The organism is Kribbella steppae, from assembly GCF_004342025.1.
Taxonomy (GTDB): domain Bacteria; phylum Actinomycetota; class Actinomycetes; order Propionibacteriales; family Kribbellaceae; genus Kribbella; species Kribbella steppae.
The window spans coordinates 229,095-390,731 of sequence record NZ_SLWN01000009.1; the positions used below are offsets into that span (position 1 = coordinate 229,095).

At 68.4% G+C, this 161,637-nt stretch carries 151 protein-coding genes and 1 riboswitch (1 of these 152 cut by a window edge); of the genes, 47 read left to right on the forward strand and 104 right to left on the reverse strand.

The genetic code is table 11. From position 1 onward, the window contains the following. From EV652_RS26720 to EV652_RS26730, 3 genes are all read right to left on the reverse strand, one after another. Positions 1-146, reverse strand: the 5' portion of a protein-coding gene (locus EV652_RS26720; RefSeq protein ID WP_132211978.1) for an HAD-IB family hydrolase. The gene continues 2,143 nt to the left of window position 1, outside the view; the window shows 146 of its 2,289 coding nt (coding positions 1-146); it begins with the start codon at positions 144-146; the stop codon falls past the left edge of the window. Further along, the gene (gene priA / locus EV652_RS26725; protein WP_132211979.1) at positions 143-880 is read right to left on the reverse strand and encodes a bifunctional 1-(5-phosphoribosyl)-5-((5-phosphoribosylamino)methylideneamino)imidazole-4-carboxamide isomerase/phosphoribosylanthranilate isomerase PriA; all 738 of its coding nucleotides are present in this window, start codon (positions 878-880) and stop codon (positions 143-145) included. Before priA ends, EV652_RS26720 begins: the two co-directional genes overlap by 4 nt. Positions 881-982: 102 nt before the next feature. Beyond that, positions 983-1,486, reverse strand: coding sequence for a hypothetical protein (locus EV652_RS26730; protein ID WP_132211980.1), 504 nt, complete (start codon positions 1,484-1,486; stop codon positions 983-985). 61 nt (positions 1,487-1,547) lie between these two features. On the opposite strand from EV652_RS26730, the gene EV652_RS26735 reads away from it, so the two are divergent. Next, complete coding sequence (locus EV652_RS26735; RefSeq protein WP_132211981.1) at positions 1,548-2,684, forward strand: cytochrome P450; 1,137 nt, start codon at positions 1,548-1,550, stop codon at positions 2,682-2,684. Here EV652_RS26735 and EV652_RS26740 read toward each other — a convergent pair. Beyond that, a complete protein-coding gene (locus EV652_RS26740; RefSeq protein ID WP_132211982.1) occupies positions 2,668-3,429 on the reverse strand; it encodes a class I SAM-dependent methyltransferase in 762 nt (253 codons plus the stop codon). The two genes, EV652_RS26735 and EV652_RS26740, sit on opposite strands and share 17 nt — an antisense overlap. Before the next feature lie 53 nt (positions 3,430-3,482). On the opposite strand from EV652_RS26740, the gene EV652_RS26745 reads away from it, so the two are divergent. Continuing rightward, positions 3,483-3,959, forward strand: coding sequence for a GAF domain-containing protein (locus EV652_RS26745; protein WP_132211983.1), 477 nt, complete (start codon positions 3,483-3,485; stop codon positions 3,957-3,959). Positions 3,960-3,966: 7 nt separating this feature from the next. Here EV652_RS26745 and EV652_RS26750 read toward each other — a convergent pair whose 3' ends face one another. Next, positions 3,967-4,743: a TSUP family transporter gene (locus tag EV652_RS26750; protein WP_132211984.1), complete on the reverse strand. Its 777-nt coding sequence runs from the start codon at positions 4,741-4,743 to the stop codon at positions 3,967-3,969. 118 nt (positions 4,744-4,861) lie between these two features. Here EV652_RS26750 and EV652_RS26755 point away from each other — a divergent pair, with 118 nt between their 5' ends. Beyond that, positions 4,862-5,665 carry a GNAT family N-acetyltransferase gene (locus tag EV652_RS26755; protein WP_132211985.1) on the forward strand — a complete coding sequence of 268 codons (804 nt, stop codon included), beginning with the start codon at positions 4,862-4,864 and terminating at the stop codon, positions 5,663-5,665. A 1-nt stretch (position 5,666) separates the two neighbouring features. Here EV652_RS26755 and EV652_RS26760 read toward each other — a convergent pair whose 3' ends face one another. The 9 genes from EV652_RS26760 to EV652_RS26800 all read right to left on the reverse strand — a co-directional run bounded on the left by EV652_RS26760 (position 5,667) and on the right by EV652_RS26800 (position 13,663). Then, a complete protein-coding gene (locus tag EV652_RS26760; protein WP_132211986.1) occupies positions 5,667-6,314 on the reverse strand; it encodes an Abi family protein in 648 nt (215 codons plus the stop codon). A gap of 238 nt (positions 6,315-6,552) precedes the next feature. Next, positions 6,553-8,316, reverse strand: a complete 1,764-nt coding sequence (locus EV652_RS26765; protein ID WP_132211987.1) for a proline--tRNA ligase — start codon at positions 8,314-8,316, stop codon at positions 6,553-6,555. 126 nt (positions 8,317-8,442) lie between these two features. Continuing rightward, positions 8,443-8,814 (reverse strand): DoxX family protein, encoded by a 372-nt coding sequence (locus EV652_RS26770; RefSeq protein ID WP_132211988.1) that lies wholly within the window; start codon positions 8,812-8,814, stop codon positions 8,443-8,445. Between the two features lie 22 nt (positions 8,815-8,836). Then, positions 8,837-10,153 (reverse strand): M14 family zinc carboxypeptidase, encoded by a 1,317-nt coding sequence (locus EV652_RS26775; protein WP_132211989.1) that lies wholly within the window; start codon positions 10,151-10,153, stop codon positions 8,837-8,839. Between the two features lie 90 nt (positions 10,154-10,243). After that, the gene (locus tag EV652_RS26780; protein WP_132211990.1) at positions 10,244-11,068 is read right to left on the reverse strand and encodes a GNAT family N-acetyltransferase; all 825 of its coding nucleotides are present in this window, start codon (positions 11,066-11,068) and stop codon (positions 10,244-10,246) included. A 27-nt stretch (positions 11,069-11,095) separates the two neighbouring features. Continuing rightward, positions 11,096-12,367 (reverse strand): MFS transporter, encoded by a 1,272-nt coding sequence (locus EV652_RS26785; protein WP_132211991.1) that lies wholly within the window; start codon positions 12,365-12,367, stop codon positions 11,096-11,098. A gap of 17 nt (positions 12,368-12,384) precedes the next feature. Next, complete coding sequence (locus EV652_RS26790; RefSeq protein ID WP_132211992.1) at positions 12,385-12,867, reverse strand: GNAT family N-acetyltransferase; 483 nt, start codon at positions 12,865-12,867, stop codon at positions 12,385-12,387. After that, on the reverse strand, positions 12,864-13,502 hold the full coding sequence (locus tag EV652_RS26795; protein ID WP_132211993.1) for a VOC family protein: 639 nt from the start codon (positions 13,500-13,502) through the stop codon (positions 12,864-12,866). The genes EV652_RS26790 and EV652_RS26795 overlap by 4 nt, the downstream gene beginning before the upstream one ends. Continuing rightward, complete coding sequence (locus tag EV652_RS26800) at positions 13,499-13,663, reverse strand: ribbon-helix-helix domain-containing protein (protein WP_132211994.1); 165 nt, start codon at positions 13,661-13,663, stop codon at positions 13,499-13,501. The genes EV652_RS26795 and EV652_RS26800 overlap by 4 nt, the downstream gene beginning before the upstream one ends. A 55-nt stretch (positions 13,664-13,718) precedes the next feature. Here EV652_RS26800 and EV652_RS26805 point away from each other — a divergent pair, with 55 nt between their 5' ends. Next, positions 13,719-14,087, forward strand: a complete 369-nt coding sequence (locus EV652_RS26805; RefSeq protein WP_132211995.1) for a VOC family protein — start codon at positions 13,719-13,721, stop codon at positions 14,085-14,087. Between the two features lie 66 nt (positions 14,088-14,153). On the opposite strand, the gene trxA is transcribed toward EV652_RS26805, so the two are convergent. Both trxA and EV652_RS26815 read right to left on the reverse strand, forming a co-directional pair. Continuing rightward, positions 14,154-14,486: a thioredoxin gene (gene trxA, locus EV652_RS26810; protein ID WP_132211996.1), complete on the reverse strand. Its 333-nt coding sequence runs from the start codon at positions 14,484-14,486 to the stop codon at positions 14,154-14,156. Beyond that, a complete protein-coding gene (locus EV652_RS26815; protein ID WP_132211997.1) occupies positions 14,483-14,851 on the reverse strand; it encodes a MerR family transcriptional regulator in 369 nt (122 codons plus the stop codon). Before EV652_RS26815 ends, trxA begins: the two co-directional genes overlap by 4 nt. A 65-nt stretch (positions 14,852-14,916) precedes the next feature. Here EV652_RS26815 and EV652_RS26820 point away from each other — a divergent pair, with 65 nt between their 5' ends. After that, entirely contained in the window at positions 14,917-15,423 is a 507-nt protein-coding gene (locus tag EV652_RS26820) for an NUDIX domain-containing protein (RefSeq protein ID WP_132211998.1), read from the forward strand. Here the strand turns inward: EV652_RS26820 and EV652_RS26825 are convergent. From EV652_RS26825 to EV652_RS26855, 7 genes are all read right to left on the reverse strand, one after another. Further along, on the reverse strand, positions 15,411-15,959 hold the full coding sequence (locus EV652_RS26825; protein ID WP_199238419.1) for a nucleosidase: 549 nt from the start codon (positions 15,957-15,959) through the stop codon (positions 15,411-15,413). The genes EV652_RS26820 and EV652_RS26825 overlap by 13 nt on opposite strands. Before the next feature lie 2 nt (positions 15,960-15,961). After that, positions 15,962-16,384: a PIN domain nuclease gene (locus tag EV652_RS26830; protein WP_132211999.1), complete on the reverse strand. Its 423-nt coding sequence runs from the start codon at positions 16,382-16,384 to the stop codon at positions 15,962-15,964. Next, a complete protein-coding gene (locus EV652_RS26835; RefSeq protein ID WP_132212000.1) occupies positions 16,381-16,635 on the reverse strand; it encodes a type II toxin-antitoxin system VapB family antitoxin in 255 nt (84 codons plus the stop codon). Before EV652_RS26835 ends, EV652_RS26830 begins: the two co-directional genes overlap by 4 nt. 143 nt (positions 16,636-16,778) lie before the next feature. Continuing rightward, positions 16,779-17,921: a flavodoxin-dependent (E)-4-hydroxy-3-methylbut-2-enyl-diphosphate synthase gene (gene ispG / locus EV652_RS26840; protein WP_132212001.1), complete on the reverse strand. Its 1,143-nt coding sequence runs from the start codon at positions 17,919-17,921 to the stop codon at positions 16,779-16,781. A 27-nt stretch (positions 17,922-17,948) separates the two neighbouring features. After that, positions 17,949-19,259 carry a M50 family metallopeptidase gene (locus EV652_RS26845; protein WP_132212002.1) on the reverse strand — a complete coding sequence of 437 codons (1,311 nt, stop codon included), beginning with the start codon at positions 19,257-19,259 and terminating at the stop codon, positions 17,949-17,951. Next, positions 19,256-20,482 (reverse strand): 1-deoxy-D-xylulose-5-phosphate reductoisomerase, encoded by a 1,227-nt coding sequence (gene dxr / locus EV652_RS26850; RefSeq protein WP_132212003.1) that lies wholly within the window; start codon positions 20,480-20,482, stop codon positions 19,256-19,258. Before dxr ends, EV652_RS26845 begins: the two co-directional genes overlap by 4 nt. A 47-nt stretch (positions 20,483-20,529) precedes the next feature. Beyond that, complete coding sequence (locus EV652_RS26855) at positions 20,530-20,949, reverse strand: FHA domain-containing protein (RefSeq protein WP_132212004.1); 420 nt, start codon at positions 20,947-20,949, stop codon at positions 20,530-20,532. Between the two features lie 93 nt (positions 20,950-21,042). Between EV652_RS26855 and EV652_RS26860 the strand changes: the two genes are divergently transcribed. The 5 genes from EV652_RS26860 to EV652_RS26880 all read left to right on the forward strand — a co-directional run bounded on the left by EV652_RS26860 (position 21,043) and on the right by EV652_RS26880 (position 24,915). Continuing rightward, positions 21,043-21,786 carry a type 1 glutamine amidotransferase gene (locus EV652_RS26860; RefSeq protein WP_132212005.1) on the forward strand — a complete coding sequence of 248 codons (744 nt, stop codon included), beginning with the start codon at positions 21,043-21,045 and terminating at the stop codon, positions 21,784-21,786. A gap of 18 nt (positions 21,787-21,804) precedes the next feature. Continuing rightward, positions 21,805-22,383, forward strand: coding sequence for a DUF1707 SHOCT-like domain-containing protein (locus EV652_RS26865; protein WP_132212006.1), 579 nt, complete (start codon positions 21,805-21,807; stop codon positions 22,381-22,383). Between the two features lie 46 nt (positions 22,384-22,429). Further along, positions 22,430-23,593, forward strand: a complete 1,164-nt coding sequence (locus tag EV652_RS26870; RefSeq protein ID WP_132212007.1) for an acyl-CoA dehydrogenase family protein — start codon at positions 22,430-22,432, stop codon at positions 23,591-23,593. Between the two features lie 3 nt (positions 23,594-23,596). Next, a complete protein-coding gene (locus EV652_RS26875) occupies positions 23,597-24,505 on the forward strand; it encodes a phosphotransferase (protein ID WP_132212008.1) in 909 nt (302 codons plus the stop codon). Positions 24,506-24,624: 119 nt separating this feature from the next. Further along, complete coding sequence (locus EV652_RS26880) at positions 24,625-24,915, forward strand: hypothetical protein (protein ID WP_199238421.1); 291 nt, start codon at positions 24,625-24,627, stop codon at positions 24,913-24,915. On the opposite strand, the gene EV652_RS26885 is transcribed toward EV652_RS26880, so the two are convergent. Beyond that, entirely contained in the window at positions 24,912-25,400 is a 489-nt protein-coding gene (locus EV652_RS26885) for a GNAT family N-acetyltransferase (protein ID WP_132212009.1), read from the reverse strand. The genes EV652_RS26880 and EV652_RS26885 overlap by 4 nt on opposite strands. Before the next feature lie 77 nt (positions 25,401-25,477). Between EV652_RS26885 and EV652_RS26890 the strand changes: the two genes are divergently transcribed. Next, positions 25,478-25,849: a nuclear transport factor 2 family protein gene (locus EV652_RS26890; protein ID WP_132212010.1), complete on the forward strand. Its 372-nt coding sequence runs from the start codon at positions 25,478-25,480 to the stop codon at positions 25,847-25,849. Here EV652_RS26890 and rny read toward each other — a convergent pair whose 3' ends face one another. The 3 genes from rny to EV652_RS26905 form a co-directional block, all read right to left on the reverse strand. After that, a complete protein-coding gene (gene rny, locus EV652_RS26895) occupies positions 25,850-27,514 on the reverse strand; it encodes a ribonuclease Y (protein WP_132212011.1) in 1,665 nt (554 codons plus the stop codon). 511 nt (positions 27,515-28,025) lie between these two features. Next, positions 28,026-28,655, reverse strand: coding sequence for an antitoxin (locus EV652_RS44720; protein ID WP_199238422.1), 630 nt, complete (start codon positions 28,653-28,655; stop codon positions 28,026-28,028). A gap of 234 nt (positions 28,656-28,889) precedes the next feature. Then, positions 28,890-31,157: an ATP-binding cassette domain-containing protein gene (locus tag EV652_RS26905; RefSeq protein ID WP_132212012.1), complete on the reverse strand. Its 2,268-nt coding sequence runs from the start codon at positions 31,155-31,157 to the stop codon at positions 28,890-28,892. Between the two features lie 63 nt (positions 31,158-31,220). Here EV652_RS26905 and EV652_RS26910 point away from each other — a divergent pair, with 63 nt between their 5' ends. Next, complete coding sequence (locus tag EV652_RS26910) at positions 31,221-32,237, forward strand: helix-turn-helix transcriptional regulator (RefSeq protein WP_132212013.1); 1,017 nt, start codon at positions 31,221-31,223, stop codon at positions 32,235-32,237. Between the two features lie 91 nt (positions 32,238-32,328). Here the strand turns inward: EV652_RS26910 and EV652_RS26915 are convergent, their stop codons facing one another. The 3 genes from EV652_RS26915 to recA all read right to left on the reverse strand — a co-directional run bounded on the left by EV652_RS26915 (position 32,329) and on the right by recA (position 35,393). After that, positions 32,329-32,721, reverse strand: coding sequence for an MmcQ/YjbR family DNA-binding protein (locus EV652_RS26915; RefSeq protein ID WP_132212014.1), 393 nt, complete (start codon positions 32,719-32,721; stop codon positions 32,329-32,331). An 88-nt stretch (positions 32,722-32,809) separates the two neighbouring features. Further along, positions 32,810-33,304: a regulatory protein RecX gene (locus EV652_RS44725; protein ID WP_242002031.1), complete on the reverse strand. Its 495-nt coding sequence runs from the start codon at positions 33,302-33,304 to the stop codon at positions 32,810-32,812. Between the two features lie 1,015 nt (positions 33,305-34,319). Then, positions 34,320-35,393, reverse strand: a complete 1,074-nt coding sequence (gene recA, locus EV652_RS26925; RefSeq protein WP_132212016.1) for a recombinase RecA — start codon at positions 35,391-35,393, stop codon at positions 34,320-34,322. A 246-nt stretch (positions 35,394-35,639) separates the two neighbouring features. Here recA and EV652_RS26930 point away from each other — a divergent pair, with 246 nt between their 5' ends. The 3 genes from EV652_RS26930 (at position 35,640) to EV652_RS26940 (ending at position 39,292) form a co-directional block, all read left to right on the forward strand. Next, positions 35,640-36,431, forward strand: a complete 792-nt coding sequence (locus EV652_RS26930) for a hypothetical protein (protein ID WP_132212017.1) — start codon at positions 35,640-35,642, stop codon at positions 36,429-36,431. Positions 36,432-36,470: 39 nt separating this feature from the next. Next, on the forward strand, positions 36,471-37,034 hold the full coding sequence (locus tag EV652_RS26935; protein WP_132212018.1) for a GrpB family protein: 564 nt from the start codon (positions 36,471-36,473) through the stop codon (positions 37,032-37,034). A 146-nt stretch (positions 37,035-37,180) separates the two neighbouring features. Then, on the forward strand, positions 37,181-39,292 hold the full coding sequence (locus tag EV652_RS26940) for an MMPL family transporter (protein WP_132212019.1): 2,112 nt from the start codon (positions 37,181-37,183) through the stop codon (positions 39,290-39,292). Positions 39,293-39,305: 13 nt separating this feature from the next. Here the strand turns inward: EV652_RS26940 and EV652_RS26945 are convergent, their stop codons facing one another. Together EV652_RS26945 and EV652_RS26950 are read right to left on the reverse strand one after the other, a co-directional pair. Further along, positions 39,306-39,500, reverse strand: coding sequence for a DUF3046 domain-containing protein (locus EV652_RS26945; protein ID WP_131351713.1), 195 nt, complete (start codon positions 39,498-39,500; stop codon positions 39,306-39,308). Beyond that, on the reverse strand, positions 39,497-40,738 hold the full coding sequence (locus EV652_RS26950) for an LppM family (lipo)protein (RefSeq protein WP_132212020.1): 1,242 nt from the start codon (positions 40,736-40,738) through the stop codon (positions 39,497-39,499). Before EV652_RS26950 ends, EV652_RS26945 begins: the two co-directional genes overlap by 4 nt. A 133-nt stretch (positions 40,739-40,871) precedes the next feature. Here EV652_RS26950 and EV652_RS26955 point away from each other — a divergent pair, with 133 nt between their 5' ends. From EV652_RS26955 to EV652_RS26965, 3 genes are all read left to right on the forward strand, one after another. Further along, the gene (locus tag EV652_RS26955; protein WP_132212140.1) at positions 40,872-45,548 is read left to right on the forward strand and encodes an ATP-dependent helicase; all 4,677 of its coding nucleotides are present in this window, start codon (positions 40,872-40,874) and stop codon (positions 45,546-45,548) included. 3 nt (positions 45,549-45,551) lie between these two features. Continuing rightward, positions 45,552-46,361: an Fpg/Nei family DNA glycosylase gene (locus EV652_RS26960; RefSeq protein ID WP_132212021.1), complete on the forward strand. Its 810-nt coding sequence runs from the start codon at positions 45,552-45,554 to the stop codon at positions 46,359-46,361. 119 nt (positions 46,362-46,480) lie between these two features. Next, positions 46,481-46,942, forward strand: coding sequence for a DUF4262 domain-containing protein (locus EV652_RS26965; protein ID WP_132212022.1), 462 nt, complete (start codon positions 46,481-46,483; stop codon positions 46,940-46,942). Between the two features lie 44 nt (positions 46,943-46,986). On the opposite strand, the gene EV652_RS26970 is transcribed toward EV652_RS26965, so the two are convergent. The 8 genes from EV652_RS26970 to EV652_RS27005 all read right to left on the reverse strand — a co-directional run bounded on the left by EV652_RS26970 (position 46,987) and on the right by EV652_RS27005 (position 55,626). Further along, positions 46,987-47,274 carry a helix-turn-helix domain-containing protein gene (locus tag EV652_RS26970; protein ID WP_132212023.1) on the reverse strand — a complete coding sequence of 96 codons (288 nt, stop codon included), beginning with the start codon at positions 47,272-47,274 and terminating at the stop codon, positions 46,987-46,989. A 163-nt stretch (positions 47,275-47,437) separates the two neighbouring features. After that, positions 47,438-47,908, reverse strand: a complete 471-nt coding sequence (locus EV652_RS26975; RefSeq protein ID WP_242002032.1) for a CinA family protein — start codon at positions 47,906-47,908, stop codon at positions 47,438-47,440. Between the two features lie 77 nt (positions 47,909-47,985). After that, a complete protein-coding gene (pgsA, locus tag EV652_RS26980; protein ID WP_132212025.1) occupies positions 47,986-48,609 on the reverse strand; it encodes a CDP-diacylglycerol--glycerol-3-phosphate 3-phosphatidyltransferase in 624 nt (207 codons plus the stop codon). Then, entirely contained in the window at positions 48,606-50,336 is a 1,731-nt protein-coding gene (locus EV652_RS26985; RefSeq protein WP_132212026.1) for a MiaB/RimO family radical SAM methylthiotransferase, read from the reverse strand. Before EV652_RS26985 ends, pgsA begins: the two co-directional genes overlap by 4 nt. Positions 50,337-50,644: 308 nt before the next feature. After that, entirely contained in the window at positions 50,645-51,400 is a 756-nt protein-coding gene (locus tag EV652_RS26990) for a helix-turn-helix domain-containing protein (protein ID WP_132212027.1), read from the reverse strand. A gap of 116 nt (positions 51,401-51,516) precedes the next feature. After that, complete coding sequence (locus tag EV652_RS26995) at positions 51,517-52,083, reverse strand: hypothetical protein (RefSeq protein ID WP_132212028.1); 567 nt, start codon at positions 52,081-52,083, stop codon at positions 51,517-51,519. A 150-nt stretch (positions 52,084-52,233) separates the two neighbouring features. Further along, entirely contained in the window at positions 52,234-54,870 is a 2,637-nt protein-coding gene (locus EV652_RS27000; protein ID WP_199238423.1) for an FtsK/SpoIIIE family DNA translocase, read from the reverse strand. 240 nt (positions 54,871-55,110) lie between these two features. Further along, on the reverse strand, positions 55,111-55,626 hold the full coding sequence (locus EV652_RS27005; RefSeq protein WP_132212029.1) for a DinB family protein: 516 nt from the start codon (positions 55,624-55,626) through the stop codon (positions 55,111-55,113). 93 nt (positions 55,627-55,719) lie between these two features. After that, a riboswitch (SAM riboswitch) is annotated at positions 55,720-55,833 on the forward strand. A 16-nt stretch (positions 55,834-55,849) separates the two neighbouring features. On the opposite strand from EV652_RS27005, the gene EV652_RS27010 reads away from it, so the two are divergent. Continuing rightward, positions 55,850-57,214: an aminotransferase class V-fold PLP-dependent enzyme gene (locus EV652_RS27010; protein ID WP_132212030.1), complete on the forward strand. Its 1,365-nt coding sequence runs from the start codon at positions 55,850-55,852 to the stop codon at positions 57,212-57,214. A 41-nt stretch (positions 57,215-57,255) separates the two neighbouring features. Here the strand turns inward: EV652_RS27010 and EV652_RS27015 are convergent, their stop codons facing one another. Together EV652_RS27015 and EV652_RS27020 are read right to left on the reverse strand one after the other, a co-directional pair. After that, entirely contained in the window at positions 57,256-59,325 is a 2,070-nt protein-coding gene (locus EV652_RS27015; RefSeq protein ID WP_132212031.1) for a prolyl oligopeptidase family serine peptidase, read from the reverse strand. A 10-nt stretch (positions 59,326-59,335) separates the two neighbouring features. Continuing rightward, a complete protein-coding gene (locus EV652_RS27020) occupies positions 59,336-59,881 on the reverse strand; it encodes a TetR/AcrR family transcriptional regulator (RefSeq protein WP_132212032.1) in 546 nt (181 codons plus the stop codon). 66 nt (positions 59,882-59,947) lie between these two features. Here EV652_RS27020 and EV652_RS27025 point away from each other — a divergent pair, with 66 nt between their 5' ends. After that, positions 59,948-60,802, forward strand: coding sequence for an alpha/beta fold hydrolase (locus tag EV652_RS27025; RefSeq protein WP_132212033.1), 855 nt, complete (start codon positions 59,948-59,950; stop codon positions 60,800-60,802). Positions 60,803-60,873: 71 nt separating this feature from the next. On the opposite strand, the gene EV652_RS27030 is transcribed toward EV652_RS27025, so the two are convergent. After that, a complete protein-coding gene (locus EV652_RS27030; RefSeq protein WP_132212034.1) occupies positions 60,874-62,400 on the reverse strand; it encodes an alkaline phosphatase D family protein in 1,527 nt (508 codons plus the stop codon). Between the two features lie 250 nt (positions 62,401-62,650). Between EV652_RS27030 and EV652_RS27035 the strand changes: the two genes are divergently transcribed. The 3 genes from EV652_RS27035 to EV652_RS27045 all read left to right on the forward strand — a co-directional run bounded on the left by EV652_RS27035 (position 62,651) and on the right by EV652_RS27045 (position 65,796). Then, complete coding sequence (locus EV652_RS27035; RefSeq protein ID WP_132212035.1) at positions 62,651-63,730, forward strand: fatty acid desaturase family protein; 1,080 nt, start codon at positions 62,651-62,653, stop codon at positions 63,728-63,730. A 152-nt stretch (positions 63,731-63,882) separates the two neighbouring features. After that, positions 63,883-64,593, forward strand: coding sequence for a GAF and ANTAR domain-containing protein (locus EV652_RS27040; RefSeq protein WP_132212036.1), 711 nt, complete (start codon positions 63,883-63,885; stop codon positions 64,591-64,593). A gap of 123 nt (positions 64,594-64,716) precedes the next feature. Continuing rightward, on the forward strand, positions 64,717-65,796 hold the full coding sequence (locus EV652_RS27045) for a fatty acid desaturase family protein (RefSeq protein WP_132212037.1): 1,080 nt from the start codon (positions 64,717-64,719) through the stop codon (positions 65,794-65,796). A 3-nt stretch (positions 65,797-65,799) separates the two neighbouring features. Here EV652_RS27045 and EV652_RS27050 read toward each other — a convergent pair whose 3' ends face one another. The 3 genes from EV652_RS27050 to dapA all read right to left on the reverse strand — a co-directional run bounded on the left by EV652_RS27050 (position 65,800) and on the right by dapA (position 69,629). Beyond that, positions 65,800-66,831 carry a LacI family DNA-binding transcriptional regulator gene (locus EV652_RS27050; RefSeq protein ID WP_132212038.1) on the reverse strand — a complete coding sequence of 344 codons (1,032 nt, stop codon included), beginning with the start codon at positions 66,829-66,831 and terminating at the stop codon, positions 65,800-65,802. A gap of 195 nt (positions 66,832-67,026) precedes the next feature. Further along, on the reverse strand, positions 67,027-68,721 hold the full coding sequence (locus tag EV652_RS27055) for a ribonuclease J (protein WP_132212039.1): 1,695 nt from the start codon (positions 68,719-68,721) through the stop codon (positions 67,027-67,029). Continuing rightward, entirely contained in the window at positions 68,718-69,629 is a 912-nt protein-coding gene (gene dapA, locus EV652_RS27060; protein ID WP_132212040.1) for a 4-hydroxy-tetrahydrodipicolinate synthase, read from the reverse strand. Before dapA ends, EV652_RS27055 begins: the two co-directional genes overlap by 4 nt. Positions 69,630-69,858: 229 nt before the next feature. On the opposite strand from dapA, the gene EV652_RS27065 reads away from it, so the two are divergent. Next, positions 69,859-70,356 (forward strand): hypothetical protein, encoded by a 498-nt coding sequence (locus tag EV652_RS27065; protein ID WP_132212041.1) that lies wholly within the window; start codon positions 69,859-69,861, stop codon positions 70,354-70,356. Here the strand turns inward: EV652_RS27065 and EV652_RS27070 are convergent. Continuing rightward, positions 70,350-71,144 carry a metal-dependent hydrolase gene (locus EV652_RS27070; protein ID WP_242002033.1) on the reverse strand — a complete coding sequence of 265 codons (795 nt, stop codon included), beginning with the start codon at positions 71,142-71,144 and terminating at the stop codon, positions 70,350-70,352. The genes EV652_RS27065 and EV652_RS27070 overlap by 7 nt on opposite strands. A gap of 151 nt (positions 71,145-71,295) precedes the next feature. Between EV652_RS27070 and argG the strand changes: the two genes are divergently transcribed. Further along, on the forward strand, positions 71,296-72,729 hold the full coding sequence (argG, locus tag EV652_RS27075) for an argininosuccinate synthase (protein WP_132212042.1): 1,434 nt from the start codon (positions 71,296-71,298) through the stop codon (positions 72,727-72,729). A 99-nt stretch (positions 72,730-72,828) separates the two neighbouring features. On the opposite strand, the gene paaE is transcribed toward argG, so the two are convergent. From paaE to paaA, 5 genes are read right to left on the reverse strand one after another with little or no spacing between them, the layout of a single operon-like run. Next, complete coding sequence (paaE, locus tag EV652_RS27080; protein ID WP_132212043.1) at positions 72,829-73,914, reverse strand: 1,2-phenylacetyl-CoA epoxidase subunit PaaE; 1,086 nt, start codon at positions 73,912-73,914, stop codon at positions 72,829-72,831. Then, entirely contained in the window at positions 73,914-74,390 is a 477-nt protein-coding gene (paaD, locus tag EV652_RS27085; RefSeq protein ID WP_132212044.1) for a 1,2-phenylacetyl-CoA epoxidase subunit PaaD, read from the reverse strand. Before paaD ends, paaE begins: the two co-directional genes overlap by 1 nt. Continuing rightward, a complete protein-coding gene (gene paaC / locus EV652_RS27090) occupies positions 74,384-75,124 on the reverse strand; it encodes a 1,2-phenylacetyl-CoA epoxidase subunit PaaC (protein ID WP_132212045.1) in 741 nt (246 codons plus the stop codon). Before paaC ends, paaD begins: the two co-directional genes overlap by 7 nt. Beyond that, positions 75,121-75,402, reverse strand: a complete 282-nt coding sequence (gene paaB, locus EV652_RS27095; protein WP_132212046.1) for a 1,2-phenylacetyl-CoA epoxidase subunit PaaB — start codon at positions 75,400-75,402, stop codon at positions 75,121-75,123. Before paaB ends, paaC begins: the two co-directional genes overlap by 4 nt. After that, positions 75,399-76,331 carry a 1,2-phenylacetyl-CoA epoxidase subunit PaaA gene (gene paaA, locus EV652_RS27100; protein WP_242002034.1) on the reverse strand — a complete coding sequence of 311 codons (933 nt, stop codon included), beginning with the start codon at positions 76,329-76,331 and terminating at the stop codon, positions 75,399-75,401. The genes paaB and paaA overlap by 4 nt, the downstream gene beginning before the upstream one ends. Before the next feature lie 177 nt (positions 76,332-76,508). Between paaA and EV652_RS27105 the strand changes: the two genes are divergently transcribed. Continuing rightward, a complete protein-coding gene (locus EV652_RS27105; protein ID WP_242002035.1) occupies positions 76,509-77,693 on the forward strand; it encodes a DUF418 domain-containing protein in 1,185 nt (394 codons plus the stop codon). Between the two features lie 57 nt (positions 77,694-77,750). Further along, on the forward strand, positions 77,751-78,374 hold the full coding sequence (locus tag EV652_RS27110; protein WP_132212144.1) for a GNAT family N-acetyltransferase: 624 nt from the start codon (positions 77,751-77,753) through the stop codon (positions 78,372-78,374). A 5-nt stretch (positions 78,375-78,379) separates the two neighbouring features. On the opposite strand, the gene EV652_RS27115 is transcribed toward EV652_RS27110, so the two are convergent. Then, positions 78,380-78,820 (reverse strand): VOC family protein, encoded by a 441-nt coding sequence (locus tag EV652_RS27115; protein WP_132212048.1) that lies wholly within the window; start codon positions 78,818-78,820, stop codon positions 78,380-78,382. Continuing rightward, positions 78,807-79,394, reverse strand: a complete 588-nt coding sequence (locus EV652_RS27120; protein WP_132212049.1) for a DinB family protein — start codon at positions 79,392-79,394, stop codon at positions 78,807-78,809. Before EV652_RS27120 ends, EV652_RS27115 begins: the two co-directional genes overlap by 14 nt. A gap of 170 nt (positions 79,395-79,564) precedes the next feature. On the opposite strand from EV652_RS27120, the gene EV652_RS27125 reads away from it, so the two are divergent. After that, positions 79,565-81,292 carry an alpha/beta hydrolase gene (locus EV652_RS27125; protein WP_132212050.1) on the forward strand — a complete coding sequence of 576 codons (1,728 nt, stop codon included), beginning with the start codon at positions 79,565-79,567 and terminating at the stop codon, positions 81,290-81,292. A gap of 514 nt (positions 81,293-81,806) precedes the next feature. Here EV652_RS27125 and EV652_RS27130 read toward each other — a convergent pair. The 16 genes from EV652_RS27130 to EV652_RS27205 all read right to left on the reverse strand — a co-directional run bounded on the left by EV652_RS27130 (position 81,807) and on the right by EV652_RS27205 (position 102,600). Next, on the reverse strand, positions 81,807-84,320 hold the full coding sequence (locus tag EV652_RS27130; protein ID WP_132212051.1) for an ATP-binding protein: 2,514 nt from the start codon (positions 84,318-84,320) through the stop codon (positions 81,807-81,809). Positions 84,321-84,450: 130 nt separating this feature from the next. Beyond that, positions 84,451-84,891 carry a hypothetical protein gene (locus EV652_RS27135; protein ID WP_132212052.1) on the reverse strand — a complete coding sequence of 147 codons (441 nt, stop codon included), beginning with the start codon at positions 84,889-84,891 and terminating at the stop codon, positions 84,451-84,453. Between the two features lie 123 nt (positions 84,892-85,014). Beyond that, positions 85,015-85,761 carry a 4-hydroxy-tetrahydrodipicolinate reductase gene (gene dapB, locus EV652_RS27140; RefSeq protein WP_132212053.1) on the reverse strand — a complete coding sequence of 249 codons (747 nt, stop codon included), beginning with the start codon at positions 85,759-85,761 and terminating at the stop codon, positions 85,015-85,017. A 62-nt stretch (positions 85,762-85,823) separates the two neighbouring features. Beyond that, entirely contained in the window at positions 85,824-87,659 is a 1,836-nt protein-coding gene (locus EV652_RS27145) for a hypothetical protein (RefSeq protein ID WP_132212054.1), read from the reverse strand. Between the two features lie 38 nt (positions 87,660-87,697). Next, the gene (locus EV652_RS27150) at positions 87,698-88,135 is read right to left on the reverse strand and encodes a GNAT family N-acetyltransferase (protein ID WP_132212055.1); all 438 of its coding nucleotides are present in this window, start codon (positions 88,133-88,135) and stop codon (positions 87,698-87,700) included. Further along, a complete protein-coding gene (locus tag EV652_RS27155) occupies positions 88,135-89,139 on the reverse strand; it encodes an ABC transporter ATP-binding protein (RefSeq protein ID WP_132212056.1) in 1,005 nt (334 codons plus the stop codon). Before EV652_RS27155 ends, EV652_RS27150 begins: the two co-directional genes overlap by 1 nt. Then, positions 89,139-90,140: an ABC transporter ATP-binding protein gene (locus tag EV652_RS27160; RefSeq protein ID WP_132212057.1), complete on the reverse strand. Its 1,002-nt coding sequence runs from the start codon at positions 90,138-90,140 to the stop codon at positions 89,139-89,141. Before EV652_RS27160 ends, EV652_RS27155 begins: the two co-directional genes overlap by 1 nt. 115 nt (positions 90,141-90,255) lie before the next feature. Then, positions 90,256-91,152 carry an ABC transporter permease gene (locus EV652_RS27165; RefSeq protein ID WP_132212058.1) on the reverse strand — a complete coding sequence of 299 codons (897 nt, stop codon included), beginning with the start codon at positions 91,150-91,152 and terminating at the stop codon, positions 90,256-90,258. Continuing rightward, a complete protein-coding gene (locus EV652_RS27170; RefSeq protein WP_132212059.1) occupies positions 91,145-92,071 on the reverse strand; it encodes an ABC transporter permease in 927 nt (308 codons plus the stop codon). Before EV652_RS27170 ends, EV652_RS27165 begins: the two co-directional genes overlap by 8 nt. Continuing rightward, positions 92,068-93,651, reverse strand: coding sequence for a peptide ABC transporter substrate-binding protein (locus EV652_RS27175; protein WP_242002036.1), 1,584 nt, complete (start codon positions 93,649-93,651; stop codon positions 92,068-92,070). Before EV652_RS27175 ends, EV652_RS27170 begins: the two co-directional genes overlap by 4 nt. Positions 93,652-94,038: 387 nt before the next feature. Then, entirely contained in the window at positions 94,039-95,769 is a 1,731-nt protein-coding gene (locus EV652_RS27180; protein WP_242002037.1) for an ATP-binding cassette domain-containing protein, read from the reverse strand. A 155-nt stretch (positions 95,770-95,924) separates the two neighbouring features. Further along, on the reverse strand, positions 95,925-97,307 hold the full coding sequence (locus EV652_RS27185; RefSeq protein WP_132212062.1) for an FAD-binding oxidoreductase: 1,383 nt from the start codon (positions 97,305-97,307) through the stop codon (positions 95,925-95,927). A 98-nt stretch (positions 97,308-97,405) separates the two neighbouring features. Beyond that, a complete protein-coding gene (locus EV652_RS27190) occupies positions 97,406-98,668 on the reverse strand; it encodes a M16 family metallopeptidase (protein ID WP_242002038.1) in 1,263 nt (420 codons plus the stop codon). A 47-nt stretch (positions 98,669-98,715) separates the two neighbouring features. Next, positions 98,716-100,926, reverse strand: coding sequence for a polyribonucleotide nucleotidyltransferase (locus EV652_RS27195; protein ID WP_132212145.1), 2,211 nt, complete (start codon positions 100,924-100,926; stop codon positions 98,716-98,718). A 307-nt stretch (positions 100,927-101,233) separates the two neighbouring features. Beyond that, complete coding sequence (gene rpsO / locus EV652_RS27200) at positions 101,234-101,506, reverse strand: 30S ribosomal protein S15 (RefSeq protein WP_131351575.1); 273 nt, start codon at positions 101,504-101,506, stop codon at positions 101,234-101,236. A gap of 116 nt (positions 101,507-101,622) precedes the next feature. After that, the gene (locus tag EV652_RS27205) at positions 101,623-102,600 is read right to left on the reverse strand and encodes a bifunctional riboflavin kinase/FAD synthetase (RefSeq protein WP_132212064.1); all 978 of its coding nucleotides are present in this window, start codon (positions 102,598-102,600) and stop codon (positions 101,623-101,625) included. 125 nt (positions 102,601-102,725) lie between these two features. Between EV652_RS27205 and EV652_RS27210 the strand changes: the two genes are divergently transcribed. Further along, positions 102,726-103,745, forward strand: a complete 1,020-nt coding sequence (locus tag EV652_RS27210; protein WP_132212065.1) for an SGNH/GDSL hydrolase family protein — start codon at positions 102,726-102,728, stop codon at positions 103,743-103,745. Positions 103,746-103,812: 67 nt separating this feature from the next. On the opposite strand, the gene EV652_RS27215 is transcribed toward EV652_RS27210, so the two are convergent. The 3 genes from EV652_RS27215 to EV652_RS27225 are packed head-to-tail and all read right to left on the reverse strand — an operon-like array spanning position 103,813 to position 105,754. Then, entirely contained in the window at positions 103,813-104,694 is an 882-nt protein-coding gene (locus EV652_RS27215) for an NAD-dependent protein deacetylase (protein ID WP_242002039.1), read from the reverse strand. Positions 104,695-104,711: 17 nt separating this feature from the next. Continuing rightward, positions 104,712-105,344 (reverse strand): transcriptional regulator, encoded by a 633-nt coding sequence (locus tag EV652_RS27220; protein ID WP_132212066.1) that lies wholly within the window; start codon positions 105,342-105,344, stop codon positions 104,712-104,714. Then, a complete protein-coding gene (locus tag EV652_RS27225) occupies positions 105,341-105,754 on the reverse strand; it encodes a hypothetical protein (RefSeq protein ID WP_132212067.1) in 414 nt (137 codons plus the stop codon). Before EV652_RS27225 ends, EV652_RS27220 begins: the two co-directional genes overlap by 4 nt. Positions 105,755-105,814: 60 nt before the next feature. Between EV652_RS27225 and EV652_RS27230 the strand changes: the two genes are divergently transcribed. Both EV652_RS27230 and EV652_RS27235 read left to right on the forward strand, forming a co-directional pair. After that, on the forward strand, positions 105,815-107,002 hold the full coding sequence (locus EV652_RS27230) for a PEP/pyruvate-binding domain-containing protein (RefSeq protein WP_132212068.1): 1,188 nt from the start codon (positions 105,815-105,817) through the stop codon (positions 107,000-107,002). A gap of 89 nt (positions 107,003-107,091) precedes the next feature. Further along, positions 107,092-107,571, forward strand: a complete 480-nt coding sequence (locus EV652_RS27235) for a DinB family protein (protein ID WP_158441252.1) — start codon at positions 107,092-107,094, stop codon at positions 107,569-107,571. A gap of 10 nt (positions 107,572-107,581) precedes the next feature. Here EV652_RS27235 and EV652_RS27240 read toward each other — a convergent pair whose 3' ends face one another. From EV652_RS27240 to rimP, 7 genes are all read right to left on the reverse strand, one after another. Then, the gene (locus tag EV652_RS27240; protein WP_132212070.1) at positions 107,582-108,445 is read right to left on the reverse strand and encodes an LLM class flavin-dependent oxidoreductase; all 864 of its coding nucleotides are present in this window, start codon (positions 108,443-108,445) and stop codon (positions 107,582-107,584) included. A 384-nt stretch (positions 108,446-108,829) separates the two neighbouring features. After that, positions 108,830-109,735 (reverse strand): tRNA pseudouridine(55) synthase TruB, encoded by a 906-nt coding sequence (gene truB / locus EV652_RS27245; protein ID WP_132212071.1) that lies wholly within the window; start codon positions 109,733-109,735, stop codon positions 108,830-108,832. Then, a complete protein-coding gene (rbfA, locus tag EV652_RS27250) occupies positions 109,716-110,153 on the reverse strand; it encodes a 30S ribosome-binding factor RbfA (protein ID WP_199238424.1) in 438 nt (145 codons plus the stop codon). The genes truB and rbfA overlap by 20 nt, the downstream gene beginning before the upstream one ends. Before the next feature lie 96 nt (positions 110,154-110,249). After that, positions 110,250-113,384, reverse strand: a complete 3,135-nt coding sequence (gene infB / locus EV652_RS27255; RefSeq protein ID WP_132212073.1) for a translation initiation factor IF-2 — start codon at positions 113,382-113,384, stop codon at positions 110,250-110,252. Between the two features lie 135 nt (positions 113,385-113,519). After that, positions 113,520-113,849 carry a YlxR family protein gene (locus EV652_RS27260; RefSeq protein ID WP_132212074.1) on the reverse strand — a complete coding sequence of 110 codons (330 nt, stop codon included), beginning with the start codon at positions 113,847-113,849 and terminating at the stop codon, positions 113,520-113,522. Positions 113,850-113,915: 66 nt separating this feature from the next. Next, positions 113,916-114,908 (reverse strand): transcription termination factor NusA, encoded by a 993-nt coding sequence (nusA, locus tag EV652_RS27265; protein ID WP_132212075.1) that lies wholly within the window; start codon positions 114,906-114,908, stop codon positions 113,916-113,918. Between the two features lies 1 nt (position 114,909). Then, positions 114,910-115,434 (reverse strand): ribosome maturation factor RimP, encoded by a 525-nt coding sequence (gene rimP / locus EV652_RS27270; RefSeq protein ID WP_132212076.1) that lies wholly within the window; start codon positions 115,432-115,434, stop codon positions 114,910-114,912. Between the two features lie 186 nt (positions 115,435-115,620). On the opposite strand from rimP, the gene EV652_RS27275 reads away from it, so the two are divergent. The 10 genes from EV652_RS27275 to EV652_RS27325 all read left to right on the forward strand — a co-directional run bounded on the left by EV652_RS27275 (position 115,621) and on the right by EV652_RS27325 (position 125,519). Beyond that, positions 115,621-116,175 carry a cell division protein FtsK gene (locus EV652_RS27275; RefSeq protein ID WP_132212077.1) on the forward strand — a complete coding sequence of 185 codons (555 nt, stop codon included), beginning with the start codon at positions 115,621-115,623 and terminating at the stop codon, positions 116,173-116,175. After that, on the forward strand, positions 116,172-116,582 hold the full coding sequence (locus EV652_RS27280; protein WP_132212078.1) for a ferritin-like domain-containing protein: 411 nt from the start codon (positions 116,172-116,174) through the stop codon (positions 116,580-116,582). The genes EV652_RS27275 and EV652_RS27280 overlap by 4 nt, the downstream gene beginning before the upstream one ends. 304 nt (positions 116,583-116,886) lie before the next feature. Then, a complete protein-coding gene (locus tag EV652_RS27285; RefSeq protein ID WP_132212079.1) occupies positions 116,887-117,240 on the forward strand; it encodes a cupin domain-containing protein in 354 nt (117 codons plus the stop codon). Then, on the forward strand, positions 117,233-118,582 hold the full coding sequence (locus EV652_RS27290) for a class I tRNA ligase family protein (protein ID WP_132212080.1): 1,350 nt from the start codon (positions 117,233-117,235) through the stop codon (positions 118,580-118,582). Before EV652_RS27285 ends, EV652_RS27290 begins: the two co-directional genes overlap by 8 nt. Positions 118,583-118,585: 3 nt before the next feature. Next, entirely contained in the window at positions 118,586-120,940 is a 2,355-nt protein-coding gene (locus EV652_RS44730; protein ID WP_199238425.1) for an FAD-dependent oxidoreductase, read from the forward strand. Further along, positions 120,937-121,311, forward strand: coding sequence for an avidin-fold protein (locus tag EV652_RS27305; protein WP_132212081.1), 375 nt, complete (start codon positions 120,937-120,939; stop codon positions 121,309-121,311). Before EV652_RS44730 ends, EV652_RS27305 begins: the two co-directional genes overlap by 4 nt. A gap of 1 nt (position 121,312) precedes the next feature. Further along, entirely contained in the window at positions 121,313-122,542 is a 1,230-nt protein-coding gene (locus EV652_RS27310) for an ATP-grasp domain-containing protein (protein WP_132212082.1), read from the forward strand. Further along, positions 122,539-123,798: an MFS transporter gene (locus EV652_RS27315; protein ID WP_132212083.1), complete on the forward strand. Its 1,260-nt coding sequence runs from the start codon at positions 122,539-122,541 to the stop codon at positions 123,796-123,798. Before EV652_RS27310 ends, EV652_RS27315 begins: the two co-directional genes overlap by 4 nt. Positions 123,799-123,810: 12 nt before the next feature. Then, positions 123,811-125,061 carry an ATP-grasp domain-containing protein gene (locus EV652_RS27320; RefSeq protein WP_242002041.1) on the forward strand — a complete coding sequence of 417 codons (1,251 nt, stop codon included), beginning with the start codon at positions 123,811-123,813 and terminating at the stop codon, positions 125,059-125,061. A gap of 74 nt (positions 125,062-125,135) precedes the next feature. Next, entirely contained in the window at positions 125,136-125,519 is a 384-nt protein-coding gene (locus EV652_RS27325; protein ID WP_132212084.1) for a YchJ family protein, read from the forward strand. A 10-nt stretch (positions 125,520-125,529) separates the two neighbouring features. On the opposite strand, the gene EV652_RS27330 is transcribed toward EV652_RS27325, so the two are convergent. The 3 genes from EV652_RS27330 to EV652_RS27340 form a co-directional block, all read right to left on the reverse strand. Then, a complete protein-coding gene (locus EV652_RS27330) occupies positions 125,530-126,933 on the reverse strand; it encodes an alkaline phosphatase PhoX (protein WP_242002042.1) in 1,404 nt (467 codons plus the stop codon). 188 nt (positions 126,934-127,121) lie between these two features. After that, the gene (locus EV652_RS27335; RefSeq protein WP_158441253.1) at positions 127,122-128,759 is read right to left on the reverse strand and encodes an alkaline phosphatase D family protein; all 1,638 of its coding nucleotides are present in this window, start codon (positions 128,757-128,759) and stop codon (positions 127,122-127,124) included. 216 nt (positions 128,760-128,975) lie between these two features. Further along, positions 128,976-129,872, reverse strand: a complete 897-nt coding sequence (locus EV652_RS27340; RefSeq protein ID WP_158441254.1) for a MurR/RpiR family transcriptional regulator — start codon at positions 129,870-129,872, stop codon at positions 128,976-128,978. A gap of 133 nt (positions 129,873-130,005) precedes the next feature. Here EV652_RS27340 and EV652_RS27345 point away from each other — a divergent pair, with 133 nt between their 5' ends. Both EV652_RS27345 and EV652_RS27350 read left to right on the forward strand, forming a co-directional pair. Further along, positions 130,006-130,671, forward strand: a complete 666-nt coding sequence (locus tag EV652_RS27345) for a histidine phosphatase family protein (RefSeq protein ID WP_132212088.1) — start codon at positions 130,006-130,008, stop codon at positions 130,669-130,671. A 17-nt stretch (positions 130,672-130,688) separates the two neighbouring features. Next, the gene (locus EV652_RS27350; RefSeq protein ID WP_158441255.1) at positions 130,689-131,363 is read left to right on the forward strand and encodes an endonuclease/exonuclease/phosphatase family protein; all 675 of its coding nucleotides are present in this window, start codon (positions 130,689-130,691) and stop codon (positions 131,361-131,363) included. Positions 131,364-131,588: 225 nt separating this feature from the next. Here EV652_RS27350 and EV652_RS27360 read toward each other — a convergent pair whose 3' ends face one another. From EV652_RS27360 to EV652_RS27385, 6 genes are all read right to left on the reverse strand, one after another. Then, positions 131,589-132,890 carry an ABC transporter substrate-binding protein gene (locus EV652_RS27360; protein WP_132212091.1) on the reverse strand — a complete coding sequence of 434 codons (1,302 nt, stop codon included), beginning with the start codon at positions 132,888-132,890 and terminating at the stop codon, positions 131,589-131,591. A 63-nt stretch (positions 132,891-132,953) separates the two neighbouring features. Next, a complete protein-coding gene (locus EV652_RS27365) occupies positions 132,954-134,057 on the reverse strand; it encodes a branched-chain amino acid ABC transporter permease (protein ID WP_132212092.1) in 1,104 nt (367 codons plus the stop codon). Further along, positions 134,054-134,941 (reverse strand): branched-chain amino acid ABC transporter permease, encoded by an 888-nt coding sequence (locus tag EV652_RS27370; protein ID WP_132212093.1) that lies wholly within the window; start codon positions 134,939-134,941, stop codon positions 134,054-134,056. The genes EV652_RS27365 and EV652_RS27370 overlap by 4 nt, the downstream gene beginning before the upstream one ends. Next, the gene (locus tag EV652_RS27375) at positions 134,938-136,770 is read right to left on the reverse strand and encodes an AMP-dependent synthetase/ligase (RefSeq protein WP_132212094.1); all 1,833 of its coding nucleotides are present in this window, start codon (positions 136,768-136,770) and stop codon (positions 134,938-134,940) included. Before EV652_RS27375 ends, EV652_RS27370 begins: the two co-directional genes overlap by 4 nt. Continuing rightward, complete coding sequence (locus EV652_RS27380) at positions 136,767-137,591, reverse strand: ABC transporter ATP-binding protein (protein WP_132212095.1); 825 nt, start codon at positions 137,589-137,591, stop codon at positions 136,767-136,769. The genes EV652_RS27375 and EV652_RS27380 overlap by 4 nt, the downstream gene beginning before the upstream one ends. Positions 137,592-137,751: 160 nt before the next feature. Next, entirely contained in the window at positions 137,752-138,540 is a 789-nt protein-coding gene (locus EV652_RS27385; protein ID WP_132212096.1) for an ABC transporter ATP-binding protein, read from the reverse strand. 240 nt (positions 138,541-138,780) lie between these two features. Here EV652_RS27385 and EV652_RS27390 point away from each other — a divergent pair, with 240 nt between their 5' ends. After that, a complete protein-coding gene (locus EV652_RS27390) occupies positions 138,781-139,974 on the forward strand; it encodes a cation:proton antiporter (RefSeq protein WP_132212097.1) in 1,194 nt (397 codons plus the stop codon). A 70-nt stretch (positions 139,975-140,044) separates the two neighbouring features. Here EV652_RS27390 and EV652_RS27395 read toward each other — a convergent pair whose 3' ends face one another. The 15 genes from EV652_RS27395 to hisD all read right to left on the reverse strand — a co-directional run bounded on the left by EV652_RS27395 (position 140,045) and on the right by hisD (position 160,115). After that, positions 140,045-141,256 carry an MFS transporter gene (locus tag EV652_RS27395; protein WP_158441256.1) on the reverse strand — a complete coding sequence of 404 codons (1,212 nt, stop codon included), beginning with the start codon at positions 141,254-141,256 and terminating at the stop codon, positions 140,045-140,047. A 74-nt stretch (positions 141,257-141,330) separates the two neighbouring features. Beyond that, positions 141,331-143,226: a glycoside hydrolase family 15 protein gene (locus tag EV652_RS27400; RefSeq protein WP_132212099.1), complete on the reverse strand. Its 1,896-nt coding sequence runs from the start codon at positions 143,224-143,226 to the stop codon at positions 141,331-141,333. Then, complete coding sequence (locus EV652_RS27405; RefSeq protein ID WP_132212100.1) at positions 143,190-144,587, reverse strand: NAD(P)/FAD-dependent oxidoreductase; 1,398 nt, start codon at positions 144,585-144,587, stop codon at positions 143,190-143,192. Before EV652_RS27405 ends, EV652_RS27400 begins: the two co-directional genes overlap by 37 nt. Before the next feature lie 16 nt (positions 144,588-144,603). Next, complete coding sequence (zwf, locus tag EV652_RS27410; RefSeq protein ID WP_132212101.1) at positions 144,604-145,980, reverse strand: glucose-6-phosphate dehydrogenase; 1,377 nt, start codon at positions 145,978-145,980, stop codon at positions 144,604-144,606. A gap of 34 nt (positions 145,981-146,014) precedes the next feature. Continuing rightward, positions 146,015-147,592, reverse strand: coding sequence for a GMC oxidoreductase (locus EV652_RS27415; RefSeq protein ID WP_132212102.1), 1,578 nt, complete (start codon positions 147,590-147,592; stop codon positions 146,015-146,017). Between the two features lie 56 nt (positions 147,593-147,648). Continuing rightward, entirely contained in the window at positions 147,649-148,632 is a 984-nt protein-coding gene (gene cydB, locus EV652_RS27420) for a cytochrome d ubiquinol oxidase subunit II (RefSeq protein ID WP_132212103.1), read from the reverse strand. Positions 148,633-148,653: 21 nt separating this feature from the next. Beyond that, positions 148,654-150,051 (reverse strand): cytochrome ubiquinol oxidase subunit I, encoded by a 1,398-nt coding sequence (locus EV652_RS27425; protein ID WP_132212104.1) that lies wholly within the window; start codon positions 150,049-150,051, stop codon positions 148,654-148,656. Between the two features lie 84 nt (positions 150,052-150,135). After that, entirely contained in the window at positions 150,136-151,848 is a 1,713-nt protein-coding gene (gene cydC / locus EV652_RS44735) for a thiol reductant ABC exporter subunit CydC (RefSeq protein WP_199238426.1), read from the reverse strand. Beyond that, positions 151,845-153,506, reverse strand: a complete 1,662-nt coding sequence (cydD, locus tag EV652_RS44740) for a thiol reductant ABC exporter subunit CydD (RefSeq protein WP_199238427.1) — start codon at positions 153,504-153,506, stop codon at positions 151,845-151,847. Before cydD ends, cydC begins: the two co-directional genes overlap by 4 nt. Further along, positions 153,493-154,806, reverse strand: coding sequence for a DUF2254 domain-containing protein (locus EV652_RS27435; protein WP_199238428.1), 1,314 nt, complete (start codon positions 154,804-154,806; stop codon positions 153,493-153,495). The genes cydD and EV652_RS27435 overlap by 14 nt, the downstream gene beginning before the upstream one ends. A gap of 5 nt (positions 154,807-154,811) precedes the next feature. Continuing rightward, positions 154,812-156,203 (reverse strand): glutamate decarboxylase, encoded by a 1,392-nt coding sequence (gene gad / locus EV652_RS27440; RefSeq protein ID WP_132212105.1) that lies wholly within the window; start codon positions 156,201-156,203, stop codon positions 154,812-154,814. Between the two features lie 121 nt (positions 156,204-156,324). Beyond that, positions 156,325-156,999, reverse strand: coding sequence for an imidazole glycerol phosphate synthase subunit HisH (hisH, locus tag EV652_RS27445; RefSeq protein WP_132212106.1), 675 nt, complete (start codon positions 156,997-156,999; stop codon positions 156,325-156,327). Continuing rightward, a complete protein-coding gene (hisB, locus tag EV652_RS27450) occupies positions 156,996-157,595 on the reverse strand; it encodes an imidazoleglycerol-phosphate dehydratase HisB (protein WP_132212107.1) in 600 nt (199 codons plus the stop codon). The genes hisH and hisB overlap by 4 nt, the downstream gene beginning before the upstream one ends. Before the next feature lie 76 nt (positions 157,596-157,671). Next, positions 157,672-158,790 carry a histidinol-phosphate transaminase gene (locus tag EV652_RS27455; protein ID WP_132212108.1) on the reverse strand — a complete coding sequence of 373 codons (1,119 nt, stop codon included), beginning with the start codon at positions 158,788-158,790 and terminating at the stop codon, positions 157,672-157,674. Next, positions 158,790-160,115: a histidinol dehydrogenase gene (gene hisD / locus EV652_RS27460; protein WP_132212109.1), complete on the reverse strand. Its 1,326-nt coding sequence runs from the start codon at positions 160,113-160,115 to the stop codon at positions 158,790-158,792. Before hisD ends, EV652_RS27455 begins: the two co-directional genes overlap by 1 nt. A gap of 101 nt (positions 160,116-160,216) precedes the next feature. Here hisD and EV652_RS27465 point away from each other — a divergent pair, with 101 nt between their 5' ends. The 3 genes from EV652_RS27465 to EV652_RS27475 all read left to right on the forward strand — a co-directional run bounded on the left by EV652_RS27465 (position 160,217) and on the right by EV652_RS27475 (position 161,509). Continuing rightward, positions 160,217-160,885 carry an LON peptidase substrate-binding domain-containing protein gene (locus tag EV652_RS27465; RefSeq protein ID WP_132212110.1) on the forward strand — a complete coding sequence of 223 codons (669 nt, stop codon included), beginning with the start codon at positions 160,217-160,219 and terminating at the stop codon, positions 160,883-160,885. A gap of 65 nt (positions 160,886-160,950) precedes the next feature. After that, positions 160,951-161,187 (forward strand): ribbon-helix-helix domain-containing protein, encoded by a 237-nt coding sequence (locus tag EV652_RS27470; RefSeq protein ID WP_132212111.1) that lies wholly within the window; start codon positions 160,951-160,953, stop codon positions 161,185-161,187. Positions 161,188-161,203: 16 nt separating this feature from the next. Further along, a complete protein-coding gene (locus tag EV652_RS27475) occupies positions 161,204-161,509 on the forward strand; it encodes a type II toxin-antitoxin system PemK/MazF family toxin (RefSeq protein ID WP_132212112.1) in 306 nt (101 codons plus the stop codon). Positions 161,510-161,637: the final 128 nt, after the last annotated feature.

A 161,637-nucleotide genomic window follows, 5' to 3' on the forward strand; every position in this document is an offset into this window, starting at 1 on the left:
GTCAGCGAGCCCTTCGGCCGGATGATCGCGACGACCGTCGTACCGGGGAGGTCCCCGATCATTCGATGCAGCAGAGCCTCACCGACGAATCCGGTGACGCCGGTGACCAGGACCTTCTTGTCCTTGAGCTTGTCGGCCAGACTCACTTGTCGCCTCCACGCGTGACTTCGAGTGCCTCGGTCAGGGTGAACGCACCGGCGTACAGAGCCTTACCCACGATGACGCCCTCGACGCCGTCCTTGACGAGCGTGCTGAGGGCTTTGAGGTCGTCCAGGCTGGAGACACCGCCGGAGGCGACGATCGGCTTGTCGGTGCGCGCGCACAGATCGCGGTACAGGTCCAGGTTGGGTCCCTGGAGCATGCCGTCCTTGGTCACGTCGGTGACGACGTACCGCTCGCAGCCGGCCGCTTCCAGCCGCTCGAGCACCTCGTAGAGGTCGCCGCCTTCCTTGGTCCAGCCGCGGGCCGCCAAGGTCCGGCCGCGGACGTCGAGCCCGATCGCGACCCGGTCGCCGTACTGCCGGATGATCCGGTCGCACCACTCCGGGTCCTCGAGCGCGGCGGTGCCGATGTTGACCCTGCGCGCGCCGGTCGCGAGGGCCGCCTCGAGCGAGTCGTCGTCGCGGATACCGCCGGACAGCTCGACCTGGACGTCCAGCTTGCCGGTCACGTCCGCGAGCAACTCACGGTTGCTGCCACGACCGAACGCGGCGTCCAGATCGACCAGATGAATCCACTCGGCGCCGGCGTCCTGCCAGGCCATCGCCGCGGCCAGCGGATCGCCGTACGACGTCTCGCTGCCGGCCTCCCCTTGCACCAGCCGGACCGCCTGACCGTCCGCCACATCGACGGCAGGCAGCAGCACCAGGTTCTCAGACATGGCCCACACCCTAGATGGCCTCAGTTCAGCTTTCGTAACCCGCTGCCCCGCTGAGTCGTTGCCTTCCAATCTGTCGCAGCAATACCAGTAGTCCTTCTGGTCCTATCCAGTCGGCCGGTCCTCCGCCGGCCGCGGGCGCCGCTTGAGCAGGCGCACGAGCCGTCTGGCCGAACGCCACCGGGGCGCCTTCATGTCACTCGTCATCGCGGACATCAGCTCCTCGATCTGCCGACGCATCGCCGACTCGGTGCCCAGCTGCTTCGTCCGCGGGAACTGCTCGCGATCGTCGCCCTTCACATACCAGGGCACACCAGTCTTCTTCATCATCGCGTAGATGCCCTTGATGCCCGCCAGCGCCTCGGGCGAGCACAGGATCTCCGCCCGCACGATCAACGGGCTCAGCTCACCCGCGACCTTGTTGGACGTCAGGGCCCGCTCCGATCCGAGCGCTCCCTGGGCGCGGCGGAGGATCGGGACGAGTTCCACGTACAGGTCGTAGAGCCGGTTCCGGCGCCACTCCTCGTAGTTTCCGAGCCGCTGGAGGTAGGCACCGACCCACACGCCGGCGAGTGCCAGGAGCGCAGTCAGCACGGTGGTCCAGTCCATGGCCTCAGTGTGCGATTCGGCGGCGCGCAGCACCACAGGTCCGCACCTAAGCTGGGCGGCGATGATTTCGCTCGAGGAGCTGACCGAAAACCCTCACCCGGCGTTGGCGCGGATCCGGCCGGTCGGGTGGGTGGACGCGCTGGGCGGCTGGGTGGTGGCGAGCCGGGAGCACGCGATGGCGGTGATGCGCGATCCGGTGACGTTCACGGTCGACGATCCGCGGTTCTCGACGGCGCAGGTGGTCGGGCCGTCGATGCTGTCGCTGGACGGCGCGGCGCACAAGGCACACCGGGATCCGTTCGAGTCCCCGTTCGGCCTCGCCGAGACCCGCCGCCGATTCACCCCCGTCGTACAACAGACCGTCGACGACCTGATCGCGGCGATCCAGCCCACGGACGGCGGGCCGCGGCCTGCCACCGTCGACCTGCGGCGGACGGTGGCCGGGCCGTTGTCCGTGGCCGTGGTGGCCTACTCGCTGGGACTCCCGCCTGCTTCGGCCTCGACGGTGCTGGACTGGTACACCGCGATCTCCGACTCTGTCACGGGCGTCTCGGCCGGACGGCAGGTGACGCCGGAGGGCGCCGAGGCGTTCGCCCAGCTGCACGCACACGTTGCCTTAGGCATCGATTCCGCCGACTCCCTGATCGCCGCCGCGGCCCGCGCCGGCCTCGGCGTCGACGACGTGGTCGCGAATGCCGCGGTCCTGATGTTCGGCGGGATCGAGACCACCGAGGGCATGATCACCAACGCTCTTTGGCATCTGCTCAACGCGCCGGACCAACTGGACCTCGTCCGTGCCGATCCCACGCTGCTGCCCAACGCCTTGGAGGAGTCGCTCCGCCTCGAGCCGGCCGCCGCCGTGGTCGATCGCTACGCGACCCGCGACGTCGAACTGGCGGGCGCTTCGATCCACCGTGGCGACCTGGTCACCGTCTCCCTGGCCGGCGCCGGCCGCGACCCGGCCGTCTTTCCGTCCCCCGACACGTTCGACGTCCGCCGTACCAACGCCCGCCGTCACCTGGCCTTCGCCAGCGGTCCGCATATCTGCCTGGGGATGCACCTGACCCGCTTGGAGACCCAGACCGCGGTCAGCGCCATCCTCGACCTGCCGGGACTCCGCCTCGATCCGGCCTCACCACCCCCTCACGGCCTCGTCTTCCGCAAACCGCCGGCACTCAATGTCAGTTGGGACGCCTGAGCACCAGAATCGCGGCCGGGTACACCGGCATGTCCTTGTCCGGCTCCTGATCGGCGTCGGCAGCCAGTTGGGTGAACCCACGCTCGATCTCTGCTTCGGGCAGGTGCTCGAACGTCGACAGCGCCCTGTGTTTGAGCCGGTCGTAGCTCTCGCGGAGCGTGCGCGGCGGCTCCGTACTCACCCAGACCGGGCCTTCACCCGGCCGCAGCCCGGCTGCCTCGGCGAGCGCCTTCGACTCGTCGAGCGTGCGGTACATGCCCGCGTCGACCTCTCGGGCGGACGGAAAGTAATCGTACCAGAACAGATCCGGCATCAGGTCGGCGAACTGGCTGCGCAGGAACGCCGCTCCCCCGGGTTTCAGCACCCTGTGGACCTCCTGCAGTGCCTTCAACTGGTCCCGGAAGTGGTGGAACGACAGGAACATCAGCACCCCGTCAACCGATGCCTCAGGCAACGGAATCTTCTCGGCGCTCCCTCGCAGGTAGGTCACGGCCTGGTGCGCCGCGCTGGTTTCGGCGATCTCCCGCATCCGGTCCGACGGCTCCACGCCGTACACCGGTCCGCCGAACTCCTCGGCCAGCCCTGGCGTGAGCCGGCCGGTCCCGCTGCCGAGGTCGAGGATCGTCAGCGGCCGCTCCTCCGGCAGGTACGCCTGGATGGCGGCGGTCCACCGCTGTACCTCGTCCACGGTCATCTCACGTCCCGCGGCGTACACGCTGCTTAACCGTCCGTTGTAGTCGACCATGATCCGGACCCTAGTACTGGCGCAGTTCGCTTGGCGCGCCGCACAATGACCGCATGACGAACCTGGCGGCCGCGCAAACCCTGGCCGAGGTCGGCGAGATCGTCCGGGTCGAGGCCCGGCGGCTCACCGGTGCGCAGGGAGCGACCTTCGTGCTCCGCGAGCAGGACCGCTGCTTCTACGCCGACGAGGACGCGATCGCGCCGCTGTGGAAGGGCCAGCGGTTCCCGATCACCTCCTGTATCAGCGGCTGGGCGATGCAGCATGACGAGACCGCCGTCGTCCCCAACATCGAGCTCGACAAGCGCATCCCGCTCGAGGCGTACATGCCCACCTTCGTCCGCAGCCTGCTGATGGTCCCGGTCGGCTCCCCGACCCCGACCGCCGCCATCGGCGCCTACTGGTCCCGTCACCACCACGCCACCAAGCGTCAGATCGACGACCTCCAACGCTTGGCGGGGCGCACCGCCGAAGCAATCCGCCGCATCGGCCTGGCCGATGCCCCATGGGCCCCGACCTTCAGCAACGGGTGAGCCGGCCTCAGCCCCAGAAGACGTCGTAGGCGAGGCGGAGGATGAGGGCGGAGACGACGACCAGGAAGATGACGCGGACGAAGCGGCTGCCGCGCGCCACCGCGGTGCGGGCGCCGAGCAGGCCGCCGAGCATGTTGGCGGCGCCCATGATCAGGCCGAGGATCCAGAGTGGGGCGCCGTTGAAGGCGAAGATGATGATGGCACCCAGGTTGGTGGCGACGTTGGCGATCTTCGCCTTCGCGCTGGCCTGCAGGAAGTTGTAACCGAGGAACCCGACCAGCGCGAAGATCAGGAACGATCCGGTGCCCGGCCCGACCGCACCGTCGTAGAAGCCGATCAGTACGCCGACCACACTCGCCGCGACGTAATGGTCCCGGCCGTCGAACCGCAACGCCGTGCGAGCACCGAGCGACGGCTTCATCGCGGTGTAGATCGCGACCCCGATCAGCAGCACCAGCACGATCGGCTTGAACCAGGACATCGGGATCTTCGTCGCCACCAGCGCCCCCGCGGCCGACCCGAGTCCGGCCAGGATCGCCAGCGGGACGACGGTCCGGCGATCGGGCCGGACCTTCACCCCGAACGTCACCGCGCTGGTCGTCGTACCGCACAAGGACGAGATCTTGTTCGTCGACAGGATCTGCGCCGGGGTCGCGCCCGGGAGCCCCAGCAGCATCGCCGGCAGCTGGATCAGCCCGCCACCCCCGACCACGGCGTCGATCCAGCCGGCCGAGAAGGCCGCGATCACCAGGAAGACCAGGGTCCACACAGAGACGTCAGGCACAGCGCCACCGCGGTCGAGAAGTTGTCACGAACCGATGATCAGGTAAGGGCATACTCTCGCTCAACCCTTACAGCGGGGAATGAGAGACAAACCACGGCGGCGGTGCGACAGTGGGCGGATGGCGTCCTCGATCCTGCCACCGGAAGGCGAATCGCTCGCCACCGGCTGGGAACCGGACCTCACCCCGACGGACTCGCTCGTCCGGCAGGCGGTCCTCGCGCACGCGTCCTGGGCGACCGACGCCGCCCGCCGGGCCGGCAAGCCTTGGTACGACGGTGACGCCTGGGCCGGCGGCTTCCTCGGCGACCGCGGACCGCTGACGAACTGGGTCGTGCAGAAACAACCGGTCGACCCGGCGGACGTGATCCTCGAAGTCGCGCGGCACCTGCCGAACAACGTGCCGTACCTGTACCTCATCCCGTGGCCGACCCGCGATCTCCGCGAACACGGCCTCGCCCTCGCCGGCCATCCCCCACTCATGCTGCGCTTTCCCGACGCCGCGACCACCCCGCCGGTCACCGACCTCGAGATCCGCGAGGTCACCGACGAAGCCGATCTCGCCGACGCCGAACGCGTCCTGATCGAGGGCTACCCGCTCCCCGAGCTCCAACCCTTCCAGCCTGCCGCCCTCTACAACGCGACCTTCTTCGGCGGCCCGTCCACCGTCTGGGTCGGGTACGACGGCGACGTACCGCTCGCCACCGCGACCGCCCACAACGCCGCCGGCATCACCGTCGTCGAGAACGTCGCCGTGATGCCCGCCGCCCGAGGCCGACGCGCCGGCGCAGCCCTCACCTGGACCGCCACCACCCACCACCCCACCCAGCCGGCAGCCCTCATAGCCTCCGACGCCGGCCAACCCGTCTACGAACGCCTCAACTACCACCGCCTAGAACGCTGGACCGTCTGGATCCGCCCGTAACCTACGGCCGCGCCAGCAAAAGTCCCGGTACGTCGGACGTCGCTGCCACATACGCCCCGAGCTCCGGATCAAGCAGACCAGCCAGCGCACTGACCTTCGCGGCTTCCCGCGGCAGGTTTTCGCCGATGAGCGGTTCGTGATGTGCCACCCGGTTGCGCAGCCTGTTGAGCGTCGCAACCCTGCTGTCGACATCACGCTTGCGATTGGTCCCGGGCGGATAGGCACGGTGCAGGAACGGCACCCAAACCGTCTTCTCGTGCGCAGACGAACTGAGGAAGCGCCAGAACCCGAAGGTCAGCTCGGCGATCACCTTCCCCGGCGGACCATCGGGCCCGACCCGCGCGCAGGCCTCCTCGAGCTGCGCCCGCTGCTGACGGTTGATATCCACCGGCTCGCCGTCGCGCATGCGGTACACCGGTCGAAACAGCGTCGCCGCGGAGCGCGTCCAGTGATCCGGCGTACCTGACCAGTAGTGCTCGATGACCTCGGCATAGGCGTTGCGCAGGCCGATCTCGACATGGCCGAGATCTCTCATCAACGCCGCGCTGATCTTGGCATTCCACTCGTAGAGCTGGAGCGCGCGCTGCAGATCGCAGTCGGTCGCGGTGCGGTACTTCGCTAGGCGTGCCGGACTCAGCCAGCGTTGCACCCATGGACCGGCCGGTGGCGGCAGCGGCGCGACGGGCTCCACGAGTGCCTCCTCGTCGGTGGTAAGCTTCCGATGGAAGCCCCGGTGGACCGCTGACTTAGGTCATGTCGCCGGGGCCACGACCTTTCTGGACCTGTTTCTGGGCATGCGCATCCGCGGCAGATCAGGCGAATACAGGCCCGGGCCCAACCAGGTGGATGAGCCGGCCCTCAGCTACTCGCTGAAGGCCGGCTCTCGCTCACGAGCGGACGACCGTGACCAGGTGGTCGGCTACGTCGGCTAGGGGGACGTCGGTGCGGGTGCCGGAGCGGCGGTCTTTGACCTCGATGGTGCCGTCGACGAGACCCTTGCCTACAACGGCGATGGTGGGGACGCCGATGAGTTCGGCGTCCTTGAACTTGACGCCTGGGGAGACCTTCTCGCGGTCGTCGTAGATGACACTCAGGCCGCGGGACTCCAGCTCGGCGGCCAGTTCGGCGGCCTTCTCGAACACCTCGGCGTCCTTGCCGGTGGCAACGAGGTGGACGTCGGCCGGCGCGATCTCGCGGGGCCAGACCAGGCCGAACTCGTCGTGGTTGCCTTCGGCGATGGCGGCCACCGCGCGGGTGACGCCGACACCATAGGAGCCCATGGTGACGGTGACGAGCTTGCCGTTCTGGTCCAGCACCTTCAGGTCCAGCGCGTCGGCGTACTTCCGGCCGAGCTGGAAGATGTGGCCCATCTCGATCCCGCGCGCCGACGCCAGCGGACCCGAACCGTCGGGCGCCTCGTCGCCGTCGCGCACCTCCGCGGCCTGGATCGTGCCGTCGGCGGTGAAGTCGCGACCGTACACCAGGTTCATCACGTGGAAGCCGGACTTGTCCGCACCCGTCACCCACGCCGACCCCTCGGCGATCCGGGGGTCGAGCAGGTAGCGGATCCCGGAGGTGTTCTCCGAGCCGAGCACGCCGGGACCGATGTAGCCCTTCGCCAGCGAGGGGAACTTCTCGAAGTCCGACTCCTCGAACGCGACCACCTCGGCGGGCTCCACCTGCGCACCCAGCCGCTTCTCGTCGATCGCCCGATCGCCGGAGACGCCGATCGCCAGCGGCTCGCGGGTGCCGTCGGGGTGCACCAGCATGACGAGCACGTTCTTCAGCGTGTCCGCCGCGATCCACTCGCGACCGTCGGTCCGGGCGTGCTTCGCGTTCATCGCGTCCACGAGCGTGTCGATCGTGGGCGTGTCCGGGGTGTCGACGACCTCGGCCGCGGGCACACCGGAAGCGTCCACGGGCTCCGACTGCGGAACCACGACCGCCTCGACGTTGGCGGCGTACCCACCGGGCGAACGGACGAAGGTGTCTTCACCGTTCTCCGCGATGGCCAGGAACTCCTCCGACCGCGAACCGCCCATCGCACCGGACATCGCCTTGACGATCACGTAGTCGAAGCCGAGCCGGTCGAAGATGTTGATGTACGCCTGCCGGTGCAGCTCGTACGACGCCGCCAGCCCGTCGTCGTCGATGTCGAACGAGTACGAGTCCTTCATCACGAACTCGCGCCCGCGCAGCACGCCGGCCCGCGGCCGCGCCTCGTCGCGGTACTTGTTCTGGATCTGGTAGATCGACAGCGGCAGGTCCTTGTACGACGAGTAGAGCTCCTTCACGACGAGCGTGAACATCTCCTCGTGCGTCGGCCCGAGCAGCATGTCGGCGCCCTTGCGATCCTTCAGCCGGAAGATGTTCGGCCCGTACTCGGTCCAGCGGCCGGTCGCCTCGTAGGGCTCCCGGGGCAACAGCGCGGGAAACACCAGCTCCTGCGCGCCGATCGCGTCCATCTCCTCGCGGACGATCCGCTCGACGTTGCGCAACACTCGCAGGCCCAGCGGCAGCCAGGTGTAGATACCGGGCGCGGTCCGCCGGATGTAGCCGGCGCGGACGAGCAGCTTGTGGCTCGGGACCTCCGCGTCCGCCGGATCCTCGCGAAGGGTGCGGAGGAACATCGACGACATACGCAGAATCACGGGAGTCTCCAAAAGCCTGAGAAAAGATGGCTGAAACAACGGACGTCACAGAGGATATCCGCCCCGCGGGCATGCTCTCACCACGTTATCCACAGGTCCGCAGCGAAAAAGCCCGCGCGACCAGGCTCAGCGACCCTCGCGCGACGCCCGCAGCGCGGCCCGGATCAGCGGGAGCTGCAGCGGCAACCGCGCGAACGCGATCGCCCGCGCGGTCGGCGATCCCTTCCGGTTGAGGTCCATCGCCATCTGCACATTGGCCGGGAAAATCGCCACCAGCAAGGCCGCACTGACCAATCCGGCCGCCCGCCGCGTCCGCGGATGCAGCAGTCCGGCCGCACACGCCAGCTCGGCCACGCCGGACGCGTAGACGAGTTCCTTCTTCCGCGGCAGCGCCCGCGGCACGATCTGCTCGAACGGCTCCGGTTTCACGAAATGCAGTGACCCCAGTACCCCGAACAGCACGGCCAGACCGGTGGTACTCCTGCTCCGCGACGTCATGCCACGGAGCATAGCGGAGTTGTTACCCAGAGGTAACAGGCAGCTTCCCGTACGGCGCCGCCGCAGCACGGGCCGCATAGACCAACGCCGGTTTCAGCGCGGGCCAGAACGTCGACGACACACACGAGTACGCCGGCAGGAAGCCCGCGCAGGCCCCGGACGGCGGCCCGATCTCAAACGTGTACGCCGGTACGCCGCGCGTCCCGTAGAGCCAGTCGTCCGTCGCACCCGGCGCGAAGTACCCGACCCCGCCGTCCCCGGTCGACACCGGATACCCGGCGAACTGGCCCATCTTCTTGCCCAGAGCAACCAGCTTCGCCTTGTCCGGCGCGTCCGTATTCGTGTAGCCGTACGGCGCCAGGATGTCGTTGCCGAAACTGTGCAGACTCAGCATCACCCCGGTGGTGTCCGCCGCGGCCGGCTCGCCCACATCCCCTTTGGTGTCAGGGAAGATCGCGTCGAGCAGCCCTTGGATCGCGACTGTCTCCGGCTCGGACACCGCCTTCGCACCCGGGTAGGTCTCGTCACACGGTCCGCCCTGTTGGACATCCCACTGGAACGACGAGTTCCGGTTCAGGTCGACGCCGGCATCGGCCGCCGGGCAGCCGCCCGCACTGTTGTCGAGGTTCTTGCGCTGCAGCACCGGCCGGCTCGGGTTCGACGCGACCACGTCCACACCGTCCGGGTTCGCGATCGGCACCACCCAGAGCTCCCGGGTGTCGAGCAACGCGGTGATCTCGGGATCCACGCCGTACGACGAAACCAGCAGGTCGACCCATCGGTACGCGATCTCACCGGTCGCGATCTCCCGCGCGTGGATCTGCGTGTGCAGCACGAACTTCGGCTTCTTTCCCGTGCTGGTCAACGCACAGTCGCCGGACGCCAGCTTGGTGATACACAGGGCCTGGATGTCGTGACCGCCCTGGCCTTTGACCTTCTTCCACGAGTCACCGACGTCGTACAGCTTCACCAGGTCCGGGTGCGCCGACGCGACCTCCGCGTTGTGCTGCTCATGTCCCGCGGTGGTGTGGTAGCCGCCGTAGTACGTCGAACCACCCGGCTCCGACCGTGGTACCGGCTGATAGACGTCGCCCGTCTTGCCCAGTACGACGCCACGCGCTCGCAACCGTCCGACCTCGGACGGAGTCGCGATCACGGTCGGCCGGGACCCGTGCCCGTGGCCGACGTCGTACCCGTCCCGGATGAGGTCCGCGACCGTCATTCCGGCCGGCAGCTTCATCGAGTAGTACGAGACATCGGGTGGCGCAGCTTCGGACAGACTCGTCAGAGAGACCAGGACGAGGGCAAAGCTGCACAAAGACACGACAAGTCTTCGCATCGGAGGAAGATCCTTCCACTGGGCGGGGCGGCGCAGACGAACAGCCAACCGCACCACCTGTCAACGCCGCATCACGGTGAGCGCCCAGTATCAGAACAGGATCGTCGCGAACGTCTCGATCGTCCGGAAGCCGACGCGCTCGTACGCCGCCCGGGCCGGCGTGTTGAAGGCGTTGACGTACAACGTCACCACCGGCGCGATCTGCTGGGCCAGCTCGACCACCGCCGCCATCCCCGGCGCGGCCAGCCCGCGGCCGCGGAACTCCGGATCCACCCAGACCCCCTGGATCTGGCAGACCCCGGTCCCGACCGACCCGACCTCGGCCTTGAACACCACCCGGCCGTCCTCGATCCGCGCGAACGCCCGCCCGGTCCGGATCAGCTCGGCCACCCGCGACCGGTAGAACGTCCCGTCCGGACCGGTCTGCGGCGGTACGCCGACCTCCTCGGTGTACATCGCCACACAGGCCGGGTAGAGGATCGACAACTCAACCGGCTCGACCGCCCGGACCAGCGGATCCGGTGCGATCGCCGGCCCGTTCTCGACCACCATGAACGGCTGGTCGTCGCGCACCTCGCGGGCCGGGCCCCAGTGCGGTTCGAGCGTGGTCCACAACAGTTCGACCGACCGGGCCGGACCGAGGATCTGGAAACAGTTCCGGCCGCGGCGCAGCGCGTACGCCGCGAACGCGCGCAGCGCCGCGTCGTCCGCCCCCACCGGCACCATGTTGCCACCGGCATGGCACAGCGCCTCGAGGACGCCCTTCTCGACGTACCCCCAGACCTCGGCACCCCGCCGTGGATCGAGTCCGGACGCCTGCACCAGGCTGTCGACGAACACGTTGATGACGGGATCGCGGGCGATCACCGCACGCGCCGCCGCGAGGTCACGAGGACCGAGAACCCGTACGCCCACGCGCAGAACCTAGCGGATGTTGGTCCCTCAGGCGTGCTCTGGGTCGTGCCCTGGGTTGTGGGCGGCCGCGATCCGGCGCAGCGGCGAGGTCCACGCGACCGCCACCGCGACGAATCCGAACGCACCCATGACGACCATCGCGGTCCGGATGCCGTACTGATTCCCGAGCAGCCCGCCGACGACCGAGCCGAGCGTCCAGCCCACTCCCCACGACAGCATCCGGCCGGCTGTGTTGACCCGGCCGAGCAACTGCTCGGGTGTCACCTGCTGCCGGTACGAGATCGAGTTGACGATCACCAGCACGTACGCCGAACCCCACACGAGCAACGCGAGTGCGGCCAGGCCCCAGCCCGGCACCAGCGCCGTGACGATCCCGAGCACCGCCGACATCGGCAGCGCGTAGAGCGTGATCGCGGCCGGCGGCATCCACTTCAGCAGCCGCGGCAGACCGACCGCGGCGATCAGGCCGCCGATCCCCCACGCACCCCACACGAGTCCGAACCGGACACCCGACGTACCGACGTGCAGGATCCGGTCGCACCACACCACCATCAGCGCGACGAACCCGCCGCCGGCGAACGACTGCAGACTGCCCACGATCGTCATTGTCCGCACCCCGGGATGCCGGACCAGGAACCGAACCCCTTCCGCGATGTCCGCGAAGAGCACCCGCGGCCGCAGCGGCAACTGCCCCTCGCGCCGCTCCGACATCGCCCGCACGATCCCCCGTACGGCGATCGCGGACGCGACGAAGCTCAACGCGTCCAGAGCGAGCAGACTGGCCGGATTCAGCACTGCCAGTGCCAAACCGGCGAGCGCCGGGACGAACAGCTCGATCAGGCTCGACGCCGTCCAGACCGCGGAGTTCGCCTGCGCGACGCGAGCCCGCCCGACCAGCACCGGCAGCGCACCGAAGTTCGCGCCGTCGAAGAACGTGTACACCGACTGCACCGCGAACCCGACCACGAGCACCTGCCCGACGGTCAGTACGCCGAGCAGGTGCGCGACCGGGATCGACCCGATCAGCACCGCGTTGACCAGGTCCGCCGACACCATCACGCGCCGGCGGTTCCACCGGTCCGAGAGGGCGCCGGCGAACAGCCCGGTCAGCAGGTACGGCGCTGCCTCGAGCGCTGTCGTCAGAGCCGTCAGGATGGTCGAGCCGCTCAGCCGGTAGACGAGCACCGGCAGCGCGACCGCGGTGACCATCGACCCGGTGATCGACAGCGCCCGCGCCAGCCAGTACCGCCGGAAGTCCGGATCGTCCCGCAGCCGCACCGGCATCGCCTCAGTCGTCATGCGGGGACTCTCCAACTTCAAGTCGTCTGGAGGTCAAGGCGCATCCACATCAGTTCGTCACCAAGATCGCGGTCGGGTGTGCTGACAGGATCGCCGAAGCCGTTGGCCCGGTAGAAGCCGATGGCCTTCTCGTTCGTGACCAGGACGTCGAGCAGGAGTTCCGTCGTACCCTCCGGAAGAGCCTTGACCGCCGCGTCGAGGAGGGCCTTGCCGACGCCCTTGCCCTGGTGATCGGGCAGCACGTACAGCTTCCACATCACCCAGAAGTCGCCCTCCCGGCCGAGCCCGACCATCCCGACCAGGTCCTTGCCCTCCGCCGCGACCAGGGTGATCCCGTTCCGGATGCCCCGCTCGACCGCCTCGGGCGACCACCACTGCGCCAGTCCGTCGACGACGAACTCCTCCGAGGCCAAACCGCCGTACGCCACCGGCCAGGTCCGCACCCCGATCTCCCGCACCGCCTCGACCTCGCCGAGCTCGGCCCTCCGAACCTCGATCACCCGTGCACCACCACGATCTGCCCATCCGGATCCACAATCTCGAGCCCTTCGGCCGTCCGGGTGGCTTGCTCACCAATCCGTCTCGCTACGTCATCCATGTCTTCGGTGGTGGACAGGTCCAGCCGCACGTCCAGCTCCACACCCGCTCCGAAGTAGACCGACTGCTCGATGCCGAGCACGTCGAAGAGCCGCTCCCACGCCGGTTGATCAGCCACTGTCAGGAACGGCGTGACCGACCACCGCTCATCAGGCTGCGAGTCCAGTTGCTTGTAGCCGTACAGATCCTTGCTGCGCTCGTCGATCCACAACTTCGTCGCGTCCGGCCCCGTGACCGAGAGGACGCGCCCGAACGCCTCGTCCCAGACGGTCGCGTCGTCGTACCCGGCACTCTCGAGCTTCTCCTTCAACGCGTCGATGTCCTCCGCCTCGAACGACAGCCGGGTCTGGCCGGCCTGACCGCCCGTAGCGCTGGTGGCCGCATCGTGCAGCGCGACCTGCCCGCGGCCGGCCACCAGGACAGCCCATCCACCACGCTCGGACTCGATCCGCGATCGGAGTCCGAGCGTCTCCAGGAACGCCTGCATCGCATCCACGTCCGCCGTGAACCGCAGCGGCCGGATCACCACGTCGTTCATCCTCGGGCCTCCCCATGCTTGTCCAGGTACTCCGTCAACGCCTGCTCCACCAGCGCGGACAGGCTGGCCGCCTCGTCGATCGCCTTGTGCTTCACCCGCCGAATCAGCTCCGGCGGCAGATACACGTTGAACTGCGCCTTCTTGCCACCCTCGTCACCCATGGCTATATTGCTAGCATCCTAGACAGCTACCAGTCAACCGAGAGGATGTCGACGAATGAACCTCCGCTTCGACCACCTGGGCCTGCTCTCCGACACGGGCGAGAAGAACCAGGAGATCGCCGAATTCTTCGCCGGTGTACTCGGCCTGGAGGTCTCCGGCAACGCCGCCGAGGGGTACGCCGAGGTGAAGGCCGGCGCAATGACGATCGCGCTGCACACGGGCGCGATGGTTGACGACTTCGGCGCGCATGGCGGGACCTTGTTGCAGTTCAGCAGTGACGACGTCCGGGCCGACATCGAGGAGATCCGGCGGCGCGGCGGGAAGGTCGTGCTCGAGCCGACCGAGACGGATTGGGGCACGACCTCGGCGTACGTCGCCGGGCCGCACGGGGTCCTGGTCGAGCTCTACAAGTTCATTTCCTAGTGGCGGGTGTTTCACCACAGAGCCCGCTGGCGGGTTGCCAGCGGGCTCCTGGTAATCGGTCCGAGATCAGACGGCGGCGAGTAGGGCGTCGTCGAGTTCCTTGACCAGCTTGTGCTTCGGCCGGGCGCCGACCACCGACCAGATCACCTCACCGCGGTGGAACAGCATCAGCGTCGGCAGCGCCATCACCCGGTAGCGGGCCGAGATCGATGGGTTCTCGTCGGAGTTCAGCTTCACCACCGTCAGGTCGTTGCGCTCGGCATCGATCTGCGCGAGCACCGGCACGATCTGGTGGCACGGCGGGCACCACTGCGCCCAGAAGTCCACCAGCACCGGCTGATCCGCGCGCAGCACCATCTCGTCGAACGTCGCTTCGTCGACCGTCTGCAAACCACTCATCGTTGTCTCGTCCTCCAGCTCTCGGCATCGGTCAGGAGGTCGGTCAGCCGGGCCCGCAGTTCGGTGAGTTCGGTGATCCGCCGGTCCACCTCGGCGATCCGGGTCCGGTACGCCGTCAGCGACGCCGGGCACACGTCGGCCCGCTCGTTGCCGGCCCGCAGGCACTCGATGAACGGGTACGTCTGCTCCGCGGTCAGCCCGAGGGACAGCAACGCCTTCACCTCACGGACGACGACCACGTCGTCGGCCTCGTACGCCCGGTACCCGTTGGACTCCCGACGGGGCTTCAGCAGCCCTTGCGCCTCGTAGTACCGGACCGCCTTGACCGTCACTCCGGCCTCGGCCGCCAGATCGCTGATCCGCATTCCGCCTCCTTCACCCCGACGCTAAACCTTGCCCCCAGGGTCAAGGTCAAGCCAGCATAGTCCGCATGCTCCTCGGCCGGTTCACCTCAGCGGATCTCGTCCCCGGCGGTCGCCTGATCGAGCGGACCGCCGTCCGCGGCGTGCTGTTCCGGGGCCGGGAGTTGCTGCTGCTCGCGTCCCGGCACGGCGACTACAAGTTCCCCGGCGGCGGCGTCGAGCCGGGTGAGTCGCATGCGGACGCGCTGCGCCGGGAGTTCCGCGAGGAGTGCGGGCTGGTCGACGTCACCGTCGGCCCGGGGGTCGGCTCGACAATCGAGGAGGTGCCGGCAGCTGAGTCGGCGTACGACGTCTTCCGGATGACCTCGCACTATTTCCAGTGCTCAGGCGGCGTGCAGGGCGGTTCGACTGAGCTGGAAGGGTACGAGGCTGAGTTGGAGTTGGAGCCGCGGTGGGTGACGGTCGCTGAGGCGCTCGCGGCGAATCATGCTGTGCGGGCCGGTGGTGTCGGCGTGATGCGGTGGCTGGTGCGAGAGACCGCCGTACTCGAATGGTTAGCGTCTCAAGACACGTAGGCGGTGACCCACTCCCCCAACACCTTCGCGCTGGCGTCGACCAGGGCCGGCCAGTCGAGGGCGCTTTCGTCGGCCGAGTCCGACACGTGCTTCACGACACGCACCGGTACGCCGTACTCCCGGCACGCGTAGACGACGCCGTACGCCTCCATGTCCACCAGGTGCGCCCGCTCCGCCAGTCGCGCCCGGACGACCGGATCGGTCACGAACACATCGCCCGAGGCCAGCACGGTCCCGTCCCCACCGTCGACCTGCAACGTCTCCTGCGGATCGATCCCCAACGCCCGCACCGCGTCCGCATTGATGTCGTGATTGATCACCTGCGACGGCAGGTACAACCCCGCCATCCCATCCCGCAGGGCCCCGGTCGTGCCCACATTCAGCACCACCAACTCGCTCGAATCCCGCTCCCCCAAAGCCCTCGCAGTAGCCACCGCCGCTGCAGTCTTCCCCACCCCGGTCACCACCACCGGAATCCCCGCCGGCACATACCGAGCCTCACCCGCTACCGCACTGACAACCAGGTACTCCGTCACGCTCAGAGCGATCCCTTCGGTGCAACCCACTCCACCGGCTGCCCGGTGATCTTGGCGATCCGGTCATAGTCTTCGTCGTAGTGCAGGAGTGTCAGCCCTGCCAGCTCCGCGGTCGCCGCGATGATCAGATCCGGCAGGCTGAAGTGCCGATGCTGACTCTTCTTCGCAAGCTCGCGATGCACCCCCAGCGCACGATCCATCGCCTCACTGGTCACATCCACCCACCGCTGACCGTGGAGCGCTCCCCACAATCTCTCGTACCACTGGGGGTCGGGAGCATTATTCAGGTACTCGAGTGCTGCCATCTGACAGGCAGCGAGCCTGCCTTCGACGAGCAGCGACTGGAATCGTCTGAAGACATCCTCAGACCGCGACTGGTAAACGTAGACGGAGGTGTCGGCCAAGTAGACGGTGCCGGCCATCATGCGCTGCGTTCCTCCCGGGCGCGTTCAGCCAGCCCTTCCAGATCGCGACCGCCGCCGTAACGCCAGGCCTCGGCCGAGCGGGAGAAGTCCATCGGTGCAGTCGCGAAGACTTCGGCGATCTCCCGCCCCTGCCGTCGCACGGCGAGCTCTCGGAGAGCCCCATTGATCGTCTCCACCTTGCTGTCAGTGCCCAGCTCGGCGCGAGCGGCGTCCAGCCACTCGTCGTTCACGTCCACTGAGATGCGCGTCATGACACCGATCATACACCAGATGTCAGCCATTCATGGCACCAAAATCTGAACCTAGGATGCACCAAGAACGCATCCGGGGATGACCCAATACTCAACGACAGAAGGTGCCGCATCCCACCGGATGCGGCACCTTCGTGCTCGTCTCAGCTGACGGTGACGGTGGGTTCGCCGGTTTCGCCCATTTCTTCGGCGATGCGGAGGGCCTCTTCGATCAGCGTCTCGACGATCTTGGACTCCGGGACGGTCTTGATGACCTCGCCCTTGACGAAGATCTGGCCCTTGCCATTGCCGGAGGCGACGCCGAGGTCGGCCTCGCGGGCCTCACCCGGACCGTTGACGACGCAGCCCATCACGGCGACGCGGAGCGGGACCTCCATCCCCTCCAGGCCGGCGGTGACCTGCTCGGCCAGGGTGTAGACGTCCACCTGGGCGCGACCGCAGGACGGGCAGGAGACGATCTCGAGCTTCCGCTCGCGCAGGTTCAGCGACTGCAGGATCTGCAGGCCGACCTTGACCTCCTCGACCGGCGGCGCCGACAGCGACACCCGGATCGTGTCACCGATGCCCTTGGACAGCAGCGCACCAAAGGCGACCGACGACTTGATCGTGCCCTGGAAGGCCGGGCCTGCCTCGGTCACGCCGAGGTGCAGCGGCCAGTCGCCGGCCTCGGACAGCAGTTCGTAGGCACGCACCATGACGACCGGGTCGTTGTGCTTGACCGAGATCTTGAAGTCGTGGAAGTCGTGCTCCTCGAACAGCGACGCCTCCCAGACGGCCGACTCGACCAGCGCCTCCGGCGTGGCCTTGCCGTACTTCTTCAGCAGTCGCGGATCCAGCGACCCCGCGTTCACGCCGATCCGGATCGACGTGCCGTGATCCTTCGCCGCGGCCGCGATCTCCTTCACCTGGTCGTCGAACTTGCGGATGTTGCCCGGGTTCACCCGGACCGCCGCACACCCTGCCTCGATCGCGGCGAACACGTACTTCGGCTGGAAGTGGATGTCGGCGATCACCGGGATCTGCGAGTGCTGGGCGATCTCCGGCAGTGCGTCCGCGTCGTCCTGGGACGGGCACGCGACCCGGACGATGTCACAGCCGGACGCGGTCAGTTCCGCGATCTGCTGCAGCGTCGTGTTGACGTCCGCGGTCAGTGTCGTCGTCATCGACTGCACGGACACCGGGGCGTCACCGCCGACCAGCACCTTGCCCACCTTGATCTGGCGGGTCTTACGGCGCGGAGCGAGGGTCGGCGGCGGCAGCGCGGGCATGCCCAGGTTGATGCTCATGGGTCCTTTATCTGTTGAGGTGATGCGTTATCCGTTGAAAAGTCTGATCGGGTTGACGATGTCGGCGATGACGAGCAGGACGCCCATCACCACGATGACACTGGCCGCGACGTACGCGATCGGGAGCAGCTTGGCCACGTCGACGTACCCGGGGTCGGGCCGGCCGAAGAGCTTGGCGAAGCCTTGCCGGATGCCTTCCCAGATCGCCCCGGCCATGTGCCCGCCGTCCAGCGGCAGCAGCGGGATGAAGTTGAACAGGGCAAGGAACAGGTTCAGCGAGGCGAGCAGCGAGATCAGGAAGGCGATCCGCTCGCCGCCGGTGAGCGACTGGTTCGAGGCGATCTCGCCGGCCACCCTGCTGGCGCCGACCACGCTCATCGGGCTGTCCTCGTCCCGGTCGCCGCCGACGATCGACTTGGCCACGCCGACCAGCTTCTCCGGGAAGTTGCCGATCGCCTTGACCGTGGCGACGGTCAGCTCGCCCATCTTGTTGACGACGAAGCCGAAGTCCTGCCGCTCGACCTTCATCTCCGGCGAGACGCCGAGGAACCCGACCGAGACGATCTTGTCCGACCCGGCCTCGTCCCGGACCTGGTTGATGATCGTGCTGGTGCGCAGGGTCTGCTGCTGGCCGTTGCGCTCGACAACGATCGTGGCGGCCTTGTCGGTGTTCGCCCGGATCAGCGGCGTGAGCTGGTCCCAGCTGGTGATCTGGGTGCCGTTGAAGGCGACGATCTTGTCGCCGACCTGGAAGTTGGCGGTCTTGGCCGGCGACGTCTGGTCACCCGGCTCGCACTTGCGGTCGGCGCTGGCCTGGGAGGCCGGGATGACGCAGTCGGTGACGGTGGCAACGGTCGTCTGGGCGACGTTGGCGCCGTACAGCATGAACAGACCGCCGAACAGGACGAACGCGATCACCACGTTGACCAGCGGCCCGGACGCCATCACGATCAGCTTCTTCCACCACACCTTCTGGTAGAAGAGCCGGCCGTTGTCGCTCGGGTCGATCGTCTCGTACTCCGCCGAGCGCGCGTTCTCCACCATCGACTGGATCGGGCCGGTGTTGGCCTTGCGGACCTTGCTCGGGTCCTCACCCTTGGCCGGCGGCATCATGCCGATGATCCGGACGAACCCACCGGCCGGGATCAGCTTGATCCCGTACTCGGTCTCACCGCGCTTGGAGGACCAGACGGTCCGGCCGAAGCCGACGAAGAACTGGGTCACCTTCATGCCGAACGCCTTCGCGGGCAGCATGTGACCCATCTCGTGCAGTCCGACCGAGATCAGGATGCCGGCCACGAACAGCAGGATGCCGATGAAAGTGAGAAGCGCGGTCATGCCTTCGTGTTCTCCTGGCGCTGGTCGGTTGAGGTGGCGGTCAGTTCACGGGCCCGGGCGCGCGCCCAGCTGTCCGCGGCGAGTACGTCGTCGATGGACAGTTCCTCATACGAGGGTACGTCGTGTTCGGTCACCACCCGGGCCACGGTGTCGACGATCGCCAGGAACGGCAAGCGCCCGTCCCGGAACGCCTGGACACAGACCTCGTTGGCGGCGTTGAACACGGCCGGCGCCGTCCCGCCGCGGGTCCCGGCCTCGCGGGCCAGCTGGACCGACGGGAAGGCGTCGTGGTCGAGCGGCAGGAACTGCCAGGTGCTCGCCTCTGCCCAGTTCCACGGTGGCGACGCGTCCGGTATCCGGTCGGGCCAGCCCAGGCCGAGCGCGATCGGCAGTGTCATCGTCGGCGGTGACACCTGCGCCATCGTGGACCCGTCGTAGAACTCGACCATCGAGTGGATCGCCTGCTGCGGATGGACGACGACATCCACCCGGTCCATCGGGATGCCGAACAGCAGGTGGGCCTCGATCAGCTCGAGCCCCTTGTTCACCAGGGTCGCGGAGTTGATGGTGACGACCGGGCCCATCGCGAAGTTCGGGTGGGCCAGGGCTTGCTCGACCGTGACGTTCGCGAGGTCGTGCCGCGGCCGGCCCAGGAACGGGCCACCGCTGGCGGTGAGCAGGAGTTTGCGGACCTCGTCGGCCGAGCCGCCGCGCAGGCACTGCGCGATCGCGCTGTGCTCGGAGTCGACCGGGACGATCTGACCGGGCTTCACCCGGCGGGTGACCAGCGGGCCGCCGATGACCAGCGACTCCTTGTTGGCCAGGGCAAGCGTGTTCCCGGCGTCGAGCGCGGCCAGCGTCGGCTGCAACCCGACCGAACCGTTGATGCCGTTGAGAACCACGTCACACGGCATCGCCGCGATCTCGCTGGACGCGTCCGGGCCGGTAATGATCTTGGGGATCCGGAACGCGCCCTGCGCGTAGCCCTGCCGCTTCGCCTCGACGTAGAACGCGAGCTGCAGGTCCTGGGCGACCGTGGCCTTCGCCACAGCGACCACCTCGACGCCGAACTCGAGCGCCTGCGCGGCGAGCAGGCCGACGTTGTCGCCGCCGGCCGAGATCGCGAGCACCCGGAACCGGTCGCGGTTCCGGCCGATCAGCTCCAGCGCCTGGGTGCCGACAGAGCCGGTCGAGCCGAGGATGACAACGGTTCGCGGATTCACGCCTGCCATTGTCCCAGGTCAGGACACCAGGAAGCGATTCGGTGTTGTCACTCCAGATAGAGGTTGAGGGGGAAGCTTCCGAGGCGGATCTCGTCGCCGTCGCCGACCAGCCGGCTGCCGACCCGTACACCGTTGACGAAGGTGCCGTTGGTCGAGTCGAGGTCCCGCAACTCGAAGCTGACTCCGTCGATCCGGAGCAGTTCGGCGTGATGGCGGCTGATGTCCGGGTGCTCCAGGATCAGGTCGCAGTCCGACGCCCGCCCGATCAGCACCAGGTCCAGGACCGGTACGACGTGACTGTCAGGGCTCATCAACACCGGCTGCGGCGCGGCCTCCGTGACCAAGGCCACGGCTCTGTAGCTCCGTGACTTACGCCGCGCCCCGAGGAACGCACTCACGACGCCCTTGCCGAAGTTGAAGGCCACATCCCCCACTGCGGCCGTCACGAACCCACTGATCGGATCCATCTGCACACACCCAGCTCTGCAGTTCGGTATCCCGGAGCCGGCACCGCGGTACGGCGGCTCGCGGTGTGCCGTGGTGGTCTACCGTTGGCGACTGTGTCTGCAACTGCCACCCGCCCGATGACGGTGTTGATCATCGAGAACGATCCCGGCAGCGGTCCGGGGAGACTGCTCGGCTGGATCGAGGAACGGGACTTCACTCCCGTCGTCGTCCGCGCCTGGGCCGGAGAGCCGATTCCTTCCGACGTCTACGGCCACTCTGCGCTCATACTGCTGGGCGGCGGGATGCTGCCGGACGCCGATGACAAGTCGCCGTGGCTGAAGGCGGAGCGGGAACTGCTGCGGGCAACGACGGAACAGGACCGCGTACCCGTGCTGGGAATCTGCCTCGGCGCGCAACTACTGGCGCACACGTTCGGCGGTGAGGTGCGCGGCAAGTACGGCCTGCCCGAGAAAGGCGTGACCGAGCTTCGCCTGCTGCCCGGCGCCGAGGACGACCCGCTGCTCGCCGGTCTGCCGACCACCGTGCGGGCGATCGAGAGCCATCAGGATCAGATCACCCGGCTGCCGGCCGGGGCGGTGCCGTTGATGTCGAGCGAGCGCTGTGCACATCAGATGCTGCGCATCGGCCGGAGCTGGGGCGTCCAGTTCCACCCTGAGGTCACTGTCGACCGGGTGCAGAGCTGGGATCCCGAGCGGCTTCGATCCTGGGGGTTCGATCCTGAGGCGGTGAACGCGGCGGCCGAGCGGTATCAGGCCGAGCTGGAGCAGACCTGGTCCGTGGTGCTCGGCAGGTTCCTGGACCTGGCCGGCCGGTCCGCTCGTACCCGGGACCGGTAGCGGCGCTACCTTTGGGGAATGAGTCTGGAGCAGCCGCCGCCCGGGCATCGGGCCTCTGACAACGACCGCGAGCGAGCCGCCGCCGTGGTCCAGGAAGCACACAGCGACGGACGGCTGGATTTCCAGGAGCTGGACGAGCGGCTCACCCAGATCTACTCGTCCAAGACCCAGCTCGAGCTGCGGACCGCGACGGCGGATCTGGTGCCGGTCGCGCACGGCAGCAACGCGGTCGAACTGGTCATCCGGGCCAAGCACAGCGCGCAGAAGCGCGAAGGTCCCTGGACCGTGCCGCAGCGGGTCGTCGCTGTGGCCGAGCACTCTTCGGTCCGGCTGGACTTCACCGACGCGGTGGTCCGGTGGCCCGAGATCCACGTCGACGCGCAGGCCAAGCACAGCTCGGTGGTGATGATCGTGCCGGAGGGCTGGAGCATCGATCTCGACGCCGTCGACATGGTCCATGGGACCGCCAAGAACAAGGCGACCACTCCTCGGTCCGGCGGTGTCCGCCTCCGAGTGACCGGCCAGGCCAAGCACGGCTCGATCGTCGTACGCCATCCGCGCAAGCGCCACTGGTGGTGGCCCTGGTACCGGAAGTGAGCTGCGCCGCTCCGGGATACCCGTCGTACCGGCTAGCGTGAGCCTCATGACGGCTTCGCTGGATCTTGTGGATGTGGACTCGCTGTTGACCGAGGAGGAGGTCGACGTCCGGGCCACCGCCCGGCGGTTCGCGGACGAGCGGCTGCGGCCGTCGCTGCCGGAGTGGTTCGAGTCCGCGAGCATTCCGGCGCGGGAGCTGGCGAAGGAGCTCGGTGCGCTCGGGTTCCTCGGGATGCACCTGACTGGGTACGGGTGTGCCGGCCTCGGTCCGGTTGCGTACGGGCTCGCCTGTCTGGAGATCGAGGCGGCCGACTCCGGGATGCGTTCGCTGGTGTCGGTGCAGGGGTCGCTGGCCATGTACTCGATCTGGAAGTACGGCAGCGAGGAGCAGAAGAACGAGTGGCTGCCGCGGATGTCCGCGGGCGAGGCGATCGGCTGCTTCGGCCTGACCGAACCGGACTTCGGCTCGAACCCGGCCGGTATGCGCACGAACGCCCGGCGCGACGGCGACGACTGGGTGCTGAACGGCTCGAAGATGTGGATCACCAATGGCTCGGTGGCCGAAGTCGCGGTGGTCTGGGCCCGGACCGACGACGGCGTCCGCGGCTTCGTCGTACCGACGTCGACCCCTGGTTTCTCGGCACCGGAGATCACCGGGAAGTTGTCGTTGCGCGCCTCGGTCACGTCCGAGTTGGTGCTGGACGACGTACGGCTGCCGGCGTCGGCCCTGTTGCCTGAGGCCCGTGGCCTGTCCGGTCCCCTCGGCTGCCTGAACGAGGCCCGGTTCGGCATCATCTTCGGCGCGATGGGTGCGGCCCGGGACTGCCTCGAGACGGCGCTGGCGTACGCCGGCGAGCGGATGGTCTTCGACAAGCCGCTGGCCGGATACCAACTGACCCAGGCCAAGTTCGCCGACATGGCGGTCGAGCTGAACAAGGGCATTCTGCTCGCTGTCCACCTCGGTCGGCTCAAGGAGAAGGGGACGCTGCGGCCCGAGCAGGTGAGCGTCGGCAAGCTCAACAACGTCCGCGAGGCGATCGCGATCGCGCGTGAGTGCCGCACGATCCTGGCCGCGAACGGGATCAGCGGTGAGTACCCGATCATGCGGCACGCCAACAACCTCGAGTCCGTCCTCACCTACGAGGGCACCTCCGAGGTCCACCAGCTCGTCATCGGCCAGGCCCTCACCGGCCAGGCGGCCTTCCGCTGACACATGCTGACTGAGCCGCGGCTGGATCGCGCGGCACTGGTGGACACGGTCAGGACGTCGTACGGGATCACTGTCGACGGCCTGCGGTTCGTACCGGTCGGCTGGGCGGCAGCCTGCTATGAGATCGACGAGCGGTACTTCCTCAAGCTCTGGCTCACGCCAGACGACGCAGCCCGTGCAGTCGCCCGGCTCCCGCTGGTGCAGCACATGCACGAGACCGGCTTCCGCGCCCGACTCCCCTACCCCATCGCCACTCATGACGGCCGCTTGTCCGTCCCAACCCCCGACGGTGTCGTGGCGTTGTTCCCCTTCCTACCTGGTACGACGCCAGCGGGGTGGCCAAGGTGGTCGGACGACGTACTGGACGAACTCGGTTGGGTGCTGACCGATCTGCACGCGGTGACACCGGCGGCGGATCTGCCACGTGAGGACTTCTCCATCGCCGGGCTGGTGCCGCACGACCGCCTCGCGCAGTTGCAGAGCGTCGTACGACGACTGCCGGAACGCTTCGTGGTGTGCCACACCGACCTGATCGGCGACAACCTGCTGGTCGGTGCGGACGGGCGGTTGAGCGCCCTCGACTGGGACACCGCGATCCTCGGTCCCCCGGAGCACGACCTGGCTCTGCTGATGCACGGTGAGCAACCCGTCGACGACAACGCCCTGCGCCGGGTGCTTGCGGTCTACCCTCGCGACGTACCGCTCGAGCTGGAGCTGTTCGCCTTCTTCCTGCTCCGGCGGAACGTCGCGGACTACTCGGCGCGGGTTCTGCGGCTGCAGCAGGGCGGGTTGTCGGCGGTCGAGGTCGCCGACGCTCGTGCAGGAATGGTCACCTGGGGGTCCGCGCAGTGGTCGCGGCTGGACCGGACGCTCGCGCTCGTCCGAGCCGCTCTCGCCGACCGCGGTGCATGACGATTCGCTGCCTGGGTACCGTGAGTGAGCGGGGACTACAGAATGTCATCCTGACACCCCGCTGTGTTGTTGCTGTGTCGTCTCCGCCCGCGGCGCTTGCACGCCAGGAAGGAGCAATCATGAGGATCGGTGCCGGCATCGGGCTGGTCGCCATCGGCGCCATCATCGCCTTCGCCGTCCGCGATACGTCCGGGTGGCTGAACCTGACCGCCCTGGGCATCATCATCATGCTCGCCGGCGTGGCCGGTATCTGGGTGTCCTACCGGCTCGCCAACCCGCGGAAGCGGGGCGAGTTCAACGTGATCGACCCGGAGGTCGAGAAGCAGTACACCACCGACCCGCCGGAGCAGGTGGCCGAGCGGCCGATCGACGTGACGCCGAGTCATCTGCGCGAGGAGCGCCGGGACTAGGTCAGCTTCTTCAGCAGATAGTCGCAGGGGTCCGCGTGCGAGCGGACGATGTTGCCCTCGGCATCCTGTTCGGTCCAGGTGTCGATCACCTGCGGGCCGTCCCACAGTTGGTAGCCGAGGCGCTCGTACAGCTTGCGGGCGCGCGGGTTGTCGGCACCGACAGCCATGCCGATCGCGGATCGGGACCAGTCCGCCGCGATCGCCTCGCTCGCGCGGATGATCGCCGTACCGATGCCTTGGCCCGGGACGTAGGCGTCCAGTGCGTTGATCTCGACGGGGTCGTGGGCCGCGCGGACTTCGGCGTACTTCGACTGGTTGAGCAGCATCGTGTGGCCGACGATCTCGCCGTCGCGGTGAGCGAGCAGGAACACGCCGTCACCTCGTTGCTGCGTTTCCCAGCGCTCGCGGAGGTGGTGCTGGGAGGCAGGTTCGGCCGGGGCGATCAGCTGGTCGACCTCCGCTTGCGTGGCAGGCCTGATGTCCATCGTCCGACCGTACGGCGAGTTGCCGTCGGACCGCACCCGCTTTAAGGCTGCCTGAAGAACCGCGGGGACAGTGGACCATGGACCGGAATCGTGAATTGCTGGAGCGCTTGTGGCCGACCTCCGATCAACTCGCCTTGTCGGCCGAGGCGGAACACGAGATGCGCACGGAGGACTACGTCCTCGAGATGCCACAGTCCGGTGAGCGGATCGTCGGGCGGGACCGGATGCGGGCGATGCAACAGGAGTACCCGAATCCGCCGTCGATCCAGCTCATCCGCATCACCGGTGCCGGCGACCACTTCGTCGTCCTCGGCCGCTCGGACTACAGCGGCGACATCTACTACGTCGCCAACGTCGTCGAGTTCCGCGACGGCCGGATCGCGCGCGAGACCCGAATCTACGGCGCACCCTTCGATCCGCCGCCGTGGCGGGCGAAGTACGCCGACTGACTACTTGGCGACCTCGGTGGCGCGGGACTCGCGGACGACGGTGACGCGGATCTGGCCGGGATAGGTCAGCTCCTCCTCGACCTGCTTGGCGATATCGCGTGCCATCACCTGCGCGCCGATGTCGTCGACCGCGTCCGGCAGCACCATCACCCGGATCTCCCGGCCGGCCTGCATCGCGAACACCTTCTCCACTCCGTCGTGGTGCATCGCGATCTCCTCCAGGCGCTCGAGCCGCTGCACGTAGGCCTCCAGCGACTCCCGCCGTGCCCCCGGCCGGCCGCCGCTCACCGCGTCCGCAGCCTGGGTCAGCACCGCCTCGACGGTCCGCACCTCGACCTCGTTGTGGTGCGCCTCGATGCAGTGCACGACGTCGTCGTTCTCGCCCCACTTCCGGGCCAGCTCCGCACCGACGATCGCGTGACTACCCTCGGACTCGTGCGTCAGGGCCTTGCCGATGTCGTGCAGGAACGCGCCGCGCTTGCACAGCTTCGGATCCAGCCCGAGCTCGGCCGCCATCATCCCGGCGATGTGCGCCGACTCGATCAGGTGCTTCAGCACGTTCTGCCCGTACGACGTCCGGTACCGCAGCAGCCCCATCGTCCGGGTCAGCTCCGGGTGCAGGTCGGTGATCCCGACCTCCGCCATCGCATCCTCGGCGGCGCGCTCACACAGCTCGGCCACCTCACCCTTGCTGCGTTCGTAGATCTCCTCGATCCGGCTCGGGTGGATCCGGCCGTCGAGGACGAGCGAATCCAGGGTCAGCCGTGCGGTTTCCCGCCGTACCGGATCGAAGCAGGACAGCAGCACCGCCTCGGGGGTGTCGTCGATGATCAGGTTGACCCCGGTGGTCTGCTCGAACGACCGGATGTTGCGGCCCTCGCGGCCGATGATCCGGCCCTTCATGTCGTCACTCGGCAGGTGCACCACCGACACGACCGACTCGCTGGTCTGCTCCGACGCCAGCCGCTGGACCGCACCGGTGATGATCTTGCGGGCCTTCGTCTCGCCCTCGTCCAGCGCCTGCCGCTCGATATCGCGGACGATCGCGTGCGCGTGCCGCTTCGCCTCCGCCTCGATCGCCGCGACCAGCTCGCTCTTCGCCTGCTCGGTGGTCAGGTTCGCGACACCCTCCAGGATCCGGCGACGCTCGTCCTCGAGGTCGCGGATCTCGGCCTTACGGCGATCCAGCTCGGCCAGTTGCGCGGTCAGCTCGGTCTGGCGTTGCTCGGTCGTGCGGTGCTGCTCGTCGAGTCGTTCCTCACGCTCGGTCAGCCGGTGCTCACGGCGTTCCATCTCCAGGCGCTGCTCGCGCAGGTCGTCCCGGATCGACTGTGCCTCGGACTCCGCTTCCCGCCGTACGTCGGACGCCCGCTGCTCGGCCTCCCGCCGTACCTCGGTCGCCCGGTCCTCCGCGGCGCGGCGGATCTCCTCGGCCCGCTGCTCGGCGGCCTCGGCCCGGACCCGCAGGACGGCGGCCTCCTCCTCGGCCTGGCGGCGGACCGACTCAGCCGCCGACTTCGCACCGGCGGTGATGGTGGCGGCCTGGAGCTCGGCGGCCGCCGTTCCCTCGGCGGCTTTTCGGCGGGAGAGGGTGAAACCGATCCAGGCCAGCAGCCCGGCGATCAGAAGTCCGATCAGAGACAGACCGACAGATGTGGCCGTCATCGGCGTCTCCCCTCTTTCGAGTCCCACCAGGCGGGACTTTGTGGTCGGTCGAAGGGATCCGCCACGGGAGCCGACTGACGGTACGGCTGACCGCACCACCGGCGTACGGCGGTGGGCTGTCCGTCCGTTACGGCGGTACCGCTCAGCGACCGGGCGGCCCCTGGGTGTGCGTCACCCAGGCACGTACTCATGGCCGCCACCGTCGAACCGCGGTGCCGTCTATCCGACGACGCTGCGAGTCGCCGTCGTCAGTCCTTCAGCTCGGTCGAGCGTAGTGTCGTGTCTTCTCCGGCCGGTCGGCCCGTGATCAACCGGCCTGCCGGTGCTATACCCGCCACCGTCAGGTGGAGTGATCCCTTATTGATTCCGAGGCTAGGCGTGCCCCACCACCCGGTCAAGACGGACACTCCCACCCCGGCCCACCATCACCGAAGGCACCGAAACCAACGTCCTCCGTTACCCTGCGACCCCGTCGCACAACAAAACCACCACCCGCACTGGTCCACTCCAGTTACCCGCGTGGGCCGGGGAGGCCTTCCTCGGACTCGGTGGTCTCGGACTCGGTGGTCTCGGACTCGGTGGTCTCGGTCTGGCCAGTGACGGTCCCGCCGGTCTGGGTGCCTTCGGGGCGTGATCCGGCCGAGCTGGCCGGCTCGGTCGACGGGTCAGGGGCGTCTCCGCCTACGACTCCGCCGTGAGCTTCAGGATCGCCCCCACCACCCGGCTCAGCCACACCGCCGCTGGCCTGTGCCTCAGGCCCCTCGTCGGCAGAGCCGGATTCAGCCTCCGCGCTCGCGCTTCCGGCCTCACCGGACGACTGCGGTTCCTCGGCCCTCGCCGACGCTTCCCCACCCTGCTGCTCCGCGGTCGACTCTCCCCCGGCGCTGGCCGACTGCTCGCCGGCGGACTCGGTGGTTGTCGAGTCGGCGGTAGGCGGCTGGGCTGGTGGGTTCTCGGAGTTGTGTGAATCGACGTAGCCGCCGACCTTCTGCTGTACAGCGTCGACCTTCTCCGCGTACTTGCCGCCTGTCTGCTTATCGACCAGGTCGCCGGCCTTCTCCACACCGGCCTTGATCTTGTCCGGGTTCTGCTTGACGACGTTCCGGAGCCAGTTCTTCGCCTGTTCCTGGAAATCGCTCATTGCACCCTCCGCGGTGTCAGGGGCGGATCGACCGAAAATCCCAGCCTACGGACCAGTCCAAACACCGGCCCTCTTCGGATGACACACCGTCAGCCCGCACCCGTCAACGCCCCTCGCCGCCCGCAGCCCCACAGATTCCCCCCATCGCGCTCAATCCGCACCCTCCGCCACCCGCTCCAGCTCACTCATCCCCCAACCACAACCCCGGCGCCGCAACGCCCGCCGCACACCCGCCTACTCCACGACACATCCACCACCCGCCTTGCGGGTGGATGTCAGAGCAGTACTGGTGGGGGTTGCCGGATGGGTGTAGTCGGCGGGTCGGCCTTCGTAGAGGATGGAGCCGCCGTGGCGGCCGGGGCCTGGGCCCAGGTCGATCAGCCAGTCGGCTTGGCGGATGACGTCGAGGTTGTGTTCGACCACGACGACGGTGTGGCCGTGTTCGACCAGGCTGTCGAGCACACGCAGCAGCATGTCGATGTCGCTCAGGTGGAGACCGGTCGTCGGTTCGTCCAGCAGGTACGTGGTCGGCTGGTCCGCCTGCCGAAGCTCCTTCGCGATCTTCACCCGCTGACACTCACCACCCGACAGCGTGTTCAACGACTGCCCCAACCGCAGATACCCCAAACCAACCGCCGCCAACTGATGCAGAGCCCGCGAAATACCCGCGTCGGGCAGTCTCGCAGTGGCCTCATCGATAGTGAGCTCGTCGACGTCGGCGATGGAGAGTCCGTCCACCGTGTGCGCGAGGACCTCCGGAGTGAAGCGGCGCCCGTGACACGTTTCGCACACAACCTCCTGCCCATCCATGAACGCGAGGTCGGTGTAGATGACCCCCAACCCTTTGCAGTCCGGGCAAGCTCCCGCCGAGTTGGCACTGAACAGAGCAGCGGGTACGTCGTTGTGCCGCGCAAACAACCTGCGAATCGCCGGAGCGATGCCGGTGTAGGTGATCGGCGTCGACCGACGGTTGGTGCTCACCGGCTTCTGATCGATCACCACCGCGGAGTACTGCTCCACCAACTCCGCCGCCAGGCTGGACTTCCCAGAACCAGCCACACCGGTCAGCACACTCATCACACCCGTGGGAAAGCTCACGGTCACGTCCTGTAGGTTGTTGCGACTGGCATCCACCACGGTCAGCTTCCCGATGCCGCGACGTGGCGCGACTTTGAGTGGTCGCTCTCGAGCCAGCGCGCGACCGGTGGAGGTGCCGGCATCGCGGAGGTCCGCGAACGTCCCTTGGAACACCAGCCGTCCACCGGCATTCCCCGCTTCGGGACCGACTTCGATGATCTGGTCCGCGTGGGCCATCACGGCGGGGTCATGCTCGACGACCAGCACGCTGTTGCCGCTGTCACGAAGCCGTTCCAGCAGGTCGATCATCGACTCCACATCGGTCGGATGCAGGCCGACGGTCGGCTCGTCCACGACGTACGTCATCTCGGTGAGACTGGACCCGAGATGCTTCACCGTCTTGATCCGTTGCGACTCACCACCGGACAAAGTGGTCGTTGCCCGAGACAACGTCAGGTACCCGAGCCCGATCGTGACCATCGCCTCCAGCCGCGCGGTCAACGCGGCCACCACCGGTACGACGCCCGCCTCGTCGATCCTGCGTACGACGTCGACGAGCTCGGTGATCTCGAGTCGCGACAACTCACCGATCGTGTAACCGAGTACTGTCACGGTCCGCGCCGCCTGATTGAGCCGGTCGCCGGCGCAATCCGGGCAGATCTCGGAGCGGGTGAACTTGCGAATGGCGTCCTGCTTCCGCTCGGACAGGTTGTCGGAGGTGTGCAGGTAGATCCGCTCGAACCGTTCGACGACTCCCTCGTACTCCTTCGGGAGCTTCTGACCCAGATCGGCTGCTGCTTGGCCGCCGTACAGCAACGCCTGGCGTTCCGACTCGGTCCAGTCCCGCAGCGGGGTGTCCACCTCGAAGGTGCCGATGTCGGCGTACTGGGCGTGCCAGTAGCCGCCGTTGCCGAATCCCGGGAGCATGATGGCGCCGTCGGCGAGTGACTTGTCCAGGTCCAGGAACTGTTCGACGTTGCTCACCACCACCTCCCCGAGCCCGGAGCAGGTCGGGCACATGCCGATGGGGTCGTTGAAGGAGAAGTGGTTCGACTCGCCGACGTACGGCTCGCTCAGGCGGGAGAAGAGCAGCCGCAAGTACGTCCAGGCGTCGGTGATCGTGCCGACGGTCGAGCGGGCGTTGCCGCCGATCCGCCGCTGGTCGATGACGATCACGGGCGTCAGGCCGCCGATGTGGTCGACCTGCGGTCGCGTCCACTTCGGCAGCCGGTTCCGGGCGAACGGCGGGAAGGTCTCGTTGAGTTGATAGCCCGCCTCCGCGGCGATCGTGTCGAACACCAGCGACGACTTGCCCGAACCGGATCTGCCGACGAACACCACCAACTGGTTCCGCGGGATGTCGAGGTCCAGGTCGGCCAGGTTGTTCGTCCGGGCTCGGCGAAGGGTGATGGCTCGCTGTGTCATGAGTACGACGCTACGAGCAGATGTGGCCGGATTCTGGCCGCATTAGCTGGGATGATCGGGGTCATGGCCGATGTCACCGCACGCATGCTGGCGCTGCTGTCGACCCTGCAGACAGGCCGGTCGTTCAGCGGCGACGAGTTGACCCGGCGGCTCAGCGTCAGCCCGCGGACTCTGCGCCGGGATGTCGACCGGCTGCGTGGGTACGGCTACCCGGTCGAGACTCAGCCCGGACCCGGCGGGTACTACCGGCTCGCCGCCGGACGCACCATGCCGCCGCTTGTCCTGGACGACGATGAGGCCGTCGCGACGCTGCTTGCCTTGGCGTCCCTCGCGGCGGTCGGACCTGCCGCCGTCGGATCTGCCGCCGTCGGACCGTCGAGCGACACCCGTGCAGAACGCGACCAGCAGGTCGAAGGCGGGATCGACGACGCCGCGACGCGTGCCTACGGCAAGGTGGATCAGTTTCTGCCGGCTCGGCTTCGGGGGCGGGCGGTGTCGGTTCGCTCAAGCTTGGAGACCAGCCCTCAACCGGCGCCGAGCGTGACCGCCGAGCAACTCGGTCTGGTCGCTGAGGCGATTGCTGACCAAGAGACGATCTCCTTCGGCTACCAGAACGCTCGTGGCGAACGAGCGCGTCGGCGGGTGGAGCCCTATCGGCAGGTCCACCACATGCTCCGGTGGTACGTGCTGGCTTGGGATCTCGAGCGCGAGGACTGGCGCGTGTTCCGACTGGATCGCATGTGCGATCTCCTTCGGACCGGCACTCGGTACGAACCACGGCCTCTCCCGGCCGAATCAGCCTCGGACTACCTGCGCCAAGGACTCAACCGGCACAAGCAAACGGTCAGCCTCGTGGTCGACGCACCCGCGGCGGCCGTCATGGATGCGTTGCGCTACCAGGACGCCGAGATCCAATCCGTCGACGACCACCGAACCAACGTCACCCTCGCCCTCGACTCCTGGCAGTGGCTGATCCTCAACCTCGCGTTCCTCGACGCTGACTTCCACATCACCGAAGGCGCCCCCTTCACCACCTCCTGCCAGACCTTCGCCCACCGCCTCCTCAACGCCACGACCTGACTTTGCCGAACCCGTCAGCTTGATCTTGTCCTGTTGATCCTGCCTCGACGCCAAGGTCTGCTCGAGCGATCAGCGCGGACGCCTGGGCCTACTACTCGCCGTCGAGGTGTGCCTTCGCCAACTGCGGCGGCGCAAAGACGAGCCAGCCGTCAACGAGCGCTTCCCTCAGGACAGGCTCCGAGACCTTGTCGAGCTCGATCAGGACGGCGGCGTAGTTGTCGAAGTGCGGGATCGTGAAGAACCCATCTGCCGCCCGGGCAGCAAGTACCGCTTCCTTCTCGGCGAGATCCTCCACCCGGATGGCCAGGATCGGACCGTCCGGCGGAGTCTCGTCGCCGAAGCGCCTCAGATCCGCCTTGCTGAACGGGCGTTCCCACGCGTACCCCTTGCCGGCGATCGCCCACGTCCGGTGGCCATGCCGCGTCGTCTCCTCAGTCTCCGTCAGCGCCGCAACCAGTCGCTCCACGTCTTCGAAGCTCGCCATGGCGGTCACGCTACTGCGCGCCCGTCGACCCAGTCGAGCAACACCACCACTTCGTCCGAAGGAACGAGCCGGACTCGCATCCGAGGGGTCAGTCGGGTTCGAGGCCGGACGCGTCCAGGAGCGGGAGTTCTTCGTGGCTGGCGGAGAGTTCTTCTTTGACGACGGTCATGGCGATGCCGCCGGGGTAACCCTTGCGGGCGAGCATGCCGAGAAGCCGGCGCATCGCTACCTCGCGATCCAGGTTGCGCATGGATCGAAGCTTGCGGCGAACCAGAGCGCGGGCCGTCTCCTCTTCCTGCCCCGGCTCCAGCTCGTCAAGCGCGTCGCGAGCCAACTGGTCGTCCACTCCCCGGCGACGGAGTTCTTGGGCCAGCGCTCGCTTGCCGAGACCACGCCCACGATGACGAGACTCGACCCACGCGGTGGCGAACGCGGCGTCATCGATCAACCCGACCTCGGAAAACCGATCGAGCACCTCGTCAGCGACCTCATCCGGAATCTCCCGCTCAGCCAGCAGACCAGCCAACTCAGCACGCGTCCGGGGCTGCCCCGTCAACTTGTCCAGCAGAATCGTCCGAGCCACTGAATGCGGATCCGCCATCCCGTCCAACGCAGGGTCCGCCTCCCCCTCCGGCCCGTCGCCCGCACGCTTCTTCCTCCGCCGAGATGTCCCACCCCCAAACTCCCGCCGGCGTACCACCGCACGCCGACTCCGACTCTCAACCCCACCAGGAGCCGGCGCTTCAGCCGCACCCCGAACCTCGGGCACCGCCTCAACCCCACTCGCAGCGGCAGGCCCAGCGGGCGGACGAGCTCGCTGGCTGGTCGTGTCCGCGCCACGGTTTCGGCCAGGTATCGCGGGAGCCTTTGACTGATGTTGTGAGCTGTCAGCCGGCACGCCGTCGAGCTCTGCCTGAGTGACGGGCTCGCTGAGCGACGGACGACCCAGGGTCGGGCCCGAGGTCGGCGACTCGTCGGCCGCGAAGGCTATCGCAGCGGCCCGGGAATCCTCGGACCCCGCAACAGGCCGACTTCCACCGGCACCGCGGCCAGACTCCGACGGCTCGTCGGGCTCAGCGATTTCGGTTTCTCCCCATGGATCCACGATCGCTGGCCTCCGCCTGCTTCCACCGGTACGGTGGCCCGCGCTGCCCGACTCCGGCGGGTCGACGGGAGCGACATCGTCAGCTTCTCCCCAGGGGTCCCTGGTCGCTGGCTTCTTCCGGCTTGCGCTAGGACGGCGGTGAGCCTGACCCGGCCCGGGTAGGTCGTCGGGCGCGGCGTCGTCTTCGGCCCAGGGATCTGTGGTCCCTGGGGTCTGTCGGATTCTCCCGACACGGAGGCTGGCCGGTCTCGACTCGGAGGGCTCATCGGGTACGGCCTCGCCTGCCTGTGGATCGGCGGCGGCGCGTGTCGGGCGGGCACTCGGTCGCCGACGCGGCTTCTCGACAGAGTCCGGAGTCCCGCCGACACCCCCGCCCTCGGCTAGGAGGGCTCGGGCCAGGGCCAGGCGGTCTGCGTGGGGTAGGGACAGTGCCTCGGGGGCAGCGTCCTCGACAGCTGTGGGCCGAGGAGCGCTGCCGTCCGCAGCGGATCGATCAGAAATCGACATCGACCTCGGCCGTGGCGGCCTCGTCGGCCGGCTGGTCCACCGCCGCCCCGATGCCCATCTTCTCCTTGATCTTCTTCTCCAGCTCGTTGGCCAGATCGGGGTTGTCGCGCAGGAAGTTCCGCGCGTTCTCCCGGCCCTGGCCGAGCTGGTCGCTCTCGTAGGTGAACCAGGCGCCGGCCTTGCGGACGAAGCCCTGCTCCACGCCGAGGTCCAGCAGGCTGCCCTCGCGGCTGATGCCCTGGCCGTAGATGATGTCGAACTCGGCCTGCTTGAACGGCGGGGCCACCTTGTTCTTCACGACCTTGACCCGGGTCCGGTTGCCGACGAAGTCGGTGCCGTCCTTGAGCGACTCGATCCGGCGCACGTCCAGCCGGACCGAGGCGTAGAACTTCAGCGCCCGGCCACCGGTCGTGGTCTCCGGCGAGCCGAACATGACGCCGATCTTCTCGCGCAGCTGGTTGATGAAGATCGCCGTCGTACCGGTGCCGTTGACCGCGCCGGTCATCTTCCGCAGCGCCTGGCTCATCAGCCGGGCCTGCAGACCGACGTGGCTGTCACCCATCTCGCCCTCGATCTCGGCCCGCGGCACCAGCGCGGCCACCGAGTCGATCACGACGATGTCGATCGCGCCGGAGCGGACCAGCATGTCGGCGATCTCCAGCGCCTGCTCACCGGAGTCGGGCTGCGAGACCAGCAGCGCGTCGGTGTCGACACCCAACTTCGCCGCGTAGTCCGGGTCGAGCGCGTGCTCGGCGTCGATGAAGGCGGCGATCCCGCCGGCCCGCTGGGCGTTCGCCACCGCGTGCAGGGCGACCGTCGTCTTACCCGAGGACTCCGGGCCGTAGATCTCCACCACCCGGCCACGCGGCAGACCGCCGATCCCGAGCGCGACGTCGAGCGCGATCGAGCCGGTCGGGATGACCTCGATCGGGGCCCTGCCCTGCTCGCCCAGTCGCATCACCGCACCCTTGCCACACTGCCGCTCGATCTGCGTCAGCGCGGTTGCCAGCGCTTTCTCCCGATCCGCTACCGCGCGTTCCGCACTCGCTGCACCAGCCATGTGACCGCCACCTGACCCATCTACGTATCGGGGCCGCTGTCCCAGCCGCCCGAAGGATTTCCTTGTCGCCAGAGAAGGTACGGGTTACGTCGGACAGTTTTCGTCGCCACCTGGAAACTGTGGACAACTCGGCCGCCCGGGTACCTTCAGGAGACCAAACTATCCCGAACACCTGTTCGAATCGCAACTGACACGCCGAAGTTCCTCAGCCGCCGTCCTGAACCGCCGACTCCCTACCCTGTCGGCGTGGCAGACCGTCAAGACATCCCCGATTCCGCCGTCATCCTCGCGCTCAGCCGGGTCGAGTTCGGGATCGATTCCGTGCTCGACGCGCTCCGTTCCCAGGACCCGTTCGGCATCCGCAGCATCCTCACCGAGTACTCCGCCCAGGAGCAACCGAACCTGGCCGAGAAGGGCCTGATCCTGGCGATCGACCGACTGCTGAAGATGAAGGTGCCGGGACACACCGAATGGCCGTCGCTGCCGCTGGCGAAGCGCTGCGACTGGTGGGTGGAGCGGCTTGGCGGCTTCGCGGCTGTCGTCGCGGGCCTCCCCCGCATCAGCGGTGCAGCCGCCGACTACCTGCCGCTCAAGGACACCCTCGGCGCGTCCGTCCAGGCCATGGTCATCGGCGCAGTCTGCCGCGAGTACGGCGTCGAAGCGCATGCCGACCGTACGGCGGTCATCGCACGCGTACTCACCGACCGGCCGATCACACCGGACGAGGTACTGAAGTACGACGACCCGACCGAGGCCGGCGAGGACGTCGCCAAGCAGTTGGGGCTCGGAGACGAGTCGGACCGGGCAGGACTGAGCCAGGGCATCCGGCTGGTCTGGCGGATCAGCAAGCTGTTCGGCGGGCTCGGCGAGGTGTTCGACGATCGCCCGCGCGGCAGCATCGGTGCCAGGTTCATCGGCCGGCTCCCCGCCATCGGCGTGGTCGGAGGCTTCTTCGACGAACGCAAGGGCATCCGCAAAGCGGCGTACGCGGCCGCGGACCTGCTCGCGAGCAGCGCCTTCCGGGTGAAGCCCATCTAGAGGCTGCGGGCCGGGGCCTGGTGCTGGGATGATCTCGGCATGACTGGGATCGTCATCGTGAGGGCGGACGAGAGTTGGCCGGCGCAGTTCGAGAAAATCGCGGGCGCGGTGAGCCACCTGCTCGGGGAGACTGCGCAGCGGATCGACCACATCGGGTCGACGTCCGTACCTGGGCTGGCGGCCAAGGACATCCTGGACATGCAGGTGACGGTCGGGACAGAGCCTGAACTGGACGACGTGGTGGAACGGATGGTCGCGGCGGATTGGGAAGTCCGGCCGCCCAGACGGGACCACCCGGTTCCCGGACTACCCGCCGACGACGTGCAATGGGTCAAGCGCCTGGTGGTCGAGCCGATGTACAGGCGGCGGGTGAACCTGCACGTCCGCGTCGCCGGACGGGCCAACCAGCGGTATGCCCTGCTGTTCCGGGATTACCTGCGCAGCCATCCGGAGACAGCCGCCGCGTACGGCGAGTTCAAGCGCCGAGCAGCCGCCCTGCCGATCGAGTCGGTCGGGGACTATGCCGACCTCAAGGACCCGGTCTGCGACCTCATCTACCTGCCCGCGGAAGAGTGGGCCGCTCGCACTGACTGGACTCCCTGACCGATCGGGCAAGGAGACGCAGGGTGAGTGCAGTACTACAGCGTGGTCGTTGACCCTGTCCGGGTTCAGCCCGCACGCTGGATCGGGGGTGCGTCGTGGGCAGTCCGACGTACGGGCGGGCGTCCCCTCAAGGGGGCGTGGTTCTGGTGGGTGGAGCAGGACGGCTGGCAGCGTTGCCATGCGGCAAGGTGTCCAAGTGGATCGTGCTGGCACTGTGGATCGTCGCGGTGGCGGCGTCCTTCGGACCGGCGAGCAAGCTGACCGGTGCTCAGGAGAACGATGCGGTGTCCTGGCTGCCTGCGAAGGCAGAGTCCACCGAGGTGCTGAAGGCGACGCAGCAGTTCTCGTCGCCGGACGAGATCCCGGCGGTGCTCGTCTACGAACGATCGGCCGGCATCACACCCGCTGACCAGCAAGCGGTTGCGCGGCACGTGACGCAGTTCGCGCAGTTGGAGGATGTCGACCGCGAAGTGATCGGGCCGATCCCGTCGGAGGACGGCAAGGCGCTGCAAGTGCTGGTCCCGATCAACGCCGGATCCGGCGGCTGGGAGACGATCGGCGCGCGAGCAGATGACATCAGGCAGGTGGCTGCCGACCGCCCCGACGGCATGTCGTTCCATGTGACCGGCCCCGGTGGCTTCGCAGCTGACTCGCAGGAGGCCTTTGCCGGCATCGACGGCAAGCTCTTGTACTCCGCTGCAGTCGTCGTGATCGTCATCCTCTTGCTGACCTACCGCAGCCCCGTGCTCTGGTTGCTGCCAGTGGTGTCAGCCGGAGTAGCTCTGTTCGCCGCGCAAGCGGTCATCTATTACCTGGCAACCGAGGCGGACCTGACCGTCAACGCCCAAAGCGCCGGCATCCTCACAGTCCTTGTGTTCGGCGCTGGGACGGACTATGCCCTGCTGCTGGTCGCCCGATATCGCGAAGAACTGAGGAGACACGAGGACCGGCACGAGGCGATGGCGTTCGCGCTACACCGGTCCGGCCCGGCAATCATCGCGTCTGGTTCCACTGTGGTGGCAGGCATGCTCTGCCTGCTGTTCGCCTCAATGAACTCGACCCGTGGCCTCGGACCAGTCGCAGCGGTCGGCGTAGTCATCGCACTGATCGCCATGCTGACCTTGCTGCCCGCTCTGCTGGTCATCTGCGGCCGCTGGGTGTTCTGGCCGCTACGGCCGACGTACGGCTCCGATGACCACACCGAGAACAGTGTGTGGGGTCGCATCGGGCGACGGATCGCAGTACGACCCCGTCTGACCTGGGTCACCACCACAGTGGTGCTGGCCATCGCCGCACTCGGCATTCTGCGGCTGGACCCGAACGGCCTCAGCAACGAAGAGTCCTTCATCGGTACGCCGGACTCTGTGGTCGGTGAGAAGGTCCTGGCCGCCCACTTCCCCGCCGGCGCGGGCAACCCGCTGGTCGTGGTGAGCAACGCGGACAAGGCAGCAGAGGTCCGTACGGCGATGGCCTCGACGCCAGGCATCGCCGCCGTGGCCGAACCGCGGGTGGCCGGAGGACTGGCCTACCTCGAGGGGACGATGACGGACGCGGCGGACACTCAGGCCGCGAAGGACACCGTGGATCGGGTCCGGACGGCAGTGCATGCGGTACCGGATGCCGACGCACTGGCCGGAGGCGGAGCCGCGATCCTGCTGGACACGCAGCGAGCGGCCGATCAGGACAACAAGGTGATCATCCCCGTCGTCCTGGCGGTGGTCCTGCTGATCCTCGCGTTGTTGCTGCGTGCGTTGCTCGCGCCGGTACTGCTGGTCGCGACGGTTGTCCTGTCGTTCGGCGCGGCGCTGGGCATCAGCGCGCTGCTGTTCGACCAGGTACTCGGTTTCGGCGGCGCGGATGTCTCGCTACCGCTGTTCGTCTTCGTCTTCTTGGTTGCCTTGGGCATCGACTACAACATCTTCCTGATGACCCGGGTGCACGAGGAATCGAAGACACACGGCACCCGGCGCGGCGCGCTGATCGGCGTCGCCGCGACCGGCGGCGTGATCACGTCGGCGGGGCTGGTGCTGGCCGGGACGTTCGCGGTGCTGGCGACGCTTCCGGTGGTGGCGTTCGCCGAGATCGGCATCGCGGTGGCACTCGGTGTCCTGCTGGACACCATCATCGTCCGTTCAGTGCTGGTGACGGCGCTGAACCTCGACATCGGCCGGCACCTGTGGTGGCCGAGCAAGCTGGCGAAGAAACGCGATCCGGAACCGGCAGACGAACTACCGGAGCCGGAGCTGACAACCACCTGAGCGGACGCTCCGGTCAGCGCTCGCTGGGTGGGAGTTGCAGGTGCGCCCAGACGGCGCGCCAGACAGTCTTGGCGTGCTCGCCGTCGGCCAGGGCCTCGACGACCGTGCGGCCGCCGAGGTCCCGGACGACCTGGGTCTCGGCCCAGGTACGTGCATAGGCGGGACCGAGGTGTTGATCCATCCGCGCCCAGAATTCCGTCAGTCTCATGCCTGCCCGTCGTCGTCCTTCGGTGGCTGTCCCCACCCGCCCTGTGAACCGTCCTGCCCGCCTGGCTGGCCCTGCTGGGGCGGTGCCGGCGGACGGCCTTCCTGCTGCGGACCCCGGCCACCCTGCTGCGGTTGCCCTGGTTGCCCGTAGCCCTGCTGCGGCTGGCCAGGCTGCTGTCCCCAGCCGCCCTGCCCCTGCCCCGGACCCGGCTGCCCCTGCTGTGGAGGCTGGCCCTGCGGACCCCACTGACCTGGCTGAGGCTGTCCAGGGTACTGCGGTTGGCCAGGCTGTCCCGGGTACGGCGCCTGCCCCGGCTGACCGCCCTGACCAGGCTGGCCCTGCCCCGGCTGACCGCCATACTGCCCGGGCTGGCCGCCGTACTGGCCGGGTTGTCCTGGCTGGCCACCGTACTGGCCGGGTTGTCCGGGCTGACCGCCGTACTGGCCAGGCTGTCCGCCGTACTGACCACCTGGACCGGACTGCGCGTACCCCGGCTGCCCGGGGTACTGACCCGGCTGGCCGCCGTACTGCGGGCCCCACTGGCCCTGTTGCGGCTGGCCCGGGTACTGACCGTATTGCCCGTAGCCCTGCTGGGCCTTGGCCTTGCGACGACTCCGCAGTACGAAGAAGACAACCGCACCGGCCGCCAGCAACAGCAGCACAACGATGAGGATGATCGCCCAGAGCGGGAAGCTGTTGCCGGCCTCAGAGGTCAGCGACACGTTGCCGAGCTTGTCGAGGCTGTCGTACGTCGCCGTCCGCCCGTCGACCTTGGCACCGCCGTCTTGCTCGATGATCTTGCCGGGCATGGTGATCTTGAAGTTCACCGTGGGCTGGCTGCCGGACGGCATGCTGCTGCCCAGGTCGTCCGCCTTCACCGTGACCTTGATCTTGTCGCCCTCTTTGCTGAAGCCGACGCCCTCGCCACTCGAGCTGCCCATCTTGTCGAACGGCACGCTCTCGAAGGTGCAGTTGGAACCGACGTACCGATCGTCCTCGAACGCCTTGCAGGTGACCCCGTCGGTGGTGGTCTCCTTGATCCCGTCCTCGATCCGCTCCCGGACCTTGTCGAGCGACTGGCCGCTGGACTCCAGCAGCTGCTTGTCGACCCCGATCTGCATGTTGCCCGAGACGGTCTCGTTGGAGCTGACCTTCAGGTCGGCGTCGAGTTTCACGCACCCGGTCAGCGCGACCAGGCACGCCCCGACGACGAGCGCTGCACGTACGCGGTTCATCATGCGGTCGATCATTCCAGAAGACGGGGACAACGCCGCCACCGGACGGAAACCGCCTGGTCAGACAGGGAAATCCGAAACTGGCTGACCGGGGCGGTCAGGCGGGGACGGAAAAGTGTCCGTGGGACCGGGCAAGATGGGCGACGTGAAGAAAACCAGCGCGTTGAGCCGGTTCTCGCCCGCGACCCGGGCGTGGTTCGGCGACGTCTTCGAGGCGGCCACCCCGGCCCAGCTCGAGGCGTGGGACGCCATCACCGCGGGCCGGGATGCGCTGGTGGTCGCCCCGACCGGTTCGGGCAAGACGCTGGCGGCCTTCCTCTGGGCACTCGACCGGCTGGCCACAGTGCCGCCGCAGGACGATCCGAAATTGCGCTGCCGGGTGCTGTACGTGTCACCGCTGAAGGCGCTCGCCGTCGACATCGAGCGCAACCTGCGTGCGCCGTTGATCGGGATCCGCGAGACCGCGCGACGGCTCGGCGAGGCGCCGGTCGATGTCGAGGTCGCAGTCAGGTCGGGCGATACGCCGGCCAGTGAGCGACGACGGTTCGCCACCCGGCCGTCCGACGTACTGATCACCACACCTGAGTCCTTGTTCCTGTTGCTGACCTCGCAGGGCCGTGAGTCGTTGCGGGGTGTCGAGACGGTCATCGTCGACGAGGTGCACGCCGTCGCGGGGACGAAGCGCGGTGCCCACCTGGCGCTCACGCTCGAGCGGCTGGACGATTTGTTGCCGAAGCCCGCGCAGCGGATCGGGCTGTCGGCGACGGTTCGGCCGGTCGAGGAGGTCGCGCGTTTCCTCGGTGGCGAGCGACCGGTGACGGTGGTGCAGCCGAAGTTCACCAAACAGTGGGATCTGAGCGTCGTCGTACCGGTCGAGGACATGGCCGAGCTGGCCAGCACCGAGGTGGAGACCTCCGGATCCGCCGCCGGTCCACCGCAGCACGCATCGATCTGGCCGCATGTCGAGGAGCACGTCTTCGACCTCATCGCGCAGCACAAGTCGACGATCGTCTTTTCCAACTCGCGGCGCCTGGCCGAGCGGCTGACTGCCCGACTGAACGAGATCGCGGCCGAGCGGGCCGAACTGGAGCTCGCCGAAGCGGGCTCACCCGCTCAGGTGATGGCTCAATCCGGCGCATCGCTTGCTGCACCACCGTTGATCGCGCGAGCGCATCACGGTTCGGTCAGCAAGGAGCAGCGGCTGCTGATCGAGGCGGATCTGAAGTCCGGGCGGCTGCCGTGCGTGGTGGCGACGAGCAGCCTCGAGCTCGGTATCGACATGGGCGCGGTCGACCTGGTGGTCCAGGTGGAGGCGCCGCCGTCGGTCGCGAGCGGTCTGCAACGGGTCGGCCGAGCCGGTCACCAGGTCGGCGCTGTGTCGCGGGGTGTGCTGTTTCCCAAGTTCCGCGGCGATCTGATCGACACAGCGGTCGTCGTACAGCGGATGCGCGACGGGCTGATCGAGAGCCTGCACATTCCGGCCAACCCACTCGACGTACTGGCCCAGCAGATCGTGTCGATCGTCGCCCTGGACACGGTCGACGTCGACGAGCTCTTCACTCTGGTACGACGCTGTGCCCCGTTCGCGACGTTGCCACGATCGGCGTACGACGGGGTGCTCGACATGCTGTCGGGTCGCTACCCGTCGGACGAGTTCGCCGAGCTGCGGCCGCGGATCGTTTTCGACCGGGTGAGCGGGGAGATCTCCGGCCGGCCCGGTGCGCAGCGGCTCGCGGTGACCAGCGGCGGCACGATCCCCGATCGCGGGTTGTTCGGAGTCTTCCTGGTCGGTGAGTCGACGAACCACCGGGTCGGTGAGCTGGACGAGGAGATGGTGTACGAGTCGCGGGTGGGCGACGTGTTCACCCTCGGCGCGTCGAGCTGGCGGATCGAGGACATCACCCACGACCGCGTGCTGGTCTCCCCCGCTCCCGGTCAACCAGGGCGGTTGCCGTTCTGGAAGGGCGATGCGGTGGGCCGACCGGCTGAGCTGGGTGCGGCGACCGGCGCGTTCGTGCGGAAGATGGCTTCGCTGCCGGCGAGCAAGGCGGTCGAGCGAGCGCGCGCCGCGGGGCTGGACGAGTACGCGGCGAACAACCTGGTCTCGTATCTGGCCGAGCAACGCGATGCGACCAGCCGGGTGCCGGATGACGTGACGATCTTGGTCGAGCGGTTCCGCGACGAGCTCGGTGACTGGCGCGTCTGCGTGCATTCGCCGTACGGCGGCCAGGTGCACGGACCGTGGGCGCTGGCGATCGCGGCGCGGCTGCGCGAGCGGTACGGGATGGATGCGCAGTCGGTCTCGGGTGACGACGGGATCGTGCTGCGGTTGCCGGAGACGGACGAGCCGCCACCGGGTGCCGATCTGGTGCTGTTCGATCCGGCCGAGATCGAGGACCTGATCACTACGGAGGTCGGTGGCTCGGCGCTGTTCGCCGCGCGCTTCCGTGAGTGCGCGGCGCGGGCGTTGCTGCTGCCGCGGCGGAATCCGGGTCGGCGGTCGCCGTTGTGGCAGCAGCGACAACGGTCGGCGCAGCTGCTCAGTGTGGCGAGCAAGTACGGCTCGTTCCCGATCGTGCTCGAGACCCTGCGTGAGGTGCTGCAGGACGTCTACGACCTGCCTGCACTGAAGGATCTGCTGACTGGGATCAGCGAGCGGCGGATCTCAGTGGTCGAGGTCGAGACATCGGAGGCTTCGCCGTTCGCGAAGTCGCTGCTGTTCGGCTACGTGGGCGCATTCATGTACGAGGGCGACACACCGCTCGCGGAGAAGCGTGCTGCTGCCCTCGCGCTGGATCAGAGCCTGCTCGCCGAGCTGCTCGGGCGGACGGAGTTGCGCGAGCTCCTCGACGCCGAGGTCGTACTGCGGACCGAGGCGGAGCTGCAACGGCTTGCCGAGGATCGCCGCGCTCGCAATGCCGAGGGGCTGTTCGACGTACTGCGGATGGTCGGACCGCTGTCCTTGTCCGAAGCGTCACAGCGCTGTGTGGACGATGCCGATGCCGAGTCCTGGTTGACCGAGCTGGCGGCAGCGCGCCGGGTCGTGCGCGTGCGGATCGCCGGCGAACACCGGTGGGCCGTGGTCGAGGACGTGGCTCGGCTTCGCGACGCACTCGGCGTACCGCTTCCACCGGGGATCGCGGAGGCGCACGCGGAGCCGGTCGCGGATCCCCTGGGGGACTTGGTGTCCCGCTACGCGCGGACACATGGGCCGTTCCGTGCGGTCGATCTCGCGACGAGTCTCGGCACCGGCGTGGCCGTGGTCACCGATGCGCTGCGGCGGTTGAGTGCGGCTGGGCGAATCGTCGAGGGCGAGTTCCTGCCCGGCGGGATTGCCATGGAGTGGTGCGACAGCGAGGTTCTCCGGCTGTTGCGGCGTAGGTCGCTGGCCGCTCTGCGCAAGGAGGTCGAGCCCGTCGATCCGTCTGCGCTCGCACGCTTCCTGCCAGCGTGGCAAGGCATCACGAGCAGCCGCGGGCGCGGGTACGACGTACTGCTCGGTGCAGTCGAGCAGTTGGCCGGATGCGCGGTGCCGGCGTCGGCGCTGGAGTCGATCGTGCTGCCCTCGCGGGTGCCTGGGTATCAACCGTCGATGCTGGATGAGCTGACCGCCACCGGTGAGGTCGTGTGGGCGGGTTCGGGCTCGTTGCCGGGGACGGACGGTTGGGTGTCGTTGCACCTTGCGGACAACTGCGATCTGACGTTGCCGGATCCGGACCCGGCGTTCGAGCTCGGTGACACGCATCAGGCGGTGCTCGACGCGCTGTCGGGTGGCGGTGCGTTCTTCTTCCGCCAACTGAGCGATGTCGTCGGGGCGGCCGCTGGTGTGGTGGACGACGAGACCCTTGTCACTGTGCTGTGGGATCTCGTCTGGGCAGGTCATCTGACGAACGACACACTCGCGCCAGTTCGGTCGCTCGTCGGCGGTGGCCGCGGCAGTCATCGGACCCGCCGTACGACGCCACGCGCACGACCGGGTCGTCCGATGCGTGCCGGGCGACCAGCGATGCCGACTCGGAGCGGACCGCCGACGGCCGGTGGGCGATGGTCGTTGCTTCCAGCCCGTAATCCGGACGCGACCCGTCGCGCGCATGCCGCGGCGGAGACGCTGCTCGATCGGTACGGGATCGTCACGCGGGGGTCGGTGATCACTGAGCGGACGCCGGGTGGGTTCGCGGCCGTGTACAAGGTGCTGAGCGCGTTCGAGGAGTCGGGACGGTGCCGGCGCGGGTACTTCGTGGCCGGGCTTGGGGCGGCGCAGTTCGCCTTGCCTGGCGCGGTCGATCGGTTGCGCGCGATGGCTGAGCTGCCCAGCTCGGTTGGTGGTTCCCCGACTGGTCCTGGACCTGGGCCAGGTGGATCTGGCTCAGGAGGCACTCGACCTGGCTCTGGGCCTGGCCGGGTTGGCGGTGCGGGGCGCGGTCGGCGTGATGAGGAGCCGGCGGCGCGGGCCGTTGTACTCGCGGCTTCTGATCCGGCGAATCCGTACGGCGCTGCGTTGCCGTGGCCTGAGCGCGAGAGTGCCAGCGGGCACCGGCCCGGGCGGAAGGCCGGGGCGCTGGTCATGCTGGTGGACGGACAGTTGATCGTGTACGTCGAGCGAGGCGGACGGACCGTACTCAGCTTCACCGAGGATCCCGACCTGCTGCAGCCAGCTGTCGATGCGCTCGCTCTGGCCATCAGGGACGGTCAGCTCGGCAAGCTCAGTGTCGAGACGGCCGATGGCGAACAGGTCCGGCACACGGCGTTCGGCGATGCGCTGGCGAAGGCGGGGTTCCACGCGACGCCGCGGGGATTGCGATTGCGGGCCTGAGTCATGCCAGAAGGCGACACCGTCTGGCGGGCGTGCAAGCGGCTTGATCAGGCCTTGGGCGGGCAGGAGCTGATCCGGACCGACTTTCGCGTGCCCGCGTTGGCAACGACGGACCTCGGCGGCCGGACGGTGCTGGAGGTCATTGCGCGCGGCAAGCATCTGCTGATGCGAGTGTCCGGCGGACTGACGGTGCACAGTCATCTCCGGATGGATGGCAGCTGGCATCTGTACCGGCCGGGCGAGCGATGGCGAGGTGGTCCAGACCACCAAGTCCGGGCGGTACTGGAGACCGCGTCCTGGATCGCCGTCGGCTACCGGCTGCCGGTGCTTGAGCTGGTCGCGACTGACGCCGAGGAGAGCGTCGTAGGGCATCTCGGGCCGGATCTGCTGTCGCCGTCGTTCGACCGCGCGCAGGCGATCGCCAACGTCGAGGCCGAGCCGGAGCGGACAATCAGCGAGGCGCTCCTCGACCAGCGGAACCTCGCCGGGATCGGCAACTTCTACCGCACCGAGGTCTGCTTCCTGCTCGGTCTCGATCCGTGGCGACCAGTCTCGTCGGTCGACGTGGCCGCGGCGGTCGATCTGAGCCGGCGGCTGATGAAAGCCAACGTACGCAACGGCACGCAGGTGAGCACCGGCGTCGACCGGCCCGGGCAGCGCTCGTGGGTGTTCGAACGGGCGGGCAAGGCGTGCTGGCGCTGCGGTACGACGATCCTGACCGCAACAATCGGCGAACCACCACGAGATCGCGTCACCTACTGGTGTCCAACCTGCCAACCCGAGACCGAGCAGCCTCAGACCCAACAGCCGTGAGCTGAGCAGTCAGGGATCGGGCCCGGGAACTGGCCTGTGGACAGCCGCAGCGACGGGGCGGAACGCGGATATCTTCTCCGGCATATCGAACACCTGTTCGAGCGAGAGAGGAGAGGGTCATGTGTGACCTGTGCGGCGGTCTGACTGACGAGCAGTACTCGGAGCGGCTGGAGCGGAACATCCAGACCTACGGCTGGACCATGCAGTTCATTGCGGGAGACGGCGTACGCAATCCAGCCTTCGGGTACACGCTGGGTCTCAGCCTGTACGGCCACCCGGAGATCATCGTCTTCGATCCCGACCCGGACTGGGTCTACCTCGGTGTCAAACCGTTGGCGTGGGCGGTGCAGAGGGGTGAGGTGTTCGACGAGGGCGACGACCTCACGGCGTACTTCCCACCGCCGGATCGGGCGGAGTTGCTCCGCTTCCCCGACTCGGCGACACACCTGTTCACGGCGAACACAATGTTCCGGCAGCCCGGCGAGGGTCCGATCCCGGCCTTGCAGCTGATCTGGCCGAGCCGGAATGGACTGTTCCAGGCGGCCGTAACAGCCACGACACGCGGAAAGGACGAGCGATGACACGCCCAACCGGCTCTCACGCGGCGGAGCGCCACGCGGCTCGGTCAGGCGGCGGAAGCGACCTCGGGCTCGATGGTCGGGTGCGTCAGGACCAGGGCCTCTTCACGGGCCAGGTCTTCGCTGACCTCGGCAAAGATCGTCGACAACGGAACTTCCAGCGCCATGCAGATCGCCGCGAGCAGCTCGCTCGAGGCTTCCTTCTGACCGCGCTCGACCTCGGACAGGTAGCCCAGACTCACTCGGGCATCGGCGGACACCTCGCGGAGGGTGCGCCCCTGGCGCAGCCGCTTACGCCGCAGGACGTCGCCCAGCAGGCCACGAACCAGCACCATGAGGTTTCTCCCTTCCGCCTGTCCGGTCGTCTCTACTCGCACGGTAGCTCGACCGTAGGAACCAACGGTACCCGTTGCTGGGTCACTACTCCTCGCAATGTCCACCTTCGGTGCGCCGTGCCAGTCTGCCCTACCTGTCCCCATGCTGGTCTCAACACTCCGGTCAGTCGAGTTCTTCCGCCACCAAAGCCGCAGCAAGTTCCAGAACGGCTTGCACACTCCCCCTGCGGATGGCTGTCCGATCCCCGCTTAGCTCTAGCTTGCGCACCTCGACGGCCTCTGGTCCAGCGGCTGCGACGTATACAGTGCCGGCCTCCACCCCTGCCTGCGGGTCCGGGCCGGCCACACCGGTCGTGGCGAGCCCGTAAGTGGCGTCCAGCCGCTCCCGTACGCCGGTGGCAAGTGCGGCAGCTGTGTCCGGGTGAACCGGCCCCACAGCGGCCAGGAGCTCGTCAGGCACGCCCGCAAGCTTGGCCTTCAGATCAGTGGCGTAGACGATCACACCGCCGCGGTACACAGCGGAGACCCCAGGTACGTCGGTCAGCGCCGCGCCGACCATCCCACCGGTGAGCGATTCCGCCGTAGCCAGCGTCTCCCCCCGACGCTTCAGCACCCCAACCAACCGATCCAGCACAACCTCAAGCTCCCGCTCCCCACCAACCAGCTCGCCACTCCCGCCCGATGGCTTGGGGGCACCCGTTGGGTCTGAGGTCATGGGAGGGGACGTTTGGCGGCGGCGCGGAGACGGAGGGCGCGGCCGACGTAGTCGAGGCCGGTGACGATGGTCACGATCACGGCGGCGCCCATGAATGCGACGGCGGTCCAGTGGATGATCGCCACCGACTGCCACGGAAGGAGGTAGAGGCCCAGCGCGATCGCCTGCAGGACGGTCTTCAGCTTGCCGCCTCGGCTGGCCGGCATCACGCCGTGCCGGATCACCCAGAACCGCAGCAGGGTCACGCCCCATTCGCGGACCAGCACCACCACGGTCACCCACCACGGCAGTTCGCCGAGGATGGACAACCCGATGAACGCGGCTCCGGTGAGCGCCTTGTCGGCGATCGGATCGGCGATCTTGCCGAAGTTCGTGACCATGTTCCAGCGGCGCGCGATGTCGCCGTCGAACCGGTCGGTGACGATCGCGACCACGAACGCGGCGGTGGCGAGCAGCCGGTTGCCGTCGTCGGTGCCGCCGTCACGCAGCAGCAGCCAGACGAACAGCGGTACCAGGACCAGCCGCAGGACCGTGAGCGCGTTGGCTACGTTCCACGCGCTCGGCGCGCTGAGCGCACCGGAGGCAGCGCGCGGCACCGGGTTCGTCGGCGGGTTGGTCACGCGGTCAGGTTAGCTGCCCGACGGCCGTCCTGGGTGCTCACGAGTGCCGCGAACTCGGCGATCAGGTCAACACCATCGCTCCCGACCACCTTCGCCGACACCAAATCACCTACTCGTACCCCGTCCGGAAGCCCAGTTACGGAGGTAGACCCATCCACCTCCGGGCCCTGATGGGCCGCCCGCCCCTCGGCGGTCGCGCCCTCGACACCCTCGGCGCCGTCGGCATCGATGGACTCGACGAGGATCTCGAGGAGCTCGCCGATGCGGGATTCGGCTCGGGCGGAGGTGAGGTCTTCGGCGAGGCGGGTGACCCGGTCCAGGCGGGCGGCGATGGTGTCCTCGTCGAGCTTGCCGTCGTACGTCTCGGCCTCGGTGCCGTCCTCGTCCGAATAGCCGAACACACCGATCGCGTCGAGACCGGCGCGGGAAAGGAAGTCGCACAGGATGTCGACGTCTTCCTCGGTCTCCCCCGGGAAGCCGACGATCACGTTGCTGCGGATGCCGGCCGACGGTGCGGCCGCGCGGACTTGGGCGATGAGCTCCAGGAAGCGCTCCGCGTCGCCGAAGCGGCGCATGCGGCGCAGCAGCGGACCGGAGGCGTGCTGGAAGGAGAGGTCGAAGTACGGGACCACACCAGGCGTGGACGTCATCGCGGTGATGAGGGTCGGACGCATCTCTGCGGGCTGCAGGTACGAGACTCGGACGCGGGTGATACCTGGCACCTCGGCGATATCGCCGACGAGCGTCTCGAGCAGGCGCAGGTCACCGAGGTCCTTGCCGTACGAGGTGGAGTTCTCGGAGACGAGGAAGAGCTCGCGTACGCCGTTCTCCGCGAGCCAGTGCGCCTCGCCGAGTACCTCGGTCGGCCGGCGTGAGACGAACGCACCGCGGAACATCGGGATCGCGCAGAACGCACACCGACGATCGCACCCGGACGCCAGCTTCAACGGCGCCATCGGGCCGCCGTCCAGCCGGCGTCGCATAACCCGGGGGCCGCTCGCCGGCGCCGACTGCAGATCAGGCGCTTCGATCTTCAGCTCGAGGTCGCTCCCAGAGCCGGAGTCGGCCGATGTACTGTCACGCCTCGCCGCGGTCGATGGGCCGTTGAGCACGCTCGCAGGACCTGCGGCCGGGCCGCCCGCTGCCGGAGCACCGGCCGGTGTGGCGGATGCACCGTTGGATGCTGTGCCTGGTTGGTCGGCTGAGGTGGGTGCTCCCGGGGTCGTCCTGCCCTTGAGCTGCTGAGGAGTGTGGTCGCCGTGGCCGGGGATTGCTACGCCTGAGGAGTTGGCGCGGTCGGCGGGGGCCAGCGGGAGAAGTTTGCGGCGGTCGCGCGGGACGTGGGGTTGGTGCTTGGTGCCGGAGAGGATCGAGCGGAGGCGGTCCGAGATGTCGGCGTAGTCGTCGAAGCTGAGCACCGCGTCGGTTTCGGGGAGGGCTTCGGCGAGCTGGTCGCCGTACCGCTCGGCGAGGCAGCCGACTGCGACGACGGCCTGGGTGCGACCGGCTTCCTTGTAGTCGGCGGCCGCGAGCAGGGTGTCGACGGAGTCCTTCTTGGCGGCTTCGACGAAGCCACAGGTGTTCACCACCACGGTGTCCGCTTCGGCGGCGTCCTCGACCAACCGGAACCCACCGGCTTCGAGCCGGCCGGCCAGTTCCTCGGAGTCGACATCGTTGCGGGCACAGCCCAGCGTGACCAGGGCGACGGTGGTGGGAGTCGTAGTCATCCCCCCGAGTATGACGCGCCGCCCACTCCCCCACCTAACTCACCAGCACATCTCACACGGCCCGACAACCCGGTCCTGGCAATGCGTGCCGCACGTGGTGAAGCACTGCAGTGGCGGGGTCCACCCAGGAGCTGTGATGGGTGTTGGGGCGGGCGCGCGTGGTGGGTTGCGGTGCTTGACGCACGTGGTGGAGGGCGGTGGTGGTAGCGGGACCCCTGGGTCGCCGATCGGATTGCGGTGCAGGCGTGGCCCCGGCGGCGTGCGGCTAGGTGGGGCGGCCGACGGCGGTCGTGCGGCCTGGGTGTGGGCTATTCGGGTTTGGTGATGGTGCCGTTGGGGTGGGCTGTGAAGCGGTAGAGCTTGATGGAGTGGGTGTGGCCGTTGACGGTGACGGACAGGTTGCCTGGGTCGCCTACGGAGACGCGGAACTCGCCGGTGGTGGTGACGGTTTGGGACGTGCCGGGGCCGAGGAGGCCCTGGAAGAGGCGCTTGCCTTTCTTGTCCCGGACGGTGACGTAGGAGCCGTCGCCCTTGGCAGTGAGGGTGAGCTTGGTCTTGGTCGGGACCGGAGGCTTCGTCGGCTTGCTCTTGGTGGGTTTGACGGTCGGCGTGGGGGTCGCCTTCGGGGTCGCGGTGGTGACGGCCGGGGTCGAGGTGGCGGTCTTGGACGCGTTCGCCTCGACGTCGCTGGGCAGTGTGAAGAGGCGGACCATGCCCCAGCCCATCAGGCCGACCAGGATCGCGCCGACCACGACGGCCCAGCGCGGGCGGGCCGGGTGGAGGGACGGGCGCTTGACCGCGACGCGTTCCTCGCGGCGGGACTTGTCCTCCTCGACCGCGTGCTCGGCGTCGAAGGACGCGAGTAGCGGCGCCGGGTCGGCCTTGACCACGCGGGCGATCGCGCGGATGTGGCCGCGGGCGTAGAAGGTGCCACCACAGCGGGAGAAGTCGTCGGCCTCCATGGCGGCGAGCAGGCCGGTTCTGATCCGGGTCGCGGCGCTCAACTGCTCGATCGTCATGTCGGCCCGTTCGCGCGCCGCCGTGAGCTCGCTGCCGATGCTCACGTCCCCACCGTCCTCTCCATCGCCCGACTATTTGGCGGACTGTCGACATCGAAATGCCGACAGCTGGACCGTCGACATCAACTCAACGGCCTTCGTGCGACAGGGTCACGGACGAGTCAGAGTTGCTCCCTGACCGGACACCTGGCATCCGCCAGCATGTGCAGTGCCTGTACCACTTCCCCGTTCGACGGCCGAGCCGTCAACCCGAACGGTACCGCGAGCGACGAGCCGGTCAACCGACGGTTCGCATCAGTTGTCTTGCGAGTCGAACTCGGCATGGCGCCCAGGATCGGTCCGGGATCCTGCAGATGGACGGCGATCCTGCCGTCGTCCAGCAGGTGCCGGCGCTTCAGCACCGTCACCTGGTCGATGTCCTCCCAGCGGGTTCCGATCCACTCGCTGCCGATCCGCAGCCGGATCCCGACGTCGTCGGCCACCAGCATGTCCCCGACCGTCAGCGCTCGCGCGCAGACGAGCGCCAGTACGGCGAACGCGGCTGCGGCGATCCAGCGCAGTACGCCGGTCGGGCTGCTGGATGCGGACGTGGCGAAGCCGACGGCGACCATGGCGGAGCCGAGGGCAAGCCCGCCGTGCACCTTCTGGGAGGCACGAACGGTGAACGGCACGGGCTCGGGTTCGAGGTCGAAGCGATCTTCCCTGTGCAGGGCACTAGCAGCAGTCACACTCACGCTCCTTCCCAAACGAGCCGCCGCATAACCGGGAGGAGGTGGTGTTGGTGGGCTGGGGCGGGGTGACTGACGCCGTGCGGTGGGGGCGGGACGGCGGGTGCGATGGGGGCCTCGGTGTTACGGGGCTTCCAAGGGGTGGGCACGTCACTCTCCTCGCAGGGTGGCGATGAAGTCCTCTAGGTCGTCGGGTTTCACCAGCACGTCGCGGGCCTTGGAACCCTCGCTCGGCCCGACCACACCCCGGCTCTCCAGGATGTCCATCAGCCGGCCCGCCTTGGCGAAACCGACCCGGAGCTTACGCTGCAGCATCGACGTGGAGCCGAACTGCGTGGAAACGATCAGTTCGGCCGCCTGGACGACCAGGTCGAGGTCGTCGCCGATCTCGTCGTCGAGGTCCTTGCTCGGCCCGGCCACGGCGGTGACGTCCTCGCGGTACGTCGGCTGCAGCTGCTCCTTGCAGTGCTCGACCACCGAGCAGATCTCGGACTCGGTGACCCAGGCGCCCTGGATACGCATCGGCTTGCTTGCGCCCATCGGCAGGAACAGGCCGTCACCCTGGCCGACCAGCTTCTCCGCACCCGGCTGGTCCAGGATGACCCGGCTGTCGGCGAGCGACGAGGTCGCGAACGCCAGCCGCGACGGCACGTTCGCCTTGATCAGACCGGTGACGACATCCACCGACGGCCGCTGGGTCGCGAGCACCAGGTGGATACCGGCCGCGCGGGCCAGCTGGGTGATCCGGACGATCGAATCCTCGACGTCGCGCGGGGCGACCATCATCAGGTCGGCCAGCTCGTCGACGATCACGAGCAGGTAGGGGTACGGCGTCAGCACGCGCTCACTGCCCGGCAGTGGCTTCACCTTGCCGCCGCGGACCGCCTTGTTGAAGTCGTCGACGTGCCGGAACCCGAAGGCCGCGAGGTCGTCGTACCGCATGTCCATCTCGCGGACGACCCACTGCAGCGCCTCGGCCGCCTTCTTGGCGTTGGTGATGATCGGCGTGATCAGGTGCGGGATGCCCTCGTAGTGGTTCAGCTCGACCCGCTTGGGGTCGACCAGGATCATCCGCACCTCGTCCGGCGTGGCCCGCATCAGGACCGAAGTGATCAGCGAGTTGACGAACACCGACTTACCCGAACCGGTGGCACCCGCGACCAGCAGGTGCGGCATCTTCGCCATGTTCGCGACCACGAAGCCGCCCTCGACGTCCTTGCCGAGGCCGGCCACCATCGGGTGGTGATCGTTGCGCGCGGTCGCCGACCGGATCACGTCGCCGAGGCTGACGATCTCCTTGTCGGTGTTCGGGATCTCGATGCCGATGGCGGACTTGCCCGGGATCGGCGACAGGATCCGCACGTCGGCCGACGCCACCGCGTAGGCGATGTTCTTGCTCAGGGCGGTGACCTTCTCGACCTTCACCGCCGAGCCGAGCTCGACCTCGTACCGGGTGACCGTCGGGCCGCGGGTGTAGCCGGTGATCTGCGCGTCGATGCCGAACTGCTCGAACACCTCGGTGAGGCGATCCACCACCGCGTCCGACGCCTTGGTCCGCGCCTTGTGCACCGACCCCGGCTTGAGCGTCTGCCCGTCGGGCAGCGTGTACGTGATGTCGCCGGACAGGCTGAGCTGCTCCACCCGCTGCGGGATCGGCGTGTGCGGAGGCGGCTCTGGCGCCGCTTCCGGCTTGGTGGGACCGCCGCCGGCACCGGCGGCAATGCCGAGGACCGCTGCGCCGGCTCCAGCGGCGGCATCCCCATCGACGTCGTACGCGTCCTCTTCAGGAACAGGGGCCGCCTTGGACTTGCGGCCGCGCTTGGTGAGCTCACGCCCCTCGAGCACCGGCGAGTCGTACGGCTTGATCGTGGGCTCGCCGTCCTCGTCCAGAGCGGCCGCCTTGGCCCGGCGCTCCTTGCGAGTCAACCGCACGGTGTCGTCGGTCGGTGCGGCCACGACCGACGGTGCGTCCTCGGGCAGCGCCGTACGTCCCATCAGTACGTCGAAAGCCGCGCGGACCCGGAGTGGGATCGCGTAGACCGGCGTACCGGTGATCACCAGGGCGCCGAAGATCGAGAGCAGCACCAATAGCGGTGCGGCGACGTACTGGGTGAGCAGGTCGGACAAGAGCGAGGAGACGACGTACCCGATGGCGCCGCCGGCCTCCTGGAGCGGACCGTCGGCCGGGTTGCCGGGACGCGGCAGACCGTTGGCGATGTGGACCAGACCGAGCACGCCGAGCGAGACGGCGGTCCAGCCGATCACCTGCCGACCGGCCGGGCCGTTGCGGTCCGGGTGGCGCAGGGTGCGCAGCGCGATGAACAGGAGCATCAGCGGGACGGCCCAGCCGAGCATGCCGACGCTGCCGCCGACGACAGTCCGGATGCCCTTGCCGACAGCCCCGGGGAGGTCCCACCAGATGGCAGCGGCCACCACGACCGCCAGGCCGATGAGGAACAGGCCGCCACCGTCACGGCGATGCTCGGGGTCGAGGTCGCGGGCGCCGTTGCCGATCCCGCGGACCATGCTGCCGAGCAGGTGCGCGATACCGATCCAGATCTTCACGATGCCGCGACCGACGGCGATCATGGCGGCCGCGAACGGGCCCGGTCCGCTGCTTTTGGGCGTGCTGGTCCGCGCGGCGGTGGATCCACCGCGCTTCGCGCTCTGCCCACGCTTCTGGGCGCCTGACGGACGGGAGCGTCCACCAGCAGCCGAACGTGCCGTGCTCGGCCGTTTGGCTGCCGACTTCTGCGCCCGCGCCGGGGAAGACGTGCGGGTCGCCATGCTTAGCAGGCTACCCCGATTACCTCTCGAGTCACACGTGTCACACGCCGATCACACTGCCCCATCCGTAGCGTCACCGCCCCAACGCAGCCTGTCCAGTCGTACGGCGTGCCAGGCCACGACGTACCGGGCCCAGGACGGGACCAGGGCCGTCGGGGCGACCGGATGCGGCGTGGTGCGGCGGAACCAGCGGTAGAGCCAGAGGTCGTCGCCCTAGGCAACCAACCCTGCCCGCCCCGCTCAGGCGCCGGTGGTCCCGTCCAGTTGTTCGCGGATGAGATCGGCGTGCCCGCAGTGCCGGGCGTACTCGCCGATCAGGTGGATGTAGATCATCCGGAGCGTCGACTCCGTGCCGCCGAAGGTGAACCGGTCGTCCAGCGCGCGCCCGGCAGCGGCCTCGTCGGACAGCTTCCACTCCGCGATCAATCCGTCGTACGCCGCCTGCGCGTCAGCCGGATCGATCAGCTCGAAGTCCGCGTCCTTGCCGAGCTCCAACGGAAACACCGGCTCGGCGGGCTCAGTGGCGAAGTGGATCCGGAACCAGATCCGCTCGACTTTGGTCGCGTGCCGGATCAGCCCGAGCAGCGAGAGATTCGAGGGCGGCGAGGGACGCTCGGCCAATTGCTCGGCGGTCAGGCCGGCGCACTTGAACAGCAAGGTGGTGCGATAGAAGTCCAGATATCCCTGGAGCAGCTCGCGTTCGGGCGCGGTCAGCGAACCGTCCGGACGGTCGACGGCGGGTGCTCTCCAGGTCATGCCTTCCCTCACTGTCCACGATGTGTTCGGCTATCTCATCACATGAGATAGCCACTGGCGTACTGCGTATCCCGTTCGTTACCGTCATCGGCAGGTCATGAGTGCCAGCGTCAAGCCCCGGCTCGCTGGCCGGCAACCCTCCTCCGCGGTGGGGTGCCCCGGGTGAAGACCAGGCCGTGCGGATACCCCGTTCGGCAAGCGCGGACTTCCCGGGAGTTGCACCATGTCGATCCTCTCCATCCTCGAGCCTGCCAGTACGACGACGCTGCGGCCGACGGTCGCCCGGCTCGCCACCGGCAGCATCCCCGCCACGGTCGGGTCGGACCTGCTGGTCCCGCTGGCCGACGGCCGGGTCACTGACTACGCCAACTTCGACCACGGGGCCAGCGCGCCGTGCCTGGAGTCGGTCCGCGCCAGCGTCGAAGCGGCACTGCCGTCGTACGCGTCGGTGCACCGCGGCAACGGGTACGCGTCCCGCATCACCACCCAGTGGTACGAGCGGGCGCGCGCCGAACTGCACGCCTTCGTCGGCGCCCGTGCGGACGACCAGGTGATCTTCACCCGGCAGACGACCGACGCGCTCAACCTGCTCGCCCATGCGGTGCCCGCGGACGCCACCGTGATCGTGTTCGAGTCCGAGCACCACGCCGCGCTCCTCCCCTGGCCGGCCGAGCGGACCATCCGGCTGGCCGCGCCGGCGAGTCAGAGCGAGGCTGTCACCAGCGTCGCCGACGCGCTGCGCGAAGCACCCGAGGGCCCGCGGCTCGTCGTCGTCACCGGCGCGTCCAACGTCACCGGCGAGATCTTCCCGATCGCGGAGATCGCTGCCGTCGCCAAGGCCCACGGCGCCCGGGTCTGCCTCGACGCCGCGCAGCTCGCCCCGCACCGGCCGGTCGACATCGCCACGCTCGACGTCGACTGGGTCGCGCTGTCCGGCCACAAGCTCTACGCCCCGTACGGCGCCGGCGCCCTGATCGGCCGTGCGGACTGGCTGGACGCCACTGAGCCCTACCTGTACGGCGGCGGCGCCACCACCGCGGTCACCAACGACCTGGTGGTCTGGGCGACCGGACCGGCCCGGCACGAGGGCGGCTCCCCCAACGTCATCGGCGCGATCGCGCTGGCCTCGGCCTGTGCGGCGATCAGCAAGCATCGCGACGCGATCGAGCAGCACGAGCGCAGCCTGCTCGCCCGGCTCCGTACCGGTCTCGCTCAGATCCCCGGCGTCACGACGTACTCGATCTTCGGTCAGGAGGCGGACCGCGTCGGCACGGTGTGTTTCACCGTCGCCGGGTTGACCTCGACCCTGGTGTCCGCGGCGCTGAGCGCGGAGTACGGGATCGGTGTCCGCGACGGCAAGTTCTGTGCGCACCCGCTGGTCGGCCACCTCCTCGCCGACTCCCCCGAGCACGGCACGGCCATCCGGGCGAGCCTCGGCCTCGGGACGACGCGTGAGCACGTCGACCGTCTCGTCAACGCCGTACGGGCGCTGGCCACCAGCGGACCGCGGTCGGAGTACGAGGAGTCCGCGCACGGCTGTCAGCCGGCCAACGACCCTCGTGATCTCCAAGCCCCGCGGATCTGGTGACCACACGCCCCAGGGTGACAACACGCGCCCAGGCAGCCCTCCTACTGCTCAGGAGGAACCAGACCTACGTGGTGAGCAGCGAACGCCAGTAGGTCCGCCCACTCCGACGCGACCATCGCGGCGGGTTTGCCGAAGCCGTGACCGGTGTTGACCTCGATCCGGGTCAAGACGGGTCCGGGATCGGACTCCGCCGAGGACTGGGCATGCTGCAACGCGGCGATGAACTTGTGACTGTGCAGCGGCACCACCCGGTCGTCGTGGTCACCGGTGACCACGAGGGTCGCCGGGTACGCCGTACCGTCGCGCAACCGATGCAGTGGCGAGTAGGCCAGCAGATCCTCGAACTGCTCCGCATCGTCCGGGTGCCCGAAGTCGGAGGCCCATGCGGCTCCCACTGTGAACAGGTGGAACCGGAGCATGTCCATGACGCCGACGCCCGGCAATGCGGCCGCGAACAGGTCCGGGCGCTGCGTCATCGCGGCACCGACCAGCAGACCGCCGTTGCTGCGGCCGTGAAGGGCCAGCTGCGACGGAGTGGTCACGCCGGTGTCCCGCAGGTGCTCTGCCACGGCGATGACGTCGTCGAACACGTTCTGCTTGTTCTTCAGTCGTCCGGCCTCGTGCCAGTCGCTGCCGTACTCACCACCGCCGCGCAGGTTCGCGATCACCAGCACACCGCCTGCTGCCAGCCACGCCGGCCAGCCCGGCCGGTACTCGGCCAGGATCGGAATGCGGAAGCCGCCGTACCCGTAGAGCATGGTCGGACGGGGTGACGAGAAGTCCAGGTCGGAGCGGGTGATGACGAAGTACGGCACCTCGCGACCGGGCTCGAGCCGCCGCTCGACCGTGATCGTCGGCGACGTGAACCCACCCGACCCGCGGACGAGTTCGGGCAGCGCACGTACGTCGCCGGACGAGGCCGAGACGAGGTACGAGAGCGTCGGGTCCGTGGCGGTCGACAGGCCGACGAAGATGTCGTCGTACTCCGGTGAAGCGTTCAGACCGACCACTCCCCCGCCCGGCGCATCCACGACGCGCGCACCGGAGCCGTCCAGCGCGTACAACGTCAGCACCGGCTGCGCATCCACGAGCGTCAACGTCGCCAGCCCGGCAGCCGTACCGCGGACCGCCTGCAGGGTGTTCGAACCCTCCGGGATCAGGTCAGTGAACTGCCCATCGAGAGACGCGAGCACCACACGACCACGAGGAGCGTCACGATCGGTCCGCAGTACGAACTGATCCCCGGACATCCGCACGAACGCGATCTCGTCGTCGAACGAGTCGACCACCTTGACCGGCTCGCCGAGCCCGTCGGAGGTGATCGGAAAGACCCACAGCCGGGTGGCAGGGTCGGTGCCTTCGGTGATGTGGACGACGAGATAGCGGTCGTCCTCGGACATCTCGGGCGTGATGAAGTAGCGGTCGTTGTCCGGGAAGTTGAGCACCAGCTCGTCCTCGGACTGCGACGTACCGACCTTGTGCAGCATCAGCCGGCCGCCGGCGAGCGTCTTCGTCTCGGTGCCCTCACTGCGACCGCTCGCCGGGTAATGCAGGTAGAGGTACGCCGAACTGTCCGGCAACCAGGTGGCCTCGCAGAACTTGGCCCCCGTCACCTCGTCGTCCACAGGCGTGGCGGTGGCGATGTCGAGCAGCCGGAACGTCGTCCAGTCGCTGCCGCTCTCGTTGATGCCGTAAGCGAAGTACTTGCCGTCAGGGCTGACCGTGAACGATCCCAGCGAGTCGGTGCCGTCGGCGGACAGCGTGTTCGGATCGATCAGCACCCGGCCGGCGGAGAGCAGTTCGTCGAGGGACTCGGCGACGTACACGACGTCCTGCGCCTGCGTGCCGTCGTTCCGGCCGACGAAGTACCAGCCGGACTTCCGCACCGGTACGCCGGCCCGCGGCCGGGCCAGGATCGCGGACATCGTGCGCTGGAACCAGCCCCGCTCCGCATACCCGGACAGCTCCGCCTCGGTGAACTCGTTCTGCCTGCGGACCCAGTCGACGGTGTCGGGTGAGTCGGGGTCTTCCAGCCAGCGGTACGGATCGGCGATCTGATGCCCGTGCAGCGTCTCGACCACATCGTCGCGGCGGCTCTCCGGATAGGTCATGCGGACAAACCTAACCGGCGAGTGCGACTTTCAGCAGAAGTTCGTACGTCGGCCGGGGATCGACGTCATCGTGACGAGCGATCCGATGCAGGATCAGGCCTTCGGAGGCGGCCGCGATCGCCCGGGCCGCCTCGCGGGGGTCGGGTGCCCCGAGCTCGGCCAGCGCTGCGGTGGCGGTCCCCTCGATCGCCTCGCGGCCGCGCGACAGCGCCTCCCGGACGACCGGGTCGTGGCTGCCCTCCAGGAACAGGATCAGCCGCGCGGTCGTCCGCACGCGATTGATCCGGGTGAGGTAGTCGAACAGACCGCACATCGTGTCGACGAACTCCTCGGCCGTGGCCGGGTTGAACGCCGTACCGAGCGCCTGGTTCTCGCTCTCGGCGATCCGGTCGGCCACCCCGGTCAGCAGCGCGGCACGAGTCCGGAAGTAGTTCGAGGTCGAGCCCTTCGGCAGGCCGGCCTTGTCGTCGACGCGCGCGTGAGTAAGGGCGCGTAACCCTTCGGTGCCGAGCAGTTCGATGGCGGCGTCCAGGGCGCGGACACGCGTTGGCGTCATCCGGTCACTATAGACGTAGTGCCAAAGTCTAGCGCCGACTACTATGATCGTAGTACCGTCGGTGGCATGCTTCCGACACTCGATGGGGTGACCCACACCTTCGTCGACCTGCCTGGACTCCGGATGCATGTGACCGAAGCCGGCAGCGGCGAACCTGTCCTGATGCTCCACGATTTTCTGCAGCACTGGTGGGAATGGCGCGACGTCATTCCCACAGTCGCTCAGCACTACCGTGTGATCTGCCCCGACCTGCGTGGCGCCGGCTGGACCGACGCACCGCGCGACGGGTACACCGCCGACCAGTTGCTCGCCGACCTCCTCGCGCTGCTGGATGCGCTGAACCTCGATCGGGTGCGCCTGATCGCGCACGACTGGTCCGGGATCGTCGTGTACCTGCTGTGCCTGCAGCATCCGGAGCGCGTCCGCGACCACGTGTCGATCGCGATCCCGCCGCCGTACATCGACTTCGACGGCGCGATGATGCGTAGCCTCCTGCGGCACGCCTGGTTCAACCTCGTCGTACCGGTGCCGGGGCTCGGTCCGTGGGCGTTACGCGGGTGGCTGACGCGCCACCTGCTGACGGGGTTCACCACCGGGTTGAGCGACGAGGACAGGGAGATCTTCGCCGAACGGGCGCGGCAACCGGAGCGCGCCCTGGCCGGGTCTGCGCTGTACCGGCATTTCATCCAGCCGACCGGAACGGCGATGCTGCGCGGTAAGTACAAAGACCAGCGTCTGACCACGCGGACCCTGGTGTTACTCGGCGCCGACGACCCGAACGTGCGGCTCGAGTTCCTGCACGGTTACGAGCCGTACGTCGACGACCTGCGCATCGAGGTCGTCGACGAGGCGTCCCACTTCGTCGTCGACGATCAGCCTGCCGAGGTCACCAAGCGAGTCATGGAGTTCTTCGGACGCTGAGCGTCGTACCCACCGGCCCCGGTGGGCGGCATCCCGCACAGGCGCCGGGGCCAGTGAGTACGACGAGGCCCTCAGTGGCGGGCCGGGTGGATGTCCTTGGTCCAGAGGACCGTGCCGTAGAGGTCGCGCAGTGACGCGGTGAAGACGCCGGTCCGCGGGTCGATGTCGACGTGACCGAAGAACTGGTTGCCGCCGCTCGGCGGCTGGTTCGGGAAGTCGGCCGCCTTGACGAACTCGACCTTCGGCCCGAACGTCGAGTCCAGCGAGTTCGGGCCGAACGTGCCTGCGTTGATCGGCCCGGCGACGAGTTCCCAGAACGGGTCGAAGTCGGTGAAGGCCGCGCGCGACGGGTCGTAGTGGTGGGCAGCGCAGTAGTGCACGTCCGCGGTCAGCCAGATCGTGTTGCGAACCTTGCGCCGCTTGAACTGGCTCAGCACCCAGGCGAGCTCGTGCTCGCGACCGCCCGGCGCACCGGGCAGACCGTTGGCGACCGCCTCGATCTCGGTCCCGTCCGGGACGAGCAGACCGATCGGCATGTCACTGGCGATCACCTTCCAGGTCGCCTTCGACCTGGCGACCTCGCGGACCAGCCACTCGGCCTGCTCCTCGCCCAGGATCGCGACCTCGCCGGCGACACCCGGCTTCGGGTTGGCGTCGCGGTACGTCCGCATGTCGAGGCAGAAGATGTCTACCAGCGGGCCGTAGCTCACCTTGCGGTAGATCCGGCCCCGACCTGCCGTGTGCTCCATCGGCAGGTACTCCAGGAACGCCTTCCGCGCCCGGGCCGCGAGTACGTCGACCCGCTTCTCGGTGTAGCGGTCGTCGGCCAGGATCTCGCCCGGATACCAGTTGTTGACCGTCTCGTGGTCGTCCCACTGGCTGATGATCGGTACGTCGGCGTACAGCGCCCGGACGTTGTCGTCGAGCAGGTTGTACTTGTACCGGCCGCGGTACTCGGCCAGCGTCTCGGCGACCTTCGAGACCTCCTCGGTCACCACGTTCTTCCACACGGTGCCGTCGGCAACCTTCACCTCGGCCGCGATCGGGCCGTCGGCGTAGATGTTGTCCCCGGAGTGCAGGAAGAAGTCCGGCCGGGTGTCATGCATCGCCTTGTACGCCGCCATGCCGCCGAGCTCGGGGTTGATCCCGTAGCCCTGCCCCGCGGTGTCGCCGGTCCACACGAACGAGAGTCCGCGGTTGCGTCCCGGCGTACTGAACGAACCCTCGAGCGACTGGCCGCGGCGGCCGTCGCTGTCCTCGAACGAGATCCGGTAGTCGTACCGCTGGCCCGGGCGCAGGCCCTTCAGCGGCAGCTGCGCGGTGTAGTCGTCGTCGGGACCGGTGACCGGACCCCGCAGCCGGATCGCCCGGTCGAACCGGCCGTGGCTGGTCAGGTCGACGACGAGGCGGGCGCAGCGATCGGTCCGGGACCAGACGACGGCGGAGTTCGAGGTCACGTCGCCGGACATGATCCCGGACGGCAGCCCGGGACGGTCCCGACGGACGAGGTTCGGCGTCGCGGCGGCTACCCCGGGTACTGCGAGGGACGCGCCGGCGACGGTGGATGCGGCCAGGAGCTGGCGGCGGCTCAAGTTCATGATCCGAAGGTGCGCTCCCCCGGTGACGGTCAGGTGACGACGGGGCGAACGACCTGACAAATCGATCCAGGTCGGGCGAGGCAGTCGCGTTGCGCGCGATATTTTCGTCGTGGCCGACCCGGCCGACACTCCGACTGGATGCGTGCTGCGGTCGGGCATGGTTCGGTTGACCCTCAGCCACCCTTCTCGTGGCGCTGCCCCGGATCCGGTAGCGCATCTCGACCGATGCACTCCAGGACGGGGTATTCCGATGTCACAGCTGGTTGCCGATGACGCGCACCCGCGGGGACCGCAGCAGCGGCACGCGAGCCTCTACACCGACCTCTTGCAGACCGTGCGTGAACTGGGCCTGATGCGGCGGCGTCATGGCTACTACTTCACCCGGATCGGGCTGGTACTCGCGGCCCTGGCGGCCGTCGGGACCGGAGTCATCTTGCTGGGTGACTCCTGGTACCAGCTGCTGATGGCCGGTGCGCTGGCCCTGGTGCTCACGCAGGTTGCGTTCCTCAGCCATGACAGCGCACACCGGCAGATCTTCCACTCCGCCGCCTGGAACGACTGGACCGCGCGCCTCCTGGCCAGCGGTCTCGCCGGGATGAGTGTCACCTGGTGGCGGAACAAGCACAGCAAGCACCACAACGCGCCCAACCAGCTGGGCAAGGACCCCGACATCGACATCGGGGTGATCGCCTTCACTCCCGAGGCGGTGGGCAGGCGCCGCGGCCTGGTCAAGTGGTTCGGCGACCGCCAAGGATGGTTCTTCTTCCCGCTGCTGACGCTGGAGGGGCTGAGCCTGCACGTGGCCAGTCTTCGGCACTTGCTGCGGCGCAAGGCGACCCGGCTGGAGCGGATCGAGGCCGCGATCGTACTCACCAGGCTCAGTGGCTATGTGGCCGTCCTGCTCATCCTGTTGCCGGTCGGCAAGGCCAGCGCCTTCCTGGGCATTCAGCTGGCGATCTTCGGGATCTGCCTGGGCGCATCGTTCGCCCCGAACCACAAGGGCATGCCGCTGGTGCCGGCGACGATGAAGCTGGACTTCTTACGCCGCCAGGTGCTGATGTCGCGCAACATCCGCGGTGGGGTGCTGGTGGACTTCGGGATGGGCGGACTGAACTACCAGATCGAGCATCACCTGTTTCCGAGCATGCCCCGGCCATCACTCAAGAAGGTGCAGCCGATCGTGCGGGAGCACTGCGCGCGGCATGGAGTGCCGTACACCGAGGTCGGCCTGTTCACGTCGTACCGGATCGTCATCGACTACCTGAACAACGTCGGCCTGCGGGCCCGCGACCCGTTCCAGTGCCCGCTCGTCATGCAGTACCGGAACTGACTCCGATGCCCGCCGTGGTCGGCTCGGACCGGTAGGCCGGGGTCTCACCACATCGATCCGGTGACGACCGGGCGAACTGGGTCACCAAATCATTCACTTCCCGGCCGTGTGTGACGAAGATGGAAGGGCCGGCCGGGCCGAAGGGAACACAGTTGAGACGGGAACACCGCATCACCCAAGTCTTCATCGAGCTGGCCGACACGTTGGTCGACGAGTTCGACGTGGTCGACTTCCTCCACACGCTGGCCGAGGTCAGTGTCGAGTTGCTCGATGTCGACGCCGCCGGGTTGATGCTGGCCGACGAGGACGGCGTACTGCGGGTGATGGCGTCGTCGGACGACCAGGCCGAGCTGCTGGAACTGTTCGAGCTCCAGCAGAACGAAGGCCCGTGCCCGGAGTGTTTCCGCACCGGCGCCGCGGTGGTCAACGTCGACCTGCGCCGCTGGCCCGACTTCGCCGCGGCGGCTGCGGCCGGCGGCTATGCCTCGGCCCATGCGGTGCCGTTACGCCTTCGCGGGCAGGTGATCGGCGCGCTCAATCTCTTCCGGACCAGTACGGAACCACTCGCCGACGAGGACATCGCCCTCAGCCGGGCGCTCTCCGACATCGCCACGATCGGCCTCCTGCACGAGCGGCGGCACCGTGGTCAGCAAGTGCTGGCCGAGCAGCTCCAGCACGCGCTCAACAGCAGGATCGTGATCGAGCAGGCAAAGGGAATGCTGGCCGAGCGGACCGGGCTGAGCCCGTCGGACGCGTTCACCGTGATGCGTTCGTACGCACGAGGCACGGGCCAGGGCTTGAGCATGGTGGCGCACGGCGTACTCGACGGCACTCTCGACACGTCTGCGCTGCTCACTCGTTAGCTGGACGACAGCTTGCGTGTGGCAGTCGGCCGTGGTTCCGTTGACAGTCACAGCCACCTTCTCGTGGCGCTGCCCCGGACCCGGTAGCGCATCGACCGATGCACTCCGGACTGGGGCGTTCTCATGTCACAGCTAGTCGCGGACGAACACAGTCCGCAGCGGCCGCAGCAGCGGTACGCAAACCTCTACACCGACCTCTCCCGGACCGTACGTGACCTCGGACTACTCCGCCGGCGCCACGGCTACTACTGGACCCGCATCGGCCTGGTGATAGCGGCCTTCGCAGGCGTCTGGGTCGGCTTCGGCCTGCTCGGCAACTCCTGGTTCCAGCTCCTGATGGCCGGCGCGCTGGCGCTGGTCCTCACCCAGGTCGCGTTCCTCAGTCACGACAGCGCGCATCGGCAGATCTTCGACTCCGCGGCGTGGAACGACTGGACCGCACGCCTGCTGGCCAGCGGACTGGTCGGCATGAGTGCCAGCTGGTGGCGTTCGAAGCACAGTCGCCACCACCAGGCTCCGAACCAACTGGATCGCGACCCGGACATCGGCTCCGGAGTCGTCGCCTTCACCCCGGCGCACGTCGAGAAGCGCACTGGGTTCAGCGGCTGGCTGACTCGTCGTCAAGGATGGCTGTTCTTCCCGCTGCTCACCCTGGAGGGCCTGAACCTGTACGTCGCGAGCCTGCGTCATCTGCTCCGCCGATCCGCGTCGTCCGTCGAGCGCATCGAGGCCGCGATCATCCTGACCCGGCTCGGCGGCTACCTCGCGGTGCTGTTGATCCTGTTGCCGATCGGCAAGGCCGGCGCCTTCCTCGGGCTCCAGCTCGCTGTGTTCGGGATCTGCCTCGGCGCGTCGTTCGCCCCGAACCACAAGGGCATGCCGCTCGTGCCGGCGACGATGAAGCTCGACTTCCTGCGCCGCCAGGTGCTGATGTCGCGCAACATCCGCGGCGGCGTGATGGTCGACTTCGCGCTCGGCGGGCTCAACTACCAGATCGAGCACCACCTGTTCCCGAGCATGCCCCGGCCGACCCTCAGGAAGGTCCAGCCGATCGTCCGCGACTACTGCGAGCTGCACGGGGTCAAGTACACCGAGGTCGGACTGTTCTCGTCGTACCGGATCGTCATCGACTACCTGAACAACGTCGGCCTCCGGGCCCGCGATCCCTTCCAGTGCCCGCTGGTAGAGCTCTACCGGAAGTAGAGCTCAGGCGGGCGGCGGGATCTCGCCCGAGCCGCGGATGGTGAGCTTCACCGGAACCCGCACGGTCCGGCCCGGTCGGTGCGGCTCCGGAAGACGCTCGGTCATCAGCTGGATCGCCGTACGAGCCATCACGTCGGCCGACTGCGTTACCGCGGTCAGGCCGGGGCTGAGCAGATCGCCGAGGGCGAGATCGTCGAACGAGACCAGTGCGACCCGGTCCCGCCGGCCGGCGAGTCCGCGCAGTACCTCGGCCGTCGTCATGTTGTTTGCCGACAGCAACGCAGTGGCCGGCTCCGGACGATCCAGTACGGCGGACAGCGTGATGCCGATGCCCTCGGTGGTCGGCTCGGACAGGTGGACCAGATCCTCGTCCACCTCGATCCGGTGCCGGAGCATCGCGGCCCGGTAGGCGACGACCCGCTCGCGAGCGGTGAAGATCCGCTCGTCGTCACCGAGGTACGCGATCCGCCGGTGGCCCTGCCGGACCAGGTGGTCGATCGCCTGGTCGATCCCACCGGCGTTGTCGGCCAGTACGGCGTCCGCCTCGATCCCGTGCGCCGGACGGTCGATCGTGACGACCGCCATGCCGGCGTCGACATGTGGTGCGAGGTAGTCCTGGGTCTCCCCGATCGGCGCCATGATCAGCGCGTCCGGCCGCCGGGCGACGAACTCCAGGCAGACGTCGCGCTCCCGGTCCGGGTCCTCGTCGGTCAGACCGATCATCACGACCGAGCCGGACGACCGCGCCCACAGCTCGACCGCCCGGCCGAGCGAGGCGAAGAACGGGTCGCCGATATCGCGGATGACCACCGCGATCGTCCCGGTCTTGCCCCGGCGCAGCATCCGGGCGCTCTCGTTCGGGGTGTAGTTGAGCTCCTTGATCGCGGCCTGGACCTTGGCGGTCAGCTCCGGGCTGACGTTCGGCTCCTCGTTCACCACCCGGGAGACGGTCTTCAGCGCGACTCCGGCCCGGGCCGCGACCTCCTTCATGGTGGGCCGGCGCTGGCCCGTCCCGTTCACTCCGCTGATGGTCATCGCCGGCCCCTCTCTCCCCTGTAGTCCCGGTCAGTGCCTCGTGCGTTTCGTAGCTTGAACGATAGCGGTGTCCAGGTGCGTGCATCACGGTGCTGGCGAAGCGCCCTCGATGCGGAGCATCGTGGGCGCTTCTCCAGTGCCGTGAGGTGCGTGCCTGGGCGCCGGTAGCGTCAAGTTACGAAGCGCACGAGGCACTTAGCTCTCGACGACGACCGGGATGATCATCGGGCGGCGGCGGTGGGTGTCACTGACCCACTTGCCGACCACCCGGCGGATCACCTGCTGCAACTGGTACATGTCGTCGACGCCGCTGCCGATCGCCTTCTCGATCTCCGCCTCGATCTTCGGCTTGAGGTCGTCGAAGACAGTGTCGTCCTCGGCGAACCCGCGCGCCTGGATCTCCGGACCGGCTGTCAGTTTGCCGGTGACAGAGTCCATCACGGCGATGACCGAGATGAAACCCTCGTCGCCGAGAATCCGGCGGTCCTTCAGTGAGGTCTCGGTGATGTCGCCGACCGTGGACCCGTCCACGAACACGTACCCGCAGTCGACCTTGCCGGCCACGACGGCCTTGCGGTCGATCAGATCGACCACCACACCGTCCTCCACGACGACCACGTTCTCCGCCGGGACACCGGTCTGGATGGCCAGGTCCGCGTTCGCGTGCAGGTGCCGGATCTCGCCGTGCATCGGCATCACGTTGCGCGGCTTGACGATGTTGTAGCAGTACAGCAGCTCGCCGGCGCTGGCGTGACCGGAGACGTGAACCAGCGCGTTGCCCTTGTGGATCACGTTCGCGCCGTGCCGGGTCAGCCCGTTGATCACCCGGTAGACCGAGTTCTCGTTGCCCGGGATCAGGGACGAGGCTAGTACGACGGTGTCACCCGACTGGATCTGGACGACGTGGTGGTCGTTCGCCGCGATCCGGGACAGCGCCGACATCGGCTCGCCCTGGGAACCGGTCGAGACCAGCACGACCTGCTCCGGCGGGTAGTTGTCCAGCTCGCGCATGTCGATCAGCGTGTCGCCGGGCACGTTCAGGAAGCCCAGATCACGGGCCACGCCCATGTTGCGGACCATCGACCGGCCGACGTACGCGACCTTGCGACGGTGCTTCACGGCCGCGTCCATCACCTGCTGGACCCGGTGCACGTGCGAGGCGAAACAGGCGACGATGATGCGCTGGTTCTTCGCCTTGGTGAACACGCCGTCCAGCACCGGAGCGATATCGCGCTCGTGGGTGGTGAAGCCGGGCACCTCGGAGTTGGTCGAGTCGACGCAGAACAGGTCCACGCCCTCCTCGCCGAGCCGGGAGAACGCGCGCAGGTCGGTGATCCGGTTGTCCAGCGGCAACTGGTCCATCTTGAAGTCGCCGGTGTGCAGCACCAGGCCGGCCGGCGTCTTGATCGCCACCGCCAGCGCGTCCGGGATCGAGTGGTTGACGGCGATGAACTCGCAGACGAACGGGCCGATCTGCAGCGACTCGCCCTCGACCACGGTCTGCTGCGGCACGTTGCGGTGCCGGTGCTCCTTCAGCTTGCCCTCCAGCAGCGCGAGCGTGAGCTGCGAGCCGATGACCGGGATGTCACCCCGCTCACGCAGCAGGTAGGGCAGGCCGCCGATGTGGTCCTCGTGGCCGTGGGTCAGGACGACGGCGACGATGTCGTCCAGCCGGTCCCGGATCGGCTGGAAGTCCGGCAGGATCAGGTCCACACCGGGCTGGTTCTCGTCCGGGAAGAGTACGCCGCAGTCGACGACCAGCAGCTTCCCGTCGTACTCGAACACCGTCATATTGCGGCCGACCTCGCCGAGGCCGCCGAGCGGGATGACCCGCAAAGCGCCCGGGGCCAGTGGTCCGGGCGCGTCGAGATCTGGATGGGGATGGCTCATGCAATCAGTCCTGCCGTCTTGAGGTCGGTGGTGAGCCAGTCCACTTGCTCGGCGGTCGCCTCAATCAACGGCGACCGGAGTGTCGCGTGCTCGATGACGCCGGCCAGCTTGAGCGCGGCCTTCACCATGATGGCGCCCTGGGTCCTGGTCATGATCGCCTCGACGGCAGGCACCATCCGTCGATCGATCTTCTGTGCGGTGGCGAGGTCGCCGGCCACCACGGCGTCGATCAGCTGCCGGTACGGCTCGCTCGCGACATGCGCGACGACGCTGGCGACGCCGACCGCACCGATCGCGAGCCAGGCGAGATTCAACTCGTCGGCACCGCAGTAGTAGAACAGATCGGTGTTCGCCAGCACCTTGGTGGCCCCGGCCACGTCGCCCTTGGCGTCCTTCACCGCGACGATCCGCGGGTGCTCGGCGAGCGCGATCAGCGTCTCGGACTTGATCTCGACCCCGGCCCGGCCGGGGATGTCGTAGACCATGTTCGGCAGGCCGGTGGCGTCGGCCACCGCGGTGAAGTGCAGGCGCAGCCCGTCCTGCGGAGGCTTGTTGTAGTACGGCGTGACGACCAGCAGACCGTGGGCACCGGCGGCTTCGGCCTGCTTCGCGCACTCGATCGTGTGCGCGGTGTTGTTGGTGCCGACCCCCGCAACCACCTTGGCCCGGTCACCGACCGCGTCGAGCACCGCCTTGACCAGCTGGACCTTCTCCTGGTCCGAGGTGGTCGGCGCCTCGCCGGTGGTCCCGTTGATGATGAGTGCGTCGTTGCCGCGGTCGACCAGGTAGGTGGCCACCTTCTGCGCAGCATCGAGATCGAGCGAGCCGTCGGCCCGGAACGGGGTGATCATCGCCGTCGTCAGGCGGCCGAAGGGCAACGCCGGTGCAGCGGAAGATGCTGAGGACATGGGGCTCAGATTACCGCTCCGCAGCCTCGATGAAATGAGTAGGCCTGATGGCTGTCCGCTCGGGGGTCCGGGCAGCCACCAGGCTCACTCGTCCTATCGGGCCGGGCCCGGTAGGCGTTACAGCTTCCGGCAAAAAAGTCAGGAAAAAATTCTGTGGATACTCTGCGTCATCTCGGGATCGCGCATTGTCGACAATTCGATGACTTTCTGGACCGCTAGTCTCTGCCGGGTGCCTACCGTCTCCCCCGCGCAGCGATCCCTGACCACCACGGCGAGCGCGCTGCTCGGCGCGATCCCGCTCATCACGCTGACCATGTGGTTCGTCCTGGCCGCCGACGGGATCGGCGACTTCCCGCCCACCTGGGCGCCGTCGTTCGTGTTGCTCGCCGCCGCGCTGGCCTACGCGTTCTGTGAACTGGCCGGCTTCCGGACTCCCCCGCTCCAGCACAGCGACCGGCCGCCGGCCGAGGTCGAGGCGGAGTCGTGGCGGCGGTTCACCGCGTCGACCTTCGTCCGGTTCGCGGTCTGCGAGGCCGTCTTCCTGATCTCGATGCCGCTCGCGTTCGTGGTCGACAGCTTCTGGATGATCCTGATCGGGGCCGTGCTCGCGGTGCCGCTGTTCCTCTGGGAGGTGTGGCCGGGCGCACGCAACCAACAGCGTTTCGCGGCCGCACTCGAAGCCGGCGGCATCCCGTCGCACCTGACCGGTCGGGTCCAGGACTACTGACCGGCGAGCCAGATCGACGTCGCGTTGAAGAGCTGCGCGACCGCCTGCAGAGCGCCAGGAAGTAGGAGTACGGCGGCGCCGAGCAGGAGCGGAACGATGATCAGCCGCTCGAACCAGCCGTTGGTGCGGAAGCGGAGCGGACGCGGGAGGCGGATCTCGTACCAGGTCTCGCCGCGGATCGGCAGCGGCCACATCCACGGGCAGCCGGAGCGGGTCAGGCTGTCGCCGAGACAGTGAACGAACATGCCGAGTCCGACAGCCACTCCGATCCAGCCACCGATCCCGCTCAGACCGGCTTGTACGGCGTCCGCGGTCGTCGTGCCGGGTAACGCCGTACCGGTGACAGACCATGCGGTGGCGCCGAGCACGAGGACGATCAACCAGTCACCCAGTACGTCGGCCGCCAGCAGCAGACCGGTGACGGCTACCGCGAGGACTGCCCATTTTCCCCGATCACCCGCGCTGGCCGCGAGCATGCCGAGCAGGATCGCGGCGACGAGGGTGTGGGTCGCGTGGCGGTGCTTGCCGGTGCTGTCCTCGTCGCGCGGGCCCTTGGTGAGGTTGTAGAGGACGCTCGAGAAGGCGCGGACCGCCTCCGAGATGATGCGGGTCAGCGGGCCGACCAGGCGGGATGCGCGAGCACCGGGGTGATCCAGGTCCGGGACCAAGGCGTAGCCGGCGGTTGCCGCCGCGAACGGCACCACCTCGGCCACCGTGGTCAGCCCGATGAGCGGCGCCACCACCAGCCCGGCACACCACCCCGACAACGCATGCGACCGCCCCATCATGGCGCCCCACTCCCCTCATCAGCGGAACCCCATCCTCCCAACTCCAACCCCATCTCCCCCAACAGCCACGCTGACCACCCCAGTCACAACCGTTCGACTTCGGAGCATCAGCCGGTTTGCATAATCATTCAGGGGAGTGCATACTTTTCCTGTGTCCAAGGTTCTTACTTCTCTGCCTGTTGGTGAGCGGGTCGGCATCGCCTTCTCCGGTGGTCTCGACACGTCGGTCGCGGTCGCGTGGATGCGGGACAAGGGCGCCGTCCCCTGCACCTACACCGCCGATCTCGGTCAGTACGACGAGCCCGACATCGCCTCCGTCCCGGGTCGCGCCACGGCGTACGGCGCCGAGATCACCCGCCTGGTCGACTGCCGGGCGGCGCTGGTCGAGGAGGGCCTGGCCGCGCTGGCGTGCGGTGCGTTCCACATCCGGTCCGCCGGGCGGACGTACTTCAACACCACCCCGATCGGGCGGGCGGTGACCGGCACTCTGCTGGTCCGGGCGATGCTCGACGACGACGTCCAGATCTGGGGTGACGGGTCGACGTTCAAGGGCAACGACATCGAGCGGTTCTACCGGTACGGCCTGCTGGCGAACCCGCACCTGCGGATCTACAAGCCGTGGCTCGACGCGGACTTCGTCTCCGAGCTCGGCGGCCGTAAGGAGATGTCGGAGTGGCTGGTCACGCACGGCCTGCCGTACCGAGACAGCACCGAGAAGGCGTACTCCACCGACGCGAACATCTGGGGCGCCACCCACGAGGCGAAGACGCTGGAGCACCTCGACACCGGGATCGAGACCGTCGACCCGATCATGGGTCTGAAGCACTGGGACCCGTCGGTCGAGATCCAGCCGGAGGACGTCACCATCGGCTTCGAGCAGGGCCGGCCGGTGACCATCAACGGCAAGGAGTTCGGCTCCGCGGTCGACCTGGTGCTGGAGGCCAACGCGATCGGCGGCCGGCACGGCCTGGGGATGTCGGACCAGATCGAGAACCGGGTGATCGAGGCCAAGAGCCGGGGCATCTACGAGGCTCCCGGGATGGCGCTGCTGCACGCGGCGTACGAGCGGCTGGTCAGCGCGATCCACAACGAGGACACGCTGGCGAACTACCACAACGAGGGCCGGCGGCTCGGGCGGCTGATGTACGAAGGCCGCTGGCTGGACCCGCAGTCGCTGATGCTGCGGGAGTCCCTGCAGCGGTGGGTCGGTACGGCGGTGACCGGTGACGTGACGTTGCGGCTCCGGCGGGGTGAGGACTACTCGATCCTCGACACCACCGGCCCGGCGCTCAGCTACCACCCGGACAAGCTGTCGATGGAGCGGATCGAGGACTCCGCCTTCGGCCCGGTCGACCGGATCGGCCAGCTGACCATGCGGAACCTGGACATCGCCGACTCCCGGTCGAAGCTCGAGCAGTACGCCGGGCTCGGCATGTTCGGCAGCTCGAACCCCGCCCTGGCCTCGTCGACCGACCTCATCGGCCCGATGCCCACCGGCGGCGCCGAGGCGATCGCCTCCCGCGGCGAAGCCACCGAAGAGGACGAGCTCCTCGACCGCGCCGCAATGGAGTCCGGCACCGACTGACCCCGCCGCCCGATTTGGCTGGCTATCGAGGCAAATGGTGGGTTTGCCACCCTGATTCCGGGTGGCAGACCCACCATCTCGGTGGTCAGCCAGCGAAATTCACGCGTCGAAGTCGAGGGTGACCTTTGGCGTGGTGGGGTGCGACTGGCAGGTGAGGACGTAGCCGGCGCGGATCTCGTCGGGCTCCAGGGCCCAGTTGGTATCCATCCGGACCGAGCCCTCGATCACCTTGGCCCGGCAGGTGCCGCAGACGCCGCCCTTGCACGCGAACGGCGCGTCACTGCGTACGGCGAGCGTCGCGTCCAGCACGGCCTTCGAGTGCTCGGCCAGCGGGAAGCTCGACCGGCGACCGTCCAGGATCACCGTGACCTCGGCGGCGTCCTCGTCGACCGGAGCCTCCTCGACCGGAGCCGTCGGAGCCTCGTCACCGACGTGGAAGAGCTCGGCGTGCACGTGCTCACGCGGAACACCTTGCTCGAGCAGCAACTCCTGCGCACCGACGACCATCGCGTACGGCCCGCACAGGAACCACTCGTCGACACTCGCGATCGGCAGGATCGTCGTGAACATCCGCCCCAGCCGCTCGGCGTCGATCCGGCCGCTGAACAACTCCACCTCGGTCGACTCCCGCGACAACACATGCACCAGGTGGAACCGTTCGGCGTACCGGTCCTTCTGATCGGCCAGCTCGTCGGCGAACATGACCGACCCGACCGTCCGGTTGCCGTAGAGCAGCGTGACCCGGCTCATCGGTTCGGTGGCGAGAATCGTTGCGACCAATGAGAGGACCGGCGTGATCCCGCTGCCCGCGGCAACGAAGGCGTAGTGCTTCGCGTTCGCCGGATCGAGCGTCGTACCGAACCGGCCGAGCGGAGTCATCACCTCGAGCTCGTCGCCGACCTTCAACTCGTGGGCGGCGTACGCCGAGAACTCGCCACCCGGGATCCGCTTCACGCCGATCCGCAGTACGCCGGAACCAGCCGGCGAGCAGATCGAGTAGCTGCGTCGGACGTCTTCACCGGTACGACGGATGGTCAGGTGCTGACCCGCGGTGAACTCGTAGTCGTCCGCGAGCTCGGGCGGCACCTCGAAGGTGATCGCGACCGAATCGTCGGTGATCGCCTCGATGCCGGCCACCTTCAACGAATGAAAGACCGCCCGCCGCCGGGTCATAGTCGTACTCATCACAACGCCTTGAAGTGATCGAAAGGCTCGCGGCACGCGTTGCACCGCCACAGCGACTTGCACGACGTGGACCCGAAGCGACTCAGCTCGGTCGTGTCCGGCGATCCGCACAACGGGCACCGGATGGTCAGACTCAGCATCACCTGGCCGACAGCGCGACGACCGGTCGGCGGAGCGATGCCGTACTCGACCAGCTTCGCCTTGCCGGCCTCACTCATCCAGTCGGTCGTCCAGGCCGGCGACAGCACGGTCTCGACCCGGCCGTCGACGTGTAACGCCTGGAGCGTCAGCTCGACCTCGTGCCGGATCATGTCCATGGCCGGACAGCCGGAGTACGTCGGTGTGATCGTCACGACGACCTCATCACCCTCATGCCGAACACCACGCAGTACGCCAAGGTCCGCGATCGTCAGCACCGGCACCTCAGGGTCTGCCACCTCGCCAACGGCCTCGAGGATGGCTGTGTCCGTCACCATGTCGCCCCCGGGTGGGACCGGGCCACGTGCTGCAGCTCCGCGAGCAGGTACCCCAGGTGCTCGGTGTGACGCCCCTGACGAGCACCACGATGCTGGTACGACGACTCAGGCCGGCTGCACGTGGACTCGTCGATTACTGCCATCACCCGGCGCTCCCACTCGTCGTGCAGCGTCGACGGGTCGACAGCGACGGCAAGACGTCGTACCAGGTCGTCGGACTCGAACATCTCCGCGGTGTAAGGCCAGAACCCCTCCAGCCCGGCCTGCATCCGGCGGTGACTCTCCTCGGTCCCGTCACCGAGCCGCAGCACCCACTGGGTCGCGTGGTCGACGTGGTACGCGACCTCCTTGACCGCCTTGCCCGCAACACCGGCCAGCATCTCGTCGGCGCTCCCCCGCAGCTCTTCGTACAGCAAGTGCTGGTAGGTCGCGAAGTACAACAGCTTTGCCATCGCGTGGGCGAAGTCGCCGTTCGGGAGTTCGCACAGCTGCAGGTTGAGGAAGTCGCGCTCGTCCCGGAAGTAGGCGAGGTCGTCCTCCGACCGCCCCTCCCCCTCGACCTGACCGGCGTACTGCAGCAGCGACCGGGCCTGGCCGAGCTGATCGAGTCCGATGTTGCCCAGGGCAACGTCCTCCTCGAGCTGCGGGGCGGCCGCGATCCACTCGGCGGTGCGCTGTGCGGAGATCAGCGCGTCGTCACCGAGCCGCAGCGCGTAGACGAAGAGGTCGTTCACAGGTGCTCGACGCCTTCCGGAACGTGGTAGAAGGTCGGGTGCCGGTAGACCTTGTCGCCCGCCGGGTCGAAGAACTCGTCCTTCTCGTCCGGGCTCGACGCGGTGATGTCGGCCGCGGGCACGACCCAGATCGACACACCTTCCTGCCGGCGGGTGTACACGTCACGCGCGTTGCGGAGCGCCATGGTCGCGTCCGGCGCGTGCAGGCTGCCGACGTGCGTGTGTGAGAGCCCGCGGCGCGAGCGGACGAACACCTCCCACAACGGCTCGACGCTCATGCGGCACTCCCCTGCTTGCGAGCAGCTTGCTTGGAGGCGTACGCCGCTGCGGCCTCACGGACCCACGCGCCGTCCTCATGCGCCTTCACCCGATGCGCGAGCCGCTCCTGGTTGCAGGGCCCGTTGCCCTTCACCACGTCGTACAGCTCGGTGTAGTCGGGCTCGGTGAACCGGTAGCGCCCGGACTCCTCGTCGTACCGCAGTCCCTCGTCGGGGACCTTCAGCCCGAGTACGTCGGCCTGCGGGACGGTCATGTCGACGAAGCGCTGGCGCAGCTCGTCGTTGCTGTGCCGCTTGATCCCCCACGCCATCGACTGCTCGGAGTGCGTCGACGCGGAGTCCGGCGGCCCGAACATCATCAGCGATGGCCACCACCAGCGGTCGAGCGCGTCCTGAGCCATCGCCTTCTGCCCCTCGGTGCCGTTGCACAGCGTGTGCAGGATCTCGAACCCCTGCCGCTGGTGGAACGACTCCTCCTTGCAGACCCGGACCATCGCCCGCGCGTACGGCCCGTAGGAGCAGCGGCACAGCGGGACCTGGTTCACGATCGCGGCACCGTCGACCAGCCAGCCGATCGCGCCGATGTCGGCCCAGGTCAGGGTCGGGTAGTTGAAGATGCTGGAGTACTTCTGCCGGCCGCTGTGCAGCAGGTCGAGCAGGTCGGCCCGATCCACGCCGAGCGTCTCGGCGGCGGCGTACAGGTAGAGCCCGTGACCTGCCTCGTCCTGCACCTTCGCCATCAGGATCGCCTTGCGGCGCAGCGACGGCGCGCGACTGATCCAGTTTCCCTCCGGCTGCATGCCGATGATCTCCGAGTGCGCGTGCTGCGCGATCTGCCGGATCAGGGTCTTGCGGTACCCGTCCGGCATCGCGTCCCGCGGCTCGATCCGGCCGTCGGCGTCGATGGTCGCCTGGAAGCTGTCGTCCATGTCGGTCAGCATAGCCGAGTTGTGACACTTTCTGTCCAGATCAACGCATAAGTGTCACAAAGTCGGACGGTGGTGCTAGCCCCACCCCGGAAGTGGTGGCAACGCGCTGGGTCCACGCCTGGTCGGCCGGGAGTATTCAGTTCAAGGCTTACACAGTTTTCCGAAAGGGTGGACCCCGTGACCACGCAGACTCTCCCGGCCGTCGATCACCGCGGACCGGTCACCGGTAAGGAACGCGCACTCGCACCCGACCTGATCCGGGGCGCGATGCTGCTGCTGATCGGGTTGGCCAACAGCGCCAACTTCGCGTTCGCCGGCCAGCCGGGCGTCGAAAGTACGCCGCACGGCCTCGAGCGCCTCCTCAACTTCCTCAAGCTCACGCTCGTCGACGCCCGGGCCTACCCGGTATTCGCGGTGATGTTCGGCTACGGCCTGGTCCAGCTGGCCCGGCGGCAGCGATCGGCCGGCGCGACGCCGAGTGCCGTCCGGAGGATCTTGCTGAAGCGGAACGGTTGGCTGATCGCCTTCGGCGCTGTGCACGCGACGTTGCTGTACTTCGGTGACTTCCTCGGCGCCTACGGGATCGTCGGGATCATCTGCACGCTGTTGCTGCTCAATCGCGGCGACAAGTTCCACCGGATCGTGATCGGCATCTGGGCGATCGAGGCCCTGTACGTCTTCCACGTCGGCTTCCAGGCTGTCGTCGCAGTGATGAACAGCAACGGTCCCGCTCATCCGCTCACGAACAGCCCGAACCCCTCGCTCGCGGCTTCCTCGTACGGCGCGAGCCTGGTCGACCGGTTGCACGAGTACCCGATGCACACCGCCAGCGTGATCGGCTTCATCATGGTCGTCTGGCTCGGCATCTGGGCCGCCCGCAAGCAGATCCTGGAGAACCCGGCCGCACACCGCGCCCTGCTGAAGGGTGTCGCCTTCGTCGGCCTTGGCATCACGATCCTCGGTGGTCTGCCGCTCGCGCTGGTCGGCGCCGGTTGGCTGCACGTCGACTCGGCCGCGGTCGATTCGCTGAGCTACCTCTCCCACGTGAGCGGCATGTTCGGCGGGCCTGGGTACGTCGCTCTGTTCGGTCTGCTGGTCGCGCGACTGACCCGGCTGACGCTGCCGGTTCAGGCGATTGCCGCACTCGGTCAGCGGTCGATGTCGGGCTACCTGTTCCAGTCGGTCTGCTGGCTGGTGCTGCTGGCTCCTTTCACTCTCGACCTTCAGTTTGGGAGTACGGCGTACACCGCGGCGCTGATCGCGATCGGCGTGTGGGTCACCTCGGTGATCGCCACGTACGCGATGAGCAGGCGGGGGAACCGCGGCCCGGCCGAGACGCTGCTCCGGCGGCTCGTCTACTGACCGCTCAGCGCCTCATCGGCAGGACCAGGTGTCCTGCCGATGAGGCGCTTTGCGAGGATGGTGCACGTGAGTGACGACTTCGGCGTACCGGAACCTGCCAGCCTCTCGGATCTGACCGGCGCGGACGAGAGCCCGGTGGCGGAGACGAGTGTGCGGCTGGCGCTTCCGGCCGAGGCGAACGAGATCGGCGAGATCCAGGTCGCGGCCTGGCGGGCGTCGTACGCCGGACTGCTGCCGGTGGATGTGCTCGCCGACCTCAACCCCGCGCAGTTCGCCGCCCAGTGGCGAGCCGCGCTGATCGCTCCCGGAGAGGCCCGGAACCGGGTGATGGTCGCGCTGGCCGGCCGGACCCTGGTCGGGTTCGCGGCGATCACGCCGTCGGACGACCCGGACGGCGATCCGCAGCGGGACGCGTTGATTGCCGAGCTCGCGATCAAGCCCGAGGCGACCCGGGCCGGCCACGGCTCACGACTGCTCAACGCGGTCGTCGACACCGTCCGCGCCGACGGCTTCGGCCGGGTCACCGTGTGGGTCAACTCTACCGACGACGTCCTCCGCGCCTTCTACACCGAAGCCGGCTGGGCCCCCGACGGCGCCCACCGCGAACTCGACCTCTACGGCGACGAATCCGTCCGCATCAAACAAATCCGCCTCCACACCGACCCCGGCTCAGCCGACTGACGCAGCTAGGCCAGGCAGAATTCGTTGCCTTCGGGGTCTTGCATGATGATGTGGAAGCCGTCGGGGGCGTCCATGCGGGTTGCGACGGTGGCGCCGAGCGCTGTCAGGCGGTTGGCTTCGGACTCGATCGCGGTACGGCGGTCGTCGGCGGCGAGGCCGGGGGCGACTTTGATGTCGAGGTGGACGCGGTTCTTCACCTGCTTGGACTCCGGGACCTGGAGGAAGAAGATGTCGGGGCGGGTGCCGCGGTCCTTGTCGACCAGGGTGCGGCCGGCGTTTCGCTGATCGACCGGGATGTTGTTGGCGTCGGCCCACTCGTCCCAGGTCGCGAAGCCGTCCGGGACGCCCATCGGGAAGTCGTACCCACCGAGCGCCGCCATCCAGAACCGTGCGACCCGGTCCGGATCCGCGCAGTCGAAGACGATGTGCAGGTCAAACGACGGCACGGTGATCACCTTGTTTCTGGGCCAGACCGGCCCGGTAGAGGTCGCGGAGCAGGCAGATCTCGGCGCCATGGTGCATGGCCTCACGGTTCACGTGGGTGATCAGACCGAGCATGGTGTCGTCGGCGAAGTAGGCACCCTTCGGGCCGAGCGGCTGGTTCAGCGCCTCCTCGTCGAGGCCTCGGATCGCCGCGTTCCACCTGCGGTACCAGTGCTCGAGGAACACCAACGCGTCGGCCGCCGTCCCGGGGAGGTCGGCCGGGATGTGCCGCGGGTCGAACATGTTCGCGTCGTCCGGCACACTCCCGTCACCGAAGAACGTGCTCACCCGGGTCGCGAAACAACCGACGCCGACATGCACCAACCGCCACGCGATCGTCGTCAGCGGCGGCGGATCAGGCACCGGATCCTCGTGGTCGACCACGATCCGCCCGCTGTCGTCACGGCGTACCGACCAAGCACCCTCGGCCGGCTCCCACAGATACTCGTCATCCGTCAGGCCCTGGAGTCGCGGCCACAGATGGAAGTCCCAGTAGAACGCCAACTGCCCGATCAGCAGGTCACCACAGCCGGCCATCCAGGCACCTCCCCTTCAGATCAGTACGCCGACCCTAGAACCTGCCGCCGACAAAACCGGCCATAGCACGGGGCGGATCGGCGACGGGCCGGGGGTGGTGCTCGACCGGCAGGGGTGGACATGACAGATTGCGACGGTCCGATTACGCGTGGCCATCCGCTGGAGTCTGCATGAAGTACCTCACCCTGGCCGTCGGCCTGGGCGTTTCCGCTGCCGCTGTTCTCGTCGTCCCGGGTTCGGGTGCGACCGCCTCGATGGAGCAGGCGACCGTGGTCGACCGGGCGCATCCGGTGGCCAATCGGTACCTGAAGCAGAGACCGGCGTGGCAACCGTGCGGCGAGAAGGAGTACCGGACGTACTGCGCCAAGATCACCGCACCGCGCGACTGGGCCAACCAGTACTCCGGCAACGACATCCAGATCGCGGTCAGCAAGGTCGCACCAGTGAAGGGCAAGCCGAGCCGGGTGGTCTTCGGCAACCCAGGCGGACCAGGTGGTGCCGGTCTCGGCATGGCGCCGTACCTGGCCAGTCAGGCACCGCTGGCCAAGGACCACCTCACCGTCGGGTTCGACCCGCGCGGCACCGGCGACAGCACGAACGTCACCTGCCAGGGCGCACCCGGGTACACGATGGACGCGCGCGACCGCGACCCGTGGAACCTCGACCTGATCGCGGAGGCGTCGCAGCTCAGTCAGCCGTACTGCGACCGCCAGTCCCGCGGCCTGCTTCCGTACGTCAACACCGCGCAGACCGTGCAGGACATGGACCTGATCCGCCAGCTGCTCGGCTTCGACAAGATCGACTTCGTCGGGTACTCCGGCGGCACCTGGATGGGGGCGTACTACCAGACGTACTTCCCGCAGCACGTCGGCCGCTTCGTGCTGGACTCCAACACCGACTTCACCCAGCCCTGGATCAACACCTTCCTCGGGCAGCCGGAGGCGTTCGAGCGCCGGTTCCGCGAGGACTTCGCGCCGTGGGCGGCGAAGTACGACAGTGAGCTGAAACTCGGGTCGTCGTCACGCACAGTGATCCGGACCTACGAGCGCCTCCGGGCGGCGCTGAAAGCGCAGCCGGCGGTCGAGGAGTTCCTGGACGGCTCGATCAAGATCAGCTACGACCAGAACACCCTGGACGAGATCGTCTCCGGGGATATGTATACAAAAATCGACTTCTATTCGCTCGCGATCGACCTGGCATTTCTGCGCGACCTTTCCGCCGCACAGACCAAAGGCGGTCCGCGCGCCGCGCAACGGAAAGTAGATGCGCTGTCACTGGCCCGGCAACACCAGCTGGTACGACGTGCATCCCGCGAGACCGTCGGCCTGCGTCCACTCGGCCGGATCGTCGGCGACGACGCCGAAGGCGCGACCTTCACGGCAGTCACCTGCAACGACACCCCGTGGCCGCAGGGCCGCGAGTACGGCGACCAGATGGCCGGCCGTCTCGGGCCGAAGTACCCCTTGCTCGGCTGGGGCGTGAACGAGAACCCCTGCTTCTACTGGAAGCGCCCGAACCTCACCATGCCGCAGCCCACCGGCAAGGGCCTGCCGACCACCCTGATGGTCCAGTCGGTGCACGATCCGGCGACGAGTTACTCGCTCGCGGTCTCCGCACACAACCGGTACGCCGGCTCCCGGCTCGTCACCGTCACCCGCGAGGGCGACCACGGCATCTACGGCGGCGTGAACAAGTGCGCCGACAAGATCGTCAACGCGTTCCTCACCACCGGCAAGGCGCCGGCCAAGGACGTCACCTGCGTCGGCGAGGGCATCCCGGCCCCGTCGTCGCCACCGGTGGGCACCGAGTACGAAGCCGGACAGCAGGGGTACGGCGACAGCACGCCGCTGCGCCGGATCGCGGGATTCACCAAAGCCGTCTCGGGATATCTGCACTGAAGCTGCATAATTCCGCAAGGGTTTCAGCTCGCGGACCTTTTACGGCAACCACCGAAGAGGCTTCGAACAAAACACCCGACCGGTGCCCGATAGGGCAGGGAATCCGCACGAATTCGAGGGGTTTCGCCTACGCTCGGGCAGTCAGTGATCACCGTCGGCGAATGCCTGGAAGGGATTTCGTTGTCAGGACATATTTGTCAGGGCGATGTCAGGGTTCCGTCCCTGTCTGACAGAGCGTGATTTCGGCAACCTTGTGTCAGCGCGGAGGAACTGGCCGTCGACTGGGAGGGCTCGACGACAGGTGACTTCGCCGACGTGGCTTCGGCCGGCTGTGAGGTGGGGGGACTGCCTGGGGGGTCAGACAGGGACACAGCCGGCCGGGTCCGTCACGTCAGGCCCGCGCTCTCAGATCCCTCGCGGGGTACCGTCGATCCCCCAGGTCGTGGTGCCTCGCGAGGCAACGTACCGATCAGCAGTTCTGGTGGACTGCTGATCGGTTTTTCTTTGTGCCCGGTCAGAGCCGACCGGTGTGGTTGGGGTTGGAGCTGCTCGGAGCGGGTGGGTATCCGTCGGCCACGGCGGCGAGCGGAGCGGCTCGGCCGGCCGACCAGGCTGTTCGGAACGCCCGGCGATCGAGGGACTGCTCGATCGCGGTCCGAGTCGCCAGATGGTCGGCCCTCTCGATCACCGGCACCGGCGCACCGATGACCTCGCGCACACCATCCGCGGCTCCGAGCAGGAACGCGGCGTACTCGCCTCTCCCCCGCTGCTGAGCGACCGTCGCCAGCTCCTCGAGGACACTCGCGGACCGCCACCGGTCGCCCAGGTCGCGGTGCTCGGCGAGGCTCTCGTCCAGCAGATGTACGGCGCGCTCCGTCAGCCCGCGACGTCGTTCGACGATGCCGAGCTGGTTCAGCGACCAGGCAACACCTTCGCGGTACCCGAGCCGCTGGGACAACGCCAGGCTCTCCTGCAGCAAGTCCTCGGCCTCGACGAGTTCACCGCCGTACTGCGCGATGGTCCCGAGGCTGATCAACGACCACGCGAGCCCTTCACCGTCACCCAGCAGCCGGAAGCTGTCCCGGGCCCGACGACACCGCTTGGCACCGACCTCCAGGTCACCACGCAACCAGGCGACGAATCCGAGGTGGTTGTGCGCCCACGCCATCCCCGACCGGTCGCCGAGACTCTCGTAGAGGTCGAAGCTCTCGCAATGCAGGTCCTCGGCGGCCGCGTAGTCCCCGCGCTCCCGTGCGACACCACCAAGACGTTGCAGCACCAGCGCGGTACCGGCCGCATCGCCCAGCCCCTTGTACTGCGCCAGTGCTGTTTCCAGTCGTGCGGTCGCGATGTCGTACTCGCACTGCAGAAAGGCGAGCATCCCTGCACCCAGGTTCGCCTTCGCACACGCAGGAGCGAGTCCCTCCAGCTCCAACGCAGGGAGTGTGTCGGAGAGCGCCAATGCACGCTCCAGCCACTGACCGCCCTCGGCGTAGTGACCACGCAGGTAGCAGAACAGCCAGAGCCCACCGGCCAATCGCAGTGCCTCGCGCACCGACCTCGTCCGCAGTGACCACGCCATGGCGGACCGGATGTTGTCCAACTCGCCGTCCAGCCGTTCGAGCCACTGTGCCTGGTTGACGCCGCGCAACTGGCCCTCGGCCTCCTCGGCGAGGGTGATGTAGAAGCCCGCGTGTCGACGAGCCGCCTCCTCCGCCATACCGCCGGCAATCAGCCGGTCGGCGGCGAACTCACGGATCACCGCGAGCATGTAGTACCGCGCGACACCACTGCGCCGGGTGACACGGATCAGCGACTTGTCCACCAGCCGTCCGGTCAGGTCGAGCGCCTCGGCGCGCTCCAGCGGACCTGGTATCGGCTGACCGGACATGACAGTGGCGGCAGCGCTCAACGTCCACCCGCCGACGAACACCGACAGCTGCGCGAACACGTCCCGCTCCGCCGGCGTGAGCAGGTCGTGGCTCCACTCGATCGCGCCGTACATGGACTGCTGTCGCGGCGACGCCGTCCGCGATCCGCCGGCCAGGATGGTGAACGAGGTCTCCAGCTCGGACGCCAGCTCCTCGACGGTCATCACGTTCGTCCGGGCCGCGGCCAGCTCGATTGCGAGCGGCATGCCCTCCAGCCGCCGTACCACCCGAGCGACCTGGTCGACCTGTCCGTCCAGGTCGTACCCGCGTGCGGTCGCCCGCTCGATGAAGAGCTGTACCGCGGCCGACGACTCGAGCTGATCCTCGTCGCGTGGCAGCGCCAGCGCCGGTACGACGTACACGCTCTCACCCGGCACGCGCAGCAGCTCGCGGCTGGACGCGAGGACCGACAGGTTCGGGCAGTACTCCAGCAGCGCGGCGCAGATCTGCCCGACCGTGGCGACGACGTGAGAGCAGTTGTCGAGCACCAGCAGCATGGTCCGGCGCCCGATCTGCTCGGCGATCGCGTCGACCAGCTTCGAGTTCTCCATCGGGTGCAGACCGGCGGCGGCCGCAACGGCCGGGACCACGCCGGCGGGATCGGTCAGAGAAGCGAGCGGAACCCAGCAGACGCCGTCCGGGAAGCCTTCCTCGAGCTCACCCGCCAAAGCCAGGGTCAGACGCGTTTTGCCGACGCCGCCCGGTCCGGTCAGGGTCAGCAACCGGGTGATGCGTTGACCCAGCAAGCGTTTGGTTGCGGTGAGTTCCGTGATCCGACCGATCAGCTCGTTCGGCGGGGCAGGTGGCCGGCGCAGTTGTGGCTGCGGAGATTCGGTGTCGCGGCGGGCGGCCGTGGTGAGCTCGGCACGATCCGCCACCCCGAGTCGCAGCGCGTCCGCGAGCAAGCGCAGCGTGTGTGCTCGGGGCGCGCGACGGCGCCCCCGCTCCAGAGCCGCGATCGCGTCGACACTCAGACCGGCGAGCTCGGCCAGACCCTCTTGCGACAATCCGGCATCACGCCGGTGTCGTCGCAACAGACCGCCGAAACCTGCCCCCTGCACGTCGTCCGAGCCGCGGCGAGACCCGTCTGATGGCACAGGACGGCTCCACCCAGTCTCCGACCTACACGTGGCGGTTGCCACGCGCCTTCCCTGAAAGTATCCCGTTTCACACCGGCTTGTCAGTTACCTCGCTGTCCTTCTCGGCCAACTCCCAGGTAACTCCCGGCTAGCTCCGGTCGTGATGCGCGATCGCGGCGCGCATGCTGGAGCGGGCACGCCTCCGATCGCCGGCCGCATCATAGGCAGTCGACAACCGGAACCAGACCCGCCAATCGTCGGGCGCGGCCTCGGCCTCCGCCCTGTACTTCTCGAAGGCCTCATCCGCCGCGGCGCGCTCGATCCGGCCCGACGGCCGACGCGGCAGATCGTCCACCGGCAGGCCACCGGCCGCCTCCAGTTCGCGCGCCAACGCCTCGGTACGACGACCGAACTGCAACTCACGCCACACCAGGTACGCCCCGAGCACAGGGATCACCAGTACGGCGATGCCGAGGATGACGGCGACCGGATCGCCGGTGCCGATCAGCAGCACCCCGCGCCAGCCGAGCAGTACGGCGTACGCGACGAAGACGACCGCGAGCACGATCGCCGCCCGCTTCGCGGTCACGGGGCCTCCCGGCCTGGACTGAGGAGCGCAGGGAGCGAAGCGACTGGAGCGACGAGGGAAGGCCGGGAGCCAAGGCCCCGTGACCACGCCGGCGCCGAAGGCCCAGCCAAAAGCACAGTCATCTCAGTCGAGGTCCATGAAGTGCTCGAGGCCGACGGTCAGGCCGGGCGTGTCGACGATCTTCCGGACGCCGAGCAGGACGCCGGCCATGAAGGAGACCCGGGCCATCGAGTCGTGCCGGATCGTCAGCGTCTCGCCGGTGTCGCCGAACAGCACCTCCTGGTGCGCGATCAGCCCGCGCAGCCGGACACCGTGCACCCGGATCCCGTCGACGTCCGCACCGCGCGCGCCGTCCAGTGAGGTGGTGGTGGCGTCCGGGATCGGCCCGGCGTCGGCCTCCCGGCGGGCGGCCGCGATCAGTTCCGCGGTACGGCGCGCCGTACCCGACGGAGCGTCGACCTTGTCCGGGTGGTGCAACTCGATGATCTCGACCGACTCGTAGTACCGCGCGGCCTGGGCGGCGAACTGCATCATCAGGACGGCCCCGATGGAGAAGTTGGGGGCGATCAGGACACCGGTCCCCGGGCTCTTCCCGAGCAGATCCCGCAGCGTGGCGAGGCGGGAGTCGTCGAAGCCGGTGGTGCCGACGACCGCGTGGATGCCGTGCTCGATGCACCAGGCCAGGTTGTCCATCACCACCTCGGGACGGGTGAAGTCGACCACCACCTGGGCACCGGCCTTGGCCAGTTCCTCGAGCTCGTCGCCCTGGTCGAGCCGGGCGACCAGTTCGCAGTCCTCGGCTTCCTCGATCGCGAGGCACGTCTGAGCGCCCATCTTGCCCTTGGCCCCCAGCACACCGACCTTGATCATCCGCACCCTTTCGACAGACGTTCGACCGCCCCAAGGATCTCATCAGGCCCGCACAGCCCGAGTCAGGGTGTCTTGATCGCCCGTTCGTTGCGCGGCACGAAGACCTGCAGGTTCATCGTCTTCTGCGGCGGCGCCAGCAGTTCGTAGTCGGCGGTGAAGTCCAGCGCGCAGGCGCCCAGCGCGGCGATCTCGACGTCGGAGATGCGGCGGTTCAGCAGGATGATCGGCGGCCGGCCCGGGCTCCACGGCTGGCCGTGCCGGCAGACCTCTTCGATCCCGGCGGCCGTCCGGTTGCGTTCCTTCGGTGCGACCCAGGCCTCACCGACCGGCTTGCCTTGCAGCATCAGGACGAGTCCGGCCATCTTGTCGAAGGCGAGGATCGGCCGTGCGGTCGGCTGGAGGTACGGCCGCAGCTCGGCCTCGAGGGCGGCGTAGTTCCGCGCCGCCGAGGGCTGGACGTAGACGCCCTTCAGCGGGGGCAGCGTGGCAGGCTCGGTCAGTTCCGCATGCCCGACCGAGCGATACGGGTGCAGGAACATCCCGCTGTAGGAGACGGACGCCACCGCCACCAGCGACGCGACCGTGACCACACCGACCGTCACCCGCGCCACCACCGGAACGGCCCAGATCCCGGTCAGCACCGCGATCATCACCGCGGCCCAGGCGGCGAACGCGTTGAAGCCGATCGTGTACAGCGGGTTGTTCGTCCCGAACGCCTGCACCAACGGCAACACCACGAGCAGCCCGAGAACGACCCAGCCGCGGGCCTTCTCCCGGCTCAGCGCCGACCGCGGCGTCAGCCCGTACCGACCCGCGAGCACCGCAGCGAGAGCTGTCACCAGTGCCACCAGTACGGCGGCCAGCAGCGTCACCGTGTAGTCCGAGGTGTGCGCCGATCCACCGATCGCGGCATCGTCGACGACAACCCGCCGTACCGAAAGCACGAACCCTGCAACCGCGAGAACCGCGGCCACGATCCGCAGCCACGGCCAGCGGCCGATCACGGCGACGGCGGCCGCGATCAGCAGTAGCGCATGCTGGCGCAGGGTCGTGCCCAGCAGTTCCAGGCCGGTCGACCAGTAGACGTGCAGCAACGCGCTCGGCGAGTACGACGTCTCCGCGATGAACCTGTTCACGGTGATGATCCCCGGCACCGCGACGTTCAGCCGGACCACGAACAGCTGCACCACGAGTGCCGTGACGCCCATCCCGGCCAGGGCGAACCCGATGCCCCGCGCAACAGCCTGCAGGCCTTGACCGGACAGCACGATCAGGGCCGCGATCACGATCAGCCCGATCACCACGACCGACGTCCACTTCGCCAGCACCATCATGCCGATCACCAGGCCGACGACGATCAGCACCCAGAAGGGCACCGGCGTCCCGCGATCCACCGCGGTCGCCATCCACAGCACGCACGCGACCAGCGTCAGCGCCCCGAGCAGGATGACGTCGTTGTACCCGGGCGACATCGGCAGCCAGCTGTAACACATCCCACCGGCCGCCAGGATCGTCGCGATCCCGGCCAGCTCCCACAGCTTGGTCGGAGGCGCACCCGGCCGCCGTCCCCGCAGCCAGCGCATGAAGCTGTACCCGAACAACAGGTGTACGACGACCACGGTCAGCAACCGGAAGAACCGCAGCCGGACGACGTCGTACCCGAGCCACTCGAAGATCGGCCCGTAGAGGTACTGCACCCCGGTCAGCGCCAGCGGGTTCTGGTCCCACCACCGGTACGACAGCAGGTAGTAGCCCTCGTCGGTGATGTCGAAGCCCTCGTTCGCGGCCCGGCCCGCGGTCAGGATCCACCACGCGGCGAGCCCACCCGCAACCGCGATCACGCCAAGAAGTAGCACCGTCTGCCTACGCAGCGTGCTCCTTCCGGCCAGCGACTTCACGGCCGACACCTTAGGGCATCACTTCACAGTTACGTTGGTCAGCCGAGCTGCTTCAGGTAGCAGCGCGCCAGCGGATCGTCGACGTACTTCCCGTACGGCGCCGTCAGCTCGTACCCGACCGATTCGTACAGCGCGACCGCCTCCGGCTGACGGGTGCCGGTGGCCAGCCGGAGCGACGTCGCGCCCCGGTGACGGGCCACCGCCTCCACCGAGGTCACCAGCTGCCGGGCGATACCGCGACCGCGGTGGTCCTCGTGGACGAACATGCGCTTGATCTCGCCCACCCCGGCCACGACCGGCATCAGGCCGATACAGCCGACGCCGTCACCGTCGTCGACCGCGACCAGGTAGCTGGTCGCCGGATCAACCGCGTGGGTGGACGAGCTGTCCGGGTAGCGGGTAACCAGTTCCTTCAGCGCCAGGTCCAGCAGCAGGACCAGGCCGAGGTCGTCGGAGGGGCGGGGTTCGATCAGCATCAAGCAGTGGCCGCCGGGGTGTAGGAGGACTGGGCGTCTTCGGCGAAGTGGCAGGACACAGTCTGCCCGGTCGGTATCAACCGAAGCTGTGGTTCCTCCGTGCTGCACCGGGACTCCGCGCGCAGGCACCGGGTATGGAAGCGGCAGCCGGACGGCGGCATCACCGGCGACGGCGGGTCGCCGGCCAGCACGATCCGCTTGCGCCCCTGCCGAGCCAGACCGGGCTCGGCCGACAGCAGTGCCTGCGTGTAGGGATGCGCCGGTACGTCGTACACCTGCTGGTGCTCGCCCAACTCGGCGACCCGGCCGAGGTACATCACCGCGACCCGGTCCGAGACGTGGCGGACGACGGACAGGTCGTGGGCGACGAAGATGATGCTCAGGCCGAGCTCACGCTGCAGCCGCATCAGCAGGTTCACCACCTGCGCCTGAACCGAGAGGTCGAGGGCGGACACGGGCTCGTCGCACAGCAGCACGTCCGGGTTGAGCGCGATCGCCCGCGCGATCCCGATCCGCTGCCGCTGCCCGCCGGAGAACTGGTGCGGGAACTTCGTCTCGTCCTCGGCCCGCAACCCGACCAACTCGAGCAGCTCACGCACCCGGGTGCGGATGTCCAGACCCTTCGAGACGTCCGGATGGACCTCGAGCGGCTCGGCCACGATCTCGCCGACCCGCATCCGCGGATTCAGGCTCGAGTACGGGTCCTGGAACACCACCTGGACGTTCCGCCGCCACCGGCGGAGCTCGCGGCTGCCCAGTTTGCTCACGTCGACCCCGCCGTACGAGATCTCGCCCGCGGTCGGCTTCTCCAGGGCGGCGAGCAGCCGGACCAGTGTCGACTTCCCGCAGCCGGACTCGCCGACGATGCCGAGCGACTCGCCCTTGCGCAGGGTCAGATCGACCCCGTCGACGGCACGGACCAGGGTCTTGGTGCCGAAACTCAGCGCCGGGCTGATGTCGTAGTACTTCACCAGACCCGTTGCCACCAGCAACTCGTCGGCCATCACACTGCCTCCTTCGCGGCGATCGACGTACGACGGAGGCAGGCGGCATCACGACCTGGTCCGACGGTGAGCAGCGGCGGTGTCTCCGATGCGCAGTCGTCGATCGCGATCGGGCACCGGGGCCGGAACGCACAGCCGGACGGGATCGCCCGCAACGACGGCGGCGTACCGGGGATCGTCGGCAGCTCCTGACCCTTAAGGTCCGCCGACGGCATCGAGCCGAGCAGACCTTCGGTGTACGGATGCACCGGGTACTCCAGTGCGTCCGCGGTCGAGGCCCGCTCGACGACATGGCCGGCGTACATGACGACCACGTTGTCCGCGACGTCCGACACCACACCGAGGTCGTGGGTGATCAGGACGACGCCCATGTCCCGCTCGGCCTGCAGTTCCGCGATCAACTCGAGGATCTGCGCCTGCACGGTGACGTCGAGCGCGGTCGTCGGCTCGTCCGCGATCAGTACGTCGGGATCGAGCGCGAGCGCCATCGCCAGCATCACCCGCTGCCGCATGCCGCCGGAGAACTCGTGCGGATAGTCGCCCACCCGCTTCGCCGCGGCCGGGATCCGCACCTGGTCGAGCATCTCCGCGGCCTGCTTCAGCGCGTCCTTCTTCGCCATCCCGCGGTGCACCCGGTAGCACTCGGCGATCTGGGTGCCGACCGACTGGACCGGGTTCAGCGCCGACAGCGAGTCCTGGAACACCATGGTGATCCGGTCCCCGACGATCTTGCGCCGTTCCTTCACGGTCATCCCGATCAGGTCCACGCCGCGGTACTCCGCCGTACCGGAGACGATCCGGCCCGGCGGCATCTCCAGGATCCCGGTCAGCGCCTGGGTCGACACACTCTTCCCCGACCCCGACTCCCCCAGGATCGCCAGCGTCTCCCCAGCCCGGACCTGCCACGACACACCGTCGACGGCCCGCACCGGCCCCCGCGGCGTGTCGAACTCAACGGTGAGATCGTCAACCTTCAGCAGTACTTCGCCTGGTCCGGTCATCGGGCCTCCCGGTCTGGACTGAGGAGTGGAGGGAGCGAAGCGACTGGAGTGACGAGGGAAGACCGGGAGGCAAGGCCCGATGACCCACCGAGCCGGAGGCGAGGAATGTGCACAGTCATCGCAGTAGTTTCGGGTCGAGGGCGTCGCGGATCGAGTCGCCGATGATCATGAACGAGATCGTCATCGTCGAGATGAACAGCGCCGGCCAGATGAACAGATGTGGAGTGTCCCGGTACGACGCCGCGACGCCGAACTGTGAGCCCCAGGAGATCGACGGCGGTTGCAACCCGACGCCGAGGAAGGTCAGCGCCGCCTCCAGACCGACCATGCCGCCGATGCCGAGTGTGGTCATCGCCAGCAACGGCGCCATCGCGTTCGGGAACACGTGTCTGCGCAGGATCCGCACCGGTGGCACCCCGATCGACCGGGCCGCCAGCACGTACTCGCGGTTGCGCACCGAGAACACCGTGGCCCGCATCAACCGCATCCCGCCCGGCCAGCCGATCAGCAGGATGACGCCGACAATGATCCAGATGCTGCGGTTCGGCACCGAGTTCAGGATCACGATCAGGACGACGATGCCCGGCACGCTGAACAGGACGTCGGCGGTCCGCGAGATCAGCGCGTCGACGAACCCCGGGAAGTAGCCGGCCAGCAGACCGAGCGATCCAGCCAGCACGAACACCCCGAAGCTGGCACAGATACTCACCAGCACCGACGGGCGGGCGCCGTACACCACGTTCGCGAAGTAGTCGCAGCCCTGGATGTCGTAGCCGAACAGGTGCCCGGGACTGCGGCCCTGCCGGCTCTTGGTCAGCTCGCAGAAGCGCGGATCGACGGAGGTGAACAGGGTCGGCACCGCCGCCATGGCGAAGAACAGTAGCAACAACAGGCAGCAGACGTTGAACTGCGGTTTGCGGAGCAGAGCCCGCAGCAGTTCCCGGTTCGACAGGGTTCTGCCGTCGCCGAGCTCCTGCGCCTCTGCACCGACGACCGCTTGGATCTCAGACATTGCGCACCCTCGGATCCAGGACGCCGTAGAGGAGATCGACCAGCAGGTTGATCAGGATGAACGAGATGAAGGCCAGGGTCGACAGCAACACCACCACACCGCCCTCCTTCAGCTTGATCGCCTGGAACATGAACTGGCCCAGGCCGGGCAGATTGAAGATGCTCTCGGTGATGATCGCCCCGCCGAACATGCCGGCCAGGTCGATCCCGATGAAGGTGACGATCGGGAGCAGCGCGTTCGGCAGGATGTGCCGCCACAGCACCCGCTGCTCCCCCAGACCCTTGGCCCGTGCCGTCTTCACGAAGTCGGCGGTCACCGTCTCCACGATCGACGTCCGCATCAGCCGGGCCAGCCCGGCGAACCCGAGGACGCCAATCACCATCGCGGGCAGCAGGTAGGACCTGGGGAACCCTTCGAGCACCCCGGAGACCGGGAACCACTTCAGCTCGACGCCGAACACGTACTGCGCGGCGAAGTACGCCACCAGCCCCGGCACCGCCAGCAGGACCAACGTTGCCAGCAGCAACGACTTGTCGATCAGCCCGTTGCGCTTGAACCCGGCGTAGATCCCGAAGAACAGCCCGAGCGTCCACTGGAACGCGTTCGCCAGCAGCGTCAGCTTGAGCGTCACCGGGATCCGCAACGCCAACTGGTCGCGGATGTCGGCACCGGCGAACGTGGTCCCGAAGTTCCCGGTCAGGATGTCCTTCATGCTCAGCAGGTACTGGACGATGAAGGGATCGTCGAGGTGGAACTGGGCCCGTTTGGCCGCCAGGACGGCGGCCGGGATGGGCTTGTCACCGGCCAGTTCCCGCAGGGGGTCCCCGGGCATCGCGAAGACGAGCGCGAAGACCCCCAGCGTGACGATCAGGCCGATCGGGATCGCCGTCAGGAACCGGCGGGCGACGAACCGGATCACTTGAACGTCGCGTAGAGCGCCGACACCCCGGTGTACTTGGACACGCGCGGCTCGATCTTGGCCGAGTGCAGGTAGGCGTTCGACTTGGTGTACAGCGGGATCAGCGGCATGTCCTCGAGCGCGATGTCCTCGGCCTGCTGGTAGAGCGCGATCGCCTTCTCCGGGTCCGGCTCGGCGTCGCCCTTGGCCAGTACGGCGTCCAGCGCCGGGCTGTTGTAGCCGGCGAAGTTCGCGTCACCGGACGACTTGAACATCGGGGTCAGGTAGTCCTCGATCGACGGGTAGTCGTGACCCCAGCCACCGAACCGCAGACCGTCCAGCTTGCGGGTGTCGGCCAGCTCGGTGATCTCAGAGCCCTGCTTGCCGGTGTACTTCACCTCGAGGCCGAGATTCTGCCGGATCATGTTGCCGATCGCCTCGGCGAAGATCTGGCCGGTCGCCGACGTGGTGTTGTAGTTGATGTTCACCGGCCCGGAGAAGCCGCCGGCCTCCTGCAGCAACTGCTTGGCCTTGGTCGCGTCGAAGTCGCAGTACTTACAGGCGTTGTCGCGGTAGCCGGCCATGTCCGGCGCGATCAGGCCCTTGGCCGGCTCGGACAGGCCGACCAGGTCGGCGAACGCCTTCCGGTCGATCGCCATCGAGAACGCGTGCCGCAGCTTCGGGTTCTTGAACCGCGCGTCCCAGGCGGGGATGACCAGGTAGTTCGCGCCCGAGCTCACACTCTTCACCCACTGGTCCGGAGCGTCGGTCTCGAAGCTCTTCACCTTGGTGGACGGTACGTCGACGAAGTCCACGTTGCCGGCCAGGAACTCGTTGTACGCCGTGTCCGCGTTCGGGATGAACCGGTAGGTGATGGCATCGGCCTCGGGAGCGTTCGGGCCCTTGTAGCCGTCCCACTTGGCCAGCTTGATGTCGTCACCGGCATTCCAGGTGGCGTCCAGCTTGTAGGGGCCGTTGCCGATCGGCTTGCGCTTGTAGGCGTCCGGGTCCTTCCGCACCTCCTCCGGCAGCGGGGCCAGGCCGAGGTACTGCAGGGTCAGGCCGAACTGGGAGAACGGCACCTTGAGCTTGACCGAGAAGGTCAGGTCGTCGATCTGCTTCAGGCCGCTCAGCGTCTTCACCGTGGTCGGCTTCGGGGTGGCGCCGTCCGGGGTCGGCGGGTTCAGCGCGTCGTACCCCTCGACCTTGGAGAAGAAGCCGTTGTTCTTCCACGCGTTCGAGCCCTGCGCGGTCATGTTCCAGCTGTCCACGTAGTCCTTGGCGGTCAGCGGCTGGCCGTTCTGGAACGTGTTCCCGGCCTTGAGCTTGATCGTCCAGGTCTGGCTGGCCTTGTCCGGCGTGACCGAGTCGGCCAGCACGTTGACGGTCTTGCCGGTGTTCGGGTCGGTCGTCACCAGCGGGGCGAACATCGCCATCGCGACCTGGATCCCCGGACTGCCGTTCTCGTTCAGCGGGTTGATGTACTCCAGCGGATCGGCGGCGATCGCGATGGTCTCGCTCTTGCTGCCGGAGTCGCCGGAACTGTTGCTGCTCTTGCTATCACCACAGGACGACAGCACCAGCGCGAGGCCGACTGTCACCCCCACAACCCCTGTCAGACGTCGCACGGTCGAACCAACTTCCTCGGCGGGAGGGCCGCTAGGCGGGCGGATCAAGCGTCATGTTCGCTGGTCGAAACTGCGCATGTCAACGTTGTCAGGCGCAAAGCGGCGGCGCGTAACGTAGGCGTTACTTTCCCAAGACCTCAGACGACCACCGAAGACCACGGCACAAGTGCCCGACCTTAATCCGATAACCTCCCCGAGTCATCAGACGTCAGCGCAAATCTTGGTCAGATTCGTTTGTGTGCACAAATGCTCAATCAGCCGTGACACCCAGTGCGTCCACCAGTGCACTGAGTGTTCCCGGCCACGCATGCTGCGCCGGAGCGCTGTACCCGAGCACCAGAGCGCGGTAGTCCGCGCTGGTCAGTCCTGATCCGCTGAGCCCGTCGCGAACAGCTGTGCGAACCGGCCCTCCGGCTGGGACATCAGCTCCCGGTACGTCCCCTGCTGGACCACCGAGCCGGCGTCGATGACATAGATGCGGTCCATGTCCAGCAGGGTCCAGGCGCGGTGGGAGACGACGATCGTGATGCGGGTGTGCTTGGTCCGCCGAAGCTCGGCGAAGATCTCCCGTTCGGCCTCGGCGTCGATCGCCGACGTCGGCTCGTCCAGGATCCAGACCCCGGCGTTCCGCAGGTAGATCCGGGCCAGCGCCAGCCGTTGCCACTGCCCGCCGGACACCCCGGTGCCGCCCCACTGCTGACCCAACTGGGTGTCGAGTGACATCCGCTCGGTGAAGGCATCGGCTTCCGCGGCCTCGAGGGCGGTCCGAATCCGCTCTTCAGGTACGTCGACCTGCGGGGAGCCGAGCGCGACGACATCCCGCAGGGTGAACTCGAACCGGCCGAACTCCTGCACCAGCAGGCCGAAATGCCCGAGCCGCTCGTTCTCGGTCAGGTCGGAAGCATCCCCGTCGTCGATCAGCACCCGCCCACAGTCCGGCGTGAGGCTGCCCACCAACAGGTTGATCGCCGTCGACTTGCCCGCTCCGTTGACGCCGACCAACGCGACCATCTCGCCGCGTTCCGCCTTGATGGACACCTCCCGGACCGCGGGTTCGCCGGCGTAGCTGAACGTGACGTTGTCGAGGGCAACGGATTCGACCGCCGGTACGACGGCCTGGGGCTCCGTGACCGGCACACTGCGGACGAAGCGCCGGTAGATCTTCGCCTGCGGTGCGGCCGTGACGATCGTCCCGAACGCGTACCCGCACAGGCGAATCGCGTTCAGCCCGGAGATCGTGCCGGCCACCGCGGCCGCCGCCGCTCCCCCGGACGCGCCGCCACTCACCATCGCGATCAGCGCGCCGCCGAACAGCAGTGCGGTCGCCAGCGCCGCGCCGAGTTCCAGCGTCATCGCCGTACCGATCATCCTGTCCAGAACCGTGGTGGCCTCAGCCCGGCTGCGGGCGACCAGACCCGCCACCCTGGCGCCGGACCCGAGGACGGCCAGCTCTGTCCCGGACCGTTGCTGGATGAGCTGTTCGGTGGCGTACCCGGCACGGCGATCATGGTTGGCGACCTTCGGCCAGCCCTTCGACTCGACCCGGGCGATCGCCGTGAACGCGAGCACCGTCGGCACCAGCGCGGCCAGCACAAGCACTCCGGACACCGGGTTGATCGTCGAGACCGCCACGCACAACACGACAGAGGTGGCGGCCGCACCGAGGACCTGGACCGGCTTGCCGGCCACATCGCTCAGCGGGTTCGTCGCAACTTGGCTCGCTTCCAGATCCGTCGTCACCTCGGGCCGGGCCAGCTGATTCGGACTCAGGCGTGCGGCCGCCTGCGCGAGCTCAGTGCGGTAGTGGAGCCGCAACCGCAGCATCATCCGCTGACCGGCGGCGACGGCCACCTGCCCCAGCGGATACATCAACCCGACCACGACGGTCAGCCCGAGCAGCGGTCTCCAGGGGGAGAGGCCGGCAGACAGCCCATCGATCAGGTTCTCCAGCAGGACGACCTGAGCCCCGGGCAAGGCGGCTTGGACCAGGACGAGAGTGGAGCAGAGCAGCAGCCAGCCCGGGGTGATGTGGGCGGCGTCGGTCAGGGATTCGCGGGCGGTGCGGAACGCATCGCGGAGCGGAGCGAGCACGGTGATCTTCCTTCGCAGACGGCAGGCCTAACCGCGCTGGGGTCGATCCAGCGCGGTGCGGCACGTCGGCCGTCAAATGCTTGCGATCCCGTTCAGAGTGGAATCCAGCGGCAGATCACGTGGTGACGCGACACAACTCCCAGCAGGTTACCGCCTCAGTGGGGCGGGATGTTCTGGTTCAGGTGGAACAGGTTGCCCGGGTCGTACTTCCGCTTCAGGTCCTGGAGCCGGTCGTACGTCGCGGCGCCGTACGCCGATCGGATCCGCTCCGTGCCCTCGTCGGTGAGGAAGTTGACGTACGCGCCGGTCTGGTGCGGCTCGATCGCCCGCCACGACTCCCGCACCCACTCCCGCTGCCCGTCGAAGCCGTCCGGGCCCAGCGCCACGCCGGCGAAGTTGAAGGTGTGCCCGCTCGATCGGTCGCCGAACGCCGTACTGTCCGCAGGCACCTCGGAGATCGCACCGCCGAGATGGAAGATCGGGTACGCGGTGTACGGCGAGTCGATCGCCAGACCGCGTGCCGCGGCGATGTCGACCACGTCGTCGGTCAGCTCGGCGACGTCGCAGGCCCGCATGTAGTACCAGCGGCCGTGCGGGAAGCTGGGGTCGAACATCGCCTGGTGGTCCACGAACGGCTTCGCCGTACACATGTCGAGCAGCGGCGGGGCGAAGGCTTTGAGCGGCGCCACCGCCTGCTCCCCCGCTTCGACCGAACCGGCGTAGCAGGCGACCACCACGACCACCGGCCGGCCGTGCAGCTCGGCCGGGATCGTCGGCAGGGCCGGAATCCACCGGTGGATCACCGCGGTGGTCAGTTCGTCCGGAATGTCGGTGATCCAGTCCCGGTAGAAGCGCAGCAACTCCGGCGACAGCTCCATCGGCCACATCACCGGGCCGGCGTAGACGATCGGCCCGACCGCGTGCAGCTGGAACTCGAACTCGGTCACGATGCCGAAGTTCCCGCCACCACCCCGGATCCCCCAGAACAGATCGGCGTTGACGTCCTCACTCGCGGTCACCAGTTCGCCTTCGGCGGTGACCAGATCGACCGACAGCAGGTTGTCGATACTCAGCCCGTACTTGCGCATCAGCCAGCCGATGCCGCCGCCTAGCGTCAGCCCGGCCACGCCGGTGTGGGTGACGATGCCGGACGGCGTGGCGAGGCCGAAGGCCTGGGTCTCGCGGTCGAGTTCCCCGAGCAGCACTCCCGCCTGTGCTCGGGCAGTACGCCGTACCGGATCAACCCGGATGCCCTTGAGCAGCCGGAGGTCCAGCAGGATGCCGCCGTCGCAGGTCGAGTGCCCGGGGAAACTGTGCCCGCCGCCGCGTACCGCCACCGGCCCACCGGTACTGCGGGCGTAAGCAAGCGCGGACCGGATATCGGCCACACCGGTGCAGCGGGCGATCAGTCCGGGCCGACGGTCGATCGACCCGTTCCAGACGGCGCGGAGATCGTCGTACGACGGCTCCCCCGGATGGATCAGCTCCCCGCGGAAGTCTTCCCCCAGTGCCTGCACGTCCGGAGTCATCGTGCTCATGAGCAGCTCCCGAGTCCCCTCCCCCAGGCCCCCTGTCACCGGCCAGTCTGCTCCTGCGGCCAAGGGGCTGTCGAGGGTGCTCCGAGCTCTCAGAGGTCTCAGAGGTCGAAAGCGGTGCCGTCCTCGTCGAACGGGCCCATCACGGTCAAGGCCGGGGTGCCGGCGTACAACTCGGCGGCGAGGCGGGTGACGTCGTCGAGGGTGACGGCGTCGATCCGGTGCAGGATCTGGTCGACGGTCGGCAGCTCGCCGTACACGAGCTCGGCCTTGGCGATCCGGGTCATCTTGGCGCCGGTGTCCTCCAGGCCCATCACCACCGAGCCGCGCATCTGGCCCTTGCCGCGGAGCAGTTCGTCCGGCGTGATGTTGCCGCCGGCAATCGACTCCAGCTCGGACCGGACCACGTCGAGGACCTCGCCGGCCTTCTTCGGCAGGCAGCCCGCGTACACGCCGACCATGCCGGAGTCGACGTACGCCGACCCGAAGGAGAAGACCGAGTAGGCCAGACCGCGCTTCTCCCGGACCTCCTGGAACAACCGCGACGACATGCCGCCGCCGACGATCCCGTGCAGGACGCCGGCGACGTACCGCCGCTCGTCGTTCCGCACCAGCCCGGGCATCCCGAGCACCAGGTGCGCCTGCTCGACGTCACGGTGGTGCACCTGCACCCCGCCGTACGTCGGAACGCGTCGAGCTGATCCACGGCGTACCGCGGCGGGCTCGGCCTCGCCGGTCACCCAGTGCCGCTCGAACGCCTTGCGGACCAGGCGGACCACGTCGGTGTGGTCGACGTTGCCGGCGACCGACACGACGATGTTGGCCGGCTTGTAGCGGCGGCGGTACCAGCCGACCACCTGCTGGCGGGACAGTCCGGCCACGGATTCCGGCGTACCGGTGATGGAGCGGCCGAGCGGGGACCTGCCCCAGAGCTGCTCGGCGAAGAGGTCGTGGATGTGGTCCGACGTCTCGTCGGCGTGCATCGCGATCTCCTCGTCGATGACATCGCGCTCACTCTCCACATCCGCGCCGGTCAGCGTGGCGGAGGTGATCATGTCGCAGATGACGTCGACCGCGAGCGGCAGATCGGAGTCGAGCACCCGCGCGTAGTAGCACGTGTACTCCTTGCCGGTGAACGCGTTCATCTCGCCGCCGACCGCGTCGATCGCGGCGGAGATCTCCAGCGCGTCCCGGCGCTCGGTGCCCTTGAACAGCAGGTGCTCGAGGAAGTGCGTCGCGCCGGCCAGCGGTTCCGGCTCGTCCCGGGAGCCGACGCCGACCCAGACGCCGAAGGTGACCGAGCGGAAACCCGGTACGGACTGGGACAGCACACGGAGCCCGGAGGGCAGGACGGTCCGTTTCACCGGACCGCCCGCCTCCGAGCTCAGCAGTGTGCTGGTGATGGCTCGAGTCACTCGGCCGGCTCAGCCTCAGCCTTCTTCTCGTCCTCCTCGACCACCGGGATCAGCGACAGCTTGCCCCGGTCGTCGATCTCGGCGATCTCGACCTGCAGCTTCTGGCCGACCGAGAGCACGTCCTCGACCGCCTCGACCCGCTTGCCGCCGGCCAGGCCGCGCAGCTTCGAGATGTGCAACAGGCCGTCCTTGCCCGGCAGCAGGCTGATGAACGCACCGAAGTTGGTCGTCTTCACGACCGTGCCCAGGTAGCGCTCGCCCTTCTCCGGCATGGTCGGGTTCGCGATCGCGTTGATCGCGGCCCGGGCCGCCTCGGCCGACGGACCGTCGGTCGCGCCGATGTAGACGGTGCCGTCGTCCTCGATCGAGATGTCGGCGCCGGTGTCCTCGGTGATCTGGTTGATCATCTTGCCCTTCGGGCCGATGACCTCGCCGATCTTGTCGACCGGGACCTTCACCGAGATGACCCGCGGCGCGAACTCGCTCATCTCACCCGGCGCGTCGATGGCCTTGGCCATCACGTCCAGGATGGTCAGCCGGGCGTCCTTGGCCTGGGTCAGCGCACCGGCCAGCACGCTGGCCGGGATGCCGTCCAGCTTGGTGTCCAGCTGCAGGGCGGTGACGAAGTCCTTCGTCCCGGCGACCTTGAAGTCCATGTCGCCGAACGCGTCCTCCGCGCCCAGGATGTCGGTCAGCGCGACGTACTCGGTCTCGCCGTCGACCTCACCCGAGATCAGACCCATCGCGATACCGGCGACCGGGGCCTTCAGCGGCACGCCGGCGGACAGCAGCGACAGCGTCGAGGCGCAGACCGAACCCATCGAGGTGGAGCCGTTCGAGCCGAGCGCCTCGGACACCTGACGCAGCGCGTACGGGAAGTCCTCGCGCGACGGCAGCACCGGCACCAGGGCCCGCTCGGCCAGCGCGCCGTGACCGATCTCGCGGCGCTTCGGCGAACCCACCCGGCCGGTCTCACCGGTCGAGTACGGCGGGAAGTTGTAGTTGTGCATGTAGCGCTTGCGCGTCTCCGGGGAGAGCGTGTCGAGCTGCTGCTCCATCCGGAGCATGTTCAGCGTGGTGACACCCATGATCTGGGTCTCGCCGCGCTCGAACAGCGCCGAGCCGTGCACTCGCGGCAGCACCCGCACCTGGGCCTTGAGCGGCCGGATGTCGGCCAGCCCACGGCCGTCGATGCGGACCTTGTCCTTGAGCACGCGCTGGCGGACCAGCTTCTTGGTCAGCGACCGGAACGCCGCGGACAGCTCCTTCTCGCGGCCCTCGAAGTCGGCGGCCAGCTTGTCCACCACGGCGGCCTTGACCGCGTCGGTGGCGCTCTCACGCTCGTGCTTGCCGGCGATGGTCAGCGCCTGGCTGAGCTCCTCGGTGGCCGCGGCCTCGACGGCGGCGAACGCGTCCTCCTGGTAGTCCGGGAAGACCGGGAACTCGCCGGTCGGCTTGGACGCCTTGGCGGCCAGCTCCGACTGCGCGTCGACCAGGGTCTTGATGAAGCCCTTGGCGGCCTCGAGGCCCTCGGCAACGATCTCCTCGGTCGGCGCCTGCTTGCCGGCGGCGACGGCGTCGAAGGTGCCCGGGGTGGACTCGGCCTCGACCATCATGATCGCGACCTCACCGGTGTCGGTGACGCGACCGGCGACGACCATGTCGAAGACGGCGTCCTCGAGCTCGGTGTGGGTCGGGAAGGCCACCCACTGCTGGTCGATCAGGCCGACGCGGACAGCGCCGATCGGGCCCGAGAACGGCAGCCCGGCGATCTGGGTGGACATCGACGCGGCGTTGATCGCCAGCACGTCGTACAGCTTGTCCGGGTTCAGCGCCAGGACGGTGATGACGACCTGGATCTCGTTGCGCAGGCCGGACACGAACGACGGCCGCAGCGGGCGGTCGATCAGCCGGCAGGTCAGGATGGCCTCCTCGGACGGGCGGCCCTCCCGGCGGAAGAACGAGCCCGGGATGCGGCCCGCGGCGTACATCCGCTCCTCGACGTCGACCGTCAACGGGAAGAAGTCGAACTGGTCCTTGGGCTTCTTGCTGGCCGTGGTGGCCGAGAGCACCATCGTGTCGCCGTCGAGGTACGCGGCGGCCGAACCGGCGGCCTGCTGGGCCAGACGGCCCGTCTCGAAGCGGATGGTGCGGGTGCCGAAGCTGCCATTGTCGATGACGGCTTCAGCGAATTCGGCGCCCTCCATGGGCGTACCGGTGGATCCCGACACGGGATTCCCCTTTCTCACTGAGACACAAGTTGCGTCTCTCGGTGAGACGACTGCGAGGCGCGAGCTCCTGGGGTTGCCGGTCTTCGATCGAGGCCCGCGGGGTGTGTACTCCCGAAGGCCACTACCGAGGACCGGTCTCCTCCCGCCACGCGTTTCGCGTCGTCTCGTGGTCGTTGCGTTATTCAGTTGTTCCGAGGCTAGCCCTCGTACGGCGTGCGCCCTACGGCGGCACTCGGATACGCCAGGAGCGGCCACCCCAGGCGGGGGGCCGCTCCTCGCGACGTCATCGGCGAAGGCCGAGCCGCTCGATCAGGGACCGGTAGCGGTTGATGTCCTTCTTCGCCAGGTAGTTCAGCAGCCGGCGGCGCTGACCGACGAGCAGCAACAGGCCACGACGGCTGTGGTGGTCGTGCTTGTGCTCTTTGAGGTGCTCGGTCAGGTCGGCGATCCGGTGCGTGAGCAGCGCCACCTGAACCTCGGGGGACCCGGTGTCACCCTCGGTCAGGGCGTACTCACCGATGATCTTCTTCTTCGTTGCGGCATCAACTGATGACACGGAGTTCCTCTCGATTTCCGTTGCGCGGCGCACCGGGGCATTCGTCACCCGAGCACTCTCAGTCCGCGGCCGTTCAGACGGCAGCAGTCAGCGTATCAGTCCGTGGACGCGTCACCCTAATTCCCGGTCAAGATGCGCCGGGCCCCGTCGACATCGGCTTTCATCTGGACCAGCAGCTCGTCGATGCTGTCGAACCGGATCTGGCTGCCGCGGAGCCGGGCGACGAAGTCCACCGCGATCCGGGCGCCGTACAGCTCCAGATCGTCGCGGTCCAGCACGTAGCTCTCCACCCGCCGGTCAACGCCGTCGAAGGTGGGGTTGCTGCCGACGCTGATCGCCGCGGGCAGCGGTTCCGGGTACGCCGGAGCGCCCTCCGCCGGGTCGAGCACGGTCAGCCAGCCCGCGTACACACCGTCCAGCGGGATCGCGGCCTGCGGATCGGCGGGGATGTTCGCCGTCGGGAACCCGAGCTCGCGGCCCCGCTTGTCACCCTCCACGACGACCCCGGTGACCCGGAGCGGCCGCCCGAGCGCCTCCGCGGCCGCCTCCACGTCGCCCTCGGCGATCCGCCCCCGGATGTACGTCGACGACCACGGCTGCCCATCTGCGGTCATGCTCAGGCCTGCCAGGCTCAGGCCCTCGACCTGGAACCCATGCGTCGCCCCGGCCGCGACCAGTGTGTCCACGTGCCCGGCCGCCTTGTGGCCGAAGCGGAAGTTCTCGCCGACCACGACCGCCTTGGCGTGCAGTGTGCCGACCAGGACCCGCTCGATGAACTCCTCCGGCGACCAGCCCGCCACGTCCTTGTCGAACGGGAGGATCAGCACCGCGTCGGCGCCGTGGTTGCCGAGCAGTTCGGCCCGCCCCTCGGGCTCGCTGAGCATCGCGGGCGCCCGATCGGGCCGCAGTACGACCATCGGGTGCGGATCGAAGGTGAGCGCGACCACCGGCAGGCCACCCAGCTCGGCCGCTCGCGCCTTGGCGTGCGCGAGCACCTCCTGATGCCCCCGGTGCACGCCGTCGAAGTTGCCGATGGTGACGACCGACGGGCCGAATTCCGGCTCCACCTCGTCCAATCCGTGCCAGACACGCATGACAGAAGGATTCCATGCCGGACCCGGGTCCGATGCGGCAGGTCCGCGATCACCCCTTGTAATCGGCGTGTCACTCAACTTAGGGTGTGGCGGCACGAGCGTTTGCTTGCCTGGGGAGGTTGCACGTGAGGATCCGTCGGATCGCCGCGGCTGCGCTGGCATTGGTGCTTTTCCCCGGTACGGCGCTCGTGGCCGCGCCGGCCTCGGCGTCGTACCAGGCACCGCTGTTCAAGCACTACGTCGCGCTCGGGGACTCGTATTCGTCGGCGCCGCTGGTGCCGCTGCCGGACCTGCTGTCGCTGGGGTGTGTGCGATCGACGAGCAACTACCCGAAGATGCTCGCCGCGATGCTGCGGCCCTATCAGTTCACCGACGTGAGCTGCGGTGGTGCCGACACCACGAACATGACCACGCCGCAGAGCACGGCCCTGGGCACGGCCGCTCCACAGTTCAACGCGCTGCGACCGGACACGGACCTGGTCACCCTCGGGATCGGCGGCAACGACTTCGGCGTGTTCGGCGACATCATCGGCACCTGCCCGGGGCTGCGGGCCAGTGATCCGTCCGGTGCGCCGTGCAAGGCGCACTTCACCGTCAACGGTGTGGACACGCTGAAGGCGCGGATCCTCCAGACCCAGGCCCGGATCACGACCGTTGTCCAGGGGATCAGAGAGCGGTCGCCGCAGGCAACGATCGCGCTGATCGGCTACCCGAAGATCGCGCCGGAACACGGCACCTGCCCGGCGATCCTGCCGTTCGCGGACGGCGACTACACCTACCTGTACTCGATCGAGCAGGCGCTCAACACCGCGATCGCGAACGCTGCGGCTGCGACCGGAGCGGCGTACGTGGACACGTTCGGGCCGTCGACCGGGCACGATGCCTGTGCACCGGACGGGCAGGCGTGGATCCAGGGCAAGGACATCAACTTGCTGCGGGCGCTGAACTACCACCCGCGCTACGAAGGACAGGCCGGCGTCGCGTCGCTGACCTTCAAGACGTTGACCGGTGAGCCAGTCGTGGTGACTGCGGCCGAGCAAGCCGCTTGGGCCGCTCGCGGTCGGGAGTTGTCCCGGCAAGCAGCTGCGTCGCCTCAGGCCGTCGAGGCCTCCCTGAACCGTCTACGGACCAGCGCGCAACGCTGACCCTTTCCAATCCGTAGAGCGGACCCCGGGTCGAGCCACCTCACGCGTGGCTCGGCCCGGCGGTGTTCTAGAGCTGTTGTGTGAGCTCCGTGAGTGCCTGGCCGAGCGGGAGGTTGACGCGATGGGCGGCGTACGGATCGCCACGTGTGACGCCCTGGTTGATGATCAGGACCGGCTTGCCGGCCTTGGCGGCGTGGCGGACGAAGCGGAAGCCGGACATCACCGTCAGGGACGAGCCGAGGACGAGCATGGCGGCCGCGTCGTCGATCAGGCGATAGCAGCGTTCGACCCGCGGCTTCGGCACGTTCTCGCCGAAGAACACCACGTCGGGTTTGAGTACGCCGGTCCCGCACGCCTCACATGGGACGACGTTGAAGGTGCGGACGATCGAGTCGGGCAGGTCCACATCGCCGTCGGGGTTGATGCGGGTGGCCTCGCCCTCGAAGTCCGGGTTGGCCGCGCGGAGGCGACGGTCGAGTGCTTCGCGGGCGGACGTCGTAGGACAGTTGAGGCAGATGACCCGGTCCAGGTTGCCGTGCAGCTCGATCACGTCTCTGGCGCCGGCCGCTTGGTGGAGGCCGTCGACGTTCTGGGTGACGACGCCGTTGAGGTAGCCGCGCGCTTGCAGGGCCGCGACGGCCCGGTGGCCTTCGTTCGGGAGGGCCCGGGCGATGGTGCGCCAGCCGAGGTGGCTGCGGGCCCAGTACCGCTGCCGGCCGGATTCGCTCGCCACGAAGTCGCCGTACGTCATCGGGGTGTGGGTCCGGAGACTGCCGGTCTCGCCGCGGTAGTCCGGGATACCTGACTCGGTGGAGATGCCTGCGCCGGTGAGTACGACGACATCGCCGTCGGCAACCACGTCCGCGATCGGGGCGAGGTCTGTCGTACCGGGCTCGAGCGCCATCACCTCCGGGCCGGGGACCCATTGCAGTGTCGGACGCGAACGCACGTGCCCAGGGTAGCCAGTCAGTGGTCGCCGCGGACCAGGCCCAGCGTGGCGATCAGGTCCTCGTGGAGCTCGAACCAGACCTTGTGGCACGAGTCGACGTTGGTCCGGTCGACCCATCCGGTGTCGCCGGCCTGGACACGCTCGAGGGCAGTGGCGAACCGGGTCCGGTAGCCCTGGAACCGGTTGAGGACCCCTTCCAGCGTCTCCGTCAGGGGACCAAGTTGCTCGGCGAGTGCTGTCAGTTCGACAATGACGCGGCGGTCCCAGGCCGGGTCTGCGTGGTCGTTGAAGGCGTGCGGGTCGTCGCCCGTCGGTCTCAACTGCCATTGGGTGCAGGCGATCTGCAGACGCTCGTTGAGTGGAAGGAAGGCTCGGTAGATCTCGCGGACGGTCTCCGCGCCGGCTGTGGATTCGAGCTCTTGGGCCAGGCGGCGTTCGTTCTCCTCCCGGCCCGACGCCATCAGGGACCAGCCGCCGATGCCGGCGAACTCGCTCCAGGTGATCCAGCCGAAGGCCTGATAGTCGAGCAGCAACTCCTTCGTCACCGCCTGGTCGAGCCCGAACCGTCGGGCGACCTGCTGGTCGTCCGCGACGCCTTGCAGCCGTACGGCGTGCAGCACGAGGAGCTCTGGGGTGGAGACCTGGGTCATGTCGTCGGTCCGTCCGCTGGGCGGCTGCTGCGTGCAGTCAGCCGGTCGAGTCGCTGCTGGCACGCCTGAGGTGAGTTGAGGCCGAGCGCTCGCGCCATCTCGGCCCAGGTGAGACCGAGACCGCGCGCCGCAAACATCAAGCCTGCCTCGAGCTGCTCAAGCTCAGCCCGGGCAGCCGGAAACAACTGCAACGCCGCCACAGCCTCCCGCCGTACGTCGTCCGTGTCGATCGCCGAGCTGGATTGCCAGAGGAAGAACTGGATCAGGTCGACGGCCGACGGCGGCACCGGACCCGGCTGCCAGGGACGACGGGCAAGCCGGTCGGCTCCGTGGTCCAGGAGCAGCCGACGCGCCTCGTGCTCCCGGTCGGCCTGGGCCTGGTCGTCGAAGGGTTCGTGGTTGCTTTGCACTCGAGAACCGTGGATCCTTCAACATGATGTTGTCAATATTTTGTTGAAAGGACGGCCTCGTTGATCGTCAGTCTCACCGAGGCCACCCGGCAGCAGGCGGGCGGTAAGGCCGCCGTCCTCGGAGCGCTCGCCCGGGCCGGCTTCCCGGTCCCGCCCGGCTTCGTCGTACCGACTGAGGTGTATCGAGCCGTGACGAGTGGTCTGGATCTTGCCGCCGTGGACGGACCTGATGAGGTACGACGGCTGATCGAGTCCCGGCCGCTTCCGGCGGAGCTCGCTCGTGAGCTCACCGAGGCGATGACGCGACTTGGCGGCAACGCGGTCGCCGTACGGTCGTCTGCTTCGACCGAGGACACGGTCGGCGCCTCAGCTGCCGGGCAACATGACAGCTACCTGGGCGTCACCGGATCGGCAGCGGTGATCGAGCGGCTGCCGGCGACGTGGGCGTCGCTGTGGTCCACGCGTGCTGTCGCCTACCGGTCAACCGCCGCTGTCGCACCAGAGATGGCCGTAATCGTCCAGCGCCACATCGACGCCGAGGTTGCCGGAGTTCTCTTCACGGACGCGCCCGGGATCCAGATCGAGGCATCGTGGGGGCTGGGCGAGAGCGTCGTCGGCGGACTCGTAACGCCGGACAGCTTCTCCGTGTCCGCGGACGGTGCAGTCGGCCGCCGTACCGGAGACAAGGACACACGAATCGACCGCAGCGGCAACGGGACGATCACGACGGCCGTGGCACCCGAATCCCGGAATCGGCTGTGCCTCGACGACCAGCAACTCGCCCGCTTGGCGACGCTCGGCCGCCAGGTGGCCGAGCACCTCGGCGCTCCGCAGGACATCGAGTTCGCGATCGAGAACGACCAGATCTGGCTGCTCCAAGCCCGCCCGATCACGGCTCCGCTCCCGCACCCCGCCGATCCGCCGCCCACCTTCACCGACCTGCGCGGAACCGCCGGCAGTCCGGGGCTCGTCTCCGGACCTGCTCGGGTCGTTCACGGGACTCAGGACTTCAGCAGGGTCGGCCCCGGCGACATCCTGGTCTGCCGCTTCACCGACCCGGCCTGGACACCACTCTTCGGCGTCGTTGCCGGAGTAGTCACGGAGACCGGCGGCCGTCTCTCCCACGCCGCGATCGTGGCCCGCGAACATCGCATCCCCGCCGTCCTCGGCGTCCCCGCCGCCATGACCACCCTGTACGACGGCCAACCGCTGACCCTCGACGGCACCACCGGCACCATCCGCAGGTAACCGGGATGCGGTCGGAAGGCTGGACGGCTAGCGTTCCAGCCGGGCTACTGACAGTCGGAGGGAACTGAGTGGACGCGGGCTGGCAGGGTTTGACGCTTGGGTTGTTCCGCCGGGTACGCGACGACGTGCGTACGTCGATCGACGGGGCCACCGCCGAGGAGTTGGACCGGCGCCTCGGGAGCAACAGCGTCGGGTGGCTGGTCTGGCACATCTCCCGAGGGCAGGACCGGAATCTGTCCGAGCTCACCGGGAGTACGCAACTCTGGCTCGCCGACGACTGGGCCAACCGGTTCGACCGGCCGGCAGATCCCACTGACACAGGCTTCGGTCACTCGGCCGAGCAGGCCGCCGCCTTCCGCAGTCCCGAGCTCGAGTTCCTGCTGGCCTACCACGCCGCCACCCACGGACTCGCCGAGACGTACCTGGCTTCCGCTGCTGATGACGATCTCGGCCGGCTCGTCGTGAGTCCCACGCTCGGCAACACGCACACCGTCGAGGAACGTTTGGCCGGGCAACTGCACGACTCCTTCGCCCACGCCGGCCAGATCGGCCTGCTGCGAGGGCTCTGAGGCTGCGTGCTCACGCGATTCGGGGTGGGCCGGCCTTGAGGCGGCGTTCGGCCTTGGCGCGGACCTCGGTGGCGTCCATCGAGGACCAGTCGGCGTCGATCCACCAGGTCGCGCCGGCCTCGGCCCAGGGGCGTACGGTCTCGGCGGCCTTCGGGTCGTCGGCGGCTGTCTTGCCTTCGGCGACTATGTCGAACCCGTCCATCGTCAGGCCGTGCGCGGCGCGCTCCTCGCGGAGCCAGGCGACACCTTCGGCGAGCAGCTCGGGTGACCACTCCCCTGGCTCCTCACCTGGCTGAACGATCGGCGCGTAGTTCGGCAGCCAGCCGTCCTGCAGTGCCACTCGCCGCATCGACTTCGGTCGCGGCCACGCACCCACCACCCAGGTCGGGATCCGCGGCTGCTGAACCGGTGGCGGCGGCGCGGGCGGCATCAGGTCGGCGACCTTGCGGGATCGGTAGTGCTTGCCGGCGTACTCGAACGGCTGATCACGCCACAGGTGCTGCAGCATCGCCAGCGAGTCGTCCATCAACTCCGCCCGGACCTTGCGCCCCGGATCGTCCTCGAACAACCAGAACCGCTCCTCCCCGGCGACCCCGAGCCCGACCGCCAGCGTCACCCGGCCGTTGCTCAGGTTGTCCACCGTCGAGGTCTGCCCGGCCACGTCCCAGGGTTTCCGCCGCGGCAAGGGTGTCAGCATCGTCCCCAACCGGATCCGCTCGGTCGTCATCGCCGCCGCGGCCAGCATCGCCCAGGCGTCGATACCCCATATCGACTCCCACACGAAGAAGCCATCCCACCCATGGTCCTCGGCCAACGTCGCCAACTCGGCCGCCGCCCGAGCGTCCCCATATGCCATCACGAAGCCGTATCTCATGCTGCTAGACGCTAGACGCCCCCACGGACAATTGGCTGCATGCCGCGGACAACGTCGTCGTGCTCGAGGAAACGCATACACCGGACAGGCGCTCGTCGTGCAGTTCCGACCTCGGCGACGGCACGTGGAAAATCAACCGATTGAAGGACTACGACTGCATGGACAGAAGTGTCCGCTCAGCGGTTCACTTCGAATGAATTCCGGTACGGGCCGGTCCGGATCGGCCTACTGTGAAGATGTTCGCCTGGCGGCAAATGTATACCCCACTACCCGGAGAGCCGGCCGAAAGCGCTGGGCCGCGATTCTCCCCCACGAGCATCGCCGAATTTGCCCCGAAATCGGCATGACAGCTTCCGGGGCCGCCAGGCGGGCCTGTCTGCGCTGTCAGCTGACGAACACCGCGGTGGGTTTGGCGACTGGGCCGTGGGGTTCGTAGAGGGCCAGGAAGATGCCGGTGGGGTCGAACATCGCGGTTTGGCCGGCCTCGAGTTTCAGGCCGGACAGTGGGCGGCCGGTGCGGATGGCAGCGGCCTGCTCGGCGTCGGCGTCGTACCGGGGAAAGGTGCCGGCGGCGACCTCCGCGATGGGCAGCCACTCGAACGAATCCCCCAGCGACTCCAGGGTGTGGGCGGCCGAGAGATCGAAAGCACCGACGCGGGTACGGCGAAGTGCGGTGAGGTGACCGCCGACGTCCAGTTCGGCGCCGAGGTCGCGAGCCAGGGCACGGATGTAGGTGCCGCTGGAGCAGTCGACCGAGATGTCGACCTCGAGACCGGTCGGCCCCAGGCGTACGTCGACCACGTCGTACCGGGAGACCGTCACACTCCGCGCCTTGAGGGCAACCTCTTCACCGGCGCGCACGCGTTCGTACGCGCGACGCCCGTCGACCTTGATCGCGGAGACCTTGGACGGGACCTGCGAGATCTCGCCGCGGAATCCAGCCACCGCGGCCTCGATCGCCTCGGCCGTGATGCCGTCGACGGGCGCAGTCGACACGACCTCGCCCTCGGCGTCGTCGGTGGTCGTGGACGCGCCGAGCAGGATGGTCGCGTCGTACGACTTGTCGGCCAACTGGAGATGGCCGAGCAGCCGGGTCGCGCGGTTGAGGCCGACGACCAGGACACCGGTGGCCATCGGGTCCAGCGTGCCGGCGTGGCCGACCTTGCGAGTGCCGGCCAGCCGGCGGATCCGGGCGACCACGGTGTGCGAGGTCAGACCCGCCGGCTTGTCGACGATGACGATGCCGTCGGCAACGGCCGGAGCACCAGGCTCATTCGTCGTCGCTGTCATCGTCCTCGCGGTGCTTGTAGGGGTCCGCCTCGCCGGCCGGCTTGGCGCCCGCGGCGGCCTTGGCCACCTCGGCATCGGCCTGCCGCGCCTTGGCCAGCAGGTCCTCGATCTGCCCGGCGGTCTCCGGTACGGCGTCCAGGAAGAACGCGAGGCTCGGAGTGTGCCGCAGGCCGAGGGCCTTGCCGACCTCGCTGCGGATCAGCCCGCGCGCCGACTCCAGGGCAGCCGCGGTCGAGGCGCGCGCCTGCTCGTCGCCGTACACGGTGTAGAAGACGCTGGCCTCGCGCAGGTCGCCGGTCAGCCGGGCATCGGTCACGGTGACGAAGCCCAGCCGGGGGTCCTTCACGCGGCGCTCGAGCAACTCGGCGACGAGTACCTGGATCCGGTCGGCCAACTGCTTCGCCCTTGCTTCACCCATCAGGGCTCACTCCCTCATTCATGAGTAACGTCCGGAGAGACGATCGCCTCCCCGGACGTTACTCCGGTACCCAGAGGACCTGGGCACCGACTGCTGTCAGTTGCGCGGCTTCTCGCGCAGCTCGAACGACTCGACGATGTCACCGATCTTGATGTCGTTGTAGCCGTTCACGGTCAGACCACACTCGAAGCCCTCGCGGACCTCGGATGCGTCGTCCTTGAACCTCTTCAGCGACGAGAGCTCGGTGTTGTCGACCACCACCGCGCCGTCCCGGATCAACCGGACCTTGGCGTTGCGCCGGATGACGCCACTGGTCACCCAGCAACCGGCGATGTTGCCCACCTTCGAGGAGCGGAAGATCTCCCGGATCTCCGCCTGGCCGAGGGTGGCCTCCTCGTAGATCGGCTTGAGCATGCCCTTCAGGGCGGCCTCGATGTCGTCGATCGCCGAGTAGATGACCGAGTAGTACCGGACATCCACGCCCTCGCGCTCGGCCACGTCACCGGCCTTGCCCGCCGGCCGCACGTTGAAGCCGATGATGACGGCGTTCGACGCGATGGCCAGGTTGACGTCGTTCTCGTTGATCGCACCGACACCGCGGTCGATGACGCGGAGGTTGACCTCGTCGCCGACCTCGATCCGGACCAAGGCGTCTTCCAGTGCCTCGACCGAACCGGACACGTCGCCCTTGAGGATGAGCAGCAGCTCCTGCGTCTCGCCCTTCTCCATCGAGGCCATGAAGTCCTCGAGGGTCCGGCGCGCACGACGCTTGGCGTTGGCCGCCGCACGGGCACGGGCTTCCCGCTTCTCCGCGATCTGCCGTGCTCTCCGGTCGTCGTCGACCACCAAGAACTTGTCACCCGCACCTGGTACGGCGGTCAGACCGAGCACCAGCACCGGACGCGACGGAGTCGCCTCCTCGACGGGGTCGCCGTGCTCGTCGAGCATGGCCCGGACCCGGCCGTACGCCGGACCCGCCACCATCGAGTCGCCGACCCGGAGCGTGCCGCGCTGCACCAGCACGGTCGCCACCGGACCACGGCCCTTGTCGAGGTTGGCCTCGATCGCGATGCCCTGGGCCGGCATGTTCGGGTTGGCCCGCAGGTCGAGTGCCGCGTCCGCGGTCAGTACGACGCTCTCGAGCAGCCCGTCGATGTTGATCCGGGACTTCGCCGACACGTCGACGAACATGGTGTCGCCGCCGTACTCCTCGGGAACCAGGCCGTACTCGGTCAGCTGACCGCGCACCTTGGCCGGGTCCGCACTCGGGACGTCGATCTTGTTCACCGCGACCACGATCGGGACGTTCGCCGCCCGGGCGTGGTTCAGCGCCTCGATCGTCTGCGGCATCACGCCGTCGTCGGCCGCGACCACCAGGATGACGATGTCGGTGGCCTGCGCACCACGGGCACGCATGGCGGTGAACGCCTCGTGACCCGGGGTGTCGACGAAGGTGATGGCCCGCTGCTCGCCGTCGACCTCGGTCGTCACCTGGTACGCACCGATGTGCTGGGTGATGCCACCGGCTTCCTTGGCGACCACGTTCGCTTCGCGGACCGCGTCCAGAAGCTTGGTCTTACCGTGGTCGACGTGACCCATCACGGTCACCACCGGCGGCCGCTTGACCAGGTCGTCCTCGCCGCCCTCGTCGGACCCGAAGTCGATGTCGAACGACTGCAGCAGCTCGCGGTCCTCGTCCTCCGGGGACACGATCTGGACGTCGTAGTTCAGCTCGGTGGCGAGCAGCTGCAGGGTCTCCTCGTTGACCGACTGGGTCGCGGTCACCATCTCACCGAGGTGGAACAGCACCTGCACCAGCGACGCCGGGTCGACTCCGACCTTCTCGGCGAAGTCCGTCAGCGACGCACCGCGGGCAAGGCGCACGACCTCGCCGTCACCGTGCTTGACGCGAACGCCGCCGACTGCCGGCGCCTGCATGTTGTCGAACTCCTGGCGCTTCGCCCGCTTCGACTTGCGGCCACGGCGGGCCGGACCACCCGGACGCCCGAAGGCACCCTGTGTCCCACCACGACCGCGGTTACCCGGACCCGGACGGCCACCGCCGCCACCGGGCGGGCCGCTCGGGCCGCCACCGCCACCCGGACGGAAGCCGCCGCCACCGCCACCGCCACCTGGACGCGCGCCGGCACCCGGTCCACCCGAACCGCCGCCGGGACGGCCACGGCCACCGCCGCCGCCACCCCCACCGCCGCCGCCCGGACCGGACGGACGACCGGTGAACGTACCGGCCGAGGACTTCGGCATCATCGCCGGGTTGGGCCGCGGCGCACCGGGCACACCCGACGGACGCGGACGGTCGTTGCCGCCACGGCCGTCACTACGGGCCTGCGGCGGACGCGGCGGCATGCCGGCCGGGCTCGCACCCTGACCGGAACCACCCTGACCACCCGGACCCGGACGAGCGCCACCGCGCTGCATTCCCTGGGTCGAGCTGAACGGGTTGTTCCCCGGACGCGGAGCACCCGGACGGGGGCCACCGCCTTGACCGCCCTGACCACCCGGACGCGGTGCACCACCCGGACGCGGAGCGCCGGGACGGGGTGCGCCACCCGGACGCGGGGTCGCACCCGGACGCGGAGTGGCCGGACGAGCCGAACCACCGTCGGCAGCCGGACGCTGCTGGCCCGGGCTGGGCGCGGGGCGCGACGGTGTCGCCGGAGCCTTGCGCTCGGCCGGAGCAGCCGGGGCAGCCGGTGCGGCCGCCTCGGGTGCAGCCTTCGCCGCCGGAGCCTCGAACGAGGGCTCCGGGGCGGCCGCAGGGGCCTCGGCCGGAGCCTGCGGTGCGGGCTCCTGCCGCGGACCCGGCTTCGGGCCAGGCCGCGGACCCGGCTTCACCGGGGACGCCGGCGAGGCCGCCGGAGCGGACTTCTCGGTCACCGTCGGTTCGGCGGCGACCGGAGCCGGGGTCGGCTCGGCGGCCGGCGCGGGACGCTCGGCCGGGGCCGCGGGTGCGGCCTTCTTCGCCGGCTCGGCAGGCGCGACCGGTGCGGTCGCCTGCGGCGCGGCAGACGTGCTGGCGGCGGCCTTCTTGGCCGCGCGCTTCTTCGGCGGGTTCTTCTCGAACTCTTCCGCCAACCTACGGACTACTGGTGCCTCGATCGTCGAGGATGCCGATCGGACGAACTCGCCCATGTCGTTCAGTCTGGTCAGAACGACCTTGCTGGTAACTCCGAGCTCCTTCGCGAGCTCGTAGACCCGGACCTTTGCCACTACTCTCCCTCTGGTCCGAGCCTGGGGCGCGGACCGTTAGTTGACGTACATGCTCATCGCATTGCACTCATCGGTAGACACTCATCGAGTGGTCATGAGTCGATGACCCGCCTTCATGTCGTCGCGACGGTCCCGTTAGACCGTTGCGGGCGGCCGGGTGGCCGCCTTGGTTACTTCAACTGCGGTACTTCCTTCACTGCGCTGCGCAACATGTTCCCGCACCAGCTTCAGGTCAAGCGGACCGGGGACCCTGAAGGCCCGCGGGAACGCCTTACGTCGCTCGGCGAGGTCGAGGCACTCGGCCACCGGGTGCAGATGCGCCCCACGGCCAGGCGCCCGATGATCGGGATCCGGGAGGACAAGTCCTCCGGACACCGTCATCCGCAGCAGATCAACCGGACTGGACCGCTTCCGGCACCCGATGCAGGTGCGCTCTCTGGGCTTACCAGGGCGCCCCGGATCCATCACAGTCACCGTCACTGTCACGTGATCCTCAGGGTGTGGTTGCGACTCAGTCGACCGACCGAGAGATCAGTCTACCTTCTCGTCCTCACGAGTCACATCGGTGTCCGGCCGGATGTCGATCCGCCAGCCGGTGAGCCGGGCGGCGAGGCGGGCGTTCTGCCCCTCCTTGCCGATCGCGAGCGAGAGCTGATAGTCGGGTACGACGACCCGCGCGGCGCGAGCCGCGGCATCGACGACCTCAACAGACGTAACCTGCGCCGGGGACAGCGCATTCCCGACGAAGGTGGCCGGGTCGTCGCTGTGGTCGATGATGTCGATCTTCTCGCCGTGCAGCTCGTGCATGATGTTGCGCACCCGCTGCCCCATCGGCCCGATGCACGCACCCTTGCCGTTCACCGACGGATTCAGTGTCCGGACGGCGATCTTGGTGCGGTGACCCGCCTCACGCGCGATCGCGGTAATCTCGACCGTGCCGTCGGCGATCTCCGGCACCTCGAGCGCGAACAGCTTCTTCACCAGGTTCGGGTGGGTCCGGCTGACGGTGATCTGCGGGCCCTTGAAGCCCTTGCGGACACCGACGACGTAGACCCGCAGCCGGGAGCCGTGCTCGTACTTCTCCCCCGGCACCTGCTCCGGAGCCGGCAGCACCGCCTCGATCTTGCCGAGGTCGACCATCACCGAGCGTGGGTCGCGGCCCTGCTGAACGATGCCCGAGACGATGTCGCCTTCCTTGCCGGAGAACTCGCCGTACCGGACCTCGTCCTCGGCGTCACGCAGCCGCTGCAGGATGATCTGCTTGGCCGTGGTGGCGGCGATCCGGCCGAAGTCGTGCGGCGTGTCGTCGTACTCGCGGGCCAGCGTGCCGTCCTCGGCGAACTCCCGCGCGAACACGGTGACGTGCCCGGTCTTGCGGTCCAGCTCGGCCCGGGCGTGCTGCTGGGCACCCTCGGTGCGGTGGTACGCCACCAGCAGCGCCTGCTCGATCGCCTCGACGACGACGTCGAGAGCGATGTCCTTCTCCCGCTCCAGCGACCGCAGGACGGCCATGTCGATGTCCATGTCAGTTCTCCTCCACCGTGCCGCCAGCAGCTTCTGGGGCAGCTTCGTCGTTGCCGGCAGCCCGGTTGAACTCGATCTGGACCTTGGCCTTGGCCACGTCGGCGTACGGAATGGTCCGCAGCTTGCCGTCGACGTCCAGTTCGGCCGCCTCCTCGGAGGCGGACTTGATCCGGCCGGTCACCTTCTCGCCGGCGGTCAGCGTGACCGCGACCAGCCGGGTGACGTTGCGGCGCCAGTGCCGGGGCAGGGTGAGCGGCCGATCGACGCCGGGGCTGGAGACCTCCAGCGTGTAGGCGCCGTCGCCCATGATGTCGTCGGCATCGAGTGCCTTGGAGATCGCCCGGGTGACGTCGGCGACGTCGTCCAGGTTGATCCCGCCGTCGCGATCGACGAGCACGCGCAGCAACCGTCGGCGGCCCGCCGGCGCGATGTCGACGGCCTCCAGGTCGCAGCCGAACTGCTTGACGATCGGCCGCAGGAAGTTCTCGAGGCTCGAGGTGTCCGTGTGGTCAGTCCTTCGGCTCACAGGTAGACCTGCCTCTCTCTCCAGTTGTGCACCCGTTCCACCACCCGGCGATCCGACCGAGGGCAGTAGCCCACCATATCCGGCCCGCGACGGTGTTCACGTCACCGCCTCGTCCCAGGCCGGTCACCGGCTCGTCACCGGACCGGCCACCCGCTCGTCACCTCCTTCGCCGGGTATCGTTCCGCCGTGCCGAACGAACCCCTCCGCCTGTCGCGCCGTGCCGCGCTGACGACCGCTGCCCTCGCGTCGGGCGCCGTCGTGCTGACCGGCTGCGACGACAACTCGAGCGGTTCCGGTACGCCGGGAGCCGCGAAGAACTCGAAGTCGGGCCAGCCCGCCGAGGAGACGCCCAGCACCGACCCGGTGATCGTCGCGGCACTCAGTACGGCGGCCGCCCAGGTAACTCAATTGTCGCTCCGGTACACCAGCGTCAGTCAGAAGTTCCCCGCTCTGCGCACCCAGCTCGCGGCCGGGGCGAAGTACCACGCCAGCCACCTGGCCCGGCTGAAGGAAACCGCCGGCGTGCAACCGCCCGCGCCCGGCAAGCTCCCAGCGCTCCCGAGTACGTCGTCAGCCGCGCTGACCGACCTGGCGAAGCGCGAGAAGGCCGCAGCCATCGCCCATGCCGCCGCAGCAGCCAAGGTCTCCGGGCAAGCCGCTCGCCTGCTCGCGATGATCGCCGCGGCCGAGACTCAGCTGGCCACCACGCTGACCCCCAAGAAGAAGGCGGAGTCCGAGTGACCGAGGTTGAGGCGCTCCAGGCGGCGCTCGCCGGTGAGCACGCAGCCATGTACGGCGTGGGCGTTGCCGGCGGCAAGCTCAGCGGCGCCCGCTTCCGCGCGGCGACGGACATGTACGAGCTGCACCGCAGCAACCGCGACCGGCTGACCCGCTTGGTCGTCGCGGCCGGCGAGACCCCGGTTGCCGCGGAAGCGGCGTACGACCTGCCGCAGGTAGTGACGAACGCGGCGACCGCTTCGGCGCTGGTCCTGCTGATCGAGCGACGACTGGCAGCCGTGTACGGCGATCTGGTCGAGGCGGCCGAGCAGCCGGCGGTCCGTGCGCTCGCGATCCAGAGTCTGCTGGCGAGTGCGAGCGCCCAGCTCGCCTGGGGTGGGGCTCCGGTCGCGTTCCCCGGTGACGTCTGAGCGTAATCGCTCGATCACCTAGCGATGTGGAGAGTCGTCTCTAACGAATAACCTCCTGTCCAGTTGTGGATCGGCCGGAAATTCGTGGCGTATTCCCTTTACTCGTAGCGCTACTTTCCCTATATTTTCGCCACGGAGACTGGGGGGTCGCCGGCCGCACTTCAATGAGCTCAGCACGACCGCGTTGGTGGCGATGGTCGTGCTCGATCCAAGGCTGACTTAAGCGTCTGTGTTCCGTACCTTCATTCCGCTCTTATTCACTTCTTGAGCCGCGCCTTGCGTCGGCTACGGAGGGTGGCGAAGCATGCGCACATTCGATCTGAGCACCGGCGACGACCAGTACGTGAAAGACATCCGAGTGGTCCGCTGGGAGCAGTACGCACTGGAGCGGGATCTGCCGTTCCAAGCGATGTGGTACAGCGTTCCGCCAGGCTCGGAGAGCCCGGTCGACCAGCACCCCGAGCTGGAGTTGTCGGTGGTCGTCGCGGGCACCGCGCACGTCCTGGTCGGCAACGAGGAGCATGAGGTTCAGCAGGGCGCCGCGTTCCTGCTCAGCAGCACCGAGGCACACGTCGTACAGAACCGCTCGGCCGAGGTACCGCTGACCATCTTCAGCGCGTACTGGATGCCGCTGGCCGAGGCGGCCGGCCATGACTGATCCGGTCACCGTCTTCACGTTCCCGCAGCCGACCATCAACGGCCCACTACACGTCGGTCATCTCTCCGGTCCTTACCTGGCCGCCGACATCGCCGCCCGGGCTGCACGCGCCCGCGGCGAGCGCGTCGTGGTCACCACCGGCCTGGACGTGCACCAGAACTACGTCCTGACCCGGGCCGAGCGCGAAGGCCTCGAGGTCGGCGCGATGACGGCCGACTTCCGCGATGACATCAAGGACACGTACGGCCTGGCCCGGATTGGCTTCGACTACTTCACCGACCCGCTCGGTGAGGAGCACACGCCGATCATCCGACAGTTGATGAACCACCTCGTGAGCACCGGCGCCGCACCACTGCGCGAGGTCACCTTGCATGCTTGCGCAGACTGCGGCCGGACCCTGCACGAGTCCTACCTCAGCGGGCTCTGTGGCGAGTGCAAGGCATCCGCGGCCGGCGGCGCCTGCGAGCAATGCGGGAGCTTCACGCAGGTCGACACCATGGTCGATCCGGTCTGCGGCCGCTGCGGCGGCGAACCCCGTCCGTTCACGGCAACAGTGCCGGTACTGCGGATGGAGAACCACCGCGAAACCCTGATCGCGACGTGGTTGCGAGCCGACCTGCCACCGGCCGTCCGGGACCTGATCGACCGCACCCTGCGGGCCGGCCTGCCGGAGATCGCCCTCGCCTACCCGACCAACTGGGGTATCGAGGGCGACGGCCCACTCACCGGCCTGCGGATCGGCCCGTACACGGAGATCGCGCTGTCCGACCTGTACGGCGTCGCGCGTGCAGTCGACCCCGATGCCGACGACGCGACCGGGTACCTGGCCGCACTCGACCGAGTAGACCACTTGTGGCATTTCCTCGGTCTCGACAACGCGTTCTGGTACGCGCTCTACTGGCCTGCCGTCTGGGCCGCAGCCGGCGTCGCCCGGCTCCCGTTGGCCGGGCTCGTGGTCAACGAGTTCTACACATTCGACGGCGAGAAATTCTCCACCAGCCGGAATCATGGAATCACCGCGACGGAATTACTGCGCACCTCAGATCCGTCAATCGTTCGTTTGTTTCTGGCCTGGGATCGGCCCGATCGCTACCGCAGTGATTTCACCTTCAATTCTTTCCGTGCGTTCGCGGACCGGGTCGAACCATTGCTGGCCGGGGTGCACAGGGTTTCCGAACCACTCGATCCGGCGCTGGCCGCGATCGAGCGCGCCCGCGGTGAGAGCGCACTCCGGCCGAGCGGGTTCGACCTGCCACTGGCGGTCCGCAGCCTGCTCACCCTGCTGGCCGGTGGCGTCCACGACACCGGATCGCTCCGGGCCGCTCTGACCGGGAGCGAGTAGACCATGCGAGTCTGCGTGATCGGGGCCGGTATCGCCGGCACGCTGCTTGCCTGGCGCCTGAGTGAGAGCGTCGAGGTCGACCTGGTGACCGGTCCGCCCGGGACGGATGCGACCGCGGCATCGGGCGGCGGCGTACGAGGGTTCGAGACCCACCCGGTCCAACGCCGCCTGGCGATCGAGAGCCTCACCGAGTTGTTCCAAAGCCTCCAGGAAGAGGCCGGTTACACCGAAACCGGGTGCACCTACCTCTTGCCGTCGTACGCCGGACTCGAAAGGGCGGTCGCAGAGGTCGAGCACGCGCACCCGGGCTCGACCGAGATCCTCGATCGCGACGAGCTCCGCCGCCGGGGCTGGCACGGACTACCCGAGGGCACGGTCGGCGTCTGCGAGAAACGCGCCGGCTTCATCAGGCCGGATCAGCTCCGTACGGCGGTGATCCGGCAACTCGCTGCCGGTCCCAGGAGCCGAGTACTCGATGGGCCGGTACTGCGGCTCGTCCCACACCCGGACGGCTCCGTGAGCTGTCGTCTCCCCGGCCTGAGCCAGCGGTACGACGTCGTCGTGGTGGCTGCAGGCCCATGGACGCCCGGCCTACTCACGGGCAGCGCGTTGCCGGCCGAGCCGTACCGGACCAAGGCGATCCAGGTCGCCACCTACACGGTGGACGGAGCTTTGCCGACCATGTTCGTGGACGAGACCAACGACCTGTTCGGGCGGCCCACAGCCGACGGCAGGTTGCTGCTCGGCGTGGACACGCACCGCTGGGCCGTCCCACCAGGCAGCAGCAGCCCGATCCCGGACCTGGCCGCGCAGGCCGTCCGGATCGCCGGCGAGCGGCTGCCACACCTCAAGCTGTCGGCGCCCGACCACCTGGTCAGCAACGCCGACTGTTATGCCGATCCGCCGGTACTGACCCTGTGGTCGGTGCTCGGCAGCACACATCGGCTCTTCACCTTCACCGGTGGGTCCGGCGGCAGCGTGAAAACCGCGCTGGCCGCTAGCCGGGCGGCTGCGAGCGACCTGCTCGTCACTGGTGAGACGCGCACCACCACTTCGCGGACGGAGAACCAGCGCATGACCATCACAGAACCAGGCAGCAGGCGAACAACGCCCCGGTACCACACCATCGGTATCGGGGCCGGGCCCTCCAACCTGTCGTTGGCAGCCCTGTACAAGAACGTCACCACCGAGAGGCTGGCCCTGTTCGACGCCCGTCCGGGCAGTGGCTGGCACACTCCCCTGCTCTACCCGGGCGTCCGGATGCAGACCGGCTGGATGAAGGACCTGGTCTCGCTGGTCGACCCCCGGCACGAGTTGACGTTCCTGAACTACCTGGTCACCTCCGGGCGGCTCTATGCGCTGATCAACTCCCAGTTCGACTCGCTCCCCCGGATCGAGTACGAGCGCTACCTGGCCTGGGCCACCGAGCGGCTCGGCGTGGTGAACTTCGGCTCTCGGGTGCAGACGATCTCGATCACCGACGACGGGTTCGAGGTCACCGTCGACGGCGTACCGACGGCTGTCTCGGAGCACCTCGTGCTCGGGCTCGGCACCCGCCCGGTCCGGCCGGAGTACCTCCGCGGCCTGCCGGCCGAGCGAGCCTTCATCGCCGACGATCTCGCCGACCGGATTCCCGCATTGGACAAGGCCGCGCCGACAGCTGTCGTCGGCAGCGGTCAGACCGGCCTCGAGTGTGTCCTGCGGCTGCTCGGATCCGGCTTCACCGACATCCGATGGCTGGGCCGGAACCAGTGGTTCCGCAGTATCGACGACTCGCCCATGGCCAACGAGCTCTACCGGCCGTCACACATCGAGTTCCTGCAGGGCCTGAACCGCGGCAAGCGCCGGGAGATGATCGACGACTCCCGCTACAGCGGCGACGCCATCACGCCGGGCGGACTGCGGGCGCTGTACCAGTCGAACTACGACGGCTTCCTGTCGCTCGGCCGCTTCCCGGTCACGCTGCTGCCGGGCCGCGACGTACGAGCGTCCGCACCGATGCCTGACGGCGGCATCCGGTTGTGCTGTACGACGCCCACCACGCCGGAGGAGCACGACGTACGCCAGGTCGTGGTCGCCGGCGGACGGGAGCACGTGGAGGCACCGTTCGACGACGACTTGCGGGAGCGGATCGAGTTCGACGACGACGGGCAGTTGCTGGTCGAACCGGACTACTCGGTGCGCTGGAAGGGCATGAACGGGCACAAGATCTACACGTTCAACGCCAACCGCTACAGCCACGGTCTGACCAACGCCGGGCTGACCCAGCTGCCGGTCCGGGCCGCGATCGTGCTGAACTCCATGTTCGACCGGGAGATCTACCCGATCACCGACGAGCTCTGCGCGGTGCAGTGGTGACCGCGGCAGCCCAGGAGCCGCTGGCTCCGGACGTCGACGGTGCGTGGTTCCGGCTCGAGGTCGAGGACCCGGCGGCCGGTGCGCCGTACGGGCAGTATCACCGCGAGGACGACCTGATCTGGGCAGAGTTCTACGCCGGCGGCGCGTTGCGCAGTGGCCGGCTGGTCGGGCATCTGCGGCCGGACGGTTCGTTCGACGCGGCGTACTGCCTGATCGGCGCGACCGGCGAGCTGATCAGCGGCGAGTGCCACAGCGTCCCCGAGTTCGATGCTCAGGGCAACATCCGGATCACCGACCACTTCCGTCGCAGCGACGGCACCACCGGGACCAGCCACATCCGGCAGATCCCCGCACCGGTCAGGGAGGCATGAGATGACCGACAGATCTCACCTGCTGGTGGTCGCCACCGGCATGCGGCTGTTCCGCGAGTACATCCTGCGGTCGATCGCACCGCAGTACCGGATCCACATGTTCCTGCACAGCGAACCGACCTGGGAACAGGACTACCTCGAGGACTGGACCGTGCTGGAGAGCACCCTCGACGCCGACGCCCTGGTCGCCGCCGCGCACGAGCTGCACGACAAGGAGTCGATCGACGGGGTGTTGTGCTGGGACGAGGCCCGGATCCTGCAGACCGCCCACGTTGCCGAGGCGCTGGGCCTGCCCGGCGGTGACATCGCGATGGTGAACCGATGCCGCGACAAGCACCTCACCCGTACGGCGCTCGCCGAGCACGGGGTCCCACAGCCGAGGTCGGTCCTCGTGAACACCGTCGACGAAGCCCTCGCCGTGGACGTGGGCTACCCGCGCATTCTCAAACCACGTGCGCTCGCCGCGAGCCTCGGTGTGGTGAAGGTGAACTCACCGGAGGAACTGCGGGAGAACTGGGACTTCGCGCACGACACGACCGTGCCCGAAGCACCGCACTACGACGTGAAGGTACTGGTCGAGGAGTTCGCCGACGGCTACGAGATCAGTATCGACGCGGCCGTGTTCCAGGGTCAGGTGACACCGTTCTGCCTCGCCCGCAAGGAGCTCGGCTACCCGCCGTACGCCGAGGAGGTCGGCCACTTCGTCGACGCGGCGGACCCGTTGCTCGCCGACGACCAGCTGATGCAGGTGCTGGTCGACGCGCACAAGGCGATCGCGTTCACCGACGGCGTCACGCACACCGAGATCATGATGACGGCCGACGGCCCGAAGGTGATCGAGATCAACGCCCGGATCGGCGGCGACCTGATCCCGTACCTCGGTCTGCAGGCGACCGGAGTCGACCCGGGGCTGGCCGCGGCCGCGGTTGCCTGCGGCCGTGCACCGGAGCTGGTGCCGAACCGCAAGGCGGTCGGCGGTGTCCGGTTCTTCTACGTGGACGAGAACGACACCGTGCTCGACTCGGTCGAGTTCGACGCGGACATTCTGCCGGAGTCCATCGACCAACTGGTGCCGCTGATGGAGGCCGGGCAGACCACCAGCCCGCCGCCGGCCGGGACGCTCTGGGGCCGGATCGCCTATGCGACCGCGGTCGCCGGTTCGATCGCCGAGTGCCGGGCCGGATTGGACGCCGCGGAGAAGGCGTTGCGGTGGGCGGGACACCCGAAATGACGACCAATGACGAGAGCACTGGCATCTGGGCAACCATCAAGGAGGCCCCGGTGCCGGTGAAGGCGCTGCTGGTCGGCGTCTTCGTGAACAAGCTCGGCTGGTTCCTCCAGGTCTTCCTGGTGCTGTTCCTGACCACCTCGAAGGGCTTCACCCCCGTGCAGGCCGGTACGGCGCTCGGCGTGTACGGCGGTGGTTCGGTGATCGGCCTGATCATCGGCGGATCCCTGTCGGACAAGGTCGGGCCGAGAGCCGCGGTGATGATCAGCATGTTCGGCATGGCCGGCTTCGTGCTGGCGATCGCCTACGTGCCGAGTTATACGGCCGTGGTGGTCGTGGTCGCGCTGGCCGGTGCGGTCGGACAGTTCTACCGTCCGGCCTCGGCAGCCCTGCTGACCGAGCTGACGCCGAAGAACCGCCAGGTGATGATCTTCGCGGTCTACCGGCTGGCGATGAATCTCGGGACCACCGCGGCACCGCTGATCGGTGCCGCCCTGGTCGCGGTGTCCTGGAACCTGCTGTTCATCGGCGAGGCGCTCGCGGCCCTGGCGTATGCGGCGGTGGCGATCGTTGCTCTGCCCAAGCGATCCGCCAAGGTTGTCGAGGACACGGTTGCGGATCAACCGTCGGCAGGCGGCTACGTCGCCGTACTGCGGGACTACAAGTACGTGCTGTTCCTGCTGTGCATGTTCATCAACGCGGCGATCTACGTGCAGTACCTGGCCGTCCTGCCGCTGCACATGAAGGCCGACGGATTGTCGACCTGGTGGTTCAGCGCGGTCGTCGCGCTGAACGGCTTCATCGTCATCACCTGCGAGTTGCTGGTGACGAAGGTGGTGCAGAACTGTCCGGCCCGGATCGTCGCGATGACCGGGTTCATGCTGCTCGGCGGCGGGCTCGCGTTCTACGCCTTGCCGGGTGGGCTGGCGATCTTCGTGATCGGCACCCTGCTGTGGACGCTGGCCGAGATCATCGGCGGGCCGACCATGTTCGCCTACCCGGGGATGGCCGCGCCGAAGCCGCTGCTCGGCCGGTACGTCGGGTCCGCGCACGCGATGTTCGGACTCGGATCCGCACTCGGCCCGTTCCTCGGGGTGTGGGTGTGGAACCAGTCCAGCGCCCAGGTCTGGGTGTGGTGCGGGCTGGCCGGCGCGATCGGCGTCGTCCTCGCCTACTTCGGCATGCGGCCGGCCGAGGAACCCGCCACCGCCGAAGCGACAACTCCGACTACGGCCGCGGAGCCGGCACAGAGCTCCTAGGAGGCTGAGTTCATGAAACATGGCATGAGCAACTACACGATCATCGTGGATCCGCTGTCCACGGGACAGGAATACCCGGCTGCGTTCCGCGAGGCCGGTCGGCTGCCGGTCGCCGTACTGAGTGGTGCGGAGCCGCCGCCGGCGTACACGGCCAGCTGGCATCCGGGCGACTTCGAGCACGTGCACTACTTCACCGGCGACGTCCAGGCGCTCGCCGAGGAGTTGCGGCAGTACGAGCCGGAGTACCTGATTCCGGGTGCCGAGAGCGGGGTCGAGCTGTGTGACCAGCTGATCGAGTTCCTGGTGCCCGGCACCGGGAACGTGTCGGAGCTGGCGTCGGCGCGGCGGGACAAGTGGGAGATGGCGCAAGCGCTGGCCGCCGCGGGTGTGCCGCGGCTACGGCAGTTCCGCACCGCCGATCCGGCCGATGCGGAGAAGTGGCTGAAGGAGAACGACCTGCTCGGCCGGCGGCTGGTGATCAAGCCACCGAAGAGCGCCGCGGGTGACGAGGTGTACGTCGTCTTCGAGGACGGCGACTGGCGGGAGCGGTTCGACCGGGTGCTCGGGCGGACCAACAAGATGGGGCTGACCAACGACGCGGTGCTGATCCAGGAGTACGCCGAGGGCACCGAGTACCTGGTCGACACGTACAGCGTGGACGGCAAGCACGCGCTGGTCGACGTGTGCCGCTATACGAAGGTCGGCCGGGGCGACAAGATCGGCATCTACCGGCGGATCGACTTCCTCGCCGAGGACGACCCGGAGGTCCAGGCGCTGTGGCCGTACACCGAGCAGGTGCTCGACGCGGTCGGCATCCGGATCGGCTGTGGTCACGTCGAGGTGATGATGACACCGGACGGCCCACGACTGATCGAGGTCGCGGCCCGGCCTGCCGGTGGTGGTCACCAGATGGTCAGCGAGCTGGCCACCGGCGACAACCACATCAAGCGGACGGTCGCCCATCGCGTCCGCGGTGAGGTCCGGGACGGGTTCGACCTGGTCCAGCACCTGCGCGGCATCTTCGTCATCGCGCCGCGGGAGGGGTACTTCCGCAACCGTGAGGTGTTCGACGGGATCGACGCGCTGAAGTCGTTCCAATGGATGAAGATCCTGTACGACGAGGACGCCGTCGTACCGGAGACCGTCGACCTCTTCACCTGCCTGGCCTGGGTCATCCTGATCCACAGCGACCCGGCCACCCTCGACGCCGACTACCACCGCGTACTGGAGATGGAGGCCGGGATCGTCATCGAAACCCGCTGACGCACAGCCGACGGAGACCCCCTGACCGGGGCCCGGGCGGACCACCACCGCCCGGGTCCAGTCACAATCTGCAGATGGCCAAACGCGCTCTCCCTTGCCCGTGCGGGCTCGACACGTCCTACGCCGACTGCTGTGGCCGCCTCCACGAAGGCCGCGCTTCGGCAACCACCGCGGAACAACTCATGCGCTCGCGCTACTCGGCCTTCGTCGTCGGAGATGCGGCCTATCTCCTCCGCACGTGGTCCGCCGCAACCCGTCCGGCCGACCTGCAGCTGGACCAGGACATCCGTTGGACGGGCCTCGAGATTCTCAGCACCACCGACGGCAGCCCGTTCCACACCGAGGGCACGGTCGAGTTCCGGGCCAACTACCAGCTCGACGGCCGGCCAGGCCACCAGCAGGAACTCAGCCGCTTCGTCCGCGAGAACGGCGCGTGGGTGTACGTCGCAGCGCTGTGACTCCTGGGGACTACCTCCTCCGGCGCCAGGGTCCGGTGATCGCGTAGGTGATACCCGGTGTGTAGACGTTGAAGAACATCGTCCGGCCGTCGGCGGAGAAGCCGGCCCCGGCCAGCTCGCCGAACTCCGGGTCCTCCGGGGTGCCGTTGTTCACCCGGTTGCGGGCGAACTTGAACACCTCGCCGTCCTCGGTGGTACCGAGGATGTGCTGCTCGCCGAGGCCGTCCTCACACATCATCAGACCGCCGTACGGCGACATCGTGATGTTGTCCGGGGCGTCGAACTCCGGGTCGTCCGAGCCCGGGCTCGGCCGGGTGAAGATCACCTCGAGGCGCAGCGTCTTCTTCCGCGGGTCGAACCGCCAGACCTGGCCATCGTGGTTGACCTTCGGGCCGAGCTCGGTCCGGGCGAACGACGAGACGAAGTACACGCAGCGGTCCCGCGTACCCCACCAGCAGCCCTCGAGCTTGTAGCCGCCGGTGATCGGCTTGCCGTAGTCCTGCGCGCGGACCGACACCGTCGTCGCCAGCGGGTCCGGCACCTTGATCCACTGCACCCCGCCGAACTCGGCGCCCGCTTCCTGGACGACGGACAGGTCAGGCAGGCCTGGGATGTACATGGCCTGCAGTTCGCCACCGGCCCTCAGCGAACCCCATCCACCGCGCGGACGGTTCGGGAGGAACCGGTAGAACCCGCCGAGCGGCGCGATGAACGCGTCCTCGGTCTCGTAGACGATCCCGGTCGCCGGATCGATCGCCACCGCCTCGTGCTGGAACCGGCCCATCGCGGTCAGCGGGGTCGGGTTGTCGTTGCGGCGGTCGTCGTACGGGTCGACCTCGAAGATGAAGCCGTGGTCCTTGGTGTATCCGGCGGGGTCGCCGGCCTTGAGCTCGGTCTCCTCGCAGGTCAGCCAGGTGCGCCACGGCGTGATGCCGCCGGAGCAGTTGATCGCCGTACCGCCGAGACTGACGAACTCCTTGGTGGCGTTGTTGTGCCGGTCCACCACCAGCGTGCTGGTGCCGCCGGCGGCGCCCGGGTCGTAGGTGCGCTCCGGTGGCGCGACCACCTTGATCGTGGCGGTCGGGCTGCACTCGTGGTTGCGGACCAGGCGCGCGCCGCCGTCGCGGTCCGAGAAGGTGCCCATGCCGTCGAACCGGCTCGGCGTCTTCAGGCCGTCGGGACGGACGGTGCCCTCGCGGGACAGGATCTTGTAGCTGAACCCACGCGGCAGGTCGAGCATGCCGTTCGGGTCCTCGATCAGTGGGCCGTACCCGATCTTCGGGCCGGACGTGCCGAGCGCGGGCTGGGCGGTGTACAGCGCCTCGACCGAGCCGGCGACGCTGACCGCGACACCGGCCGCGGCCGCTCGGGCGACGAACTGCCGCCGGGACAGGGGATTCTGTTCAACGGACACGGTGTGTGGCCTCCTCATGGGCGGAAAGGTCTGCCGGTCAACGATGAACGTACGGTGAACAACCGACGACGACAAGGCGAACGGCGCGCCGAGGCACCCGCGAATCCGAACGACCCGCGGGTACCTGGCTGGGCGAGTTCCGCTGAGCCCGACGTGCCCTCACGACGCCTGGCTCGGCGGGACGGCAGTCAGGCGGGGATCAGCTGCGGCGCACCGGCCGGGACGACGTACCGGCGGCCGGTGCTGATCGGCTGGTTGAGCCGGGTGACGTACTGCAGGACCTTGAAATCGGCGGTCAGCTCGTGCTTCGTGATCGACATGGACACGTAGCCGCGGCGGTTCTGGATGTACTTGATGTGCGGGTTCTCCGCCAGAACGGTCGGGCCGCCGTTGACGGTGTCCGAGCCGTCGCCGTTGGTCGATACCGAGGTCGTCACCAGCTCGACCCCGACCGTCGCCGAGTCCGGGTCGCGGAAGTCGGCCTTGAGCTCGTTGGCGAAGTGCAGGTGTACGTCGCCGGTGAGCACGACCGCGTTGTCGACGCCGGCGTCCTGCCAGCCCTGGACCAGCGTGTTGCGGTCGGCCTGGTACCCGTCCCAGCCGTCCGACCCGACGATGGTCTGCGGGCCGGCGGTGTTGTCGCGCTTGGCGAAGAAGACGCCCTGCGCCATCAGGTGCCAGGCGTCGGCCCGCCCCTGGAACCCGTTCAGCAGCCAGGACTCCTGGCGGTCCCCCAGGATGGTCCGGCTCGGGTCGGCCTGGACGGGGCCGTCGGCGAACCACCAGGTGCGGCCGCCATCGTTGTGGGCCTGCAGGTCGCGGTACTGCCGGGTGTCGAGCACGTGGAACGTGGCCGTGCGACCCCAGTCGAAGCGGCGAAACAGCTGGAGCTCGCCGTCGGGGCGCAGCGCCGACGGACGCAGCGGCATGTTCTCCCAGTATGCCTGGATCGCGGCGGCCCGGCGGAGCCGCCAGGCATCGGTCGGCACCCCGTCACGGGGGTAGAGCCCGGCCCAGTTGTCCTGGATCTCGTGGTCGTCCCACGTGACCAGCCACGGTGCGGTGTGGTGCAGCTGCTGGGTCTGCGGCTCGGCCTTGTACAGCGCGTGACGGCGGCGGTAGTCGCCGAGGGTCAGGCAGGTGGATCCGGGGTGCACCCGGAAGCGGCCGGCGACGCCCGCACCCTCGTAGATGTAGTCGCCGAGCGCCAGGACCACGTCCGGCCGCTCCTCGGCCGCGTGCCGGTAGGCCTCGAAGTAGCCGCCCTCGTAGTGGCTGCAGGACACCGTGATCGCCCGGCAGGGCTCGTCGCTGTTCGGCGGCGGCAGGGTCCTCGTCCGCGCCGTGGGCGAGACGTGGCCGAAGGCGCGGAAGCGGTACCAGTACTCCCGTGCGGGCTCGAGTCCGTCGACCTCGAGGTGGACGCTGTGCCCCCATCGCGGCTCCGCCGCGGTGGTTCCCCGCTGGACGACCCGGCTGAACCGCGGGTCCGCCGCCAGCTCCCACTGCACCTCGAAGGCGCGCTGCGGCATCCCGCCGCTGCCGTCCTCGGCGATCGGGTCGATCGCGAGGCGGGTCCACAGGACTATCCCGGTGCTCGTCGGCTCCCCCGAGGCGACACCGAGCGTGAAGGGGTACGGATCGGAGGCGGAGGTGCGTGGAGCGGCGGTCGCCGAGGAGGCGATGAGAGTGCCCACGCCGGCCCCGCCGGCGACGGTCAAGGATGCTCCGATGAACGTCCGACGGGACAGCTGGCGCCGCGTCGCCGCGTTAGCTCGTCGATCGGCCGGAATGAACGTCACCGGGCCCTGTAGTTCGTCAGTCACAGGCGTCCTCTCTCTCGCAGCGGTACCGGGGGTGCGGCGGGCGGCGACTGGGCGCGTAGCCACCGTGATCGGCGCGTTCACGCTCCCAGAGCGCGACGCAAGAGTCAATAACTATCGACAAAGCCCTAGCAAACGAGGTATTAATTTTCATCCATGGGTAGATCGCCGTTCACCGAGCCTCTGAACACCGGTCTCGGTGCTGCCGGCCGGGTCGGCTCAGCGAACCGACCGCGGCACCCGGGCGAGCACCTCTTTCACCCGGGCCAGTGCGGTTCTGGACTCGTCGTAGCGGCACATCAGGACCGCGGCCGACAGGCAGTCTGCCTGCCACATCTCCACATGACGCGTGCTCAGGACGCCGGTGCGGAGGGTCTCCTCCCGCACCACGGTGCGCAGCACGACGTCGGCCCGGCGACCGATCGAGGACCCGGGATCACTCGTCACCGCGACCGTCAGCGCTTCGCGGGCGACGGCCTCGGCCAGCACGTGATCGGCATCCTCGGCGACGCCGCTCTGCGAGATCACGAGGAAGACGTCCCCCGCGGCGGCGTTCGCCATGTCGATGACGGCCTCGCGCGGGTCGCGGAACGCAATCGCCGGGACCCCGAGACTCCGGAGCTTCCCCTGCAGGTACCGCGCCACGGCGCCGCCGCCGCCCATGCCGAAGATGCGCACCTGGCGCGAGGCGAGGATGGCCCGGGCGACCCGCTCCAGATCCTCGGCGTCGAGGAACCGGCCCGACTCGACGATCATCTGGGCATACGCGGCCGTCATCTTCTCGATGACCGTGGCGATGCTGTCGTCGGCCCCGATGTCGCCGCTGAGCCCGTCGCGTCCGGCCCGGCTCCGTTCCTCAGCCGCGGTGGCCAACTCCAGTCGCAGCTGGGAGTAGCTGTTCAGGCCGAGGGCACGGCAGAAGCGCGTCACGGTGGCCGTTGACGTGCCGATGCGGTCGGCCAGCTCCGTGATCGTCATCTGGGCGGCGGTGATGGGCTGCTCGACAGCGAACCGGCCGAGGCGCTGCTGTGCCTCCGGCATTCCCTCCAGGACGGACTGGACGTGGGTCAGGAACGCGGCGCCACGGGGCGCCGCCTGATGGCGCTCAGCGGTCATGGGTGTCCTCATCGCTCACGCGTCGAACGTAGACCATCCCGACGGTTCCGGCCGCGAACACCCGGAACCGGCACGCCGGACGGAGCTCACTCGAGCTCGCGGCTCCCCGCACGGCTGAACCCGGAGACCACCGATGCAGACGACCCGAGAAGACACCAGCCGCGACGCCGGCGTCCACGCGGCCGCGACGGCGCCATCGACGCGCCTCATCGTGGTGCGCCACGGTCACACCGCGATGACCGACGCCCAGATGTGCAGTGGTGGCGGTGTTCCCGGCCCGCCCCTGAACGGGTCCGGCCGCCAGGACGCGATGCGGGCGGCGGCGGCACTGGCGTCCTCCGGGGCGGTGGCCGTCGTCGCGTCGCCGCTGGTCCGCACCCTGCAGACCGCCGAGGTGATCGCGACCGAGCTGGGTGTCGAGGTCCACGAGGACGATGACTGGCGCGAGTGCGACTTCGGGCGGTGGGAGGGACTCACCTTCGTCCAGATGCGGGAGCGGTACCCCGAGGCCGCCTCGCGGTGGCTCCGTGTCCTGAGTGCGGCGCCGCCCGGCGGGGAGTCGCTCGCGCAGCTCGCCGGCCGGGTGACCCGGGCCCGTGACCGGGTGGCCGCCGGCCATCCGGGGCAGACCGTGGTCGTCGTGACCCACTCGGTGGTGATCCGCTCGCTCATCCATCTGACCTTGGAAGCGGCGCCGAACGCCATCGGGCGGGTGCGACCGGCACCGGGATCACTCACCGAGATCCGCACCGGCGTGGACGGCGAGTGGACCCTCCATTCGTTCGGAGCCCGACCGTGACCCCAAAGGAGCGACCAGTGCTGCGCATCGTGGCGTACAACATCCAGGACGGCGGCCACGGCCGTCTCGAGGCCATCGCCGCCATCCTCCGGGACCTGCAGCCCGACGCCGCCGCGATCGTCGAGGCCAACAGCCGGTCGAACGCCGAATGGCTCGCGCGGGAGCTCGGGTACGACATCGTCTTCGGCCACGCGAACACCCCGTTCCACCTCGCCTGGATCACCCGCCGGCCGATCCTGAGCCATCACAACCACCGGCACCCGGTACTCTCGAAGACCCTCCTCGAGCTCGACATCGACTGGGACGGGCAGCCGCTCCAGCTCTTCGCCACCCATCTGACCCCGCTGCTCCGGCCGGACCGGGAGATCCGCCGTCTGATCGAGGTCGAGGCGCTCCTCGACGTTGTCCGGGCACGTCCCGACCGCCCCCGCATCCTGGTCGGCGACTTCAACACGACGAATCCGTCCGCACCGGTCACGCGGATCCTCGACGACGGCTTCGTCGACTGCTACGACACGGTGAACCCGGGACAGGACGGACTCACCCATCCGACCGACGCCCCGACCTGGCGCCTCGACTTCATCTTCGCCAGCAGGTCGCTCGCCCCCAGGCTCCGGTCGTGTCAGGTCCATGCGGGCGAGGAGCTCGTGCCGGTGTCCGACCACTTCCCGGTGTCGGCGACCTTCGCCTGACGGCGTCCGGGCCGGACCGCGGCGACGCCGCCGAGCCGCTCGGAAGTGGAGACGACAAGTGGCCAGACGAAGTCGTCCCACACACCGGTGAAGGAGAAGATCGACACGACGGCCAGCAGGTCCTCTGACGTCCACTCTCGGCGCATGAGCGTGCACCGCGGGGCGTGTTCGGGTCACCACGAACCCGCTATTTGTCGGTTCGGGGCAGCTTCGGGGTTCAACTAACTACTGGTAGCAGGGCTTGCTGAAGTCGTGGGCCTTGGCCGTCTTGCCGGTGAAGAAGTCACGTTCGACCTTCACACCGGTCGGGGCCGACGGGTCCACCTTGGAGATGATGCTGGCCCGGAAGACGCGCTCGTTCGGCTCGCCGTCGAATCGGCCCGCCTCGGCCGGCAGCATCCCTTCGTAGTCCACGGTCTGCAGCGACTTCACCGCGGACAGCAGCCCGGCCCGGGTGAGGTCCTTGGACTCGACCGCCTTCTGCAGCGCGGCCTTCAGCGGGTACGACCAGACCCAGCCGGCCGTGTAGCCGTCGTTCGGCGCGGCCTTGAAGGTCGCCTGGTCGATCGACTCGGCCAGCGCCTTGTGTCCGGGCGTGTCCGTGCCGTACGGCGCCCATGGCCCGGACTGACGGTAGAGCGCGGTCAGCGCGGGCGCGGCCGGGCTCTTCAGCAGGGCCGGGTTCCAGGTCGGGCTGGTGCCGATGAACTGTCCCTTGAAGCCGTTCTGCGCCGCGCCGCCGACGATCGTCGCCGCCTCGGTCGGGCCGGTGGTCAGGATGACCAGATCCGGCTTGGCCGCGACCAGCTTCTGGATCGCCGCACCCTGGTTCTCCTGGCCCGGTGCGGTCGGGATGTCGGTGAACGTCAGCCCGTTGGCCTCGGCCGCGATCTTCGTCCCGGCCGCGGCGTCGTCACCGTAGTCGCCCGGGAAGTGCACCGCGGCGACGGTCTTCGGCTTGAGCGTCTCGACCGCGAAGTCGACCGAGTTCATCGACTCGAAGCAGTAGTTCGTGCCCGACTCCAGGATCACGTCCTCGAACGCCCAGGCCGACGTCCAGGACGCCGGTACGCCGACCATGTTGCTGGACTTGAGATCGGCCAGGATCGCCGCCGTGGTCGGTGAGCCGAGGGTCTGGGCCAGACCGAGTACGTCGGGCTTGATCTCGGCGTACACCTCGTTGTGGATCTGCGGGTTGTACTTGTTGTCCTTGATGTACTTGGTCGCGTCGACCTCGAAGGCCCCGATCCCGCCTGCCTCGTTGACCCGCTTCCAGAACGCCTTCTGACTCTCGGTGATCGGTACGCCGAGGGCCTTGAACGGACCCTCGGTCAGGTCCGAGATCGAGCCGAGGTAGATACAGCCCTTGGCCTTGTCGACCGCGGCCGGGCACGGCTCGGCGGTGACGCCGACGTCGAACTTGACGCCGGAGCCGGCCTCCTGTGTCTCCGGGGCGTCGTTGCGGCACCCCGCGACCAAGGCCATCGCCGCCACCAGCGCGATGACGATTCCCTTGTGCACGCTCATCGATACTCCTTCTCCGGCCAGTCGGCGCCGGCCCCGTGCCCCGGGGATCCGGGGCGCGCAGGGTCAGTGCGAGAACGGCCACGACTTCCAATAGGTGCGGATCCGGATCCAGATCCCGAACAGCCCCCGCGGTTCGAAGATCAGGAAGCCGATGATCAACAGGCCGTAGAGGATCGCCTCGACCTGGAAGACCGTGATGCCCTCGGCCGCCGAACTGCTGCTGATGAACGGCAGCACGGCCGGAAGCTCGCGGGTGACCCTCGGCAGCAGGGTGATGAACAGCGCGCCGAGCACCGATCCGGAGATGGTGGCGACACCGCCGATCAGCACCATCGCGATGTACTGCACCGACATCGCGAGGTTGAACGACCCCGGCTCGACGAAGCCGATCATCACGTACAGCAGCGCGCCCGCGACGCCGGCGTAGAACGACGACACCGCGAACGCGATCATCTTGTACCGGGTCACGTCGACCCCGATCACCTCGGCGGCCAGGTCCCGGTCCCGCACGGCGGCCAGCGCCCGGCCGATCCTGGACCGGACCAGGTTCCGGGCCAGGACGCCGAAGATCACCAGCAGCACGAGCATCAGCAGATATTGCTTCTGCGCCTTCGTGAACACCTCCCCGTCGACCGCGAACTGGATGCCCAAGAACTCCGGTACGGCGGCCGGCCGCCCGACCCCGACTCCCCCGGTGAGCTCCCGCCAGTGCTTGGCCACGTGCTCCCCGAGGAACACCAGGCCGAGCGTCACCACGGCCAGGTACAACCCCCGCAGCCGAGCCGCCAGCGGCGCGACGATCAGCCCGGCCAGCCCGGCGACCAGCCCGGCCGCGAGCAACCAGATCGGCAGCGAGGTGATCCCGAACCCGATCAGGCGGGTGCTGTCCGGATCGCCCGACAACGCCGCCGCGGTGTACGCGCCGATGGCCAGGAAGAACGCATGACCGAGCGACACCTGACCGCTGTACCCGGTGACGATGTTCAGCCCGATCGCGCCGATCGACGCAACACAGGCCGTCGCCAGGACGACGAGCAGATCGTCGGTCAGCATGAACGGCAACAACACCGCAAGAATCGCGAGCACAAATGTCCAGCCCCGCTTCGCCGGCGTGTTCAGCAGGCCCATGTCCTGCTTGTACGACAGGTAGAGCAGTGGTCGGCTCATATCCGCTCAACCTCTCTGGTGCCGAACAGGCCGTACGGTCTGACCAACAGGACGAGCAGCATCAACAGGTACGGGACGACCAGGAAGAAGTCGCCGCCGAGGGCGGGGTGCACGTCGCCGCCGTAGCCGCCGACCAGCGCCTCCACCACCCCGATCGCGAGGCCGGCGATCACCGCTCCACCGAGGGAATCGAGGCCGCCGAGGATGATCACCGGCAGGGCTTTGAGCGCAGTCAGCCACAGATTCTGCTCGAGCCCGATGCCGGTCGACAGGAACACCCCCGCCAGCCCGGCGAGCGCGGCCGCGAGCGCCCACGACAGCGAGAACACCCGCCCGACCGAGACACCCTGTGCGAGTGCGACCTCCTGGTCCGACGAGGCCGCCCGCATCGCCAGACCGGTCCGCGACCAGCGGTAGAACGCGAACAGCACGGCCACCACGATCAGCGTCGTCACCAGGGTGGCGAGGTGCCGCTGGTCGATCGTGACACCCAGTATGTCGACCTGCTTCAGACCCCACGGATCACCCATCTGCCGGATGTCCAGGCCGATGAAGGAGTTCACCACCGTACGGATCACGATGTCGACGCCGAGTGTGATGATCGCGATCACGAACACCGGCTTGCCGATCACCGGCCGCAACGCCACCCGTTCCACCCCCATGCCGAGTAACGCGGTCAGCAGCAAGGCGACCACGACGGCGACGAAGAAGTTCATCGACAGCACCAGGTAGCTGACCAGCAGCGCGCCGGCCATCATGAACGCCGGCTGGGCGAAGCTGATCACCCGCATCGACTTGTAGACGATCACGAATCCCAACGCCAGCAGCGCGTAGATCGCCCCGTTGCCGAGACCGCGGACGACCGTGGCGACGAACTCGTTCACCTGACACCCCCGGTGTACATGGACTCGACGAGGCCGGCGAACGCGGTGGCGACGGCGGTGCGTTTCACTTTCTGGGTCGCGGTCAGTTCGCCGTCCTCGTGATCGAGCAGCTTCGGCAGCAGCCGGAACGACCGCACCTGCTCGACCGTGGCGAACCGTTGGTTGATCTCGTCCACGACGCCTTGGACGAGCGCGATCACCTCGGGCTTCGCGGACAGGTCGCCGTACGTGGAATAGGGCAGTCGATGGACCTGCGCCCAGTGGCCGACGGTGTCCGGCTCGATGCCGATCAGCGCGGTGAGGAACTTGCGCCGGTCACCGATCACCACCGCTTCCTTGATGTACGGCGACGCCTTGAGCGCGTTCTCGAGTTCCGACGGGGCGACGTTCTTACCGCCCGCGGTGATGATGATGTCCTTCATCCGGTCGGTGATGCGCAAGTGCGTGCCGTCGACCCACTCCCCCACGTCCCCGGTGTGCAGCCAGCCGTCCGGGTCGAGCACCTTCGCGGTCGCGTCCGGGTCCTGCCAGTAGCCGGCGAACGTCCCGGGATGGCGGGTGAGGATCTCGCCGGTGCTCTCGTCGATCCGCACCTCGACGCCCTCGTGCGCTTCGCCGACCGTGCCGACCTTGACCCGGCCCGGGCGGTTGGCGGTCGCGACGGCGGTGTTCTCGGTCATGCCGTACACCTCGTGCATCGGCAGGCCGAGACCCATGAAGAACCGCAGCACTTCGGGCGCGATCGGTGCGGCCCCGGAGGCGGCGTACCGGACCTTGCGCAGGCCGACGCGATCCTTCAACGCTCGGTAGCAGAACAGCCAGCCGATCGTGTAGACCGCCCTGGACGCAGCGGTGTGACGTCCACCGTTGGCCGCGAGCACGGCGCCGATCCAGTCCGCTCGGCGCAGCCAGTAGCCACCGATCCGGCGCTTGACCGGATCCGCGGACGCGACCCGGATCTGCACGCCGGCCGCGATCTTCTCCCAGATCCGCGGCACGCCGAACAGGATGCTCGGCTGGACCTCGTGCAGGTTGGTCGCGACGGTCTCGATCGACTCGGCGAAGTGCACGCAGACGCCTGCCCCGGCGCCGAACCAGCCGCTGAAGATCCGCTCGGCCACGTGGCACAACGGCAGGTAGGACAGCACGCTGTCGCGCGGCGACGGCGGCGGCGCGGTGAAGCCGCCGCGCACGACGAGTTCCTCGATGGCGAAGTCGACGTTCGTGGCGGTCAGCATCACGCCCTTCGGCGGGCCGGTGGTACCCGAGGTGTAGATCAGCGTGACCACGTCGTCCGGCCGCGCGTCGTCCATTCGCCTGCTCACCGCGTGCGGATTCGCCTCGCGGTGCTCGTCGCCGATCGCCAGGAAATCGGGCCAGGCGATCAGCCGCGGGTCGTCGTACCGGTACCGGATACCGCGTGGCTCGACGTACACGATGTGCTTCAGATCGGGCAGGTCGTCGACCGCCAGTGCCTTGTCGACCTGCTCCTGGTCCTCTGCGATCAGCACCTTCGCACCCGAGTGGCGGAGCAGGTACCCGACCTCGGCGACCGGGTTGGTCGGGTAGAGACCGACGGTGGCGGCGCGGACGGCGACCGTACCAACGTCGGTGTAGAGCCATTCGCGCCGGTTCTCCGAGTGGATGGCGACGCGGTCGCCCGGCTCGATGCCGAGGGCAAGCAACGCGTGACCGACCAGCGCGGCGGTGTCCCAGTACTCGCCCCAGCTGACCTGCTGCCAGATGCCCAGATCCTTCTCCCGCAAGGCGATCACGTCCGGTGTCGTCGCCGCACGGTCCCGGACACGGGTCGCGATCGTGGCGGTCATGACCGGTCCACCTTGTGTTCCTCGCCCAGGTAGGCGCGGATGACATCGGGGTCGGTGGCCACTTCCTTCGGCGTACCGGTGCGGATCGGCTTGCCGAAGTCGATCACCATGATCCGGTCGGCCAGATCCATCACCAGACCCATATCGTGCTCGACCATCACCATCGGCAGACCGAGCTCGTCGCGGATGTCGAGGATGAACCGGGCCATGTCCTCGGTCTCTTCCAGGTTCATCCCGGCGACCGGTTCGTCCAGCAACAACAGCTTCGGCTCGGAGGCGAGTGCGCGACCGAGTTCCACCCGCTTCTGTACGCCGTACGGCAACAGTCCGACCGGGAGTCGCCGCCACTGGGCGAGCTCGAGGAAGTCGACGATCTCCTCGACGGCCCGGCGGTTGGCCCGTTCGTTGCGTTGGGCCTTGCCGAGCCACGCGAAGGCTGCGAGGACGCCGTACGGGTGATGGTGGTGCCGGCCGAGCATCAGGTTGTCCAGCACGGTCAGGTTGGAGAACAGCTCGATGTTCTGGAAGGTGCGGGCGATGCCGAGGCGCGCGATCGCGTGCGGCCGGCGGCCGAGCAGGTCCTCGCCGCCGAACCGGACGGTGCCGCGTTGCGGCCGGTACACGCCGGAGAGCACGTTGAAGATCGACGTCTTGCCGGCCCCGTTCGGCCCGATCACCGCGAACAACTCGCCCGGGTTCACGGTGAAGCTCACGTCGTTGAGCGCGGTCACCCCTTCGAAGCCGAGCACGACGTCCTCGAACGTGAGCACCGGGCTGGGCGCCTGGGTGCTCTCGCTCCGCCGCGCCTCCGTCGCGGTCATGGGACCTCCCGGCCTGGACCTAGGAGCGGATGGAGCCCGGTCATGGGGCCCCCGGCCTGGACTGAGGAGCGGAGGGAGCGCAGCGACTGGAGTGACGAGGGAAGGCCGGGAGCAAGGCCCCATGACCACGCCGGTGCCGGAGGCCCGGCCAAAAGCACCGTCATGACAACCACCGCTTCCGGCGCCGGTAGTGCTTCACGTCGCGGAAGGACCTGGCGGCCGATCCCTCCGCGCCGAGGCCGAGGTAGAACTCCCGTACGTCGCCGTCCGCGAGCAGATCGGCCGCGGGCTTGTCCATCACCACCGCGCCGTTCTCCAGCACGTAACCGTGCTCGGCGATCGCCAGCGCCATCGCCGCGTTCTGCTCGACCAGCAGGACCGTCGTCCCCTGCTGGTTGATCTGCACGATCACGTCCCGGATCTGCCGGACGATCATCGGCGCCAGGCCGAGACTCGGCTCGTCCAGCAGCAGGTACTTCGGATCGGACATCAGCGCCCGGCCGATGGCCAGCATCTGCTGCTCGCCGCCGGACAGGTAGCCGGCCAGTTTGCGGCGGCGGTCGGCCAGCACCGGGAACAGCTGGTAGGTCCGGTCCAGGTTGGTCCTGATCGAGCGCGGGCTGACGTGACCGCCGATCCGGAGGTTCTCCTCGACGGTGAGGTCGGCCAGGATGCGCCGGCCCTCCATCACCTGTTTGATGCCCAGGGCAGCGATCCGGCTGGCGTCGTACGTATGGATCGGCTCGCCGTCGAGCGTGATCGACCCGCGCCGGACCTCGCCGTCATGGACGTCGAGCAGGCCGGAGAGGGCGCGCAGCAAGGTGGACTTGCCGGCACCGTTGGCCCCCAGCAGGGCCACGATCCGCCCCTGCGGTACCTCGAGACCGACGCCACGCAGGACCAGCATCACGTCGTCGTAGACGACCTCGAGGTTCTTCGCCGCCAGCACCCAGCCTCCTCAAGTGCTTGGAGGTTCCCAACCACCATCCTGGCGAGTGAGTGTGACACCACCGCTGTCGTCTTTGAAGACCTCGCAGCCCGGAAATCGGACACTGCCACCCAACCGTGATCCCTGGTCAGGGGTGAAACCAGTTATGCCACTGGTATCAGGCTCACCCCGGCCGCGCCGCGGTGGGGATCGTCCGGGCCGGGGGAGGTTCCGGCACCGACGGGCAGTCAGTCTGGTGGGATGAGCGCCGAACTCGGTCTGGGACTGACCAGCCTCTTCGTGGTCGCGCTGGTGGCGGCCCTGACACCTGTGCTCGTCGGGCTGTTCGGCCGGTTGCGGATCCCCCAGGTCGTGGTGCTCATTCTCGGCGGCGTGGTCGTCGGCCCGGAGGTGCTCGACCTGGCCGATCCGGAAAGCATCGAACTGCTCGCGAACGTCGGTCTGGGGTTCCTGTTCCTGCTGGCCGGCTACGAGCTCGAGCTGGCGGTCTTCCGGCAGCGGGCAGGCAAGCTCGCCATCGTCGGTTGGCTGGTCACCCTGGTGCTGGCCGTCGGGGTCGTCGCGGCGCTCGCGGCGCTGGGGGCCGTCAAGGCGTACGTGCCGGTCGCGCTCGGTCTGACGACGACAGCGCTGGGAACGCTGTTGCCGATCCTGCGGGACAACAACATGCTGCGCGGGTCGTTCAGCTCCTACGTGCTTGCCGCCGGGGCGGTCGGGGAGTTCCTGCCCGTCGTGGCCATCGCGATCTTCCTCGGGTCGAACGGCCGGTTCATCGGGCTGATCTCCTTGGTCGCGGTTGGCGTCCTCGGGCTCCTGCTGAGTCTGGTGCCCAGGCTGAGTCATGGCGGCCGGATCGCGCGGATCCTGTCGGAGGGCGAGCACGCGACTTCGCAGACCACACTGCGGTGGACGGTCGCGATGTTGCTGCTCCTGCTCGTCGTCGCCAACGATTTCGGGCTCGACGTCGTCCTGGGCGCCTTCGTCGCGGGCGTCGTCCTGCGTCGGTGGGCGCCCGGGAACGTCGAGACGCTGGACCACAAACTCGATGCCGTCGGCTACGGCTTCTTCATCCCCATCTTCTTCGTGTCGTCGGGGATGGGTCTGGACCTGCAATCCATCGTCGAAGCGCCTGGGCGGCTGTTCCTGTTCTTCATCCTGCTGCTCCTCGTCCGCGGCGTCCCGACGCTGCTGGTGTACCGGACCGCGCTCCCCCGGACGAGACGGTTCGAGCTCGTCTTCATCGTGTCGACGGCGTTGCCGCTGCTCGTCGCCCTCAGCGAGATCGGACTCGAGACCGGTCACATGCTGCCCGAGAACGCCGCCGCGTTGGTGGGCGCGGGCGTGTTGTCGGTGCTGGTGTACCCCGCGATCGCCGTCGCCATCGACCGCAGGCTCGCCCGCACCCAAGACCCCCTCGCCGAGCCCCAGCCCTGACCAGCAGGCCCGGTCAGACCTGACGATGACAGAGCACGTTCAGGAGCACGTTCAGCCGGATGAGGTTGCCTCACCGTCCGTGCTCAGCGGGCTGGGGTGCAGCCGCCGCGGGGATGGGTGTCCTCGGGCGACCGCGAAGGACAGCAAGACCATCGCGGCCGCGGGCTGCGGCGGTCCAGCCGTAGATGGTCGAAAGACTGGTGCCGCCGTCGACGAGCCGGCCGACCCCGAAGGCAGCGATCCCATAACCGACCTGGTAGAAGGCGATCACACCGCCGGCGACCGCGGTCGACATGGTCGTCAGGGAATTCTGTCCGAGGCTGATCGTCAGCGGTAGCAGGGCGGAACAGCCCAGCCCCGCCAGGCCGAAGACCGCGATGCCCAGCCCCGGTGCATCGTCGGGCAGGGCCGCGATGAGGATGAAAACGATGACGAGAACCACCGGCAACAGGTGGAAGACGACCCGCGCGGGAATCTTGCGTACGATCTGCGCGAACAGCAGCCGGCCGACGGTGACCATGGCCCAGAAGGTGGTCAGTGCCAGCGCGGCCTGGGTCGTGGACGAGCCCCGCGAGGTCAGGTCCTGCTGTGACCAGTTGCCGTTCATCGTCTCGCAGATCCCGTACAGCACTGCGAACCCGGCGAACAACCAGAACCGTCGCGGGATCCCGCCAGTCTGCGCGCGCTGGGCAGTGGCACCCGCCGTCGCGACGTCGAGCGGCAGCCGGATGCTTGCCAGTAGCAACAGGACGAGCAGCAGTGTCGACAGGACGGGGAGACCCCACCAGAAGCCGAGGCCGTCGAAGATGGCGACGAAGACCGGTGCCAGGGCCGTGCCGAGCCCCAGCAGGGCGTTGAGAATCAGCACAGCGCCGTCAGCACCGGCGGGATGGAAGACCGCGGCAAAGGTGTTCAGGACCGGCACGGTCAACCCGAACCCGATCCCCAGGAACCCGGTTGCCACCAGGAGCAGTGGGTACGCCGCCGGGTCGCTGTCGATGCCGCTGGTGACAACCAGCACCACCATCGAGGTGATGTTCGCCGCCAGTCCGGCGAGCAGCACGCGCTTCGCGGTGAACCGGCGCGCCAGGGTGGCCCCCATCAGCGACGTCACGATCGCGGTCAGCACCTGAGGCAGGAACATCGTGCCGTACTGCGTGTTGGACAGGTCGTACCTGGTCGGGTCGGTGAAGATCGAACTGGCGGCCGGGAAAGTCACCAGGGTGATGCCCTGAACCAGACCCGCCAGGTTGACGATCCGGTTCTCCGCCCTCGATGCCACGACAGCTACCCCTTCTCTGCCCTCGTCATGGTCGAGGGGCTCCCACGAGCTCACCTCTGTGGCCGGCACGCCGGCTAATCTGCCGCCGCGTCCTCCTCCCGGCGGGCGGCCGCGACGTTCATCGCGGTGTGCCGTCCCTCGGCCTTCGCCTGATCCAGCGCGGCGTTGAGGGTGATGGCCGCGTCGATCAGCGCCAGGTGCGTGAACGCCTGCGGGAAGTTGCCGAGCTGTTCACCGGTCGAGCCGATCTCCTCGGAGTACAGCCCCACGTGGTTGGCGTAGGTGAGCATCTTCTCGAAGATGAGCCGGGCCTCCTCGAGGCGACCGGCCCGGGCCAGTGCGTCGACGTAGTTGAAGGTGCAGAGCGAGAACGTGCCCTCGTCGCCGGCCAGGCCGTCCGGCGAAGCGGCCGGGTTGTAGCGGTAGACCAGACTGTCGACCACGAGCTCGGATTCCATCGCGTCCAGCGTGGACAGCCACATCGGGTCGTTGGGTGTGATCATACCGACCGTTGCCATCCGCAACATTGACGAGTCGAGGACGGTGTCGTCGTAGTGCTGCACGAACGCTCCGACCTTCTCGTTCCAGCCGCGTTGCATCACCTGGTTGTAGATCGTGTCCCGGCTGTTGGTCCAGCGGTCCACCGCCCCCGGCCGGCCATGCTCCGCGGCCATCCGGATCGCCCGGTCGAAGGCGACCCAGCTCATCACCCGGCCATAGGTGAAGTCCTTCTGCCCACCGCGCGTCTCCCAGATCCCCTCACCCGGCAGGTCCCAGTTGTCGGTCAGCCAGTCGACGATGCCACGCAGCGCGATCCAGCCGCTGTGGCCGAGCTCGATACCGTGCTGATCCGCGAAGTAGATGCTGTCCAGCGCCTCGCCGAAGATGTCCATCTGCCGCTGGTCCGAGGCACCGTTGCCGATCCGCACCGGCCGGGAACCTCGGTAGCCCTCGAGATGCTCGAGCGACTCCTCGACCAGGTCGGACGAACCGTCCACGCGGTACATGATGTTGAGCGGACCGCCTTTGCCCGTGGTCTTCTCCTGGACGCGGTCCCGCAACCACGCACAGAACTCGGCCGCCTCCTCGGTGAAGCCCATGCCGAGCAGTGCGTACACGGAGAACGAGGCGTCCCGCACCCAGGTGTAGCGGTAGTCCCAGTTGCGCTCGCCGCCGACCTGTTCGGGCAACCCGGCAGTGGGTGCGGCCACCAGCGCGCCGGTCGGCGCGTACGTCATCAGTTTCAGTGTGATCGCCGAGCGCTGCAGCATCTCCCGCCACCGGCCGGTGTACGTCGACTTGGACAGCCACTCCCGCCAGAAGGTCGTGGCGTCTTCGAACATCCCGGTGAACTCCGCGATCCCGATCTCCCGGGGTGGCCCGTCGGCCGCCGACTCCAGCACCAGCCCCCGGACCTGCCCGGCTGACATCGCATAGTCGATGTGGATGTCGCCACCGTCCACCCGTACCTGCGCCAACCGCTCGTCACCCGGCTCACGGACCGCGTGCAACGTCAGGGTCAGGTCGTCGGTCACGAAGACCGCGCCCAGCTCGACCAGCTGCGTCTCGTGTTCCTGGCGGCCGTAGTCGAACCGGGGCGCGATGTCCACCTCGAAGTCGATCCGCCCCCGCACGCACCGCATCATCCGCAGGATCCGGTGGTTCGCGGTGGGCTGCTTGCCGGCCGGCGGCATGAAGTCGACGACCTCGCCGACGCCGTCCTCGGTCATGAACCGGGTGATCAGGATCGCGGTGTCCGGGAAGTACAGCTGCCGGCTCGTGACGCCGGCGCCGGTCGCCCGGGCCCGGAAGTAGCCGCCGCGCTCCTGGTCGAGCAATGCGGCGAAGACGCTCGGCGAGTCGAACCGTGGACAGCAGAACCAGTCGATGGACCCGTCCGTGGTCACCAGTGCGGCAGTCTGCAGGTCGCCGATCAACCCGTGGTCGGCGATGGGGGGGTAGTCGGCCATGATGGGTCGTCTCCTGTTCGGTTGCGGTAGAGATCGGCGCCGCCGGGCGCGACCTGCTGCATCGTGAAGGCTCGTTCGCGCCGGGTCTCCCGGCTGAAGGCGATCGCCCAGCCGAGCACCGCCCCGAAGCGGTTACGGAACCCGGTCAGGAAGGCGATGTGGATGCCGAGCCAGGAAAGCCAGCCGAGCCGGCCGCTCAGGTGCACCCGACCGACCGAAACGACAGCCTGACCGCGCGCGATGTAGGCCGCGGAGCCCAGGTCGCGGTACTTGAACGGCTTCGGCGGACCGGTCTGCCCGTCCATCTCGTTCCTGATCCGCTTCGCCGCGTAGTACCCGGTCTGCATCGCCACCTCGCCGACGCCGGGAAGGTCGTCGAGGCTCATCACGTCACCGACCACCGAGATCTCCGGGTGGCCGGGCAGGGTGAGATCAGGCTGGACCTTGATCCGCCCGGCCCTGTCCTGCTCCCCGCCTGCCGCCTTCGCGAGCTCATCGGCGACCGGCTGCGCCGCCACCCCGGCGGCCCACAGCACGGTTCCCACCTCGTACGGCGTACTCGCGCCGTCGGGTCCCCGGACCACCAACCCGTGCTGGTCGACGTTGGTGACGATCGACCCCAGGTGGAGCTCGACGCCGAGGTCGGTCAGTGCGGCGGCTGCCTTGGCGGACAGCTTCGGGCCGAACGGCGCGAGCGGCGCGTCGCCGCCGTCGAAGAGCAGCACCTTGGCCTCGGTGGGATCGATGTCGTGGAACTGCTTGCTCAGCGTCGTCGTGGCCAGCTCACGGATCTGCCCGGCCAGCTCGACACCCGTCGGGCCGGCGCCGACCAGCGCGAACGAGAGCCACCGCCGGCGCTCGGCGGGATCGGTGGCCGTCTGGGCCATCTCGAACGCACCGAAGACCCGGCGCCGGATCAGCAACGCATCGGCCAGGGTCTTCATCCCGGGTGCGAACTCGGCGAACTCGTCATGCCCGAAGTACGACTGCCGCACGCCGGCGGCCAGGATCAGGTCGTCGTACGGGAACTCGATCTCGCCGCCGGTCGGCCGAGTCGCGTGCACGATGCGGGCCTGGACGTCGAAACCGGTCACCTCGGCGAGCACGCAGTCGACGTTGGTGTACCTGCGCAGTATCGCCCGCAGCGGCATCGCGACCTGGCCCTCGGACAGCATCCCGGTGGCGCACTGGTACAGCAGCGGTTGGAACAGGTGATGGGCGGCGCGGTCCACCAGAGTGACCTGCACCCGTCGGCGCCGGAACGCACGCGCTGCGAACAGACCGGCGAAGCCCCCGCCCACGATCACCACCCGGCGAGGCTCCGATCGATCCTCCGCGCCGCTCCTGGTCCGCTGTCTCATCGACTGGCCTCCTGGATCATCCGGCCGGGTCGTGCCAGATCACGCCGTGCGGCAGCAGGGCGTCGGCCTCCTTGGGCCCCCAACTGCCCTTGGCGTACGGGATCACGGGAAGGGCGTCACCGAGGACCGGCTCGACCACTCGCCAGGCGGCCTCGACCGTGTCCTGCGCGGCGAAGAGCGCCTGCCGGCCCAGGAGCGCCGCCCCGATCAGCCGGTCGTACGGTCGCTGGTCGGATCCCGGCGCCTCGGCGAAGGTGAGGTCCTCGGCCTGCGCGGACCAGCCGGCGCCGGGCTTCTTGCCGGTCAGGGTGAGCCCGACCTGGCTCTCCGGCCAGATCCGGAACCGCAGCATGTTCGCGCCGGCGGAACTCCCGAGCTCGAAGAAGTCCTGCGGTGGGCGCCGGAACCGGACCACCACCTCGGTCGCGGTGACCGGCATGCACTTCCCGGCGCGGATCGCGATCGGTACTCCGGCCCAGCGCCAGGTGTCGAGGGCGAGCCGGACCGCGACGTAGCTCTCGGTCCGCGACTGAGGGTCGACGCCGGCGACGTCCAGATAGCCGTCGTACTGCCCGAGCACCGTGTCGTCGGCGGTGAGCGGGCGCAGTGACTTGATCACCCCGGTCTTCTGAGACCGCCAAGCGGCATCGTCGAGGTGGCCCGGCGGATCGGCCACGACGCTCGCGAGCACCTGCAGCATGTGGTTCTGGAGGACGTCGCGGATCGCCCCGGTGCGGTCGTAGAAGCTGCCCCGGTCGGACACGTCGAAGCTCTCCGCCATGGTGATCTGGATGCTCTCCACGTGATCGCGGTTGAGCAGCGGTTCGATCACCGAGTTGGCGAAGCGGGCGAACAGCACGTTCTCCAGCGGGTCCAGCCCGAGCCAGTGGTCCACCCGGTAGATGGCGTCCTCGGGGAAGACCTTGTTCATGGTCGCGTTGAGCTTCTGGGCGCTGGCCAGGTCGGTGCCGAACGGCTTCTCGACCATCACCCGGGCACCGTCGGCCTTGCCCGCGGTCGCGATGCCCTCGGCGATCCGGCCGAACAACGGCGGCGGCACCTCGAGGTAGAACAGCGCCCGTCCGCCGGTGCCGATCTCGTCGGCCATCGCGGCGTACGTCGCGTTGTCGTCGAGGTCGCCGTCGATGTAGCGCAGGAGGCCGAGCATGCCGGCCGCGGCGGGGCTGTCCGGGTCGATCCCGTTGGCCTGCAACGATGCCGCGGCGTACGCGCGGAACTGGTCGATTCCCCAGCCGCTCTTGGCCACCCCGACGATCGGTACGTCGAGCACGCCCCGGTCGACCAGCCCGACCAGAGCAGGGAAGGTCTCCAGCTTCGCGAGGTCACCGGTCGCTCCGAAGATGACCAGCGCGTCCATGTCGGCGGTTGGCATAGAGGTTCTCCTATTCAGTTCGGGTCTGCTGGGCTCAGCGGAGTCGGTCGAGGATGTGGTCGCCGACCCGGAGCGCGTTCGCGATCGCGGTCAGCGAGGGGTTCACGGCACCGATGCTCGGGAAGAAGCTGGTGTCGACGACGTAGAGGTTGTCGAGATCGTGGGCTTTGCAGTTCACGTCGAGCGCCGAGCTCGCCGGGTCGTCGCCGAACCGCACGGTGCCGGCCTGGTGAGCGGTCGCGCCGATGGGCATCCCCTTGTGCAGGTAGATGCTGTGGTCGAGCAACTTGTGCTCGTGCATCCCGAGGTCGCCGAGCATGTCCTGCAACTTGTGCCGGAGCCGGTTGACCCCCTCGACGTTGTTCTTCTCGTCGAGGGCCAGCTGGATCGATCCGTCCGCGCGCACGGTGACCCGGTTGTCCGGCTGCGGCAGGTCCTCACCGCACAGCCAGAAGTCGACCGCGTGGTGGGCGATCATCTCGAACGGCATGCCCGGTGAGACCTTGCCGGCCCAGCGTGGCGCGCCGCTGCGGACCTGCTCGGTATCGGACTTGCCCAGCATCTGGATCCCGCCGAGCGGGTAGTCCCAGTCGTCGGCGCCGAGGTACCAGTCGTTCATCGCCAGGGTCTTCTGGAACAGGGTCGGGTTCGGCTCCTTCGACACCGCCATCAGCGCGAGGTTGTTGTGCCGCAGGTAGTGGCGGCCGACGACGTCAGAGCTGTTCGCGAGACCCTGCGGATGGCGGTCGTTCGCCGACTTCAGCAGCAGTACGGCGGAGTTGACCGCACCGCAGGCGACGACCACGAGGTCCGCGCTGAACTGAACGGTTGACCCGTCGATCTCGGTCACGACCTGCGAGACGGTCCGTCCGGTCGGGTCGGTCTCCAGCCGCAGCACGTGCGCGTTCGTCAGCATCGAGACGTTCTCGTGCTGCAGCGCCGGGTCGACACAGATCACCTGTGCATCCGACTTCGCCTGCAGCAGGCACGGGAACCCGTCCACTCGGTCGCACCGGATGCAGACGCTCTCCCTGGTCGCGCGGCCGTGCTCGTCCTGGACGAGGTCGACGCCGATCGGCAGGTGGAACGGATGCAGCCCCTGCTTGTCCAGGTCGTTGCTCAACTGCTGGATCCGGGGCTCGTGCTCGACCGGCGCGAAACGGTACTCCGCACTGGCCGACCCCTCGGTGGGATCCTCGCCGTGGCGGCCGTGAACCCGGTACAGGTGCTCGGCCTCGGTGTAGTACGGCTCGAGATCGTCGTACCCCAGCGGCCACGCGGGCGAGATGCCACCGTGGTGCCGGATTTCGCCGAAGTCCTGTGGCCGCAGCCGGAACAGCGCGGCGCCGTAGAACTTGGTGTTCCCGCCGACGTAGTAGTTGACCTCCGGCGGGAACTCGTGGCCGTGCGCGTCGTACCAGAACTCCGGCGCGCGGTACCGGCCCTCGACGAACACCGACGAGGAGTCCCAGTTCTGGCGTTCTCGCGGTAGGTAGTCCCCCCGTTCGAGCAGGAGGACCCGCTTACCGGACGGCGCCAGCCGATGGGCCAGCGTGCCGCCTCCCGCGCCGGTACCGATGATAATCACGTCGTAGTGCTGGTCTCCTGCCATCTATCCAGCCTTCGCCGAGAGCGGCGCCTGAGCCTCATCCTCTTTGGATGATTGAGCTAGGTACTCAGCCGGTGACGGAACACGAAGTACGACCAGGTCTGGTACAGCAGCACCAAGGGGAAGCACACCAGCGCGACCACGCTCATCACCGTGAGCGCGTAGTCGGCCGATGCCGCGTTGGCCACGGTGAGGCTGTTCGCAGGATCCGTACTGGACACCAGGACCTGTGGGTAGAGGGCGGCGAACAGTCCAGCCACAGCACACGCCATCGCCGTCGCCGACAGGACGAACGCCGTACCGTCGCGCGCCCGGTGCACTGCCCAGATGGAGACGACCAGCGCCGCCGGGCCGACGGCCAGCGGCAGGACCGGCGCCCAGCCGTGGTCGGAGATGACCAGGAGCCAGACCGTGTAGACCGTGACCACCACAAAGCCCACCCAGCCGAACCCGCGAGCGGCGCGGTGTGCTCGCTCACGCAGCTCACCAGTGGTCCTGATGCCGAGGAACGTCGCCCCGTTCACGAGACAGAGCACCACCAGCGTCACCCCGGTCCACAGGCCGAACGGCGTGAAGAGATCCCAGAACGAGCCCGTGAACTCGCCGTCCGCGTCAATGGGCAGACCCGCGACCAGGTCACCCAGCGCGATCCCGAGCACGAGCGGGGCCAGCAGGCTGCCGGTCGTCAGTGTTCCGCTCCACAGCCGGCGCCAGCCGGGCCGGTCGACCTTGCCGCGGAACTCGAAGGACACGCCGCGGGCGATCAGCGCCACCAACAACAGCACGACCGCGAGGTAACTCGCCGAGAACCAGGTGGCGTACCAGTCTGGGAAGGCGGCGAAGATCCCCGCACCGCCGACGATCAGCCAGACCTCGTTGCCGTCCCAGAACGGGCCGATGGTGTTGATCGCCACCCGGCGCTCGCGTCCGGTCCGGCCGAGAACCCGATGCAACATCCCGACACCGAAGTCGAAGCCCTCCAGGACGAAGAAGCCGGTCCACAGGATCGCGATGATCACGAACCACAGCTCGGGTAGTCCCACAGCCGCCTCCCGGAACGTTCGCTAGTAGGTGATCGCCGGCGTACGGGGATCGCGGCCGGGCTCTTCCTCGCCATGCTCGAGTTCGAGGCCGCGCCGCGCGTAGCGCAGCATCAGAAAGAGGTAGACGATCCCGAGCAGCAGGTAGACGGCGACCAGCACCCCGATGCTGATCGCGAGCTCGGTCGTGCTGACCGAGGTGGACACGCCGTCCGCGGTCTTCATGAGCCCCTGGACGATCCACGGCTGGCGCCCGTTCTCGGTCAGCATCCAGCCGGCCGTGTTCATCAGGAACGGCGCCAGCACCGCCCAGGTCGCCACCGCGAGGAACAGTCGCGACTCCTTGAGCTTCTTGCGGTACAGCAGCCAGGCGCCCCAGAGGGCGAGCAGCGTGATCAGGCTGCCGAGGTAGGCCATCACCCGCATCGACCAGTACTGCACGAACACGTTCGGCACGTAGTCGCCTTGGCCGTACTGCTGGACGTCGGCCGCCTGCAGTTGGTTGAGCCCCTCCACCTCGCCGTTCCACGTGCCGGTGGCGAGCAAGGACAGTAGATGAGGTACTTCGAGCACCTGGGTCGGGTCCTCGTCCCTCCTGCCGCCGCCGATCTGGAACAGCGAGAACGAGCAGGGCTGACAGGTCTCCCACTGCGCCTCGGCGGCCGAGATCTTCATCGGCTGGTACTCCGCCTCCACCACACCGAGGTGGCTGCCGACCCCCAAGGCCAGGAACGAGACCGGAACCAGGACGATGATCGCGAGCTTGGCCGAGCCGCGGAAGAGTCCGCCGTGCTCGTTGCGCCTGAGCTGCCACGCGGACACTGCCAGCATCAGCACGGCTCCGGTCAGCAGCGAGGCCAGGATCACGTGGATGTAGCCCCAGACGAACACGGGGTTCGTGAACAGGGCACCGATCGAGCTGAGCTGTGGCCGCCCGGTCTGGGCGTCGGTGGTGTAGCCCACTGGGTGCTGCATCCACGAGTTCGCGGCCATGATGAACGCCGCCGAGAGCGAGGCCCCAACGGCAACCAGCCAGATCGTGGCGAGGTGGATCCGCCGGGGCAGCACGTTCCAGCCGAAGACCCACAGTCCCAGGAACGTCGACTCCAGGAAGAACGCCGCCAGTCCCTCCATCGCCAGTGGTGCACCGAACACGTCGCCGACGAACCGCGAGTACGCCGACCAGTTCATGCCGAACTGGAACTCCTGCACCAACCCGGTGACGACCCCGACCGCGATGTTGATCAGCAGCAGGTGGCCGAAGAACCGGGTCAGCCGCTTGTGGTCCTCCTTGCCCGATCGATACCACTTGGTGTGCAGGACGGCTACCAGGAACGCCAGCCCGATCGTCACCGGGACGAAGACGAAGTGGTAGATGGTGGTAGTGGCGAACTGGATGCGCGCCAGATCGGTCGGGTCCATCGAAGACCTTTCCTCGGGCTGATCACCCTGGTCGGAAGAGTTCGTCCTTCCTGGCAGGCTCACGTGAGCGCCGCCGTCGGCGCATCACTCAGACTGGATGAGTTCTGCTTTTTCCCTGGCCCAGAGCCGCGCGTACGCCCGGCGGGCCGCGACCAGCTCCGCGTGCGTGCCCGACTCCACCACCCGGCCGGCCTCCAGCAGGAGGATCCGGTCGACGGTTTGCAGGCCGCTCAGCCGGTGCGTGATGAGCAGTGTGGTGCGCCCGGAGGACGCAGCCAGCAGGTTCGCGGTCAGCGCGTCGGCGGCCCGAGGGTCGAGGTGCTCGGTCGGCTCGTCGAGGATGAGCACCGGAAAGTCCGCCAGCAGGGCGCGAGCGACGACGAGCCGCTGCCGCTGGCCGCCAGAGAGCCGGGCGCCGTGCTCGCCGACTTCGGTGGCCAGGCCCCTCGGCAGGCCCTCGACCCAGTCCAGCAGACCGACCGCCGCCAGCGCGGCCCGGATCTGGGCCTCGGTCGCGTCCGGGCGCGCCAGCCGGAGATTGTCGCCGATCGTCCGGTCGAAGACGTGTGCGTCCTGCCCGGCCAGGCCGACCACGCGGCGGACGGCGTCGGGTTCCAGGTCGCCGAGACAGACCCCGTTCAGCGACGCCGCACCGGACTCGAGTTCGAGGAACCGCAGCAGGACGGCGGCCAGCGTGGACTTGCCGGCTCCGCTGGGTCCGACCACCGCCACGCGATCCCCGGGAGCCAGCTCCAGGTCGATCCCGTCGAGCGCGAGGTGTCCGGACGGGTAGCGGGCGCGCACGTCGCGTAGCCGGATCGAGTACGGCGCAGCCGGCAGCGGCACCGGAGCCGCGGGCTCGCGGACCGGGACTTCGGTAGCCAGGAGGGCATCCACCCGGGCCTGGCACCGTCGTACCCGCTCGAAGATCGCGAAGGCCTGCGGGAGTCCGGTGACCAGCTCGAAGGCGGCCAAGGTGACCAGGACGACGACGGTGAGCAGCACACCGGGGAGCTGGCCGTTGTCGACGGCAACGATTCCGGCGACGAGCACACCCCAGACGCACAGGCCCGCGAGCAAGGTGGTCAGCCCCGAGCCGGTCCCGGCGGTGCGTGCAGCCGACCGGGCCACCGTGGTCAGCTCCGCATCGGCCCGCCCGGCCCGGCGCAACTGCGCATTCGCGGCACCGTAGGCGATCAGGTCGGGCGCGCCCTGGACCAGGTCGACCACGGCGGTCGACAGCTCGCCTCGCGTCTCGGCCTGGCGCATTTCCGACCGTCGCACCAGATGCCGGGCGAGGACGGGAACGGCGGTCCCGCAGAACAGCACAGCGACCACGACCACGACGCCGGCGGTCGGTACCAGGGTCCCGACCAGGCCGACCGTCAACCCGGCGGAGGCGACGAAGACGACGTACGGCGAGACCACGCGCAGCAGCAGATCCTGCAGCGAATCCACGTCATCGACGAAACGGGCCAGCAGATCACCGCTGCGGAAAGTCTGCAGACCCGCCGGGGCGAGACGCTCGAGTCGCCCGTAGACCTTCATCCGTACGTCGGCCAGGACGCGGAACGCCGCATCATGGCCGACCAGGCGCTCGGCGTACCGGAGCAACCCGCGACTGATCCCGAAGAACCTCACCCCGACGACAGCGAGTCCCAGCACCGCCATGTTCGGGTGTTCGGAGGCGCGGGCGATCAGCCAGCCGGCGGTCGCCGCGAGACCGAGGCCGGCGGCGGCGCCACCCGCCCCGAGGAGGCTGGCCGCCGCCAGCCGGGCCGTCACTCCGGACGTCATCGGTAGTCCAACGAGGTCGCGTGTTCCAGCCGGATCTCCCGGTCCGCCAACGCGACCAGGCCCGGCCGGTGCGCGGCGATCAGCGCGGTCCGGCCGGTGGTCAGGCGGGTGACCGCAGCGAGGACCGACGCCTCGGTCTCCCCGTCCAGGTTGGCCGTAGGCTCGTCCAGCAGCAGCAGCGGAGCATCCACCAGGAACGCCCGGGCCAGTGCGACGCGCTGCCTCTCCCCCGCGGACAGACCGGCGCCGCGCTCGCCCAGTGGCGTCGCGAGCCCGTGCGGCAGCCGGTCGGTCAGTTGTGCCAGCCCGGCGTCGTGAACCGCTCGCAGTACGTCCTCGTCAGCAGCGTCCGGCCTGCCGAGCCTGACGTTGTCGGCCAGGCTCGCGGCCAGCAGGTAGGGCCGCTGCGGGACCCAGGCCACAGTCCCGCGCCAGCGGTCGAGATCGAGCTGGGCGAGGTCCACCCCGCAGACGGTCATCTGCCCGGAGTCCACGCCGACGAAGCCCAGCAGTACGGCGATCAGGGTCGACTTGCCGCAGCCGCTCGGACCGGTCAAGGCCACCACCTCACCCGGCCGGACCGACAGGCTGACCCGGTCGAGTGCGGGTTCGGCCCGGTCCGGGTAGCTCACGCACACCTCGTCCACACGCAGATCCACGGCCTGGTGGCGCACAAGACCGACACCGGTACGGCCGGCCGGCAGCGGGCTGTCCAGCACGGTGAACACCTGCTCCGCCGCGGCGGCACCATCCGTGCTGGCGTGAAAGCTGGCGCCAAGTGTGCGCAGCGGTAGGTAGGCCTCAGGAGCAAGGATGAGCACGAACAAACCGGTCGAGAGGTCGAGATCGCCGCTGACGAGCCTGATTCCGACAGCCACCGCGACAACCGCCACCGACAACGACGCGAGCAGTTCCAACACCAGGGAGGACAGGAAGGCCACGCGCAGTGTGCCCATCGTCTCCTGGCGGAAGTTGTCCGTCGTCCGCCGGACCAGGTCTGCCTGGGCGCGCGCCTGGCCGAACACCTTGAGCGTCGTCAGTCCGGCGATGCTGTCGAGAAAGTGCCCGCCGAGACGCTGCAGGGCGACAAGACGCTTGGCCGACTGGGCTTTGGCGCCGGCACCGACGACCGCCATCAGTAGTGGGATCAGCGGAACCGTGCCGGCGATGATCGCCGCGGCCACGATGTCCTGCGTCACCGCCGCGGTGATGACTGCGACGGGGATCACGACCGCCAGGACCAGTTGCGGCAGGTAACGGGTGAAGTAGCCGTCGAGAGCATCGAGGCCGCGGGTACCCAATGCCTCGAGGTCAGCGGTGCGGTGCCGGGCGAGCCAGGCCGGGCCCAGGGCGACAACCTGCCGCAGCAGGGTCATCCGCAGCTCCGCCTTGGCCTGGGTGCCGGCCCGGTGCGCCATCAGTTCGGCCGACCAGACGAGCACGGCACGGGCGATGATGACGCCGAGCAGAACCAGCAGCGGGCCGCGCAACTCGTCGAGGCCCGCCCCGTCCTGGAACGACGCGGAGATCAGCCCTGCCAGCAGCCAGGCTTGCGCGACGACCAGGGCCGCGGTCGCGACCCCGAGAGCGGCGGACCGCAGCAACAACGCCCGGACTGCCCGGGTCCGCGCGATCAGTCGCCGGTCAACGGCGGGCATCGGAGGTCTCACCGGGCCGGGTGGTGCCAAGGCCCTGCCGGTCGCTCATCCGCGCCACGGCCCGATCGAACGGGTCGGCGAACGCCGCGTCGGTCGCCCGGTTCAGGGCGTCGAGGTGAGACTGCACCGCCGCCCGGCGTGCGGGCAGGACTCCGGCCAGCAGATCCTCGAGCATGGCGCGCAACCGCCGGCAGACCTGCGGTGAGGAGGCGCCGTACTGGCGGATCTCGGTCACGCCGAGGTCGAGGTACTCCACCCAGCCGCGGGTCCGGACGACCAGGCGGACCCGGCCGTCGGCGTCGAGCGCTGTTCCCCGGAAGACCCGGTCGGAGGAGCCGATCCCGAGCAACAGGTCGTCGATATGGTTGAGCACCTGGGTCGCCGTGGTGGGGTCGTTGACGGCCGGCGACAGCGCCCGGATGGCGATATCGACCATGATGCGCAGCGCGAAGGCCGGGTCCTGGTCGATCGTGCGCTCGCGGCCCAGCGAGACCATCGCGCTCAATCGCCGCAGGTCGATCTCGCTCGCCGCCCCGTGAACCTCCATCAGCACCGTCCTCGCGGTGACGAAGTCACCGATCGTGTGCGGTATGACACAGACCTGGCCGCGGGCCGCCGCGAACCGGACGAGAGCCGCGATGTCGAGGTCCTGGATGGCGCCCGAGCGGGGCGCCAGGACCTGCGCGTCCGGCTGCCCGCGCCTGTCCCGGTGGTCGTTGCTCCCGGCGGACGACGTGAGGCCGTCGTTCGCGGCCGCGATGGCCAGACCGGCGTGTGCCATCGCCGCCGCGACGGCGACCGGCCGCAGGGCATGGACGAACCTGTTGAAGTACAGCAGCAGGAGGATCAGGTCGGTACTGACGGCCAGCCCGACCAGGGTGATGCCCAGGTCAGGCACGGAGTCGGACTCCACATGGCGCAGCAGGGCGAAGCTGAAGGTGAACGTGGCCGTGAACGCCGCGAGGACGAGCTTCTGCAGCCGGTCCCGGTACCACAGCCGCATGAAGCGCGGCGACAGCGTGCCGGTCGCCATCTGCACGACCAGCACCCCGATCGTGACCACGAAGCCGATCAGCCCGACCATCGCGGCCGCGGCGGCCGACAACACGCTGTTCGCGGTGTCCGCGGAGTACGACCACTGCGGTGGCAAGGCGATCCGGCCCTCGATCCACACGTCGATGTCGGCCAGCACCACACCGATCACGCCACCGATGAGCGGCACCACCCACAGGCTCTGCCGGACGAACTGGCGAGCTCGGAACCCAGCTGCCCAGGCGATCACCGGTCGCTGTCCGCTCATGTCGGTCAGTGATGGAACCCGGCCGGCGACTTCTCCTGCGGCATCGGAGCCACCAGCCCGTCGAGCCAGTCGACCGCCACCCGCACGTCGCGCAAGAACAGTTCGGCCATGTCGTGACTGAACCCGTTGCGCACGACCACCCGCAGTACGACCAGATCCTCCCGGTTCGGCGGCATCGTGTACGCCGGCACCAGCCAGCCCCGCTCGCGCAGCTTCCGCGAGACGTCGTACGCCGTGTACTTGGTGATGCCGTCGGCCATCCGGAACGCGAACACCGGCAGGTCGCGTCCGTCCGAGACCAGCTCGAACTCGGGCATCTCCTTGATCGCATCGGTGAGGTGCACGGCGACGTCCTGGCAGGTCTGCTGGATTCGCCGGTAGCCGTCCCGGCCGAGCCGTAGGAACTGGAAGTACTGCAGCAGTACCTGTGCGCCAGGCCGGGAGAAGTTCAGCGCGAACGTCGGCATGTCCCCGCCGAGGTAGTTCACCTTGAAGACGAGTTCCTCGGGCAGATTCTCGGTGTGCCGCCACAGCACCCAGCCGACGCCCGGATAGACGAGCCCGTACTTGTGCCCCGACGACTGGATTGAGGCCACTCGCGGCAGCCGGAAGTCCCACACCAGGTCGGGCTGCAGGAAGGGAGCCACGAAGCCCCCGGACGCGGCGTCGACGTGCACCGGCACGGACAATCCGGTCCGCTCCTCCAGATCGTCCAGCGCGGCGCAGATCTCGGCGACCGGCTCGTAACTGCCTTCCATCGTCGAGCCGAGGATGGCGACCACGCCGATGGTGTTCTCGTCCACGTACTGCACAGCCCGGTCGGCGGTGAGGTACAGGTTGTCGCCCTCGAGCGGCACGTACCTCGGCTCGACGTCCCAGTACTCGGCGAACTTCTCCCAGACGACCTGCACGTTCTGGCCCATCACGAGGTTCGGCCGGTCGAAGGGTTTACCCGCGGCGCGACGGGCGTGCTGCCAGCGCCGTTTGAGCGCCAGGCCGCCCAGCATGCAGCCCTCGGAGCTGCCCGTCGTCGACGTCCCGATCGCGTCGGCCGTGTCCGGCGCGTTCCACAGGTCGGCGAGCATCCGCACGCAGCGGGCCTCGATGTCCGCCGTCTGCGGGTACTCGTCCTTGTCGACCATGTTCTTGTCGGCCGTCTCGGCGTACAGCCGGTCCGCCTCGTCGTCCATCCAGGTGGTCACGAACGTGGCCAGGTTGAACCGGGCGTTGCCGTCCAGCATGACCTCGTCCCGGACGATCTGGTACGCCGACTGCGGCAGCATCTCGTCACTCGGCATTCGGTCCTTCGGGACCGCCAGCAGGCTGTCCCTGGTGAACCGTGGTAACGCGGCCAGATCGCGAACCGCCTGCCCATTCGTGCTACTGATCCCGGTCATCGCCGACCACCCCTCGATCACGACGACATGATTTTGCCGCCGCAACCCATCCCACACCCGGGCACCCCGAACCGTCCTCACCCGCTCCGCATGAGGCGCGAACCCTCGGCCCGCGACGCTGTCAGAGCGAGCGGACCCAGTTCGAGAGCAGGGCAGCGCCGGCGTCGCCGGACTTTTCCGGGTGGAACTGGGTGGCCGAGAGTGGCCCGTTCTCGACCGCGGCGACGAAGCGGTCGGCGCCGTACGTCGTCCAGGTCACCAGCGGAGCCACCGACTCGCGGGCGCCCTTCAGCTCCCACTCGCGGACGCCGTACGAGTGGACGAAGTAGAACCGCTCCTTCTCGATGCCGTCGAACAGCGTGGTCCCGGCCGGGACGTCGATGGTGTTCCACCCCATGTGAGGAACCGGTAGCGCCCTGCCTTCGGCCCCACCCCTACCCACCCCGCCGTTCACCGGCTGTAGCCGCTCTACGGTGCCGGGCCACTGCTCGCAGCCCTCGGTCTCGACACCGTGCTCGATACCGCGGGCGAACAGGATCTGCATGCCGACACAGATGCCGAGCACCGGACGGCCGCCGGTCAGCCGACGGTCGACGAGTACGTCGCCTCGCACCGCCTTCAGCCCGGTCATGCAGGCTTCGAAGGCACCGACACCGGGGACGAGCAGGCCGTCGGCGTTCAGAGCCTGGTCGAAGTCCGAAGTGACCGTGACGTCCGCGCCGACACGCTGCAGCGCCCGCTCCCCCGACCGGATGTTGCCGGAACCGTAGTCGAGCAGGACGACCTTCTTGCTCACAAGGCGCCCTTGGTGGAGGGGATTCCCGGCTGCCGCGGGTCCAGCTCGGCGGCGGTCCGCAGCGCCCGGGCGAACGCCTTGAACTGCGCCTCGACGATGTGGTGCGGGTCGCGACCGGACAGCACCCGGATGTGGATGCAGATCGCGGCGTTGAACGCGAGCGTCTCGAACACGTGCTGGGTCAGCGAGCCGGCGTAGTCGCCGCCGATGATCGCGTAGACCTGACCGTCCGGCTCGCCGGTGTGGACGCAGTACGGCCGGCCGGACAGGTCGACCGTGCAGTGCACGAGCGCCTCGTCCAGCGGCACGGTCGCGTCGCCGAACCGGCGGATGCCGCGCTTGTCGCCGAGCGCTTCCTTGAGGGCCTGGCCGATGCCGATCGCAGTGTCCTCGACGGTGTGGTGGGCGTCGATCTCCAGGTCGCCGACGGTGTTCACGTGCAGGTCGAGCAGCGCGTGTTTGGCCAGCGCGTTGAGCATGTGGTCGTAGAACCCGACACCGGTGGAGATGTCGGCGCGGCCCTCACCGTCGATGTTCAGCTCGACCAGGACCTTCGACTCGCTGGTCTCCCGATCGATCCGTGCCGTGCGAGTCATGCTTGTCCTCGCTTCGCTGCGGGCAAGCATGACTCGCCTTCGACGCTGTGTTGTTTGATGAGTTCGCTTCGCTCACTCATGTCAGCCTTCCAATGTCTGTCTTGAGGACACGCTCCAGTGAAGCGCGGAATGCGGCCATCTCGGCGCCGGTGCCGATCGAGACCCGCAGCCAGCCGTCCGGCCCGGTCTCGCGGATCAGTACGCCGTCGTCCAGCAGCGACTGCCAGACCGCGTGCCGGTCGGCGAACGTACCGAACAGGACGAAGTTCGCGTCCGAGTCGACCGCGCGCAGGCCCTGCGACCGCAGCCAGTCGACCGTCTCGTCGCGCTCGACCCGCAACTGCTCGACTCGGCCGAGCAACTCCTCGGAGTGCCGCAACGCGGCCCGAGCGACCGCCTGGGTCACCGCCGACAGGTGGTACGGCAACCGCACGATCCGCAGCGCGTCCACCAACTGCTTGCTCGCGGCAAGGTATCCGACCCGGCCGCCGGCCAGTGCGAACGCCTTTGACATCGTCCGTGCCACCGCCAGGTTCGGGTACGACGGCAGCAGCGTGACAGCACTCGGTGTCCCGGTCCGGCGGAACTCGGCGTACGCCTCGTCCACCACCAGGACGGCACCGTTCGCGGCGGTCCGGGCGGCGAGCGCCTCGACCACCTGGATCGGCAGCGCCGTCCCGGTCGGGTTGTTCGGCGAGGCGAGCAGCACGACGGACGGGTGGTGCCGGGAGATCGCGGCCAGCGCCTTGCTCTGGTCGAGGGTGAAGTCCTCGGCCCGGCGACCGGTCACCCAGGCGGTGTTCGTGTCGCGCGCATACTCCGGGTACATCGAATAGGTCGGGGCGAACGACAGCGCCGTACGCCCCGGGCCTCCGAAGGCCTGCAGGATGTGCAGCATGACCTCGTTGGAGCCGTTGGCCGCCCACACCTGCTCGGCGGTCAACTGCGCGCCGGACTCGCGGCCCAGGTACGCCGCCAGGTCCGCCCGCAGGTCGAGGAACTCGCGATCCGGGTAGCGGTTCAATCCGCGGGCCGCCTCAGTGACCGACGCCGCGATGTCGGCGACGGTCTCCTCGCTCGGCGGATACGGGTTCTCGTTGACGTTGAGCAGGATGGGTACGTCGAGTTGCGGGGCGCCGTACGGCTCGAAGCTCTTCAGCTCCTCGCGGATCGGCAGCCCGTCGAAGCGGCCCATCACTTCTCCCCTGGGAATCGCACACTCACCGCAGCACCGTGAGCCGGCAGGTCCTCGGCGTGGGCCAGTGCGACCACGTGACCGGCGACCTGCTGGAGGGCGTCGCGGGAGTAGTTCACAACGTGCATCGCCTTGAGGAAACTGCGGACGGACAGACCGGACGAGTGGCAGGCGCAGCCGGCGGTCGGGAGGACGTGGTTCGAGCCCGCGCAGTAGTCGCCCAGGGAGACTGGCGACCAGCCGCCGACGAAGATCGCGCCGGCGTTGTTGATCAACGCGGCCCGCTGCTCGGCGTCGGCGGTCTGGATCTCCAGGTGCTCGGCGGCGTACGCATCCACGACCGCGGTGCCCTGGTCCAGGTCGTCCACAAGTACGACGGCCGACTGCTGACCGTTGAGCGCCTCGGTGACGCGGTCCCGGTGCCTGGTCTTGGCGACCTGGCCTTCGAGCTCGGCCTCGACCTGCGCCGCGAGCGCTTCGCTGGGCGTGACGAGAACGCTGGCGGCCATCGGGTCGTGCTCGGCCTGGCTGATCAGGTCGGCGGCGACGTGCGCCGGGTCGGCGGTGTCGTCGGCGAGGATCGCGATCTCGGTCGGACCGGCCTCGGAGTCGATGCCGACCTCACCGAGCAGCAACCGCTTGGCGGCGACCACGTAGATGTTGCCGGGCCCGGTGATCAGGTTGACCTTCTTGCATCCCTCGAAGCCGTACGCGAAACCGGCGATCGCCTGCGCGCCGCCGATCGCGTAGACCTCTTCGATCCCGAGCAGCGCGCACACCGCGAGAATGGTCGGGTGCGGCAGGCCGCCGTACTCCTTCTGGGGCGGGGATGCGAGCGCAAGGGACGGGACGCCGGCGACCTGTGCCGGTACGACGTTCATGATCACGCTGGAGGCCAGTGGAGCGCGACCACCGGGGACGTACAGGCCGACGCGCTGGACCGGGACGAAGCGCTGCGTGACCCGGCCGCCGGGCGCGGGCTCGGAGGCGATGTCGGCGGTCAACTCGTCCTGGCTGACCTCGCGGACGCGGCGGATCGACTCCTCGAACGCTCTGCGGACCTCGGGATCGAGCTCCTCGAGGGCGGTCTTGAAGGCGTCGGCCGGGACGCGGACGTCCTCGACCCGGACATGGTCGAACTTCTCGCCGTACTCCCTGATCGCCTCGAGTCCACGATGACGGACGTCCAGGCAGATCGGTCGGACGACGTCGAGAGCCTTCTCGACGTCGAACACGGCTCGGGGGACGAGGGCGTTCACTTCGGCTTGGAGGTCAGACACCTCTCCGGCCGCCACTCGGCCCCGCAGGTCGACGCGGCGAATCATGGCCTCAGTCTAGTGGTGACGACCCGCGAGCCATCCGCCGTATCCACAAGCTGGCAGTTACGAGGCGTGATCAGGGGGTGGCGGGCACTAAGCTCACTGACATGGACTCCCGCCTACCGCTGCTCACTGTCGACACGGTGATCTTCCCCGGGCTGGTGCTCCCCATTCCGGTCACCGATGTCCAGGGCCGGGCGGTGGTCCGCGACCTGGTCGAGAACGGTGGCGAACTCGTCTGCGGTGCACTCGCCGTCCGGGACGGATACGAGTTGGGTGAGCGGGTGTTCCGGTCGCTCTACGGCACCGGCTGCGCGGCGACGATCTCCGAGATCACGCTGGACGCGGACGACGACGGGCCGGTCGAGATCACGCTGACTGGCAACCGGCGGTTCAAGGTGGCGGAACTGGACGGCAGCGGCGACTACCTGGTCGCGGACGTCGAGTGGCTGGTCGAGAGCCTCGGCGACGATCCCCTGGGTACGGCGACGATCGCGATCGACCGCTTCCGCCGGTACGCCGCCGCGGTCTCCGAGATCAGCCGTCCAGGTCTGCACATCGCCGACCTCCCCGACGACCCGGGCACGCTGTCCTACCTGATGTCCGCCGCGATGACGCTGCTCACCCCCGACCGCCAGAAGCTCCTCGAGGCCGCCGACACCACGTCCCGCCTGGCCCAACTCGTCGGCCTCCTCGACACCGAGCTCACCGCCATCGCCGCCCTCCCCTCCCTCCCCGCCACCGACATCAACTGGTCCACCATGTCCCCCAACTGACTGGTTGGTCAGACGGGCAGACTGGGCTGGTAGTAAATTGAATCCCAGAGCGGTATGGTTTTGGTATGAGCAAGCAGATCACTGTGCGGTTGCCGGATGAGTTGGTGGAGTTCATGGACCAACTGGTGGCGGCCGACAAGGCGTCGAGCCGGGCCACCGTGGTCGCCCGGGCGATGGAACGCGAGCGGCGCCGGGAGCTGGCCGCTCGTGACCTCGCCATCCTGACCGAGCACGGCGACTACCCGGACTTCGAGGGTCTCGCGCCGGCGGCCTCCGGTACCGTGCTCACCGACCTCGACTGAGCCGCCGTACGACGTCATGCGTCCACTGCACATCGCACGCCTGGACAAGCCCCGCCCAGTCGTCGTCCTCACCCGCGAGCTGATCCGGCCGCGGCTCACCAACGTCACGGTCGCTCCGATCACGAGCACCATCCGCGGCCTCTCGACCGAAGTCCTGGTCGGCCCTCAGAACGGCCTCGACCACCCCAGCGCGATCAGCTGCGACAACATCCAGACCATCCCCAAACTCCAACTGGGCCGCCTGATCGGCTACCTCCACCCAGACCAGGAACCAGCCCTAGCCGAAGCCATCGCGCTCGCCTTCGACCTCGAAACCCTCTAACCACCCCCGCCCCCCGCCCCTCGACCATCTGAGGGGTTATCCGGCTCTCCTGACGCATGTGTGGGTGATTTGAGCGCGCCTTGAGTGGCGCACGCCGTTCCCTGTCTAGGTTTCTGAGCTGTCGAGGA

Excerpts from the sequence above, each read along its gene's own strand:
- EV652_RS27050 (WP_132212038.1), bottom strand. The coding sequence starts at position 66,831 with ATGACCATCAGCGGAGTGAACGGGACGGGCCAGCGCCGGCCCACCATG.
- EV652_RS27465 (WP_132212110.1), top strand. The coding sequence starts at position 160,217 with ATGGACTCCCGCCTACCGCTGCTCACTGTCGACACGGTGATCTTCCCC.
- EV652_RS27195 (WP_132212145.1), bottom strand. The coding sequence starts at position 100,926 with ATGGAGGGCGCCGAATTCGCTGAAGCCGTCATCGACAATGGCAGCTTC.
- EV652_RS27380 (WP_132212095.1), bottom strand. The coding sequence starts at position 137,591 with ATGACCGCGACGGAGGCGCGGCGGAGCGAGAGCACCCAGGCGCCCAGC.
- EV652_RS26950 (WP_132212020.1), bottom strand. The coding sequence starts at position 40,738 with ATGATGAACCGCGTACGTGCAGCGCTCGTCGTCGGGGCGTGCCTGGTC.
- hisB (WP_132212107.1), bottom strand. The coding sequence starts at position 157,595 with ATGACTCGCACGGCACGGATCGATCGGGAGACCAGCGAGTCGAAGGTC.
- EV652_RS27325 (WP_132212084.1), top strand. The coding sequence starts at position 125,136 with ATGGCCAAACGCGCTCTCCCTTGCCCGTGCGGGCTCGACACGTCCTAC.
- EV652_RS26945 (WP_131351713.1), bottom strand. The coding sequence starts at position 39,500 with ATGAGACTGACGGAATTCTGGGCGCGGATGGATCAACACCTCGGTCCC.
- EV652_RS26735 (WP_132211981.1), top strand. The coding sequence starts at position 1,548 with ATGATTTCGCTCGAGGAGCTGACCGAAAACCCTCACCCGGCGTTGGCG.
- EV652_RS26855 (WP_132212004.1), bottom strand. The coding sequence starts at position 20,949 with ATGGATCCGATCAGTGGGTTCGTGACGGCCGCAGTGGGGGATGTGGCC.
- EV652_RS27055 (WP_132212039.1), bottom strand. The coding sequence starts at position 68,721 with ATGAGCCATCCCCATCCAGATCTCGACGCGCCCGGACCACTGGCCCCG.
- EV652_RS27035 (WP_132212035.1), top strand. The coding sequence starts at position 62,651 with ATGTCACAGCTGGTTGCCGATGACGCGCACCCGCGGGGACCGCAGCAG.
- EV652_RS26730 (WP_132211980.1), bottom strand. The coding sequence starts at position 1,486 with ATGGACTGGACCACCGTGCTGACTGCGCTCCTGGCACTCGCCGGCGTG.
- dapB (WP_132212053.1), bottom strand. The coding sequence starts at position 85,761 with ATGATCAAGGTCGGTGTGCTGGGGGCCAAGGGCAAGATGGGCGCTCAG.
- EV652_RS26885 (WP_132212009.1), bottom strand. The coding sequence starts at position 25,400 with ATGGACATCAGGCCTGCCACGCAAGCGGAGGTCGACCAGCTGATCGCC.
- EV652_RS27340 (WP_158441254.1), bottom strand. The coding sequence starts at position 129,872 with ATGACCGCTGAGCGCCATCAGGCGGCGCCCCGTGGCGCCGCGTTCCTG.
- EV652_RS26795 (WP_132211993.1), bottom strand. The coding sequence starts at position 13,502 with ATGAACGACGTGGTGATCCGGCCGCTGCGGTTCACGGCGGACGTGGAT.
- EV652_RS26845 (WP_132212002.1), bottom strand. The coding sequence starts at position 19,259 with ATGACCGCGCTTCTCACTTTCATCGGCATCCTGCTGTTCGTGGCCGGC.
- EV652_RS27000 (WP_199238423.1), bottom strand. The coding sequence starts at position 54,870 with ATGGCGACCCGCACGTCTTCCCCGGCGCGGGCGCAGAAGTCGGCAGCC.
- EV652_RS26905 (WP_132212012.1), bottom strand. The coding sequence starts at position 31,157 with ATGACACAGCGAGCCATCACCCTTCGCCGAGCCCGGACGAACAACCTG.
- EV652_RS27345 (WP_132212088.1), top strand. The coding sequence starts at position 130,006 with ATGCAGACGACCCGAGAAGACACCAGCCGCGACGCCGGCGTCCACGCG.
- EV652_RS27220 (WP_132212066.1), bottom strand. The coding sequence starts at position 105,344 with ATGACCCAGGTCTCCACCCCAGAGCTCCTCGTGCTGCACGCCGTACGG.
- EV652_RS27120 (WP_132212049.1), bottom strand. The coding sequence starts at position 79,394 with ATGGCCGGCTGTGGTGACCTGCTGATCGGGCAGTTGGCGTTCTACTGG.
- priA (WP_132211979.1), bottom strand. The coding sequence starts at position 880 with ATGTCTGAGAACCTGGTGCTGCTGCCTGCCGTCGATGTGGCGGACGGT.
- EV652_RS27470 (WP_132212111.1), top strand. The coding sequence starts at position 160,951 with ATGAGCAAGCAGATCACTGTGCGGTTGCCGGATGAGTTGGTGGAGTTC.
- EV652_RS27320 (WP_242002041.1), top strand. The coding sequence starts at position 123,811 with ATGAAACATGGCATGAGCAACTACACGATCATCGTGGATCCGCTGTCC.
- EV652_RS26775 (WP_132211989.1), bottom strand. The coding sequence starts at position 10,153 with ATGCGAAGACTTGTCGTGTCTTTGTGCAGCTTTGCCCTCGTCCTGGTC.
- EV652_RS26785 (WP_132211991.1), bottom strand. The coding sequence starts at position 12,367 with ATGACGACTGAGGCGATGCCGGTGCGGCTGCGGGACGATCCGGACTTC.
- gad (WP_132212105.1), bottom strand. The coding sequence starts at position 156,203 with ATGACCGGGATCAGTAGCACGAATGGGCAGGCGGTTCGCGATCTGGCC.
- EV652_RS26890 (WP_132212010.1), top strand. The coding sequence starts at position 25,478 with ATGGACCGGAATCGTGAATTGCTGGAGCGCTTGTGGCCGACCTCCGAT.
- EV652_RS27015 (WP_132212031.1), bottom strand. The coding sequence starts at position 59,325 with ATGACCTATCCGGAGAGCCGCCGCGACGATGTGGTCGAGACGCTGCAC.
- EV652_RS27400 (WP_132212099.1), bottom strand. The coding sequence starts at position 143,226 with ATGGCCGACTACCCCCCCATCGCCGACCACGGGTTGATCGGCGACCTG.
- EV652_RS27155 (WP_132212056.1), bottom strand. The coding sequence starts at position 89,139 with ATGGCCGACGAGTTGCTGGTGGCAACGGGTCTGGTGAAGTACTACGAC.
- paaE (WP_132212043.1), bottom strand. The coding sequence starts at position 73,914 with ATGAGTACGACTATGACCCGGCGGCGGGCGGTCTTTCATTCGTTGAAG.
- EV652_RS27375 (WP_132212094.1), bottom strand. The coding sequence starts at position 136,770 with ATGACCGCCACGATCGCGACCCGTGTCCGGGACCGTGCGGCGACGACA.
- EV652_RS26770 (WP_132211988.1), bottom strand. The coding sequence starts at position 8,814 with ATGACGTCGCGGAGCAGGAGTACCACCGGTCTGGCCGTGCTGTTCGGG.
- EV652_RS26910 (WP_132212013.1), top strand. The coding sequence starts at position 31,221 with ATGGCCGATGTCACCGCACGCATGCTGGCGCTGCTGTCGACCCTGCAG.
- EV652_RS26915 (WP_132212014.1), bottom strand. The coding sequence starts at position 32,721 with ATGGCGAGCTTCGAAGACGTGGAGCGACTGGTTGCGGCGCTGACGGAG.
- cydD (WP_199238427.1), bottom strand. The coding sequence starts at position 153,506 with ATGCCCGCCGTTGACCGGCGACTGATCGCGCGGACCCGGGCAGTCCGG.
- EV652_RS26880 (WP_199238421.1), top strand. The coding sequence starts at position 24,625 with ATGAGGATCGGTGCCGGCATCGGGCTGGTCGCCATCGGCGCCATCATC.
- dapA (WP_132212040.1), bottom strand. The coding sequence starts at position 69,629 with ATGTCCTCAGCATCTTCCGCTGCACCGGCGTTGCCCTTCGGCCGCCTG.
- EV652_RS27185 (WP_132212062.1), bottom strand. The coding sequence starts at position 97,307 with ATGAGCACGATGACTCCGGACGTGCAGGCACTGGGGGAAGACTTCCGC.
- EV652_RS27415 (WP_132212102.1), bottom strand. The coding sequence starts at position 147,592 with ATGGCAGGAGACCAGCACTACGACGTGATTATCATCGGTACCGGCGCG.
- EV652_RS26970 (WP_132212023.1), bottom strand. The coding sequence starts at position 47,274 with ATGGTGCTGGTTCGTGGCCTGCTGGGCGACGTCCTGCGGCGTAAGCGG.
- EV652_RS26865 (WP_132212006.1), top strand. The coding sequence starts at position 21,805 with ATGAGTCTGGAGCAGCCGCCGCCCGGGCATCGGGCCTCTGACAACGAC.
- hisD (WP_132212109.1), bottom strand. The coding sequence starts at position 160,115 with ATGATTCGCCGCGTCGACCTGCGGGGCCGAGTGGCGGCCGGAGAGGTG.
- paaB (WP_132212046.1), bottom strand. The coding sequence starts at position 75,402 with ATGAGCGTCGAGCCGTTGTGGGAGGTGTTCGTCCGCTCGCGCCGCGGG.
- EV652_RS27005 (WP_132212029.1), bottom strand. The coding sequence starts at position 55,626 with ATGACCTGGAGAGCACCCGCCGTCGACCGTCCGGACGGTTCGCTGACC.
- EV652_RS27475 (WP_132212112.1), top strand. The coding sequence starts at position 161,204 with ATGCGTCCACTGCACATCGCACGCCTGGACAAGCCCCGCCCAGTCGTC.
- EV652_RS27285 (WP_132212079.1), top strand. The coding sequence starts at position 116,887 with ATGCGCACATTCGATCTGAGCACCGGCGACGACCAGTACGTGAAAGAC.
- truB (WP_132212071.1), bottom strand. The coding sequence starts at position 109,735 with ATGACAGCGACGACGAATGAGCCTGGTGCTCCGGCCGTTGCCGACGGC.
- EV652_RS27010 (WP_132212030.1), top strand. The coding sequence starts at position 55,850 with ATGTCGATCCTCTCCATCCTCGAGCCTGCCAGTACGACGACGCTGCGG.
- EV652_RS27165 (WP_132212058.1), bottom strand. The coding sequence starts at position 91,152 with ATGTCTGAGATCCAAGCGGTCGTCGGTGCAGAGGCGCAGGAGCTCGGC.
- EV652_RS26740 (WP_132211982.1), bottom strand. The coding sequence starts at position 3,429 with ATGGTCGACTACAACGGACGGTTAAGCAGCGTGTACGCCGCGGGACGT.
- EV652_RS27045 (WP_132212037.1), top strand. The coding sequence starts at position 64,717 with ATGTCACAGCTAGTCGCGGACGAACACAGTCCGCAGCGGCCGCAGCAG.
- nusA (WP_132212075.1), bottom strand. The coding sequence starts at position 114,908 with ATGGACATCGACATGGCCGTCCTGCGGTCGCTGGAGCGGGAGAAGGAC.
- EV652_RS27455 (WP_132212108.1), bottom strand. The coding sequence starts at position 158,790 with ATGGGCCGCTTCGACGGGCTGCCGATCCGCGAGGAGCTGAAGAGCTTC.
- ispG (WP_132212001.1), bottom strand. The coding sequence starts at position 17,921 with ATGAGCATCAACCTGGGCATGCCCGCGCTGCCGCCGCCGACCCTCGCT.
- EV652_RS27405 (WP_132212100.1), bottom strand. The coding sequence starts at position 144,587 with ATGAGACAGCGGACCAGGAGCGGCGCGGAGGATCGATCGGAGCCTCGC.
- EV652_RS27160 (WP_132212057.1), bottom strand. The coding sequence starts at position 90,140 with ATGACCGGACCAGGCGAAGTACTGCTGAAGGTTGACGATCTCACCGTT.
- EV652_RS27435 (WP_199238428.1), bottom strand. The coding sequence starts at position 154,806 with ATGAGCGGACAGCGACCGGTGATCGCCTGGGCAGCTGGGTTCCGAGCT.
- EV652_RS27260 (WP_132212074.1), bottom strand. The coding sequence starts at position 113,849 with ATGGATCCGGGGCGCCCTGGTAAGCCCAGAGAGCGCACCTGCATCGGG.
- EV652_RS27425 (WP_132212104.1), bottom strand. The coding sequence starts at position 150,051 with ATGGACCCGACCGATCTGGCGCGCATCCAGTTCGCCACTACCACCATC.
- EV652_RS27205 (WP_132212064.1), bottom strand. The coding sequence starts at position 102,600 with ATGCGTGTCTGGCACGGATTGGACGAGGTGGAGCCGGAATTCGGCCCG.
- EV652_RS27365 (WP_132212092.1), bottom strand. The coding sequence starts at position 134,057 with ATGAGCCGACCACTGCTCTACCTGTCGTACAAGCAGGACATGGGCCTG.
- EV652_RS27110 (WP_132212144.1), top strand. The coding sequence starts at position 77,751 with ATGGTGCACGTGAGTGACGACTTCGGCGTACCGGAACCTGCCAGCCTC.
- EV652_RS44730 (WP_199238425.1), top strand. The coding sequence starts at position 118,586 with ATGCGAGTCTGCGTGATCGGGGCCGGTATCGCCGGCACGCTGCTTGCC.
- paaD (WP_132212044.1), bottom strand. The coding sequence starts at position 74,390 with ATGGTGACGGACACAGCCATCCTCGAGGCCGTTGGCGAGGTGGCAGAC.
- EV652_RS26800 (WP_132211994.1), bottom strand. The coding sequence starts at position 13,663 with ATGGGTGACGAGGGTGGCAAGAAGGCGCAGTTCAACGTGTATCTGCCG.
- EV652_RS27020 (WP_132212032.1), bottom strand. The coding sequence starts at position 59,881 with ATGACGCCAACGCGTGTCCGCGCCCTGGACGCCGCCATCGAACTGCTC.
- EV652_RS27290 (WP_132212080.1), top strand. The coding sequence starts at position 117,233 with ATGACTGATCCGGTCACCGTCTTCACGTTCCCGCAGCCGACCATCAAC.
- EV652_RS27315 (WP_132212083.1), top strand. The coding sequence starts at position 122,539 with ATGACGACCAATGACGAGAGCACTGGCATCTGGGCAACCATCAAGGAG.
- EV652_RS26835 (WP_132212000.1), bottom strand. The coding sequence starts at position 16,635 with ATGACGCGCATCTCAGTGGACGTGAACGACGAGTGGCTGGACGCCGCT.
- rny (WP_132212011.1), bottom strand. The coding sequence starts at position 27,514 with ATGACGGCCACATCTGTCGGTCTGTCTCTGATCGGACTTCTGATCGCC.
- EV652_RS27360 (WP_132212091.1), bottom strand. The coding sequence starts at position 132,890 with ATGAGCGTGCACAAGGGAATCGTCATCGCGCTGGTGGCGGCGATGGCC.
- EV652_RS26955 (WP_132212140.1), top strand. The coding sequence starts at position 40,872 with ATGGGCGACGTGAAGAAAACCAGCGCGTTGAGCCGGTTCTCGCCCGCG.
- EV652_RS26755 (WP_132211985.1), top strand. The coding sequence starts at position 4,862 with ATGGCGTCCTCGATCCTGCCACCGGAAGGCGAATCGCTCGCCACCGGC.
- EV652_RS26960 (WP_132212021.1), top strand. The coding sequence starts at position 45,552 with ATGCCAGAAGGCGACACCGTCTGGCGGGCGTGCAAGCGGCTTGATCAG.
- cydC (WP_199238426.1), bottom strand. The coding sequence starts at position 151,848 with ATGACGTCCGGAGTGACGGCCCGGCTGGCGGCGGCCAGCCTCCTCGGG.
- EV652_RS27150 (WP_132212055.1), bottom strand. The coding sequence starts at position 88,135 with ATGCTGATCGAACCCCGCCCCTCCGACGACCTCGGCCTGGTCCTGCTG.
- EV652_RS44720 (WP_199238422.1), bottom strand. The coding sequence starts at position 28,655 with ATGAGCGATTTCCAGGAACAGGCGAAGAACTGGCTCCGGAACGTCGTC.
- EV652_RS26805 (WP_132211995.1), top strand. The coding sequence starts at position 13,719 with ATGAACCTCCGCTTCGACCACCTGGGCCTGCTCTCCGACACGGGCGAG.
- EV652_RS26875 (WP_132212008.1), top strand. The coding sequence starts at position 23,597 with ATGCTGACTGAGCCGCGGCTGGATCGCGCGGCACTGGTGGACACGGTC.
- EV652_RS27030 (WP_132212034.1), bottom strand. The coding sequence starts at position 62,400 with ATGAACTTGAGCCGCCGCCAGCTCCTGGCCGCATCCACCGTCGCCGGC.
- EV652_RS27025 (WP_132212033.1), top strand. The coding sequence starts at position 59,948 with ATGCTTCCGACACTCGATGGGGTGACCCACACCTTCGTCGACCTGCCT.
- EV652_RS27310 (WP_132212082.1), top strand. The coding sequence starts at position 121,313 with ATGACCGACAGATCTCACCTGCTGGTGGTCGCCACCGGCATGCGGCTG.
- EV652_RS26985 (WP_132212026.1), bottom strand. The coding sequence starts at position 50,336 with ATGACTACGACTCCCACCACCGTCGCCCTGGTCACGCTGGGCTGTGCC.
- paaA (WP_242002034.1), bottom strand. The coding sequence starts at position 76,331 with ATGGACGACAGCTTCCAGGCGACCATCGACGCCGACGGCCGGATCGAG.
- EV652_RS26935 (WP_132212018.1), top strand. The coding sequence starts at position 36,471 with ATGACTGGGATCGTCATCGTGAGGGCGGACGAGAGTTGGCCGGCGCAG.
- recA (WP_132212016.1), bottom strand. The coding sequence starts at position 35,393 with ATGGCTGGTGCAGCGAGTGCGGAACGCGCGGTAGCGGATCGGGAGAAA.
- EV652_RS27070 (WP_242002033.1), bottom strand. The coding sequence starts at position 71,144 with ATGATGGGGCGGTCGCATGCGTTGTCGGGGTGGTGTGCCGGGCTGGTG.
- EV652_RS27125 (WP_132212050.1), top strand. The coding sequence starts at position 79,565 with ATGAAGTACCTCACCCTGGCCGTCGGCCTGGGCGTTTCCGCTGCCGCT.
- EV652_RS26815 (WP_132211997.1), bottom strand. The coding sequence starts at position 14,851 with ATGCGGATCAGCGATCTGGCGGCCGAGGCCGGAGTGACGGTCAAGGCG.
- rbfA (WP_199238424.1), bottom strand. The coding sequence starts at position 110,153 with ATGGGTGAAGCAAGGGCGAAGCAGTTGGCCGACCGGATCCAGGTACTC.
- EV652_RS26870 (WP_132212007.1), top strand. The coding sequence starts at position 22,430 with ATGACGGCTTCGCTGGATCTTGTGGATGTGGACTCGCTGTTGACCGAG.
- trxA (WP_132211996.1), bottom strand. The coding sequence starts at position 14,486 with ATGAGTGGTTTGCAGACGGTCGACGAAGCGACGTTCGACGAGATGGTG.
- zwf (WP_132212101.1), bottom strand. The coding sequence starts at position 145,980 with ATGCCAACCGCCGACATGGACGCGCTGGTCATCTTCGGAGCGACCGGT.
- EV652_RS26820 (WP_132211998.1), top strand. The coding sequence starts at position 14,917 with ATGCTCCTCGGCCGGTTCACCTCAGCGGATCTCGTCCCCGGCGGTCGC.
- EV652_RS27240 (WP_132212070.1), bottom strand. The coding sequence starts at position 108,445 with ATGAGATACGGCTTCGTGATGGCATATGGGGACGCTCGGGCGGCGGCC.
- EV652_RS27390 (WP_132212097.1), top strand. The coding sequence starts at position 138,781 with ATGAGCGCCGAACTCGGTCTGGGACTGACCAGCCTCTTCGTGGTCGCG.
- EV652_RS26965 (WP_132212022.1), top strand. The coding sequence starts at position 46,481 with ATGTGTGACCTGTGCGGCGGTCTGACTGACGAGCAGTACTCGGAGCGG.
- EV652_RS26745 (WP_132211983.1), top strand. The coding sequence starts at position 3,483 with ATGACGAACCTGGCGGCCGCGCAAACCCTGGCCGAGGTCGGCGAGATC.
- EV652_RS26830 (WP_132211999.1), bottom strand. The coding sequence starts at position 16,384 with ATGATGGCCGGCACCGTCTACTTGGCCGACACCTCCGTCTACGTTTAC.